Genomic DNA, 230,686 nt, shown 5'->3' on the forward strand with positions numbered 1-230,686 from the left:
AACGAGGGACGCTCGTCGCGGCGCTCGAACGGACGGCCGCCACGGTCGTCACGACGGTCGCCACCGGAGCGGAAGCCGCCGCCGGTCGGACGGTCGTCACGACGGTCGCGGTTGAACGAGGGACGCTCGTCGCGGCGCTCGAACGGACGGCCGCCACGGTCGTCACGACGGTCGCCACCGGAGCGGAAGCCACCGGACGGACGGTCGTCACGACGGTCGTTGCTGCCGCGGAACGACGGGCGGTCGTTGCTGCCCCGGTAGCCGTTGCCGCCGGCGGGACGGCCGCTGCGCTCACCGAAACGGTCGTTGCTCCCGCGGTAACCACCGCGGTCGCCGCCGCGGTCGTCACGACGGTCGTCGCGGCGGCCGTAGTTGCCCCGCTCGTCGCGACGGTCCTCGCGGACGGCCGGCTGCTCCGGCACGGACGCGGCGGCGGCCTCGATGGCGGCCTCCGCCTCGGCGGCGACCTCGGCCACGGCCTGCTCCGGGTCGTCGCCCCGCTCGCGGGCGGCACGGGCGACCAGGCGGTCGGCCTCCTCGCGCAGCTCCACGGCGCGGCGCTGGACGCGCTCCAGCTGCTTCGTCAGGTCGGCGGCCTCGCGCTCGGCCTGCTTGGCGGCGTTGTTGGCGGAGTCGGCCTGGACCTCGGTGAGCGAGCGGGCGCCGGTGATCTCGGCGACCTCGGGCTCGAAGACGCCCGCGCCCTGGACGATGTGGCGCGAGGCGTCGACGCCCGCGTCCTCCATCAGCCGGAAGATCTGGCGGCGCTGGTGCGGGAGCGCCAGCGAGACGACGACACCGGACTTGCCGGCACGGGCGGTACGGCCCGAGCGGTGCAGGTAGTCCTTGTGGTCGCCGGCCGGGTCCACGTTCAGGACCAGGTCGATGCCGTCGACGTGGATGCCGCGGGCGGCGACGTCGGTGGCGACCAGGGCGTTGACGAAGCCCTTCTTGAAGTCTTCGAGGACGCGGGTGCGCGCGCCCTGCGTCATGCCGCCGTGCAGCGCGTCGGCCTTCACACCGGACTCGATGAGCTGCTCGGCGATGCGGTCGGCGCCCAGCTGGGTGCGGACGAAGATGATCGTGCGGCCCTTGCGGGCGGCGATGGCAGCGGTGACCGGCGCCTTGTCCTTCGGCTTCACGACGAGGACGTGGTGCGACATGGTCGAGACGTTGCCCTGGGCGCTGTCGACCTCGTGCGTGACCGGGTTGGTCAGGTAGCGCTTGACCAGGGTGCCGATCTCGTTCTCCATGGTGGCGGAGAAGAGCATCCGCTGGCCGCCGCCGGGGATCTGGTCGAGCAGCTCGGTGACCTCGGGCAGGAAGCCCAGGTCGGACATCTGGTCGGCCTCGTCGAGGACGGCGACCTGGACGTTGGCGAGCGAGCAGGCGCCGCGGTTGATGATGTCGCGCAGACGGCCCGGGGTGGCGACGAGGACGTCGACGCCGCGCTCCAGGGCGTAGATCTGGTTGCCCATCGAGGTACCGCCGCAGACGACCTTCATCTTGAGGCCGAGGACGTCGCCGTACGGCTGGAGGGCGTCCGCGACCTGCATCGCGAGCTCACGGGTCGGCGTGAGGATGATCGCGCGGGGCTTCTTCTTCTCGGTGTGGCCGCCGGCCAGCGCGGCCAGGGTCGGCAGACCGAAGGAGAGGGTCTTGCCGGAGCCGGTACGGCCGCGGCCCAGGATGTCCTTGCCGGCCAGGGCGTCCGGGATGGTCGCGGCCTGGATCGGGAAGGGGCTGGTCACACCGTTCTGCGCGAGCTTGCGGACGATGCCCTCGGGCAGTCCCAGGTCGCCGAAGGTGACGGTCGGCTCGGCGTCCTCGTCGGCCACGGCGGCCTCAGCCGGCTCGGCCGCGGCCTCGGGGGCGTCGGCCGGCTCGGCGGCGGAGGTCCGCGCGTCGTCGGAGACCGGCACGGTCTCGGCGTCGGCGGCGGGGGCCTCCGTCACGGGGGCCTGGGGGGCGTCGGCCAGGACGGCCTCGGCGGTGAGCACGGCGTTCTCGGCCGACTCGTTCTCGACGTTCTCGGGCATGACGGTGTGGTCAGAACTGGAAATTGACATGCGAAATGCGAAACCTTCCGGAGTCTCGGCACGCGCCCATAACTCCGTGATTCGCAATTTCGACCGCCTCAATGCGGTCCAGCCACGGCAAGGGAGAGTACGCGCCACACGGCGCTCTTCTGTGTCGGCGCCGGGCAATGGGATCAAACGATCTACTACCATACGCACCCTCCCCCACATTGCGCAAACCGCCCCCGTCTAAACGGGTCCCACCTGCGGTGATGCCTCCGGCGTGCGCAGCACCGCGGGCCGTCGGGCGACCCCGCGCGCCTCCATCCGGAACTGCGCCGCGGGCGACGCCGAGGGCGCGTCCGTGGGGTCCGGACCGGGGTCCGTCGGCGGTTCCGGTTCCGGACCGGGGTCGGTGCCCGGTCCCGGGTCCGGGTCGGAGACGGGTGGCTGCGAGGGTCCCGGCGGCTCGGACGGCTCCTCCCCGGTGCCGCCCGCACCGCCTTCGCCCGCGCCTCCGCCGGGCGCCCCGTCGCCGCCCGACACCCCGCCGCCCGACGCCCCGCCGTCCTGCGCCGCGGGCGGGGCCGCGTCCCCGGTACCACCCGGTTTCGCCGGGGCGCCGGACGCCGCTCCGCCGGCCGCGGCGGGCGTGGGGCTCGGGGAGGCGCCGGGGCTCGGGGGGCCGCCGCCGTCCGGCCTGAGATCTCCGTCACGGTCCGAGTAGGGGCGGGCGCCGCCCGGACCCGCCCCCGCTCCGGAGTCCTGCCCGCCGCCGTCGGGTTCGGCCGCGGTTCCGGCGGGCCCGCCGGAACGCGAGGGGCCCGGCGTGCCGTCCTCCCCGTCGACGCTCATGCACCCGGTGGACGCGGCGATCGTCAGCGCGGTGACGGCCGCCCAGCGCAGGGGTACGGACATGTGGCGCACTGGGCACCTCCGGTACGGAGTGAGGATGGGGGCTGCCGTGCCCAACTCCCCCGACCCCGCCGGGGACACGCCCGCGACGGCAACCCGCGCCCGGCGCCCGCTCGGCGCCCCGCTCGCGGACCGCTCGCGGACCGCGCTCAGCCGCCGAACCCGCCCGCGGCCTCCGCCCCCAGGAAGACCGCGCCGAACCCGGTCAGCAGGGACGCCGCCACGTTGGCGGCAGCGAGGAATCCCCGGCCGGTCCCGGCCAGCCGCAGCGTCTCGTACGAGAACGTGGAGTACGTCGTCAGCGCGCCGCAGAGCCCCGTACCGAGCAGCGCGTAGGCCGGGGCGGAGACGGCGGCGCCGGTGAGCACGCCGAGCAGCAGGCTGCCCGCGGCGTTGACGGTGAAGGTGCCCCACGGGAAGACGTCGTGGGGCGGTCCGGCCCCGTGGCGCGCCTGCACCGCACGGTCCGTCAGGTAGCGCAGCGGGGCGCCCGCGGCGCCGCCCGCCAGCACCAGCAGCCAGTGCGTCACCGGGCCCGCACCGCCCGCCGGCCCCGGTCCACGGCGGCCCGGGTGGCGGTCGTCGCCGCCCACACCGCGCCCAGCGCCGCCGCCACGGTGGCGCCGGCGTACGCCAGGGCGGTCAGGACCTCCTGACGCGCCAGGAGTTTCGAGACGTCGGCCGCGTACGTCGAGAAGGTGGTGAAGCCGCCGAGCACGCCGACGCCGAGGAACGGCCGCACCAGCGGGTGGGCGGGCACCGCCCGTTCGGCGACGAGCGCCATCAGGACGCCGATCAGCGCGCAGCCGGTGACGTTGACGGCGAAGACCGTCCACGGAAACGCGTCCGGGGCGGTCGGCCAGGCGAGGGTGGCGGCGTAGCGGGCGGCCGTGCCGAGGGCGCCGCCCGCGGAGACGGCGGCGAGCACCGGCCACGTGCCACCGGGCGCGGGGCCGTGCGGGTCCGCGGCGGGGTCGTCGTCCGGTCCCTGCGGGGCGGGGGCGGCCGGGCTCATCCGTAGCCGAGCGCGTGCAGGCGCTCGTCGTCGATGCCGAAGTGGTGCGCCACCTCGTGGACCACGGTGATCTCGGTCTCCGCGACCACCTCCTCGCGGCTCCCGCACATCCGCAGCGTCGGCCCCCGGTAGATCGTGATGCGGTCCGGCAGGACGCCCGCGTACCACTCGCCGCGGTCGGTCAGCGGGGTGCCCTCGTACAGGCCGAGCAGTTCGGGGTCGTCCGGGGCCGGTTCGTCCTCCACGAACACGGCGACGTTGTCCATCAGCCGGGTCAGCTCCGGCGGAATCCGGTCGAGCGCCTCGCTCACCAGTTCCTCGAACTCTTCGCGCGTCATCTCCAGCACCCCGCCATTGTCACGTACGCGCGCCCCTCCGCACCGCCCGCGCGCACCCTTCGCGCCTCCGCGCCCGGCCCCGAACGGACCACGACCGCATGCCCGGAAGCCGGACGGGGCATACGGGTCGAATGGTCCGCGCCACCTTCCGCTCCGCCGCCGCCCGTGCCACCGCCGCCGTCCGCTCCGTCCCGGCCCGTCTGCGCCGCTCACCGTCGGCCGGCCGCGGCCGGCCTCCGAAGTCCGCGCGGCCGGCCGGCGGCCCGGGGCCGAACCGGTTCCTCCGCGTGCTGGGCATGTTCGCCGTGGTCGTGCTGGGCGCCTGGCTCGGACTGCTGGTGCTGGGCGGCGTACGGACGCCGGTGGGCCCGATGGACGCCACCATGGCGCTGAAGCCGACGCTCACGGGCGGGTCGACCATCGACGTGTCGCCGCTCGGCGCGCTGGAGCTGGACTCCCACATCGGCCCGGTCCGGCTCGACGTGGACGTGGACCGGCTGGACCCGGAGCGCTCGCAGGCGCTGGTCGAGAAGCCGGAACGATTCTCCGGACTCCAGGACCAGGTGACCTCGGACGTCGCCGCGGGGGCCCGGAAACTGGCGGTGCGCTCCTGCGTGGCCGTCGTCTGCGGAGCCGCCGCGCTCGCCCTGGTGGTCTACCGCCGCCCGCGCCGCGCGCTGGCCGCCGGTGGCCTCGCCCTCGCACTGCTGGCCGGCTCGGGCGTCAGCGCGTACGCCACCTGGAACCCGGAGTCGGTGCTGGAGCCGAAGTTCTCCGGCCTGCTCTCCAGCGCCCCCTCGGTGGTCGGCGACGCCCGCTCGATCGTCTCCGACTTCGACGTCTACCAGCAGGAGCTCGCCCGGCTGGTCACCAACGTCACCCGGCTCTACGACGCGACCTCGACGCTCCCGGTGTACCAACCGGACCCGGGCACCCTGAGGGTGCTGCACGTCTCCGACATCCACCTGAACCCGGCCGCCTGGACCATCGTCGCCTCGCTGGTGAAGCAGTACGACATCGACGTGATCATCGACTCCGGCGACACCATGGACCACGGCACCACCGCCGAGAACGGCTTCCTGGACGCGGCGTCCTCGCTCGGCGCGCCCTATGTCTGGGTGCGCGGCAACCACGACTCGAAGGAGACCCAGGCGTACCTGAAGGGCCGCAAGAACGTGCGCGTCCTCGACGGGGGCGCGGCGGTCGACGTCGCCGGGCTGCGCGTCGCGGGCACCGGCGACCCGCAGTTCACCCCCGACCGCACGCTCGCCCGGGGCGGGGCGGCGGCCGAGCGCATGGAGGGGCTGCGGTTCGCCTCCGCCCTGCGCGACCAGGAGCGGGCGGGCACGCCGGTGGACATCGCGGTGACGCACGACCCGGAGCTCGCGCGGCAGACCGACGGGACCGTCCCGCTGGTGCTGGCCGGCCACGTGCACCACCGGGTCAACGAGGTGATGGAGCTCGGCACCCGGCTGAAGGTGGAGGGCTCGACCGGGGGCGGCGGGCTGCGGGCGGTGCAGAACGAGAAGCCGGAGAAGGTGCGCGCCTCGGTGCTCTACCTGGACCGCGCCACCCGCCGTCTACAGGCCTGGGACGAGATCACGCTGGGCGGTCTCGGGCTGACGACGGCCGAGGTCGGACGCCATCTGCCCGAGGAGAACCGGGTCCCCGCGTCCCCTTCGCCGACCCCTCCCAGCATCTCGCCGACGCCCCGTCCCTAAACCGTTTTGGCGTTCGCCCCGCCATCCCATATGCTTCTCACGTCCCCGACGCGCTGCAAAGCGAACCGGCGGGCCAATAGCCCTCATCGTCTAGTGGCCCAGGACGCCGCCCTTTCAAGGCGGTAGCACGGGTTCGAATCCCGTTGGGGGCACGCTTTACCGTGTGCGAGACTTGTCTCGCACATTGCTTGGTCCTGTGGAGCAGTTTGGAGTGCTCGCCACCCTGTCAAGGTGGAGGCCGCGGGTTCAAATCCCGTCAGGACCGCTGTAGCTCCCCGGAGCTGCGTGGCTGGGTAGCTCAGTTGGTACGAGCGATCGCCTGAAAAGCGATAGGTCGCCGGTTCGATCCCGGCCCCAGCCACCCCTCGGAAACCCCGTCCCCCGGACGGGGTTTCTCGCGTTGTACGCCTCACGCACCCGGCCCACCTCTCTCCGCACTGCGGCTCGCACCCGCCACGCTCCGGGTCCGCACCTCACCGGCGCAGCAGATACCAGCGCGGTATCATGCGCGTATGGCGATGACACTCCGGCTCCCCGACGACCTCGACGCGCAGCTCACCGCACGCGCCGAGCGCACCGGTCGCAGCAAGCAGGCCCTCGCCATCGAGGCGATCCGCGACGCCGAGGCCCGCGCCGAACTCAATGTGCACGACATCCTCGCCGAGCTGACGGACACCGACGCGGAGATCCTGGACTACCTGAAGTGAGCGCGGTCCGTCACGTCCAGCTCGACGAGATCCTGGCCGTCGCGGCCAAGGTCAACGGAACCGGGCACAGCGTGCGCGACCTCGGCCTGCTCGTCTCGGCCATCGAACGACCGCGCACCCACGTGTCCGGTGTCGAGCTGTACCCGGCGCTCCACGAGAAGGCGGCGGCCCTGCTGCACGCCCTCGCCCGCAACCACGCGCTGATCGACGGCAACAAGCCCACCGCCTGGCTCGCCATGCGTTTCTTCCTGCGCGTCAACGGCCTGCCCGCCGGGCATCCGGTTCCGCCGGTCGGGGAGGCGGGTCCGTTCGTCGAGGCCGTCGCCCAGGACCACGCCGACGTGCCCACGATCGCCAAGCGGCTCGCGGAGTGGTTCCCGGTCCCGTAGCCCGTCGCGGACCGGAATCGGGCGACCGCACCGCCTGTGGCCGGGGGCCCGGCCAGTACGAGCGATCGCCTCGAAACCGCTGGGGCCCCGGCCCGTCCGGACCGGCCCGGTGCCGGCGTGGTGAGCCCCTTCACCCCACGGGGTCCCCTTCCCGCGGCGACCGGTCCGCCGCGCGCCCCCGCCGCATCCGCACCGCGGCGACCAGCACCGCCGTGCCCGCCACCGCCGCCAGCAGCACTCCGTCCGGGACGCGCGCGCCGAGCCGCTGGGCCTCCGTCTCCAGGGCGAACGAGGAGTCCACGTCCAGCGGTCCGGGCAGCGCGGTGGTGCCGTCGTAGACGAGGAACAGCACGCCGATCAGCACGAAGAAGAGACCGGAGAGCAGCGTGGTGGTGTGCGCCTCGAAGCGGCCGATCCGCAGGGCCCGGCCGCGCAGCCATCGGCGGCGGCCGAGGTCGAACCGTTCCCAGAGCAGCGCCAGGACGAACAGCGGAACCGCCATGCCCAGCGCGTAGACCGCCAGCAGCAGCCCGCCGTAGACCGGACCGGACCCGACGGCCGCCACCGTCAGGACGCTGCCGAGAATGGGGCCCGCGCAGAAACCGGCCAGTCCGTAGACCGTGCCGAGCGCGTAGACCCGCACGATCGTGGTCGGCCTGATCCGGCCGCCGAGGGCGGCCAGCCGGCGCGGGGCGAAGCCGACGCCGAGGACCTGCGCCACGCCCAGCGCGACGATCAGCCACCCGGCCCCGAGGACGAGCGCGTCCCGGTGCCCGGTGAAGAACCGGCCTGCGTACGAGCCCGCCGCGCCGAGCGGTACGAGGGTGGTGGCGAGGCCCGCCCAGAAGACGCCGGTGCGGACCAGCAGCCGGGAGGCGGAGTCGAGCGAGTAGGCGAAGAAGGCGGGCAGCAGCAGGGCGCTGCACGGGCTGACCAGCGCCAGCAGTCCGCCGAGGAAGGCGGCGAAGTACCCGGTTCCGGCGCTCACCGGACCGGATCCGCCATGACGCCAGGGACTGCGGACGGGTCGGCGGAGGCGGTTCCGGCGGAGGCGGTTCCGGCGGAGGCGGTTGCGGCCGAGCCGGCCGGGGCGTTTCCCGAGCGTTCCGCTTCGGCGGCGGCGGCGTCGATCGCGTCGAAGAAGGTGTCGGTGGGCTGCGCCCCCGCCATCGGGACGCCGTTGATCAGGAAGGACGGGGTGGAGGAGACACCGATGCGGGTCCCCTCCGCGCGGTCCGCGCGGAGCGCCGCCTCGGCCGCCCCGGAGTCGAGGTCGGTCCGGAAGCGGTCCAGGTCGGGCACGCCCGCGGTCTCGGCCAGCTCCAGCAGCCGGGCCGCGTCGAATCCGCGTTCCTTGGCGCCTTCCGCGAAGGCGGCCCGGTGGAAGGCGTGGAACCTGCCCTGCCGGCCGGCGGCCCACGCGGCACGGGCGGCGCGCTCGGACTCCGCCCCGAAGAGCGGGTAGTTGCGCCACTCGATGCGCAGGGTGCCGTTCTCCACGTACTTCTCGATCAGGGCTGGTTCGGTGTCGCGGGCGAACTTCCCGCAGTAGCCGCACCGGAAGTCCGCGTACTCCACCAGCACCACGGGCGCGTCCGTCCGCCCGACGGCGAGCCCGTCGGCGGGGTCGCGGCGGGCCGACCGGGACAGGGCCGGGCCGGACTCCCCGGCGGCGGCATGTTCGGCGGATCCGCCGGCCGGGGTGCCGGACGGCGCGGTCGCCCGGTACGAGGCGTAGCCGAGCAGGGCGGAAGCCGCGACGACGGCGGCCCCGAAAAGCAGGGGGGTCCGGGAGGCTTTCGCGGACAGGGGCATGCGGCACTCCGTGGGCGAAGGGGCGGCGGGAACAGAGGGTGGAGAGAGAAGGAGCGGAAGCGGGGCGTGAACGGCCGGGGCCGGATCAGCGCGCGGCGCGGTGCCGCTGACCGGCGGATATCCCCACCGGCCCGGCGAACGGGGCGGACGCCGCCCCCTGCGGTGCGCGGGCCCGGCCGACGTTCCGGCTGCGGGTCCGGTCGGCGTCCCGGCAGCGGGACGCGCGGGGCCGGGTCGCGCGGCGCGGGCAGTGGGGCGCGCGGGCCTGCGGTACACGGAACCGCCCTTCTGCGCCGGGGCGTTCCCGGCGTCCGGATGGAAGTGAGCGTACGGGGCGCGCCCCGGCGCACATCCGTTCCCCGCCCCACGCCCACCCTCCGGAGTGACCCCGCGCGAGGCCAGTGGGGCGGTCCGGCGCACTCCACACGTAATCGGTTCGCCACCTCTCGGGCCCGGGTGCGATCCTGGTGGCCGTATGTCTACTTCCTTCGGTGATCTCCAGTCCCAGCTCGGACAGCTCTCGCTCCGTGACGCGAACCGGCTCGGCCGGCGTCTCGAAGGCGCGCGCCGCATCCGCAAGCCCGAGGCCCGCCAGTCCGTCCTGGACGAGATCGCGGCCGAGGCGGGCTCCGCGGCCGAACGGCTCGCCGAGCGCGCCGCCCGCGTGCCGACCGTGTCGTACCCCGACCAGCTCCCCGTCAGCCAGAAGAAGGACGAGATCCTGGAGGCGATACGCGACCACCAGGTCGTGATCGTCGCCGGTGAGACCGGCTCCGGCAAGACCACGCAGATCCCCAAGATCTGCATGGAACTGGGGCGCGGCGTCCGGGGCATGATCGGGCACACCCAGCCCCGCCGGATCGCGGCCCGAACGGTCGCGGAACGGATCGCGGAGGAGCTGGACACCCCGCTCGGCGAGACCGTGGGCTGGAAGGTCCGCTTCACCGACCAGGTGAACCCCGCGTCGACCTTCGTGAAGCTGATGACGGACGGCATCCTGCTCGCCGAGATCCAGACGGACCGCGAGCTGCTCGCCTACGACACGATCATCATCGACGAGGCCCACGAGCGGTCGCTGAACATCGACTTCCTGCTCGGCTACCTGGCCAGGCTGCTGCCCCGGCGCCCGGACCTCAAGGTCGTCGTCACCTCGGCGACGATCGACCCGGAGCGGTTCTCCCGCCACTTCGGCGACGCCCCGATCGTCGAGGTCAGCGGGCGTACGTATCCGGTCGAGGTGCGCTACCGGCCGCTGCTGGAGGAGGACAGCTCCGACGCCGACCGGGACCAGATCACCGCGATCTGCGAGGCGGTCGACGAGCTCCAGGGCGAGGGCCCCGGAGACGTGCTGGTCTTCCTCTCCGGCGAACGCGAGATCCGGGACACCGCGGACGCGCTGAACAAGCGCAACCTCAGACACACCGAGGTGCTGCCGCTCTACGCCCGCCTCTCGCACGCCGAGCAGCACCGGGTCTTCCAGCGCCACACCGGCCGCCGGATCGTGCTGGCCACCAACGTCGCCGAGACCTCGCTGACGGTCCCCGGCATCAAGTACGTGATCGACCCGGGCACCGCCCGCATCTCCCGCTACAGCCACCGCACGAAGGTCCAGCGGCTGCCGATCGAGCCGGTCTCGCAGGCCAGCGCCAACCAGCGCAAGGGCCGCTGCGGCCGTACCTCGGACGGCATCTGCATCCGGCTGTACTCCGAGGACGACTTCCTGACCCGGCCGGAGTTCACCGACGCGGAGATCCTGCGCACCAACCTGGCCTCCGTCATCCTCCAGATGACCGCCGCCGGTCTCGGCGAGATCGAGAAGTTCCCCTTCATCGACCCGCCGGACCACCGCAACATCCGTGACGGCGTCCAGCTCCTGCAGGAGCTCGGCGCGCTGGAGACGGAGGAGACGGCCGGCGAGGGCGGGAAGAAGGGGCAGCGGCTCACGCCGCTCGGCCGCAAGCTCTCCCAGCTCCCGGTCGACCCGCGGCTCGCCCGCATGGTGCTGGAGGCCGACCGCAACGGGTGCGCCCGCGAGGTGATGGTGATCGCCGCGGCGCTGTCGATCCAGGACCCGCGCGAGCGGCCGTCCGAGAAGCAGACGCAGGCCGACCAGCAGCACGCCCGGTTCAAGGACGAGACCTCCGACTTCCTCGCCTACCTCAACCTGTGGAACTACGTCCGCGAGCAGCAGAAGGAGCGCGGCTCCTCCAGCTTCCGCCGGATGTGCAAGCAGGAGTACCTGAACTTCCTGCGCATCCGCGAATGGCAGGACATCTACGCCCAGCTGCGCACGGTCGCCAAGCAGATGGGGATCAAGGTCGAGGAGCCGGCGGCGGACGCGTCGGTGCCGGAGCAGGCGGTGCACACCTCGCTGCTCGCCGGACTGCTGTCGCACATCGGGCTGAAGGACACCGAGAAGAACGAGTACCTGGGCGCCCGCAGCGCCAAGTTCGCGATCTTCCCGGGTTCGGCGCTGTTCAAGAAGCAGCCCCGGTTCGTGATGTCGGCGGAGCTGGTCGAGACGTCCCGGCTGTGGGCGCGGGTCAACGCGAAGATCGAGCCGGAGTGGATCGAGCCGCTGGCCCAGCACCTGCTCAAGCGCACCTACAGCGAGCCGCACTGGGAGAAGGACCAGGCGGCGGTCATGGCCTACGAGCGGGTCACCCTCTACGGGGTGCCGATCATCGCCCAGCGCAAGATCAATTTCGGCCGGATCGACCAGGAGGCGTCGCGCGACCTGTTCATCCGCAACGCCCTGGTCGAGGGCGACTGGCGCACTACCCACCAGTTCTTCCACGACAACCGCAAACTCCTCGGTGAGGTCGAGGAGTTGGAGCACCGCGCGCGGCGCCGCGACATCCTCGTGGACGACGAGACGCTGTTCGATTTCTACGACCGGCGCATTCCGGAACACGTGGTCTCCGGCGCGCACTTCGACTCCTGGTGGAAGCACAAGCGCCGCGACGAGCCGGACGCGCTCGACTTCGAGCGCTCGATGCTCATCAACGAGAAGGCCGGCGCCGTCACCAAGGACGACTACCCGGACTCCTGGCGGCAGGGGAAGCTCAAGTTCAAGGTCACCTACCAGTTCGAGCCCGGCGCGGACGCGGACGGCGTCACCGTCCACGTACCGCTCCAGGTGCTCAACCAGGTCACCTCCGAGGGCTTCGACTGGCAGATCCCGGGCCTGCGCGAGGAGGTCGTCACCGAGCTGATCCGGTCGCTCCCCAAGCCGATCCGGCGCCACTACGTCCCCGCGCCGAACTACGCCGACGCCTTCCTGGACCGGGCGGTGCCGCTCCAGGAACCGCTGCCGGTGACGCTGGCCCGCGAGCTCCAGCGGATGGTCGGCGTCCCGGTGACCGCCGACGACTTCGACCTGGGCCGGGTACCGGACCACCTGAAAATCACGTTCCGGATCGTCGACGAGCGCCGCCGCAAGGTCGCCGAGGACAAGGACCTGGAGGCGCTCAAGCTCCAGCTGCGCCCGAAGGCCCGCAAGGCGCTCTCCCAGGCCGCCGCGGCCACCGCGGGCCCCTCCGGCGTCTCCATCGAGCGCTCGGGGCTCACCGCTTGGACCATCGGGACCCTGGACAAGGTCTTCGAGACCCGGCGGGCCGGGCAGCCCGTGAAGGCGTACCCGGCCCTGGTGGACCAGGGCGCGACGGTCGCGGTGCGGCTCTTCGACACGGAGGCCGAACAGCAGCAGGCGATGTGGCGGGGCACCCGCAGGCTGATCATGCTCAACATCCCGGTGAACCCCGCGAAGTTCGCCTCCGACAAGCTCACCAACCAGCAGAAGCTCGCCCTCTCCCGCAATCCGCACGGATCGGTGCAGGCCCTCTTCGAGGACTGCGCGACGGCGGCTGCCGACCGCCTGATCGCGGCGCACGGCGGGCCCGCCTGGGACGAGGAGTCGTTCCGTCGGCTGTTCGACAAGGTCCGCGCCGATCTGGTGGACCTCACGGTCCGCACCGTCGGCCAGGTCCAGCAGATCCTGGCCGCCTGGCAGGCGTGCGAGCGCCGGCTGAAGACCACGAACAGCCTAACGCTGGTGGCCAACGTCGCGGACGTGAAGGACCAGTTGGCGCGGCTGATGCCGGCCGGGTTCGTCACCGCCACCGGGCTGCGCAGGCTGCCGGACCTGATGCGCTATCTGGTCGCCGCCGACCGCCGGCTCCAGCAGATGCCGACCTCCGTCCAGCGCGACACCACGCGCATGGAGAAGGTCCACGAGATGCAGGACGAGTACGCGTGGCTGCTGGAGCAACTGCCGCAGGGCAGGCCGGTTCCGCAGGAGGTGCTGGACATCCGCTGGATGATCGAGGAGCTGCGGGTCAGCTACTTCGCGCACGCGCTGGGTACGGCGTTCCCGGTCTCGGACAAGCGGATCGTGAAGGCCATCGACGCGGCGGCCCCGTAGGAACGGGGCGAAAACGGGCGTACCGGGCCGCCGCCCCGGAGGGCTCGCTTCGTGAGCGGGCCGCCACCCGGAGTGAGTTCGACCTGGCCCCGCCACCTCCTGTAGAGTCTGGTTTCGCAGCCGCACGAGAGAGCGGAAGCGAAAACCTGGTCCTGTGGAGCAGTTTGGAGTGCTCGCCACCCTGTCAAGGTGGAGGCCGCGGGTTCAAATCCCGTCAGGACCGCAGTAGACGAAGGCCCGGATCCCCTGGATCCGGGCCTTCGTGCATGCCGGGGTGCACCTCAGGACGCGCCCCGGCATGCCGCCCGGCGGCCCTACGCCGCCCGCCGAGCCCGCCGGGACGTCCCGCAACTCCGGGGAACCACTCACGGGGCCCGGAAGGCCCGGAGCGGCCCGCGACGGCGCGCGGCGTCCACCGGGCGCCCCACGGCCTGCGCCCAGCCGGCCCCGGCACCTGGAGCACGGAGGCGGGACCCATGGAAGCGGGACGCGCGGACCCCGAACGCCCGACGCCTCCGCGGGAGCCCGGCCGCGCGCGGACCGGGGGCGGACCCCAGAGGGCGGACCTCGGGCACGGACCTCGGGCGCGGACCCCGTGCGGACCCCGGGACGGGGGGCGAAAGACCCCTCGCTCGGTGACCATCGGCGCGGTTCCGGCACCTGTGCGAGTGGCACGCTGGTAGTCGACGGGCGACCGGCCAGTGTGACGGGAGTCACCGAACTAGTTTTCAGAAGGGGGGAATTTACACCCTCCCTACAACTGGCGAATTTAATATGTGCAATTGCACCAGCTCGACAGCCTCTCCGGGCCCGCCTCCGCCCGGCGCCTCCCCGCCGTCGCGCGCCCTCCGCCCGCACCTCTCACGGTCGCGCGCGCAGCCTGCCGAGCCCGTCCGGCGACCTCCCCCGGCGTACGGAGCAGGCACCGCCAAGGAATTCGGAACCAGTCATTCCGCCCCCTTCCCCGGCTGTCCCACCCCGCCGTCCGGTCCGGGACGGCCGCGTCCGGGCCCTTCCCCGAGACCGTCGGGACGGCGCGGAGGGCGGTCCGCGGACGCCCTGGCCCCCGACCCACCGGCCGGTAGCGCAGGGGTCCACCGGCCGGCCCGGGGCACAAAAAAGATCGCACCGGACCCGGCGGAGTCCAGTGCGATCCATGACGACGTGCCCGAATCACACAGGTATGACGCCCGTTGGGGCAGGCGTCCGTCGTTTACGGCTATGGGTGGGCGGCTGCGGCTGGGGGACCGTCAGCAGCCCAGGGTTGTGACGCGGCGACAGGGGTGTGTCAGGCCTCGCTGCGCTGCTGCGGAATACCCGCAAGCAGTGCGCGGACCTCTGCCTCGCGGTACCGGCGATGTCCACCGAGCGTGCGGATGGACGTGAGCTTGCCTGCCTTCGCCCAACGGGTGACCGTCTTCGGGTCCACGCGGAACATCGTGGCAACCTCAGCCGGGGTCAGCAGCGGCTCGGCATCAGGGGTGCGAGCGGTCATGAGCGGCCTCCTCGGGAGAACCGAACCTTCTCGGTTCTTTCCTCTAAATTCTGCACCTTGACCCGCGTTGCCCGAAATGGCGGACGCGGGCCGAGTCGGTTATAGGACGAACGGCTTGTCCTCGGCACTACAACTACACCATCGGCTCAGCCGCTTCGGCCAAACCGATGGAATTGCCCTCCCAGGTGTTCATCAGCGACGGATGCCGATGGACCATGCCATAGCGGACAGTCACGCCACCGTGACGATCAGTCACAGTGGCGTTCGGGGGTCACCAGACCCCCCAAAGCGTGTGCAATGCTGAACATTCCGCCCCTACTTGGGCGGAAGGGGCCCTCCCCGGACTCCTTGTCCTATTTTGGCATGAGGAGTAGGGATAGGCGCAAGGGCCCCCTTAGTGCCGTCCGTCACGCTTGGCGGCAAAGGCCCGGTTCAGGACGTTGGACCTAGGACTGCGGGAGTAGCCACTCACCCCGGCCGCCCCGGCTGTCCCTCCCGTCACACGGGACGCAGGTCACTCCCCATCAGTTCCCCTCACATCTCCGCCTCCTCCGAACGCCTCCGCGCGCAACCGGCGCGCTCCCGTCGACGAGCGTCCGGCGCGGGGCCCGCCGACCCACCCGCTCCCGGATACCGCCGGGGCGGTCCGGGCAGGGCCCCTCCGGAGCCCCTCCCGCCCGCCGTCCGACTGTCACGGCAGGAGGTTGCCCCACTTCCATGCCGTTGATGCCGCTGTGTTCCGATTCACGTCAATTGGCGTTCTGGAGGTTACGGACCGCCCGCCAGCGCTCCGCGAGCCGGGCGTACGCCTCCCCCGCGCCGTCACCGTCCCCGGCGCGCAGCGCCGCGATGCCCTCGGCCACGTCGGCCGCCGACCGGTCGTCCGCCAGGGCCCGGCCGTCCAGGGCGTGCACCAGGCCGCCGTAGTCCAGCTCGACCAGGGAGCGCGGGTGGAACTCCTCCAGCCAGCGGCCGACGTCCACCAGACCGGCGGCGAGCGGCCCCTCGTCCACCGTCTCCCGCAGCGTCTTCAACGTCCTGGCCAGCCGGCGGCGGGCCTCCACCATCGGGGTCCGGTAGCGCAGCAGGGGGCCCTTCTCGCCGGATTCCCCGTCCTCCCGGCCGGCCGGCACGTAGAGGCGGTCGGCGTCGGAGAAGAGCACGAACCAGCGCACCGGGACGTGCCACACGGTCGACCTGATCCACGGCCGGGCGTCCGGGTTCCGGCGCCGCCACCGCTCGTGGTCGGTCGCGGCCTGGCCCCGGACCACCGCCGGCAGCACCGCGTCCAGCACTTTGGCCGGAAACAGATCCTCGAGTTCCTCCAGCGCGAGCCAGCCGCGGAGCCGGGTGCGCCACGGACAGACGCACACCTCTCCGTCGACCTCCGCCACGAACGCGTCGCCGCTCTCGTGCACCGGCACCCCGACGGGCGGCGTGGCGAGCAAGTCGGCGAGCGAACCGCGCAGTTCGTCCTGCGCGGTCGGCAGTACCGCGCGGCGCGCGTAGCGGGCCCAGTGGGCCCGCTCGGGCTCCTGGAACGCGGCGAGGGGCTCGTAGACCCGGAGGTAGGACGCGTACGGGACAACCACTGAAGACACCACCGACATGGACAGATCGTGTCACGCCGGTACTCCCTGGGGGTGATCTTCGGCACGGCGGCGGATGTCGGCGCGGGCAGGAATTACTGTCGTGCCCAGTCGGGCCGTCCCCACCGGCCGGCCCGCGGCCCTTGCCACCTTCACAAGGGCTTCCCGCCGCTTCGTACTTGGGAGTCACCACAGTGACCGATGTGACCGACGGCGTCCTGCACACCCTGTTCCATTCGGATCAGGGGGGCCACGAGCAAGTCGTGATCTGCCAGGACCGTGCCAGCGGCCTCAAGGCCGTCATCGCCCTCCACTCCACCGCGCTGGGCCCCGCCCTCGGCGGCACCCGCTTCCACCCGTACGCGACCGAGGCCGAGGCCGTCGCCGACGCGCTCAACCTCTCGCGCGGAATGTCGTACAAGAACGCCCTGGCCGGGCTCGACCACGGCGGCGGCAAGGCCGTCGTGATCGGCGACCCGGAACAGTTCGAGGGCGTGCGCAGAACGGAACTCCTGCTCGCCTACGGCCGGTTCGTCGCCTCGCTCGGCGGCCGCTACGTCACCGCGTGCGACGTGGGCACGTACGTGGCGGACATGGACGTGGTGGCCCGCGAGTGCCGCTGGACCACGGGCCGGTCCCCGGAGAACGGCGGCGCGGGCGACTCGTCGGTGCTCACCGCGTTCGGTGTCTTCCAGGGCATGCGGGCCTCGGCCCAGCACCAGTGGGGCGACCCCACGCTGCGCGGACGCAAGGTCGGCGTCGCCGGCGTCGGGAAGGTCGGCCGCCACCTGGTCGCGCATCTGCTGGCGGACGGCGCGGAGGTCGTGGTCACCGACGTCCGCGAGGAGTCGGTGCGCGGGATCGTCGAGGCGCATCCCGAGGTGACGGCGGTCGCCGACACCGACGCGTTGATCCGCGTGCCCGGACTCGACGTCTACGCGCCGTGCGCCCTCGGCGGCGCGCTGAACGACGAGAGCGTTCCGGCCCTGACCGCGCGGGTGGTGTGCGGGGCGGCCAACAACCAGCTCGCCCACCCCGGCATCGAGAAGGACCTCGCGGACCGCGGAATCCTCTACGCGCCGGACTACGTGGTGAACGCCGGCGGTGTCATCCAGGTCGCCGACGAGCTGAACGGGTTCGACTTCGACCGGTGCCGGACCAAGGCCGCGAAGATCTTCGACACCACGCTGGCCATATTCGCAACAGCGAAGGAGGACGGGATCCCGCCGGCCGCCGCGGCGGACCGGATCGCCGAGCGGAGGATGGCCGAGGCGCGGAGTCGGTGAGCCGTCCCCGGGTTCCTCCGCGATCCGGAGGAGCCCGGGGGGAGCACGCCGGCCGGGGCCGGGAGACATGCCTCACCCCGGTCGGCGGGTCGGAGGCCGGGAAGAGGTTAAAATCGCAGTTGACCAGCGAGGACGGAGCGCCTCGCCGGTCCTGCACCGGGGCGCAACATGCGGGCGGCGTACCGTAGGGCCACGGAAGCAGGTACCGTTGAAGCTCTACGGGCGCGGTCTCTCAGCCGAGAGTCCGTCCTGAAACATGAACGCGTGTCAAGACTCTGGGGCCGTCGAGCCCCGTCACCGAGGGGGTCGAGCCATGGGGCGCGGCCGGGCAAAGGCCAAGCAGACCAAGGTCGCCCGCCAGCTGAAGTACAGCAGCGGCGGGACGGACCTGTCGCGTCTGGCCAATGAGCTGGGCGCATCGCCTTCGAGTCAACCACCGAACGCCGAGCCGTTCGAGGACGACGACGAGGAAGATGACCCGTACGCACAGTACGCGGATCTGTACAACGACGACGAGGACGACGACGAGGACGGCCAGTCCGGACCGTCGTCCCAGCGCCGCGGCGCTTGACCTCGCGCTGACACATTCACCCGGTCCTGGTTCGTCCCGGACCGGGTTTTGTGCTGTCCGGATCCAGCACCTCGGACGCGTGCGGGGGCTTCGTCCCACCGGGCCGGCGATCCGTCCGTCCGGCCGCGGGGGTGCCCCCGCGGTGCCGGACGGACCGGGCCGAAGCGGTCAGCGGGCGTAGTCGCCGGTCAGGGCGGCGCCGGTGGCGTGGTCGCCGCGGTCGGTGATCTCGCCCGCCACCCAGGAGTCGACCCCCCGGTCGGCCAGCGTCGTCAGCGCCACGTCCACGGACTCCGGCGGCACGATCGCGATCATGCCGACGCCCATGTTCAGCGTCTTCTCCAGCTCCAGGCGCTCGACCCGCCCGGTCCGGCCGACCACGTCGAAGACCGCGCCGGGCGTCCAGGTCGCACGGTCGACCGTGGCGTGCAGTCCCTCCGGGACGACGCGGGCCAGGTTGTTGGCGAGGCCGCCGCCGGTGACGTGGCTGAACGCGTGCACGTCGGTGGTGCGGGTGAGCGCCAGGCAGTCCAGCGAGTAGATCCTGGTGGGTTCCAGCAGTTCCTCGCCGAGCGTCCGCCCGAACTCATCCACCTGGCGGTCCAGCGTCCAGCCGGCCCGGTCGAAGACGACGTGGCGCACGAGCGAGTACCCGTTGGAGTGAAGCCCGGACGACGCCATGGCGATGACCACGTCACCCTTGCGGATGCGGTGGGCGCCGAGCAGCCGGTCCGCCTCGACCACACCGGTACCGGCGCCGGCCACGTCGAAGTCGTCGGGGCCGAGCAGGCCCGGATGTTCGGCGGTCTCGCCGCCGACGAGGGCGCAGCCGGCCAGCACGCAGCCCTCCGCGATGCCCTTCACGATGGCCGCGACACGCTCGGGGAACACCTTGCCGACGCAGATGTAGTCGGTCATGAAGAGCGGTTCGGCGCCGCAGACGACGAGGTCGTCCACGACCATCCCGACCAGGTCGTGGCCGATGGTGTCGTACACGCCCATGCGGCGGGCGAGGTCGACCTTGGTGCCGACGCCGTCGGTGGCGGAGGCCAGCAGGGGCCGCTCGTACCGCTTGAGCGCCGAGGCGTCGAAGAGGCCGGCGAAGCCGCCGAGGCCGCCGAGGCCCGCGACCTCGGGGCGCTGCGTCTTCTTCACCCACTCCTTCATCAGCTCGACCGCGCGGTCGCCCGCGTCGATGTCGACGCCGGCCGCCGCGTAGGAAGCACCTGTTGTCTCAGACATGGTCCGGGATCTTTCGTGTGGGAATACGGGGCTGGAGGGGACGGAACCGGTCGGTCCGGATCACGGACGACGCAGCGCGTCGGACGCCGCGGTCGCGGCGGGACCGGCGGCCAGCTCGGTCTCCAGCAGCTGCTTGCCGAGCAGCTCCGGGTCCGGGAGCTCCATCGGGTATTCGCCGTCGAAGCAGGCGCGGCAGAGGTTGGGCTTTTCGATCGTCGTCGCCTCGATCATGGAGTCGATCGAGATGTAGGCGAGCGAGTCGGCCCCCATCGAGGTGGCGATCTCGTCGACCGTCATGCCGTTGGCGATGAGCTCGGCGCGGGTGGCGAAGTCGATCCCGAAGAAGCAGGGCCACTTCACCGGCGGCGAGGAGATCCGGATGTGGATCTCGGCCGCCCCGGCCTCGCGGAGCATCCGGACCAGTGCGCGCTGGGTGTTGCCGCGGACGATCGAGTCGTCCACCACCACCAGGCGCTTGCCCTTGATGACTTCCTTGAGCGGGTTCAGCTTGAGGCGGATGCCGAGCTGGCGGATGGTCTGCGAGGGCTGGATGAAGGTCCGGCCGACGTAGGCGTTCTTGACCAGTCCGGCGCCGAACGGAATGCCGCTGGCCTCCGCGTAGCCGATGGCCGCGGGGGTGCCGGATTCCGGCGTCGCTATGACGAGGTCCGCCTCGGCGGGGGCCTCGGCGGCGAGCCGCCGGCCCATCTCGACACGGGAGAGGTAGACGTTCCGGCCGGCGATGTCGGTGTCCGGACGCGCCAGGTAGACGTACTCGAAGACGCAGCCCTTGGGCTTCGCTTCCGCGAAGCGGGAGGTGCGCAGGCCGTTCTCGTCGATGGCGACGAGCTCGCCCGGCTCGATCTCGCGGACGAAGCTGGCGCCGCAGATGTCGAGAGCGGCGGACTCGGAGGCCACCACCCAGCCACGCTCCAGCCGGCCGAGGACCAGCGGGCGGATGCCCTGCGGGTCGCGGGCCGCGTAGAGGGTGTGCTCGTCCATGAAGACCAGCGAGAAGGCGCCGCGGACCTGGGGCAGCACCTGGGTGGCGGCCTCCTCGACGGTGAGCGGCTTGCCCTCGTCGTCGGTCTGGCCGGCCAGCAGCGCGGTCACCAGGTCGGTGTCGTTGGTCGCCGCGACCTGGGTGGCGCGGCCGTCCTTGCGGGGCAGGTCGGCGACCAGCTCGGCGAGCTGCGCCGTGTTGACCAGGTTGCCGTTGTGTCCGAGGGCGATCGAGCCGTGCGCGGTCGCACGGAACGTCGGCTGCGCGTTCTCCCACACCGAGGCACCGGTGGTGGAGTAGCGGGCATGACCGACCGCGATATGGCCCTGGAGCGACCCCAGAGACGTTTCGTCGAAGACTTGCGAGACCAGTCCCATGTCCTTGAAGACCAGGATCTGGGACCCGTTGCTCACTGCGATGCCCGCGGACTCCTGTCCACGGTGCTGCAGGGCATACAGTCCGAAATAGGTGAGCTTGGCGACCTCTTCGCCGGGAGCCCAGACACCGAAGACGCCGCAAGCGTCCTGGGGTCCTTTCTCGCCGGGGAGCAGGTCGTGGTTGAGTCGTCCATCACCACGAGGCACGGCACCGAGTGTAGGCGAGATCGACCACTGGTCCGAATTGGGTACGGGCCGGGCCCACGTCCGGGGAGCGCCCCGGACGTGGGCCGGAGCACCGTCCTGGGGGCCGCTCGCGGGGGCCCGGACGATCACGCATCGTGATCCGGACCGGGCGGGCGGAACGTCCCGATCCGCGTTCGACCGGCTCCCTCCCCGGAGATGCGGCCGATTCCGGCGGTGGGCGCCCCGCCCCCGCGACGGAGCGCGGGCCCGGCCGCCGGTGGCGCTCCGTGAGTCCGCCCGCAAGGTTCCGCCGGCCGTTCCGACCGGGCGGTCCGTGGTGAGCCTCACATCGTCGCCGCCCGGTTCGGAGCCGTTCGCAGGGCGGTGTCGCCGCACGTCGCGGGGCCGGGGGCGCTCCCGGCGGGGGTCGGTGCGGGTCCGGGGGCACCGCCGCGTCCGGATCGCGGTCGGCCGTTCCGAGGGGCGAGACGATCGTTGACAGGCGCACGACTGCTTGGCAGGCTCCTGGGCCATGCAGCCGCCACGTGATCGTTCGGTCACGCTCGTCGAGCGCCGCCACGTCGATCTGGGACGTGTGTCGAGCGCCATCTGTCGCTGCCACTGATCCGTTCCGGCCCCGCCGACGGGTCCGCCCACGCGCGCCCATCCCTCTTCGCCGTCCGCCGCCCCGGCCCTCCCGCCCCGTGCCGTACCCGCACGCCTTCGTGCGCCGGAGCACGCCGGAGCGGGGCGTCCCACGAGGGTCGTACGCGCCGGAGCGAGCCGCGGGCACCCGTGACCGGAGCCGCCCGGTCTCCCGCGTGGACGCCCCTCCGCACCCGGTGAAGGCGCACGTCCCCGCACACCCTGCACCCGCACGCCCCCGTCCTCCCCCACGCCTCCGTCCGGTCCGTGCCCCCGCGCGGCCGCCCCCTCGCCAGGAGCCCTCATGCCTGAGTCCTCGCCTTCGCTTTCGAACACAGGTTCGCCCGAGCAGTCCTCCGGCCCGCTCTCCCGCCGGGCGTTCTCCGCCGCCGTGGGCGCCACCGCCGCCACCGCCGCCGTCGGGCTGTCGGCCGGACAGGCGGCCGCCGCCCCGGCCGGTCCCGCCGGGACGCCCGAGGGCGAACGGCCCTTCCGTGCGGCCCGGGGCAAGCACTCCAAGCGGCCGAACATCCTGTTCATCCTCGCCGACGACCTCGGCTGGGCCGACCTCTCCTCCTACGGCGCGCCCCACATCGACACCCCGAACCTGGACGCCCTGGCCAGGGGCGGCGTCCGCTTCACCGACGCGTACTCGGGATCCGCGACCTGCTCCCCCACCCGCTTCAGCCTCTACACCGGCCGCTACCCGGGCCGCACCAAGGGCGGGCTCGCCGAGCCGATCGCCGACCGGTCCGTCGGCCTGGAGCCCACCCACCCGACGCTCGCCTCGCTGCTGCGCACCTCCGGGTACGCGACCGCACTCATCGGCAAGTGGCACTGCGGCTACCTCCCCGACTACAGCCCCACCAAGTCCGGTTGGGACGAGTTCTTCGGCAACTTCGGCGGCGCGCTGGAGTACTACTCCAAGCTCGGGCTCGACGGGAGCTACGACCTCTACGAGGGCGACGCCGAGTACAAGGACCTGCGCTACTACACCCGCATCCTGACCGAGCGGGCCAGCGAGTACGTCCGGCGCGACCACGACAAGCCGTGGCTGCTGAACCTCAACTTCACGACGCCGCACTGGCCGTGGATCGCGGACGGCGACGTCGAGGAGAGCGCGGAGGTCGTCCGGAAGATCAAGGCGGGCGGCTTCGGCGGCCTCTTCCACGCGGACGGCGGCTCGGTCGCGAAGTACAAGCAGATGGTCGAGGACCTCGACCGGTCGGTCGGCGAGGTGCTCAAGGCACTGCGGAAGTCCGGGCAGGAGGAGAACACCCTGGTCTTCTTCGCCAGTGACAACGGTGGCGAGCGGTTCTCCTACCAGTGGCCGCTGTCCGGCAACAAGAGCTCCCTCCAGGAGGGCGGCATCCGGGTCCCCGCGCTGCTGCGCTGGCCCGCCCGGATCGACGGCCGCCAGGTCAGCGACCTGCCGGTGTTCACCCCGGACTGGACCGCCACCCTGCTGGAACTGGCGGGCACCCGCCCCCACCCGGCCTACCCGCTGGACGGCGTCAGCCTCGCCGGATACCTGCTGCGCGGCGAACGGCCCGCGGAGCGCGACCTGTTCTGGCGGGTGCGCGGGGAGCGGGCGCTGCGCCGCGGCGACTGGAAGTACTACCGCGGCGCCGGCGGCCCCGACCAGCTCTTCGACCTCGCCGAGGACCAGCGGGAGCAGGCGAACCGCGCCGCCGCCGAACCGGCCCTGCTGGCCGAGCTGCGGGCCTCGTGGGAGCGGACCGACGCGGAGCTGCTGCCGTACCCGGCCTGACCGCGGGGCCGGCCGCACCCCCGCCCCCGCTCACTCCGGGGCGGGGGTGCCGTCGCCGTCCACGGCCGTCGCCCTCACCCCCGCGCCCCCGCGCGCGGTGAGGGAGAGGCCGCGGTCCTCGACGGCGTAGGACAGCTCGCCCCGGAGCACCGCGGTCAGGGCGCGTTCCAGCTCCGTCCGGGGGCCGGGACAGAGCTTGCGGGTGGTGGCGAGCGGGCCGAGGGTGACGGTCGTGCCGGCGATCGTCGCCTCCCCCCGGAAGGTGTTGCAGCCGAGGCTGCCGTGCACCGTCCCGTCCTCGCCGAAGGTGAGATCCGCCCGGCCCTCGCTGCCCGTCGGCAGCGCCCGGGCGCGGGGGGTCTCGCCGGAGAGCAGGCCGGTCACCTTCCAGACGGTGCCGGTCAGGGGCGCGCCGGTCCCGGGCGAACCGCCCCCGTCGTCGGCGCCGGTCCCTCCGGAGCCGGTCCGCCCGCCGCAGGCGGTGAGGGCGAGGAGGGCCAGGAGACTGAGGGTCACACGGTGTCCGTACATACGGCTGTGACGGACCGCGGGGGTGATCCGGTTCCCCGGCGCCGGTGACGTTCAGCCGTTCAGCGGCAGCAGAGCGGAGAGGTCGGCCCGTTCGCCGCTCGCGCCGACGCGGGCGGCTTCCAGCGCGTCCGCCCAGGTGGTCCGCCCGGTGGCCAGTCGCAGCCAGGTCAGCGGGTCGGTCTCCACGACGTTGGGCGGGGTGCCCCGGGTGTGCTTGGGTCCGCCGACGCACTGGACCACCGCGTACGGCGGCACCCGCACCTCGACCGAGCCGCCCGGCGCCTTCTCCGCCAGCGCGTCGGCGAACAGCCGGGTCGCGGCGGCAAGCGCCTGCCGGTCGTGGCCGCCGTCCTCACCGGTCGCGGCGTGCAGGTCGTCGGCGCACAGGACGAGTTCCGCGACGCGCGTGACCAGGAAGTCGTCCAGCCGCATCGTCGATCCGCCGACCGGCACCAACCGGTCGCCGGGGGCCGGCGCCACCAGGGCGTCGAACCGGGCCGCCCCCTCGGCGAACAGCGCGTCGAGGTCGGCGGCGACGGCGTCGGCGGGGGCCCGGTCCACCGGTTCCGGCACGAGGAACGGCCACTGGACCAGGGCCAGTGACGCCCGCACGCCGGGCGGCGCCGGCTCCGCCACCAGGTCCGCGGTCCGCCCGAGCACCCCCGCCAGGTGGACGGCCACGTCCCGCACGGTCCGGCCGGCCGGCCGCGCCGGGGCGTCGAGCCGGTCCGGGGTCAGGGCCCGTACGGCCTCGCGGACCCGGGCGGACTCGGCGGTCAGGGCGGTGCGGGTGCGGTCGGGGTCGTAGCGGCGGGCGCGCTTGCGGGACTGCGTCGGCATGACGGCGAGCCTACGGGGCGGAGCCGCGCGTCGGGGAGCGCGTACGACGAACGGGCCCCCGCCGGTGTTCCGGCGGGGGCCCGTGGTCACGACCGTGGTGCGGCTCAGGCGAGCAGCGCCGGGATGGTGGCCTCGTGCGCCGTCCGCAGCTCGGTCAGCGGGATGCTGAACTCGCCCTGGACCTCGACGGCGTCACCGTCGACGACACCGATGCGGGCGACGGGCAGACCGCGCGCGCCGCACATGTCGTTGAAGCGGAGCTCCTCGCTGCGCGGCACCGAGACGACCGCGCGTCCCGCCGACTCGGAGAAGAGGAACGTGAACGCGTCCAGGCCGTCCGGCACGACCAGCCGGGCGCCCTTCCCGCCGCGGAGGCAGGACTCGGTGACCGCCTGGATCAGACCGCCGTCGGACAGGTCGTGCGCCGCGTCGACCATGCCGTCGCGCGACGCCGAGATCAGGATCTCGCCGAGCAGCTTCTCGCGGCCCAGGTCGACCTTGGGCGGCAGCCCGCCGAGGTGCTGGTGGACGACCTCGGACCAGGCCGAGCCGCCGAACTCCTCGTGCGTGTCGCCCAGCAGGTAGAGGAGCTGGCCCTCTTCCGCGAAGGCGACCGGCGTGCGCCGGGTGACGTCGTCGATCACACCGAGCACGGCCACGACCGGCGTCGGGTGGATCGCCGTGTCGCCGGTCTGGTTGTAGAGCGAGACGTTGCCGCCGGTGACCGGGGTGCCCAGCTCCAGGCAGCCGTCCGCGAGACCGCGGGTGGCCTCGGCGAACTGCCACATGACGTCCGGGTCCTCGGGCGAACCGAAGTTGAGGCAGTCGGAGATGGCGAGCGGCTTGGCGCCGGTGGCGGCGACGTTGCGGTACGCCTCCGCCAGCGCGAGCTGCGCACCGGTGTACGGGTCGAGCTTGGCGTACCGGCCGTTGCCGTCGGTCGCCATCGCCACGCCGAGGTTGGTCTCCTCGTCGATGCGGACGATGCCGGCGTCCTCGGGCATCGCCAGCACGGTGTTGCCCTGCACGAAGCGGTCGTACTGGTCGGTGATCCAGGACTTGGAGGCCTGGTTGGGCGACGAGACGAGCCGCAGGACCTGCTCGCGCAGCTCGGCGGCATTCGCCGGGCGGGCCAGCTTGCCGGCGTCGTCGGCCTGGAGGGCGTCCTGCCACGAGGGCCGGGCGAACGGGCGGTGGTATGTCGGGCCCTCGTGGGCGACGGACCGCGGCGGAACGTCCACGATCTGCTCGCCGTGCCAGAAGATCTCCAGCTGCGAGCCCTCCGTCACCTCACCGATGACGGTGGCGATGACGTCCCACTTCTCGCAGATCTCCAGGAAGCGGTCGACGTGCTGCGGCTCGACGATCGCGCACATGCGCTCCTGCGACTCGCTCATGAGGATTTCCTCGGGCGAGAGGGAGGAGTCGCGCAGCGGCACGGTGTCCAGCTCGACGCGCATGCCGCCGGAACCGGCGGACGCCAGCTCGGACGTGGCGCAGGAGAGCCCGGCGCCGCCGAGGTCCTGGATGCCCGCGACGAGCTTCTCCTTGAAGATCTCCAGGGTGCACTCGATGAGGAGCTTCTCCTGGAACGGGTCGCCGACCTGCACCGCGGGGCGCTTGGCGGGGCCGGTGGACTCGAAGGTCTCGGACGCGAGGACCGAGACGCCGCCGATGCCGTCGCCGCCGGTGCGGGCGCCGTACAGGATGACCTTGTTGCCGGGGCCGGACGCCTGCGCGAGGTGGATGTCCTCGTGCTTCATCACGCCGATGCAGCCGGCGTTGACCAGCGGGTTGCCCTGGTAGCAGGCGTCGAAGACGACCTCGCCGCCGATGTTCGGCAGCCCCAGGCAGTTGCCGTAGCCGCCGATGCCCGCGACGACGCCCGGCAGGACCCGCTTGGTGTCGGGGTGGTCGGCCGCGCCGAAGCGCAGCGGGTCCACGACCGCGACCGGGCGGGCGCCCATCGCGAGGATGTCGCGGACGATGCCGCCGACGCCGGTGGCCGCGCCCTGGTAGGGCTCGATGTACGACGGGTGGTTGTGCGACTCGACCTTGAAGGTGACCGCGTAGCCCTGGCCGACGTCGACGACGCCGGCGTTCTCGCCGATCCCGACGAGCATCGCGTCGTTCTCGGGGACCTTCTCGCCGAACTGCTTGAGGTGGACCTTGCTGCTCTTGTAGGAGCAGTGCTCGGACCACATCACGGAGTACATGGCGAGCTCGGCGCCGGTGGGACGGCGGCCCAGGATCTCGCGGATGCGGGCGTACTCGTCCTCCTTGAGGCCGAGTTCCTTCCAGGGCTGTCCGACGTCCGGGGTCTTGGCCGCGTGCTCGACCGTGTCCAGGCTCATGCGTTGACCAGCTTCTTGAGGATCGAGGTGAAGAAACCGAGACCGTCGGTGCGCCCGGTGCCGATGAGCGGCTCGACCGCGTGCTCGGGGTGCGGCATCAGACCGACGACGTTGCCCGCCGCGTTGGTGATGCCGGCGATGTCGCGGAGCGAGCCGTTCGGGTTGCCGCCGACGTAGCGGAACGCGACCCGGCCCTCGGCCTCCAGCTCGTCGAGCGTGCGCTCGTCGGCGGTGTACCGGCCGTCCATGTTCTTCAGCGGTACGGAGATCTCCTGGCCCGCGGCGTAGTCGGAGGTCCAGAGCGTCTCGGCGTTCTCCACCCGCAGCGCCTGGTCACGGCAGACGAAGTGCAGGTGATTGTTGCGCAGCATCGCGCCGGGCAGCAGGTGCGCCTCGGTCAGGATCTGGAATCCGTTGCAGATGCCGAGGACGGGCATGCCGTCCTTCGCCTGCTCGATGAGGGGCTCCATCACCGGCGAGAAGCGGGAGATGGCCCCGGCCCGCAGGTAGTCGCCGTAGCTGAAGCCGCCCGCGAGGACGACCGCGTCGACCTGGTGCAGGTTCTTGTCGCGGTGCCAGAGCGGGACCGGCTCCGCGCCGGCGACGCGCACGGCGCGCAGGGCGTCCTGGTCGTCGAGGGTGCCGGGAAAGGTGACCACGCCGATACGAGCGGTCACTTCGCGGCCTCCTGCGGCTCTACCTTCACGACGAAGTCCTCGATGACGGTGTTGGCCAGGAAGGTCTCGGCGAGTTCCTGAATGCGGGCGAGGGCGGCATCGTCGACCGGCCCTTCGACCTCCAGCTCGAAACGCTTTCCCTGACGTACGTCGGCGATTCCCTCGAAGCCGAGACGGGGCAGTGCGCGCTGCACCGCCTGTCCCTGCGGGTCGAGGATCTCCGGCTTGAGCATGACGTCGACTACGACGCGTGCCACTGGCACTCCCGATGGTGTGGTGCGGCTGTGTCTCCGGCGGTTCCCCAGACCTCCGCGAGTGTCATCAGCCTACCTGGCCAAAAATTCTACGCGGGTAGATATCCCGCGGGGCCGGATCATGCCGTGATATCGAGCGCCAGATCCCCTAGGAAAAGTCCTGGAAAAAATCTCCGCCGGATTGCACGCGGACACGCGAAACAATTGATCGGGCTTCACAATTCAGCAGCACCGCTGTACAAATGATTACGAGGGAATGCACTATTGCCCGGTAAACGGGAACAGCCCGCTGCCGGGCGCTCCTCGTCCGCTTTATACCGCCGGAAGGCCGGTCGCGTCGCACACCCGGGTGCGGACGCAGCAGGAAAGGACCGATATCCGTGGCTCAGCGCGTAGTGGTCACGCTCTCCGACGACATCGACGGGGGAGAAGCGGCGGAAACGGTCTCCTTCGCCCTCGACGGGAAGTCGTACGAGATCGACCTCAGCCCGGTCAACGCGAAGAAACTGCGCAAGGCCCTGGCCCCCTACGTCGCGGCCGGGCGCAAGCAGTCCGCGGCGGCCCGGCAGGGCAGGACCCCGGCCTCCTACCGCCACACGTCCGTCGCGCCGGACCCGGCGGCCGTGCGCGCCTGGGCCCGCTCGCACCAGATGGACGTGCCGGCCCGCGGCAGGATCCCCAAGAGGGTCTACGAGGCGTTCCAGGCGTCCGACTGACGCCGCGTCATCCGCGGGCGGCCGGTGCGCGACCCCCGCGCCGGACGCCCGCGGGGAGCCGACTTGCGCGACACCCCCGCAGGTCGGCTAGAGTCTGGAGCACGCCGAGGGGCAAGGCCGAAAGGTTCTGGTCCCGGGCAGCGTGCGGGTGTAGTTCAGTAGTAGAACATCCCCCTTCCAGGGGGAAGGCGCAGTGTGCGATCCCTGTCACCCGCTCTGCATCGCTTTCCGGCCACTCCGGTGGATCGGGTAGAGTGATGCTCGCACCGCCCGGTGAAAGCCGAGCGGCAGCACTGCGGACGTAGCTCAGTTGGTAGAGCGCAACCTTGCCAAGGTTGAGGTCGCCAGTTCGAACCTGGTCGTCCGCTCAGCATCGAAGGCCCCGACCTCACAGTCGGGGCCTTCGTCGTGCGCCCGGCCGTTTCCGCACCGCGGCCATCCATGACGTTTGTCATGTGCAGTGATGACAGCGCGCACTGCCGACGGGCCGGATCCGGCGGAAGCCTGTGAGCATGACCAGCGACGACATGCTCAGCGACCGCGCGAACGGTCCCGTGATCGAGGCACACGAAGTGCGGCGCCGGTATGCCGGCGGCTTCGAGGCCGTGTCCGGGATCTCGTTCTCCGTGGCCCGCGGCGAACTGTTCGCCCTGCTCGGGACGAACGGCGCGGGAAAGACCTCCACCGTGGAACTCCTGGAGGGGCTGGCGCCGCCGACCGGTGGCACGGTCCGCGTCCTCGGGCACGACCCCTACCGCGAACGGGCCGCCGTCCGCCCCCGCACCGGGGTGATGCTCCAGGAAGGCGGCTTCCCCTCCGACCTCACGGTGCGGGAGACCGTGCGGATGTGGTCGGAGTGCACCACCGGCGCGCGCCCCGCCGCCGAGGCCCTGGAGATGGTCGGCATGACCGGCCGGACGGACGTGCGGGTCAAGCAGCTCTCCGGCGGCGAGAAGCGCCGCCTCGACCTGGCATTGGCCCTGACCTCCCGGCCGGAGGTGCTCTTCCTCGACGAGCCGACCACCGGGTTGGACGCCGAGGGCAGGCAGGAGACCTGGGAGCTCGTCCGGGCGCTGCGGGACGGCGGCACGACGGTGCTGCTGACCACGCACTACCTGGAGGAGGCGGAAGCTCTCGCGGACCGGCTGGCGATCATGCACGGGGGGAAGATCGTGACGAGCGGCACCATCGCCGAGGTGACCGCGCGTCAGCCGGCCCGGATCAGGTTCACGCTGCCCGAGTCCGTGCCGGCGGCCCTGCTCCCGCTGTCGCTCCGGGCGGCGGCCGAGGGGCCGCGGGTCGAGATCCGCACCCCGGCCCTGCAGGATGCGCTGCACCAACTCCTCGACTGGGCGCGGGAGTCAGGAGTCACACTGCACGGCCTCGACGCCCGCTCCGCCTCCCTGGAAGAGGCCTTCCTCGACATCGCGAAGGCCCGGCACGCGACCGGGGACCAGGACCCGCGTCAGGTCCCGGGCCGCTCCACCCGCTCCGGCGGCACGAAGAAGGTGACGGCATGACCGGCACGACCACCCCCGTCCGCGACCGGACGCCCGCCCCCGGCCCCGCCGCCGCCGCGGCCCGGCGGCTGACCGCCCTCGGCCGTGCCGAGCTGATCCTGCTGGTGCGCAACCGGACCGCGATCGTGGTGGCCCTGCTGCTGCCGCTCGTGATGATCTTCGCGATGCGGTCCTCGCTCGATCAGCTCGACCTGGGCGGCACCGGGCTCACCGTCGCGGGCGCCACCCTGACCGGCGGCATCGGCATGGTGCTGGTGCAGGTCGTCTACATGAACCTGGTCTCCGCCTACGTCGCCCGGCGCGAGGAGCTGGTCCTGAAGCGGCTGCGCACCGGCGAGATCTCCGACCGGGAGATCCTCCTCGGCACCGCGCTGCCGTCCGTCGCCCTGGCGCTCGCCCAGTGCGTGGTGCTGGTGGTGGCCGGGGCGATCGCCTTCGACCTGAGCGCCCCGCACCGCCCCGACCTGCTCGTCGCCGGCCTGCTGCTGGGCTTCGTGCTGATGTCCGCCCTGGCGGCGGCCACCGCCGTGCTCACCCGGACGGTGCAGAGCTCCCAGCTCACCACCCTGCCGCTGTTCTTCGTCTCGCTCTTCGGCTCCGGCATCTTCGTCCCGCTGGCGGTGTTCCCGGACAGGCTGGCCTCCGTACTGGAGCTGCTGCCGATGACGGGTGTGATGACCCTGGTCCGGCACGGCTGGCTCGGCGGGGTCGCCGGCGGCGAACTGGTCACGGCCGGGGTGACCGGGCTGGCCTGGACCGCCTTCGGGGTGTTCGCTGTGCGACGGTGGTTCCGCTGGGACCCGCGCGGGTGAACGGCGGGTCCGCAACGGCTCCGGCCGTACCGCGCCTGCGCGGCGGAGACGACGGGAAGGGGCGGACGGCGGTGATCGGCAGGGTCCGGGGCTGGCGGCGCGGCTGGCACGAGCGCAGCAAGCTCGCACGCATCGACCTCTACACGCGGGTGACGTTCTACTCGGTCATCTGGTGCTTCGCCGCTTCCTGGGGCCTGCTGCCGCTGATCGGCGCCCTGCGCCAGGGATCCGCGGCGACGGTCCTCGGCGCCGCGTTCCTCGTGGTCAACGTCGCTCAGTGCGTGCTGGGCTGCCGCAATCTGGCGCCCGCCATCGACCACTACCGGGGGACGGCGCCGTTCCCCCCGCGGCGGCTGCGGGCGCCGGCCGCGCTCCAGGCGGTGTCCACCGGCCTGCTGGTGGCCGTGGCGGCGGTGGACGGCGTGGCGGGCCGGGACCTGGTGCTGCTGGTGCTGGACCTGCCCATGGCCTTCGCCCTCCCGTACGCCATGCTCGTCCCGGTCCGGACGTACCTGCTGCGCGCCGCCGCCTACGGGGCCGCCGTCGTGGCGCTGCTGGCGGCCGTGGGGGTGCCGGCCGGGCTGCTGTTCGGGGCGGTCGTCGCGCTGGTGGTCACCACCCTGCTGGTGCTCGTCTCGACCCGGCCGAGCGTCTGGAGCCTGTCGGTGATGTGGCAGGCGGAGGAGGCGCGGGACATGCAGGCCCGGCTGGCGGTGGCGGAGGAGCGGCTGCGGTTCGGCCGTGACATGCACGACGTGCTGGGCCGGAACCTGTCGGTGATCGCGCTCAAGTCCGAGCTCGCGGCCGAGCTGGCCCGCCGGGGTTCGCCGGACGCGGTCGACCAGATGGTCGAGGTGCAGCGCATCGCCCGTACCTCCCAGCAGGAGGTGCGGGAGGTCGTACGCGGGTACCGGGAGGCCGATCTGGCTGCCGAGTTCGCGGGTGCCCGGGGGGTGCTGGAGGCCGCCGGGATCGCCTGCACGGTCGTGGGCGACGGCGCGGAGAGCGCCCGGCTGCCGGCGCCCGCGCAGTCGGCGCTCGGCTGGGTGGTGCGCGAGGCGGCGACCAACGTGCTGCGGCACGGGGACCCGCGCCGGTGCACGATCCGGCTGGCGGTGCGCGAGGACCGCGCGACGCTGGTCGTGGAGAACGACGGGGCGGACTCGCGAACGGCTCCGGGCGCCGGAGACACGGCTGCGGGGACCGGTTCCGGGCTCGCCGGCCTGCGGGAGCGGCTCGCCGTCCTGGACGGCTCCCTGACGGCCGGCCCGGAGGCCGGCGGGCTCTTCCGGCTCACCGCGACGGTGCCGATCCCCCCGGGAGCGTCGCCGCACTTGCGGGCCGCCCGGCCCGCCGCACTGGAGGAAAGATGACCGCGGCCCCGCCGCCCGTACGCATCCTGCTCGCCGACGACGAGCACCTGATCCGGGGCGCGCTGGCCGCACTGCTGCGGCTGGAGGAGGACTTCGTGGTGGTCGCGGAGGCCGCGAGCGGGCCGGAGGCGCTGGCCATGGCTCTGGCCCACCGGCCGGACGTCGCGGTGCTGGACCTGCAGATGCCCGGCGCCGACGGTGTGACGGTCGCCACATCCCTGCGGGCCCAACTGCCGGACTGCCGCACCCTGATCGTGACGAGCCACGGCCGGCCCGGCCACCTCAAGCGGGCCCTCGCGGCAGGGGTGCGGGGGTTCGCCCCGAAGACCGTGAGCGCCCGCGCACTCGCCGACATCATCCGTACCGTGCACGCCGGAAACCGTTACGTGGATCCCGAGTTGGCAGCCGACGCGATCTCCGCCGGCGACTCGCCGCTGACCGCCCGCGAGGCCGAGGTATTGGAACTGGCGGCGGACGGCGCCCCGGTCGCGGAGATCGCGGAGCGCGCCGCTCTCTCGCCCGGAACGGTCCGGAACTACCTGTCGTCGGCCGTGTCGAAGCTCGGTGCGGAGAACCGTCACGCGGCAGTGCGTTTCGCCCGGGAGCGGGGTTGGGTATAGTAAGCATCGCGCTTCGGCGCTCGCGGACGTAGCTCAGTTGGTAGAGCGCAACCTTGCCAAGGTTGAGGTCGCCAGTTCGAACCTGGTCGTCCGCTCGGCGAAAGGCCCCGGTCCTCAGGACCGGGGCCTTCTTCGTGTCTCCGGGACACCCGCCCGGCCCGCCCCGCGCCCCGGAGGACGCGCGGCGGGCCGGGCCGGGTGTTACGACCAACTCAGGCCGGTCAGCTGCTCGTACGCCTCGATGTACTTGGCGCGCGTCGCGTCGACGATCTTCTGCGGCAGCGGCGGCGGGGGCGTCTCGCTCGCGCGGTCCCAGCCGGACGCGGGCGAGGTCAGCCAGTCGCGCACGAACTGCTTGTCGTACGACGGCTGGGCGTGCCCCGGCTCCCAGGAGGAGGCGGGCCAGAAGCGGGAGGAGTCGGGGGTCAGCACCTCGTCGCCGAGGATGAGTTCCTCGGTACCGTCCTCGGCGGTCGCGAAGCCCAGCTCGAACTTGGTGTCCGCGAGGATGATGCCGCGCTCGCGCGCGATGTCCCGGGCACGGCCGTAGACGTCGAGGGTCGTGCGGCGCAGCAGCGCCGCCGTCTCCGCGCCGAGCTCACGGGCGACGTGCTCGTAGCTGACGTTCTCGTCGTGGTCGCCGACGGCGGCCTTGGTGGCCGGGGTGAAGATCGGGGAGGGCAGCTCGGAGCCGTCCACCAGTCCTTCGGGGAGGGCGAGGCCGCAGACCGTGCGGGACTCGTTGTACTCCAGCAGCCCCGAGCCGGTGAGGTAGCCGCGCGCGACGCACTCGACGGGCGCCATCCGCAGCGACCGGCAGACCAGCGTCCGCCCCTCCCAGTCGGCGGGGGCGCCGGCCGGGACCTCGGTGGACAGGACGTGGTGCGGGACGAGGTCCGCGAGCTGGTCGAACCACCACAGGGAGAGCTGCGTGAGCACCCGCCCCTTGTCGGGGATCTCGGTGGGCAGCACCCAGTCGTACGCGGAGATGCGGTCGCTGGCGACCATCACGAGGTCGCCGTCCTCGCTCCGGTACAGCTCACGCACCTTCCCGGTGTGCAGGTGGGTGAGGCCCGGCACCTGCACGGGCTCGGGCTTTTCTACGAAACCGGACACGCTGCCTCCGCGTAGGTTGATCCAGGAGTCGTTCCGATTGTCCCGTACGCGACGCGGCGGCGCGGCTCGGGGCCGGTCCGGACGTGCGGCGTCGGCGCGGGGCACGGCCTTCCGGGGCCCCGGAAGCGGGTTCGTGCCGTCGCCGGGCGCGGCGCGGCGGCCGTCAGCCGCCCTTGCAGATCCGGTCGAGGAGATTGGCCGTGGCGCGCTGGATGCGCGGATCCACGTGGCCGGGGCGGTCCAGCGCCGGGGACCAGGCGAAGGTGCCGGAGGCGAAGACGAGGGCTCCGGAGGGCGCCTGGTAGAGCGAGGTCTCCTGGTGGCGCCGGGCGCCCTCGGAGTCCTCGTAGGGCGAATGGGCCAGCAGGATGCGGCTGTCGTGCTCGGGCAGCGCGGTACGGGGGAAGTAGCGGTCCGCCTCGCCCGCGACCAGGCCGTCGATCTCGTCGCCCTCCGACGCGCCGGTGGACCGCCAGAGCCAGTGGTCGGCGTTGCGCACGACGAGCGGGGACGGCTCGGGGACCCGGCCCGCGTACTGGATGCCGAGCAGTTGCTGCTCGGGCCGGTCGATCTCCCGCCACAGCACCGGCTTGCCCGGCCCGCGCCGCTTGCGGCAGGTGAGCAGGCGGTCGCCCACGCCGGAGGCCGAGGGGGAGAGCCCCACCTGCCAGTACATGGTGTTGGCGGAGAGGAAGACGAGGGAGGTCCCGGTGTCGCGGGCGCGCTCCGCCTCCCGCCGCATGGGCGGCGACCAGTACTCGTCGTGGCCGGGAAAGACCAGCCCGCGGTACCGGCTGGTGTCCACCCGCCCGGCGTGCAGGTCGCGGGCGTCGGCGTAGGCGAGGCCGTAGCCGTACCGCTCGGCCCAGCGGATGAAGTCGTAGGCGTGGCCCACGTGCAGCGGAAGCCCCGCGCCGGCGTACGGCCGGTCGAAGGAGATGGTGTGCGCCGCGTCCTCCTCGCCGAGCAGCCGCCCTTCCTCGTCCCACGCGTGGTAGAGGCTGGCGCCGGTCCTGCCGTCCTCGGGGTAGACGTTGTACGCCTGCCAGGTGACGTCGGGGAGCAGGAGCAGCAGGTCGGCGGGATGGTCGTCGCGAACCGTGAACGGCACGTGCGAGCGGTGCCCGTCCGCGGTGGTCAGCACCGCGACGTAGGCGCCGACCGACCAGAGACTGGGGATCTGGAGCCGCCAGGAGAGCCACCAGTGGTGGCAGGAGACCGTGCGGTCGACGGTGAGCGGGGCGGGCTGCACGATCCCCTGGAGCCGGGGGCTCGTGGTGATCTTGGAGGCTCCGTCGCCGCCGTAGTGCCCGATCCGGTAGACGTCCACGGAGAACTGCTGGGGCGGGTTCACGGTGATGTGGAAGTCGATCGCCTCACCGGGCGCGGCCGCTCCGGGCGAGGCGAAGCCCTTGATCTGGAGCCGCACGTCGTCGGCGGGACGGGTGCCGCCGCCGGCTCCGCCCCGGCCGAGGTCGGGGTCGGCGTACCAGGGGACCATCTGCCCGGTGTCGTCGAAGTACTTCTCGCTGCCGCGCAGCCAGGGCAGCGGCCCCTGGCCGAAGGGATCGCTCACCGCGTGCGCGAGGGCACCCGATTCCCACCGCCGAATGTGTTCCGCCCCCATGACGCCCCCTCCCTCGATCCCCCGTACACCTGTGTGCGCCCGGTGTCGGCGCCGGTTCCCAGCACATCACATAAAGCATGCACTTCGTCACCGTTCGTCGCGGATCGATCCGAACGGAACCTGACTTTCCGGGTGTTGCCCCCACGAACGGACCACCGGACCACCGCGTGGCGCACCCCCCGGCGACGGCAACTCCGCCTCCCCGGCGGTCAGTTCGCCGCCGCCCCCGGCACCCCGCCGCCGGGGCGCCCGCCGCGTTCCGTATACGACGCGAAACACGGGGCTGCCGGAGCCACTGCCCCGGGGCGCGCGCGACCGGTGTCCGCGACCGGCATCAGCACCGGCGTCCGCGAACGGCGTGCAGAGGGCGGGCCGCGGCCGGCCGAAGCGTGCGGGCGGGCGGTCAGCCCAGGCGTACGGGGCGGTCGGAGCGGATGCCCAGCTCGGCCAGCCAGGAGCGCAGAGGCTCCGCGTCGCCGTCCTCGACCAGGCTCAGCACCGGGGCGCCGAGGTCCGATTTCCGGGTTCCGTCCACCAGCAGGGCGGGACCGTCCAGCCAGTCGAGACCGGGCCGCGCACCGGCCGTGTCCACCGCGGCGCAGCAGACCATGGCCGCCACGTGGTCCACCAGCAGCTCGGTGCCCGTACGGGGCGGCTGGAGCGGGAAGAGCGGCAGCTCGCCCGGACCCCAGAGGTCCAGCGGGTCCGCGGCGGCCCGCTGACCCCGTCCGGCCGGTGGAGCGGACGGGGGCGCGGTCCCCGGGAGCGCCGGGCGGGACCCGGCGGACGGCCCGCCCCGGTCGGGCGGCGCGGAGGCGGACGGGGTGGGCGCGGGCGAGGTGGGCGCAGGCCCGGACGGCAGCGCTCCGGCCGCGGACCGGGCGTCGGTGGACCCGCTCCCGGAGTCCGCCGGGGCGGCGCTCACCCGGGCGGGCTGCGCGCGGGCCCGCAGGGGTTCCGCCTCCTCCCGCGCCACGGCGGCGCCGATGCACGCGGCGAGATCCTCGCCGCCGCCGTCGGGGCCGGACAGATGCTCGATGACACGTGCCAGGGTCGGCGTGCCCGCGTCGGCGTCCGCCGCCGGCCGAACCCCCATGGAGTCCATCACCCGGTGCAGCCGGGCGGCCTCCGTGCGCCACTTGCGGTCCACGACCTCCTGCGGATACTCCTGCCAGTCGACCGGCGACCAGTCCGGGCCGGTCCCCGCGGGGCCGCCGTGGAAGAGCCGGGCGGCCAGCAGCGACGCCGCCTCGTCGGCCGCGCCGGGTTCGTCCAGCAGGTCGCAGGCGGGCCGCTCGTCGAGCCGCGAGGCGAACCCCTCGGCGAGGCGGTCGCGCCGGGACAGCTCGGTGAGCGCGGAGACGACCCCGGCGTCCAGCCGGGCGGGCCAGCGGCCCATCCGCCAGGCGGGCAGCGCGACCCTGGTCAACAACCGGTCCCAGCCGGCGTAGACGAGACCGATCTGCTCCTGGGCGGCGATCCGCAGGCCGTAGTCCACGCCCTGGGCCCGCATCGACGAGGCGAGCGCGACACAGCGCTCCATCTCGGCGGCGTGCCCCCGGCAGCCGCGCAGCAGCAACCGGGCGATCCGGCCGACGAACACCCGCCCCGCCCCGCGCAGCCGGCCCGCGCCCGGGGCCGAGGCGTCCGCCACCGCGCCGTCCAGGCCACGGACGAACCGCCGGGCGGCGGCTATGTCGGGGTGCGCCGCGGGGGCCGTACCGGCGACGACCGGGGCCAGCACGGCCCGCAGCTCGGCCACCCGCATCCACCACAAAAACGGGGAGCCGATCACCAGGACGGGGGCGTTCTCGCCGCCGCGCCTGTGCGCCGGGGCCGGCGGACCGGAGCCCGCCCCGGTCCGCTCCGCCGCCAGGGCGGTGTGCGTACGGTCCTCCAGCCAGCTGTCGCAGTCCGGTGTCAGCTCTATGGCCGAGGGCGCCGGGACGTCCAGCCGCACCGCCAGGTCACGGACCAGCCGGTAGAGATCGGGGGCGGATCCCTCGGTCACCGGGACGGTGGGGCTGACCGCGGGCCGGGCCCGTGCGACGGCGCGGGCGACCCCGGCCGACACCAGCAGCACGACGAGCGAGACACCCGCGGCGATCCAGCACGCGAGCGTCCAGCCGCTGCCGCGGAGATGTCCCTGCGCGACCGCGGCCGCGAGCACGACGGCGACCGCCGCGGGCGCGACGGCGACGGCCGAGGCGGTACCCCGGACGCGTAGCAGCGCGAGGGCGCGGGCCCGTGCGGCCCGTGTCCCCAGATCCTCACCTGCGTCGGTGGAAGACACAGCCGGACGTCACCCCCTCTGCCCCCGCGACGGTGTTGGTCACTCCCCCACTGTGGCACCCGCCACCGACATCGCAATGCCGGTGGGCCATGTGCCGGAAACCCTGCGACGCACCCTAGTTGGGGCTCCGGCACACGTCATCCGGATGGCCTAGTCGTCACCCGATGGAATGGCTTTGGGCAAAGCTGCTGACACGCGGGCGCGCATGGCCATCACCCCCGGCGCACAGGGCGCACGAGGGCCGCGCGCTCCGGCGTATCCGGCTCGTTCGGCGGGGACGAGGAGGACGGCCCGGGCGCTCCCCCGGCCGCCCTCCTCGTGGTCGCGTCCGTCGCGACCCGGGTGTTCGTGGGCACCGTGCCGTCGGCGCCGGCCGCGTGGGGCCGCCGGTGGCCGCCGCCGGTCTCGGGCGGTGGGCGGCGGCCACCGGAACGCGGCGCCGCGGGTGTCACCCGGCGCTGCTGGCGCCGGGGGTCAGTTCCCGGCGGAGTCCGCGTCGTCCGCCGCCTTGCGGGCGATGTCCGTACGGTGCTGGGCGCCGTCGAGCCGGATCCGGCCCAGGGCGGCGTAGGCGCGCTCGCGGGCCTTGGTGAGGTTCTTGCCGGTGGCCGTCACGGACAGCACCCGGCCGCCGGCGCTGACCACGGCGTCGCCGTCGTTCTTCGTGCCCGCGTGGAGGACGTAGGCGTGCGGGGCGTCCTGGGACGCCACGTCCGCGAGACCGTCGATCCGGTCGCCGGTGCGCGGGGTGTCGGGATAGTTGTGCGAGGCGATCACCACGGTGACGGCGGCGTCGTCCAGCCAGTTCAGCGGCGGCAGGACATCGAGCGTGCCGTTGGCGGAGGCCAGCAGCAGACCCGCCAGCGGGGTCTTGAGCCGAGCCAGCACCACCTGGGTCTCGGGGTCGCCGAAGCGGGCGTTGAACTCGATGACCCGCACGCCGCGCGAGGTGATCGCGAGGCCCGCGTAGAGCAGCCCGGAGAAGGGGGTGCCACGGCGGCGGAGCTCATCGACCGTCGGCTGGAGAACCGTCTCCAGCACCTCGTCCACCAGCTTCGGGTCCGCCCACGGCAGGGGCGAGTAGGCGCCCATGCCTCCGGTGTTCGGGCCCTCGTCGCCGTCGAGGGCGCGCTTGAAGTCCTGGGCGGGCTGGAGCGGCACCACGGTGGTGCCGTCGGTGACCGCGAAGAGACTGACCTCGGGGCCGTCGAGGAACTCCTCGATGACCACCCGGTCGCAGGCCAGCGCATGGGCACGGGCCAGGGCGAGATCGTCGGTGACGACGACCCCCTTGCCCGCCGCGAGCCCGTCGTCCTTGACGACGTACGGAGCGCCGAACGCGTCGAGGGCGGCGTCGATCTCCTCGGCGGTGGTGCAGACGTAGCTGCGGGCGGTCGGCACACCGGCGCCGGCCATGACGTCCTTGGCGAACGCCTTGGAGCCTTCGAGCCGGGCGGCCTCGCCGGACGGGCCGAAGCAGGGGATGCCGGCCGCGCGCACGGCGTCGGCTACACCGGCGACCAGCGGCGCCTCCGGGCCGACGACCACCAGTCCGGCGTCCAGTTCGGTGGCGAGGCGCGCGACGGCAGCACCGTCGAGCGCGTCGACCGGACGCAGTTCGGCCACCTCCGCGATCCCGGCGTTGCCGGGGGCGCAGTACAGAGCGGTGACGTCGGGGTCGAGGGACAGAGAGCGGCACAGGGCGTGTTCGCGGGCGCCGCCGCCGATGACGAGGACCTTCACGGTGTGCAGCCTAACCGCCGGGGACCGACGCCCTCGACGGGCTCCGGTCCGTGGACGGCGCGGGGGCGGGTCCGGGGGCGGCCTCCGGGAGGGGCGGGTGGTTCCGGGCGACGGGACGGTGCGAGGGGGGCGGGGCGGGTCCGGGGCCGGCGGGGGCCGGGGTGGGGACGGGTCCGGGGCCAGGGGGGTCCGGGGTGGGGACGGGGACGGGGTGGGGACGGCGGTCTCCGGCAGGGACGGGGCGGTGGGCCGGGGCACGTCATGTCATGTCATGTCATGGGGCTCGTACCGGCCCGGCCGCCGTCATTCGTTGCTGAACTCCTCCACGACGGTGGCGCCGAGCTCCCGGACGATCAGCTCGTGCCCGGAGAGCGCCGAGTCGACGAGGTCGGGGTCGTCCGCCTCGGGGGTGTCGTCCTCGGGCGCGACCTGGTGGCGCGGCGGCTCGGGGGCCGAATGCTGCGGGGAGGGGTGCTGCTGGGCCTGGTACCCCTGCCCCTGGTCGGGGCCGCCGTGTCCGTGCGACTCCTGCGCCTGCGGGGGTTCCGGCTGCTGGGGGGCCGGCGGCTGGGCGGGCCGGGGCTCGTACGCCTGAGGGGCCGGAGCCGGAGCGGGCGGCTGGTAGGAGGGGGCGGGCGGGCCGCCGCCGGGACGACCGCCGCTCTGCGGGGGCGCGCCGCCGCCGCCCGACGGGTCGACGATGGCCTCGACGCGCCACTGGGCGTTGAAGCGCTCGGCCAGCGCCTGCCGCAGCACCTCCTCGCTGCCGCTGCTGGAGAAGGTGTCGCGGGCCCCGGCGTTGAGGAAGCCGAGCTGGAGCGTTGCCCCGTCGAAGCCGGTGACCGCGGCGTTCTGGCTGAGCAGGATCCAGGTGAACCGGCGGCGGTCCTTCACCGCCTCCAAGATGTCGGGCCACATCGCGCGCACCTGGCCGGCGCCCTGGCTCATGTCCTGGCCACCCTGGGGGGCCACGGGTGCGGCCGGCTGGGGTGCGGGCCGGGCGGGAGCAGGTTCGGCGGCGGGCCGGGCGGGGCCGCTGCCGGGCGCGGACGCGGTGGGCCAGCCGCCGGGCCGGCGCGCCTGGTCCCCCCCGGCCACGGTGGGCCAGGCGCCGGGCCGCTGGGCTGCGGGGGCCTCGGCCGGCGCCTGCGGGGCCGGTTGCTGCTGCACGGGGGCGGGGGCCTGGACGGGAGCGGCCGGGGGAGCTGTGTACGGAGCCTGCGGAGGTGCGTACGGGGCGGCGGGGGCGGACGGGGCCTCGCCGCGTGCGGCGACACGGGCCGCGGCCGGGCCACCCACGGGCTCCTCGGCCGGGACGGCGGCGGCCGGCCTCGCGGGCGGCTGCGCCGGAGCGTGGGCCTCGGGGCCGGGAACGTAACCCAGGGCGGGGCCGGCGCCGGCGGCCGCGAAGGACGCACCGCGTTCCAGCTTGTCGAGCCGGGCCTGGAACGAACGCTCGTCGTCGAAGGCGGCGGGCAGCAGCACCCGCGCGCAGATCAGCTCGACCTGGAGGCGCGGGGAGGTCGCGCCGCGCATCTCGGTGAGTCCCTGGTTGGTCAGGTCGGCGGCACGGCTCAGCTCGGCGGCGCCGAAGACGGATGCCTGGGCCTGCATCCGCTCGACGACGTCGGCGGGGGCGTCGATGAGTCCCTTGTCGGCGGCGTCCGGAACGGCGGCCAGGATCACCAGGTCGCGGAGGCGCTCCAGCAGGTCGGCGACGAACCGGCGGGGGTCGTTGCCGCCCTCGATGACCCGGTCCACGACCTCGAAGGCCGCGGCGCCGTCACCCGCGGCGAAGGCCTCCACCATGGAGTCGAGCAGGGAGCCGTCGGTGTAGCCGAGCAGCGACGTGGCCATCGCGTACGTCACGCCGTCGTCGTCCGCGCCGGCCAGCAGCTGGTCCATGACGGACATCGAGTCACGCACGGACCCGGCGCCGGCGCGCACGACCAGGGGCAGCACCCCGTCCTCGACGGCGCTGTTCTCCCGGTCGCAGACGTCTGCGAGGTACGAACGCAGCGTCCCGGGCGGCACCAGCCGGAACGGGTAGTGGTGCGTACGCGACCGGATGGTCCCGATGACCTTCTCGGGCTCGGTCGTGGCGAAGATGAACTTGAGGTGCTCCGGGGGCTCCTCGACCACCTTCAGCAGGGCGTTGAACCCTGCCGGGGTGACCATGTGCGCCTCGTCGATGATGTAGATCTTGTACCGGCTGGACGCGGGGCCGAAGAAGGCCTTCTCGCGCAGGTCACGGGCGTCGTCCACACCACCGTGCGAGGCGGCGTCGATCTCGATGACGTCGATGGAACCCGGGCCGTTGCGCGCGAGGTCCTGGCAGGACTGGCACGTCCCGCAGGGGGTCGGCGTCGGGCCCTGCTCGCAGTTGAGACAGCGGGCGAGGATGCGGGCACTGGTCGTCTTGCCGCAACCGCGCGGCCCGCTGAACAGGTACGCGTGATTGACCCGGTTGTTCCGCAGGGCCTGCTGGAGCGGGTCAGTGACATGCTCCTGACCGATGACCTCGGCGAACGACTCGGGGCGGTAGCGGCGGTACAGCGCAAGGGACGACACAGTTACGAGGTTATCGGGGCGGACCGACAACCGGCCCCGCACCGAGCCGCCCGGCCCGGATCCCCGCCCGCCGGCACACCGCGTCGCGGGCCGGCAGCGGCCGGAGGCCGGGACGGCGCGGGCGCGGAGGGAAAAATGAGAGACGGGTCACATCGAGGGGAGGGTGGGCGATGACCCTCCGGGCCGCTCTCCGGCGGTGCAGGCTCGTCCGCGTAGGAAAGCGGCGACGCCCTGCCTCTTGCCTTGTCCGCGCGCCCTCGGCACGCCGGAAAACGGGCCAGGGCCGGTGGCCGCAGGACCGCAGACGCCGTGCCGCACAGGGCACGGAACGCAAAGGGCCCCCCACGCACCCGCCAGAGCCAACCTACCCTTGCTGCCTTCCGGCCCTGGGGGAGTTCAGTCAGATAGCGCCACGTGAGGGGCTGACGCCCACCTTAGCGGATCCCCACCCCTCCAGGTCCACCCGCCCGGCCCCGGAACCGCCCACGGATCCACCTGGGATCCACCTGGGCATCCGTCCGGGACGATCTCCGGCGAACGTGTTCGCGAGCACCCCTCAACGTCTTGTATTGTTTGCGGCGGAGGATTCGCCTAGTGGCCTAGGGCGCACGCTTGGAAAGCGTGTTGGGGGCAACCCCTCACGAGTTCGAATCTCGTATCCTCCGCCATTGCTCTCACCGGGCAATACGTCGAAGGGCCCCACCGCTTGCGGTGGGGCCCTTCGACGTTAACGGGTTCCGTTCGGGTCGACCGCGCGTCAGGCGGGCGAGCGTCGGCAACACCCGGCGTCACGCAGCGCGGGCGCGTCCCAGACGAAGGGCGGAGAACAGGAAGAAGACGCCGCCGAGGAAGGCATAGCCGGCCAGGTCGTTCAGGAAAGGGCCGTCCCCGCCCGCCTAAGCGAGGAACGAGGCGCCGGCGAGCGTGTAGATGGCACCGCTGGCGATCATCGCCCACGGCCCGCCGAGTCGGCGGCGGTTCGCACCGACCACGAGTGGGACGAGGCCGGCGGTCACCGCCCACACGCCCCGGACCCGGAGAACCGCCGGGACGCCCGAGCCGGCGTCGACGGTGAGGCCGATGGTGGTGAGGCCGATGAGCACGACATTCACGTACAGACCCCGTACCGCTTGGCCGTGCACCCGGGCGGACCGGTGTCGACGACCGCGCAGGCGACGTCGAACAGCGGATAGACCGCCAGCAGAACGACCCTGAGCGGGCTCAGCCCGCCGACCGCAGAGAACAGCAGAGCGGCCCACACCGCGGCGAAGGCAAAACCGCAGGAAGTAGAGCCTGCGCAGGGCTGCGGCAACGCTGGCAGCAACGGGTGCCAGCGAGGGTGTCCACGGCAGTTCCTTTCTGGAAGACGGACGGACCACGCTCGTTCATCGGGAGGGAGAACGTTCGGCCACGTGCCCGGCGGTCCATTGCCACCCCACCACTACGCTCGCCGTTCATGGACGAGTGGGTGGAACGCACGGCTGGGCTGAGGCAGTGGGCACGAGGCGGTGTGCGCGCCCCGCACAAGCCATTGCTGTTCCTGTACGCGCTGGGCCGCTTCCGGCACGACGCGGACGGTGAGTTGCTCTACAGCGCGGTGGAGGGGGACCTGCGGCGGCTGCTCGCCGAATACGGTCCCGGCAACCCGACGACACCCGCTTACCCGTTCCATCACCTGGTGAGCGACGGGGTGTGGGAGGTACGGACCGACCGCGGCCCCGGCAGCCCGGGGACAAAGCTCGGGCAACTGCGCGAGACCCGTGCCGCCGGGCGGCTGGCCCCGGACTTGCGGGCGGCCCTGCGGCGAGAGCCGTCTCTGCTCGGCCGCATGGCACGGGTACTCCTCGACCTGAACTTTCCGCCCTCACTCCACGCCGAGTTGTGCGACGCCGTCGGCCTGGAGCCGGACGGCACGGAAGTGCCGCCCGCCGCCACGAAGCGCAGGCAGCGAAACCGGCGGATGCGCGAAGCGGTGCTCACGGCGTACGAGTACCGGTGCGCCTTCTGCGGTTACGACGGCAGCATCGGCCTCGTACCGGTCGGGCTCGAGGCCGCCCATGTGCGCTGGTGGGCCTTCGACGGGCCGGACGTCGTGGAGAACGGACTGTGCCTGTGCTCACTGCACCGCAAGCTGTTCGACAAGGGTGTGCTGGGTCTGGGCGCGGCCGAGGACGGTGCCCACCGCATCATCGTCTCGCAGAGCTTCGTCGGCCACAGCGCCACCGCTCGTGACCAGGTCGTCGCGCTCGCCGGCCGTCCCGTCATAGGGCCGCAGTCGGGTGCCCGCCCGGTCGCACCGGCCCACCGCTCCTGGCACACCGGGCAGGTCTTCCGCGGCGGTCCGCGCCCTGCTTCGCCGTCGGCCGCCCCTGCTCCCGGCCCTGCCACTGTCCCCGCACCCGCCCCTGCCCCTGCCCCGGGAGCAGCACGCACCACTACGCGCTGACGGGTCGGGCGGCGGGCGGCACGCGATCCCCGGCCAAGGGCCGCACGCCCGTCGTGCACTCCCTCGCTCGAGGGAGCGCACCGTGTCCGCGCTCCCCCGAGCGAGGATCACGATCCCTCGCGCGGGGGAGCCGCCGGGCGCAATCCAGCGGCCACGATGACGAGGACGGAGAGAGCCGGGGCAGCCGGTTTTCCCGATGGATCAGGGAGGTTCCCCATGAACCCGCGCAGCTCGGCCGTAGGCGCCGCATCGACGATGTGTCCCGCCGCCCACCGCCATGGAGTCCGCCTGCCTCGCGTCGCTCGAAGGACGCATGGCGCTCGCACACCCCGTGCCGTCGACGCCGGCATCACCTTGTCCTCTCCCCTCACCCCTTGCGGGGCCTTCCAACGACACGCCTGGTACAACCCTTCGGGAACCGTGGGGGTCGAACCCGTATCAACCGGGTGCGTACGAGTGGTGCGGAAAGCACCTCGTGCCCATCCCCTCGGAGGGGCCATGCGATCCGCACGAAGAACACGAGGCCTGGGACTGCTCGCCGGAGTCGCCGCATTGACCTGGACGGCCGCAGGACCGGCCGTCGCGGACGGCGAGCAGGACGGGCGGGGGTCCGCCCCGGCCACCGGGCTGCAAGCCTCCTCCCACCTGCAGCTTGCCAAGCCCGTGCCCGTCTCCGGTGTGAAGCCGGGGGACGACGTGCCGTTGAAACTGCTGGTGAGGAACAGCGGGGACGGTCCGGCCGATCGCACGACCCTGTACATCGGCGGCTCGCAGGGGCTCGCGTTCGTGGAGAAGTACTCCAACTGTGTGCACGAGGACGTGCCGGCGCAGGACGAGGGTCCGGCCCAGGTGACGGCGTCTTGTTCGATCGAGCAGGTCCTCGAGCCGGGGGTCGTCTACGGGCCCGAGGAACCGATCGTCATGAAGCTCCAGCCGCGTGCTCTCTACGACTGGTACACCCTGCACGTCGACGCGGACTCGCCCGTGTTTCCCAACGGTTCGCCGAACGGCTCCGGCAGACAACTGCGGCTGGTGGCGCAGAACAACCCGCCCGCCGGGGTCGAGTTCCTCGACTCGCTGCCCTTCACCCACGTCACGGCGGAGAACACCGCCGACTTCTCCCTCACCGGCGCCAAGATCAAGGCGGAGAAGGGGGAGACCGTCAGCGCGGAAGTGACGTTCACCAACAAGGGGCCGGCCTGGGTCGACAACGACGCCGGATCACCCATCGGCGTCTTCGACGTCGGCATACCCGCGGGCACCACAGTCACCGGCGCACCCGACTTCTGCACCCCGATCGGTTCCGGCGGGAAGACGGTGGCGGAGAAGGACGCCGAGGCATACCGGTGTACGACGCCGTACGACTACGTCGACGAGAACACCACGCTCTCGCGCGCCTTCGAGTTGCACATCGACACGGTCGTTCCGAACGCCACGGGGAAGGTCGGGTTCGTCCGGGGCGAGCATCGTTCGGGCACCCTGCCCTTCGACCCGGTGCCCGGCAACAACACGGCGGCGATCGTGGTCAACGCGTCCGGCACGGGAGGGACCTCGGGAGGCAACGCCTCGGCCGGGGAGGGAGGTTCGGGGTCCGAGGGCGCGACGTCCGGCGCCACGGCCTCCGGGGGCGGCTCCGCCGGAAGCACCGGCGGGGGTACGGCGGCGGGTGCCTCCGTGTCGGGCGGCGGTACGCAGCCCGAGCTGGCCGAGAGCGGTGTGGGCGCCGGCCCGCTCATCGCCGCTGCCGCCGGGTTGCTGGGCACAGGCGGCGTGGCGCTCGCGGTGACGGGGACGCCGTGGCGGTCTCGGCGACGGCCCTCCGCTGCGGAGTCGGCGGGGATAACCGGCTGACCCGGGACCACGGCCGACCGCGACCGGGGCCTAAGACCGGTACCGGTCTTAGGCTCGCAGAGGCACCGCACGGGCCACCGGGCCACCGGACCGGCTTCGGTCATCGGCTCGGCCCCCGGGAAATTCGGGACCGGAACGGAGCGGGGCGGCGGTCCGCCCGGTGCCACACGACCGGGACTGGGACCGGCCACCGCCCCTGAGTGATCCGCCGCCGAGCCCTCGTCTCCACCCCCAGAACCAGAGCCAGAGCCAGAGCCAGAGCTGGCGCCGGGGCGGAGACCGAGGCGGGAAAGGCGGCGGGCGGCGCCTTCATCCCACCTCGTGGCCGGCTTCCACATGCCCCAGGACCTTGCCCACCCCTCGGCGTACCGCCTCGCGGGCGGGGTCGGTGTGATCGATGGTCTCGAAGGCGTGACGGGCGCCGGGAACGTCGATGACCTCGGGATGGACGCCGGCGGCCGAGGCGGAGGCGAGGAACTCATCGATGGCGGCCAGGCTTTCGGGATAGTCCAGCTCGGGTCTGATCAGCACGATGGGGAGGCGTCCGGCTCCGCGTACCGCTTCCACGGGGCGGAAGCCCGGGTCGATCCCGTCCCAGTTGGGGAAGGGGGCCAGCACCGGGTAGCTGCCCGCCACGCAGCGCAGCCACGTCGGGGGTTCCACGAGCCAGGGGGCCGAGAGGAGACCGCCGCCGGAGAAGAACCACAGGGCGATCCGGTCCCCGTCCACCTGCGGATGCGAACGGACGTGCTCGACGGCGTCGACCAGGTCCTGGGCTGCGCGGGGGTAGTCGGTGAGGGCGTGGAGTCGATGGTCCACCGTGACGCCGACCGCTCCCAGTGCGGCGACATGGCGCCCGTAGCCCGTGAAAACCGGCCAGTCGCGCGGGGTCGGACGCGCGTTCGGCGGCACCGGTCCGCCGTGTACGAAGACGACGGCCGGACGGGGCTCCGAAGCGTCGGGCAGGTAGAAGTCGACGGCACCCGACCGTTCCCGTTCCCGTTCCGACACCTCGAAGAGGAAGGGGTTCAGATGCGGAGGGCGACGTGCCTCGATGCGGTGGCCCTCCCCGGCCGCAGCACGCAGCAAGACGGTTGCCAGCTCCTCGGGCATCGAGAGCATCGGCCAGTGACCGGTGGGGAGTTCGAAGAAGGTGACGCGAGGATCGGTGAAGGACTGGAAGAGCGGCTCGCCCATGGCCAGCAGGTTCTCGACGAGTTCGATCGTGGACCCGTTGGCGGTGCACAGGATCCCGGTGAGAGGAACGGTGGATCCACCGGCCGGCACGGACCCGATGGACGGAGCAACGCCATCGGTAGGCACGACGCCGTCGTCCGCTCCGGACCCGCAGGAAGGTTCGGACGCGCCGGAGGAGATGACTCCGTCGTCCGGTACCGGAGCCCCGTCCGGTACCGAAGCCTCGTCCAGTAGCGAAGCCACGTCCGGTGCCAGTCGCAGAGGCTGGAGGAGGGTGGCGACGGGTTGCGGTACGGCGTCCGCGATCAGTCGCTCCCGCGACGCTTCGGGCACTCCGGCACGCTGCCTCGGACCTGCCAGGCCTCCGCGGCGGGAGGGCCGACCGCGCCGCCGGACGTGGCTGTGGAGAGGGCAAGTTCGCGGATGGTCGGATCCGGTTCGACGGCGATGGCCGGCACGCCGTCCTGGGGCGGTGCGGTGTCCACGTTGACGACCCGCGAGATGCGGTCCGGGCGGCGCGTCGCGGCGGCGAGAACCGGCAGGATCCCGTAGTCGTGCCCGACCAGCACCAGGTCTTTCGCGTCCAGCCGGTCGATCAGCGCCACCACCTCGGCGATGTGTGTCTCCAGGTCGATCGGCGACGAGTCGACGGAAACCGGGTCGGCAGATGCCCCGCCGACGGGAACCGGGTTGGCAGGCACTCGGTCGGTGGGTACCTGGCTGGTGGGGACTCGGTGGTGGGGCGCCCGGCCCCCCTCGGCGTTCCGCTCCGCGACTCCGCCGGATGCGACTCCGCCGGCAGCGACTTCGCCGTCGTGGTCCCCACCCGTATGGACGGATGCCGTGGGCGCGGAAGCCGGCAGGACGGTGTCCTCCGGGGCCTCCGCCACGGGCTTAACGTCGACGGCGGCTCCCGGCCCCATGCCGGTCAGCGTCACCGGGTGCGCCGTAGCACCCGCCTGCGTGAGCCGGTCGGCCACCTCCCGCCAGATCCAGGCCCCGGTGAAACTCCCCGGTACGAGCACGAAATCCGTCACGCTTTCCCCCTGCGGCAGTGCCGTCGTGGTCGGTACGGGCTGTGTTCGCCCCACGCTACGTACCCTAGGGTCGCCCCCCTGCCTCGGATCAAGCGCATTACGGGGCAACGGTGTTGACCTTCGCACCGCATCCCGGACTCATGCGCCCGCCCGTGCGGCTGGCGTCGGTTCCGCGCACCCATCTCGCCCCGCACCCACCTGGTCCCGCCGCACCGCCGTCCACCACCACCACCACCGTCCCTCACCCTCCCGGCCTCGTGGTCGCCGTCCCCCGCCGTCACCCGCAGCCACCCAGTCCTGCGGTCGCCGTACCGTCGTCGCCCACGCCTCCGCCACCACCGCGCCGCGCAGCACCCGGACCCGGTGCACAACTCCGGCTCGGCTGCCCCGCCCCCGGAGGCGCTCCGCACTCCGCCGCGCTCAGCCCGTCTTCTCCTTCACATGGGCGACCACCCGCGTGAACTCCTCGGTCGGGGTGAAGTCGACGTACTCGCAGTCCTCCAACGCCACCGGCGCGTGCCCCGGCGCCCAGTAGAACGCCTCGCCGGCGCCGTACGTCTGGTCGCCGTCCTTCGTCATGAGTTTGATCCGGCCCTTGAGCATGTAGCCCCAGTGCGGGCTCGGGCACAGGTCGCCCGGAAGGCCCTGGAGGGCCGGGCTCATGTCGGTGCCCTTGGGGAAGCGTACGAAGGAGACGCTCATCTCCCCTCCGGCGTCCCGCATCCGCAATTCCGCGTCCCCGTTGCGGAACGCGACCGGTGTGTCGTCGCGCGTCGTCGCCGTCATGGTTCTGGCTCCTGCCCACTCGGTCGTGGAGCCGCCCGTCAGGTTTCTCGTCGGCGGCGCGCAAGTGCCCCTGGCGCGACGACGGGCATGCTCCCTCTCCCTTCCAGCGTGGGCCCGCCCCATCCTGCTCGCACGAGGCCACCGGCGCGGGTTCCGTCGTTCCGTCGGCCCCGGTCGTCGCGGCCGTCATGCCGACGGCTCCGGTCACGTCGGCTCGGAGTCGTGCTCCCGCACGTTCGGTCCTCGGCACGGCAGTCGGTCAGTGTGGGGGGCCGAAGTTCGTGGCTTCGGGACGTCGGGCCAGGCCCCAGCGACGCGATACGTGGGCCACCCACCGAGCCACGATGGCGGCCCCGGTCCCGCGTGCTCAGCGGCCGCCCCTCCCCTCTCCACTGCCCCCGCCCTCAGTCCCCCTGCCTCCTGCCTCCTGCCCAGTAGTTGACCCACTCGCCCTCCCAGCTCTCGGCCAACGCTCACAGCCTCACCCGGCGGCCCCACCCCGCCCGCCCCCCGTGACAGCCCCACGGCGGGCGCGCTCCTCCCTGAGCCGTCAGCGTGGGTGGCGGGAGGTGATGCGACCCACGGCGTCGGCCAGCAGGTAGGCGCTCCTGTCCCCCTCGGAGACGGTCACCCTGATCACCGGGGCAGGGCCGTCGTCCGTGGGCGTGATGTCGATGCGCCAGGAGTCGGGGGCGTCGATGCCGAGCCCGTGTCGGGCCTCGTCCACCAGGCCGGGGAGGAGTTCGTACGGGAGGGCGCGCAGGCTCATGGGGAACGGGTCGCCCGGCTCGGACGCGGTGCCGGTCGGCTGCCCCACGGCGGACATCACTCGCTCCTCGATGGTGATGCGGGTGCCGAATTCGGTGCGCATGCCCGTGACCAGAGTGTCCGCGAGACGGCGCATCTCCCCCGTGCGGAGGGTGGAGGCCGAGGAGGCGGAGGCGGTGACGGAAGAGGTGGTGGTGGTCGTGGTGGAACTGCTCCCCGGCACCGCCGCGCCCGTCGCGGCGGGGGAGCCGTGGACGGTGTCGTCCTCGGTCAACTCGCCCCAGAAGTAGAGGACTACGGCCGCCGCCCCGGCCAGCAGCCCCAGTACGACGAGCAGACACCACTGCGCGTTCGACTCCGGGTTCCGCACCAGGGTGTGGACGAGGGCCGGGTCGATCCGCGCCGTGGCGGCCTTTGCCGCCCACTCCTCGGACGGCCGCAGGTCGATCTCGACGTCCCACGGTTCCTCGGGCCGGTAGCGGGCGACGACGATCCGGCCCTCCGGGTACGCCGGCAGGTCCACCAGGTTGATCCGGGCGGTGGCCTTCACCCGGTAGGCCCGCGCGTCGTCGGGAGCGACGGTGAGGTCGAACTCCACGGGCACGTCCGCGAACTCACCGTCGGTGGCGCGTCGGCTCTCGATCCGCGCGAGCACCGTCCGTGCGGTTGTGGCGGGCGCGACACCCCGCTGGAGGCTCGCCACGACGGCCACCACCGCGACGATCACCGCCAGCGTGCCGAGGGCCACGCAGAACAGCGGGACGCTCTCCAGGATCACCGCAACGACCCCGCACGCGAGGGCGCCGCCCACCAGGACGCTCGTCAGGAACCCCCTGACCGCCACCCACCAGTTCCGGCCCGCCGACGTTCCCCGTGCGTCCCCCACGATCGTCATGCCCGCGATTGTGCCGCCCCGGGGTGGCCCCAGGAAGGCATCGGGCCGAACCCTGGGGGCGGTTGGACCCCAGGAGCGGTTGAACCCCAGGGGCCGATGAAACCCAAGGAACCGTTGAACCCCAGGAGCCGATGAACCCCAGGGGCCGATGAAACCCAAGGAGCCGTTGAACCCCAGGAGCCGTTGAACCCCAGGAGGCGGTTGGCCCCCGAGGGGTCGGTGAAGGCGATGAGCCCACAGGCCCGTCGCATCCCGTCCCTCGCGGCGGAGGCCCGGCGAACCCGGCCCCAGGCCACACCACAACGCCCCAAGAGGCCCCGGCAGAAGCGGCAGCCTCGACCGACCCGGCAGCCCCGTCAGACGCGAGAGGCCCCGGTAAGGACCGAGAGGTCCCGCTCCCGTCCCGTGCCGTCCCCTCCGCCCCCGTCCCGTCCCGCTCCCCTCCCGTCAGTCCTCGCCCTCTCGTCAGTCCTCGCCCTCCAGATCGCCCTCGGTTTCCAGGAAGACCTGCCGCAGCGCCTCCAGGACGGCCGGGTCCGGCTTCTCCCACATGCCGCGCGACTCCGCCTCCAGCAGTCGCTCCGCGATGCCGTGCAGCGCCCAGGGGTTGGCCTGCTGCAGGAACGCCCGGTTTTCGGGGTCGAGGACGTACGTCTGTGTCAGCTTGTCGTACATCCAGTCGGCGACGACGCCGGTGGTGGCGTCGTACCCGAAGAGGTAGTCGACCGTGGCGGCGAGTTCGAACGCGCCCTTGTAGCCGTGGCGCCGCATCGCCTCGATCCACTTCGGGTTGACCACGCGGGCGCGGAAGACGCGGGAGGTCTCCTCGACCAGGGTGCGGGTGCGGACCGTCTCGGGACGGGTGGAGTCCCCGATGTACGCCTCGGGGGCGGTGCCCTTCAGCGCGCGGACGGTGGCCACCATGCCGCCGTGGTACTGGAAGTAGTCGTCCGAGTCCGCGATGTCGTGCTCGCGGGTGTCGGTGTTCTTCGCGGCGACCGCGATGCGCTTGTAGGCGCTCTCCATCTCCTCGCGGGCGGGGCGGCCGTCGAGTTCACGGCCGTAGGCGTAGCCGCCCCAGACCGTGTAGACCTCGGCGAGGTCGGCGTCGGTGCGCCAGTCGCGGGAGTCGATGAGCTGGAGCAGTCCGGCGCCGTACGTGCCGGGGCGCGAGCCGAAGATCCGGGTGGTGGCCCGGCGTTCGTCGCCGTGTTCCGCCAGGTCGGCCTGGGTGTGGGCGCGTACGTGGTTCCGCTCGGCGGGCTCGTCCAGCGAGGCGGCCAGGCGCACGGCGTCGTCCAGCAGGCCGACGGTGTGCGGGAAGGCGTCCCGGAAGAAGCCGGAGATCCGCAGCGTGACGTCGATGCGGGGGCGCCCCAGTTCCTCGTACGGGATGGCCTCCAGGCCGGTGACGCGGCGGGAGGCGTCGTCCCAGACGGGGCGGATGCCGAGCAGCGCGAACGCCTCGGCGATGTCGTCTCCGGCCGTGCGCATGGCGCTGGTGCCCCACAGCGAGAGGCCGACGGAGGTGGGCCAGTCGCCGTTGTCGGCGCGGTAGCGCTCCAGCAGCGAGTCGGCGAGGGCCTGTCCGGTCTCCCAGGCGAGCTTGGAGGGGACGGCCTTCGGGTCGACGGAGTAGAAGTTGCGGCCGGTCGGCAGCACGTTGACCAGGCCGCGCAGCGGAGAGCCGGACGGTCCGGCGGGCACGAAGCCGCCGTTCAACGCGTGGACGGAGTGGGTGAGTTCGTCGGTGGTGGCGGCCAGCCGGGGCACCACCTCGTCGGCGGCGAAGGTGAGGATGTCGGCGACCGCCTCCGGGTGGCCGGCGGCGACGGCCGCCACGGCCTCCCGGTCCCAGCCGGCGTCCTCCATCGCCTGGACCAGGGCGCGGGCCTGCTCCTCGATCTCGTCGGCGGCGGTGCGGGTGGCCGCCGACTCGTCCAGGCCGAGCGCCTCGCGCAGGCCGGGCAGCGAGGCGGTGCCGCCCCAGATCTGGCGGGCGCGCAGCACGGCGAGGACCAGGTTGACCCGATCCTTGCCGGCCGGGGCGCCGCCGAGGACGTGCAGCCCGTCGCGGATCTGGACGTCCTTGATCTCACAGAGCCAGCCGTCGAGATGCATGATGAACTCGTCGAAGCCCTCGTCCTCCGGGCGGTCTTCCAGCCCCAGGTCGTGGTCGAGCTTCGCGGCCTGGATCAGGGTCCAGATCTGGGCGCGGATCGCGGGCAGCTTCGCCGGGTCCATCGCGGCGATCTGGGCGTGTTCGTCCAGGAGTTGCTCAAGCCGGGCGATGTCGCCGTAGCTGTCGGCGCGCGCCATCGGCGGCACCAGGTGGTCGACGAGCGTCGCGTGCACCCGGCGCTTGGCCTGGGTGCCCTCGCCCGGGTCGTTGACGAGGAACGGGTAGACCAGCGGTAGGTCGCCGAGGGCCGCGTCCGGGCCGCACGAGGCGGAGAGTCCGGCGTTCTTGCCGGGCAGCCACTCCAGGTTGCCGTGCTTGCCGAGGTGGATCATCGCGTCCGCGCCGAAGCCGTTGTCCTCGGCGGACGCCGCGATCCAGCGGTAGGCGGCGAGGTAGTGGTGGGAGGGCGGCAGATCGGGGTCGTGGTAGATCGCGATCGGGTTCTCGCCGAAGCCGCGCGGCGGCTGGATGAGGATCAGCAGGTTGCCGCGGCGCAGGGCGGCGAGCACGATGTCGCCCTCCGGATTGGCGGACCGGTCCACGAACATCTCGCCGGGCGCGGGCCCCCAGTGCTCCTCGACCGCCTCGCGGAGGTCGGCGGGCAGTGTGGCGTACCAGCGGCGGTAGTCGGCGGCCGGGATCCGGACCGGGTTGCGGGCGAGTTGCTCCTCGGTCAGCCACTCCTGGTCGTGGCCGCCCGCCTCGATGAGCGCGTAGATCAGCTCGTCGCCGTCGCCCGAGACGAGGCCGGGGATCTCCTCCTCGGGCCCGAAGTCGTAGCCCTCGGCGCGCAGTCGGCGCAGCAGCGCGACGGCGCTGGCGGGGGTGTCGAGGCCGACGGCGTTGCCGATGCTGGAGTGCTTGGTCGGGTACGCGGACAGGACCAGGGTGATCCGCTTCTCGGCGTTCGGGACATGGCGCAGCCGGGCGTGCCGGACGGCGATCCCGGCGACCCGGGCTGCGCGCTCGGCGTCGGGGACGTACGCGGGCAGTCCGTCCTCGTCGATCTCCTTGAAGGAGAACGGGACGGTGATCAGGCGGCCGTCGAACTCCGGCACCGCGATCTGGGTGGCGGCGTCGAGCGGGGAGACGCCCTCGTCGTTCTCCTCCCAGGCGCTGCGCGGGCTGGTGAGGCAGAGCGCCTGCAGAATCGGTACGTCGAGGCCGGTGAGGGCGCCCGCGTCCCACGACTCGTCGTCGCCGCCGGCCGACGCCTCGGCCGGCCTGGTGCCGCCGGCCGCGAGGACGGTGGTCACGATGGCGTCGGCGGCGCGGAGGGCGTCGATGAGTTCGGGCTCGGGGGTACGCAGCGAGGCGACGTACAAAGGCAGCGCGTGGGCCCCGGCGTCCTCGACGGCGGAGCAGAGCGCGTCGACGAACGCGGTGTTCCCGCTCATGTGGTGGGCGCGGTAGTAGAGGACCGCCACGGTCGGTGCGGAGTCGGGGAGTTCGCGTGCGGTCCGCTCCAACGGGCCCCAGGCGGGGGCCGGGGTGGGCGGGTCGAAGCCGTGGCCGGTCAGCAGCACGGTGTCGGAGAGGAAGCGGGCCAACTGCTCCAGGTTCCCCGGACCGCCGTGCGCGAGGTAGGCGTGCGCCTCGGCGGCGATGCCGATCGGAACGGTGGAGGCGGCCATGAGTTGCGCGTCGGGCGCCTGCTCGCCGGTGAGCACGACGACCGGGCGGCCGGTCGCCAGCACCTCGTCGAGCCCTTCCTGCCAGGCGCGGACCCCGCCGAGGAGGCGTACGACGACGAGGTCGGCCCCGTCCAGCAGTGCGGGCAGCGCGTCGGGCTCGAGGCGCGAGGGGTTGGCGTAGCGGTAGGCGACCGGGCCCTCGCAGGCACGGGCGCTCAGCAGGTCGGTGTCGGAGGTCGACAGGAGCAGGATCATGCTGAGTCAGCCCTTCCTCGGGGTGTCCACGCCCCGGGCGGTGTCGGAGTGGTTCTCCCCTGCTCCGCGCGAAGCCGGGAGCTGGGGGAAGGGAGTTCCTGACTCGCCCGGCCGCACGTGCGGACCGGGCTCACAGTGGCGGGACCGCGCCGGATTCGCACCGGCTTCCTCCCCTGTCGCCATATGGCGCGGCGGCCTGAACGGGCCGCCGCGAGCATCCTAAGCGGCCGGGTCGTGGCGTGGGAGAGGCCGGGTACCGGTGGGCCGGAGGAGGGGTACGGGGCGGTTGATGCGGAACGGCGCCCCGCGCCCCGCACCCGCACCCGCACCGCCCGCACCCCACACCCGGCTCCCGCCCCGCACCCCGCACTCGCACCGCGTCCCGCCACCACCCCGCCCCGTGCGACCTCCCCCCGTCCCGTCCCGCCTCCGCACCCCACACAGCACCCGGCACGCCCGCGCTCCCTCAAGCTCCGCCGCCCCGCGCCGCCAAGCTCCGCCGCCCCGCCCGCGTTCCACCCTCGCGGCGCAGCTCACAGGCGCGCGGGGGGTGGCGGACGGGGCCGGGTCGGTATGCTCGCGGCCATGTCCCCCACCGCCGATTCGTCCCCTGCACCGGGCGCCGCCTGTGCCCGGAGCGGCGGCGACGCCTGCCCCGGAACGCTGCGGCTGCACCGGGCGGACGACGGGGCGCTGGCCCGGATCCGGATACCCGGCGGCGTACTGACCACCGCTCAGGCGCACCGGCTGCGGGAGGCCGCCGAGCGGCTCGGGGACGGTGAGCTGCATCTCACCTCGCGGGGCAACGTCCAGCTCCGCGGTCTCGCCGACGACAGCGGGACCGAACTGGCCGCGCTGCTCGGCGCGGCGGGGCTGCTGCCGTCCGAACGCCACGAGCGGGTACGCAACATCGTCGCCTCCCCCCTGTCCGGCCTCGACGGCCCGCACGCCGCGGGGGCACAGAGGGGCAGCGCCACCAGGCCCCATGCCACCGGCCCGTACGCCGCCGGGGCACACAGGATCAGCGCCACCGACCCGCGCACCACCGCCGCCTCCCGCGGGGTGGCCGACGTGCGCCCCTGGCTCACCGCCCTCGACGCCCTGATCTGCGGGAGCGACGCCGCCACCGCGCTCTCCGGCCGCTTCCTCTTCGCCCTCGACGACGGCCGGGGCGACGTCGACGGGCTCGGCGCGGACGTCACGCTGATCGCCACCGGCCCGGACGGGGCGCTGCTGCGGATCGCGGGCCACGACCAGGCCGTCCCCGTCCCCTTCGCGGACGCCCCCGCCGCCGCGCTCACCGCCGCCCTCGCGTTCCTCGACGCCGCCGGGGACTCCGGCGCCTGGCGGGTGGCGGACCTGTCCGAGAGGGCCCGCGACGCGCTGCCGGCCGAGGTCGCCCGGCGGACCGGGGTCACCGCGCCGACCGTGACGCGCCCCGCACCGGGCACCGCGCACGTCCCCGGGCCCGGCGCCGTGACCGGTCCCGGCGGACGGACCGCGCTGCACGTCGGCGTGCCGATGGGCCGCCTGACGGCCGGCCAGTGGCGCACCCTCACCGAGCTCTGCGACGGCGAACTGCGCCTCACCCCCTGGCGCGGCGTCGTCCTCCCCCTCCCCGAGGCGCACCCCGCCCACCCCCCGGCACCGTCCGGCCTCCCCGACGCGCCGTCCGACTCACCCCCGCGGCCGTCCGGCCTCCCCGACGCCCCGTCCGGCCTCCCGCCGGACCCCGCCGACCGGACCGCGCACGCCCTGCGCCGCCTCGCCGGCGCCGGCCTGGTCACCGCGCCCGACTCGCCGTGGGCCGGGGTCGGGGCCTGCGTGGGTCGGCCGGGCTGCGCAAAGGCGCACGCCGACGTCCGGGCCGACGCGGGGGCCGCTGTCGGACCCGTCGGACGGCTCCCTGTCTACTGGTCGGGGTGCGAGCGGCGCTGCGGCCACCCGCACGGCGAGTGGACCGACGTGGTCGCGGGCCCGGACGGCTACCGGATCACCCGCGTGCGCGACGGGCAGCGGGACGCGCCGGTCGTCGTCCCGCACGATCCGGCGGCGCTCGCCGCCGCCGTCGCTGCGGCCCGCTCCGCCACGACCTGACCCACCGCGCAGCCCGTGCCGCACGGCGCGCGCACCGCCACGCCCCGGTCCCGGACCACGACCGGAACCGCCCCCGGCCGGCCGCCGAAGACGACCGGCCGGCCCGACGAAGAAAGCGACAGCACTGTGCATCAGTACGAGAAGGACGGACCGGCGATCTACCGCCAGTCCTTCGCCACCATCCGCGCGGAGGCGGATCTGGCCGGGCTGCCCGCCGACGTGAGCCAGGTCGCCGTCCGGATGATCCACGCCTGCGGCATGGTCGACCTCGTACGCGACATCGCTTTCTCTCCTCGCGCCGTCGCGGACGCCCGCGCCGCGCTGCGCGCCGGGGCGCCGATTCTGTGCGACGTGGCGATGGTGGCCAGCGGCGTCACCCGCAAGCGGCTGCCCGCCGGCAACGAGGTGGTCTGCACCCTCTCCGACCCGGCCGTGCCCGGTCTGGCGAAGGAGCTCGGCACCACCCGCTCGGCGGCCGCGCTGGAGCTGTGGCGGGACCGGCTCGAAGGCGCCGTGGTCGCCGTCGGCAATGCGCCGACCGCGCTGTTCCGGCTGCTGGAGATGATCGAGGAGGGCGCGCCGCGTCCGGCCGCCGTCATCGGCGTCCCGGTGGGCTTCGTCGGCGCCGCCGAGTCCAAGGAGGCCCTGGCCGCCCACCCGTCCGGCCTGGAACACCTGGTGGTGCGCGGCCGGCGCGGCGGCAGCGCCATCGCCGCCGCGGCCCTCAACGCCATCGCCAGCGAGGAAGAGTGACCAGCCCCGTGACCACCCCCGACGGCACCGGCGCGACCACCCCCGGACGCCTCTACGGAGTCGGACTCGGCCCCGGCGACCCGGAGCTGATGACCGTACGGGCGGTGCGCGCCCTCGCCGAGGCCGACGTCGTGGCGTACCACAGCGCGCGGCACGGACGGTCGATCGCCCGGTCGATCGCCGCCGCGCACCTGCGCGCCGACCACATCGAGGAGCCGCTGGTCTACCCCGTCACGACGGAGACCACCGACCACCCCGGCGGCTACCGGGGCGCGCTGGAGGAGTTCTACGCCGAGGCCGCGGACCGTCTCGCCGCCCACCTCGACGCCGGCCGGACCGTGGCCGTCCTCGCCGAGGGCGACCCGATGTTCTACGGCTCGTACATGCACATGCACAAGCGGCTCGCGGACCGGTACGTCACCGAGGTGATCCCCGGGGTCACCTCGGTCAGCGCCGCCGCCGCGCGGCTCGGGACCCCGCTCGTGGAGGGCGAGGAGATCCTGACGATCCTGCCCGGCACGCTCCCCGAGGAGGAGCTGACGGCCCGTCTGGCGTCGACGGACTCGGCCGTGGTGATGAAGCTCGGCCGTACCTTCCCGGCGGTGCGCCGCGCGTTCGAGGCGTCGGGCCGGCTGCCCGAGGCACGGTACGTCGAACGGGCCACCATGGCGGGCGAGCGGACCGGCGACCTGGCCGGTGTCGAGGCGGACTCGGTGCCGTACTTCGCGGTGGCGGTGCTGCCCAGCCGGATCGACGCGCCGCGCCCCGAGCGGACCCCGGAGTCCGGCGAGGTCGTCGTCGTCGGCACTGGCCCGGCCGGACCGCTGTGGCTGACGCCGGAGACGCGCGGGGCGCTGGCCGCCGCCGACGACGTCGTCGGCTACACCACCTATCTGGACCGGGTGCCGGTGCGGCCGGGACAGACACGGCACGGCTCGGACAACAAGGTGGAGGCCGAGCGCGCCGAGTTCGCCCTCGACCTGGCCCGCCGCGGACGCCGCGTCGCGGTGGTCTCCGGCGGCGATCCGGGCGTCTTCGCCATGGCGACCGCGGTGCTGGAGGCGGCGTCGCAGGACGCGTACGCCGACGTCCCGGTGCGGGTGCTGCCGGGGGTGACCGCGGCCAACGCGGCGGCGGCCCGCGCGGGCGCCCCGCTCGGCCACGACTACGCGACCCTCTCGCTCTCCGACCGGCTCAAGCCGTGGGAGGTCATCGCGACGCGGCTGCGCGCCGCCGCGTCGGCGGACCTGGTGCTGGCCCTGTACAACCCTGGGTCCAGGAGCCGGAACTGGCAGGTCGGCAAGGCCCGCGACCTGCTGCTGGAGCACCGCTCGCCGGACACCCCCGTGGTGCTGGGGCGGGACGTCGGCGGTCCCGCGGAGAGCGTGCGGACGGTCCGGCTGGCCGATCTCGATCCGGCGGAGGTGGACATGCGGACGCTGCTGATCGTCGGCTCGTCCCAGACCCGCTGGGTGGAGCGCGGCGACGGGCGCCGGATCGTGTGGACCCCCCGCCGTTACCCGGAGCCCGAGCAGCCCGCGTAGGGCGGTCCCGTCGGGTGAACGGGCCGGGTCAGTTGGCGGGGAACCGCTCCCGCAGCCAGTCCAGCGCCTCCCGGGGCGTACCGGCCACCGGCACCCCCTCGGGCACCGGTGGCCGCCGGACCACCACCACCGGGATGCCCACCTCGCGGGCGGCGGCGAGCTTCGGGGCGGTCGCCGCACCGCCGCTGTCCTTGGTGACGAGGACGTCGACGCGGTGTCGGCGGATCAGTTCCCGCTCACCGGCGACCGTGAACGGGCCGCGGTCCAGCAGCACCTCCATCCGGGCGGGACACGGCGGTCCGGGCGCGTCGACCGAGCGCGTCAGGAACCAGAGGCCGTCCAGGTGCGCGAAGGCGGCCAGTCCTGTCCGGCCGGTCGTCAGGAAGACGCGGCCGCCCAGCGAGGGCAGCAGGGCGGCCGCCTCGTCCAGGGAGCCGACGGAGTGCCAGCGGTCGGCCTCGCCGGGCACCCAGCCGGGCCGGCGGAGTGCCAGCAGGGGAACATGGACCATGGCGGCGGCCCTGGCCGCGTGGAAACTGATCGTCCCGGCGAAAGGATGGGTGGCGTCGATGAGGGCATCCACCCGGTGGATCCTCAGCCAGTCGGCGAGCCCCTCCGTGCCGCCGAACCCGCCGACACGCACCTCCCCGGGCGGCAGCCGCGGGCTCGCCACCCGGCCGGCCAGCGAGTTGGTGACGCGTACGGTCCGACCGGGCGCGCCGGGCTCCGCGAGCGCCTCGGCGACCTGCCGTGCCTCGGTCGTCCCGCCGAGGACGAGAACGTGCGGGGGCCGCGGCTGCGGCGGGGGTACCGGCTCCATCGAAGAGGTCCATCCATGAGCAGTGACGTGAACGGCGGGGCGCGCGGCGGCCGCGAGGCCCAACTCAAACACACCGGGCTGCGGCCGGGCTGGACGACGGGCGCCTGCGCGACGGCGGCGACCACCGCCGCGTACACCGCGCTGCTGACCGGCGAGTTCCCCGATCCCGTCACCATCACCCTGCCGAAGGACCGGACGCCGTCGTTCGCGCTGGCCGTGGAGGAACTGGCGGACGGGTACGCCACCGCCGGGGTGGTCAAGGACGCGGGTGACGACCCGGACGTGACCCACGGGGCGCTGGTGCGCTCCACGGTCCGGCTGCTTCCCGCGGGTTCGGGCGTGGTCTTCCGGGCCGGCCCCGGCGTCGGCACGGTCACGCTGCCGGGGCTGCCGCTGGCGGTCGGGGAGCCGGCCATCAATCCGGTGCCCCGCCAGTTGATGCGCGAGCACGTGGCGCGGGTGATGGCGGAGCACGGTTCCACCGGCGACGTGGAGATCACCGTCTCGGTGGACCACGGTGAGGAGATCGCCCGTTCCACGTGGAACGGGCGGCTCGGCATCCTCGGCGGGCTGTCGATCCTCGGCACCACCGGCGTCGTCGTGCCGTACTCCTGCTCGGCGTGGATCGACTCGATCCGGCGCGGGGTGGACGTGGCGCGGGCCGCCGGGCTGACCCACGTGGCCGGCTGCACCGGCTCCACCTCGGAGAAGACCGTGGCGGCGGAGTACGGACTGCCGGACATCGCCCTGCTCGACATGGGGGACTTCGCCGGGGCGGTGCTGAAGTACGTGCGCCGTCATCCGGTGGACCGGCTCACCGTCTGCGGCGGTTTCGCCAAGCTGTCGAAGCTCGCGGCCGGCCACCTGGACCTGCACTCGGCCCGTTCGCAGGTCGACAAGGGGTTCTTGGCCCGTCTGGCGCGGGCCGGCGGAGCGGGCGACGCGCTGGCCGCCGAGGTCGCCACCGCCAACACCGGCCTGGCCGCACTCCAGTCGTGCGCGGCGGCCGGTGTGCCGCTCGGCGACCTGGTGGCGGTCGCCGCCCGCGACCAGGCGCTCGGCGTGCTGCGGGGTGCACCGGTGGCGGTGGACGTGATCTGCGTCGACCGCGCGGGCACGGTGGTGGGGCGCAGCGGGGTGCGGTGACCGCGCTCCGTACCGGAACCGGAGCCGGCGCCGGTCAGCAGGTGTGCCGGTCGCGCTCCGGGGAGTAGAGGTGGCTGTCGCGGAACTGCTCCGCCCCCAGGGTCCGGCCGACCATGATGACGGCGGTGCGGACCACGCCCGCCGCCTTCACCTCCGCGGCGATCGAGTCGAGGGTGGAGCGCAGCACGATCTCCTCGGGCCGGGAGGCCATGGCGACGACGGCCGCCGGGCAGTCGCCCCCGTAGTGCGGGCGCAGTTCGTCCACCACCCGGTCCACGTAGCGGGCGGCGAGGTGCAGCACGATCAGCGCGCCGCTGCGGCCGAGGGTCGCCAGGTCCTCGCCCTCGGGCATCGCGGTGGCCTGCTGGGCGATCCGGGTGAGGATGACGGTCTGGCCGACGGTCGGCACGGTCAGTTCCCGTTTCAGCGCGGCGGCGGCCGCGGCGAACGCGGGCACCCCCGGCACCACCTCGTAGGGCACCCCGGCGTCGTCGAGCCGCTTCATCTGCTCGTTGACGGCGGAGAAGACGGACGGGTCGCCGGAGTGCAGCCGGGCGACGTCGTGGCCGGCCGCGTGCGCGGCGACCAGTTCGGCGGTGATGGCGTCGATGTCGAGCCGGGCGGTGTCCACCAGCCGTGCGTCCGGCGGGCATGCGGCGAGGAGTTCGCGCGGCACCAGGCTGCCGGCGTAGAGGCAGACCGGGCTGGCGGCGAGGAGACGGGCGCCGCGCACCGTGATCAGGTCGGCCGCGCCGGGGCCGGCGCCGATGAAGTACACGGTCATGGCAGGTCCTCGTGGTCGGGGGACGGTCCGGCGGGGCCGGCCGCGGGAATCGGTTTGCGTACGGACCACTGGGTGACGGGCATGGCCTGCCGCCATCCGGTGAAGCCGCCGACGGGCACCGCGTGGGCGACGGCGAGCCGGACGAGTTCACCGCCGTGGCGCCGGTATCGCTCGGTGAGCAGCGCCTCGGACTCCAGGGTCACGGTGTTGGCGACCAGCCGGCCGCCGGGCGGCAGCGCGTCCCAGCAGGCGTCCAGCAGTCCGGGGACGGTCAGCCCGCCGCCGACGAAGACGGCGTCGGGCGCCGGCAGTCCGGCCAGGGCGTCGGGCGCCCGGCCGGTGACGACCCGGAGGCCGGGCACGCCGAGCCGGTCGGCGTTGCGGGCGATGCGTCCGGCGCGGCCGGGGTCGCGTTCGACGGTGACCGCACGGCAGGACGGGTCGGCCCGCATCCACTCGACGGCGATGGAGCCGGAGCCGCCGCCGACGTCCCACAGCAGTTCGCCGGGTGCGGGGGCGAGCGCGGCGAGCGTCGCGGCCCGCACATGGCGCTTGGTGAGCTGGCCGTCGTGCTCGTACGCCTCGTCGGGCAGGCCGGGCACCCGTCCGGTGCGCAGGGCGCCGGGGGCGGCGCGGCACTCGACCGCCACCACGTTGAGCGGGTCGCCGGGCGGGGCGTCCCAGCGCTCGGCGATCCCCTCGGTACGGGCCTCCCCGGCCGCGCCGAGGCGGTCGAGGACGGTGAGCCGGCTGGGGCCGAAGCCGCGGTCGGTCAGCAGCGCGGCGACCTCGGCGGGGGTACCGGCGCCCGCGCTGAGCACCAGCAGCCGCCGGCCGTCGTACAGCTCGGCGGCGAGCCGGGCGGCGGGCCGGCCCACCAGGGTGACCGTCGTGGTGTCCTCGACGGGCCAGCCGAGTCGCGCGCAGGCGTACGAGACGGACGACGGGTGGGGCAGCACCCGGAGGGCCTCGGCGCCGAGTTCCTCGGTGAGCGCCCGCCCGATCCCGTAGAACATCGGGTCGCCGCTGGCCAGTACCGCGACGTGGCGGTCCCGGTGCGCCGCGAGCAGTCCGGCGACGGCCGGCCGCAGTGGCGACGGCCATTCCACCCGCTGCCCGGCGCACTCCGGGGGCAGCAGCGCGAGCTGGCGGGGGCCGCCGATCAGCGTCCCGGCGGACCGCAGCACGGTGCGCGCTGCTTCCGTCAGCCCGGCCCAGCCGTCCGCGCCGACGCCCACCACGGACACGGGGGGCGCGGGCCGGCGGGCGGGGGGCGGGGGCGGGGCGGGAGACACGGCCGGGACCTCGGGGTTTCGGGGGGGATGTCGCTGCCGCACTCTACTGTCCGCGCCCCCGGCGGCGGCGGGGCGGGCTCCCCGGCAGTGCATGCCCCGACCCCGGTGCCGGACGGACGTCCGGCGTGCACGATCATGATCGCGCCGGAGCCGCCGACGGTCTCCCGTCGGCGCCGACCGCGCCCGGGAGCCGATCGCCGCGGCAGGTCCCGCCCGCTCCGCCCACCGTCCACGGGACGGCGATCCGGAAAGGGCGGAGAGAGAAGGCGCATGTCCCGGCGGCACGGAATCGGCATGATGGCCGCATGCGTGCCCGATGACCGAAGGAATTCCCCGATCTACATTCTCGTACCCGAAGAGTCCGTGTTCATGGCGCGATTTCTGGAAATGGAGGAACGACTACTCCACTCCCTCTACTACTACCATCTGGAAACCCTTGCTCCGCACGCCGCGGACATCGTCCGCGGCGCATACGAAAGCTGGGGCGAGATCCAGGAGAAAATGCCGCCTCTGGCGTGCTGGCAGGAACTGTCCAATCCGGCCGGAGTCTGCCGGGGCGCGGCCCGCGCGGGCTACAAGCTGTACGGTCCTGACGGAAACCGCCTGGTCAGTCTGCATGCCGTGCAGGTGGGGACGGAACACATCCGCCGCCTCGAAGCATGCCGCGATCTGCTCGACGAGACGGCGGACGGGCCGGGCGGGCCGCTGGCCCAGGCGCTCGAAGAAATCTCGGAACACGACGAGAACGCCGTCCACCATTTCCGGCGGACCGTGGACGTCATGCGATTCCCGGTCCCTTCGCTCCTGCTGGCCCCGCTCAGAAGGGCGGCCCCGGCAGGTCCGGTCTTGGAAATCGATCTGAACGAGGCGCAGCAGGCGGCCTATCTGTCCTACAGCGATCGGGTCGCGCTCACCCTGAGTTCCGGGGACGACTTCGCGTACGCGATGCACAGAGCGCTCTACACCTGACTGACCGCCTCCCGGCCGCCGGCCCGCACGGCGGCCGGGAGGCGGGCCGGGCCGACGGCTCCGGGCCCGGTCAGGAGGCGAGCATGGGGTGCGTGGCCAGCAGTTCCTCGGGGACCGCGAAGGCGCGGGTGAGCGTCAGCGCGTGCGGCGCCAGGAAGGTGAGGACGGCCTCGACGGCGTCGGGGATCTCTTCCACCTGGGAGGCCGTCATCCGGCCGCGGGCCAGGAGATCCCCGCTGTGCGCGGCGATCTGGCGCAGGACGAACAGCGCGTGCAGCCCCCGCAGCAGGTCGCGGGAGAGCGGTGAGGGGACCTGGCCGGCAGCGGTCATCAAGGCCTCGCCGGCGAGCCGGTGGGCGTGCGCGTCGACGAGCGCGACGGCCGGTGTGACCGTCGCGTTCCACCGGGCCAGCGGGGAGGCCGCGCGTCTGCGGAGACGTTCCTTCGCCCGTGTGTGCGCTATCCGCTCGATGTCGGCCAGCAGGTCCTGGAGGTATTCCGGGTCGGCCAGTTCACGGTCCTCGGCCGCGGTCTCGCTCTCCGGTTTCAGCTCCACGCCACCGAGCAGCATCTCGCCCCCGGCCTTCTCCGTGATGACCTTGTTGTCGCCCTCGGCGGTGATCGTCCCCTCGATGGAGGCGAGTTGCAGGGCGATGCCGTTGGCCATGATCAGGCCCTGGGCACCGCACCGCTCACGGCACTCGGTCATGACCGCACGGGCCCGCCAGGTGATCCACGCCTTGCTGATCGCCGTCAGACGCTCGTACGCCGGGCGGTCCTCCTCGGGCGTCGTCGCCCACTGCCGGACGACCGACCGCTGGAACAGCGTGGCGGCGTACGCGGTCGCCACGGCGTCGAGCAGAGGTGCGTGGTGGCCGCGGTGGGCGATCAGCGGCACCCGCTGCCCGTTCGTCATGCCCGAGGTGACGCGGGTGTGGGCGTACCGGACGGCGACGTCGACGGCATGGCGCATCACGCCCAGGCTGTGGGCGGTCATGCACAGCTTGCCCATGGTGACCCGCCCGATGGACCGCAGGAACCGCCGACGGGGGCTTCCGAGCGCGCTGGTGAACACGCCGTCGGGGGTGAGCCGCCCGTGGTCGCCCTGGAGGAGGGCGCCGAAGGGGAGGCGGACCTCGTGGAAGGACGTGGCGCAGTGGTCGACGGGGCTGCTGGCCGTCTGGGGAAGCGGCCGCACCTCGACGCCCGGCAGGGCGCTGCCGGTGCCGTCGCTCAGCGGGGTCAGGAACAGGAAGACCCCGTGGTCCGCCCCGTCGATGATCAGGCGCGCCGCGACGACCGCTCCCTTCGCCCCTCCGGCCGGACTGGTGTTGGGCATGAACTTCGCGGCGGCGGGGGCCGGGGTGTTCAGCACGAACGTTCCCGTCGCGCGGTCGAAGGTGGCGGTGGTCTCCATGTGCGCCGCGTCATTGCCATGGGCGACCTCGGTACAGAGAAAGGTCCCGATGCGCTCCGCGTCCGTGTACTCGCTCAGATCGCGCTCGGCCGGATCGTGGTCCACCAGACTTCCGAAGAAGAGGTTGTAGTGGATGCTGGCGATGGTCGCCATGCCGGGGTCCACCACGCCCGCCCACTCGTGGAAGGCCGTGAGCTCGACGGGGTCGTCCGCGAACGCCTGCGGACCCGAGGAGGCTTCGCGGGCCGTCCTGTCGACCAGCCGGAGCCGGCGGTAACTGAGCTCGACGCGCTCCGGGTGGCTGAGCCCTTCCTGGAACCGGAACGGAGCGGACCCGAAGAGCCGCCGCCACCGTGCGTGGGTCGTCCCCAGCCGGCCGGCGAAGAGAACATCCGAGAGCTCGGCCGCCGTGTCGGGCGCATCTGCCATCTGATTGTCAGTCACCTACGCAAGCTAACGTGATCGATCAGTGCCGACGGAGTGATGATCAACACGATTGCGGAGCCTGAACAGCGGTTCGTACCCGTATGCCACCACCCCCTCGTCCGCCGCCCTCCCGCCCGCCCCCGGACCGGCCCGAAGGCCGCATGCCGGGCGGCCTGTGCCGGGGGCCCGGCGTGCGCCGGCGGCTCAGGAGTCGCCGGGTGCCGCCGCTGCCGGGACCATCGGTCGTATGACCAGGAGCGACGGAGGCCGGGACACGGCACGGCACGAGGACACCGCGGTCACCCTGCGCATCGCGCAGCGGCCGGAGGCCGACGCGCTGCTGGCGCGCAGCCCGCTGGCGGCACTCGTCGGGATGCTGCTGGACCAGCAGGTGCCGATGGAGTGGGCCTTCACCGGCCCGTACACGCTGGCGGAGCGGATGGGCACGGACGACCTGGACGCCCGCACGGTCGCCGGGTACGACCCCGAGGCGTTCACCGCCCTCTTCACGCGGAAGCCGGCACTGCACCGCTATCCGGGCTCCATGGCACAACGCGTGCAGCAGCTCTGCCGGTTCCTGGTCGCGGAGTACGACGGCCGGGCGGACGCCGTCTGGACCGGCGCCGCGGACGGCGCCGACCTGCTGGCGCGGCTGAACTCCCTGCCCGGCTTCGGCGCCCAGAAGGCCCAGATCTTCCTGGCGCTGCTCGGCAAACGGTTCGGGGTACGGCCAGCGGGCTGGCGTGAGGCGGCCGGCGCGTACGGCGAGGAGGGCGCCCACCGGTCCGTCGCCGACATCACCGGCCCCGATTCCCTCGCCGAGGTGCGCGCCTTCAAGCAGCACGCGAAGGCCGCGGCCAGGGCGGCGCGCCACGCACGCGACCACGGCGCGGACGGGGAGCCGGGGACGGCCGGGTGACGAGCGCGGCCCCGCGGTCGACACCCGGGACACGGCGGACCGCCCACCGGGAGGGCCACGGCCGGCACGTGGGTGCGCCCCGTCGTCTCCGCGTGGGCCCCGACCCCGCGCCCTCTTCCGCGCCGGTGTCACTCCGTACGCCCCCGCGCGCTCCCGCACCACCGTTGCCAGGGAGGCCGCGCCCGGCGGCGGGCGGACGGGCGAGTCCCCGACCGGGCCTCCCGCCGCGCCCCGCCCCCGGGTGACCGCGGCCGTACGACTTCGCCCGGTTGATCCCGGTCGGACACCCACGACGTCGCGTTCCACTGCTGCGCCCGGAGGCCGTTCCCCGGTAGGCTTTCCGTGTGATCTTCAAGCGCATCGGAACCGGGCGGCCTTACCCCGACCACGGCCGGGAAAGCACCCGACAGTGGGCGGACGTCGCGCCGCGCCCGGTCCGCCTGGACCAGCTCGTGACCACGAAGGGCGAGCTGGATCTCGAAACCCTGCTCGCCGAGGACTCCACCTTCTACGGCGACCTGTTCGCCCATGTCGTGAAATGGCAGGGCAACCTCTACCTGGAGGACGGCCTGCACCGCGCCGTCCGCGCCGCGCTCCAGCAGCGCCAGGTGCTGCACGCCCGCGTCCTCGAACTGGGCTGACCCCCGTCGGCCCGTAGCTCCGGCCGGCCCCTTCCCGGCACCGGCGCGCCCCGGACCCACGCCTTTTCGGACCTTTCGGGTGCTTTTCCGCGCATGCGGGTGCCAGGCGTTGATCATTTAGTACGCAACATGACCAGGTCGCACTACGCTGCGTCCATGAGCATGCTCACTCCCCCCGGCATGGGCGGAAAGTACCGCATCACGGGCGACGCGTATCCCCGGATGCGCCGGCCCCGTCGTCGCGGCCGGATCGTCCTCGCGGCGGCGGCCGCCGTGGTGGCGCTCGGCCTCGCGGGCTGGGGCACGCTCCAGCTCGTCGACGTTTTCGCGGGCGGTGGCGAGAAGAAGGCGGTCGCCGCCGACCACAAGCGCGAGTGCCCGGCGGCTGCGGCGTCGGCCGTCCCCGCGGCCCTCCCCAAGAACTCCGCGATCAAGGTCAACGTCTACAACGCCACCCCGCGCAGCGGGCTGGCCAAGGCGGCGGCCGACGAGCTGAAGAAGCGCGGGTTCACCGTCGGCGAGGTGGGCAACGCCCCCGCCGCGTACGACAAGAAGGTGCCGGGTACCGGCCTGCTGCTGGGCGGGCCGGCCGCCGCCAAGACCGGCTTCCCGGTCCTCGGCACGCAGCTCGCGGGCACCACGACCAGGACCGACGCACGCAAGGGCGCCGACATCGACCTGATCCTGGGCAGCAAGTTCACCGCGCTCAGCACCCCGCAGGCCGCGAACGCGGCGCTCTCGGCGCTGACCAAGCCCTCTCCGGCCCCGTCCGCCTGCTGACGCCCGCGGGTCACCCGCCCAGACGGCCGTGGCCGGCACCCCGCGCGGGGTGCCGGCCACGGCCGCGCACGAAGACGTCCGGTCCCGCTAGTCGGCGGTCCCGTACATACGGTCGCCCGCGTCACCGAGGCCGGGGACGATGTAGCCGTTCTCGTTCAGCCGCTCGTCGACCGACGCGGTGACCACGGTGACCGGGGCCCCGGCCAGCTCGCGCTCCATGACCTCCACGCCCTCCGGCGCCGCCAGCAGCACCACGGCGGTGACGTCGTCGGCGCCGCGCTTGATCAGCTCCCGGATGGCCGCGACCAGCGTGCCGCCGGTGGCCAGCATCGGGTCCAGGACGTACACCTGGCGACCCGACAGGTCCTCGGGCATCCGCGTCGCGTACGTCTCCGCCTGGAGCGTCTCCTCGTTGCGGATCATGCCCAGGAAACCGACCTCGGCGGTCGGCAGCAGCCGCACCATGCCGTCCAGCATGCCGAGGCCGGCGCGCAGGATCGGGACGACCAGCGGCCGCGGGTAGGACAGCTTCACGCCGGTCGTCGGCGAGACCGGGGTCTGCAGGTCGACCTGCTCGGTCCGCACGTCCCGGGTCGCCTCGTAGGCGAGCAGGGTGACCAGCTCGTCGGCGAGCCGCCGGAAGGTCGGGGAGTCGGTGCGCTTGTCGCGCAGAGTGGTGAGTTTGTGCGCCACCAGCGGGTGGTCGACGACGTGGATCCGCATGCGGCAACAGTAGCCGTGCCCTCCGGATCCCTGCGCTGGCATCAACCATCCGTTCGGGGGGAAGGTGGGATCGTACGGACCAGCCGTGGGGTGGTGTGTCGATGCAGGACGGGCGACGGAAGCCGGACGGGGACGCGTCGCCGGCGTCCCGCGACGCGCGCGACGCGCCGGAAGGCGCGGAAGCGGAGCAGGAGAGTGAGGCCGCCCGCCGCAGGCGCCGCGCCCAGTTCCTCCGCGAGCTGCACGAGGCGAAGCAGCTGAGGGACCGCGTCCAGCCCCGCCGGGCCCGCGCGGCCCGTATGCGCCAACAGATGCGGATGCGTACGTTCCGCTGGTGACGTCGCTCCGCCCCGTCCCCCGAGCGCCCGCCGGCCGCGCCGGGCGCCCTTCCGCCGAGCGGGGGTGTCCGGGAACTGATGGCCGACGCAACGGGCGAAGAGGTCCCCAGCGGCGCAGGTTTCTGCCACGATGCCGATTGGGCGGGGCACAGAGCAGTCGGACAACCGTCTGTTCTCCCGTCGGACCGATTCACCTATGACCAGTGGGAGAGTCACGGTGTACTTCGCCGCACTGCTCGCGCGCACCGAAGACGGGTGGGAAGCGAGCGATACAGAGCTCGACGATGTGGAGACCCTGCCCGACCTGACGGATCTGGCCCGGGAAGCCTCGGTGGACGAGGACACGGTCGTCGTCTACATCGAGCAGGAGGACGCCTGGTTCGGCGTCGTCCGCGTGGATGGTGAGGAGGACCCGCGCATCTACGTCTCGGACGCGGCCGCCGCCTCGCGTTCCTCGTACGGGGAGATCCTGCTCACCGACGAACTGCTCGGCCGCGAACCCGGGGCCGAAGACGTGATCGCCGCCCTGGAGGAGCTCGTCGGCCTCGACGAGTCCGAGGACGACGCCGACGACGAGGCGCCCGCCGGCGTCGTGGTCGGCGGCCGGACGGCGCCCGACGACACGATCGACACCGACCAGGACACCGACCCCGACGCCGTCCCGGCGGGGCCGATCGGGGACGCGGGCCTCCTCGCCGACCTCGGCCTCTCCTCGCAGGCACTGCTGACGCTGCGGACCGACGCACTGGCGGAGATCGCCGAGGCGTTGGGAGCGGCCGAGGTGCTGGAGTCCGTCCGTTAGGGTCCGCGGGTGACTGCTCCACCGCCCGCATCCCCGTCCCAGCCCCCTATCCCCCCATCCGCTTCCACCGCACCGCCCGCCGCCGACCCCGTACGGGATCCGTGGCGGGCCACCATGCGCCGCGCCCTGGACGAGGCCGCGCGGGCGGCGCGGGCCGGCGACGTGCCGGTCGGCGCCGTCCTCCTGGGCCCGGACGGGTCACCGGTCGCCACCGGGCACAACGAACGTGAGGCGACCGGCGACCCGACCGCGCACGCGGAGGTCCTCGCGCTGCGCCGCGGCGCCGGGGCCCTCGGCCACTGGCGGCTGACCGGCTGCACCCTGGTGGTCACCCTGGAGCCCTGCACCATGTGCGCGGGCGCCCTCGTGCAGTCCCGGGTCGACCGGGTCGTCTACGGCGCCCGCGACGAGAAGGCGGGCGCGGCCGGCTCCCTGTGGGACGTCGTCCGCGACCGCCGTCTCAACCACCGGCCGGAAGTCGTCGGCGGGGTCCTGGAAGAGGCCTGCTCGGCGCAGCTCACCGCCTTCTTCCGCTCCCGCTGAGAACCGATTTCTTTTCCCGGCCGGAGATGGTCTAAGCTCTCTCTCGGTAGCGTGTCCGAGCGGCCGAAGGAGCTCGCCTCGAAAGCGAGTGTGGGGAAACTCACCGAGGGTTCAAATCCCTCCGCTACCGCTCTCACACCCCCTGACCCGCGGAAACGCGGTCAGGGGGTGTTGTGCTGTACGGGGTACGTCGCCCGCGGGACGTCCGGCCGGTGCGCGCGGGGACGCAGCCTTGCCCGCCCGTGACGGCGCGTACGGGTGAACACGCCTCCGGGACGCACGACGGCCCCGGCTCCCGGAGAGGTCCGGGGGCCGGGGCCGTCGTCGCCGTGCCGTCCCCTTGCCACGATGAGGTCGGGGGAAGCGGCATCGGGGGGACAAGCCGCTTCCCCCGATGAGAACAGGCCCTACCGATCGCGCCGCCGTCGGGGGGAAGTCCGGCGGCGCGATCCCACAGAGCGGGACCTGTTCCGAAGCCCTTCGGATTCCTGCCGGATCCGCCGGGCCCGTGCTCCCATCCTGCTACGGCCCTCACCTCCTGCGGCCGGGCAAAAGGCCCCGCGCACACGGCCCTTGGTCCCTGAAGAGCCCGTGAGCTTTCGCAGATGCGTTCGCGAACAGCCAGCGGTTCCGAGCAGGTGTGCGGATAGAATCGCGCCCGATCGCTGGACCCAAGGGGAGGCAGGGGCTGTGGCGCAAGCAAGGAAGATCGCGCTCTACATGGTGGTGGTCTTCGTGCTGTACACGATCATCACGGCCCCGGCCCGGGCGGCCGACCTCGTCCAGGTAGGGTTCGAAGGCGTTTCCAGCGCCGCCCAGGGCGTCGGGGACTTCATGTCCGAGCTGGTGAATTAGGAACGAGCACCCCATGATCCGCCACCTGGTCCTCTTCAAGCTGAACGACGGCGTCGAGCGGGACGACCCGAGGGTGGTGGCCGGCGCGGAGGCGTTCTCGAAGCTCCAGGGACAGATCCCGGAGCTGGAGTTCTGGGAGTGCGCCTGGAACATCACCGACCGGCCGATCGCGTACGACTTCGCCATCAACTCGGCCGTCGCCGACGAGGACGCGCTGGTGCGCTACATCGAGCACCCGGCCCACCAGGACGCCGCGGGCCAGTGGCGCGCCTTCGCCACCTGGGTCATCGCCGACTACGCCTTCTGAACCGCGACTACGCCTTCCGGGGTGTGATCCGCGATCCACGGACGCGCCCGGCCGGGCCCCCGGCTTCGCGCCGCAGGGCCCCCCGCCAGGCCCCTCGCCATTGAGCGAGGGGCCTTTTTGTCGTGTTTAAACCAAGTTGAACCCAACACGGGCTCATGGGGTGCTTGCGCACAGTGGACATGTCTTGTGATGCTATGACCGCTTTTGACGGATGAATTGACCGTAGTTGACCGCAAACCACGAAGGGGTGGCGTCACCGTGCCGGCCAGTACAGCGCCTCAAGTGCCACCCCAGTCGACCCAGCCGCCGATTCCGTCCGACGAGATCCAGACCGAGACGCCGGACCCCACCGCGCCCCCCGCCAGGACCCGCGGCGCCGACACCCGGGCCCTCACCCAACTGCTCTTCGGCCAGCTCAAGGAGCTGGAGCCGGGGACCGCCGAGCACCGCCGGGTCCGGGCTGCCCTGATCGAGGCCAACCTTCCCCTGGTGCGTTACGCGGCGGCACGTTTCCGCAGCCGCAACGAGCCGATGGAGGACGTGGTCCAGGTCGGCACCATCGGCCTCATCAACGCCATCGACCGGTTCGACCCCGAACGCGGCGTGCAGTTCCCCACGTTCGCGATGCCCACGGTGGTCGGCGAGATCAAGCGCTACTTCCGCGACAACGTCCGCACCGTGCACGTGCCCCGTCGGCTGCACGAGCTCTGGGTACAGGTCACCGGCGCCACCGAGGACCTGACGACGGCTCACGGGCGGTCGCCCACCACGGCGGAGATCGCGGAACGGCTGAAGATCTCCGAGGAGGAGGTGCTGGCCTGCATCGAGGCCGGACGCTCCTACCACGCGACCTCGCTGGAGGCGGCCCAGGAGGGCGACGGCCTGCCCGGCCTGCTGGACCGGCTCGGCTACGAGGATCCCGCGCTCGCCGGCGTCGAACACCGCGACCTGGTGCGCCACCTGCTCGTCCAGCTGCCCGAGCGCGAGCAGCGGATCCTGCTGCTGAGGTACTACAACAACCTGACGCAGTCCCAGATCAGCGCGGAACTGGGGGTGTCCCAGATGCATGTGTCAAGGCTTCTGGCCCGCAGTTTCGCCCGACTGAGATCCGCAAACAAGATCGAAGCGTAGCTGGGACGGGTAGACCGGCTTGAACTGACGGAATGTCCGTTTCCAGCGGCACGAACGCCGTACACCCCCTGTTTCCTGCACAGACGTGGCGCTGACATGTCGACATGTCACTACAGCGTGTTGCCGACATGTGACATTCTGCTGGAACCGAGTTTGCCGCAGCCTCCCCTCCGGTATTCAGGTGGAGGCTGCGTTCCTCCGATGGTCGCGGCCACCGCGACCGTCCGCGACCTCAAGGGGGTGGCATGTCCGTAGACCAGGGCAGCTCGAAGGTGCTCACGCTCACGAAGAGCGCGCCCGCGCCTGCCGTGCTCACCAGCTCGTCGGAAGCCATCGACACCCGTACGCTCTCCCGCTCCCTGTTCCTGAGGCTCGCCGCACTCGGCGGGACCGAGGGACCGGACAGTCCGGAGCGGGCGTACGTACGGGACACACTCATCGAGCTCAACCTCCCGCTGGTCCGGTACGCGGCGGCGCGCTTCCGCAGCCGCAACGAACCCATGGAGGACATCGTCCAGGTCGGCACCATCGGCCTGATCAAGGCGATCGACCGGTTCGACTGCGAACGCGGCGTCGAGTTCCCGACGTTCGCGATGCCGACCGTGGTCGGCGAGATCAAGCGGTTCTTCCGCGACACCTCATGGTCCGTACGGGTGCCGCGCCGGCTCCAGGAGCTGCGTCTCGCCCTCACCAGAACCAGCGACGAACTGGCGCAGAAGCTCGACCGCTCACCGACCGTGCCGGAGCTGGCCAAGGCGCTCGGGGTCTCGGAGGAGGACGTGGTCGACGGTCTCGCCGTCGGCAACGCCTACACCGCCTCCTCGCTCGACTCGCCGTCCGTCGAGGACGACGGGGGCGAGGGTTCGCTCGCGGACCGCCTCGGCTACGAAGACGCGGCACTGGAGGGCGTCGAGTACCGGGAGTCGCTGAAGCCACTGCTGGCCAAGCTGGCGCCCCGGGAACGGCAGATCATCATGCTGCGGTTCTTCGCCAACATGACCCAGTCGCAGATCGGCGAGGAGGTCGGCATCTCCCAGATGCACGTCTCCCGGCTGCTGACCCGCACCCTCGCCCAGCTCAGAGAGGGACTCATCACCGACTGAGCGCCCGCCCGCGGGGGCGCGGCACCCGCCCGGCGGTGGGGACGTGCCGGGACAGCGTCGGCACCGTCCCGTGGGCCTCTACGGCCGCACGGTCCCGAGGCTGCCGGTACGCCGTACCGCGTCGCCGCGACGAGACACGTCGGGACGGCGGAGAGAGCGGCGGCCCGGGTCGTCGACAGAGCAGCGGCCCCCGCGTACGGAGGCCGCCGGTGGACGGAGGGCCGGACGGTCGGCACGCGCAGGGTCCTCCGACCGCGTGGGCGGACCGGCCTGTACGCACGGGACCTCTCAACCGCGCATGCCCGCACCGGCCGGTACGGGCGGGCGCCCACGACCGCGTGGGCGGACCGGGTCGCGGGGCCGGGTCCGGATCAGCCGAGCGCGAGCCAGGCGACCGCGCCGAGGATCACGACGACCGCGACGACCGCCGCGATCAGCCCGGTCCGCGGACCGGAGGAGGCGGCCGCCGCCGGCTGCTGCCGGCGCTGCGGCTCGCCCTCGTCGACGAAGGCGCGGAACATCTGCGTGCTGCCTGCCGGGTCGTCATTGCCCGCGGGGCCCTGCTGAGGGGCGTGGGGGTTGTGTGCCATGGGGCAGGACCCTAGCGAACTCGGGGCCCCCGCCCAACCCCCGGGCCGACACCGGGCGCCGTGCGCACCGGCTCTCCACCGGGCGAGTCGCTCTCCGGCGCGATCACTCCATGACGTGCGCATGCCCCCAGCCAGAGGCCGGACTGCCCCTGGGCGTGACGCATCACACATCGGCCGGATGCGGCCAGGCACACGCTGGGGCCTTGACCAGACCCCTCCATCCTCTTTTGCATTCCTTTACTTCTGCAAGCACCGTTTCGTTTGTCTGTAGCAACCAACAGCTTCTATGGTTGCCCTAAGCAACAAGATGTAGAGCACAGTTCGGGAGTTCTCGTGGCCGCACGGAGTCAGTACGAAGAACTGGCCCGGCAGCTCAGCGCCGTGGGCGCCGTGAAAAGAGGACTCGCCCGCATTTTGCCCCCCGAGTGCCCCGGCGGCTCCGCCGCCGTCCTCGCGCTGCTCGACCAGCACGGCGAGATGCGGATCAGCAGGCTGGCGGAGCTGCTCTCCGTCGACATGTCGGTGACCAGCCGACACGTCGCTCACGTGGCGGAGTTCGGCTGGATAGAGCGGTCCCCCGACCCGGTGGACAAGCGGTCCCGCATTCTGCGGCTGACGCCGGCCGGACGCACCGTGCTCGACGACCTCGGCCGCCGGACCACGGAGATGTTCGCCCACCACCTTGCGGACTGGTCCGACGACGAAGTCGGACAACTCAATACTTTGCTGGCACGGCTGCGCGACAGTTTCGCGTGCCGTAGCCACACCGGGTGCACCCCCGGACGGCACAGCGACGACTGTCGTGCGCGCCCTTCCGGGAGTTCCGGGGTCGCCGGTCCAGAAGCCGGTTCCGGACCCGACGCCGTCGCGCACACCCGTACACCCCTGTAACAGAAGCAAAGAGAAGGAAATCAATGGCTACGACCACACCAACCGGTGTGCGGGGCGGCCACGCCAAGCACGGGGCCCCCGAAGCCCCGTCCGGCGCGCCGATGACACACCGGCAGATCATGGAAGCGCTCGCCGGGCTCCTGCTCGGCATGTTCGTCGCGATCCTGTCGTCGACGGTCGTGTCGAACGCCCTTCCGGAGATCATCTCCGACCTGGGCGGCGGCCAGGGCGCGTACACCTGGGTCGTCACGGCCTCGCTGCTCGCGATGACCGCCACCACCCCCCTGTGGGGCAAGCTGTCCGACCTGTTCAGCAAGAAGCTGCTGGTCCAGATAGCCCTGGTCATCTACGTGCTGGGCTCCGTGGTCGCGGGTCTCTCCACCAACAGCGGCATGCTCATCGCCTGCCGCGTGGTGCAGGGCATCGGCGTCGGCGGCCTCTCCGCACTGGCGCAGATCGTCATGGCCGCCATGATCTCCCCGCGTGAGCGTGGCCGTTACAGCGGTTACATCGGCGCGGTCTTCGCCGTCGCCACCGTCGGCGGTCCGCTGCTCGGCGGCGTCATCACCGACACCAGCTGGATGGGCTGGCGCTGGTGCTTCTACGTCGGCGTGCCGTTCGCGGTCATCGCACTGATCGTGCTGCAGAAGACCCTGAAGCTCCCGGTCGTCAAGCGTGAGGTCAAGGTCGACTGGGGTGGCGCGTTCTTCATCAGCGCCGCGGTCTCCCTGCTGCTGCTCTGGGTCACCTTCGCCGGTGACAAGTACGACTGGGCGTCCTGGCAGACCTACACAATGCTCGCCGGCGTCGTGGTCCTGGCCGCGCTGTTCCTCTTCACGGAGTCCAAGGCGCGCGAGCCGATCATCCCGCTGCGTCTCTTCCGCAATCGCACCATCACACTGGCCTCGGTCGCCTCGCTGTTCGTCGGCATCGCGATGTTCGCGGGCACCGTCTTCTTCAGCCAGTACTTCCAGCTCGCCCGCGGCAAGTCGCCGACGATGTCCGGCGTCATGACGATCCCGATGATCGCGGGCCTCTTCCTGTCCTCGACCGTCTCGGGTCAGGTCATCACCAAGACCGGTCGCTGGAAGATCTGGCTGGTCAGCGGTGGTTTCCTGGTCACCGCCGGTCTCGGGCTGCTCGGCACCATCCGGTACGACACGACGTACTGGCACATCGCGATCTTCATGTTCCTCATGGGTCTCGGCATCGGCATGATGATGCAGAACCTGGTCCTGGCCACGCAGAACCAGGTCGCCCCCAGCGACCTCGGCTCGGCCAGCTCCGTCGTTACCTTCTTCCGTTCGCTCGGTGGCGCCATCGGCGTCTCGGCGCTCGGCGCCGTCCTCGGCAACCGCGTCACCCACTACGTCCAGGACGGTCTGACCGACCTCGGCGTCAAGAGCAACGCGGGCACCGGCGGCGGGGGCATCCCCGACCTGGACGCCCTGCCGGGTCCGATGCGCACGGTCGTCGAGGCCGCCTACGGCCACGGCGTCGCGGACGTCTTCCTCATCGCCGCCCCGGCCGCGCTCGTCGCCTTCCTGGTGACCTTCTTCATCAAGGAGGTCGCGCTCAAGTCGTCCAACGACGCCAAGGCTCCGGCCGAGGCGGAGGCGCCGACCTCCGCCGGGACCACGGCCGGCCTTCCGGCCGCCGCCCCCGCGGCCCCGGCCGCCACGGCGACCGCCACGGACACCCTGGAAGCTCCCGCGGTGACGGCGACCGGCACCCCGGTCACCGGTGTGGTGCGGGGCGGTGACGGCGCCGCCGTCTCCCGCGCCGCCGTCACGCTGATCTCGCTCGGCGGGCGTCAGCTCGGCCGCGCGGTCGCCCAGGCCGACGGCGCCTACGCGCTGAACGCCCCGGGCACCGGCAGCTACGTGCTGATCGCGTCCGCCGACGGCTTCCAGCCGCAGGCGTCCACCGTGGTCGTCGGCGACGAGCCGCTGGCCTACGACATCCTGCTCTCGGGCACCAGCGGTCTGACCGGTTCGGTCCGGGCCGCCGAGTCCGGCGCCCCGGTCACCGGCGCCATGGTCATCGTGACCGACGTGCGTGGCGACGTGCTCGCCACCGGCGCCTCCGGCGAGACGGGCGACTTCGCCTTCGGCGAGCTGATCCCCGGTCCGGTGACCGTCGCGGTCAACGCCGCCGGCTACCGCCCGCTGGCTCTGCCGGTGGAGATCGGCGGCCAGGGTGTCACCCGGGTCGACGCGGCCCTCCAGGCCGGCGCCATGGTCCAGGGCGTGGTCCGGGCGGGCGCGGGGCGCAAGCCGCTCGGCGACGCGCGGGTCACCCTGATCGACGCGGCGGGCAACGTGGTCGCCACCTCGACCACCGGTGACGACGGCGCGTACGCCTTCACCGACCTGGACGCCGGCGACTACTCGGTCATCGCCACGGGCTACCCGCCGGTGGCCGGTGCGCTGACGGTCTCCGGTCACGGGGTCGACGGTCACGACATCGAACTCGCCCACCCCGGCGAGTGACCGACCGATAAAGCCCCCGGCGGGACGGCACTTCTGGCGGAGAGTCTTTCCGGCCGGTGGAAGCGGGCCCCGGTGGCGGGTCCGGCAGGCAGGGGACGGCCTGCCGGACCCGCTCCGGGGCCCGACTCATGGATTCACCGGGCCGGCCGACCGCCGGCGCGGGTGAGCATGGAGCAAGGAAGAGAGAACGGTATGGGACTTCGCGCACAGGTACGGACGCGCGACGGCTGGGCGGTGCAGCACGCGGTCGTCACGGTCACCGACATGACCGGCACCCAGGTTCTGCGGGCGTCCGCCGACGAGGAGGGCACGGCCCGCACCTACGAGCCGCTGCCGGCCGGCGCGTACACGGTGATCGTGACGGCCGTCGGCTACGCTCCCTCGGCGTCCACGGCGCTGGTAACCGCCAGCGGCCGCATCGAGGCGGGCAACGTGGTGCTGGCCCGCCAGGGCGGCGTGGAGCTGCCGCCGCCGGGCTCCTGGTCCCTGGACCCGGCCCACTCCTCCGTCGGCGCGACCGCCCAGCACCTGGGCATCTCCAGCGTGCGCGGCAGGTTCACCGAGTTCAGCGGCCGGATCGACATCGACGAGGACCTCGCACGGTCCCGGGTCGAGGCGGTCATCGACGCGGCGAGCATCGACACCGGCAACGGCATGCGCGACAAGCACCTGTGCTCGCCGGATTTCCTGGACGTGGACCGCTTCCCGGAGATCACCTACCGCTCGACCGGGCTGGTCCCGGCCGGACCGGACCGGTGGACGGTCCAGGGCGAGCTGACGATGCACGGCGTGGCCCGCCGCGCCGACCTCGACCTGACCTACCTGGGCACCGGCCCCGACCCGTGGGGCGGAGTGCGCGCCGCGTTCCGCGCCACCACGGAGCTGCGCCGCGAGGACTTCGCGATGAACTACAACCAGGTCGTGCAGGCGGGGATCTCCGCCATCGGCACGACGCTCCGGGTCGAGCTGGACATCCAGGCGGTCCAGGGCGAGATCCCGGCGGTCTGATTCCGGGCCTCCGGGCCCTTCCCCGGCACCGGGCCCGTGCGGGCGTCGTCCCGCACGGGCCTCCGTGCTGTCCGGGGTGGTCGTGTTGTCCTGGGGCGTCGTGCTGTGCAGGGGCGCCTGGCCGACCGGGAGCGACCAGCCGACCGGGGGCGGCGAGCCGGCCGGGGCATTGAGCCGACCAAGGGGCGCCGCGCCGACCGGGGAGGCGTACGGCCTGCGGCGGGAGCCCGCCGGGCGCCCGCGGCGACGGGCCCGCGCCGGTCCGGCCTCGCTGCGGGCCTGCGCCTAGGGTGGTGGCATGGCTCCCCACATCGCGACCAACACCACCGTCGGGCTCGACGAGTTGCTCGAATTCGTACGCCCCCGGCACCGCGCCGTCCTGACGACCGCGCGGTCCGACGGCCGGCCCCAGAGCTCCCCGCTCACCTGCGGCGTCGACGACTCCGGCCGGATCGTCGTCTCCACGTACCCGGAGCGCGCGAAGACCCGCAACGCCAAGCGGGACGCCCGGGTCTCCGTCGTCGTCCTGTCCGACGACTGGAACGGCCCCTGGGTCCAGATCGACGGCACCGCCGAGGTGATCGACGCCCCCGACTCCGTCGAGCCGCTCGTCGAGTACTTCCGCACCATCTCGGGCGAGCACCCGGACTGGGACGAGTACCGGGCGGCCATGCTGAAGCAGGGGAAGTCGATCATCCGGATCACCCCGGAGCGGTGGGGCCCGATCGCCACCGGCGGCTTCCCCGCGCGGCTCGCGGAGAACGACTGATCCATGCCCGACCCCGCGCGCCCCGGTCCGCTCCCCGCCCCGCCCGCACTGCTCGCCGGACTGCCGGCGGCCCGTCTGCTGGCCGACCCCGGCACGGCCCCGGCCGTCCTCACGGAGCTGGAGCGGATCACCGGCCGCCCGGTCCTGACCCCGCCCGACCCGGCCCCGCCCGGCGGTCCGTACGTCTACGTCGGCTCCGCCCTGCCCGGCCCGCTGCGCACCCCGGAGCTGCTCTGGTTCCACAGCGTCAACGCGGGGGCGGACGGCCTGCTCGGCTCCGGTGCGTGGCCCGGGGCGGCGCTGCTGACCCGGACGGTCGGCCGGATGGACGAGCGGATCGCCCAGTACGTGCTGGCCTGGATGCTCGCGGAAGTCCAGTCGGTCGCCGGGTTCGCCGCACGGCCCGAGTGGGCCGAGTGGCGCCGGCGCCCCTCCGAACTGGTGGCCGGCAGCACGGCCGTCGTGCACGGCACGGGCCGGATCGGCTCGTCGGTCGCCGGGCTGCTGCGGGCGGTGGGCGTGCGGACCGTGGGGGTGGCGCGCGCCCCGCGTGCCGAGGCGCCGGCCGGGTTCGACCGGGTGGTCGCGGCGGACCGGGACCGGGAGGCCCTCGCGGCGGCCCGGTGGGTGGTCGGCGCGCTGCCGCTGACGGCGTCTACCGACGGTTTCTTCGGCGCGGACCGGTTCGCCGCGATGAACGGTGCGACCTTCGTCAACGTCGGGCGCGGGGCCACCGTGGACCACGCGGCGCTGGACCGCGCGCTGCGGGCGGGCACGGTGGGGCGCGCGGTGCTCGACGTGCTGCCGGTGGAGCCCCCTCCCGCCGACGACCCGTGCTGGCGGCTGCCCCGTACGACCATCACCTCGCACTCGTCCGGGATCACGGCGGACGAGGACGTGGTCGCCGACTTCGCCGCCTGCTGGACCGAGCTGGCACGGGGGGTTCTCCCCGCGCTGACCGTGGACGTGCGCCGGGGGTACTGACGAGGAAGGCGCGTCCGCAACGCCCGGACGCGATGAGTCCGCGCCCGCGCGGCGGTCTTACCCGGTGAGCGCGGCCCACGCCCGGGCCCGCCGGAGCCCGGGGCTCGGCGGTCCGGGCCGCCGGCCGCCGGCCGCCGACGACGGAAGACGACGGAAGGTGGGACGGATGACCCGCTCGCAGGACGTGCAGGACGTGCTCGACCGCCATGTTCAGGACGGTTCGGTGCCCGGCGCCGTGGCGCTGGTGGCCCGGGGCGACCGGGTGGACGTGGCGGTGTCCGGCTCGGTGGACACCGCCGGTACCGCCCCGATGGCCCGGAACACCCTGTTCCGCATCGCCTCGATCACCAAGCCGGTGGTGGCGGCGGCCGTGATGGCGCTGGTCGACGACGGTCTGCTCGCACCGGACGACGAGATCCGCCGCTGGCTGCCCGAACTCGCGCACCCCTCGGTGGTGCGCTCCCCCGACGGTCCGGTCGACGACGTGGTACCGGCTCGACGGCCCGTCACCGTCGCCGATCTGCTCACCTTCCGAGCCGGCTGGGGCTTCCCGTCCGACTTCTCGCTCCCCGCCGTGGCCCCGCTCTTCGACGAGCTGCGACAGGGGTCCCCGCAGCCGCAGGTCGTCGCGGAACCGGACGCGTGGATGCGGGCGCTCGCCCGGGTGCCGCTGCTGCACCAGCCGGGTGAGACCTGGCTCTACAACACCTGCTCGGACATTCTCGGCGTGCTGGTCGCCCGGGTCTCCGGCCGCCCGCTGCCGGTGTTCCTGGCGGAGCGCCTGTTCGGACCGCTCGGCATGACCGACACGGGGTTCTCGGTGGAGCCCGCCGCGCTCGGCCGGTTCACCTCCTTCTACCGCCGGAACGAGGAGGGAGGGCTCGACCTGGTCGACGCCCCCGACGGGCAGTGGAGCAGCCCGCCGCCGTTCCCGTCGGGCGCGGGCGGGCTGGTCTCGACCGTCGACGACTGGTGGGCGTTCGGGCGGATGTTGCTGGCCGGCGGCACGGCCGACGACGGGACCCGGGTGCTGTCCGCCGGTGCGGTGCGGGACATGACCACCGACCATCTGACCCGCGCCCAGCGCGAGGCGAGCGGGCTGTTCACCGAGGGGCAGGGCTGGGGATACGGCGGCTCGGTCGACGTCGACACCCGCGCCCCCTGGAACGTGCCCGGCCGGTACGGCTGGGTCGGCGGCACCGGTACCGCCGCGCACATCGTCCCGGCGACCGGGACGGTGACGCTGCTCATGACCCAGGTGGAGATGGCCGGACCCGCGGCCCCGCAGATCATGCGCGACTTCTGGACCTGCGCGGCCGGAGCGGAGCCGCAGCGCTGACGCGGAATGCAGCGCCGAGCGGCGGAGGCGGGCTGCAAAGCCGGGCGCCGCCGGGCGGCCTCCTCCGGAGCGCCGGGGCGGGCCGGGCCACCGCGGGCCGGACCACCGGGCCGGGCCGGAAGGGGCGCGGGACGGCCGCATGCTGGGCGCCCTCGTCGCCGGGGAGCGTCGGCGGGCGGGTCCGGGGACCCACCGGTGGCCCGGACCCGCCGGTCGTCCTGCGGGACCCACCGGTCGTCCGGCACACGGCCCGGTCCGGCTCCCATGCGTCACATTTCCGGTGCGTGCGGCGGCTCGGGCAGGCACGGCCCAGGCGCGTACATCTTCGCTGCGTACCTCTTCGCCGGCGTCCGCGAGGGCGTCGCTCTGCGCGTCCGTCAGCTTCTCGGAGGTCGGCCGGGTGCCCCGGCCGATGTCCGCGATCACCTTCGAGTCGGTCACCGACCCGTCGGCCCCGACCACCGCGTCGATCGTGCCGAGCGGCTGCCCGCTGCCGCCGACGTAACCGAGCGGGTCGCCGTCCGGGACCACGCCCGGCAGCGGGTCCGCGCCCGGCGGCCGACCCGCCCGCACGGCGATGGTGTGCAACTGATGGTCCAGCTTGCCGTCCATGTAGTGGTGGAAGGCGAGGGCGGTGACCGAGCCGATCACGGCGGCCACCACGGCGATGAGGGTCACCGCGTGGACCACCAGCCGGGTCCGCAGCGTCCACGGCCCCCTCGTGCGCGACCGCTACCCGCGCCTACTCGCCGGGCTTGATGAGGTATCCCGCCCCGCGCCGGGTGTGGATCATGGGCGTCCGCCCCGCGTCGATCTTCTTGCGCAGGTAGGAGATGTACAGCTCGACGACGTTGGCCTGGCCGCCGAAGTCGTAGTTCCAGACCCGGTCGAGTATCTGCGCCTTGCTGAGCACCCGGCGCGGGTTGCGCATCAGGAACCGCAGCAGCTCGAACTCGGTAGCCGTGAGGTGGATCGACACCGCGCCCCGGCTCACCTCGTGGCTGTCCTCGTCCAGTTGCAGGTCGCCGACGACCAGCGTCGACCCGCTGCGGGCGGACGTGCCGGTCCCGGAGCGGCGGATCAGGCCGCGCAACCGCGCCACGACCTCCTCCAGGCTGAACGGCTTGGTGACGTAGTCGTCGCCGCCCGCCGTGAGTCCGGCGATCCGGTCCTCCACCGCGTCCCGCGCGGTCAGGAAGAGCACCGGCACGTCGGCGTGGTCCCGGCGCAGCCGCGAGAGGACGGCGAGGCCGTCCATGTCGGGCAGCATCACGTCGAGCACCACCGCGTCCGGCCGGAAGTCCCGCGCGGTCCGCAGAGCCCCGGCGCCGTCCCCCGCGCTGCGCACCTCCCAGCCCTCGTACCGCAGGGCCATGGACAGCAGCTCCGCGAGCGGCGGCTCGTCGTCCACGACCAGTACGCGGACGGGGCTGCGGTCGGACCTGAGCAGTTCGGTACGCCCCAGGGGCGAGGTCGTCGTCATGCCCCCACCCTGTGAGACCGCTCTGAGAGGGGCCTTGCGCGTTTCTGTGAAACTCCTGAGAAAGGAGCCGTACGGTCGGCCCGTCAGTCGGAGCGGCCCCCGGCGAGGCCGAAGAGCGCGACGGCGTTCTCCCTGCACACCGCGCGCAGCCAGTCGTCGCCGAGGTCCAGCCTTTCCAGGGACCGCAGTTGGTGGGCGTACGGGTAGGGAATGTTCGGGAAGTCGGAGCCCAGCAGCACCCGGTCTCCCAGGTCCGCCAGCCGTCCACGGTCGGCGGCGGGAAACGGGGCGAACTTCTCCGAGAAGTCGGTGAAGGCCATCGTCGTGTCGAGCCGGATCTGCGGATACCGCTCGGCCAGTTCCAGGAACTCCGCGTACTCCGGCATCCCCAGGTGCGCCACCACGATCCGCAGCCGCGGATAGCGGGCCAGCAGCGCCGAGACCGGCCCGGGTCCGGTGTGCGCGCCGGGCACCGGTCCGGACCCGCAGTGCGTCACCACCGGGATGCCGGCGTCCTGGAGCAGCCCCCACACCCCGTCGAGCAGCGGATCGTTGGGGTCGTACGCCCCGACCTGGAGGTGCGCCTTGAAGATCCGGGCGCCCGCCTCGACGGCCTCCTGGACATAACGGTCGGCGCCCTCCTCCGGGTAGAAGGTGGCGGTGTGCAGGCAGTCGGGCACCCGGGCGGCGAACCCCTCGGCCCAGCCGTTCAGCCACGGCGCCATGCCGGCCTTGTGCGGGTAGATCATCGAGGTGAACCGCTCGACACCGAAGGAGCGCAGCACCGTCAGCCGCCGCTCCTCCTCGTGCCGGTAGGCGATCGGCCACTCCAGCCCGGTCATCGGCCCGACGGAGTCGAAGTACGCCCACACCTTGCGCAGGACCCGCTCCGGCATGAAGTGGGTGTGCACGTCGATCAGTCCGGGCAGCCCCAGCCGCTCCCGGAACCGCCGCACCTCCTCGGCCTCGGCACGCAGCCCGTCGGCCGTACCGCCCAGCCCGGCCGCACCGCCCCCGCCGGTCCCGGCCTTACCGTCCGTCTCGCCGCACATCTCCCGGTCACCCGCCTCCGGTTCGTGGCCGCCGCGGCCCCGTCGCCGCGGCGCGCCCCGACTCCGACGATCCCAGAAGGGAGCCACGGGGAACAGGGCGATCACCGGACAAGATCATTCGCGGGGGCGTGGGGGTCGGTCCGGGGTGGTACTGGTGCCGGGGTGGTGCGAGCGCGGTGCCGGTGCCGGGCGGTACGGGTCGGTGGAGGCGCCGGGTCGGTGGCGGGGCGGTGGCAGTGGCAGTGGCAGTGGCAGTGGCAGTGGCAGTGGCAGTGGCAGTGGCAGTGGCAGTGGCAGTGGCAGTCTGCCCGGACGGTGTGCGGGGTCCGGTCCGTCAACAGCCTGGCGAGTCCCGGACTTCAGCGGCCGCAGGGAATCCGAACCTCGGGAGCGGCGCGGGATCCAAAGAACCCTCAGGAGCCGTGCGGGAGGTCCGGCCCCTCAGAAGAGTCCGCCCTGCACGTTGCCACCCCCGACCGCCTCGACGGGAACCGTCACCGCCGCGCCGGCCGCCCCGTCGATTCGGTCGAGCCGCCACCCGGTCAACAGCCGGGTGTCCAGAACCGCCGTCCCGCCGTCCGGCGCCCGCAGATGGAGATCGGGCCCGGCGGCCGCGACCAGCCGTCCGGCGACCACCCCGCCCCCGGCCAGTTCACGGACGGCGACGACGGGGCGTTCAAGACGTTCGGGCCGGTCAGGACGTTCCGGCCGGTCAATACCTGCCCCGCTCGCGCCCCCTGCGCCGATGTCCACCCGTCCCACGGCGTCCCCGATCCCGAAGATCGCCACGTGGTCGACCGGTGCGAACGGCAGCCGCTCCAACGACTCCGGCCACCCGCGCCCCTCCAGCGCCGCCGCCCGCCCGTACAGTTCGGCGATCTCCGTGCCGCGTTCCTCCCCGCCCGGCAGCACGCCCCGCGCGACCCGCTTGCGGGCGTACGGGATCCGGTCCGGCACCCCGAGTGCGGCCCGCAGCACCTCCTCGGTACGCCGGGCCGCCATCAGCGGGCCCCGGCCCAGCCAGCTGAACACCACGGCCCCCTGCTCCCGCAGCCGCGCCGCCCCGCGCTCCTCCGCCGTGATCCCGACCTTGACCATGCCCGGACCGAACCAGGCCAGGTAGACCCGATAGGTGCGCGGATCGTCGGCGATCGTGTCGGCGGCCACCGAGTGCGCCCGGTCCAGCCGCGCGCACTCCGCGCACCGGCCCCCGGTGCTCCGGCCGGGCACCACGGCCGTCACCGGACAGGCGTTCCCCCGCGCCCCGGAGCAGTGCCGCTCGCCCATCGCCCGGAAACCCAGCACAGATCCGTACCCGAGCACGCTCACCCGCTGCCGTTCCCCCTGCCGCCACACCAACTCCGGCCGATCCCCGGGCCACCGCAGCCCCGCGCACTCCCACCCCACCGAGCCTCCACTCCGCACCGCACCGTCCGTACGACGAGGTGGAGCGACGACGTTACCGAACCGCCGACGATCCACTCCGGCGTACGACATCTCTTCCCCACCGCTCCCGCCCGGCTCTAAGCTCCGGGCGAGGGGACGGGGCCCGTAGCGCAGAGGTGGTCGCGCGTGGTCTCCAAAATCACGAGGACGCCGGTTCGAATCCGGCCGACCCCGCCGCCTCTCCCACTCGCACCGCCCGCCTGCCCACCCGCCCGAAGCGAAACCCACCACTCGCCCCGGACGACCCGTCCCGGACAACGCGAGAGGCCCCCAGGATTTCTCCTGGGGGCCTCTCGCCTGCTGTGCACTCGGCAGGATTCGAACCTGCAACCTTCTGATCCGTAGTCAGATGCTCTATCCGTTAAGCTACGAGTGCTTGGCGTCCTGGGCTTTTTTGTGCCCCGTCGGCGTTGCGAGAACAACATTACATGACCTCGGCCGGGACGCGAAATCCATTCCCCTCAGCGCCCCCCACCTGGGTAAACAGCCGATCCGGGCGCCCCCTCGTCCCGCCGTGGACTCACCCGTCCGGAGTCGCAGCGCGGCATCCCCCAGCCCTCGAAGACGCCCGGTGCTTCCGGAAGCCGACCGGACCGACGGATCCGCTGCAAGCGACGCGCCCCCGGGAACGACCGAAGCCCCGTGCCAGGGGCACGGGGCTTCGACGAGGAGCGGAGGCGGAGGGATTTGAACCCTCGATGGGTGGTAAGACCCAAACCGCATTAGCAGTGCGGCGCCATAGACCGGACTAGGCGACGCCTCCAGCACACCTCCGCGAACGCGGTGGTGCGTGCAGATGATGTCACAGCCGAGCGGGCTGTCACCAATCGCCGCCCACGGTACTAGGCAGGTGGGGCCGAGAGCAAAGAGCTTGTACGGGTGCCGGCCGCCGGGCTCGCCCCCTGCTCCGGCCCGCTCCACCACCACCGCTCCCCCCGCCCCACCGGCCAGGCCGCGCTCCCACGCACCCCCGACCGCCCCACCGGCCAGGCCCCGCCCCCACCGCCCCCGCAACGTTCGCCGCGTCGGCGCGTTGACCTCCGTGACCGGCCACCGCCGGCCGGTCGCCGTAGTGACCGCCGAGCACAGGAGCCCGCATGCCCCGCCGTCGCCTCGCCCTCACCCTCACCGTTCCGCTCCTTGCGCTCGGCACGTTCCTCGCTCCTGCGGCGACGGCCGACGGCCCGCTGTCCCTGCCCGCTCCGCCGGGCCACCTGCTCCCGTTCGGCGGCCCGCACACCAGCTCCCTCCCCGTGCCGCCCCTCCTCTCCGGCCCTCTCCCCACCGCCCCCTCCACCGGCCCCGCCGACGGGTCCGGCCCTTCCGACGGCTCCGGCCCCGCCGAAGGCCCCGCCGCTGCGGACACCCGCCTGACGGTGACGGTCGCCGACAGCGGTGACCCGGCGTCCGACGGCACGGTCGAGCTGACCTGCGGCCCGGCGGGCGGCACGCACCCTCGTGCGCGGGACGCGTGCGCGCTGCTGGACGAGGCGGACGCGGCGGGCGAGGACCTGTTCCGGCCGACCCCGGAGGGCACCCTGTGCACCCAGGTGCACGGCGGCGACGCCACCGCCCGGATCGTCGGCAGCAGGCACGGGAAGCGCGTGGACGTGTACGCCAACCGTGTGAACGGCTGTGAGATCGCGCGCTGGAACGCGCTCCGCCCGCTGCTGCCCGAGGCCGCCTGACCACCCCCGCGAACACCGCGCCCGGCGACGTGACCCGCAGGCCGCAGGCCCGGATCGGTGCGGTCCGTGTGCGCCGGAGCCCACGTCATGTGCCTCCGGCGTACACCGGTTGTACAGAACCTTGGAGAGAGCTCCCCCTCATCCGCCGCCCCCGCACGTTGTCCGGGCCGTAGACTCCTCCCGTGACAGCGCGGGGCCCGAGAGGCAAGATGGGGCCCTCTGTCGGCAAAGTGCGGTAAATCAGGGAGGAAGCGTCGTCGTGAGCAGCAGGCCGTCCCGAGGCACTGCTCGCCTCGCAGCGATACTCGACGCCCTTCCCGACGGGCTTCTGCTCGTCAACGCCAACGGCACGGTCGTCAACGCCAACTCCATCGCTCTCGACATGTTCGAGACGCCCGGCACCGCCCTGGTCGGGCGGGGACTGCTCGACCTGCTCCCGGAGTTCGACTCCAAGCTGATCCCCGGTTCCATGCGCAGGCCCGGCACCGCGGACGAACGGGGCAGGACCAAGCCGGCGCGGATGATGGCGCGCCGCACCGACCGCACCGACTTCCCCGTCGAGATCACCAGCGCGAGCCTGGACAGCGGCCAGGCCTCGTACGGCGAGTTCTCCCCCTCGTACACCGGCGACGAACTGCTGATGCTCGTCGTGCGGGACCTGTCGGGAACCGTCGACACCGAGGCCGAACTGGCGCGTTCGCAGCGGCAGACCGAGATGATCCTGCGCGCCGCGTCCGAGGGCGTCGTCGGCACGGACACCGAGGGACGCGTCGTCCTGGTGAATCCGGCGGCGGCCCAGATCCTCGGCTTCCGCGCCAGCGACCTCGGCGGCAAGGAACTGCACCCGCTCATCCTGCACTCGCGGGCGGAAGGCGACCCCTTCCCGTACGAGGAGTCCCCGCTCGCCGACACGCTGCGGTCCGGCCGCAAGCACCGGGTGCGCGGGCAGGTGCTGTGGTCGAAGAGCGGCGCCCGGGTACCGGTGGACCTGACGACCGCACCGGTGCGCGACGGCGACCAGTTGGTCGGCGCTGTGATGACCTTCACCGACCGCAGGCCGTACGAGGAGCTCACCGAACAGCACACCGCCGCCGTCGAGGAGCTGACCGGGAGCCACACCGCCGAGGTCGCCTCCCTCACCGAGATGCACGCCGCCGAGATCGAGGCGCTCACCGAGCAGCACGCCGCCGAGATCGCCGACCGCACCGAGCGCTACGCCTCCGAGCTGGAGGAACAGGCCGACCGGATCGCGGCGCTGGAGCACCGGCACGGCCAGCTGACCGCCGTGCTGGGCGAGTCGTTGCGCGGGCCCCTGGAGCAGCTGCGCGGCGAACTCTCCACGCTCGCGGCCGACCCGGCGGGCCAACTGTGGCCCGAGGCCAACCAGATCCTGCACCACCTCGCCGCCGGCTACGCCCGGATGACGACGCTGATCGACAACGTGCTCGGCTACCAGCGGCTCGACGCGGGCGCCGAGGGTCTGGCGAAGGCCCCGGTCATGCTGGACGCGGTCGTGACGGCCGGAATCGACGGCGCGGTCGAGCTGATCGGCCCGGGCCGGGCCCAGTTCGCGGTGCACGCCCCGCCGATCGAGGCCGAGGTGGACGCGCGTCAACTGGCCACCGCGCTGGCCCACCTGGTCGCTGACGTCGCGGGAATCGACTCCACCGGCAAGACCCGGGTGGTTCCGGGCGGCGGCTATCTCGACTCCACCGTGGTGGTGGCGGCCGCACAGCGCGGTGACGTCGTACGCATCGAGGTGCGCGGGCCGTTCGCCGGTGGCGACCCGGTGCACGAGCCGATCGTGCGCGGCATCGTGCGGGCCCACGGCGGTGTCCTCCAGACCCACGAGATGCCGGGCCTGAGCGGCAGCGCCTACGTACTCGAGGTGCCGCTCGGCACCGGCGGCGGAACGGTCGCACCCGAGCCCGCGCAGGTCGCGGCAGAGGCGCTTCCCGAGCAGGACAACGGCGCGGCGGGGGTCGTCAGCGGCGGTCGGCGGCGGGCCCGCAGGTCCTCCACGGACGCCTTCCTGGACAGCCCGGTGGGCGGTCCGGCGGGCGCTGAGGCGTCCGGGGACACGGGGGCCGCGGAGCCGACGGGACGGCGCAGGGCGCGGCGCGGTCCGGCGGCACCCGAGGAGCAGACTCCGGACGTCCTGCCGGTCCGGCCGGGCGAGGGCTCCGGGCGGCGCCGCGGGCGTCCCAGTCCGGCGGAGACCGGTGTGCCCGGTGCCGTGCCCGAGGGTGGTGGGCAGGCAGTCGCTCCCGCGGGAGCCGAGGTCCCCCGTCAGGCGCTGGCCCTTCCGTCGGCGTCCGGCACGGGCCCGTCGGAGGGTTCGGTGGTGACCTCTGCCGAGGCGCAGGGCGGGAACAGTCCGCAGCGCGGCACCACCGTGCCGCCGCAGGGCGTGCCCCCGCAGGCTCCGCTCCCGGTCCGGCCCGCCCGGCCCGAGAACGCCGGGCGCGCGGCGCTGCCCGCCCGCGCGTCCGCCTCCGACGAGGCGCGACCGGTGCCCGCCGCGGCTCAGCCGACCGGTCGCCGGGCCCGCCGGGCGCTGGCCGCCGCCCAGGAACGGCTCGCCGCCGAGAGCGCGGGCCCCCGCACCACGTTCGCCCTGCCGCCCGCCGACGCGGACCGCCCGTCGGCCCCGTCCCCCGTACAGCCCGAGGGGATGTACGGGCCGCAGCCGTACGGTCCGGTGTCCGGCACCCCGGCGGACGGCCGGGGCGCGGGTGACGGCGCGCCCGCCGCCGGTCACGCGCCCGACGGTGCCGCCCCGGCCCGGCCTGCCTTCCCGGCTCAGGGCGGCACGGCCCCCGCCGGTCCGGCCCGGACTCCCGCGCCCCCCAACGGCGCGGTCCCTTCCGGCCCGGTCCCGCACAGCCCGGTTCCGAACGGCGCACTCCCTCCCTGCCCGGTTCCGAACGGCCAGCTTCCGAACGGCCGGCTTTCGACCGGCGCCGCCCCGGGCGGAGCAACGCCCATCGGCCCGGCCACCGCCGGTCCGGCGCCCGTCGGCGCCCCGCCGAACGACTTCGCCGCCACGGGCTCCGTACCGGACCGCCACGACACCGCCCCGTCCGCTCCCGACGCGGGCCACACCCCGCCGCCCGCCCACCCCGCGCCCTCGGGCCGTCGCCGGGCGCGGTCCTCGGACGCCCCGGAACTGCCGGCCGGGCCGCCCGTCGAGGGTGGGACCGGGCAGTACCCGGCCGCGCCGCCGCAGGTCCCGGCCGCCGGTCCCACCACGCACGCCACCGGCACCGGCGAGGTACCCCGGGCACCCCTGTCCGCCGCGGCCCGCAGGCAGCCGTTGCCCGCCGAGGCGCCCGCCCAGCCGGAACCGTCCCCCGACTCCACCCAGGGCCGGGCCTTCAGCGTGCGCACCCTCGGCCAGGGCGTGCCGTTCGTGCAGCAGCACGCGCACCAGCAGAACCAGTCGTTCGGCGGGGCGGGCCGGCGGCGCAAGCTCTCCGCTCCCCCCGAGCCGACCGCTGACCCGCCCGCCCCGCAGCAAGCGCCTCCAGCACCCCGGCAGCACACCGCGGCGCCCACGGCCGTCCCGGCCACCGCGGCGGGCAGGCTGATGACGGCGCCGGCCCCCGAGGGCCGCGCGTACGCGATCGGCGCGCCCGACGAGGGCGCCGAGGGCCCGGAGCCGCTGGACGGCCCCGGTGGTGCGGTCGAGGTCGCCAACCGACCCCAACCGCAGCCGGTGGACGACGAGATGCCCCCGGAGCCGCTGGACAACCCGCGCCGGCTCCTGGTGTGGCCGGCCCCGGACGTCTCCACCCAGCAGGCGCTCAGTGACCGCGGCTACCGTCCGGTGATCGTGCACTCCCGCGAGGAGGTCGACGCGCAGATCGCCGCGTTCCCCGCCGCGCTCTTCGTCGATCCGCTGACCGGTCCCATCACCCGCACCGCGCTGCGCTCGCTGCGCCAGGCCGCGGTGGCCGCCGAGGTCCCCGTCCTGGTCACCGCCGGGCTCGGACAGGCGACGCGGGAGGCGGCGTACGGGGCGGACCCCGCGGTCCTGCTCAAGGCGCTGGCCCCCCGGGACAGCGAACAGCACCCGCCGCGGGTCCTGGTGATCGAGGAGCAGCAGGAGATCGCGCTCGCCCTCGGCGAGACGCTGGAACGGCGCGGCATGCAGGTGGGGCGCGCCGCCACCGACAGTGAAGCGGTCGACCTGGCGAGCCGGATGCGGCCGAACCTGGTGGTGATGGACCTGATGCAGGTACGCCGTCGCCGGGCCGGGATCATCGACTGGCTCCGCTCCAACGGCCGCCTGAACCGCACCCCGCTGGTCGTGTACACCTCGGCGGGGATGGAACCGGACGACCTGGCGCGGCTGAGCACCGGCGAGTCGGTGCTCTTCCTCGCCGAACGCTCCACGAGCGACGAGGTCCAGTCCCGCATCGTCGACCTGCTGGCCAAGATAGGCACCAACTGACCGACCGCGGCCGGGACTGCTGTCCGGGACGGCAGCCGGGACGAGAGTCTGGGGCGCCGGCCCGGGACGATAGCCGCGATGATCGGTCCAGAAGCCCAGGAGTCCAGGAGTCCAGGAGTTCATGGGTCCAGGGCGACAGCCATCGCCGTTTTCCGGGGCGGCAGCGGCAGCTACGGCGGTCCGGCTCGGACGAGCGACAGCGACCAACGCCGCAGGGGCGGTACGGAAGATCCCGTACCGCCCCTGCCCGTCCGGTCCCTGCGGTGGGGACGGAGTGAACGGGGCGGATGCCGTCACACCACGGTGACGTCGAGCTCCCCCTCCGCGTACTGCTTGCGGATCACCTTCTTGTCGAACTTGCCGACGCTCGTCTTGGGCACTGCCGCGATCACCGACCAGCGCTCCGGAAGCTGCCACTTGGCGATGCCGGCCTCCGCGAGGAACGCCTTGAGCTCCTCGTAGCCGACCGATGCGCCCTCCTTGAGGACGACGGTCGCCAGCGGACGCTCGCCCCACTTCTCGTCGGGCACGGCGACGACCGCGGCCTCGGCCACGTCCGGGTGGGCCATGATCGCGTTCTCCAGCTCGACGCTGGAGATCCACTCGCCGCCGGACTTGATGACGTCCTTCGCCCGGTCGGTGAGGGTGAGGTAGCCCTCGGCGCTGATCACGCCGACGTCACCGGTCTTCAGCCAACCGTCCTCGCTGAACTTGTCCTCGGGCCTCAGGTGTTCACCGTCTGCGCCGTAGTAAGCCCCGGCGATCCAGTTGCCGCGCACCTCCAGCTCGCCGGCCGACTCGCCGTCCCAGGGCAGGTGGTCCCCGCCCGGTCCGACCAGCCGCGCCTCGACACCGGCCGGGAAGCGGCCCTGGGTGATGCGGTACGGCCACTCCTCCTCGTCGGTGAGCCCGGCCGGCGGGTTGGACATTGTGCCGAGCGGCGAGGTCTCCGTCATGCCCCAGGCGTGGCAGAGCCGTACGCCGAGCTTGTCGTAGGCCTCCATGAGCGCCGGCGGGCAGGCCGAGCCACCGATGGTCACCCGCACCATCGAGCTGAGGTCGCGCGGGTTGGCGGTGACCTCGGCGAGCAGCCCTTGCCAGATGGTGGGCACGGCTGCGGCGTGGCTGGGGCGCTCGCGTTCGATCATCTCGGCGAGCGGCGCGGCCTGCAGGAACCGGTCGGGCATCAGCATGTTGACGCCGGTCATGAAGGTGGCGTGCGGCAGGCCCCAGGCGTTCACGTGGAACTGCGGGACCACCACGAGGGTGGTGTCCTTGTCCGTCAGCCCCATCGACTCGGCCATGTTGACCTGCATGGAGTGCAGGTAGATGGAGCGGTGCGAGTAGACGACGCCCTTCGGGTCCCCGGTGGTGCCGGAGGTGTAACACATCGCGGCGGCCTGGCGTTCGTCCAGCTCGGGCCAGTCGAAGGTGACCGGCCGGTCGGCGATGAGTTCCTCGTACTCGTGCACGCGCGCGGCGGCGCCGTCGAGCAGCGACCGGTCCCCCGGCCCCGCGACGACGATGTGCTCGATCGAGGGGAGCTGCGGCAGCAACGGGGCGAGCAGCGGCAGCAGCGAACCGTTGACGATCACCACCTTGTCGTCCGCGTGGTTGACGACCCATACCAACTGCTCGGGGGGAAGGCGCAGGTTGAGGGTGTGGAGCACAGCACCCATGGACGGAATCGCCAGGTATGCCTCCAGATGTTCTGAATTGTTCCACATGAGGGTGGCGACCCTCTGGTCGCCGTCGATGCCGAGTTCGTCGCGCAGGGCGTTCGCGAGCCGGATCGCGCGCCCGCCGATCTCGGCGAAGCTGCGGCGCTCCGGCTCGGGCCCGCCTGTCCAGGTCGTGACCTGCGACTTCCCGTGGATCGTCATCCCGTGGAGCAGGATGCGGGTCACAGTCAGCGGTACGTCCTGCATGGTGCTCAGCACGGCGTCCTCCCGGTGGGCGCTACGCGGCAGTAAGGGTCCGCTGATTCTGCTCACATACCGCGCGGTATGTCACTACTCCGGGAGGTACCAATCGGCGCGCCGGTCAGCGGACGACGTTCAGCTCCGGGTCTTCCCGGAGCTTGCCGAGCGCCCGGGAGACCGCGCTCTTGACCGTGCCGACGGAGACGCCGAGCAATTCGGCCGTGCGCGCCTCGCTCAGGTCCTCGTAGTACCGCAGGACGACCATCGCCCGCTGCCGCGCGGGCAGCTTCAGCACCGCCCGCCACATGGCGTCCTGCAGCGTCTGCCGCTCGGCCGGATCGGCCGCGGGGGCGGTCTGCGGCTCGGGCAGCTCCTCGCAGCAGAACTCATCCACCTTGCGCTTGCGCCACTGCGAGGTCCGCGTATTGACCAGGGTGCGGCGGACGTAGCCGTCGAGCGCCCGCCGGTCCTCGATGCGGTCCCACGCCACGTACGTCTTGGTGAGCGCCGTCTGGAGCAGGTCCTCGGCGTCGTTCGGATCGGGGGTCAACGAGCGGGCGGTACGGAGCAGAACGGGCCCGCGCGCCCTGACGTACGACGTGAACGATCCATACGGCTGGGGGTGTCCGGCGGCGGGACCCTTCACGGCGTCCGTGCGGACTGGCGTGGTCATGTCTCCAACCTAGGAGCAGGCGGTCGGCCCCGGATCGCCCCCAGGTCCCGAAGCCACGTCCCCCTCAGGTTGGAGGCGCCGCGCGCCCGTCACCTCCTGAAGACGGAGAGCGCGTACCGCCGCACCAGGGTCACCCCGCCCGCGCATGCGCCTCCACACGCCCCCCGCGCCACCCCTGATCTCCGGGTGCGCACACTCCTCCCCGCCCGGGCCGCCCCTTCCCCACGACAGCCGACCCCCTCCACCGCGTCACCGCCGTCTCGGCATTCCGCCCCAGCCCTCCCCCTCACCTCACCAGCGCCTCTTCGCCCCCCTGGTTCGACACGATCGCCACGATCGACAGGCCGACCGACCCGCCCGCCGCGACGGCGCGGGCCCTACGACCGCCGCTACGGCGACACCCGCGCCCGCCCGGACCGACCGGAGCGGCGCGCCGGGCCGCCGCGCACACCCGCCGGAACCCGCCCCCCGGCGTGTGGTCCGCCCTCTCCGCGCCGGGGCGGCCGGACGGCCGGTCCGGCGTGGACCACGACGTCGCGGTACCAGAGCTGCCCCTGCCGATTCCCCTCGAATCCCGGGCACGGTCCGGTTCCCCCGCAAGCATGAAGAACTACGGATAAACCGCCTTCATGGATATGAAACCGGACCCAACCAGTCCGCAGCCATACGGCCCACTCGTACGGCCCGCTTCCTTTTTTCGAACGAACGTACGAAACTGAACTCATGGCCACTCTCGACCGGCAGACCCCCACCCTGGTCCTGGCACACGCGCTGGCAGCAGCCGAGCGCGGCCTCCCCGTCATCCCACTGACCGCGTCGAAGCTTCCCGCTCTCCGGTCCCCCCACCACGGCGAGACGCCGCGCGTGCCCTGCAAGGGCGAGTGCGGGCTGCCCGGCCACGGAGTGCACGACGCCACCACCGACCCTGCCGCCGTCCGCGCCCTGTTCGCCGCAGCGCCCAGGGCCACCGGGTACGGCATCGCCTGCGGCCGGGCCCCCCACCGCCTCATCGGGATCGACCTGGACGTGGACCCGGACACCGGCAACGACTCCGTCGGGGCGCTGCGCCTGCTCGGGCTCCAGCACCTGTTCACGCTCCCGCCCACCGTCACGGTGCTGACGCCCAGCGGCGGACGCCACCTCTGGTTCACCGGCCCCGCCCACCTCGCCGTACCCAACTCCGCGAGCCGCCTTGCCCCGGGCATCGACGTGCGCGGCGCCGGCGGGTACCTCGTGGGCCCCGGTTCGGCCACCGCCCGCGGCGTCTACCGGCTCGCCCCCGGCACCGCCCACCTCGAACCGGCGCCCTGTCCCCGCGCGCTGCTCCATCTCCTCGCCCCGCCCGGCCGCCCGAGACACGCGCCGCAGAACTCCTCAACTCCGTCCGCACCCGGCCGCCAGGGAGAGGGCCTGGTCCGGTTCGTGCGCGCGGCGCGGGCCGGCGAGCGCAACACCCGGCTGTTCTGGGCGGCCTGCCGAGCGTACGAGCACGGGTACGGCGACGAACTCGCCGACGCCCTCACCACGGCCGCCGTACACGCCGGACTCCCCGTCCACGAGGCCCGCGCCACCATCGCCTCCGCGGCCCGTCTCACCTCGGGACGCCCCGACCCCCTCTGACGCACAGGGCGCGAGGGAGGACCGATGCGCGCGGCGCGGGCGGGACGGAGCGGGCAGCGCGGAGCGGCGCGGGCGGGACGGAGCGCGGACGTGACGGGCGCGGAGGAAGGGGGCGCGGGCGTGACGGGGGACGGGGCGTGGGGGGACGGCTCGCGGCGCGGAGGTAGGGTGCCATTCGGCCCTCCAGGTCCCTCAGGGTTCACCCCGGATTCGTCCCGCTCACCCGGATCGTTCCGCTCTCCCCGGATCCGCGGGTTCGGCCCACGCCGACGTGCGTGCGGTGCGGACACACCCGTCGAAACGGGCCGCGGGGGCCCAGGCGATCGGAAGGTTCGGGTAAGGCATGTCGGCCGCAGCGCGAGAGACGGCCGAGGTACCCGCCACGTCCCCGCACCCCCCTCGGCGCCGCTTCCGGCGACATGTTCCGGCCGCCGCGTGGGCCGTCATCCTGTACGCCGCCGTCCGCGCCACGTCCCTCGCCGCCCTCGCCCTCTGGTGCCGCTCCACGGGAAAGAGCCCGCGCGTCCTGCTGTCGGAACGCTGGGACTCCCTCTGGTACGTACGGGTCGCGGCGCACGGGTACGACTTCACGCTCACCGCACCCGACGGCAGATCACTGCCCAGCACCGCCTTCTTCCCCCTGCTGCCCTGGCTGGAGACGGGAGTCCACCGGGCCACCGGGGTCGGCCTGCCGACAGCCGGCCTGCTCGTCGGCGCGGTGGCCTCCCTCCTGGCCGCATGGGGGATCTTCCACGTCGTGCGCACCGGTCACGGGGACCGCGCGGGCGTCGTCTGCGTGGTGCTGTGGGCCGCCGTCCCGGTCGGCATCGTGCAGTCGATGGCGTACAGCGAGGCGTTGTTCGTCGCGCTGGCGGCGTGGGCCCTCCACGCCGTGCTGACGCGGCGCCTGCTGCTCGCAGGGACGCTCGCCTGCCTCGCGGGGCTGACCCGCCCCGTCGGCCTCGCCGTGACGGCGGCGCTCCTCCTCGCTGTGTGGCAACTCGGGCGACGCGGTGGACTGCGTACCGCGCAGCAACGTCTCACCGCCCTGCTCGCCTGCCTGATCGCACCGACGGGTGCGGTGACGTACATCCTCTGGGTCGGCGAGCGCCAGGGAAATCCGCTCGGTTACCTCGACGTCCAGGCCTCCTGGGGCAACGGGTTCGACGGCGGCTGGGCCTTCGCCACGTTCCTCACCGGAGGGCTCAGCCCGTGGCTGTCCGCCGGCACTCTCCTGCTGCTCCTCGCCCTCGCCACCTGGCCGCACATCCCCGCCAAGTCCCGGCCCCAACCGGCCCCCGTGCTCCTGTACTCGGCGATCGTCACCCTGCTCGCCCTCGGCGCCTCCGGCTACTTCGGTTCCAAACCCCGCCTCCTCCTGCCCGCCTTCCCCCTCCTGGTCCCCCTGGCCGTCGCCCTTGCCCGCCGTCGCCCCCGCGTCCTGTACGCCACCCTGATCCCCCTCACCCTCGCCTCCGCCGCCTACGGCGCCTTCTGGCTCAACGGCTCGGGTCCGCCGTGACGGAGCTCACCACCTCGCCGCGCTCCGAGATGCTGACACCCCCTCAGGAGGTGCGGCGATGCGATGGAAGGTCCACGGGGAACGGCCGGTCTACGAGAACCGGTGGGTCGATGTGTGGTCGGCCGACGTCGAACAGCCGGACGGGCAGCGGGTGGACTACCGGGCCTGGCGCGCGGCCAACTGGAAACGGGACGGGCTGAGCATGGTCAATCGGCCCATCAGATCGACCTGATAAAGAGGAAGCCGCACTCAACAGACGCGCTAGCCTCTCGCCATGGACACGCCCACCCCGGCCGACGGCCCCTTGTCCGACCCGGAGTTCGATCAATTTCGGGGTCTTCTCCGACGGTATTGCGCGCACGAACTCGATCAGTGGGAGGCCTTGCAGACCGAAACGCCGTACGGCCCTGCATACGTGCTGCTTACACGCTCCCTGCCGCCCGACACTCTTCCAGAGGCGTACAGGCAGCTCTAGCCACTCATATGCTGCCGGGAGGAGTCCGTGCCCGCCGCGCCCGGTCAGTCGAGGAATGGCGGGGACCCACTGCGCCCGAAGGACAGCACACTAGCGAACGGCCCCCGACAGATTGACCAGGTCAGGGGCCGTTCAACTGCGGTGGGTGTGGGATTTGAACCCACGGTGACATCGCTGCCACGACGGTTTTCAAGACCGTTCCCTTAGGCCGCTCGGGCAACCCACCTCGCGCCGATCGCGGCCCGCAGGGCCCTGGTTCGGCGCGAGGGACAGCCTAGCCGGTCAGCTGTCGCCCTTGCGCGAGCCCAGGGTCACCTCGACCGTGGACTCCTTGCCGTCCCGCTTGTAGGTGACCTCGATCTTGTCGCCCGGCTTGTGGGTCCAGATCTCACCGATGAGGGTCGGGCCGCTGTCGACGGGGCTACCGCCGAACTTGGTGATGACGTCGCCCGCCTTCAGGCCCGCCTTCGCCGCGGGGCCGCCCGGACTGACGGCCGCGGAGCCACCGGCGCCCTCCTCGGAGATGACCGCGCCGCCGGTGTTCTCCTCCATGGTGACCGTGGCGCCGATCACCGGGTACACCGGCTCGCCGGTCTTGATGAGCTGCTCGGCGACGTTCTTCGCCTGGTTGATCGGGATGGCGAAGCCGAGGCCGATCGAACCCGCCTGCGACTGGCCGACGCTGCTGCCGGTCGACTGGATCGCGGAGTTGATGCCGATGACCGCGCCGCTCTCGTTCAGCAGCGGACCGCCGGAGTTGCCCGGGTTGATCGAGGCGTCGGTCTGCAGCGCGCTCATGTACGAACTGCTGGAGGAGGAACCGTCGCTGGAGGCGACCGGACGGTTCTTCGCGCTGATGATGCCGGTGGTGACGGTGTTGGAGAGGCCGAAGGGGGCGCCGATCGCGATGGTGGAGTCGCCGACGGCGACCGCCTCGGAGTCGCCGAGCGGCAGCGGGTTGAGGCCCGCCGGCGGGTTCTTCAGCTTCAGCACCGCCACGTCGTAGCCCTCGGCGCGGCCGACCACCTCGGCGTCGTACTTCTTGCCGTTGGAGAACGTCGCCGTGAGCTGGCCGCTGTCCGCCGCGGAGGCCACCACGTGGTTGTTGGTGAGGATGTGGCCTTCCTTGTCGTACACGAAGCCGGTGCCGGTGCCGCCCTCGCCGTCGCCGCTCTGGGCGTCGATGGTGACCACGCTCGGCAGGGCCTTCGCGGCGACGCCGGCGACCGTGCCGTCCGCGCGCTTGACGGCCTTCGGGCCGTCGGTGGCGGAGATGGTGGTCGAGCCGGAGCCGTTGTCGCTGCGGTCCGCCGCCCAGTAGCCGAACGCGCCGCCGATACCGCCCGCCACGAGCGCCGCCACGGCGACGGCCGCGACGAGTCCGCCCGCGCGGCGCTTGCCCGGGTTGCCCGGGCCGCCCGCTCCGTGCTGGTCGTGGGCACCCCAGACCGGGCCGCCCGGGCCGCCCCCGTTCGCGTACGCGGGGAGTGCGGGCGGGGGCGGCGGCGGCCAGGAACCGGCGGCCGCGGGAGGCTGCGGGGCCGGGTGGCCGGGATCGGGAGTGTGCGGCTGGTGGGCCGGCGGCGGCTCGTAGGGCGACGGCGGGGGCGTGTGCGCACCCACCGGTGCGCCGTCCTGCGGGGCTGCGGCGCGGTGTGCGGCGGGGCCGGTCGGCACAGCGGGGTCGGTCGGCGCGGCGGGGTCCGACGGCTCTCCGTACGCGGCGGCCGGGACGTCCGCGGGGGGCGGGGGCGTCGCTCCGGCCCGGGGGTCGGCGGGAGTGGCGCCCGGCACGGGAGGTGCTGACGGCACGGGCGGTACGGCGGGAACCGGAGCGCCCTCGTGACCCTCGTTCTCGGTGCTCACAGCTCTTTACTCCTCGGTTCCACTCGGCATTCGGCAGGAGATCCGCTTTGCAGGTGTCGGGGGACAGTTTTTCCCACGCCACGTCAGGCCACTGTAAGCAGGACCTGTGCATCCGTACACCAATCTTTACATCAGACAAAACGGCGCCTCCGGCACGAGGGGCGCGCGGTCGTCGCGTCGCGGTGACACCATGGCGCGGTGACCGACGCACGGCAGCACTCCAGTCGCACTCCCATCCAGGTCGTGGCCCATCGCGGAGCCTCGGACGACGCCCCCGAGCACACCCTCGCCGCGTACCGGAAGGCGATCGAGGACGGTGCGGACGCGCTCGAATGCGACGTGCGGCTCACCGCCGACGGCCGGCTCGTCTGCGTCCACGACCGGCGGGTCAACCGCACGTCCAACGGCCGCGGCGCGGTCTCGGCGCTGGAGCTGGCCGATCTCGCCGCCCTGGACTTCGGCTCGTGGAAGGACCGCGAGGAGTCCCCGGACTGGGATCCGGTGCCGGGCGAGCTCACCTCCGTACTGACGCTGGAACGTCTCCTGGAGCTCGTCATCGAGGTACGCGCGACGGGCCGGGCGCTTCAGCTCGCGATCGAGACCAAGCACCCGACCCGGTGGGCCGGGCAGGTGGAGACGCGGCTGCTGGAGCTCCTGACCCGGTTCGGGCTGGACGAGCCGCCCGCGGACGGCCCCGCCCCGGTCCGGGTCATGAGCTTCTCCGCGCGTTCGCTGCACCGCGTCCGGCTGGCCCGCCCCTCGCTTCCCACCGTCTACCTCATGCAGTTCGTCTCCCCCCGGCTGCGGGACGGCCGGCTCCCCGCGGGCGCGCGCATCGCTGGGCCGGGCATGCGGATCGTGCGCAACCATCCGGAATACGTGGAGCGGCTGCACCGGGCGGGCCACCCCGTGCACGTGTGGACGGTCAACGAGCCGGCGGACGTCGCGCGCTGCGCGGAACTCGGCGTGGAAGCGATCATCACCAACCGCCCGAAGCACGTCCTGGCCCAGCTCGGTCGCGCCTGACCACCTGCGCCCCGTGATCCGTCACCGTCACCGCCCGGCTTCCGCACGCCCGGAGCCGCTGCCCCACCTGTCCCGTACCCCGTTGTCCCGTACGCCCCCGCCCCCGCACCCCGCCCACACCACGACCCTGAACCGCCCCGAACCACCACCCTGCACCGCCCGGAATCGCCCCGGACCGCCCCGAACCGTCGCCGTCCCACCGACCCCGGACCGGCACCCACCGGTCCGGGGCCGGTCCGTCACGGGGAGTGCACCGGCGCACTCGGCGTGTGCACACACGTGACGAATGCGTCACCAGGGCACCTCCGGGCGGTTTCCGGCCCCTCCCCTCAGGGCATCCCCATCGTGGCGTGGGGTGAAGGAGGTCTCGGGGGTGACGTTGGTGGTGGCACAAGAAGTGCCCGCGTCGTCGAGCATGGCCGTTCCCCATGGCCCTGCCGGCGTGCGGCAAGCACGGCACCGGATGCGCGAGCAGTTGCGCGGCAACGGGGTCTCGGACTCCGTCGTCGACGACGCGGTGCTGATCCTCTCCGAACTGCTCAGCAACGCCTGCCGGCACGGCAGGCCGCTGGGACGGCACACGGACGTCGGGGACGGAGACGTCCGAGCCGCCTGGCGGGTGGACCGCCGCGGCGCGCTCACCGTGGAGGTCACGGACGGTGGAGGGCCGACCCGTCCGGTCCCCTCCACCCCGTCGGTGACCGCGCGCGGCGGCCGCGGACTCACCATCATCAGCGCGCTCGCCGACAAGTGGGGCGTACGCGACGACGCACCGGGCGAAGTGACCGTCTGGGCGCGGGTCTCCTCGCAGCAGCCGCTCGCCGGCCCCCAAGGGGTGAATGGTTTCGGCAGCCTGACGGGGTTCGAGGGCTTCGATTTCGCCCAGGCCTACGACGACGCGAACTGACCCTCCGGGGCGCCCCCGCACGAGGACGGCGGGCGCCGCGGGGGCCCGTTCCGTGACGCCGGTCCGCATCCGGCCGCCCGTATACGGGGGACGCCCCCGCACGCGTACACGGGGGCGACCCCGAGCCGCGCCGGACGACCCCGCGCGCCGCGGCCCTGCCGTGCCCGGTCCCCCGCCGCCCCTCGGTTGTCCGTGGCGGGCGTCACGGAGGCTAGGCTCGCGGCTCAGACCGCACTGTCGCAAACGGGAGATAGCCCACCATGGCCAAGAAGCGCCCTCAGACCAAGGCGGGAAAGCCGCAGTCGACGGACGGGGAGATCCCGGTCGTCGGGGCACGCGAGCCCTGTCCCTGCGGTTCGGGCCGCCGGTACAAGGCGTGCCACGGACGGGCCGCCGCGCAGGCCGTCACCGAGCTGGTGAGTCGCCCCTTCGAAGGACTGCCCGGCGAGGGCGACTGGGTCGCCCTGCGCGAACTGGTCCCCGCAGCCACCGTCCCGCTGACGCTGAAGGACGGGCTGCCCGAGGGCGTTCCCTCGGTCACGCTGGCGACCGTCCTGCCGATGGCGTGGCCGGCGCTGCGCCGTGACGACGGCTCCGTGCTGCTCGCCCTGCAGAACGACACGTCGTCCGGGGACCTCAGCCGCGATCTGGCCGACACCCTGCTGCGGGCGCTGGAGGCGGAACCCGGCACCCCCGTCGACGCGCGGCGGGTCCCGGCGGACGGGCCCCGGCTGCAGGACGTCCTGGCTCCGGACGCGCCGTTCGAGCCGGTCGTGCACAGCGGGTTCGAGTTCTGGGTGCCGGACGCGGCGAACGCGGACGCCGAGGTGAGCGCCTCGCTGGAGCGTGCCAACGCCGCTGCCATCCCGACGACCCTGCTGACCGGCGTGGACGCGGCGTACTGGTGCGAGACCCCGGAGAAGAACCACCTGCGCTGGGTCATGCTCCACCCCGAGGAGCAGCTCCTCGATGCCCTCGCCCGACTGCACGCCGCCGGCACCTCCTCCCTCGGTGAGGGGACACGCCTGGTGGGCTCGTTCCGCGCGCACGGTCTGATGGTCCCGGTCTGGGACCTGCCGAGCGCGATGGGCGCCGAGGAGTGCGAGAAGCCGGCGGCGGCGTTCGCCGAGCGGCTGGCCGAGGCGCTCGCCTCGGACGCTCCGCTCACCGCGGAGGAGCGGCGGGCGCGCGGCGGGCTCACCAACCGCCAAGTGACGCTCAGCTGACAGTGACGAGCCCGGCCGCGGCTCCGGTGATACGCGTCACAACTCCCCGTACCCACCGGTAAATTGCCGCTTCCGGGTCCGAGATCGAATTTGCGAACGGCAGATCTCTTGTTACGGTTCTGAAAGCCCGGTCGCTGGTGCATCCCCCGTCGCCAGCGATCGGGCGTCCTCATTTCTCCGGCCCGTCGGCCGTCGACGCTTCGGCGTCCGGCCCGTCCCGCAGCCCGGCCCTCCACGCCGGATCGGGCCCGCACCGCGACGGCTGCAACGGCACCTTCGCGCTGCGGCCGGGGCCGCCCCTTCCCGCCCCCGGCGCGTCCCGGACGCCGGCCGAAGTCGTCCCGCGGCCGCTCGCGTTCACCCGTCGCCCCCACCACGTCCCGGCTGCCGCCCGGTCACCGAGGGGCCTTGTCCGGCACGGCGAGCCACCGGTCCGGCCCCGCCGCGGTCCGACGCGCCGTCACATCTGACTCGTGGTCGGAACCGTCCTCCGTACTCCGTCCGCCCGGCCGGCCGGTCGGCCGGTCGGCCACGACAACGAGCCACACGCCACTGCCCTGTCGCACCCGGGCGGTCCAGCCCCCGAAGTCCGGTGCGGCGTACGGAGAGCCGCCGGGGAACACGCGGCCGCCCGGGCCGGTACGGAACACGCGCGGGCAGATGGAAGGAAGAACGGGCGCGAAATAGCGCGGAATCTTTCCGGAAAAGCCATCAGAAAGTCACCCTGTCAGCGAAATCTGCCATTTCACCGAATGGAACGGGGAGGGGTATCCGTAAGCGGCGGGAGAACGCACAGCGTGACGTTCTGCGTAGGAATGCGAGATTTTCCGTGCGCGTGATCGAAAATCACCCCTCGGTCTTCGTGCACCCCGGTCCCGGACGGGCGCACGCGACCCCCGTGGCGCTCAGTACGCGAGCCGGCTCCCGCCGTCGGGAGCACCGCTGCTGGCCTCGACCAGCGCGTCCAGGACCGGTTCGATGTCGGGAAGCCAGGGCGCGTCCGGCCCCTGGGCGGGCGGCCGCTCCCAGCGGACCTGACCCGTGCCCACCTCGGAGGGCGGGACGACGACATAGCCCCCGTCGCCGTGGAAACGCAGCGAGCTGGGCACCCGGTCCTTGGCGTGCAGCAGTTCACCCAGCCGCTCCAGGCCGTACGGGGCCACCAGCAGGGACCAGCGGGTGGGCGTGGCGACCACCGGGCCGAGGCGCACGCCCAAGGCGTCCAGCACCGGCAGTGCCTGCGCGCCGCTCACCGCGGGCAGACTCACCGCGCACGCCCCCCGGCCGCCCGTCGCCAGCAGGACCGGAGCCTGGGGCCGGTTGGTCCACCACCAGCGCACCATCCGCTCATCCGTGGTCGCCGCGAGCAGTCCGGGATCGAAGGGGTGCGCGCCGGGAACGGCGCACTCGGGGTCGGGGCAGGCGCAGGACCGGCCGCCGTGCCGGGTGGGCGCCGCCAGCCCCGCGCCGGGAACCACCGGCCACTGCCATGCGGTGGCGCAGGTCAGCACCGCCCGCAGCCGGGCGGGCGTCTGCTCGCGCCGGAGCCGTCGCCCGCGTCGCCTTCCGGGGATCTCGCGCATGAGCGCTCGTCCTTTCCGTTGAACGCCGAGGTCCATCACACCACGCTCACGTAGCGGTGCGTGGGTGAATCTTCACTGTGCGTGCTTGCCGCGTGCTCTTCCCGGGCTGCCGTGCGTAAGGGCAGACGTGCGATCACCGGACCGGGGCCGGTCGTACGGGTGGAGCGGAAACCGGAGCGAACCGGCGGAGCTGCGCCGAACCGAGCGGGGTCGAACGGACACGGCCGAGTCGAACTGATCTCTGCGGCACCGGGCCCTTCCGGCCCGGCGCACCTGCGCGCCGTCCGCCCCTCGCCAGGGCGCGGGCCCCGGCCGGCCGCTCGCGCGCGGGGCGCCGCACATCAGGACGCCCCGGCTCGCCACCGGGTTCCAGGACGGCCGCAACTGCCCCTGCGTTGCACGGATTACGTACCCCGCATGCCCGCGATGACGCTCCTCCGGGACCGCGATCCCGGGAACACCGCCTGGCGAGCACGCCCAGTCGACCGCAAATACCCGCCACCGTATGCATTTTTCGGCCAAGTTAAGTAACCCGCGGACACCAGGATTCCCCCAAGGACAATGCTGGACATCGACTCACTTGTGCGTGTACATGTGGATGCATTGATAGCGGCGCAGAATGACATGGGGGTTTGCGATGCTATTCGCCGGAACACCCCGGTCGGAAAGCCGGAGGCCATGAGCGCCCCACACCTGCCGAATGTGGCTGGAATCCATCCCACAGTTCCGGTTTCGGCGCAGAATCCGGAGCCGCTGACCGAGGCCCCGGCCGCTCCGGGCGCCTTCCTCCAGGACCGGCTCGCGGGCTGGGTCTCGGACCTCACGACCCTGCACGAACTCACCGAGCGGCTCACCGGGACGCGCACTCTGGACACCGCCCTGCGGGAAGTGCTGGAAGCCGGAGCCGCCCTCGTCGGGGCCGGCCGGGGACTGCTGGTCCTGGAACCGGACGACGGCCGCGGCCCGGCCGCCACCGTGGGGCTCGGGCTGGCGCACGCGGAACTCGGGCACATCGAGACCGTCCCCCGGGGCGCCACCTCCTACGGCCGGATCCTCGACGGCCTCCCCGACGCGACCGGGCCCCTGGCGCAGCGCGACCTGTTCGCCGACGAGTCCACCGACCCGCGACTGCGCGAGGTCGCCGCCCGGCTCGGCTACGCCGCCAGCTACGCCCTGCCCCTCGCCACCCCGGCCGCCGGTCGTCTCGGCGCGGCGGTCTGGCTCTACGACGAACCCGCCGAGCCCCTGGAACGCCAGCGCCACCTGGTGGGTCTGTACGCCCGCTACGCCACCGAGCACCTCGCCCGGCTGCTGGAACTGGAACGCGCGCGCGCCGACGTCCGCGTCGTCAACGAGGAACTGCTGCCGAGCAGGCTGCCCCGTGTCCCCGGCGTCCGGCTCGCGGCCGCGCACCGCCCCGCCGCGCGGGGCGGGGGCGACTGGTACGACGCGCTCCCGCTGCCGGACGGCGCCCTCGGCCTTTCCGTCGGCTCGGTGGGCGGCTCGGGTCCCGGTGCGGTGGCCGCGATGGGGCGGATGCGCTCCAGCCTGCGCGCGTACGCCGTCATGGAGGGCGAGGACCCGGTCGCCGTCCTGTCCGACCTGGAGCTGCTGCTGCGGCTCACGGAGCCGTCCCGGAGCGCCACCGCCCTCTTCGCCTACTGCGAACCCGCCGTCCGCACCGTCCTGCTGTCCGGTGCCGGCCACACCCCGCCCCTGGTCACCGGAGACCGGCGCACCGAGTACGTCGAGACGACCCTCTCTGCGCCGCTCGGCATGCTCGCCTGCTGGGAGGCGCCGAGCGTGGAGATCACCGCCGAGCCCGGCGAGACGCTGTTGCTCTACACCGACGGCCTGCTGCGTCGCACCGGCGACTCCACGGACCGGGCCTTCGCCCGGCTGCGCTCCGCCGCGGCGGGGGTGCCCAAGGCCGCCCGCCGGGACCCGGCGTCCGTCGTCGACCACGTGCTGCGGACCGTGCTGCCCGAGGGCGCGGGCACCGCCGACGACACCGAGGACGTCGTCCTGCTGGCCGCGCACTTCGACTGAGAGCCGGGCCACCGTGGCCGCCGCCGGTCCCCGCAGCCGGTCCCTGACGCCGCCCTCCGGTAACAGGCCCATCGCCCCTGGGCCCCCTTCCGCACGCCCGTACGATGGAAGTGGTCCAGTGTCGTAACAAGGAGAGACAAATCGTGTCTGACGCGCTCACCCCGGAGAACCCCGAACCGGAGACCGAAGAGACGGAGCCGATCAAGGCACGGAAGAACGGCCTGTACCCGGGCGTCTCCGACGAGCTCGCGGACAGCATGAAGTCGGGCTGGGCGGACACCGAGCTCACCGGTCTCGCGCCGATCGCCCAGGCCGCGCACACCGCCGACCGCCGTGCCGCCCTCTCCGCCCGTTTCCCGGGCGAGCGCCTCGTGGTCCCCGCCGGGCACCTGAAGACCCGCGCCAACGACACCGAGTACTCCTTCCGCGCGTCCAGCGAGTACGCCTACCTCACCGGCGACCAGACGCAGGACGGCGTCCTCGTCCTGGAGCCCGCGGCCGACGGCTCCGGGCACGACGCGACCGTCTACCTGCTGCCGCGCTCCGACCGCGAGAACGGTGAGTTCTGGCTCGACGGGCAGGGCGAACTGTGGGTCGGCCGCCGCCACTCCCTGACCGAGGCCGAGCAGATCCTCGGCATCCCGGCGAAGGACGTCCGCGAGCTGCCCGCCGCCCTCGCCGCGGCCACCGGCCCCGTCCGCAACGTCCGCGGCTACGACGCCGGCGTCGAGGCCGCGCTGACCGACAAGGTCACCGCGGAGCGCGACGAGGAACTGCGCGTGTACCTCTCCGAGGCGCGGCTGGTGAAGGACGCCTTCGAGATCGCCGAGCTGGAGAAGGCGTGCGACATCACCGCGCGCGGCTTCGAGGACGTCGTGAAGGTCCTGGACAAGGCCGAGGCCACCAGCGAGCGGTACATCGAGGGAACGTTCTTCCTGCGGGCCCGCGTCGAGGGCAACGACATCGGCTACGGCTCGATCTGCGCCGCCGGGCCGCACGCCACGACGCTCCACTGGGTCCGCAACGACGGCGCCGTCCGCTCCGGCGAGCTGCTGCTGCTGGACGCCGGCGTGGAGACGAACGACCTCTACACCGCCGACGTGACGCGCACCCTGCCGATCAACGGCACCTTCTCGCCGCTCCAGCGCAAGATCTACGACGCGGTGTACGAGGCGCAGGAGGCGGGCATCGCCGCCGTCCGGCCCGGCGCCGGCTTCCGCGACTTCCACGACGCCGCGCAGCGGGTGCTCACCGAACACCTCGTCGCGTGGGGCCTGCTCGGCGACCTCACCGTGGAGAAGGTCCTGGAGCTGGGTCTGCAGCGCCGCTGGACCCTGCACGGCACCGGCCACATGCTCGGCATGGACGTCCACGACTGCGCCGCCGCGCGGACCGAGACGTACGTCAACGGCACGCTGGAGGCGGGCATGTGCCTGACCGTGGAGCCGGGGCTCTACTTCCAGGCGGACGACCTGACCGTGCCCGAGGAGTACCGGGGCATCGGCGTCCGGATCGAGGACGACATCCTGGTCACCGAGGACGGCAACCGGAACCTTTCGGACAAGCTGCCCCGCCGTGCCGACGAGGTCGAGGCGTGGATGGCCCGCGTCAAGGGCTGATCCTCACGCCCTCCGCCCGGGGACGCGCCGCTCAGACCCTCGTGAGCAGCGCGTCCTCGCGCCATTTGAGGGCCTTGTCGAAGCTGACCACGGCCCCGTGACCCGGCCGGTTTCCGATGTGGACGTGGTCCGCGAGCTGCTCGATCAGCCCGAGCCCCCGGCCGCTCTCGGCCAGGTCGCGCACGTCGGCGCCGCCCGGGTACTGCGGTGCGGTGGGCGGGACGTCGGTGTGGAGCGTGTGGCGGAGCGGGAACCCGGGACCGGAGTCGGCGACCTCGATCCGGCAGGTCGCGCCGTCGAGATGGACGGTGACCCGGTACTGCCCGGCCGGCCGGGCGCCGTCCGGGCCGTCCGCCTCGCCGCCGTGCTCGACGGCGTTGGCGCAGGCTTCGCTGAGGGCGACCGAGAGCTCGAAGGAGACGTCGGGGTCGACCCCCGCGGTCTCCATGCTCCCGAGCAGGAACCGACGGGCGAGCGGAACGCTCGCGGCTTCGCGCCGCAAATGGAGTGACCACCACATGCTCATGCTCCAGCCTCCTGGCTGCGGCTCGACATACGGATACGTATTGCCGGGTGGAGCCGGCCGTAAGCGCGGAACGCGCGTGACGGCCCTCATTCGGCGGATGCGAGGGCGCCGTCCGCCGTGTATACGCGGCAGCCGAAGGCACCGAACAACACGTAAGACCTTTTTCCTGCACCAAGCACTCAAGTAGCCTCAGGCCCATACATCGGGCCCAAGAGCACCGGCGGGTACGGAAGACGACCTTCCGGACCTGCCGTACCGCGGGCGGGGCCCGGGTGCGATGATGTCCCGGCCATGTCTATGCCTGTCGCACGCGCCGGAGCCGGTCTGCGGCTCATGAGGGCCGCGGTGTTCGCCGCGGTCTGTGTCGCGCTGTCCGCGGCAGGACATGGACTCGCCGCCGGAACCTCCGTGTCCGGACTCTCCCTGTCCGCCGGTTTCCTCGGCGTCCTCGCGGTCGCCGTGCCGCTCGCCGGGCGGGAGCGTGCGCTCGGACCGATCGCCGCGGCGCTGGCCGCCGGGCAGTTCGCGCTCCACACCCTCTTCCGGCTCGGGGCGCACACGATGGGCTCCGGCGCCACGGCGTCCGCCGGCGAGGATCCCGTCGTACGGTTCGCCTCCTCGCTCGTCTGCGGGGAGGGAGCGGCGGGGCTCAGCCCGGCCGAAGCGCACCTCATCGTGAGCCGGGCGGGCATCGACCCGGCGGCCGTGGGCGGCCACGTCCACCCCGCCTCCGGTGCCTCCACCCCCTCCGGGCTCCTCACCACGCTGACCGGGACGGCTCCCGGACTGCCCATGCTGCTCGGCCACCTGCTGGCCGCGCTGGCCACCGGGTGGCTGCTGCGGCGCGGCGAGATCGCTCTGTTCCGGGTGGTCCGGCTCTCCCTGCGCGGCGGCCGGGAGCTGGCCGCCGCCGCCCGGCTCCGGGCCCTGCGCCTCGCACTCGTCCTCGTACGCGCCCTGCGTACCGGGCTCGGAGACGCACGGGCCGAGGCCGGGCGCGAGTTGTTCCGCAGGGCCGAGGACACCCCTGCCCCGTCCGGCGGGGATCCGCTCCAGCACCAGGTGATCAGGCGCGGCCCACCCGCCGCGTACACGCTCGCAGCCTGAACGCGACACCTCCCGGCCGTTGGTGACGGCCGCCCGGAGGGGAGTCGCGATGCCGTCGCGCACGCGCGCGCCGGGCCGCCCGTTCTTCCTGCTTCCGTGGAGTTGATCCTTGTCATGAACGTTTCCCGTATCGCCGTCGTCGGCGGCATCGCCGCGTCCACCGTCCTGCTGCTCGCCGGTCCGGCCTCGGCGCACGTCTCCGTCCAGCCGCAGGGCGAGGCGGCCCAGGGCGGCTACGCCACCATCAACTTCAAGGTGCCCAACGAGCGTGACGACGCCTCGACCGTGAAGCTCGAAGTCAGCTTCCCGACCGACCACCCGCTCAGCTCCGTCTCCCCGCAGGCCGTCCCCGGCTGGAAGATCGAGGTCACCAGGAGCAAGCTCGACAAGCCGCTGGAGGTCCACGGCAACAAGGTCGAGGAGGCCGTCTCGAAGGTCACCTGGACCGCCGAGAGCGGCAAGATCGCCCCCGGTTACTTCCAGCAGTTCCCGCTCTCCGTCGGCCAGCTCCCCGAGGACACCGACCAGCTCGTCTTCAAGGCCCTCCAGACGTACGACAACAAGGAGGTCGTCCGCTGGATCGAGGAGACCCCGGCGAGCGGTGAGGAGCCGGAGAACCCGGCGCCCGTCCTCGCCCTGACCGCCGCCTCCGGCGACGCCCACGGCGCGGCCGCCACCGACGACAAGAGCACCGGCTCCACCGCGGAGAAGGCGTCCGGCACGGAGCGAACCACCACGGCGGCGGCCTCCTCCAGTGACGACACGGCCCGCGTCCTCGGCGTCATCGGCATCGTGATCGGCGTCGCCGGGGTGGCCTTCGGCGTCCTCGCGGGCCGCCGGCGCGCTGTCTGACCGACCGACCCACCCATCGCACCACGGATCAGGAACACCACACCCATGCGCAACAAGAAGACGGTGCTGGCCGCGGCGTTCGCCGCCGTGGCCGCACTGACCCTGTCGGCCTGCGGATCGGACGGCGGTGACTCGGCCAAGCCCGTGGCCGACGTCTCCACCTCCTCCGCGGCCGGCACGGCCACCGTGCTCGACCAGCCGTTCGCCAAGCCGGACCTCGTCCTCACCGACACCCACGGGCACCGGTACGACCTGCGCGAGAAGACCGAGGGCAAGCCGACGCTCATCTACTTCGGCTACACCAACTGCCCCGACGTCTGCCCGCTGACCATGAGCAACATCGCGCTCGCCAAGCGGGCCCTGCCCGCCGCCGACCAGGACAAGCTCCAGGTCGTCTTCATCACCACCGACCCCGACCGCGACACCCCCGCCTCGCTCGGCAGCTGGCTCAAGGCCCAGGACCCCGATTTCACCGGACTGACCGGCGACTTCGCGACCATCCAGGCGGGCGCGCGGAAAATGGGGATCGGGATCGACCCGGCGAAGAAGGAGAAGGACGGCTCGATCGTCTCCATGCACGGGGCGCAGGTCATGGCCTTCTCGCCGAAGACCGACGAGGGGTACGTCCTCTACAGCGAGGACACCACCGCCGACGACTACACCAGGGACCTCCCCCGACTCATCGAGGGGAAGAACCCGTGAGGATCCGGGCCTCACTCGCCGGCGTCCTGGCCCTCTCCGCGGGCCTGACGCTGGCGGGGTGCTCCTCCGACGGCACCCCGGAGCTGAAGGTGGTCGGCGCGTTCATGCCGCAGCCGGTGAGCGACATGGCGGCGGCGTTCCTCGTGGTACGCAACGAGGGCGGATCCACCGACCGGCTCACCTCGGTCTCCAGCGCGCTCTCCGACGACGTCACGATCCACGAGACGACGGACCGGGCGATGCGCATGGTGAAGTCCTTCGAGATCCCGGCGGGCGGCGAACTCGACCTGGAACGCGGCGGCAACCACATCATGTTCACCAAGCTGAAGCAGCAGCCCAAGAAGGGCGAGAAGGTCTCCGTGCAGCTGCACTTCGAGAAGGCCGGGAACATCACCGTGGTGCTTCCGGTCAAGGAGACCACCTACAACCCGAAGAAGCAGTGAGGGACTGACCCCCATGACAGCCACCGCCCCGCTCTTCGGGCCCTCTCCGACACGCCGCCGGCCGTTCGCCGCGGCCGCGCCCGTCCTCGCGCTCGTCGGGCTGCTGCTCGGCCTGGTCCTGGGCGGCGCGGTCCCTGCCTCGGCCCACGCGGCGCTCACCGGGAGCGACCCGAAGGACGGAGCGGTGGTCGCCACCGCCCCGAAGGAGGTCACGCTCAGCTTCTCCGAGTCCGTCGCCCTGGCCGACGACTCGATCCGGGTCCTCGACCCGTCCGGGACGCGTGCCGACTCCGGCGACCCGCAGGACGTGGGAACCTCCGGAGCCGTCCGCTACCGCGTCGCCCTGCACGCGGGGCTGCCCGACGGCACGTACACCGTGGCGTGGCAGGCCGTCTCCGCGGACAGCCATCCCGTCTCCGGCGCCTTCACCTTCTCCGTCGGCGCCCCCTCCACCACCACGGTGACGCTGCCCACCGACGGGGCGGGCGGCGGCCCGGTCGGCACGCTGTACGGGATCGCGCGGTACGCGGCCTATGCCGGGTTCATGCTGCTCGCCGGCGGTGCCGCCTTCGTGCTCGCCTGCTGGCGACCCGGCGCGGCCGCCCGCCCGCTGCAGCGGCTGGTGATGCTCGGCTGGACCACGCTCACCGTCGCCACCCTGGCCATGCTGCTGCTGCGCAGCCCGTACACCGGCAGCGGGAAGCTCGGGGACGCCTTCGACCTGGCCGGATTGCAGGCCGTCCTCGACACCAAGCCGGGCGCCGCGCTCGTCTCCCGGCTGCTGCTGCTCGGCGCCTCCGCTCTCTTCCTCGCCGTGCTGTTCGGCACCTACACCCGGCGCGAGGACGAGACGGAGAAGAAGGACCTCACCTTCGGACTGACCCTCGGCGGCGGCGTTCTCGCCGTCGGGATCACCGGAACCTGGGCGCTGGCCGAACACGCGTCGACCGGCATCCAGCCGGGCGTCGCCATGCCGGTGGACATGGCCCATCTGCTGGCCGTCGCCGCCTGGTTCGGCGGGCTCGCGGCACTCCTGGTGGCCCTGTACCGCACCCCGGAACTGCCCGCGTCCGCGGTGCGCCGCTTCTCCCGGGTGGCCTTCGGCAGCGTGGTGGTGCTGGCGGCCACCGGGCTGTACCAGTCCTGGCGCCAGGTCGGTTCGTGGTCCGCCCTCACCGGGACCTCGTACGGCCGGCTGCTGCTGGTGAAGGTGGCGCTGGTCGTCGTACTGGTCGGCGTGGCCTGGATCTCGCGGCGGTGGACCGGCCGTCTGACGGAAACGGACACCGCACGGACGGCTGACCCGTCCGTCGCGGCGGATCAGTCCATCGCGGCGGACGCCTCGGACGCGGTCGTCGCCGGACCGGTGGCGGCGGGGGGCCCGGCCGGGACGGCGATGACCGGGACGGCGACGACCGGGACGGCCCCGGCTCCGGCTCCCTCGGCCTCTCCGGTCCCGGCCCCGGTCCCGGACTCGGGCTCGGGCTCGGCACCCGCATCGGCTTCGCAGACGCCCGAGCGGGTCGCTCAGCTCGCCCGGCAGCGGGCCGCCCTCACGGCGACCCGGCGCAAGCGGGACCGGGAAGCCGATCCGGACCGTTCCGGTCTGCGCCGCTCGGTGCTGGTGGAGACCGGGATCGCGGTGGTGCTGCTCGCGGTGACCACCGTCCTGACCTCCACCGAGCCCGGACGCACCGAAGAGGAGGCGGCCCGGTCCAACGCGTCCGCCGGGGCGCCGGCGGTGGCGGAACCGGTGTCGCTGAGCCTGCCCTTCGACACCGGGGGGCAGAACGGCCGCGGGACCGTCCAGTTGCAGATCGACCCGGCCGCCACCGGCGCCAACGACATCCATCTCTGGCTCGAAAGCCCCGGCGGCCGGTCGATGGACGTCCCCGAAGTGAAGCTGGCCTTCACCCTGGAGGCCAAGAACCTCGGGCCACTGCCGGTGGTCCCCGACCGGCTCGCCGAGGGCCACTGGACCACGAGCGGCTTCCGGATCCCGATGTCCGGCACCTGGAAGCTGGACGTCACCGTCCGCACCTCGGACTTCGACCAGACCACCGTCAGCAAGAACGTCAAGATCGGCTGAGCAGTTGAGCAAGCGCACCACGAACCCGAAGGCCCCGGCATCCCGGACGAAGGGCCCGGACGCCGCCACGAACGACGCCGCTCGCCACGCGCCCGGCGCCACGGTCCCCGTCGAGGCGCCCGGCGGGGTCTCGCGCAGGCGGCTGCTCGGCGGCGCGGGGGCGGCCGGGGCCGCCGGGCTGGTGCTCGGCGCCGCGGGCGGGGCCGCCGGCTACGCGGCGAGCCGGCCCGAGGAAGCCGAGGCGCTGACCACCCTCGGCTCGACGGCTGCGATGTTTCACGGGAAACATCAACCGGGGATCACCACTCCGCTTCAGGCGTGCGGCCATCTCGTCGCCTTCGACCTGGTGGCCGGCGCGGGTCGCGCCCAGGCGGTCACGCTGATGCGCCGGTGGTCCGCGCTCGCCGAGGAGCTGATGTCGGGCCGTCCCGCGGCGACGGGGGACACCGGGATCGCACTGGACGCGGGCCCGTCCTCCCTCACCGTCACCTTCGGGTTCGGCCGCACCTTCTTCGCCCGCACCGGACTCCAGAAGCACCTGCCCGCCGGGCTGGACCCGCTGCCCCCGTTCTCCTCCGACCACTTGGACGCGGAGCGTTCGGGCGGCGACCTCTGGGTCCAGATCGGCGCCGACGACGCACTCGTCGCCTTCCACGCGCTGCGCGCGGTGCAGAAGGAAGCCGCGTCCCTCGCGCGGGTGCGGTGGCAGATGAACGGCTTCAACCGTTCTCCGGGCGCCACGGGACGCCCGATGACCACGCGCAATCTGATGGGACAGGTCGACGGGACCAACAACCCGAAGCCCACCGACGCCGACTTCGACGCACGCATCCGCGTCCAGCCGTCCGCCGCCGGACCGGACGGGGCGCACGCGTGGCTGGTGGGCGGCTCGTACGCCGTGGTGCGCCGGATCAGGATGCTGCTGGACGACTGGGAGAAGCTCCCGGTCGCGCAGCAGGAGAAGGTCATCGGCCGGCGCAAGAAGGACGGCGCCCCGCTGAGCGGCGGCACCGAGACGACCGCCCCGGACCTGGACAAGGCCGGTCCGGACGGCAGCCTCGTCATCCCCGCCAACGCCCACGCCCGGATCTCCTCCCCGGAGAAGAACGGCGGCGCGACCATGCTGCGGCGACCGTTCTCGTACCACGACGGGATCGCGGACGACGGTACGCCGGACGCCGGGCTGCTCTTCATCTGCTGGCAGGCCGACCCGTTCCGGGGGTTCGTGCCGGTCCAGCGCAAGCTCGACCGGGGGGACGCGCTGTCCCCCTTCATCCGCCACGAGGCCGGCGCGGTCTTCGCCGTGCCACCCGGGGCGGTGGAAGGCGAGTACGTGGGCCAGCGGCTGCTGGAGGCGTGAGCGGGCCCGGCGGCGCGAGGTGCGCCGGGTCCGCCCGGTGCGGCGCATTAGGGTGACCGTATGTCAGCCACGCGTTACGCCTATCTCGGTCCCGAAGGCACCTTCACCGAGGTCGCCCTCCGCACCCTCCCGGAAGCCGCCACCCGGGAACTCGTCCCGATGGTCTCCGTACCCGCGGCACTGGACGCGGTGCGCAACGGCGAGGCGGCGGCGGCGCTCGTGCCGATCGAGAACTCCGTCGAGGGCGGCATCACCACCACGCTCGACGAACTGACCAGTGGCGCTCCGCTGATGATCTACCGCGAGGTGCTGCTCTCCATCACCTTCGCGCTCCTGGTGCGGCCCGGTACCAAGCTGACGGACATCAAGTCGGTGACCGCCCACCCGGCCGCCCAGCCCCAGGTGCGCAACTGGCTGGCGGCCAACCTCCCGAACGCGGTGTGGGAATCGGCCGCCTCCAACGCGGACGGCGCCCGGCTGGTCCAGGAGGGCCGGTACGACGCGGCCTTCGCCGGCGAGTTCGCGGCCGCCACCTACGGCCTCGAACCTCTGGTGACGGAGATCCACGACGCGGAGAACGCGCAGACCCGGTTCGTTCTGGTGGGACGGCCCGCCCGGCCGTCCGCCCCGACCGGGGCCGACAAGACGTCCGTGGTGATCTGGATGGGCGACGACCACCCCGGCGCGCTGCTGGAACTGCTCCAGGAATTCGCGGTCCGCGGGGTGAACCTGATGCTGATCCAGTCCCGGCCGACCGGGCAGGGCATCGGCAACTACTGCTTCTCCGTCGACGCCGAGGGACACATCGCCGACCGCCGCGTGGGCGAGGCGCTCATGGGGCTGAAGCGGATCTGTCCCAAGGTGCGGTTCCTCGGGTCCTACCCGCGCGCCGGCGTGTCCCCGGCGGAGGTCTCCCCACTGCGTCCGGGTACCTCCGACGAGGACTTCACCGAGGCATCGGACTGGCTGGCCCGCAGCCAGGACGGCCGGGCCTGACCCCTGGGGGCCTGACCCTCGGGTGGAAACGATCCGCCGGTCCGTGTGATCAGCGGATCGTCGTTTCCCACAGCGAGGGGCTAGTTATCCACAGGGCTACCGCTCAACCTGGGGACAAGTCGACACCACGGAGCGACATGGTCGACAAATCGCCCTTCGCGCCTCACGGCGGACTGATCACCCGAGGATGAACCAACAGCACCCGCATCGGCGGCATCCCCCTCATTACCCTTGATCATCTCTCCAAAACGAGGAATTCCCACTCGATCGAGTGCTCAAAAGGGGGTTTCGTTGCGGAATCTGCGAGTCCGACAGCAACACTCCCACCCCTCCGGTGAGCATCCACAGATCTTCCTCACAGCCTGTGGATAACTCGGTTGGCGTCCGACATCCTGTGGACAACTGGCGTGAGGCGTGAACCCAACTCCCCCTGCACGCACGGTCGGTACGTCAAGGACTCAACCGCTTTCTGCCCTATTCAGGGGAATGGCGAGCCATAATTGACGATCACGGACACCCTCGGCGCGGGATTCCGCATCAGGAATACCATTTCCGGCAATTCGGTCATAGTGACACGCGCATCGGAATCGGTTCGAGTAGCCGAACCCCGCACCGGTAGCCTGGAGAGGTGATTGACCTTCGCCTGATCCGTGAGGACCCCGACCGTGTTCGCGCCTCCCAGCGCGCCCGTGGAGAGGACGTCGCGCTCGTCGACGCCCTTCTCTCCGCCGACGAGCTGCGCAGGTCGTCCGGCCTCCGCTTCGACGAACTCCGCTCCGAGCAGAAATCGCTCGGCAAACTCATCCCCAAGGCTTCTCCGGAAGAGCGCGCCGAACTCCTGACCCGCGCCGAGCAGCTGAAGACCGAGGTCAAGGCGGCGAACACGGCCCAGGACGAGGCCGACGCCGACGCCAAGCGGCTGCTGCTGCAGCTCGGCAACATCGTCCACGCGGACGTGCCGGTCGGCGGCGAGGACGACTTCGTCGTCCTGGAGACGCACGGCACCGTACGCGACTTCGGCGCCGAGGGCTTCGAGCCGAAGGACCACCTGGAGCTGGGCGAGGCGCTGGGCGCCATCGACGTGGAGCGCGGCGCGAAGGTCTCCGGCTCGCGCTTCTACTACCTGACCGGCGTCGGCGCCCTGCTGGAGCTGGCCCTGGTCAACGCGGCGATCGCGCAGGCCACCGAGGCGGGGTTCATCCCCATGCTGACGCCCGCGCTGGTGCGCCCGCGCGCCATGGAGGGCACCGGCTTCCTCGGCCAGGCCGCCGAGAACGTCTACCACCTGGAGAAGGACGACTACTACCTGGTCGGCACCTCCGAGGTCCCGCTCGCGGCGTACCACATGGACGAGATCCTGGAGGCGGACAAGCTGCCGCTGCGGTACGCCGGATTCTCGCCGTGCTTCCGCCGCGAGGCCGGCACGTACGGCAAGGACACCCGCGGCATCTTCCGGGTGCACCAGTTCGACAAGGTCGAGATGTTCTCGTACGTCGCCCCGGAGGACGCCGAGGCCGAGCACCTGCGCCTGCTCGAGTGGGAGAAGCAGTGGCTGACAGGCCTCGAACTGCCCTTCCAGGTGATCGACGTCGCCACCGGCGATCTGGGCGCCTCGGCCTCCCGCAAGTTCGACTGCGAGGCGTGGATCCCCACCCAGGGCAAGTACCGCGAGCTGACCTCGGCCTCGAACTGCAACAGCTTCCAGGCCCGTCGGCTCTCGGTCCGGATGCGTGACGGCAAGAAGGTGCAGCCGCTGGCCACCCTGAACGGCACGCTCTGCGCCGTTCCGCGCACCATCGTCGCCATCCTGGAGAACCACCAGCTCGCCGACGGTTCCGTCCGGGTCCCCGAGATGCTCCGCCCCTACCTCGGCGGGCGCGAACTCCTGGAACCGGTCACCAAGTGACCTTCCCCTACAAGCTCGTGGCGACCGATCTCGACGGCACGCTGCTGCGTGAGGACGGGACGGTCTCCCCGCGCACCCGTGAGGCGCTGGCGGCGGTCACCGCGGCCGGCGCCGCCCACATCGTCGTCACCGGACGCGCGGCGCCGTGGACCCGGCACATCCTGGACGACCTCGGGTACGACGGTCTCGCCGTCTGCGGCCAGGGCGCGCAGGTGTACCACGCGGGTGAGCACAGGCTGCTGACCTCGCTCACGCTCGACCGCCAACTGGCGGGTCTGGCCCTGTCCAAGATCGAGGCGGAGCTCGGGCCCTTGGCGCTGGCAGTGAGCCGGGACGGGCTCGACGGGCAGGTCCTGACGGGCCCCGGCTACCGGGTCAAGGACGAACCGGTTCCGGCGGTCTTCGCGGACGACCCGGCGGAGCTGTGGACGGCACCGCTGAACAAGGTCTACATCCAGCACCCCGAGCTGGACGACGACGCCCTGGCGGCCGCGGCCCGGCGGGCGGTGGGCAGCCTCGTGGACATCGTCATGGCCGGCCCCGGGGTCGTGGAGCTGCTGCCGCTCGGCCTCAGCAAGGCCACCGGGCTGTCGCTGGCGGCGCGCCGGCTGGGCGTGAAGGCCGCGGACACCGTGGCCTTCGGCGACATGCCCAACGACATCCCGATGTTCGGCTGGGCCCGGCACGGGGTGGCGATGGCGAACGCGCACGACGAGCTCAAGGCCGTGGCCGACGAGGTGACCGCGTCGAACGAGGACGACGGCATCGCGCTGGTGCTGGAGGAACTGCTGCGGACCGGTACCGCCCACTGACACACCCGCGCCCCGGGGCCGTCCTGGACGGACGGTTCCGGGGCGCGGCGGTCGTGTCAGCGGTCCGCGGTCATGTGACGGGCCCCAGCTCGCGGAGCCTGCGGGCCACGTCGTCCAGCCGTGCGTCCACTCCCAGGACGTCCTGCGACACGTCCGCCAGCCGCACGCTGATCGCGCCCACCAGCCGGTGGGTGGACCCCAGCCTCCGGTCGAGGCTGTCGAACCGTTCCGACATCCGCCGGAGCACCGGCCCCAGCTCCGTCAGCGCGCTGCCGACGTCCGCCAGGCAGTGCTCGATCCGGGTGACCCGGTGATCGAGCACGTCGTGCCGCGCACGCAGCTCGTCCTCGGCGTCCAGGAGGTATGCCCGGACGCAACGGGCGATGTCGCTCTCGCGAAGAAGCATGGCGACGTTGAGGACGGTGCGGCGGGTGTAGAGCCGTAGTTGCGTCGCCGCCTGTGGATAAATGGCCTCCCCGCCCCCGTCCCATAGCGACAGCGTGTCGCTATGGAAGGACTGCAGCTCAGAGCCGCGGAGCAGACGCAGGCCGTTCTCGGAAAGTTCCTTCTGATGCCGGTCCGTCAGCCTTCTGACGGAGGCTGTGGATACTTCGAAGTAGCGAGCGACATCCTGTGTGCGAACGTGAATTCCGTCCGGGAGCATGACAAGGCTCTTAACCTTGTCGAGGATGTCCACCCGCTCCATCTGCTCCACGCGCAGCGCGCGCGATTCGAGCAGGGCGATCTCTTTGGACATGAGCATGCCTTCCATACGCGGGAACAGCGGAGGACGGCCCTCTCCCCGGGCTTCAGGGGCGGAGGTCGCTCATGGTCGCCACTGCTCTGTGACCGGCTGTCCGGTCGTCGCACCGGTGCCGGCTGTCCCCACGTTCACGCACGCTCGTCGTCACGGATTCTCGTTGCCTCCACGCACCCGGTACAACGACCCGGCGATCGCACCGTCACGGGTGCGGCGTACGTGCAGGCCCCCGACGAACGCCGCGAACGCCGCTGCCCCCGTCCGACGAGGCGGGCGGGGGCAGCGGCGCAGGGGCCGACGGCGCACAGGGGCCGCGGCGTCTCCGCCGGCGACACGGTCAGAGCGTAGAGACGGGACTCACTCCTCGCCGGCGAGCTTGAGCGCCCGCAGCTTCTGGCCCGCGTACCAGGTGGCCAGCACCGTGGCGCCGACCAGGAGCACGGTCGCCAGCGGCAGGCCGACCTCCGAGGTGATCGCCCCCTCGGCGCCGATCTTCTCGGCCGTCGCGAGCGCCCACTGCTGCACACTCAGCGTGCGGGCGCCGGGCACCAGGCTGCCGAAGAGGGCCTCCCAGACCAGTGCGTAGACCAGGCCGAACACCACCGCGTGCCGGCTGACCGTGCCGAGCAGCAGGAACAGCGCGCTGTAGGCGATGGAGGCGACCAGCGCGGCGACGGTGTAGGCGACCGCGATCTGCTGGCCGTTGCCGTTCAGGATCAGTCCCGCCACCAGGGTGGGCAGCGCGGAGAACACCATGGTCACGGCGATGGCCACGATCAGCTTGGTGACGATGATCGTAGGCCGCTTCACCGGCTTGGCCAGCAGGTAGACGATCGAGCCGTCGTCGATCTCCGGACCGATCGCTCCGGTGCCCGCGATCACGCCGATCAGCGGCACCATGGTGGCGAGCGCGAAACCGCCCAGGACGTCGGAGGCGATCTGGTCGTCGGCTCCGGCGAAGACCCGGACCGCGACGGCGATCACCACCAGCAGCGCGGGCAGGACGAACAGGATGGCGGCCCGGCGCCGGCCGAGCAGGGCCCGGTAGGTGAGCCGGGCGACCGTGGGGTCGTACATGACACAGCTCCTTTCAGGCCGGTGATCAGGCCGCTACGAGATAGGAAAAGACCGATTCGAGGGACTCGTCGGACGGCGAGACGGTCAGCAGCCGGATGCCGTGGGCACGGGCCACCTCCGGCAGCAGGGTCGTGAAGCGGACGAAGTCGATCGCCTGGATCCGCAGCGCGCCCTCGGCAGTGTCCACGTCGATTCCGGCCGTCGAGGGGTCGGCGATCAGCGCCGCGGCGAGGGCCCGGTCGTCGCTGGACCGCACGAGGTAGCGGTGCGGCCGGTCCGTCATCAGGCGGCGGATCCTGCGGAAGTCTCCGGAGGCCGCGTGCCGCCCCGCGACGATCACCTCGATGTGCGAGGCGAGCTGCTCGACCTCTTCGAGAATGTGGGAGGAGAAGAGGACCGTGCGCCCCTCCGCTCCCATCCGCCGCAACAGGTCCATCAGCTGCATCCGCTGCCGCGGGTCCATGCCGTTGAACGGCTCGTCGAGCAGCAGCACCGAGGGCTCGTGGACCAGCGCGGACGCCATCTTCACGCGCTGGCGCATGCCCTTGCTGTACGTCTGGATCTTGCGGTCCTGGGCGTACTCCATCTCGACGGTGGCGAGCGCGCGCTGCGCCTCGGCGTCGCCGAGACCGTGCAGTTCGGCGTTGGCGACGACGAACTCGCGGCCGGTCAGGAAGTCGTACATCCCCTCCCGCTCCGGGACGATGCCGATCTCCTGGTAGACCGCCTCGTTGCGCCAGATCGCCCGGCCGTCGAGCGTGACCGTGCCGGTGGAGGGCGCGAGGAAGCCGGCCATCATATTGATCAGCGTCGACTTGCCGGCGCCGTTGGGGCCGAGCAGGCCGGTGACACCGGGGCCCACCGTCATGCTGACGTCGTTCACGGCGACCACGTTCCCGAACCAGCGGGAGGTGTGGTCGATCTCGATGGTGGTCACAGCCCGACCCTCCGGTAGCGGCGCATCAGCACGGCGTACGAGCCGGCGACCAGCGCGAGGACAACGAGGAGATACACCGCACCGGCTGCGGCTCCCGGACCCTCGCCGCCCGGGAAGGCGGAGGTGGCGCCGAGGAAGGCGGTCTGCACCCCGTCGATCAGGGTGATCGGGGAGAACAGTCCGAGCCAGGTGACGGCGGATTCGGATCCGGTCGACCAGGCGATGGCCTGGACGGTCGAGACCGCGCCGTACGAGATGGTGAGCACCGCGATCACGGCGGCGACACCGAAGCCGCGCCGGGGCGTCAACGCCGCGAGGACGAGGCCGAGTCCGGCGAAGAGGAGGGAGAGGAGAGCCACCGACACCAGCCCCTGTCCGAACCACGCGGTCTGGTCGGAGAAGTCGAACTTCGCGAGCAGAGCACCGCCGTACAGGATGACCAGCGGCAGCCCGGTGAGCACGAACAGCGCCGACGCCATCGCCGCGTACTTCGCGACCACGTAGTCCAGCCGCTCGATCGGGCGGGAGAAGTAGAGCGGCACGCTCTTGAACCGCAGGTCGCGTGAGACGCTCTGCGGGGCCTGGGCGGCGATGAACAGCCCGATGACGGCCTGCAGATAGACCGCGTACGAGGTGTACTCGATCGGCAGTTTGGTCGAGGCGGGCGTCGCCATGGCGACCGCGACCAGGATCGCGGCGACCAGGCACATCACCGCGACCAGCAGCATGGGGAGCACCTTGGACTTGGCGGAACGGCCGAGTCCGAACGCGCCGCGCAGCGACTGGGAGTAGAGGGAGCGGCGGGCGTAGGCGCGTCCCAGCCGGGGCCCGTCGTAGGACCGGTATCCGATGTTGTGGATGCGGGAGTCCCCGCCCGCGCCCGTGCCGGCGCCCGTGGTCTCAGTGCTCATCGCGGGCACTCTCCTTCTGCAGTACCGGTGCCGGGGCCGCCTGCGGGCCCACCGGCCGCCCGGCGGCGGCGTCCGCGCCGGGCCGGAACACCTCGGCGATGTGGTGCCGGCGCTGTTCCATGCGTACGAGTCCGAGGCCGAGGCCCGCGACGCTGTCGCGCACCAGGTCGTACGTCTTCTCGCCGTCCGCCACGACCAGCAGGATGTGGCCGGCGCCGGGCAGTCCCGCGGAGTCGACCCCGTCCTGGCCGACCAGGGTGACTCCGGCCTCCAGGAGCCTGCGGCGCAGGGCGTCGGCGCCGTCCGGGTGGGTGTCGCTGTCGGTCACCTCGACGGCGAGCGTCGTGGTGGTCCGGGTGAAGTCGCTGGTGGAGCTGGACCTCAGCAGGGTGCCGCCGTCCACGACGACCACGTGGTCGCAGGTGCGTTCCAGCTCGCCCAGCAGGTGGGAGGTGACCAGGACCGAGATGCCGAAGTCGGTGTGGACACGGCGGATCAGGCCCAGCATCTCGTCCCTGCCGACGGGGTCGAGACCGTTGGTCGGCTCGTCCAGCAGCACCAGCCGGGGATCGTGGACCAGCGCCTGCGCGAGTTTGACGCGCTGCTTCATCCCGGTCGAGTAGCCGCCGATGGGGCGGTAGCGCTCTTCGTAGAGGCCGACGTGGCGCAGGGTGTCCGCAGTGCGTTCGCGGGCCGCCGTCGGGGGGAGTCCGGACATCCTCGCCATGTGGACGACGAACTCGGTGGCCGAGACGTCGGGCGGCAGGCAGTCGTGCTCGGGCATGTAGCCGACCCGCTCCCGGATGGCGGCGCCGTGGGTGGCGACGTCGAGCCCGAGCACTTCGGCCCGGCCCTCGGTGGCGGGGGACAGACCCAGCAGGATCTTGATCAGTGTGGACTTGCCGGCTCCGTTGGAACCCACCAGCCCGGTCACGCCGGGTCCGATGTCCAGGGAAAGCCGGTCAAGAGCGGTCACCCGGGGGAACCGCTTGCTCAGGGCTTCGGTCGCAATCACAGCAGTCACCTTCCCGAAGGTAGTGGTGCCGCTCACCCGCGTCGTCAGACTCTGCGGTCGTATACACGTCAACCTTGAGGGGTACGGGCCCGTAGGGGACCCGTCGGGAGGAGGGCGGAGCCTCCGGGACGTCTGCCCGGCGGACGGATCCGTCGGCTCCCGGCCGGGCAGCCCCTGCTGTGCTGATGGCCGGCGGTCTCCCTTGACGCCGCGTGCCGGGCGGCGTCACATTCGTCGGGGCCACGTGGACGAGGTGGCCGGACCGCAGGTGCGCCGTGGAGCGGTGCCGCTCGCGCGGTGGGGTCGGCGCGGCGCGCACGGTGGTCCGTGTCCGCCGGACGCGGCCGGCCGCCGTGGACGCGGTGCCCGATGGAGGGACGAGGGACGACGTGGATCTGCGACAAGCACGCGAACGACGGGTGCGCACCGGTGGGATCGAGCTGTGCGTAGCCGAGTTGGGCGACCCCGAGGCTGCGACGATCGTGCTGGTGCACGGCTACCCGGACAGCAAGGAGGTCTGGTCGGAGGTCGCCGCGCGGCTCGCGGACCGCTGGCACGTGGTGCTGTACGACGTACGGGGCCACGGCGGGTCGAGCGCCCCGCAGCCGCTGCGCGGCGGGTTCACGCTGGAGAAGCTGACGGACGACTTCCTCGCCGTGGTGGACGCGGTGAGCCCGGACCGGCCGGTGCACCTGGTCGGGCACGACTGGGGTTCCGTCCAGTCCTGGGAGTTCGCCACCGTGGACCGGACCCGGGGCCGCATCGCGTCGTTCACCTCGATGTCCGGGCCGTGCCTGGACCACTTCGGTCACTGGATCAAGGGGCGGATCAAACAGCCCACCGCCCGGCGGACCCTCCAACTGCTGGGCCAGGGAGCCAAGTCCTGGTACGTCTACCTGCTCCACACGCCGGTTCTGCCGGAGCGGGCCTGGCGCGGCCCGCTGGGCAGGCGCTGGCCGGCCATCCTGTCGCGGATGGAGAACGTCCCCCGCGGCGACTACCCGACGCCCTCGCTGTCGCGGGACGCGGCGCACGGAGCCTGGCTCTACCGGGACAACATCCGCTCCCGGCTGGCCCGCCCGCGCCCGGCTCCGTACGCCCACGTACCGGTCCAGCTCATCACGCCCACCGGCGACAGCTTCCTCTCGCCGGCGCTCTACGACGAACTCGACCGATGGGTGCCGGAGTTGGTCCGGCACGTGCTGCCGGCCAAGCACTGGGTGCCCCGGACCCAGCCCGACCGGATCGCGGCCTGGGTCGACGAGTTCGCCGCAGCCACGGAGAAGCGGGCGGGGGCGGGGCCCATCGAAGGGTGAGCAGCGGGGGCCACGTGCGCGGGCACGAGCGGGGCGGGGCGGGGTGACTCGCTCCGCATTCCCCATGTATCCGATGATCGCACTGGATTACGTCACCCGTTCGAGGGTGACGTGAAGCAATGGCGTCGGTGGGCGACACACGGGGCACTCTTGCGCTTCGGCCGAGCACTGGGGCGGACTCCACGCTCCACCTCTGCTGGGTGCCTCAGACCGGTTGCGGGGAAAGGCAGTTGAAGAGACGGCCGGTCCCTTGCCCCAAGCCGATTCTGCGTATGGCCCGTTGAACTGTGCGCGGACCGCTTTCCGTACGTGCAGGCCGCGTTCCTCCGATCTCGACGCCCCGGGGGCATCGCACCGGGCTCCTGCTCCCGAGGGTCCGTAGCGGGGAACCGCTCCCGCTGCCTGCCCGGTCCGGCGCGGACCGATGCCCTCATGGGGAACGAACCGAACAAGGCCTCATGAACAGCCCGTTCGCCGCCCACAGCCCCGCGCGTGCGTGCCGCCGCGCTCCGCGCTCCGGCACCGTCGACGCACCCCGGATGCCTCGTCCAACTCATCGACGGAACGGCCGTCTTTCCGCTGCCGCTCCCCCGAGATGCCGACACATGGCCGCCGAACGAGCGCCCCACACAGCGCTATTGGCGCATATTACACCAAGCCCCCATGAAAGTCCTTCTGTTGCCCAAATGACACCAATGCACAGGCCACTTGTCCACAGAAGCTTCATCACGCCTGTGGATAAAGGGAGTTACCTGTGGATCAAACCTTCGGAGTAAAAGTCCCACAAGCGCACAGGCTGAAAATCCGATGCGCTCCGGGACTGGACGCGGGCACTCTGATGCGATGGACGAAAGACGGACCGTGAAGGTCTCGAAGTACCTCTCCACACACCTCCGGCACCAGCCGGAACGCATCGGGCTGACGCTCGACGCCCACGGCTGGGTAGCTGTCGAGGAGCTGCTGAGCGCGGCCGCCCGGCACGGGTTCACCGTGACCCGCGACGAACTGGACCATGTGGTCGCCTTCAACGACAAGCGCCGCTTCACGATCGACGGCGACCGGATCCGCGCCAATCAGGGGCACACCGTCACGGTGGACCTCGACCTGCCGGAGACCGAACCTCCCGCGTACCTGTACCACGGCACCGCGCCGCACGCCCTGGAGGCGATCCGGGCCGAAGGGCTGCGGCCCATGGGCCGGCACCATGTGCATCTCTCCCCCGACCGGGAGACGGCGACCCGGGTGGGCGCCCGCCGGGGACGTCCGGTCGTGCTGTCCGTGCACGCGGGAGCGATGTTCCGGGCCGGACACGCGTTCCGCGTCAGCGCCAACGGCGTCTGGCTGGCCGACGCCGTCCCCCCGGAGTACCTGCGCTTTCCGGGCTGATCCCGCGCCCTGAGACCCCGGACCGCCGCGCTGCGGGTCTCCTTCACCGGGCCGGCTTGCCGAGCCCCGTCCGGAGGTCGTCGAGGTTCATCACGGGCTGCACGCCGACCTGGGCGCCCGCGCGGGAGAAGCGCCGTGTCACGGGAGGGAGTTCGGGGCTCTCCGCCATGTCGAGGACGAACATGCAGGTCCTCGCCCCCTCGGCGGGGGTGGAGTAGGCCGCCTCCGGTCGGAGACGAACCGCGGCCTCCTCCGGCATCTCGGCCATCGACCTCCCCAGCAACGTCCGCCGGGCGGCCGGACCGGGCAATCACTCCCCGCTCCGGTCCCGACGAATCCGCCGCCGTCCCGTGGGCAGACGGGCGGAATGGGAGAGATCCGGGTCGGAACCTGCTCGTGGACGGACAAGGCGCTGGTGTCCAGCGGCTGGTACCCGAGAGGCATGCGCGACGCCGAGGGCAGGCTGCGTCACTACGCCTCACAGTTCCCGGTGGCGGAGGTCGACGCGACCTACTACGGGCTGCCCAGTGTCCGCAACAGCCTGTTGTGGACCGAGCGCACCCCCGAGGGGTTCCGGTTCGACGTGAAGGCGTTCTCCCTGCTCACCGGACATCCGACCCGGCCGGAGGCGCTGCCCGCCGACCTGCGGCCGGCCTTCGCCCGAGGCCGGGCGCACGGCGGCGTCGATCCCGGTCTGCTCGACGAGGTGTGGGACCGGTACCGGGCGGCCCTCGAACCGCTGCGCGCCTCCGGCCGCCTGGGGACGCTGGTGTTCCAGTTCGCGCACCGGCTCGCGCCGGGCGGACCGGCGGAGGAGTACCTGCGCGAGTGCCGCAAGCGGGCGTCCGGGTGGCCGGTGGCGGTGGAGTTCCGGCACCCGGGCTGGTGGCATCCGGAGCGGGCCGACGCGACGGCGGCGCTGCTGACGGAACTGTCCGCGACCGCCGTGGCGGTGGACATGGTGCAGACGCTTCCCACCTCCGTCCCGCCGGTCCTGCGGGTGACCGACCCGGACCTCGCCGTGATCCGGCTCCACGGGCGCAACACCGCCTGGGGGACCGGCACCAAGGAGGACAGGTTCCGGCATGAGTACACGGCCGGGGAACTGACCGAGTGGGTGCCGCGGATCCGGGAGGCGGCCGGGCCGGCGCGGGAGGTGCACGTGCTGTTCAACAACTGCTGCGGCGACGCCGCGGTGCGCGCGGCGGGCGCGATGCGCCACCTGCTCGGCCTCTCGTAGGGTCGTGCCCATGCGACTGAGCACAGTGATCCTGCCCATCCACCGCTGGGCCGAGGGCCGCAAGGTCTGGCAGCGGGCCGAAGACCTCGGCTTCCACGCCGCGTACACCTACGACCACCTGTCCTGGCGTACGTTCCGCGACGGCCCGTGGTTCGGCGCGGTCCCCACCCTGACCGCCGCCGCGGCGGCCACCGAGCGGCTGCGGCTGGGCACGCTGGTCACCTCCCCCAACTTCCGGCACCCGGTCACCCTCGCCAAGGACCTGATCACCCTGGACGACGTGTCCGGCGGCCGGATCACCCTCGGCATCGGAGCCGGTGGCGACGGATTCGACGCCACCACGCTGCGTCGCGGCGACGAGGCTCCCTGGACTCCCCGCGAACGCGCCGACCACTTCGCGGAGTTCGTCCCGCTGCTGGACCGGCTGCTCACCGAGCCGTCCGTGACGTACGAGGGCTCCTTCTACGCGGCCAACGAGGCCCGCAACGTCCCCGGCTGCGTCCAGCGGCCCCGGCTTCCCTTCGCCGTCGCCGCCACCGGCCCGCGCGGTCTCAAGCTCGCCGCGCGGTACGGGCAGGCGTGGGTGACCACCGGCGACCCGAAGCTGTTCGGCACCGGTACTCCCGCCCAGTCCGCAGAGGCCCTGCGCGGACAGATCGACCGGCTCGGCGCGGCCGGCGAAGCGGTCGGCCGGGACGTCTCCGGGCTCGACAAGATCCTGCTCACCGGCTTCACCCCGGACCGTCCGCTGGAGTCCCTGGACGCCTTCGTGGACTTCGCCGGCACGCACGCGGAGCTCGGCTTCACCGAGATCGTGCTGCACTGGCCCGTCCCCGGCTCGGACTTCGCCGCCGACCAGTCGGTCTTCGAGCGGATCGCCACCGAAGGACTGTCCCAGCTCGGCTGAGGCTCCCGCGACCGGGCCCCGTTCTCACTCATCGTCACCCCCGCACCGGACGGCCGCGTCCCGGCACCACCGGGTACCGGAATTCCCCCGGGGCCGGTCGGGCGTCCACGGCGGGGCAAGACGCGCAACGGCACCTGACGAGGTGGCTGCACAGGCCGCCACCTCGTCGGCATATGCCAACGGCATACACCGCAGCTCAGGGGCGCGTGCACTCATATGCGCGCCCCTCCGCACGCCCGTGCGCCCTTGTACGGGAGAATGTCCGGGTGACCACCCCTATGGACGCGCCGCTGCCCGCCGTGACCCGGCTCATCGCCACCGATCTGGACGGCACCCTGCTGCGCGACGACAAGACGTTGTCGGAACGCACCGTCGCCGCCCTCGCCGCCGCCGAGGCCGCCGGTCTCCCCGTGCTCTTCGTCACCGGCCGTCCCGCCCGCTGGATGGACGCGGTCCTCGGTCACCTGCCGTCGCACGCCACCGCGATCTGCGCCAACGGCGCGGTGGTTGCGGACCTGAGCGGGACCCCGAAGCTGCTGCGGGTCCACCCGCTGGAGCGCGCCGACGCCCTCGAAGTCGTCCACCGGCTGCGCGCCGCCGCCCCCGGCACCTCGTTCGCCGTCGAGATGTCGACCGGCATCCACTACGAGCCGGCCTACCCGCCGTTCCACCTGGACCCGGGTGCGACCGTCGCGGTCGCCGAGAAGCTGCTCCACGAGGACGAGCCCGGCTCCGGCGCCCCCGTCCTGAAGCTGCTCGCCCACCACTCCGAGCAGGCGCCGGACGCGTTCCTGGCACTGGCCCGCTCGGTCGCCGGGGACCGGGCCGCGTTCACCCGGTCCAGTCCCTCCGCCCTGCTGGAGGCGGCGCGCAAGGGCGTCTCCAAGGCGTCCACCCTCGCCGAGTACTGCGCGGAGCTGTCCGTCCCCGCCTCCGAGGTGGTCGCCTTCGGGGACATGCCCAACGACGTGGAGATGCTCCGCTGGGCCGGCACCTCGTTCGCCATGGGCAACGCCCACCCGGACGCCCTGGCGGCGGCCTCCGGCGCCACGCTGACCAACGAGGAGGACGGGGTGGCAGTCGTCGTCGAACGCATCCTGGCCGCCCGCTGAGACCCGCTGCCTCCGGCCCTTGGGACGGCCCTCAGAGAGGCGCCTGCCACACCACCCCGGTGCCGCCCCCGTTCTCGCCGATGCCCGGACCGAACCAGCTCGCACCGCCCAGGGACTCGGCGCGCCGGGCCAGATTGCGCAGACCGCTGCGCCGTCCGCCCTCGGGAATGCCCACCCCGTCGTCGGCGACCGTCAGGCGGACCGCCGGGCGCCCGTCCGGCAGCGTCGCGGTGGCGTCGACGACCACGTCGATCAGTGAGGCCCCGGCGTGCCGGAACGCGTTGGACAGGGCCTCCCGCAGCGCCGCGATCAGGTTCTTCCCGGTGAGCTCGCCGACGAGCGTGTCGACGGCGCCGAGGAAGCGGTGGGACGGTTTGAAGCCGAGGGGCACCGCGGCCATGTTGATCTCTCGGAGCACCCGGGTACGCAGGCCGGACGGCGCCTGGGCGGGCTCCTGCTGGAGGGCGAAGATCGCGGTGCGGATCTCCTGGATGGTCACGTCCAGCTCGTCCACGGCCTGGCCCACGCCTTCCTGCACGTCGGGGACCATCGCCCGGCGCTGCGCACCCTCCAGCATCATGCCGGTGGCGAACAGACGCTGGATGACGAGGTCGTGCAGGTCGCGGGCGATGCGGTCGCGGTCCTCGTAGACGGCCAGCCGCTCCCGGTCCCGCTGCGCCTCGGCCATCATCAGCGCGAGCGCCGCCTGCGAGGCGAACTGGGTGGCGAGCGTCCGCTCGGCCTCCGTGAAGGGCCGGTCGCCCCGGGCCCGGGGGGTGGCGAGTGCGCCGAGCATCCGGCCGCCGCTGTGCAGCGGCACCAGCATGTTCGGCCCGTACGCGGCGGCCTGGCGCGAGATCATCCGGGGATCCGTGGCCGAGTCGTCCATGAACACCGACTCTCCGGCCAGCAGCGCCGCCACCACCGGGCTCTCCGGACCGATGACCACGCCCAGCGAAGCGGCCGGGTCGTCGGCGGAGACCGCGACGATCTCCAGCCCTCCTTCCTCTGCGGGCATCATCACCACGCCCGCGGCCGAGGCCGCCAGCCGCCGGGCCTGTTCGGCCACCACCGTCAGGGAGTCGTCCGCGTCACCGCCGGAGAGCAGGGCGGTGGTGACCGCGACCGAGCCGTCGATCCAGCGTTCGCGCTGCCGCGCCTCCTCGTACAGCCGGGCGTTGCCGATGGCGATGCCCGCCTCGGCGGCGAGGACCCGCACCATGTGCAGATCGTCCTGGTCGAACGGCGCCCCGCCCCGCTTCTCGCTGAGATAGAGGTTGCCGAAGATCTCGTCGCCGACGCGGATCGGCATGCCGAGGAAGGACTTCATCGGGGGATGGCCGGGCGGGAAGCCGGCCGCTCGCGGGTCCGTCGTGAGATCGTCGAGCAGCACCGTGTCGGGCTCGTGGATCAGTGCGCCCAGCAGCCCACGGCGGCCGTCGGGTGGATGGCCGATCGCCCGGACCACCTCCTCGGACACCCCGTAGGAGATGAAGTCGGACAGGCCTTCGGCCGACTCGCTCACCACGCCGATCGCCGCGTAGCGGGCACCGGTCAGTACGGCGGCGGTCTCGCAGATCCGGTCCAGCGTGGAGTGCAGTTCGAGACCGGCGCCGATGGACCGCATGGCCTCCAGGAGCTGAGGGATGCGGGCGGTCAGCTCGGTGGACAGCCCCTGGAGGCTGCGAGTCGCCCTGGTGGCAGCTTCGAGTGAGTCCTGCGCGTCCTGCTCTGCCATGCGTCGAGCCTAGTAAGTGCCGATCTGCACCGAAAGTCGGTTTCGGTCGTCGCGGCCCGTGGAGCGCCCGACCGACGGATCACGCGGGAACCGCAGCACCGGCGAGCGGCTCCGCGTCGGCCTCCCGCTCCAGCATCCGGCGCAGCGGCCCGTCCACCGCCGCCAGCTCCGCGTACGTTCCGCGCTGCACCACCCTGCCCGCGTCGAGCACCACGACCTCGTCGACGGCGTCCAGGCCCGCCATCCGGTGGGTGATCAGCACGGTGGTACGCCCGCGGGTGGCGGCCAGCAGGTCCGCGGTCAGCGCGTCGGCGGTCTCCAGGTCGAGATGTTCGGCGGGCTCGTCCAGGACGAGGACCGGGAAATCGGCGAGCAGCGCCCGGGCCAGCGCGAGGCGCCGGCGCTGGCCGCCGGACAGCCGGGCGCCGTGTTCGCCCACCGGGGTGTCCAGGCCCTCGGGCAGTCCGTCGGCCCAGTCGAGCAGGCGCGCCTCGGCCAGCGCCCGCCGCAGTTCCCGTTCGTCCGCGGCGGGACGGGCCAGCCGCAGGTTCTCCCGGACGGTGCTGTCGAAGACGTGGGCGTCCTGTGCGCAGAGCCCCACGAAGGTACGGACGGTGTCGCCCTCCAGCGCGGTCGCCGGGACGGAACCGATCCGGTACTCCCCGGACGCCGGGTCCAGGAACCGCAGCAGGACCTGGGCGAGGGTCGTCTTGCCGGAACCGGACGGCCCCACCACGGCGATCCTGCGTCCGGCGGTCAGTGTCAGGTCCACCCCGTCCAGGGCGTTCCGGTCCGCCTGCGGGTAGCGGGCCGTCACCGCGCGCAGCTCCACCGGGAAGGCGGAGGCGGGGGCGTCCGCCGGAGCCTCCGGTTCCCGTACGGGAACGGGGGCGTCCAGCACCTCGTACACCCGCTCCGCGCTCCGGCGGACGCGCTGGCGGTACTGGACGGCCAGCGGGATGCCGGTCACCGCCTCGAAGGCGGCGAGGGGCGTGAGGACGACGACGGCCATGGCGACGCCGGCCAGCCGGCCGTCGTGCACGGCGGGCAGCGCGACCGCCGCCGCCGCGACCACGGTCAGACCGCAGATCAGGGTGGACAGTCCGCCGCCGAGCGCGGTCGCGGCGGCGCCGCGTGCGGTGATCCGGGTGAGGACCCCGTCCGCCTCCCGGAGGCGGGCGTGCCGGGCCGGGAGGGCGCCGGCCACGGTCAGCTCGGCGGTGCCGCCCAGCAGGTCGGTGACACGGGTGGCGAGTTCCGCACGGGCGGGCGCCAACCGGCGCTCGGCCCGGCGGGCGAAGGCCCCGCTGACGAACGGCACGCCGACCCCGGCGAGGATCAGGCCGACGGCGAGCACGGCGCCCGCGCCGGGAAGCAGCCGGCCGACGAACCCGGCGGACGCGGCACCGACCAGCACGGCCGTCCCGGCGGGCAGCAGCCAGCGCAGCCAGTAGTCCTGGAGGGCGTCCACGTCCGCGACCAGCCGGGACAGCAGATCGCCGCGACGGGTGGTGCGCAGCCCGGCGGGCGCGATGCGCTCCAGCCGTCGGTAGACGGCGACCCTCAGCTCCGCCAGCATCTTCAGGACGGTGTCGTGGGAGACCAGGCGCTCGGCGTACCGGAAGACGGCCCGGCCGAGGCCGAAGGCACGGGTCGCGGTGACCGCCACCATCAGATAGAGGACCGGGGGCTGTTCCGAGGCGCGGGAGATCAGGTAGCCGGAGACGGCCATGAGCCCCACCGAGGAGCCCACGGCCAGGCTGCCGAGCAGCAGGGCGAGTGCCAGTCGCCGGCGCTGCGCACCGGCCGCCTCACGTACCCGGGCGAGCACCCGGCCGCCTCGCGGAGCGGTCTCCCGCAGCGTCAGCGGTACGTGCCCGGCCGCTCCGTCCGACGCGTCCGCCCCGTCGACGGAGACGTGGGCGCAGGAGCCTTCCGGGGCGGGAACGGCGTCCTGCGGGGCCGGCCGGGGCTCCAGCCGGACCACCCGGTCGGCCAGCGGCAGCAGCGCGGGCCGGTGCACCACGAGGAGCACGGTCCGGCCGGCCGCCAGCCGCCGTACCGCGTCGACGATTCCGGCCTCGGTCTCGCCGTCGAGGTTGGCGGTCGGCTCGTCGAGGAGGAGCAGGGGGCGGTCGGCGAGGAAGGCGCGGGCGAGCGCCAGCCTCTGCCGCTGCCCGGCGGAGAGGCCGGCCCCGTCCTCGCCCAGCACGGTCCGCACGCCGTCGGGCAGCGCGTCGACGAATTCCCACGCTCCGGCGTCGCGCAGGGCGGCCGTCACCGCGGCGGGCTCGGCGTCGGGCCGGGCCAGCCGCACGTTCTCCTCGATGGTCCCGGCGAAGAGGTGCGGGTGCTGCGGGACCCAGGCGATCCGTTCGCGCCAGCGTGCGGGGGAGAGGTCGCCGAGCGGGACGCCGCCCACCCGCACGGCGCCCTCGTCCGGGGCGGAGAAGCCCAGCAGCACCTGGAGCAGAGTGGACTTGCCCGCCCCGCTCGGGCCGACCAACGCCACCGTCTCCCCCGGTTCCACGACCAGTGTGACCGCGTCCAGGGAGGGTGCGGCGCGGCCTTCGTGGCGGATCGTCACCCGGTCCAGTTCGAGCCGCAGGGGCGAGGAGGGGACGTCCGCGGTTCCGGCGGCGGGCAGTCCGGTCTCCAGGACCTCGAAGATCTCCTCGGCGGCGGCCAGTCCTTCGGCCGCCGCGTGATACTGAGCGCCGACCTGACGGATGGGCAGGTACGCCTCGGGCGCGAGAATGAGCACCACCAGCCCCGTGTACAGGTCAAGTTCGCCGTGGACCAGCCGCATGCCGATGGTGACGGCGACGAGAGCCACGGAGAGAGTGGCCAGCAGTTCCAGCGCGAACGAGGAGAGGAAGGCGATCCGCAGGGTGCGTACGGTCGCCTGCCGGTACTGCGAGGTGATCGTGCGGATCGACTCGGCCTGGGCCTTGGCCCGCCCGAAGACCTTCAGGGTGGGCAGTCCGGCGACGACGTCCAGGAAGTGGCCGGAGAGCCGGGACAGCAGCTTCCACTGACGGTCCATCCGGGACTGGGTCGCCCAGCCGATCAGCATCATGAAGGCGGGGATCAGCGGCAGGGTGACCACGATGATCGCGGCGGAGACCCAGTCCTCCGTCACGATCCGGGCCAGCACCGCCACCGGCACCACGACCGCCAGGCCGAGCTGTGGAAGGTAGCGGGAGAAGTAGTCGTCCAGGGCGTCCACGCCACGGGTGGCGAGGGCCACCAGCGACCCGGTCCGCAGGGAGCCGAGCCGGTCGGGACCGAGCGCGGTCGCGCGCTCCAGGAGCCGGCCCCGCAGCTCGGACTTGACCGCCGCGCTCGCCCGGTGCGCCGCCAGTTCGGTGAGCCAGGAGACCAGCGCCCGGCCCAGCGCGACCACGGCGAGCAGCAACAGGGGGGTGGAGAGGTCGGAGACCGACCTCCCCTCCTCGAAGCCGCCCACCACGATCTCGGCGAGGAGCATCGCCTGGGCGATGACCAACGCGGCACCGACCGCCCCGAGTCCGACCACGGCCGCCAGGAAGACGCGGGTGGCACGGGCGTACCGGAGGAGTCGCGGGTCGATCGGTTTCACGTGAAACATCCCCCTGGGAGAGGTCGGTGGAGCCGGTGGGCTCAGTGCGCGTCGGCTATGTGCTGGGTGCCGATGCGCTTGCGGAAGACCCAGTACGTCCAGCCCTGGTACAGGAGCACGATCGGCGTCGCGATCCCGGCGCACCAGGTCATGATCTTCAGCGTGTACGGGGTCGAGGAGGCGTTGGTGACATTGAGGCTCCACGCCTCGTTCAGCGACGAGGGCATGACGTTCGGGAAGAGCGCCAGGAAGAGCATCGCCACGGCGGCGGCGACGGTCACTCCGGAGAGCGCGAAGGACCAGCCCTCCCGGCCGGCCGCGTTGGCCACCAGGGCGCCCACCAGCGCCGTCACGGCGACGACCATGGCGAGCAGGCTCCAGCCGTCACCGGTGTCCACCTGGGTCCAGATCAGGAACCCCAGGGCGAGCACCGCCGCGAGGAGGCCCACCTTCGAGGCCAGGGCGCGCGCCCGCACCCGGATGTCGCCCACCGTCTTCAGGGCGGCGAACACCGCGCCGTGGAAGGTGAACAGGGTCAGCGTCACCAGACCGCCGAGCAGCGCGTAGGGGTTGAGCAGGTCCCCGAGGGTGCCGACGTACTCCATGTCGGCGTCGATCTTGACCCCGCGCACGATGTTGCCGAACGCCACGCCCCAGAGCAGCGCCGGGATGAGCGACGTCCAGAAGATGGCGTGCTCCCAGTTGGTCTGCCACCGCTCCTCGGGCCGCTTCGCCCGGTACTCGAAGGCGACACCGCGCACGATGAGGCAGAGCAGGATGATCAGCAGCGGCAGGTAGAAGCCGGAGAACAGGGTGGCGTACCACTCCGGGAAGGCGGCGAAGGTCGCACCGCCCGCGCTGAGCAGCCAGACCTCGTTGCCGTCCCAGACCGGACCGATCGTGTTGATCAGGACCCGTCGCTCCTTGCGGTCGCGGGCCAGCGCCTTGGTGAGGACGCCGATCCCGAAGTCGAAGCCCTCCAGGAAGAAGTAGCCGATCCAGAGAACGGCGATGAGCACGAACCAGACGTCGTGGAGTTGCATCGTTCAGTCCCCCGCTCTCAGTAGGAGAAGGCCATCGGCCGGTCGGCGTCGGCGTCCTGATGGCCGCCGATCTTGGTGGGCGGGTTGAGGTCGTCCTCCGTGAGTTCCGGCGGTCCCGCCTTGATGTACTTCAGGAGCAGCTTCACCTCGACCACCGCGAGGATCGCGTAGACCAGGGTGAAGACGACCAGCGAGGTGATCACCTCGGCCTGGGAGGTGCCCGGGGAGACCGCGTCGCGGGTCTGCAGGACGCCGTAGACGACCCACGGCTGACGGCCCATCTCGGTGAAGATCCAGCCCCAGGAGTTGGCGATCAACGGGAAGAGCAGAGTCCAGAGCGCGACGATCCAGTAGAGGCGGCCGATCTTCGGGCTGAGCGCCTTGTTCTTGAAGAGCACCAGGTTCGGCACCTCGTCGTCGCCGGTCCGCAGCCCCGGCCTCAGCATGAACTTCTTGCGGGTCAGCCAGAGGCCGAGGATGCCGAGGCCGAACGAGGCCATGCCGAAGCCGATCATCCACCGGAAGCTCCAGAAGGCGACGGGAATGTTGGGGCGGTAGTCGCCGGGACCGTACTTCTCCTGCTCGGCCTCGTTGATGTCGTTGATGCCGGGGATGTACGAGGTGAACGTGTCGTCGGCGAGGAAGGACAGCACGCCGGGGATGGAGATCTCCACGGTGTTGTGGCCTTCGGCGACGTCCCCGACCGCGAAGATCGAGAAGGGCGCGCCCTCCTGGCCCTCCCAGAGCGCCTCGGCGGCGGCCATCTTCATGGGCTGCTGCTTGAACATCACCTTGCCGAGCAGGTCACCGCTGACGGCGGTGAGCAGACCGGCGACCACCACGGTGATCAGGCCGAGCCGCAGCGAGGTCCGCATGACGGGGATGTGGCGCTTACGGGCCAGGTGGAAGGCGGCGATGCCGACCATGAAGGCGCCGCCGACCAGGAAGGCCGCCGTGATGGTGTGGAAGAACTGGGTCAGCGCGGTGTTCTGGGTGAGCACCTGCCAGAAGTCGGTGAGTTCCGCGCGGCCGCGCTCCTTGTTGATGCGGAAGCCGACCGGGTGCTGCATCCAGGAGTTGGCCGCCAGGATGAAGTACGCGGAGAGGACGGTCCCGATGGAGACCATCCAGATGCAGGCGAGGTGGATCTTCTTCGGCAGCTTGTCCCAGCCGAAGATCCACAGGCCGATGAAGGTGGATTCGAAGAAGAACGCGATCAGCGCCTCGAAGGCGAGCGGCGCCCCGAAGACGTCCCCGACGAACCGCGAGTAGTCGGACCAGTTCATGCCGAACTGGAACTCCTGCACGATGCCGGTGACGACCCCCATGGCGATGTTGATCAGGAAGAGCTTGCCCCAGAACTTGGTGGCCTTGAGGTACTTCTCCTTCTCCGTCCGCACCCACGCGGTCTGCAGGCCGGCCGTCAGCGCGGCGAGCGAGATCGTCAGCGGGACGAACAGGAAGTGGTAGACGGTCGTAATGCCGAACTGCCAGCGCGCCATGGTCTCTGGCGCCAGAGCTAGCTCCACGTCGTCCTCTCCTTACGTCGCCGCGTCCCAGCGGAATTCGCCCCTTTGATCCCCCCGATACGGGGACGAAGCAGGACCCGCTTGTGAACGCGTTCACATTCACAAGCAATTATGGCGCACACCTGTACGGGATCTTCGAGGGGGTACCCCCTTTCAGCCACCGGTGCCCCCACGATCCGGACAGCACAACGGCCCCGGCCCTCCGAAGAGGTCCGGGGCCGCCGGTGAGGCACTCGACTACGACGCGGCGCGGAACTCCCCCGCCGCCTTCAGGAACACGTCGTTGCCCTCGGTCTCGCCGATCGTCACACGCACCCCCTCACCCGCGAACGGCCGGACGACCACCCCGGACCGCTCGCAGAACGCGGCGAACTCCGCCGTGCGGTCCCCGAGCCGCAGCCAGACGAAGTTGGCCTGCGACTCCGGCACGGTCCACCCCTGGCCGAGCAGCCCCTCGCGCACCCGCTCGCGCTCGCCGACCAGTGTGCCGACCCGTCCGAGGAGCTCGTCCTCGGCGCGGAGCGAGGCCACCGCGGCGTCCTGGGCGAGCTGGCTCACGCCGAACGGCACCGCGGTCTTGCGCAGCGCCGCCGCGACCGGCTCGTGCGCCACCGCGAACCCGACCCGCAGGCCGGCCAGCCCGTAGGCCTTGGAGAACGTCCGCAGGACCGCCACGTTCGGCCGGTCCCGGTAGATCTCCAGACCGTCCGGCACCTCCACGTCCCGGACGAACTCCTTGTACGCCTCGTCCAGCACCACCAGGACGTCCGAGGGCACCCGGTCCAGGAACCGCTCCAGCTCCGCCCGGCGCACCACGGTTCCGGTGGGGTTGTTGGGGTTGCAGACGAAGATCATCCGCGTCCGGTCGGTGATCGCGTCCGCCATCGCGTCCAGGTCGTGCACCTCGCCGTCGGTCAGCGGCACACGCACCGAGGTGGCGCCGCTGACCTGCGTGATGATCGGGTACGCCTCGAAGGAGCGCCAGGCGTAGACGACCTCGTCGCCGGGACCGGACGTGGCCTGAAGCAGCTGCTGCGCCACGCCCACCGAGCCCGTACCGGTGGCCAGGTGCGAGAGGGGGACGCCGAACCGGTCGGCCAGTTCGTTCATCAGGCCGGTGCAGGCCATGTCCGGGTACCGGTTGAACGCTCCGGCGGCGGCGAGCGCCGACTCCATCACGCCCGGCAGGGGCGGGAAGGGGTTCTCGTTGGAGGACAGCTTGAAGGCGGCCGGTCCGTCCGCGGACGCCGGCTTCCCCGGCACGTAGGCCGGCACGCCGTCCAGCGCCGCACGCAGTTTGGGGCTCGTCTCGCTCACCGCGGTCCTCCTCGACCATATGCACACGTCAACACTCCTCACCCTATGAGGAGGGACGGTTCCGCACGTGGCCGGGAGCGGGATGTCCGGGTCCCGGCGCGGCCGGCGGAACCCGCGCGCGGGAAGGGGGAGCGTTTCACCGTGCGCCGCGCGCCGGTAGCTCGCGCCGTGGCGCGCGTCCCTCGAAGTAGTGAGTTGAGACCTCTTCGAAACATCGAACATGTAGCAGGCGCTTACCGAACGACGTCCCACACATCGGCGCGGAAAGGAACAACCTCCTTTCATTGTAAGGTATTTGACGGACCGTGACCTTGCAGAAACGTGCCTGTCAACCTGGGCATATGCGACCGGACCCACCACCCTCCGGAGCCCTACTATCGGCTCGCCATGACAGCAGCAGGGAAGCACCAGGTGAGCCGGACCGAGACCCCCCGGCGCAACGGCCGCTCAGGACGGGCCGGGATCCGTGACGTGGCCGCCGCGGCCGGCGTCTCGATCACGACCGTCTCCGACGCGCTCAACGGCAAGGGCAGGCTCCCGGACGCCACCCGCAGCCATGTCCGCGAGGTCGCGGAGCGCCTGGGCTACCGCCCGTCGGCCGCGGCCCGGACCCTCCGTACGGGCAAGTCGGGGCTGATCGGCCTGACCGTGACCACGTACGGGGATGAACCTTTCACCTTCACCGAGTTCGCGTACTTCGCGGAGATGGCGAGAGCAGCCACCTCGGCGGCGCTGGACCGGGGATACGCGCTCGTGATCCTCCCGGCGACCTCGCGCCACGACGTCTGGTCGAACGTGGCCCTGGACGGCACGGTGGTCATCGACCCCTCCGACCAGGACCCCGTCGTCACCGAGCTGATCCGGCAGGGCATCCCCGTCGTCTCCGACGGCCGTCCGGCCGGCGAACTCCCGGTCACCGCCTGGGTGGACAACGACCACCGGGCCGCCGTGCTCGATCTGCTCGACCACCTCGCCGCGGCCGGCGCCCGGCGCATCGGCCTGCTGACCGGGACGACCACCGACACGTACACCCGACTGTCGACCACCGCCTACCTGCACTGGTGCGAGCGGGTCGGCCAGGACCCGGTGTACGAGTCCTACCCGGCGCACGATCCGTGCGCGGGCGCGGTGGCGGCCGACCGGCTGCTCGCCCGACCGGACCGGCCCGACGCGGTCTACGGCCTCTTCGACCCGAACGGCACCGACCTGCTCGCGGCGGCCCGGCGGTACGGCCTGCGCGTCCCCGACGACCTGCTGCTGGTGTGCTGCAGCGAGTCCATGGTCTACGCGACGACCGAGCCGCCCATCACCACGCTCTCCCTCAAGCCGCGCCGGATCGGCACCGCGGTGGTGCAACTGCTCATCGACGCCATCGAGGGCGTCGGCCAGGACGGTCCGGTGGAGCAGGTGATACCGACCGAGTTGATCGTCCGGACCTCGTCGCAGCGCCGCCCGCCGCGCACCACCGTCAGCGCACCACGCTCTCCGAACAGGGAGTGAACCGGGATTATCCGGACCAATTCGCAGGTGAACCGCACGTGCGCCCGGATTCACCACCCCTGGTGCGTCACAGAGCACGATCCGCATTCCTATGATGGGCGCACGACACCGCGGACCTCCCTACCAGGCACGGCCCGTCAGGTGTACGGCGGCGCGACGGTGGTGGAGGGGTCGATGACTCAGGGGGCCGGTCAGGAACCCGTGGTGCGCACGGCGACGTTGCGCGATTTCCGCGTCCCGCCGTACGCGCGGACCCCCGTGGAGACGGGTCTGCCGCACCCCGGCAGCCCTGTCCTCCCCCCGGCGCCCGGCGGTGCGGTGTTCGCCGCCGGACCGCACCAGGGCCTCGCCGTGCACCCCGGCGACGCCGTACCCGCCGACGAGCCGCCGGAGGGCTACACCCCCACCGAACGCGATCTGCCGGTCATCGGCCGCAGCGACGCCTCCGAGCCCCGGACCGTGCCGGACCCCCGCCCCGCGAGCGAGGGCCTGGGTCCGCTCTACGTGGTCGGCGACGTCCACGGCTACCTCGACGAGCTGCGCGCCGCCCTGGCCGAGCAGGGCCTCATCGACGCCGACGGAAGCTGGGCGGCGGGCAACGCCCGGCTCTGGTTCCTCGGCGACTTCACCGACCGCGGCCCCGACGGCATCGGCGTCATCGACCTGGTCATGCAGCTCTCGGCCGAAGCAGCGGCGGCCGGCGGCTACTGCAAGGCCCTGATGGGCAACCACGAACTGCTGCTGATCGGCGCCAAGCGGTTCGCCGACACCCCCGTGCACTCGGGCGCCGGCACGGCCACCTTCCAGGCGGCCTGGCTGCTCAACGGGGGTCAGAAGAGCGACATGGACCGGCTGCGCGACGTACACCTCCAGTGGATGTCCCGGCTGGACGCCATGGTGGAGGAGGACGGGCACCTGCTCATGCACTCCGACACCATGGCGTACCTCGACTACGGCTCCACCGTCGAGGACGTCAACGACACGGTGCACGCGATCCTCACCCGCGGCGACGCCGACGAGTGCTGGGACGTCTTCCGCAAGCTCACCAAGCGCTTCGCGTTCCGGGACGAGGGCGGCGCCGACGCGGCCCGCACCCTCATGGACACCTACGGCGGCCGGCGCGTGGTGCACGGCCACAGCCCCATCCCGTACCTGCTGGGCGAAGTCGGCTCGGAGGACGGGGAGAACGGCGCGGGTCCCGTGGTGACCGGCCCGCACGTGTACGCCGACGGGCTCGCCATCGCCATGGACGGCGGCGTGACGATGGCCGGAAAACTGCTGGTGGTGCGGCTCCCCCTGCATGACTGAGGCTCGACGGGGGAAAGGATCACCCGAACCGGTCCACCGGCCGCCGGGCCCTTTTCCGGAAACACCCTGTCACGCCATGCCGTCCGCGCTCTACCATCGGCGTACCAGTAGCAGGCTCTCCTCCGTTTCCGCCATGTCGCCCCGCGCCTTTGGGTGATCGGGCGCACTACGGAGCATCGGGGGATGCAGATGACAAGCGCTCCGCACCTGCTGGCCGAGGACAGGCCCGAGTTCGAGCGGATCCTCGGCGACGCACTGCGCCACGCCCACGAGCACCCGGACCTCGAAGGGGTCGGGGAGCGGCTCAACCGCGAACAGCTGAGGACGATGGCCCTCAGCGCCACCGCGCTGATCACCGCGGCGGCGGCCACCGAGTACGAGCACTACGTGAAGGCGCGCGGCGAGCTGCGCGCACCCACCGGGGACGCGGACCCCGACACGGCCCCGGACGCGGAGGCGGCCGGGCCCGAGGGGCCGGGTGCGGGCATAGGCGCGGTGGTCACCGTGCTCGCGCCGATACTGGCGGGGACGGCAGCCGGGATCTTCCTTCTCGTCGGCTACGCCCTCCAGGGCCTCTCACCGTCCCTGGCCTTCGCGGGCACCATGGTCACCGCCGGCTGGTTCTTCGCCGCGGCGGCCGCGGCGGCCGTCCTCGTCGCCACCGCCGGGCTGCTGGTCACCGCGCTGCGCAACGGCGCTTCGGCGCAGGCCGCCCAGCGGGAGGAGGACGCCTTCCCGGAAGAGGTCGCACGGGCGAGGGAAGCCTGGCGGCATGCCCTGCTGGAGCGCGGCATCCTTCCGTTCCTCCGCGACGCCCTGGCCGATCCGTCGGCGGCGCCCGCGGCCCGCACCCCGCTCCGTTCGCCGAACCGCATCCCGAAGATCGGCTACAGCAGCCCGGACTTCTCCGGACCCGCCGACGGCCCTCCGGCGGGACCGCGCCCGACCTTCACCAGTCCCGACTTCACCAGCCCGGACTACGGCGGGCCGGAGCACGAGCCGCAGTAGCGCCGCCTCGGCCGCGCACGCCCGGAGGCCGGGACGGCGTGTGCCGTCCCGGCCTCCGGGATGCGGGTGCTCCGGTGTGCGGAGCGGCTGATCAGACCGCCGCGAACTTGGGGTTCGGGCCGTACTCGTTGGCCTCGGGCTTGCCCTCGGAGGCGGTGAAGACGAGCAGGATGATCCCGCCCACGAGCGGGATGAACGAGATGAAGAACCACCAGCCCGAGCGGCCGGTGTCGTGCAGGCGGCGCACGGTGACCGCGAGCGAGGGGACCAGCACCGCGATCACGTAGATGAAATACGGAATCTGGCTGTCGATCAGCGAGCCGATGATCTGCAGCACAACCGCGATGATGAAGTTGAAGAGCACGAACATCCAGAACTCCTTGCGGCGCGCACGCCCGCTGAAGCCCGCGTAGTTCTTGAGCACGTCCAGGTACCAGTTCACAGCGAATCCCTCCCCTTGCCCCCGTGCGGAGGCCCTTGCCTTTCGGCCGAGCAGGCCGAAAAGTAAGCGACACGTAAGGAACGGGTCAAGGGTGATCGGGCTCGCACGGAAAGATACACAGACCTGTCGCTCTACCGTGTCCTTATCGACGCCCAACTACGGTCGAAACGCGGGCAAATGACATGGCAGTGGCCAGCGAGGAAGTCTTTGCGGCGCGCCTCGGAGCAGGACCGCGCGGCACTCTCCGCGCCCTCGCCCTCGGGCCCCGGGTATACCCCCGGGGCCCGAGGTCACGCGTCCCGCCCGTCAGTCGGCGAGCGGCAGGTAGACCCGGTTGCCCGAGGCGGCGAACTCCTTGGACTTCGCCAGCATGCCCTCCTCGATCTCCCGCTCGGAAGCCGAAGGGGCGAGGTCCGGCGCGAACTGTTCGGTGATGCTTCGGCTGATCTTCATCGAGCAGAACTTCGGCCCGCACATCGAGCAGAAGTGCGCCGTCTTCGCCGGCTCCGCCGGCAACGTCGCGTCGTGGAACTCCCGCGCGGTGTCCGGGTCGAGCGCCAGGTTGAACTGGTCCTCCCACCGGAACTCGAACCGCGCGTCGGAGAGCGCGTCGTCCCAGTCCTGCGCCCCGGGATGCCCCTTGGCCAGGTCCGCCGCGTGGGCCGCGATCTTGTAGGTGATCACACCGGTCTTGACGTCGTCCCGGTCCGGCAGGCCGAGATGCTCCTTGGGCGTGACGTAGCAGAGCATCGCCGTCCCCCACCAGGCGATCATCGCCGCACCGATGCCCGAGGTGATGTGGTCGTAGGCCGGGGCGACGTCCGTGGTCAGCGGGCCGAGCGTGTAGAACGGCGCCTCCTCGCAGATCTCCTGCTGGAGGTCGATGTTCTCCTTGATCTTGTGCATCGGGACGTGGCCGGGTCCCTCGATCATGGTCTGCACCCCGTGCCGCTTGGCGATCGCGTTCAGCTCTCCGAGGGTCCGCAGCTCGGCGAACTGCGCCTCGTCGTTGGCGTCCGCGATGGAGCCGGGCCGCAGCCCGTCCCCGAGGGAGTAGGTGACGTCGTAGGCGGCGAGCAGGTCGCAGAGTTCCTCGAAGTTCTCGTAGAGGAAGGACTCCTTGTGGTGCGCGAGGCACCAGGCCGCCATGATCGAGCCGCCGCGCGAGACGATGCCGGTCTTGCGGCGCGCGGTCAGCGGCACGTAGGGGAGCCGGACACCGGCGTGCACCGTCATGTAGTCGACGCCCTGCTCGGCCTGTTCGACGACCGTGTCCCGGTAGATCTCCCAGGTCAGTTCCTCCGCACGGCCGTCGACCTTCTCCAGGGCCTGATAGAGCGGCACCGTTCCGATCGGGACCGGCGAGTTGCGCAGCACCCACTCGCGGGTGGTGTGGATGTTCCGCCCGGTCGACAGGTCCATGACCGTGTCGGCTCCCCACCGGGTGGCCCAGGTCATCTTGTCCACCTCCTCCTCGATCGAGGAGGTGACGGCGGAGTTCCCGATGTTGGCGTTCACCTTCACCAGGAAACGCTTGCCGATGATCATCGGCTCGATCTCCGGGTGGTTGACGTTGGCCGGCAGCACCGCGCGGCCCGCGGCGATCTCCTCCCGGACGACCTCCGGCGCCACGTTCTCGCGCAGCGCGACGTACTCCATCTCCGGGGTCGTCTCGCCCCGGCGGGCGTACGCGAGCTGCGTCACGGGCCGGCCGTCCCGGCTGCGGCGCGGCCTGCGGGGGCGCCCCGGGAAGACCGCGTCCAGATTCCGCAGGCCGCCGCGCGGTGACGTGTGCTTGATCCCGTCGTCCTCGGGCCGCGCGGGGCGGCCGTCGTACTCCTCGGTGTCCCCGCGGGCGGCGATCCAGTTCTCCCGCAGCGGCGCGAGTCCGCGGCGGACGTCGGTGGCCACGGACGGATCGGTGTACGGGCCGGACGTGTCGTACAGCGTCACGTCCCGGCCGTTGGTGAGATGAACGCGGCGGACCGGCACCCGGAGGTCCGGGCGCGATCCCTGGAGGTACCCCTTGTGCCAGCCGATGGCCGGCGGGTCCTGGACGTCTCCGTCCGGAGCGGGCTGCTTCGGTTCCGAGGCAGACGTGCGCGCATCCGTTGTGGTCATGAGACCTACTCCCTACGCCGGCATTACCCGGTAACAGGTTCAGCGGTCGGCGCAGCTCTTCCCGTACGGACGTACGGAGGTCAGCGCCCTCTCAGCCCGGTGCTCCGAGCTCCCGCGTGTACAAAGGCGACTCCACGCTAGCGTCCGTTCTGGCGTGCTGGCCAGAGGGAGCCCCTCGTTCTTGCGATGATCGCGGGGTGACGTCCCCTCAGAGCGAACCAGATCCGCACTCCTCCGGCCACGGACACAGCCACGGCCCGGCCGCACCCGTGTCCACACACCTGCGCAAGGTCATCGCGGCCGTACTGATCCCGTTCGCCGCGGCCGTCGTCGTCGGACTCGCGGTGCTCTGGCCGGGCGGGGCGCCCGCGCACGAGCGCACGGGGGTGGGTTTCGACCGGCAGACCGAGAGCGGCAGAGTCGTCCGGGTCGAACAGGTCGACTGTGCGGACGTCAACGCGGGCATGCCCGCCACCGGTGACACCTCGACCGCGTCGGGCGCCGAGGCGGTGCGGGAGGAGAAGGGCGTCTGCAAGAAGGCCACCGTCGAAGTGACCAGCGGCGACGACTCCGGCCGCGAGTTCACCGAGATCGTGCAGCCCGACTCACCGCGCCAGTTGCGCGAGGGCCAGGGCGTGGTGGTGGCTTACGCGCCGGACGCACCGCACGACCTGCAGTACTCGGTCTCGGACATCGACCGGCAGGTCCCGATGGCCCTGCTGGCCGGGATCTTCGCGCTCGCCGTCGTCGTCGTGGGACGGATGCGCGGGGTGATGGCCCTGGTCGCGCTGGCGGTCTCCTTCGGCGTGCTGACCCTGTTCATCCTGCCGGCGATCCTGCAGGGGTCGAACCCGCTGGTCGTGGCGATCGTCGGGGCGAGCGCCATCATGCTGATCGCGCTCTACACCTGCCACGGACTCACGGCGCGTACCTCGGTCGCCGTCATCGGGACACTGATCTCCCTGCTGCTGATCGGTCTCCTGGGTTCCCTGTTCATCGGCTGGGCCAGCCTGTCCGGCAACACCGACGACAACACCGGCCTCATCCACGGGCTGTATCCGGACATCGACATGAGCGGCCTGCTGCTGGCGAGCGTCATCATCGGTTCGCTCGGCGTACTCGACGATGTGACGGTCACTCAGACGTCGGCCGTGTGGGAGCTGCACCAGGCGAACCCCACCATGGGTGCCCGGGGGCTGTACCGGGCCGGGATCCGGATCGGCCGTGACCACATCGCGTCGGTCGTCAACACCCTGGTCCTCGCCTACGCGGGTGCCGCGCTGCCACTGCTGCTGCTCTTCTCGATCGCCCAGAGCAGCGTGGGAACGGTGGCCAACAGCGAGCTGGTGGCGGCCGAGATCGTCCGGACGCTGGTCGGCTCGATCGGTCTGGTCGCCTCGGTGCCGGTGACCACGGCACTCGCCGCTCTGGTCGTTTCCTCGGACCGCACAGGGCTCGGCGCGGAAGCCGGAGCTCCTGCACCCGTACGGACCGGGAAGGGCCGCCGCCGCAAGGCGTGAGCAACCTGCCCGCGGTCAGCCCGCGTTCTGCTCCTCGGTGAGGATCCGCCCCAGCGCCTCCTCGAGGTTTCCGTCGAAGTCACCCTGCGTGTGCTCCTGCCCCAGGGGCACCAGCTTGTCCGTGCGGTCGAGGAAGGCCACGAGGGGTGCCGTACCCGCCCTGAACAGGGCGCGGTCCGCGCCGACCTGCAACCTGATGTGCACGTCGCCGAGCCCTTCGGCGTCCGTCGGGGCGATGTGCACATCACCGTCCCCGCTGGGGCTGTTGAGGCCGTCGAGCAGGAGCTCACGGCCGAAGGCCCAGGTGACAGGCGCGTCTCCCGGCAGATGGAAGGTCATGCGGATCGCATACGGATCGCTCACCTCGTACCGGAGCTCCACCGGAATACGGAAGGAGAGCTCCTCGGAGACGAGGAAGCTCATCATGACCTCTGCTTGAACCGACTCGCGCATCGTCCAACCCCGCAGTAGATGAATCTGGCCAGGAATGATCCCCCATGGCCCTATTGACGCCATCGTGGTGCACGCGATAGCAGATCACAAGGAGTGATTTTTCAGATACTGATAGAGAACATGAACGAACGCAAGAGGCTCGACACTTCACGCTGTAGCTGTTCGACTGCACAGTGCAACTGATCTTGTTGGTCCAGGGGGAGAGAAATGGCCATCGCCGCTACGGCGGCCCCGGCGGAGACGGGAATGGCGGCGCAGACGGTCCCCTGGGCGTACTCCTGTCGTTCGATGACAGGTTTCATCTGTTCCATCGAACGCAAGCGAGCAAGAAATGCCTGACGATCTCGCACGGAGTAGCGGGTGAGGGGCCGAACGGGGTGGCGGTCGAGGTGATCGGCCCGCGCCCGCTCGTCCAGCTGGCCCAGCAGACACTGCCCGAGGGCGTGCGCGTGCCCGGTTTCCGGGAACGGCGCCCACTCGTCCACGGCGGGAGCCTCGGGGGTGTCGGCGACGGCGACCAGCTCGATCTCGCCCTCGCGGTAGACGGCGCAGTACACGGGAGCGCCGATGACGTCGCACCACCGCGTCAACGCGTCGTTGAGACGGCTGCGGCGGCTCTCCTCCACCGCACGCCCCGACATCCGCTCCGCCGCGGCGCCGAAGAGGAAGACGCCGTTCTCCCGGCGGAGGTATCCCTCGTGGGTGAGGGTACGCAACAGGTGGTAGGCGGTCGGAAGGGGGAGCCCCGCCTCCCTCGCCAGTTGCTTGGCCGGCGCACCGTCCCGATGGGTGCCCACAGCCTCCAGCAGTCTCAAGGCCCGCTGAACCGAACCGATCAACGTCGGTGCAGCGGTGGTCGATGCCGTGGTCACAGGTCACCCCCAGGCATGGTGACGGGCGGTCAGCCCTCCCGTGGGGGCCGCCCCCACGGGCGTGCCGCAGACCTGAGTGCGGAGACGAACCGTCGCGTCGAAACCATTGGTCAGGATGGTGACGGACAGTTACTTCTCAGGCGGCGGCAGCGGTGTGCCACTCTAGCCTCAGCGTTCATTCGGGGCTTGGTTTCTTGAGGGACTTAGCTCTGGTGGGCTAACCGCCGTATCTCTCCGTAATCACCAGCACCCTGCGGATCCCGGGGCCCGCGTCCTCGACCGGCCTGATCCGGCCACCTTGGGTGGCCGGAGGATTCCGGCCACCGCCGGCTACCGGTCGTGTCCGGACGAGGACGACAGGAAGGTGCGGACGACGAAGATCAGGCCGCCGACGAGTAGAACGAACAGCAGCACCTTGAAGAGCAGACCGATCACGAAGCCCACCACGCTGGCGATCAGCCCGCCGAACACGACGAGCGCGATGACCGGCACCGCGATCCACTTCACCCACCAGGGCATTCCCGCGAATATCTCCCGGACCGCCATCGTCTCTACCTCGTCTCTCCGAAGATCTCTGTCCTCTCCGATGCTAGAGGTGCGAGCACGCCGTCAGGGGCCTGCGGACCCCCGGACTCCCCTGAACTCCCGGCGCGCGAACCCCTAAGGGTGCCGGCCTTCGTTCCGGGTCCGGGTCCACGGCGCGGGACGCCCCGGAGGGCGGGCCCGTCGGGCGCGGGAAGGCAGGCCGGTCACAGGTCCGCCGGACACGGGCAGGCCGGGCACGGGCGGGCCCGTCGGGCGCGGCGAGCCCGCTGCGGGCCCGTCGGGCGCGGGGTCGACAGCGGGAGGCGCCCCCGCCGGGTCTCAGCCCTCCGGCGGCGAGAAGACCACCATCACCCGCAGGTCCTCGGTGATGTGGTGGAACTTGTGCGGGACGCCCGCCGGCACGTAGACGACACTTCCCCGGCCCACCTGGGTCGTCTCCGCGCCCACCGTGATCGACGCCCGGCCGCTCACCACCAGGTAGACCTCGTCCTGCCCGTGCGGCTGCTGCGGATCCAGCTCCCCCGCGTTCAGCGCGTAGAGCCCGACGGACATGTTCCGTTCCCGGACGAACTGGAGGTAGGCGCCCTGGTTCGCCGCCCGCTCCGCTTCCAGCTCGTCCAGTCTGAATGCCTTCATCAGCCGCGCGCCCCTCGTGCTCCGCTGCCGGTGTCCACCACCGATCCTGTCTGCCACGATCAGACACATGAAGAATTTCGTAGTCAAGACGATCGCCAACGCGGGCGCTCTGGCCGTCGCCGTCTGGCTGATCCAGGACATCACGCTGGAAGGGGGCAGCACCGGCCGCAAGGCGCTCACCCTGATCGTGGTGGCCCTGCTCTTCGGCCTGGTGAACCTGGTGGTCAAGCCGGTCGTCCAGCTGCTGACCCTGCCGCTCTTCATCCTCACGCTGGGGCTGATCACCCTGGTCGTCAACGCCCTGATGCTGCTGCTGACCTCGTGGCTCGCGGGACTCCTCGACCTCAGTTTCCACGTCGAGGGATTCTGGACCGCGGTGCTCGGCGGCCTGATCATCGCCGTCGTCTCCTGGGCGCTGAACGTCATCCTCCCCGACGAGGACTGACCCGGCGGCGCCTGAGAAGGTGCACGCAGGACACCGGCGCACGGCCCGGGAGACGAGCGAGGAGCACGACATGAGCAGCATCGGCGACGGAACGCGGGCGGTACGTGCCGGTCTTCCTGCCCCCGAGCAGTACGAACCCACCCTCCCCGGGCCCGTGTTCGCCGCACACTTCCACCTGTCCGGCGAGCCCGTCGGCCCGTACACCTACGGCCGCGAGACCAACCCCACCTGGACCCACCTGGAACGGGCCATCGGCGAGCTGGAAGCACCGGGGGAGGACGTGGTCACCACGGTCTTCGCGTCCGGAATGGCGGCGATCTCCGCGGTGCTGCTCTCCCAGGCGCGCGCGGGCGACACCGTGGTCCTGCCGGACGACGGCTACCAGGCGCTGCCCCTGGTGCGCGAGCAGTTGGAGGCGTACGGCGTCGAGGTCCGGACGGCACCCACCGGTGGCGACGCGCAACTGGCTGCCCTGGAGGGGGCCAAGCTGCTGTGGATCGAGACCCCGTCCAACCCTGGCCTGGACGTCTGCGACGTACGACGGCTGGTCGAGGCGGCACACGCCGCCGGCACTCTGGTCGCCGTCGACAACACGCTGGCCACGCCCATCGGACAGCGCCCGCTGGAGCTGGGAGCGGACTTCTCGGTGGCCAGCGACACCAAGGGCATGACCGGCCACGGCGACATCCTGCTCGGTCACGTGACCTGCCGGGACCCGCGACTGGCCGAGGGCGTCCGGCGCTGGCGGAAGGTCGTCGGCGCGATCCCCGGCCCGATGGAGGCCTGGCTCGCCCACCGCTCGCTCGCCACCCTGCAACTGCGGATCGACCGGCAGTGTGCCAACGCGCTGGTCCTCGCCGAGGCGCTGGCCGGGCGCCCCGAGGTCACCGGCCTGCGCTACCCGGGACTCGCCACTGATCCGTCCCACGCCCTGGCCCGGCAGCAGATGCGCCGGTTCGGCCAGGTGGTGTCCTTCGTGCTGCCGGACAAGGACACTGCCGAGCGCTTCCTCGGTGAACTGCGGCTGGTCGACGACGCCACCAGTTTCGGCGGGGTGCGGTCGACCGCCGAGCGGCGTGGCCGGTGGGGCGGCGACGCCGTGCCGGAGGGCTTCGTCCGTTTCTCGGTCGGAGCGGAGGACCCCGAGGACCTGCTGGCCGACGTGACCCGTGCCCTGGACGCGGCGACGCGCCCGTAGGGATTCGGCCCCCGCGCGGTGAACGTCAAAGCGGCTGCGGGACCGGTGCGCGCCCACCGGTCCCGTGGCCGACGGCCGGGCAGGAGTTTCGGAAGCCTCCCCGCGGGCCACTCTCTAGCCATGACCGAACGTCCTGTGGTCAAGCGCACCGCACGCGCCGTCCTGCTCGACGGCGACGACCTGATCCTGATCAAGCGGACGAAGCCCGGCGTCGATCCGTACTGGGTGACCCCCGGTGGCGGAGTCGAGCCGGAGGACGCCACCGTCATCGAGGCGCTGCACCGCGAGGTCGACGAGGAGCTCGGAGCCAAGATCATCGACGTGGTGCCGTGCTTCGTCGACACCGTCGAACACATCGCGGACGGTGGCGTGACGGGCGTCAAGGTCCAGCACTTCTTCGTCTGCCGACTGGCCTCTATGGACCCCGGCCGGCGTCACGGCCCCGAAGTCGACGCCCCGTGCGGGGAGTACGAGATCGTCCGGGTGCCCTTCAGCCGGGTGGGGATCGCCGCGGTCCACCTGGTCCCGCTGTCGCTGCGCCACTACCTCGACGGCAACATCGAGGGTGTACGGGCGATGCACGCGCCCGATCTCGGCTGAGGTCCACCGGCCCCCGGGCGCGGGTGCCGGCTGCCCGGCGCGTTCCATGTGCCCTCTCGCTCCACCGTCGAGGGCGCATGGAGAGGGTGCCGGTGGGTGCTGCGTGCCGGTCCCCCGGCGGTTCACACCGGTGCGGGGCCGACCAGTTCCTCCCCGGCGTCGCGCCGGATGCGCTCGGGCTGGATTCCTGCGTTCCGCCCCACCCGGACCCCGGTGCGGACCATGCCGGGCGGCCCCGCGAGACAGGCCTCGATCTCCGCCCACGGCCCACGCGCGGTCACGGCGCCCGCCCACCGCGCCAGCCGCGCTGGCCGCTTCCGTCCGCCGCGCGACCGGGCCACCGGGGCCGGTAGTGGCGGCCTGTGCGGGCCGGCAGCACCGGATGGACGGTACAAGCCGGTCGTAGATCTGCCGGAGCCGCAGCAGGGTGCTCAGCTCGTACAGGTCGTCCCGGTCCCGCGCTCCGTAGAACACCTCGACCCGGCGACGGTCGCCGTGCTCGGCGATGTCCTTGACGAACCGGGACTCGGCGTCCGCCCGAACGGGACGACGTCAGCGCGGAGGCCGGACGCTCCGGAGGAGCGCGTACCGGGTGTTTCACGTGAAACAGACCGCCGGCGGAGAAGACGTTCCGTCGCGTGATCCCCGCCCCGTGTGCCGACCATTCCTCCGGACCGGGTGAATGGGGTGGACGTGCCGTCATCGACTCGGCGAACATGGATCGATGCCACCTCCCTCGCCGCGATCGCTGCCTGAATCACCCATCCGGCTGCTGTCCCGGAGCGACCTGCGGGCGTGCGCGGATCTCTCCGAAGACCGCGGATGGCCGCGCGACGAACACCGCTGGGGTCTCCTGCTCAGCGCAGGCACGGCTTACGGCATCGAGTCCCCCGAGGATGAGGGCATTCTCGCGGCGTGCGTGGTGACTTCCTACGGGCTCGACCTGGCAGCGATCGGCATGATGCTCGTCGCCGCCCGTCACGCCCGGCAGGGACTGGGCATGCGGCTGATGCGCCATGTCATCGAGAGCCACGGGTCCTCACCGCTCTCCCTGTACGCGACCGCCGAAGGCCGCCCGCTGTACGGCACTCTCGGATTCCGGCCCGTGGGGACGGTCGAGAGGCTGGTGGGTCACCTTCGGCCCGGCCATGTACCGGATGGCCGCCGGGAGCCGGCGCCTTCCGGCGTCCTCACCCGGCCGGCCCGCGCTGCGGACCTGCGCGCGATCGTCGACCTGGACAGGAAGGCATTCGGCGCGGACCGCGACCACGTCCTTGCCCGGCTACCGGCCTTCTCGGACCGCTTCGTGGTCGCCGAGGCGATGGGGGAGCTGGTCGGATACGCGGCGCTCTGGCCGAGCGAGGAGACACATGTACTGGGCCCTCTGATCGCGCAGCAGACCTCGATCGCGCAACTGCTGGTCACCTCTCTCGCCGCGGCGACCGACCGGCCCTTGCGGGTGGAGATCGACGATCACCACCAAGAGCTCCTCGGTTGGCTCCGGGAGAACGGCCTGCAAGCGGCCTCCACCACCACGCTGATGGTGCGAGGCTGCGCCGAGCTTCCCGGCGACCGAGCGATCCGGTTCGCGCCGCTCACCGTCGCCACCGGCTAGACGCCGCGTGGTCGCCGGGCGATCCATGAGCCCACGACCGGACGATTGCACGCAGAGATAGATTGCACACGCCGACTATTGCGTTTGTCCTCTACCCTGAAGAGCAAGACGCTCCCGACGGAGGAGAGACCATGACCGCGACCGATCCCGCCCTGACGGCCCTCGCCCAGAGCTGGTGCGCCCTCTCCCTGCTCCACGGCAGGATCGAGGCGCACATCGAACGGGCACTGCAGGCCGGACACGACCTCAGCGTGCGCGAGTACTCGCTGCTCGACGTCCTGAGCCGTCAGCACAGCGGCACCGGTGGTCACCTTCAGATGAAGCAGGTCGCCGACGCCGTCGTCCTCAGTCAGAGCGCCACCACGCGCCTGGTCACCCGGCTCGAAGACCGCGGCCTGCTGACCCGGTATCTGTGCGACACGGACCGCCGCGGCATCTACACCGATGTGACGGAAGCGGGACTCACCCTGCTGGAAGCGGCGCGGCCGACCAACGACGGAGCCCTGCGCGCCGCGCTGGACGACGCCGCCCGCAACCCCGAGCTGGCCCCTCTTGTGCGCGCTGTGGAAGAACTGAAGGTTCCCGTGTGACCCGGGCGGGCTGCGTAGGGTGCCGATCATGAACGATCTACTGATACGGCCCGCAGACCTCTCTGACGTCCCGGCCATCGTGGCCATGCTGGCCGACGACCCGCTTGGAGCCTCGCGAGAATCCACCGAGGACCTCGCCCCGTACGAAAAGGCCTTCCACCGACTCGCGGACGACCCGAACCAGCATGTGATCGTCGCGGAATCCGAGGGCCGCGTCGTGGGGACCGCCCAGCTCACCATCATCCCCGGACTGTCGCGGCGTGGCGCCACCCGCGCCGTCATCGAAGCCGTCCGCGTCCACCGTGACGTACGCGGCAACGGTCTGGGCACCAGGCTGATCCAGTGGGCGCTGGACGAGTCCCGCCGCCAGGACTGCACCCTGGTGCAACTGACCTCCGACACGTCCCGCACCAACGCGCACCGTTTCTACGAGCGGCTCGGCTTCGTTTCGAGCCACGTGGGATTCAAGCTGTCGCTCTGACTCACGCCCCGGCGGATGCGTCCGGCTGGTGTTTCACGTGAAACACCAGCCGTGCCCTCGCGTCCGGTCTCTCGCCACTCACCGGCCCAGCCCCTGCCAACCGCCCTCGGGCACTCCACCGGGAACCGCCGATCCGGGGTCGTACGGAGTCCGGGTGAAGGCGAAGGACGCCAGGTCGAGATGGTCTACCGTGCCGTCCGCGCGGCGCACCACACGCAGCGTCTCCCCCGCGTAGTACCCGTCGAGCCCCTGCCAGCTACCGTCCGGCCGTGCGCGAAAGGCGGCGCCTCGCCCTCCCGCGCGCACCGGCCGCAGCTCCAGGCCGCCGTCGGCGGTCAGCCGCAGGAGGAACGCCTGCGTCCCCCAGTGCCAGAGCCCGGTCAGCGCCAGCAGCGCCTCGTCCACCTCGGGTGCCGGACGCCACGGCTCCGGCATGCGCGGCTCCGCCTCCGCCACGATGCGCACGAGGTCCGCGGTGATCTCCGCGATCGGCGGCCCCGAGGTCGCATTGGCCAGAGCGACGGCGGCCACATCGTCCTCGGCACTGATCCAGAGGCACGCGAGGAAGCCCGGCAGGGATCCGGTATGGCCGAAGTACGTCCGGTCGTTCCGGTGCACGATCTGCAGACCGAGGCCGTACGTGGCGGACCAGTCGCCCACCTCGGCCGGCACGCTCGGTACACGCATCTCCTGCACCGTGGACTTCTGAAGCACCCGGCTGTCGCCCTCCACCAGAAAGCCCGCGAAGGCGAGGAGGTCGTTCGTCGTCGACCACAACTGTCCGGCAGGCTCCATGAGACCGAGATCCTCACTCGGCTCCGGCAGCATCACATCGGCCCACGGGTGCACCGCCCAGCCGCCCGCGTGGGGCGGCTCGGGCCGGGTGGTGGTCCGGTCGAGCCCCAGAGGTTCGAGAACCTCCCGGCGCAGCGCGTCTTCCCAGCGCATGCCCCGCACCGCTTCGACCAGCGAACCCAGCAGGGTGTATCCGACGTTGGAGTAGTGGTACCGATGGCCGGCCGGGTGGACCACCGGTTCCTCGCCGAGGACTTCCGCCAGCGTGGGCCGGAGGGTTCCCGGCGTCCGTTCCCACCAGGGGGCGGGGGTCTCGGCGGCCAGCCCTCCTCCGTGGGAGAGCAACTGGAAGACGGTCGCACCGCCCGCCCCGGTGCCGGGGAGGTACGTCTCCACCGGCGCGTCCAGGTCGATCAGCCCTTCGTCCCGCAGCCGCAGCACGAGGACAGCCGTGAAGGTCTTGGTGAGCGATCCGATCCTGTACTGCGTGTCCGCGTCGGGCACTTCGCCCTCCACGCAGGTGCGGACTCCGGACCACGCCATCTCACCGCCCCGGCGCACCGCGGCGGTGAACGACGGCGTGCGCCCCTCGCTCTGTGCGCGGGCCAGCCGGTGCAGCAGGGCCCGTCGTGTGGTCGGAAGCAGTTCTTCGCGGTGTGACGTCATGGTCAATCGGTATCCCTCCGGTTCCGCCGCCCGCCACCGAGTATCACCGTCCGCCCCACGGGCGTCGCGCGGCAGTCCGGCGGACGCAGAGGTCCGACGGCCCCACATGCGGTGGAGCGCCGGCTGCGGAACGCCGACGGGGCCGAGCGGGAAGGGTGCGGCGGAGCGACGGCGCGTCGGCGGATCCCGGTCCGACGAAGGTCTCGGCCCCGCGCTGATCGCATCTTCCCCCCACGCCGGCGCGGCCCTGCGGGTGGAACCGTCAGGTCTGCGCCATGTCGACGAAGCGGGAGTAGTGGCCCTGGAAGGCGACCGTGATGGTGGCCGTGGGGCCGTTACGGTGCTTGGCCACGATCAGGTCGGCCTCCCCGGCCCGCGGGGACTCCTTCTCGTACGCGTCCTCGCGGTGCAGCAGGATCACCATGTCGGCGTCCTGCTCGATGGAACCGGACTCGCGGAGGTCGCTGACCATCGGCTTCTTGTCGGTGCGCTGTTCGGGACCGCGGTTCAGCTGCGAGAGCGCGATGACGGGGAGTTCGAGCTCCTTGGCGAGGAGCTTGAGGTTTCGGGACATGTCCGAGACCTCCTGCTGGCGGCTCTCCGCCCGCTTGGAGCCACCCGACTGCATCAGCTGGAGGTAGTCGATGACCACCAGTTTCAGGTCGTTGCGCTGTTTCAGCCGACGGCACTTCGCCCGGATCTCCATCATGGAGAGGTTCGGCGAGTCGTCGATGTAGAGCGGAGCGGCCGAGACGTCCGGCATTCTTCGGGCCAGCCGGGTCCAGTCGTCGTCGGTCATGGTGCCGGACCGCATGTGGTGCAGGGCCACCCGAGCCTCCGCGGACAACAGGCGCATCGCGATCTCGTTGCGTCCCATTTCCAGGGAGAAGATCACGCTGGGGAGGTTGCCCTTGATCGAGCAGGCCCGTGCGAAGTCCAGGGCCAGCGTCGACTTACCCATGGCGGGGCGTGCGGCGATGACGATCATCTGGCCCGGATGCAGGCCGTTGGTCAGCGAGTCCAGGTCGGTGAAGCCCGTGGGGACCCCGGTCATCTCGCCGCTGCGCGAGCCGATCGCCTCGATCTCGTCGAGCGCGCCCTCCATGATGTCGCCGAGCGGCAGGTAGTCCTCACTCGTCCGCTGCTCGGTGACCGCGTAGATCTCCGCCTGGGCGGAGTTCACGATCTCGTCGACGTCCCCGTCGGCGGCATATCCCATCTGCGTGATCTTCGTACCGGCCTCGACGAGGCGCCGCAGCACCGCCCGCTCGTGGACGATCTCCGCGTAGTACGACGCGTTGGCGGCCGTCGGGACGGACTGGACCAGGGTGTGCAGGTACGGAGCGCCGCCGACTTTGGTGATCTCGCCGCGCCGGACCAGTTCCGCGGCGACCGTGATCGGGTCCGCCGGCTCGCCCTTGGCGTAGAGGTCGAGAATGGCGGTGTAGACCGTCTCGTGCGCCGGGCGGTAGAAGTCGTGGCCCTTGATGATCTCCACGACGTCCGCGATGGCGTCCTTGGACAGGAGCATGCCGCCGAGCACGGACTGTTCGGCGTCGAGGTCCTGCGGAGGGACACGCTCGAACGCGGGGGACCCGCCGTCCCAGCCTCCGTCCCGTCCGCGCTCGTGCTGGTCGTCGCGGCCGTTCCGGTCGCCCCTGCGCTGACGGGAGACGGGCAGACGGTCACTGGGACCGACGTCGGCCCAGGGCTCGTCCAAAGGCTCGGGAATGCTCACCGGGCCACCTCCTCCCGTCCGCATCGCGGACCTAGCCGTGCCACTCTTTCTTACGGCACGGCACCGACAAACAGGCCGCCCGACTCCGCTTCCGGCGCGTCGACGTATGTACGTTTTGTCCGCACGAAGACCGCGCTACCGGAGGGTGGGTGCCGGACCACGGTAGGCCCGTCCGCACCGTCAGCCAATCCGGTTATCCACAGGCCTTGTGGACGACTGACCAGATGCTGTGGAGAAGTCCTCGGAACCTGTGCACGGACCGGGGGACAGCACTGTGGACAAACTCATAGCACTGAGACCTGCACCCATCTGACCTGGCGTTTCTCCATCCACTGACTGTGGGAGAGAAAAACTTTCCCCTGAAGCCCAAGTTCTCCGGCGGCAGCACGCCCCACCCAGCACCAGACGCACATAAGTAAGGACCGCAAGCACATTGCATCTCTTACCTGTGGAAGATTAGATTGATCCCATGATCCAGGCCCCGGCGGACCGCCGCTCACCCCGCAGACGGCACGACCGAGAGATCGTCGCCCTGGCGGTCCCCGCCTTCGGCGCACTGGTCGCGGAACCCCTTTTCCTCATGGTCGACAGCGCCATCGTCGGCCATCTCGGGACACCACAGCTCGCCGGGCTCGGAGTGGCCGCGGCGTTGCTGACCACCGCGGTCAGCGTCTTCGTCTTCCTTGCCTACGCCACGACCGCCGCAGTCGCCCGCAGAGTCGGAGCGGGCGACCTCGGGGCCGCCATCCGCCAGGGCATGGACGGCATCTGGCTCGCGCTCTGCCTCGGCGTGATCGTCGTGGTCGCGGCGTTGGTCACCGCCCCCTGGGTCATCGACGCCTTCGGCACCTCCGCCACGGCGGCGCCTTACGCCACCACCTACCTGCGGATCTCTGCGTTCGGCATCCCTGCCATGCTGATCGTGCTCGCCGCGACCGGTGTGCTGCGTGGCCTCCAGGACACCCGCACACCGCTGTACGTCGCCATCGGCGGCTTCACCGCCAACGCCGCACTCAACGCGGGCCTCGTCTACGGCGCCGGCCTCGGGATCGCCGGATCGGCGTGGGGAACCGTGATCGCCCAGGTCGGCATGGCGGCGGCCTATCTGGTGGTGGTCGTCCGCGGGGCTCGCCGCCATGGAGCCTCCCTCCGACCGGACCTGGCAGGCATCCGGGCGTGCGCGCAGGCGGGGGTCCCCCTTCTGATCCGCACTCTCTCGCTCCGCGCCGTACTCATGATCGCCACCGCTGTCGCCGCGCGACTGGGCGACGTGGACATCGCTGCCCACCAGATCATCCTGTCGCTCTGGAACCTGACCGCGTTCGCGCTCGACGCCATTGCCATCGCCGGCCAGGCCATCATCGGCCGCTATCTCGGCGCGGGTGACACGAAGGGCGCCCGGGAGGCCTGTCGTCGGATGGTCGAGTGGGGCATCGCGGCGGGCGTAGGGCTCGGCGGGCTGATCGTTCTGGCCCGTCCGGTGTTCATCCCCCTCTTCACCGATGACCCGTCCGTCCGGGGCACCCTCCTGCCGGCCCTCTTGGTCGTCGCGCTCTCACAGCCGATCGCCGGAGTGGTCTTCGTCCTCGACGGAGTTCTCATGGGGGCGGGAGACGGCCGCTACCTGGCCGTCGCGATGCTCATCACCCTCGCGGTCTTCGCTCCGATCGCCCTGCTCATCCCGTCCTGGGGCGGTGGGCTGACTGCGTTGTGGTGGGCGATGACGCTCATGATGACCGTTCGTCTGATCACCCTCTGGGTGAGGGCCCGTTCGGGGCGCTGGGTGGTCATCGGCGCCACGCGCTGACGGCTCACTCACGTTTCACGTGAAACAACCTGAAACGCGCCAGTCCACCTGTTTCACGTGAAACAACGAAGAACGGCAAAGGGCCGCACCCTCCTGGGTACGGCCCTTCACTGTGCTCCGAAGAGCAGCGAACTCAGGCGGTGACGACCTCGACGCCGAGGTTGGCAGCAACCTCGGGGTGCAGGCGCACCGAAACCTGGTGTCCGCCGAGCGTCTTGATCGGCGAACCGAGCTCGACACGGCGCTTGTCGACGTCCGGACCACCGGCGGCCTTGATCGCCGAAGCGATGTCGGCCGGGGTGACGGAACCGAAGAGCCGGCCGGCGTCGCCGGAGCGAACAGCCAGACGGACCTTCACGGACTCGAGCTTGGCCTTGATCTCGTTGGCCTGCTCGATCGTCGAGATCTCGTGGATCTTGCGGGCGCGGCGGATCTGCGCCACGTCCTTCTCGCCACCCTTGGTCCAGCGAATGGCGAAGCCACGCGGAACCAGGTAGTTGCGGGCGTACCCGTCCTTGACGTCGACGACGTCGCCGGCGGCACCGAGGCCACTGACCTCGTGGGTGAGGATGATCTTCATGTCTGCGTCACCCTTCCCTTATCGCGCGGTGGACGTGTAGGGCAGCAGCGCCATCTCACGGCTGTTCTTGACTGCCGTGGCGACGTCACGCTGGTGCTGCGTGCAGTTGCCGGTGACGCGGCGGGCACGGATCTTGCCACGGTCGGAAATGAACTTCCGCAGCATGTTCGTGTCCTTGTAGTCCACGTACTGGGTCTTGTCCTTGCAGAACGCGCAGACCTTCTTCTTAGGCTTGCGCACAGGCGGCTTCGCCATGGTGTTTCTCCTGTGTGATCAAGAAGTGGGGGTACGAGCTTCCTTAGAAGGGAGGCTCGTCCGAGTAGCCGCCGCCGGAGCCGCCCGAGCCGCCGGAGCTTCCGCCCCAGCCACCCTGACCACCCTGGCCACCGCCCGACTGACCGCCGGCCGGAGCGCCGCTGGCCCACGGGTCGTCGGCGGGAGCGCCGCCGCCGCCCTGCTGGCCACCGCCACCGGGACCGCCGCCCCAGTTGCCGCCGCCCTGCTGGCCACCGCCGTATCCGCCGCCACCGCCCTGGCCGCCGCGACCCGTGGTCTTGGTGACCTTGGCCGTGGCGCTCTTGAGGCTGGGACCGACTTCTTCGACGTCCAGCTCGTAGACCGTGCGCTTGACGCCCTCACGGTCTTCGTAGGACCGCTGCTTCAGCCGGCCCTGCACGACGACGCGCATGCCTCGCTGGAGCGACTCCGCGACGTTCTCCGCCGCCTGACGCCAGACCGAGCAGGTGAGGAACAGGCCTTCGCCGTCCTTCCACTCATTGGTCTGCCGGTCGAAGATGCGGGGTGTGGACGCGACACGGAACTTCGCGACCGCCGCACCGGACGGGGTGAAGCGCAGCTCGGGGTCGTCGACGAGATTGCCGACGACCGTGATGACGGTCTCGCCTGCCATGGGTGAACCTCTCGGCGGGGATTGCTCTTGGCTGCTTGCTACTCGAACCCGATGACCACTGAGCTAAAAAGCTCAGTGGACCTCGGGACGGAGGACCTTGGTCCGGAGGACCGACTCGTTCAGGTTCATCTGGCGGTCGAGCTCCTTGACGACCGCAGGCTCGGCCTGCAGGTCGATGACCGAGTAGATGCCCTCGGGCTTCTTCTTGATCTCGTAAGCGAGACGACGACGGCCCCAGGTGTCGACCTTCTCGACCTTTCCGCTGCCCTCACGGACGACGGAGAGGAAGTTCTCGATCAGCGGGGAGACTGCGCGCTCCTCGAGATCGGGGTCGAGGATGACCATCACCTCGTAGTGACGCATGTGGAACCCACCTCCTTTGGACTCAGCGGCCACGGTCGTTCCGTGGCAGGAGGGTCATGATGCGTACGCATCGATGTCCGCGAGCAGAACAGACGGCACTGACAGAGCCTCGTCGGAGAGGACCGGCAGGCCGGCTCAGGACAGACACCGGTGCAGACCGTACAGACTACCTGCCGGAGGCCCTCCGGTTGAAATCCGGGGCCAAGGATGCGCAATCTGTACATATCGAGTGTGAGCGGCGTCTCACGGTGCCGCCCTTCGGCCAGGAGGTCCTCATGGCTCACGCAGTAGGCACGCGCGTACACGGATCGCGTCCCCGCCCGCCCGTCTCCCTGCTCGCCACGGACGGCAAGCCGCACCCGCTCCAAGAGACCCTGCTGTGGGTGACCGCGGTCCTGGGCGTCCTCGCCTTCGTCACGGCGATGTTCCACCACCTCCACCTGATCAGCTCCTGGGCGGGCTTGGTCGGCATCCTGACCGGGGTCTACGGCCAGTACATCTCCGTGACCACCCGCGAACGGTTCGCCCTGATCATGGGGCTCGGCTCCTCCGCTCTCGGATTCTTCCTGGGCATGGCCCACGGCGGTCTGTTCGGCGGTGTGATCGGCGGCTGACCCCGCTCCACCCCCTGTGGGCGGGCCCGGCCGGGCCCGCCCACAGCGCTGCGCTCCACCCCCGCAGGAGTCCCCGGGGGCCAGGTGCCGTACGGGCCCGGTCGCCCGCCCGCCGGTCACAGTAGGCTTCGGCGCGAGAGCCGGAGCCCCTGACCGATGGGGACACACCTGCCGAGGAGCGCCCCGCATGAGCCTGACCCTGAGGACCATCAGCCGCGAGCAGCATCTGGCGTACATCCAGAGTCTGCCGTCGGCCAGTCACTGCCAGGTCCCCGCATGGGCCGAGGTGAAGACCGAATGGCGCTCGGAGAATCTGGGCTGGTTCGACAAGAACGGTCAGATCGTCGGCGCCGGTCTCGTGCTGTACCGCCAGCTTCCCAAGATCAAGCGGTACCTCGCCTACCTGCCCGAGGGCCCGGTCATCAACTGGTACGCCCCGAACCTGGACGAGTGGCTGCAGCCGATGCTCGCCCACCTCAAGCAGCAGGGCGCCTTCTCCGTGAAGATGGGCCCGCCTGTGGTCATCCGCCGCTGGGACTCCGCGGCCATCAAGTCCGGCATCCAGGACCCCGACGTGAAGCGCCTGCGGGACGTCGAGGCGACCCACATCGAGCCGCGCGCCTTCGAGGTCTCGGACCGCCTGCGCAAGATGGGCTGGCAGCAGGGCGAGGACGGCGGCGCCGGCTTCGGCGACGTGCAGCCGCGGTACGTGTTCCAGGTCCCGCTCGCCAACCGCTCCCTCGAGGACGTGCTCAAGGGCTTCAACCAGCTCTGGCGCCGCAACATCAAGAAGGCCGACAAGGCCGGTGTGGAGGTCGTCCAGGGCAGCTACGAGGACCTCGCCGAGTGGCAGCGGCTCTACGAGATCACCGCCGTCCGCGACCACTTCCGGCCGCGCCCGCTCTCGTACTTCCAGCGCATGTGGACCGTCCTCAACGCCGAGGACCCCAATCGCATGCGGCTCTACTTCGCCCGGCACAACGGCGTCAACCTGTCCGCGGCGACCATGCTCGTCGTCGGCGGCCACGTCTGGTACTCCTACGGCGCCTCCGACAACATCGGCCGCGAGGTCAGGCCGTCGAACGCCATGCAGTGGCGCATGCTCCGCGACGCGTACGCCATGGGTGCCACCGTCTACGACCTGCGCGGCATCAGCGACTCCCTCGACGAGACCGACCACCTCTTCGGTCTGATCCAGTTCAAGGTGGGCACGGGCGGGGAAGCCGTCGAATACGTCGGCGAGTGGGACTTCCCGCTCAACAAGCTGCTCCACAAGGCTCTCGACATCTACATGTCGCGCCGCTGAGCCGACGGGCGCGGGTGACGACCACCGGCGCCGTTCGCTTCAATGGACCCATCCGCACGCTCCGTACTCCTCCGACACACCGCAGCCGAAGAAAGGTCCCGGGCCGGCCATGGCGCTCTCCCTCTACGTCGACACCGCGCGCTGGCGGGCGCACCAGAAGTCCGTGATCGACCAGTTCCCCGATCTGGTGCCGGTCTGCAAGGGCAACGGCTACGGCTTCGGTCACGAGCGGCTGGCCGACGAGGCGATCCGCTTCGGCTCGGACATGCTGGCCGTCGGCACCACCTACGAAGCCGCGCGCATCAAGGACTGGTTCAGCGGGGACCTGCTGGTCCTCACGCCGTTCCGGCGCGGCGAGGAGCCGGTGCCGCTGCCCGACCGGGTGGTCCGCTCGGTGTCCTCCGTGGACGGCGTGCACGGGCTCGTGGGCGCCCGCGTGGTCATCGAGTGCATGAGCTCGATGAAGCGCCACGGCGTGAAGGAGGAGGAGCTGGGGCTGCTGCACGCGGCGATCGAGGACGTACGCCTCGAAGGCTTCGCGCTGCACCTGCCGCTGGACCGCACCGACGGCTCCGACGCGGTCGAGGAGGTCATCGCCTGGATGGACCGCCTGCGCGCCGCCCGCCTGCCGCTGCACACCATGTTCGTCAGTCACCTCAAGAGCGAGGAACTGGCCCGGCTGCGCCAGCAGTTCCCGCAGACCCGCTTCCGGGCCCGGGTCGGAACGCGGCTCTGGCTGGGCGACCACGAGGCGACCGAGTACCGGGGATCCGTCCTCGACGTCACCCCCGTCGTCAAGGGCGACCGCTTCGGCTACCGCCAGGGCAGGGCGGCGTCCGACGGCTGGCTGGTGGTCGTCGCCGGCGGCACCTCGCACGGTGTGGGGCTGGAGGCGCCCAAGGCGTTGCACGGCGTGATGCCGCGTGCCAAGGGGGTCGCCCGGGCCGGGCTGGCCACGGTCAACCGGAACCTCTCGCCGTTCGTCTGGGCGGGCAAGCAGCGCTGGTTCGCGGAGCCGCCGCACATGCAGGTGTCCATCCTGTTCGTTCCGTCCGACGCGCAGGAGCCTCGGGTCGGCGACGAACTGGTGGCGCACCTGCGCCACACCACCACGCAGTTCGACCGGCTCGTCGACAACTGAGCCGTCCACCGCACAGCGACGGGGCCGGGACCTTCGTGGTCCCGGCCTCCGCTCATTCCGTCACCGTGCTCCCGGCGCCCCACTCGACGCGTGGTCCACGGACCGCTTCGGTCCCGAGGGACCGCGCCCGGCGCTCGGAACTCCCGAGGACGAACACGTCGGCAGCGCCGTCGAGCGGCCCGCCCGACGGATCGTCCGACCCGTCGGTGCGCACCCCGTCCCGTTCCGGCATCACGATGTCCCGCACCACCACCGCCACGAGGTACAGCGTGCCCAGCAGGTGCAGCACGATGGCGAGCTGGTAGCCGTCCTGCGGCAGGCCCTGGTGCTTGTCGCCACTGGTGGTGTAGGCGAGGTACTGCCAGATGCCGAGGAAGTACATGACCTCGCAGGCCTGCCAGATCAGGAAGTCGCGCCAGCGCGGCCGGGCCAGGGCGGCCAGCGGGATCAGCCAGAGGACGTACTGCGGCGAGTACACCTTGTTGGTCAGGATGAACGCAGCCACCACGAGGAACGCGAGCTGGGCGAAGCGGGGACGGCGGGGCGCGGCCAGGGCCAGGCCCGCGATGCAGGCGCAGAAGACGACCATGAGCAGCACGGAGGCCGTGTTCACGGTCTCGACCTCGATGGGCTTGCCGGTGCGCTGCGTGATGACGAGCCAGAAGGATCCGAAGTCGATCGAGCGTTCCTGGCTGAACGTGTAGAACTTCTTCCATCCCTCGGGGGCGGCCAGCATCACCGGCAGGTTGACCAGGAGCCAGGCCGCCGCCGCTCCCAGCGTCGCCATGAGGAACGCGCGCCACTTGCCCGCCCGCCAGCACAGCACCAGCAAGGGCCCGAGGAGCAGTACCGGATACAGCTTCGCCGCCGTGGCGAGGCCGATCAGAACGCCGAAGGCGAGCCCACGGCCGCGTGACCACATCAGCATCGCGGCCGCGGTCAGGGCGACGGCCAGCAGATCCCAGTTGATGGTGGCGGTGAGGGCGAGGGCCGGCGCGAGGGCGACCAGCAGCGCGTCCCAGGGGCGGCGCCGGTGGGTGCGGGCCGTACAGACCGCGACGACCACGGCGCAGATCATCAGCATGCCCGCGTTGACCAGCCAGTACATCTGCTCGCGCTGCTGGATCGGATCGGAGTCCGGGGTCAGCGTCAGCCAGGAGGCCACCTGCATGAACAGGCCGGTGAGCACGGGGTACTCGAGATAGGACATGTCGCCGCCGAGGCGGTCGAAATAGGGGACGAGCCCGTCCGAGAAGCCGCGGCCGACGAAGAGGTGCGGGATGTCGGAGTAGCAGGCGTGGGTGTACTGGGAGCTGGCGCCGCGGAACCAGGCCCAGTTGTAGCAGGGGAGCTTCTGCACCATGCCGAGTGCGAACACCCCGATGGCGACCAGCGCGACGGTGCGCACGGCGGTCAGCGGGCCGCCCCCGAGCCGTGCGAACCGTCCCACCGGCCCGCCGATCAGCTCGCTTCCCGCCGCGGCGATCTCGTCCTGCCGCGTGGGCCGGACGACGGTCTCCTGATCCACGCTGGTCTCTTCTGCGCTTGGCATGCCGCACATCCTGCCGTACGGCTCTGTGCGGCGGGCGTGGGACGGGCCGCCGGGAACGACGGAGCCGCCGCGCTCCGGGGGAGTGCGGCGGCTCGGTCAGCGGGTCCGCGCGGCTATCCGGTGCTGCCGCCCAGCCAGCCCGTGGTGCCTCCGGTGCTGTTGCCGTTGGAGCCGTTGCTTCCGTTGGTGGTGCCCTGGTTCGATCCGTCGGTGGCGCCCTCGTCGGAACCGTCCGTCGTGCCCTGGTCGGTGCCCTCGGTGGTGCCCTCGTCGGTGCCGGTACTGGTGCCGCCGGTGTCGGGACCACAGGTCTCCCAGGCCCATCCTCCGCACGAGGAGGTGCTGGGCGACGGTGTGGGCGACGCGGTGGTCGGCGTCGGCGTGGGCGGCTTCGACTCCATGGACGGCGTGGGAGAAGGCGTCGGGCTCGGGGTCGGGCTCGGGCTCGGGCTCGCGCCGCCCCCGTAGACCTTCGTGCCGAGCGGCTGGGCCTTCGGGAACTCCACGGCCGGAACGCCCTTCAGCGCGCCCGCCATGTAGTCGTGCCAGATCTGGGCCGGGAACGAGGCACCGTGGATCTTCTCCTCACCACCGGTGCCGAACATCTTCAGGAATTCACGTTCGGTGTTCTTCTCGTCGTCGTCCAGCCGGAACATGCTGATGGCGGTGGAGATCTGCGGGGTGTAACCCACGAACCACGCCGACCGGTTGCCGTCGGTGGTACCCGTCTTACCCGCGACGTCCCGGCCCTCGAGCTGCGCCGGGGTTCCGGTGCCCTTCTCCACGACGTTCTGCAGCACTTCGGTGACGTTGTCCGCGATGTCCGCGTCGAACGCCGTCTTCGTCTTCTTCTCGTGCGAGAAGATCACGCCGCCCTTGTACTTCACCTCCGACACCGAGTACGGGTCGTTCTGCTTGCCGCTGGTCGCGAAGGTGGCGTAGGCGCCCGCCATCCGGATGGCACTGGGGGACGAGGTGCCGATGGAGTACGAAGGTACGTGGGAGTCGGCCATGAACTGGTCGTCCCGCAGACCGGCCGCCAGGGCCACGTCCTTGACCTTGTCCGTGCCGACGTCCATGCCGAGCTGCACGTACGGGGAGTTCGCGGACTCCTGCATGGCGTACCGCAGGTCGATGTCTCCGTAGTCGTGGCCGCCGTCATTGGTCTGCAGCCACTGCTCCCCCTCCTCGTTCTCCCAGATCTGGCCGTCGTAGTCCTTGATCTTCAGTTTGTTGTCACCGTTGTAGACGCTCTTCGGTGAGACCGGGGTGCGCTCCGAGCCGCTCTGCTCGGGGCCCAGGTCCGGGTCGCGCTTTCCGTACTTCATGGCGGCGGCGAGCACGAACGGTTTGAAGGTCGAGCCGACCTGAGCGCCGGTGGCGTCCGCGTTGTTGGTGTAGTGCTTGGTGGCGTCCTGGCCACCGTAGATCGCGATGATGGCACCGGTCTTCGCGTCGATCGACGCCCCGCCGAACTGGACGTGAGTGTCCTTGGTAGGACGCTTCTTGGGGTCGATCTTCGCCTTGTAGACCTTGTCCACGGCGGCGGTGAGCTCGTCCACCTTCTTCTTGTCGAAGGTGGTCCTGATCTCGTAGCCGCCCTGGGCCAGCTTGGTGGCGTCGATGTCCCGGTCGTTGTTGTTGAGGAAGTACGTCTTGGCCAGATCGACCAGGTAACCGGTCTGGCCTCCGAGCTGGGCGCTCTTCTTCGGTGCCTGCGGCATCGGGAACTCGGTGTACTTGGCGCGCTCCGCGGCCGAGAGCCTGCCGTCCTTGACCTCTTCGTCGAGGATCCACTTCCAGCGCCGCTCCGCGCGCTCCTTGTTCTTGGCGGCCGTCGCCTGCACCGAGTCGACCTCGGGCACACCGGCCGGGTCGTAGTAGCCGGCGCCCTTCAGCAGGGTGGCAAGGAACGCGCACTCGCTCGGATTGAGCTTGCTGGCGTCCTTGTTGTAGTACGTGCGGGCCGCCGCCTGCAGACCGGAAGCACCGCGGCCGTAGTAGGAGACGTTGAGGTAGCCGGCCATCACGTCTTCCTTGTCCATGCTCGTGCCGACCTTGAGCGTGATGAAGAGTTCCTTGAACTTCCGGCTGATCGTCTGCTCCTGCGTCAGCATGGAGTTCTTGACGAACTGCTGGGTGATGGTCGAGCCGCCCTGCACCTCACCTCCCGTCGCCATGTTGTAGAAGGCGCGGGCGATGCCCATCGGGTCGATGCCCTTGTCGTCGTCGAAGGACTTGTTCTCGGCCGAGATGACGGCGTTGCGCATCGCCTCCGGAATCTGGGCGTAGGAGATCTCCTGGCGGTTGACCTCACCACCGGTGGCGACCATCTGGGTGCCGTCGGCCCAGTAGTAGACGTTGTTCTGTGCCTTGGCCGCCGCCTTCACGCTGGGCGGCTGCACCAGCGCGTAGGAGACTCCGGCGACACCCATCATGAGACCGAGGAAGCCCAGGCAGAGGCCGGAAACGAGCTTCCACGAGGGCACCCAGCGCCGGAAGCCGTACTTGCCGCGCCGCGGATAGTCGATGAACCGCTTCTTGCCCGGTCCGCCGTCCCCACGGCCGTGACCGTCGGATCCACCGCCCCCGCCTCTGCGACGGCCGCCGCCCCCGCCGTGGCCGCCGGCGGCCGAGGCCGTCTCGGCACCCCGGCGTCGGCCACCGCGCTGGGCGGCCCTGCGGGCCTCGGCACGGCCGGCGTACGGGCGCTCCTCGCCCTGCGGGCCGGAAGGTGACGTGTCAGTGACGCTGCGTGAGGGTGCTGCGCGACGTCCTGCGGGCTGCTGGGCAGCCCTTCTGGCCGCGGCACGCCCCCCGTCTGACGACTGAGGCGTTTTGCGACGGTGCTCGCTCATCGAACGACTACTCCTCGGGCAGGCGAGAGCGCCTGGAAGCGGCAGGTGAGATCCGGTCCCCCCGAATGACGGACGAACCCCGCGGAAGGACCCTCCGCGGCACATCCGGCAGTCCGCGATGTCTGACGCCCGGCGGCGTAGCGCGGTTCCCGGTGATCTGCATGCCGGACAGACTACGCACGGTCAAAACCCGCCTAGGGCCGAACTTCACCCCAAACACCGCAAGTCGCTCCTGAGGAATTCAGGATGTGACGCCGTTCACGAGACCCGGTCTTGTCGAAGTGCTTCTTCCGATCTATCGTGCTGATGTATCGAGTCGATACATCAGCGCGGCATAAGTTCGGCATAAGCTCGGAAGCGGTTCGACCACCAGAGCACCCCCTGGGTGCCTCAACACGGAGGAGGCGAAGGTGAGCAGACGCTCCGGCATCCTCGAATTCGCCGTTCTCGGTCTGCTTCGCGAGTCCCCCATGCACGGTTACGAGCTGCGGAAACGGCTCAACACCTCGCTGGGCATCTTCCGCGCCTTCAGCTACGGCACCCTGTATCCCTGCCTCAAGACGCTGGTCACCAGTGGCTGGTTGATCGAGGAGCCGGGCGCCGCGTCCCCCGAACTTCCCTCCGGGCCAGGGCGGTCGACCGCTCCCGCGTCTTCACTCGCGGGGCGTCGGGCCAAGATCGTCTACCGGTTGACGGCGGAAGGTAAGGAGCACTTCGAGGAGTTGCTCTCGCACACCGGCCCCGACGCCTGGGAGGACGAGCACTTCGCAGCACGCTTCGCCTTCTTCGGTCAGACGGAACGCGAAGTGCGGATGCGCGTCCTCGAAGGACGCCGTAGCCGGCTGGAGGAGCGTCTGGAGAAGATGCGTGCCTCACTCGCCCGCACCCGTGAACGACTCGACGACTACACACTTGAGCTGCAGCGGCACGGCATGGAATCCGTGGAGCGCGAAGTGCGCTGGCTGAACGAGCTCATCGAGAGCGAGCGCTCGGGCAGGGACCGGAGACGGTCCTCGTCCGACGACTCCCCTCAGCAGGAACCAACGCAAGAGACGGGCGGCCTGCCCCGGTCCCGGGATGACTCCCCGCCGGATCCGTCCGACACCGCCAACTGAAGGTCCCGCACACCGCGGGTCCTTCGTCGGGAACACCGAGAACTAACAGGGAGCAACCGGAATGGGTTCGGTTCGCGTAGCCATCGTCGGCGTGGGCAACTGCGCCGCCTCGCTGGTGCAGGGCGTCGAGTACTACAAGGACGCCGATCCGGCCGGCAAGGTGCCCGGTCTGATGCACGTCCAGTTCGGCGAGTACCACGTGAGCGACGTGGAGTTCGTGGCCGCGTTCGACGTCGACGCGAAGAAGGTCGGCCTCGACCTCGCGGACGCCATCGGCGCGAGCGAGAACAACACCATCAAGATCGCGGACGTCCCGTCCACGGGCGTGACGGTCCAGCGTGGCCACACCCACGACGGTCTGGGCAAGTACTACCGCGAGACGATCGAGGAGTCCTCCGAGACGCCGGTCGACATCGTCCAGACCCTCAAGGACAAGCAGGTCGACGTCCTCGTCTGCTACCTGCCCGTCGGCTCCGAGGTCGCGGCGAAGTTCTACGCCCAGTGCGCCATCGACGCCAAGGTCGCGTTCGTCAACGCCCTCCCGGTCTTCATCGCCGGCACCAAGGAGTGGGCGGACAAGTTCACCGAGGCCGGTGTCCCGATCGTCGGCGACGACATCAAGTCCCAGGTGGGCGCCACCATCACGCACCGCGTGATGGCGAAGCTCTTCGAGGACCGGGGCGTCGTCCTGGACCGCACCATGCAGCTGAACGTCGGCGGCAACATGGACTTCAAGAACATGCTCGAGCGTGAGCGCCTGGAGTCCAAGAAGATCTCGAAGACGCAGGCCGTCACCTCGCAGATCCGTGACCGCGACCTCGGTGCGGACAACGTCCACATCGGCCCGTCGGACTACGTGGCCTGGCTGGACGACCGCAAGTGGGCGTACGTGCGCCTCGAGGGTCGCGCCTTCGGCGACGTTCCGCTGAACCTGGAGTACAAGCTCGAGGTGTGGGACTCCCCGAACTCGGCGGGTGTCATCATCGACGCCGTCCGCGCCGCCAAGATCGCCAAGGACCGCGGCATCGGTGGTCCGATCCTTTCGGCCTCCTCGTACTTCATGAAGTCCCCGCCGGTGCAGTACTTCGACGACGAGGCTCGTGAGAACGTCGAGAAGTTCATCGCCGGCGACGTCGAGCGCTGAACAGCCCTGACCGGCTGACGGACTCCCCGGGTGGGAGCGTCCGCGCTCCCACCCCGCTCACCGCCGAAGGTCCCCGGGTCGAACCCCCGGGGACCTTCGGCGTATGTGACCCTTGCTCACATGTCTGTCGCACGTGCCCTGCGCCTCCTGTTGCGGCTTCGGAACTTCCGGCGCCTGCTCACCGTGCGTCTGCTCTCCCAGTCCGCCGACGGCGTCTACCAGGTGGCGCTGGCGGCCCACGTCGTCTTCTCCCCCGAGAAACAGGCGTCGGCGGGAGCCATCGCGTCGGCCATGGCCGTCCTCCTCCTGCCCTATTCGCTCGTCGGACCCTTCGCAGGCGTGCTCCTGGACCGCTGGCCCCGCCGCCAGATCTTCCTCCACGGCAACCTCCTGCGCGCCGTCCTCGCCTGCTGTACGGCTCTCCTCATCCTGGCGTCGGTGCCGGACTGGCTCTTCTACGTGTCCGCTCTCTGCGTCACGGCCGTCAACCGCTTCGTGCTCGCCGGTCTCTCGGCGGCGCTGCCCCGGGTCGTCGACGACGAACATCTGGTGGTCGCCAACTCGCTCTCTCCGACGGCCGGTACGCTCGCCGCGACGGTCGGAGGCGGACTGGCCCTCGGCGTGCGGATGGTGTCCGGAGAGTCGGACGCCGCCGTGGTCCTGCTCGGCGCGCTCCTCTACCTGCTCTCCGCGCTGGTGTCCCTGACGCTCCCACGCGCTCTCCTGGGACCCGACACCAACGGCTCCTCGCTCCGTCTGACGGCCGCGCTGGGAGTGACCGCCCGCGGACTCGCCCGAGGCGTCCAGCACCTGCGCGCACGGCCCGACGCGGGGAGGGCGCTGATCGGCATGACGGTCCTGCGGTTCTGCTACGGAGCGCTTACCGTCATGGTCCTCATGCTCTGCCGGTACTACTGGACCGACGAGGAGTCAGAGGGTCTGGCTCTGCTCGGACTCGCGCTCGGCTTCTCCGCCGCCGGATTCTTCGTCGCCGCCGTGATGACCCCCTGGGCGGTGAAACGCCTGGGCCGCTACGGCTGGATGGTGGCCTGCGCGGCGACCGCCGCGGTGCTGGAACCGGTTCTGGGGCTCACCTTCGGTCTGATCCCGATGCTGATCGTCGCCTTCGTTCTCGGCGTGGTGACCCAGGGCTCGAAGATCGCGACGGACACCGTGGTGCAGACCGCGGTGGACGACGACTTCCGCGGCCGGATCTTCTCGCTCTACGACGTCCTCTTCAATGTGGCCTTCGTGGCGGCGGCCGGTGTCTCGGCGCTGGTCCTCCCCGCGGACGGCCGGTCCCCCGCCGTCGTGATCGGCGTGGCCCTCCTCTACGCCGCGGTCGCGGCGACTCTCTTTCGTCACCGCGGAAGCACTGGGGGATTCAGCCGGCCCGACAGGCGGCCCCACGCGGCGGAGTAGCCGGCATCTGGCCGACGGCGATGTTTCACGTGAAACAGCGACGGCTCCGACTCCATGCGAAAGGGCGGGTCATGTTTCACGTGAAACATGACCCGCCCCTCCGTGAGATGCCGCCGTCGGTTCAGTCCTGCGCGGCCCACCACTCCTTGAGTGCCGCCACCGCACTTTCGCGCTCCATCGGCCCGTTCTCCAACCTCAGCTCCAGCAGGTGGGCATAGGCCTTCCCGATCAGCGGTCCGGGACCGACCCCGAGAACCTGCATAATCTCGTTCCCGTCGAGATCCGGACGGATGGAGTCGAGCTCTTCCTGCTCCTGGAGCAGCGTGATGCGCCGCTCCAGCTCGTCGTACGTCCGCGAGAGCGCGTTCGCCTTGCGCTTGTTCCGGGTCGTGCAGTCCGAGCGGGTCAGCTTGTGGAGTCGCTGCAGCAAGGGCCCTGCATCGCGTACGTACCGGCGCACCGCCGAGTCGGTCCACTCGCCGTCTCCGTAGCCGTGGAAGCGGAGATGCAGCTCCACCAGTCGGGACACGTCCCTGACCATCTCGTTGGAGTACTTCAGCGCCGCCATCCGCTTCTTGACCATCTTGGCCCCGACCACCTCATGGTGGTGGAAGGAGACGCGGCCGTCCTTCTCGAACCGGCGGGTCTTCGGCTTGCCGATGTCGTGGAGAAGTGCCGCGAGCCGCAGTACGAGGTCCGGACCGTCCTCCTCCAGGCCGATGGCCTGCTCCAGAACGATCAGGGAGTGGTCGTAGACGTCCTTGTGGCGGTGATGCTCGTCACTCTCCAACCGCAGGGCGGGCAGCTCCGGCAGGACGTGCGCGGCCAGTCCGGTGTCCACCAGCAGCGCCAGTCCCTTGCGCGGGTGCTCGGAGAGCAGCAGCTTGTTGAGCTCCTCCCGCACCCGCTCGGCAGAGACGATCTCGATCCGGCCCGCCATCTCGGTCATGGCAGCGACGACGTCGGGCGCCACCTCGAAGTCGAGCTGCGCGGCGAACCGGGCCGCACGCAGCATCCGCAGCGGGTCGTCGGAGAAGGAATCCTGAGCGGTTCCGGGGGTGCGCAGCACCTTCGCGGCCAGATCCTCGCGGCCGTGGTGCGGGTCGATGAATCCCTTGTGGGGGAGAGCGACCGCCATCGCGTTGACCGTGAAGTCGCGGCGGACCAAGTCCTCCTCGATGGAGTCGCCGTAGGAGACCTCCGGCTTCCTGGACGTCCTGTCGTACGCCTCCGACCGGTAGGTGGTGACCTCGATCTGGTAGCCGTCCTTCTGGCAGCCCACGGTGCCGAAGGCGATCCCGACCTCCCAGACCGAGTCGGCCCAGGGCCGGACGATCTTCAGAACGTCCTCCGGCCGCGCGTCGGTCGTGAAGTCCAGGTCGTTCCCGAGCCTGCCGAGCAGGGCGTCGCGGACCGAGCCGCCTACGAGGGCGAGACGGAATCCGGCGTCCTCGAAGCGGCGGGCGAGGTCGTCGGCGACCGGGGAGACCCGAAGCAGTTCGCTGACCGCTCGGTGCTGTACCTGGCTCAGGGCGCTGGTGTTGTCATCGTTGGCGTTCGGCACAACAGAAAAGGGTACGTGCCCGCACCGGCCCGGGCGTCACCGTTTCCTCCGGCCCTGCGAGACTCTGGCGATCATGTGGCCCGGTCCGGAGCAATCCACCACAGCGCACCTCGTTACCATGCGGGGACGCAAGGACCGACAACGATCGACCCCAGACGACGAACGAGGACGGGTACACGCGTGGCCGAGGCGGCAGACACCCTGGGGATGCGTCCCTCCCCTGCTCGCCGGTGGATCCGGCGCACAGCCGCGCTGGCGCTCGGGGCCCCCCTGTTCGCCGGTCTGCTGACCGCGCCGGGGGCGAACGCGACGTCGGCGGGACCGGTGGCCAAGGCCGCGACCGGCTCCCGGACGGTGGACGTGGCGCTGGACACCATCGCGCCGAGCGCCCCGGTCGAAGGAGACACCCTGACCGTCTCCGGGACCCTGACCAACAGAGGGTCCACCACGATCCGGGAGGGCACGGTCGATCTGCGCGTCGGTCCGCATCTCTCCGGGCGCACGTCGGTGGACGCGAGCGCCGCGCGCACCGGCTATGTGCCGGGCGTGGACGCCACCACCGTGGGCGACGAGTACACGGTGAAGATCCCAGTGCTCCGCAAGGGCGTCAGCCAGGACTTCTCGCTGGACGTCCCGGTCGACAAGCTTCCGCTGGACGACGCCGGTGTCTATCAGCTCGGAGTCTCCGTGACCGGGCAGACCTCCGGCAGCACGTACCCCCAGGTCCTCGGCATCCAGCGGAGCTTCCTTCCGTGGCAGCCGGAGAGCAGCGGGACCAAGACGAAGATGACCTATCTCTGGCCGCTGATCGCCTCGGCACACGTCACCGCGGAGACCGGATCGGACGAGCAGCAGACCCCCGTCTTCGCCGACGACGGCCTCGCCGACGAACTGGCCCCCGGTGGCCGTCTCGAGCAGCTCGTCTCGCTCGGCAGCGACCTGCCGGTGACCTGGGTCATCGATCCTGACCTGCTCGCGAGCGTGGACGCGATGACGCAGTCCTACCAGGTGAAGTCCGGCACCACGACGGTCGCCGGCACCCACCAGGCCGTCGCCAAGGAGTGGCTCAGCGCGCTCCAGCGGGCGGTGGAGAAGGGGAAGGTGATCGCCCTGCCGTTCGCGGACCCCGATCTGGCGTCCATCGCCCACCGCGGGAAGAACGTGTCGGGGACGCTCAGCCATCTCCAGACCGCCACCGAGGTCGCGTCCACGACCGTGGAGAGCATCCTGCACACGACGCCGTCCACCGACTTCGCCTGGCCCGTGGACGGCGCGATCGACGCGTCCATCGTGGACGTCGCCACCTCTGCCGGCGCGCACAACGTGATCACCCGCAGCGACTCCCTCAAGGAGACCGGGAACCTCGCGTACACGCCGAGCGCGGCACGGCCCATCGGCGGCGGCACCACCGCGGTCGTGGCCGATCACCGGCTCTCCACCGCCTTCACCGGCGACATGGCGGGAGCCGAGTCGTCCACGCTCGCCGTCCAGAACTTCCTCGCCCAGACCCTGGCGCTCACCCGGCAGGACGAGGACAACGAACGCAGCATCGTGGTGGCCCCGCAGCGGACGCCCACCGCCTCGCAGGCGCAGACCATGGCCCGCGCCGTGCGCGCGCTCGCAGACGACCGCTGGACCCGCTCCGTGGACCTGGTGGCCGCGGCCGACGCGAAGCCGGACGCCGAGGCCACGGCGAGGGTCCCCTCGGCGGGCGCCTATCCCAAGCGGCTACGGAGCCAGGAGCTTCCCACCCAGGCGTTCCAGGACATCAGAACGACCCAGGACTCCCTCCACCGCTTCCAGGTGATCCTCACCCAGCCGGAACGGGTCGTGACGCCGTTCGGCAACGCGATCAACCGGTCGATGTCCACGTCGTGGCGGGGACGGGCGCTGGAGGCGCAGCAGTACCGGGACTCGGTGCGTACCTACCTCCAAGGGCTCACCGACCAGGTCCAGCTCATCCCCAAGTCGGATGTCACCCTGTCCGGGCGCAGCGCGACCCTGCCGGTCACGGTGCAGAACAAGTTGCTCCAGGGGGTCGACCATCTGGTACTGCGGCTCACCTCGGACAACCGGACCCGCCTCAAGCTCAATGACGGGGCCAGTGCGTCCATGCCGGTGGAAGTCGCCGGCGGCCACAGCCAGTCGGTGAAGTTCGACGCAGCGGCCAATGCCAACGGCCAGGTCCAGATCAAGGCGCGGCTGTTCACCGAGAACGGCACGCCCTACGGCGAGGAGATGACCTTCACGGTGAAGGTCTCCGAGGTCACCCCCACCGTCCTGCTGGTGATCGCCGGCGGGCTGCTGCTCCTGGTGCTGGCAGGTATCAGGATGTACACCCACCGCAAGCGCTCCGTCGCAAGCGACACGGCCGGGGGCGACGGGGGTGAACCCGAGCAGCCGAGTGACCCGACACCGGACACCGGGCCGGAAAGCGGGAAGCCCTCGGGCGCGGGTGAGAAAGTGGACCGTTGAGCGATGTCTGTCGAGGCCGGTCGGCCGGGGACGATGAGGTGGGGTTTCGATGAACGCGCCGTACGACGGTGACCGCGGGCATGGCGCGGGCGGGCCAGGTGCCGGTGGACCTCCGGTGCCGCCGGGCACGGGCCCGGACGCTGCGCCGCAGCCGGATCCGTATCTCCAGCACGCCTACGACCACGACCCGTACCGGGAACAGGACCTCGCGTCCCAGGATCCTGTCGGTGAGGCACTCTACGACCGCGCCTCACACCCTCCGCCGCCTCCGGGCACCTATCAGCAGCCACAGCCTCTGTACCAGCAGCCTCCCGCGGCCCAGTACCCCCCGGACCCCCGGCTGTGGGCCCAGACGCCGGCACCGGAGCCCGCAGGCCCCTCCCGGCACCTGCCTTACGGCGACGACGCGGCCACCACGCAGTTCGTCGGCCTCGACGACCTGGTGACCCAGGCGTCGGAGGACAAGGAGCCGGACGCCTTCGCCCATCTCTTCCGCGACCAGGAGAGCTCGGGCCAGGGCAAACACGCCGGTCAGCCTGAACCCGCCCCTGCTCCCGCTCCCGCCCCGGCGAAGGGCGGCCGGGCCTCCAGTTTGCTGAAGTCCAGCGCCCTGATGGCGGCCGGCACCCTCGTCTCCCGTCTGACCGGCTTCGTGCGCAGCCTCGTGATCACGGCCGCCCTCGGCGCCGCCGTTCTCGGTGACACCTTCACGGTGGCGTACACCCTGCCGACGATGATCTACATCCTCACCGTCGGCGGCGGCCTCAACTCGGTCTTCGTCCCCCAGCTCGTCCGCTCCATGAAGGACGACGAGGACGGCGGCGAGGGGTACGCCAACCGTCTCCTCACGCTGGTGATGGTGGCGCTGGCTCTGATCGTGGCGCTGGCGGTCTTCGCCGCGCCGCTCCTGATCAAGCTGATGTCACTGCCGATCGCCAACGATCCGCCCGCCAACAGCGTGGCCATCACCTTCGCCCGCTACTGCCTGCCCACGATCTTCTTCATGGGCGTGCACGTGGTGATGGGACAGATCCTCAACGCCCGCGGCAAGTTCGGCGCGATGATGTGGACCCCCGTCCTCAACAACATCGTCATGATCGCCACGTTCGGCCTGTTCATCTGGGTGTACGGAACGTCCGCCGAGTCGGAGATGGGCGTCGCGACCATCCCGGCCGAAGGTGTCCGACTGCTGGGCGTCGGCACCCTGCTCGGGCTGACCGTGCAGGCACTCGCCATGATCCCGTACCTGCGCGAAGCGGGATTCCGCTTCCGTCCCCGGTTCGACTGGAAGGGCCACGGGCTCGGCAAGACGGTGAAGCTGGCCAAGTGGACCGTGCTGTTCGTGCTCGCCAACCAGGCCGGCGTCCTGGTCGTCACCCAGCTCGCCACCTCGGCCGGAAAGCTGTCCGGTCAGAACGGCGCGGGCATCCTGGCGTACTCCAACGCCCAGCTGATCTGGGGCATGCCGCAGGCGATCATCACCGTGTCCGTGATGGCGGCGCTACTGCCCCGGATCTCCCGTGCCGCACACGACAACGACCCGGGAGCCGTCCGCGACGACATCTCCCAGGGGCTGCGCAACTCCGCCGTCGCGATCGTGCCGGTGGCGTTCGCGTTCCTCGCGCTCGGTCTGCCGATGTGCACGCTGCTCTACGGATCGAGCGGCACCGAAGCGGCCCGGTCGATGGGCTTCATCCTGATGGCCTTCGCCCTCGGACTCATCCCGTACTCCGTGCAGTACGTGGTACTGCGTGGCTTCTACGCCTACGAGGACACCAGGACGCCGTTCTACAACACGGTGATCGTCGCCGCGGTCAACGCGGCGGCCTCCGCCGTCTGCTACGTGGTCCTGCCCTACCGCTGGGCCGTGGTCGGGATGGCGGCCTCGTACGGACTGGCCTACGCCGTCGGCGTCGGTGTCGCCTGGCGCCGGCTGCGCAACCGCCTCGGCGGCGATCTGGACGGCGCCCACGTGGTGCGGACCTACGCCCGCCTCTGCATGGCGGCCGTCCCCGCGGCGCTCGTCGGCGGAGTGGTCGGGATCGGCCTCCTGGAAGCGCTCGGCGAGGGGGTTCTCGGCTCCGTCGCCGCACTGATCTGTGGTGGCGCACTGCTGCTGGGAATCTTCGTGGTCGCCGCGAAGAAGATGCGGATCGAAGAGGTCAACGGGCTGGTGGGTATGGTCCGGGGACGGCTCGGACGCTGATCCGCCGCCGTACCGCACAACCATGTCCGGATTCCGCGTGTCGTGCATAGCGCCGGAGTGTGGGCACAATTGCCTGACTGCGCGGAGCCGGCGGGCGACGCGCAAGAAATGGGGAGGCAGGAGCGACGGTGGCGGAACGTAGCACGGCTGCCGTCGACGTGGCCGACAACGGTGGCGACGAGCCGCCGACCGCCAAGGCGGGCGGGGCCACGGCCGACGGAGCGGCGGAAGCCAAGAATCCCGAGGGCGAAGCCCCCGGCGGCGCCGAAGGCGGGAGCGTCGGTGCTGCCGACGTGCCGCCCGCGCCCGATCTGCACAGTGGACACAAGCTCGCCAGGCGCTACCGCCTGGAAGAGTGCGTCACCCGTCTGGACGGCTTCAGCAGCTGGCGTGCGGTCGACGAGAAGCTGCGCCGCGCGGTCGGCGTGCACCTCCTGCACGCCACCCACCCCCGCGCGCGTTCCGTGCTGGCGGCGGCCCGCTCCTCCGCCCTGCTCGGCGACCCCCGCTTCGTCCAGGTCCTGGACGCAGTGGAGGAGGACGACCTCGTCTACGTGGTCCACGAGTGGCTGCCGGACGCCGTGGAACTCACCCCCTTGCTGGCCGCGGGGCCGCTGGAAGCCCACGACTGCTATCAGCTCGTCAGTCAGCTCTCCCAGGCGATGGCGGCGGCCCACCGGGAAGGCCTCGCCCATCTGCGGCTGACGCCCGGGGCGGTCCTGCGCAGCTCCACCGGGCAGTACCGGATCCGCGGCCTCGCCGTGGACGCCGCCCTGCGCGGCATCACCGCCGAGCGCCCCCTGCGCACCGACACGGAGGCCGTCGGCGCCCTGCTCTACGCCGCCCTGACCCAGCGGTGGCCTTACGAGAACGACGCCTACGGGCTCACCGGGCTGCCCAAGGGCATGGGCCTCATCGCCCCCGACCAGGTGCGGGCAGGCGTCCACCGGGGCCTGTCCGAGCTGGCCATGCGGGCGCTCGCCAACGACGGCGCCACCGCCTCCCGCCAGGAACAGCCCTGCACCACTCCGGACGAGCTGGCCAAGGCCGTGGCCGCGATGCCTCGTATTGCGGCGCCCGAGCCGACGTTCACCGCTCCGCCCGAGTACCAGCGCACCACGTACCAACAGGGCACCTACGGCCGTCCTCCGGCACGCCCGGTGTCCGCCACACAGCCCCTCATGAGCGCGCCCCCCGCACCTCTGCAGAGCCGGACCGGAAGGGCCCTGAAGTGGGCCGTGTCCGCACTGCTGATCGCCGCCCTGGGTCTCGGGAGCTGGCAGCTCGCGGAGACGCTGATCGACCGCGGCAAGGACTCCGACGACACCGGCACCACCCAGACGGAGAGCGGCGGGGAGGACGACAAGAACCTCCTGGAGAGCGGCAAGCCGATCTCCGTCGTCGAAGCCCAGGACTACGACCCGCTGGGCACCGACGGTTCGGAGAAACCCGAGTCGATACAGGACGCCATCGACGGCGATCCCAGTACCTACTGGCGCACCTCCAGCTACTACTCGTCCAGGTTCGGCGGGCTCAAGTCGGGGGTCGGCGTCGTCCTCGACCTCGGAAAGGTGCAGCAGGTCGGAGCGGTCGACGTCTCCTTCTTCGGCGGCGACACCTCGGTGGAACTGCGGACCTCGGACGCCTCGTCCTACCCCTCGATGCCGGACGGTTTCACCAAGGTGGCGCAGGGCACCGGAACGAAGGTGAAGCTCAAGCCCGACGAACCGGTACGCGCCAGGTACCTTCTGGTCTGGCTGACGGAGTTGCCGGGTAGCGGCAGCGCCTATCGCGGAAAGGTCTCGGACATCGCCGTGACCAGCTGACGGCCATCTGGGGGAGGGGCTCACCGTTGGACGAGGCCGGATTCGCCGACGTCGGGGACCAGGAGCTCCTGGTCCGCCACGTCGGAGGCGACCCCGACGCCTTCAGTGAACTCGTACGCCGTCACAGGGACCGGCTGTGGGCGGTGGCTCTGCGTACCCTCGGCGACCGGGAAGAGGCCGCCGACGCCGTGCAGGACGCTCTCGTCTCCGCCTTCCGCTCGGCGCACACGTTCCGGGGCCAGTCCGCGGTCACCACGTGGCTCCACCGGATCACGGTCAACGCCTGCCTCGACCGGGTACGCAAAGCCGCCTCCCGCCGGACCACCCCCGTGGATGACACCGATCGACTCGATCAGCTCCTGGAACCCCATGAATCCGCGGAGGCGCCGGCCGAGCGCCAGGATCTGCACCGGGAGCTCCAGAGAGCACTGGCCACGCTGCCGCCGGAGCAGCGAGCCTCCCTCGTCCTGGTCGACATGCAGGGCTACCCGGTGGCCGAGGCCGCCCGGATGCTCGACGTGCCGACCGGGACGGTGAAGAGTCGCTGTGCGCGCGGCCGCGCGCGGCTCCTCCCTCTGCTCATGCATCTCCGCGGGCAGGGCCCGCCCCCGAGCCGGCCCGACGGCGATGAAGCCACAGCCGCAGGACCAGGCGCTGGAGGGCGACGGAACCGGAGTACGGCGCCTACCGTCCCAGCGGCGAGACCCAAGGACACGGGAACGAGTGATCCTGCCACGGTGCAGGGCGGAGGCGAACGCACGTGACATCCCCCACCGGCACGGACCGGCACCCGGACGTCTCGGAGATCGCTGATCTCTCCGAGGGGATACTCACGGCCTCGGACGCGCGTGATGTACGACGCCATGTCGAGGGCTGCCCGCTCTGCGGAGACGTCCTCACCTCGCTGGAGGAGCTCCGCGGACTGCTGGGGTCCGTGGCGGACCCTGGCCCGATGCCCGAGGACATCGCGCTCCGGATCGACCAGGCGCTCTCGACGGAAGCACTGAACGCCACCGGATTCGGCGACGTTTCACGTGAAACATCGCGGACGCCTCAGGTCTCCCCAGAACTCTCCGCATCCGCCGTCCGACCGTTGAACCGTGCCCGCCCGCTCGGCTCCACCGCGGTCGCGCCCCACCGGACGTCCCCCCGGCCGGGCGAGCGGCCCGGAGATTCACCCGGTCCCGGTCGCCCCGGCAGGCGACGGCGGCGGGCGGTCCTTGGCACTGCGTTCGCGGCAGCCGTGCTGGGAATGAGCGGCTATTTCCTGCAAGCCATGGAGTCGGGGGACATGAAAGCCGACTCGTCCGCCGACCGAAGCCTGGGCGCGGCGGAGCAGGACACCGGAAAGGCCGCCGACACCTTCTCCGGCCGGCCGCTGCAGGATCGTGTCTCGGCCTTGCTCTCCGCCTCTTCGGCTCCCGCCGGAGAGAACCCGTTGCCGTCGGCCAAGGACTTCTCCCCCAACGCGGCTTCTCCAGGCAATACGCTGCGCGCGCCTGCCGTCTCCGTCCCCGCCTGTGTACGGCTGGCCACCGGGCGCACCACCCCCGCCGCCGCGGTGGAGGAGGGGGTCTACCGCGGCCAGGACGCTTTCCTCGTCGTCCTGCCGCATGCCGGCGATCCGTCTCTGGTCACGGCCTACGTCGTGGGTGCTTCCTGCGTGACCGATGCGCCCCGAGGGACGGGTGTGCTGCTCTTCACCCATGTCTACCCGCGACCGTGACATCGCGGTGCGGGTAGTGGGGAATGCGCGCCCCGTAGGATCCGTTGGGTGGGGTGAGAGCGGTTGAACGGCCCCAGTAGGCAGCAGGCAGTCTGCAGAGACGAGGAACAAACCCGTGAGCGACGTCCGAAACGTGATCATCATCGGCTCCGGGCCGGCCGGTTACACGGCGGCCCTGTACACCGCCCGCGCGTCGCTGAATCCTCTGGTATTCGAAGGCGCGGTCACCGCCGGTGGCGCCCTGATGAACACCACCGACGTGGAGAACTTCCCCGGTTTCCAGGACGGCATCATGGGCCCCGACCTCATGGACAACATGCGGGCCCAGGCGGAGCGCTTCGGCGCGGAACTGGTGCCGGACGACGTTATCTCCGTCGACCTCACGGGTGAGATCAAGACCGTCACCGACACCGCGGGCACGGTTCACCGTGCCAAGGCGGTCATCGTGACCACCGGTTCGCAGCACCGCAAGCTGGGTCTGCCCAACGAGGACACGCTGTCCGGCCGTGGTGTCTCGTGGTGCGCCACGTGCGACGGCTTCTTCTTCAAGGATCAGGACATCGCCGTGGTCGGCGGCGGCGACACCGCGATGGAAGAAGCGACCTTCCTCTCCCGCTTCGCCAAGTCGGTGACGATCGTCCACCGCCGCGACTCGCTGCGTGCCTCCAAGGCCATGCAGGAGAGGGCGATCGCCGACCCGAAGATCTCGTTCGCCTGGGACAGCGAGGTGGCCGCGGTACACGGCGACCAGAAGCTCTCCGGGCTGACGCTGCGCAACACGAAGACGGGCGAGACTTCGGAGCTGCCGGTCACCGGCCTCTTCATCGCCGTCGGTCACGACCCGCGCACCGAGCTCTTCAAGGGCCAACTCGACCTGGATGAGGAGGGCTACCTCAAGGTCGACGCCCCCTCGACGCGCACCAACCTGACGGGGGTGTTCGGCGCCGGCGACGTCGTCGACCACACCTACCGCCAGGCCATCACTGCGGCCGGCACCGGCTGCTCCGCCGCTCTCGACGCCGAGCGCTTCCTCGCGGCGCTCTCCGACGAGAAGCTCGCCGAGCCGGAGAAGACCCCCGCCGTCTGATCCGCCTCATCCCCACCTCTCTCCCCTCACCCTCGAAGTCAAGGAGGCCGCCGTGGCCGGCGCGCTGAAGAACGTAACCGATGACACCTTCGACGAAGAGGTCCTGAAGAGCGACAAGCCCGTGCTCGTGGACTTCTGGGCCGCCTGGTGCGGACCGTGCCGTCAGATCGCCCCCTCGCTGGAGGCGATCGCGGCCGAGCACGGTGACCAGATCCAGGTCGTCAAGCTCAACATCGACGAGAACCCCGCCACCGCGGCCAAGTACGGCGTCATGTCCATCCCGACGCTCAACGTCTACCAGGGCGGCGAGGTCGCCAAGACCATCGTCGGCGCCAAGCCGAAGGCCGCGATCCTGCGCGACCTCGAGGGCTTCATCGGCGAGTAGCGGTGCCAGTACCCCGCATTCGTTGTTTCACGTGAAACGGGCCGGACTCTTTCGAGAGTCCGGCCCGTTTCACGTGTGCGGTGCCATGGATTCCGGCACGGCCGACCGAAATCAGAGCGGGCGCAGCACGGGCTCCTTCTGCACAACGCCGAGCAGCCGGTCGAGAGCCATCTCCACGTCCTCCTTCCACGACAGAGCGGTACGCAGCTCCAGACGGAGTCGTGGGTACGCGGGGTGCGGCCGGACCGTCTTGAAGCCGACCGCCAGCAGGTGGTCGGCCGGCAGCACGCAGGCCGGCTGCTTCCACCGGGCGTCGCCGAAGGCCTCGATCGCCTTGAACCCCCGTCTGAGTACGTCCTTGGCCACCGTCTGGACCAGTACGCGCCCGAGCCCCTGCCCCTGATGGCCGGGGTCGATCCACGCGGTGACGAGCTGCACCGCATCAGAAGAGACGGGACTGGTCGGAAAGGCCGTGGACCGCGGCACATACGCCGCCGGCGCGTAGAGGACGTAGCCCACCGGCACCTCGTCCACCGTGACCACCCTCCCGCAGGAGCCCCACTCCAGCAGGACGGCGGAGAGCCACGCCTCTTTCTCCGACTCGGCTCTGCCCGACTCGACGGCCGCCTTCCCGCTCACCGGGTCCAGCTCCCAGAAGACGCAGGAGCGGCAACGCTGCGGGAGATCCGACAGGTGATCCAGAGTCAGCGGTACGAGCCGACGCCCCATCTAGGCGATCCTCACTTCCTACGCGGCGCACCCGCACAGGTGCCGGCCGTACAGGCTCCGAATGTCGCCCGGCCTCACTCCGGGGCCGCCGGGGCCCCAAGGGCCGCCTTCGGCTCCTCCGGCCGGGAGACATCGCACGGAGTGCCCTACCACCGCATCGTAGCCACCGGTCGTGGGGGCGCATACCGAGAGAAGGCAAAGGGCGGTCTGTCCGCCGGTGTTCACCGGCGGACAGACCGCCCAGGCCCCGAAGAGGCGTCCTTCAGCTCGCGTCGTCCCGCGTGGACTCCTGCGTGAGGGTGCGCTCCAGCACGCCGCCCTCACCCGGAGCGAGGCTGTCGAGGATGCGGTTGAGATCGTCCATCGAAGCGAACTCGACGACGATCTTGCCCTTCTCCTTGCCGAGGTCGACCTTCACCCGGGTCTCGAAGCGGTCCGAGAGCCGCGAAGCGAGGTCACTCAGCGCGGGGGAGAGCCGGCGGCCGGCCCGCGGCCCCTTCGGCTTCGTGGAGTTCGTGGGACGGGTGCCGAGAAGCGTCACGATCTCCTCGACGGCCCGCACCGACAGGCCCTCGGCGACGATCCGGTGTGCCAGCCGGTCCTGCTCGTCGGAGTCGTCCACGGAGAGCAGCGCCCGCGCGTGGCCGGCCGAGATGACCCCGGCCGCCACCCGACGCTGCACCGGAGGCGAGAGGCGCAGCAGGCGCAGCGTGTTGGAGACCTGCGGCCGCGAACGCCCGATGCGGTCCGCGAGCTGGTCATGCGTGCACTTGAAGTCCTTCAGCAGCTGGTCGTACGCGGCGGCCTCCTCCAACGGGTTCAGCTGAGCCCGGTGAAGGTTCTCCAGCAGCGCGTCCAGCAGAAGCTTCTCGTCGTCCGTGTCCCGGACGATGGTGGGAATCCGGTCCAGCCCGGCCTCTCGGCACGCTCGCCACCGACGCTCACCCATGATGAGCTCGTAGCGGTCCTGGTCCACCTTGCGCACGACGACCGGCTGCAGCAGACCGACCTCCTTGATGGAGGTGACCAGCTCCGCCAGAGCGTCCTCGTCGAAGACCTCACGCGGCTGCCGCGGGTTCGGCGTGATCGAGTCCAGCAGCAGCTCGGCGAAGTAGGCTCCGGCAGGCGCCGACTCGGCGACCGGCGTGGGCGTCACCGGAGAGCTGGGCTCCGGCACGACCGGGGAAGCGGACAGCGTGGTGACCTTGGCCGCTGCCACGCCCCGCTCGTTCGGCAGTACCGCGACCGAGCCGGCCGACGGTGTCTGCCTCTCCTGGGGAGCTGCGGGGATCAGGGCTCCGAGCCCCCGCCCGAGTCCTCTACGACGCTCACTCACTGGATCCCCTCCGTAATGCTCTGCCGCTTGTTCTGGTCGCCCGGACGGGCATGCTGAGGCTCGTAGTGCACGCCTACGCCCCTGAGGGCGATCTCGCGCGCCGCTTCCAGGTAGGAGAGCGAGCCGCTGGAGCCGGGGTCGTAGGTGAGCACCGTCTGGCCGTAGCTCGGCGCCTCCGAAATGCGCACCGAACGCGGGATGCTGGTGCGCAGCACCTCCTTGCCGAAGTGGGTCCGCACCTCCTCGGCCACCTGCGAAGCAAGCCGGGTCCTGCCGTCGTACATGGTCAGCAGGATGGTGGACACGTGAAGGTCGGGGTTCAGGTGCCCCCGGACCAGGTCCACGTTGCGCAGGAGCTGTCCCAGCCCTTCGAGCGCGTAGTACTCGCACTGGATCGGGATCAGCACTTCGGCACCGGCCACCATGGCGTTGACCGTCAGCAGCCCGAGGGAGGGCGGGCAGTCGATCAGGATGTAGTCCAAGGGCTGCTCGTACGCCTGGATCGCACGCTGCAGTCGGCTCTCCCGCGCCACCAGCGACACGAGCTCGATCTCCGCACCGGCGAGATCGATGGTCGCCGGGGCGCAGAAGAGACCTTCGACGTCCGGAACGGGCTGGACCACTTCTGAGAGCGGCATGCTCTCGACCAGGACGTCGTAGATCGAGGGAACCTCGGAGTGATGGTCGATCCCCAGCGCGGTGGACGCATTCCCCTGCGGGTCAAGATCGATCACCAGAACACGAGCACCGTGCAGCGCCAGGGAGGCGGCGAGATTGACCGTCGAGGTGGTCTTGCCCACGCCGCCCTTCTGGTTGGCGACCACCATGATCCGGGTCCGGTCAGGACGTGGCAGCCCTTCACCGGCGCGGCCGAGCGCTTCGACGGCCAGCTGTGCCGCGCGACCGATAGGGGTGTCGTCCATCGGCGGAGGTGTTTCACGTGAAACACCGTCCCCCGCAGACTCGGTTCGGGGACCGGGGACCGGATCGGTCATCGGTCCCGCGATGTTGGCGTCGGACCGCAAGGATTCACTCTCCTCGACTTCAGGCTCACAATGAGCAGAGCCTGCCATGCTTTCGGGGTCGTGAACCAGCGAGGCCCGCTGTTCTGTGGATGAATCCGCACCTGTGGACAACTTCGTGACCCTTACGGGCTTGCGGTCGCGCGGCGTGGCTGCGGCACGGCCGCGGCCGATGATTCCCTGCAGCAGAGAGCGACGTTTCACGTGAAACACGATGCCCGTGCGGGACAACTACCAGGCCACGACACTCCGCAGCAGTGACACACGCCCACTTTTCGGGACCATCGGGACACAAGCCCACAATGAGCGACTTATGCGGCGGGCCGCTGTGCGGGAGCCCGCCCTTCGTCATTCCTCAGCGACGCCGACGCGTCCGGCTCGTCCGTGCAGCCTTGGCTCGCTTTGCGGCGAACCTCACACCACCCGGGCTCTCCCCCACCACGACCCGGACCACAGTAGTGGTCGGATCGACCACGCCCTCACCGGCGTGCAGCACCTCGGTCTCGACCACGCCGAGCTTGCTCAGAGCGGCGCGCGCCCCGCTGATCTCCTCCTCGGCGGTGTCCCCCTTGAGAGCCAGCATTTCGCCATAGGGCCGGAGCAGTGGCACCCCCCATCCGGCCAGCCGGTCCAGCGGCGCCACCGCGCGCGCTGTCACCACGTGCACCGGCTGCAGCGAGCCCAACACCTCCTCGGCCCGCCCGCGGACCACGGTCACATGGTCCAGGCCGAGCAGCTCGACCACTTCCTGGAGGAAGTTGGTCCTCCGGAGCAGCGGTTCCAGCAGCGTGATCTTCAGGTCGGGCCGGACGAGCGCCAGCGGAATGCCGGGCAGTCCCGCCCCCGAGCCCACGTCGCAGACGGTGACCCCTTCCGGAACCACTTCGGAGAGGACCGCACAGTTCAGCAGATGACGCTCCCAGAGACGCGGCACCTCACGGGGTCCGATCAGGCCGCGCTTGACCCCCGCGTCCGCGAGGAGCTCCGCGTACCGGACGGCCTCGGGGAAGTACTCACCGAAAACCGCCTTCGCCGATTCGGGGGCCTGAGGGAGCTCTGCTTCCTCCGTCACGGGGACCGTCCTTCCGTACCGCACTCATGCACTGTGGATGGCTGACTTATCAGGCTGACAAAGATCGGCCCCGCCTGCGAACAGACGGGGCCGACAGTACGACGTTCCGGTCAGGCCGGAAGAACGACGACGAAGCGCTCCGGCTCCTCGCCCTCGGATTCACTGCGAAGGCCGGCCGCCGCGATGGCGTCGTGGACGACCTTGCGTTCGAACGGGGTCATCGGGTCCATCTTCACCGGCTTGCCGGTGCTCTTCACCTCGTCGGCCGCCTTGGCGCCGAGGGCCGCGAGGACCTCGCGCTTCTTCGCCCGAAAGCCGCCGATGTCCAGCATGAGCCGACTGCGGTCGCCGGTCTCCCGGTGCACCGCGAGCCGCGTGAGCTCCTGAAGGGCTTCCAGTACCTCGCCGTCGCGCCCCACGAGCTTCTGCAGGTCACGCTCGGACTCACCGATGATCGACACCGCGGCCCGGTCGGCCTCGACGTCCATGTCGATGTCGCCGTCGAGGTCGGCGATGTCCAGCAGACCCTCGAGGTAGTCGGCCGCGATCTCGCCCTCCTGCTCCAGGCTGGACATGGTGCCGGTGCCCTCGGCGGCCGCGGAGATGGTGCCTTCCGTCACGGAATGGACTCCTTCTTACTTCTTGGACGGGTGCTTGGGCCGCTGCTGGCCCTTGCGCTGTCCGGACTTGGCTTGGCGTGAGGAGCCCGACACGGGCTTGCCCGCCGGCTTGGAGGTGTCGTCCTTCTGAAGGTCGTGCTTCTGGGCAGCAGGCTTCTTCTGGAGCGACATCGGTTCGGATGCCTCGGCCTCTGCGGCGGCAGCATGGATGGCCGCCTGGCGCTGGGCCTTCGTCTGCCGCTTGGGCTGGTGACGCTTGGGAGCCACGCCGCCTTCGGCCTCCAGCACCGCGGCCTCGCTCTTCGCCACGGTCCCGTCCTCCTGGGCGGCGAGGCCCAGCTTGGAGAGCCCGTTGATGAACTTGCGCTCGATGTCGTTGCGGTCCGTGCCCTTGGCGTGGATCCGCTTCACGGTGTTGCGCCGCGACCTGCCCCGAACCTCTCCGTGGGAGGTGATGCTCTTGAGCAGCCGGCCGAGGTAAGCGTCCTGCGCCTTGCTGCCCGGGGTGGGGTTCTGGTTGATCACGTACATCTGCTGACCCATGGTCCAGACGTTGGTGGTCAGCCAGTAGACGAGGACACCGACGGGGAAGTTGATGCCCATGACGGCGAAGATCACCGGGAAGATGTACATCAGCATCTTCTGCTGCTGCATGTACGGCGTCTTGACCGTCAGGTCGACGTTCTTCGTCATGAGCTGGCGCTGCGTGAAGAACTGCGAGGCCGACATCATCACGATCATGACGGCGGTGACGACGCGGACGTCGGTCAGCGAGGCGCCGAGGGCCGCGACCTCACTGGGGCTGTTCATGAACTTCGCGGCCAGCGGAGCACCGAAGATGTGGGCCTGCCGGGCGCTGTCGAGCAGCGGCTGGTCGATGACGCCGATGGTCTTGCCCGAGGCGATCGCCGACAGCACGTGGTACAGGGCGAAGAAGAACGGCGACTGCGCCAGAATCGGCAGGCACGAGGAGAGCGGGTTGGTGCCCGTCTCCTTGTACAGCTTCATCATCTCTTCGGACTGACGCTGCTTGTCGTTCTTGTAGCGCTCCTGGATCGCCTTCATCTTCGGCTGGAGCACCTGCATGTTCCGGGTCGACTTGATCTGCTTCACGAAGAGCGGGATCAGGCAGATCCGGATCAGGACCACCAGAGACACGATGGACAGGCCCCAGGCCCAGCCCGTGTCATCGCCGAACAACGCCCCGTAGAGCTTGTGGAACTGGACGATGACCCACGAGACGGGTGTGGTGATAAAGCTGAACAGACTGGCAATCGTGTCCACTAATCAGGCTCCTTGAGCTTTGGGCGAGGTCTCAGCGGCCGGCAGGGAGGGTTCGGTGGCCTCTCCCCCGGGAAGAACTTCGTCGGCGGAGTCCCCGCCCTTGTCACCACGCAGCGCGTTGCGCAGCAGTTCGTGCCAGCGCGGGCGCTTGCGGGGAGGAACATGATCCACACCACCCGGTGACCATGGGTTGCAGCGCAGGATGCGCCACGCGGTCAGAGCGGTGCCCTTGATCGCGCCATGCCGGTCGATGGCCGTGAACCCGTAGTGGGAGCACGACGGGTAGTAGCGGCAGACTGGTCCCAGGAGAGGACTGATCGTCCACTGGTACAGCTTGATGAGAGCCAGCAGCGGGTACTTCATCGCGCGCCCCCTCCGAGCAGCCGCTCCAGGGCGGCGTCCAGGTCTCGGGCCAGCTGTGCATGGTCGGCGTCACCCGATCCGGGCAACGCGCGTACGACAACAAGGCTACCGGGGGGCAGCAGAGCCAGCCGGTCGCGGACCAGGTGGCGCAGCTTTCGCTTCACCGCCGTGCGAACGACGGCCCCGCCCACGGCCTTGCTGACGACGAAACCCGCACGTGGCGGGGGAAGGGTCTCCCCAGTCACGTGCGGGTCCGTTTCACCGCTGCGTAGATGGACGACGAGGAGAGGCCGACCGGCCCTGCGTCCTCGTCGAACCGCGGTCGCGAAGTCCTCGCGCCGCCTCAGCCGATTCTCGGTAGGCAGCACGTCATGACCTGTTGATGATCAGATCAGGCGGACAGGCTGCTGCGACCCTTGCCACGGCGGTTCGCGAGAATCGCGCGGCCGGCACGGGTACGCATACGCAGCCGGAAGCCGTGGGTCTTGGCGCGACGACGGTTGTTCGGCTGGAAGGTGCGCTTGCTCACTCGGGGGCTCCAGAAATGATTCGTGTGTTGGCGGGACATCGCCTGGCTGTCACCGTGCGCCCACGAGGAACTCGCGTAAACGCCCTAGTGCACCGCTTCACAATCACAGATCGTGATCTTTGCCCATCGGAGGCAGGCGGCAGCAGCCATCGACAACTCGACCTGGTCACGGTACGCGCGGCTACGCCATCCGGTCAAACTCGGGCCGAGCGACCCCCCATTGTGCACAGCCTGTGGACAACGACTTGAACCGTGTGGGTCGCCCTGACTACCGTGGCTGAACTCCGGTTCCTTTCCTTCCCCCCTGCCGGGCCTCACCCGACCCGACCCATCCCGTCCCGAGAACCACACATTCGTGGGACATGCGAGAGAGCGTGCCTTGTGGCTGACGTACCTGCCGATCTTGCCGCAGTGTGGCCACGCGTGCTGGAGCAACTCCTCGGGGAGGGCCAGCAGGGCATCGAGCCGAAGGACAAGCAGTGGATCGAGCGCTGCCAGCCCCTCGCTCTCGTCGCCGACACCGCGCTGCTCGCCGTCCCCAACGAATGGGGCAAGCGCGTCCTGGAGGGCCGTCTCGCCCCTCTCATCAGCGAAGCGCTGACCCGGGAGTGCGGGCGTCCGATCCGGATCGCCATCACCGTCGACGACTCGGTGGGCGACGCGCCCACGCCGCCGGCTCCGCCGATGCACCAGTCCCACCAGCAGTCCCACCGCTATCAGGGGCCGCAGCGTGACGAGTCCCGCGACGACGGTTACGACTCCTACGGGCGGCCCCAGGACGACGGGATGCCCGTCGCGCGTCCCGCCTATCCCGACTACCAGCGTCAGCGGCCCGAGCCGGGCGCGTGGCCGCGGACCCAGGACGACCTGTCGTGGCAGCAGCCGCGCCACGGCGGCTACCAGGACCGCGAGCAGCCGGCCGATCCGTGGAACGAGCCGTACGGCGGGCGCCCCGCGTCCCCGCAGCACGACTACCGTTCGCAGCCGCCCGAGCACCAGGGGTACGAGCAGCAGCGCCAGGACCACCGCGACCCCCGCGACCACCGGGACCCGCGCGACCACCAGGGCCAGCAGTCCCAGCACCGGCCGGGCGGCCCGGGGCGTCCCGGCGGTGCGACCGGCCCGATGGGCGCCCAGCCGGCCCCGGCCGCGGGTCCGGGGGAGCCGCACGCCCGGCTGAATCCGAAGTACCTCTTCGACACCTTCGTGATCGGCGCCTCCAACCGGTTCGCGCACGCCGCCGCCGTCGCCGTGGCCGAGGCGCCCGCGAAGGCGTACAACCCCCTTTTCATCTACGGGGAGTCGGGGCTCGGCAAGACACACCTGCTGCACGCGATCGGGCACTACGCGCGGAGCCTCTACCCCGGCACCCGGGTGCGGTACGTGAGCTCGGAAGAGTTCACCAACGAGTTCATCAACTCGATCCGCGACGGCAAGGGCGACACCTTCCGCAAGCGGTACCGCGACGTGGACATCCTGCTGGTCGACGACATCCAGTTCCTCGCGAGCAAGGAGTCGACGCAGGAGGAGTTCTTCCACACCTTCAACACGCTGCACAACGCCAACAAGCAGATCGTGCTCTCCTCCGACCGGCCGCCCAAGCAACTGGTGACGCTGGAGGACCGGCTCCGCAACCGGTTCGAGTGGGGCCTGACCACCGATGTGCAGCCGCCCGAGCTGGAGACGCGGATCGCGATCCTGCGCAAGAAGGCGGTGCAGGAGCAGCTCAACGCTCCCCCGGAGGTGCTGGAGTTCATCGCGTCCCGCATCTCGCGCAACATCCGCGAGCTGGAGGGCGCGCTGATCCGGGTGACGGCGTTCGCCAGCCTCAACCGGCAGCCGGTGGATCTCGGCCTGACCGAGATCGTGCTCAAGGACCTGATCCCCGGCGGGGAGGACTCCGCGCCCGAGATCACCGCGCCGGCGATCATGGCGGCGACGGCGGACTACTTCGGTCTGACGGTCGAGGATCTGTGCGGATCGTCTCGCAGCCGGGTGCTGGTGACGGCACGCCAGATCGCCATGTACCTCTGTCGCGAGCTGACGGATCTGTCGCTGCCCAAGATCGGCGCGCAGTTCGGCGGGCGCGACCACACCACGGTGATGCACGCGGATCGCAAGATCCGCGCGCTGATGGCGGAGCGACGTTCCATCTACAACCAGGTCACCGAGCTGACCAACCGCATCAAGAACGGCTGACGGGCGGTACGGGCCCCGCGGCCCCGCTTCCCTGCACCACAGCGCCCCGCACGGATTTCCGTCCCTGCGGGGCGCTGTGCCGTGGCGCCTGCGGCGTGAGGACGGCGACCGCGGTTATCCCGGGTCGTACCGGGCGCGAGACGGTTGTCCCCCTTGTCGTGGCGCCCGCCCCGTCCGTCGGCGGACACCCCGCCGCGGTGCCCGAAAGACGCACCCGGGTTCTCCGGCGACCGGGTACGGCTCGCCGTCCGGCACGCTCCGGTGCTGCCGGGAGAAGCGCGCGGGTGCTCCGGTGCCGCGCGAAGGGCGGGCGGGCGCTCCGCAGAACGGGCCGCGGTGCTCCTCAACGCCATCTCCCCGCGGGTGGGCCGACCCGAAAAGTGGTCCCGTTCGCTGTCCCCGGCCCTCTTCCGGCCCGCTTCCGACCGCCCGTCTGCTCCCGTCGCAGACCTCCCGGCGGCTCGGCGAGCGGCCGCACGGGCCCGCTCTGTTCGAATCTGAGCGAGGTAACGGGTCTTCTCCACAGATCCGGGAAGAATTTTCCTTCCACACCCTGGGGACCGATGAGTTGTCCATATTGTTTCCACAGGCTTTGCTGCCGATACTCCATCAGGCCAGGTCACATGGCTGGGGATTTGTGGTCAACCGTGATCCACAGCCTGTGGACAAACTTTTCGTCCACAGGCGCTCCGGCATGTTGTCCACCGGCCGCCCACAGGATCGCTTCCGTTGTCCCCAGTCGGAGTTCGCTTCTCCACACCCCTGTCCACTGTTCGGCAACGCGACACTGCCCCTCACTGCCAAGAGTGAAAGGCGTCACACCAAGGAGCGCGCTTGGGCTGTGGGGAACCGGGGTAAAGCTGGGGACAGCCCTGGGGAGAAGTACCCCCTGCCTGTGCATCGGGTGTGTAGAACTTTCCCGCGTCCACAGAAGCGGCCAGTTGTCCACTGGTTCCGCCCACAGGCACGGTGGACAAAATATTGGGCCTGACCTGCGCAAACGGGGTTATCCACGGTTTCCACAAGGCCTACTACTACTGCCACTCAGAGTTAGCCAGGAATCCGCTTCGAAGTGGGTGCTGTGCACAACTCGCCTCCGGTGCGCTCCGGGCCTCTTCCAGCGATTTGACCCCGAGCAGCAACGAGTGTCGGTGCCGTACGTCAGACTGGACCCCGGTGTCCGGCCCGGTCTCGGCCGACGGACCCCGACAAGACGACGAAGGCCAGCAGGGCCGGCACGGCGAGCGAGCAACAGCAGGAGGCGGTTCCGGTGAAGATCCGGGTGGAGCGCGATGTACTCGCGGAGGCGGTGGCCTGGGTGGCCCGCAGCCTCCCGGCCCGTCCGCCGGCGCCCGTTCTCGCGGGCCTTCTGCTGAAGGCCGAGGACGGAGCTCTCAGCTTCTCCAGCTTCGACTACGAGGTCTCGGCCAAGGTCTCGGTGGAGGCCGAGACGGAGGAGGAGGGCACGGTGCTCGTCTCCGGCCGCCTGCTCGCCGACATCTGCCGCGCCCTCCCCAACCGGCCGGTGGAGATCTCCACCGACGGTGTGCGGGCCACCGTGGTCTGCGGCTCGTCGCGGTTCACCCTCCACACACTGCCTGTGGAGGAGTACCCGGCTCTGCCGCAGATGCCGACCGCCACCGGCACCGTGCCCGGTGAGGTCTTCGCCTCGGCCGCCGCGCAGGTCGCCATCGCCGCGGGCCGCGACGACACGCTCCCGGTGCTCACCGGCGTCCGCATCGAGATCGAGGGCGACACCGTCACCCTGGCCTCGACCGACCGCTACCGCTTCGCGGTCCGTGAGTTCCTGTGGAAGCCGGAGAACCCGGACGCCTCCGCGGTCGCCCTGGTGCCCGCCAAGACGCTCCTGGACACCGCCAAGGCGCTGACCAACGGCGACACCGTCACGCTGGCGCTGTCGGGCGCCGGAGCCGGTGAGGGCCTGATCGGCTTCGAGGGCGCGGGCCGACGCACCACCACCCGTCTGCTCGAGGGCGATCTGCCGAAGTACCGGACGCTCTTCCCGACCGAGTTCAACTCGGTCGCGGTGATCGAGACCGCTCCGTTCGTCGAGGCCGTCAAGCGCGTGGCGCTGGTCGCCGAGCGCAACACTCCGGTGCGGCTCAGCTTCGAGCAGGGCGTGCTCATCCTGGAAGCCGGTTCGAGCGACGACGCACAGGCTGTGGAGAGGGTCGACGCCGTGCTGGAGGGCGACGACATCTCGATCGCCTTCAACCCGACGTTCCTGCTGGACGGTCTGAGCGCGATCGACTCCCCGGTCGCCCAGCTCTCGTTCACCACGTCGACCAAGCCCGCGCTGCTCAGCGGCCGGCCGGCCGTCGACGCCGAGGCGGACGACGCGTACAAGTACCTGATCATGCCGGTCCGCCTCTCCGGCTGATTCCGGCGCAGCGAGCCCCGGATGCGTCTGCTGCCCCGTGACGGGCGGGCAGGCGCATCGGGTGCTTCCGGGCCCCGCCCGCCTGTCGTGCCCGGCCCGCCCGGCGGGCACGCCGTGCCGGGCCACCCCGGCCGGGCGTAGGCTCGGACTCGGGTACGAATCGGCACAACGCTTAAGGAATCTTCTGATGGAGCTCGGTCTCGTCGGTCTCGGCAAGATGGGCGGCAACATGCGCGAGCGCATCCGCCGCGCAGGCCACACCGTCATCGGATACGACCGCAACCCGGACGTCGCCGATGTCCACAGCCTGGAAGAGCTCGTGGGCAAGCTGAAGGGCCCGCGAGTCATCTGGGTGATGGTCCCGGCGGGCGCCGCGACCCAGTCCACCATCGACGAGCTCGCGGTCCTGCTCCAGCCCGGCGACATCGTCGTGGACGGCGGCAACAGCCGTTGGACGGACGACGAGAAGCACGCCGTCGAGCTGGGCATCAAGGGCATCGGCTTCGTCGACTGCGGCGTCTCCGGCGGTGTCTGGGGCCTGGAGAACGGCTACGCCCTGATGTACGGCGGCACCCCCGAGGACGTCGCCAAGGTGCAGCCCGTCTTCGACGCCCTCAAGCCCGAGGGTGAGTTCGGCTCGGTCCACGCGGGCAAGGTCGGCGCCGGCCACTTCGCGAAGATGGTCCACAACGGCATCGAGTACGCCATGATGCAGGCCTACGCCGAGGGCTGGGAGCTGCTGGAGAAGGTCGACTCCGTCACCGACGTGCGCGAGGTCTTCCGCTCCTGGCAGGAGGGGACGGTCATCCGTTCCTGGCTGCTGGACCTCGCGGTCAACGCGCTCGACGACGACGAGCACCTGGAGAAGCTGCGCGGTTTCGCGGCGGACTCCGGCGAGGGCCGCTGGACCGTCGAGGCCGCGATCGACAACGCCGTGCCGCTGCCCGCGATCACCGCGTCGCTGTTCGCGCGGTTCGCCTCCCGTCAGGACGACTCGCCGCAGATGAAGATGATCGCCGCGCTGCGCAACCAGTTCGGCGGCCACGCGGTGGAGAACAAGAAGTAGTACCGCGGTACCAGGAACACCGGAGCACGAAGGGTCGGCGGCCATGCACGTCACGCATCTCTCGCTGGCCGACTTCCGGAGCTACGCCCGGGTCGAGGTCCCTCTCGGTCCGGGCGTCACCGTGTTCGTGGGGGCCAACGGTCAGGGGAAGACCAACCTGGTCGAGGCGGTGGGCTATCTCGCCACCCTCGGCAGCCACCGGGTCTCCTCGGACGCCCCGCTGGTGCGGATGGGGGCCGAGCGCGCCGTCGTGCGGGCGGCCGTCACCAACGGCGAGCGGTCCCAGCTGATCGAGCTGGAGCTGAACCCCGGCCGGGCCAACCGCGCCCGGATCAACAGATCGTCGCAGGTCAGACCGCGTGATGTGCTGGGCGTCGTGCGGTCGGTGCTGTTCGCGCCCGAGGACCTGGCGCTGGTGAAGGGCGATCCGGGCGAGCGGCGCCGCTTCCTGGACGAGCTGGTCACCGCCAGGTCGCCGCGGATGGGCGGGGTCCGGTCCGACTACGACCGGGTGCTGAAGCAGCGCAACACCCTGCTGAAGTCCGCCGCCATGGCACGCCGGCACGGCGGCCGCTCGATGGACATGTCCACCCTCGACGTCTGGGACCAGCACCTGGCCTCGGTGGCCGCGGAGGTGCTGGCACAGCGGCTGGACCTGATCGCCGTGCTGCAGCCGCTGACCGACAAGGCTTACGGCGACGTGGCGCCCGGCGGTGGTCCGGTGACGCTGGAGTACCGCAGTTCGCTCGGCGAGGGCGTGCTGCCGGGGCGGAGCCGCGAGGAGCTGTACGCGCAGACGACGGCGGCGCTCGCGGCGGCGCGGAAGCAGGAGATCGAGCGGGGCGTGACCCTGGTCGGCCCGCACCGCGACGACCTGCTGCTCGGCCTGCGCGGGATGCCCGCCAAGGGGTACGCGAGCCACGGCGAGTCCTGGTCGTACGCGCTGGCGCTGCGGCTGGCCTCGTACGAGCTGCTGCGCGCCGAGGGCAGTGAGCCCGTGCTGGTGCTGGACGACGTGTTCGCGGAGCTGGACGCGCGGCGTCGGGAGCGGCTGGCGGAACTGGTGGCTCCGGCCGAGCAGGTGCTGGTGACGGCGGCCGTGGACGACGATGTGCCCGAGGTGCTGAAGGGTGCCCGGTATGCGGTCGCGGCCGGTGAGGTGGAGCGGCTGTGAGCGCGGCGGGCGACCGCCCCGCGCGGGCCGGCGGGCCCGAGGACAAGGGTGGGCCCGCAGTACCGCCGCCCGCCCCCGAGGTCTCCGGCGTCGACCTGGCCCGGGTGGCCTTGCGCGCGGCGAAGGAACAGGCCAAAGCGCGCGGTGCCGCCGCCCAGCAGCGCAAACAGGCCAGGCGCGGAGGCGGTCTGCGCTCCGGTGCGCGGTCGGACGGCCGGGACCCGCAGCCCCTGGGGACCGCGATCAACCGGCTGATCACCGAGCGCGGCTGGGAGACGCCGGCAGCGGTCGGCGGGGTCATGGGCCGCTGGCCGCAGATCGTCGGCGAGGACCTGGCGAACCACTGTGCCCCGGTCCGCTACGACGAGGACCCCGAGGCGCGGGTGCTGACGGTGCAGTGCGACTCGACGGCCTGGGCGACCCAACTCCGGTTGTTGGCACCACAGTTGGTGGCCCGCCTCAACGCCGACCTGGGGTCGGGCACCGTCCGGTTCCTCAAGGTGCTCGGCCCAGGGGGTCCGGAGCGCCGTTACGGGCCGTTGCGGGCGCCCGGCAGCACCGGCCCCGGCGACACCTACGGCTGAGCCCGCCGGCGGGTCCGGCCGGGCTGGGGCCCGGCCCGTGGCCTCCCTCGGCCCCCGCCCCGGAGGCCTGGCCCGAGGCGCCGCGCACCTCCGCGGAGGCTCCGTCGGAACGCCTGTCCGCTTTCCCGGCCGCCGCCCGGGCGTCTGCCGAAACGTCCCCCGCGCATCCGCCGAGCGTCTGCCGACACCTTCCTGTGTGCTCCGCGACCGGTCCCCGCACCGTCCGGCGCCCCCGGGGAGGCTCCGCGTCCGTTTTCGGGGCGTTCCACGACGATGGCTGAAATTCGCCGTCCGCCCCCCTCGGAATCCCACCGGCCCGCTCCGGGCCCACGCGCGCTCGCGCGTACGCGTGAGACAGGGGTGCGCGCAGGGCGTCGCCGCGGGGCGAGGGCCCCGACCGCGCCCCGGTCCGCATGCGGAACAAAACCGGATGAAAGGCCCATGTGCTGACCTCTTTGTACCGCTCTGTACGCATGCACTCCAACGAGGGCCGGAGGGTCGTTCCTCACCGTAGCGGGAGGCTGACAGGTCGAGGCGCGCAATGCCCGCGTGAGCCTCTTGGAGCCCCTTCCTGAATATGGGGAGTCGTCAGCGGCTGGTTCAGGGCGGCACATGCGGACTCAGGTACCGGCAAACCCCCATTCATGTCGGCGCTACCGGTAGACTGGTGGACAATCCCGCTACTGTGCGGGAGTCGTCGATTACCAGCCGAACGACGCAGCCGCTCCCGCCAGCCCGGTGAACGGCCTGTGCTGTGCCAGAAAGGGCGCTTCGTGGCCGATTCCGGCAACCCCAACGAGAACATCCCGTCCACCACCGGCGAACACGGCGAGGTCACCTCCTCGTACGACGCCAGCGCGATCACCGTGCTGGAAGGTCTGGACGCGGTCCGCAAGCGCCCCGGCATGTACATCGGCTCGACCGGTGAGCGCGGACTCCACCACCTCGTCTACGAGGTCGTCGACAACTCCGTGGACGAGGCTCTCGCCGGTCACGCGGACACCATCGACGTGACGATCCTGGCCGACGGCGGCGTACGCGTGATCGACAACGGGCGCGGCATCCCGGTCGGCATCGTGCCCTCCGAGGGGAAGCCGGCCGTCGAGGTCGTGCTCACCGTGCTGCACGCGGGCGGCAAGTTCGGCGGCGGCGGGTACGCCGTCTCCGGCGGTCTGCACGGCGTCGGCGTCTCCGTGGTGAACGCCCTGTCGTCGCGCGTGGCCGTGGAGGTGCGCACGGACGGCTACGTCTGGACGCAGGACTACAAGCGCGGTGTGCCGACCGCTCCGCTGGAGCGCGGCGCGGAGACCGCAGAGCACGGCACCTCCGTCTCCTTCTGGGCCGACGGGGACATCTTCGAGACCACCGAGTACTCCTTCGAGACCCTCTCGCGCCGGTTCCAGGAGATGGCGTTCCTCAACAAGGGCCTCACCATCAAGCTGACCGACGAGCGCGAGTCGGCGAAGGCCACCGCGGGCGCGGACGAGGCGGAGGCGACGGAGGTCGCCGAGGAGCAGGCGGCGCGCACGGTCTCGTACCACTACGAGGGCGGCATCGTCGACTTCGTGAAGTACCTGAACTCGCGCAAGGGTGACCTGATCCACCAGTCGGTGATCGACATCGAGGCCGAGGACAAGGAGCGCATGCTCTCGGCCGAGATCGCCATGCAGTGGAACACGCAGTACAGCGAGGGCGTCTACTCCTTCGCCAACACGATCCACACGCACGAGGGCGGAACCCACGAAGAGGGCTTCCGGGCGGCGCTGACCTCGCTGGTCAACCGGTACGCGCGCGACAAGAAGCTGCTGCGCGAGAAGGACGACAACCTCACCGGTGAGGACGTCCGCGAGGGTCTGACGGCGATCATCTCGGTGAAGCTGGGGGAGCCCCAGTTCGAGGGCCAGACCAAGACCAAGCTGGGCAACACCGAAGCGAAGACCTTCGTGCAGAAGGTCGTCCACGAGCAGCTCACGGACTGGTTCGACCGGAACCCGAACGAGGCGGCCGACATCATCCGCAAGGGCATCGCCGCGGCGACCGCCCGGGTGGCCGCCCGCAAGGCGCGCGACCTGACCCGGCGCAAGGGGCTCCTGGAGAGCGCCTCGCTGCCGGGCAAGCTGAGCGACTGCCAGTCGAACGACCCGACGAAGTGCGAGATCTTCATCGTCGAGGGTGACTCCGCCGGCGGTTCGGCCAAGTCCGGGCGCAACCCGATGTACCAGGCCATCCTGCCCATCCGCGGCAAGATCCTGAACGTCGAGAAGGCCCGGATCGACAAGATCCTCCAGAACACCGAAGTCCAGGCGCTGATCTCGGCGTTCGGCACCGGTGTCCACGAGGACTTCGACATCGAGAAGCTCCGCTATCACAAGATCATTCTGATGGCGGACGCCGACGTCGACGGCCAGCACATCAACACCCTGCTGCTCACGTTCCTCTTCCGCTTCATGCGGCCGCTGGTGGAGGCCGGGCACGTCTACCTCTCGCGCCCGCCGCTGTACAAGATCAAGTGGGGCCGGGACGACTTCGAGTACGCGTACTCGGACCGGGAGCGGGACGCCCTGGTGGCGCTCGGCAAGCAGAACGGCAAGCGGATCAGGGAAGACTCGATCCAGCGCTTCAAGGGTCTCGGTGAGATGAACGCCGAGGAGCTGCGGATCACCACCATGGACGTCGACCACCGGGTGCTCGGCCAGGTCACGCTCGACGACGCGGCGCAGGCCGACGACCTGTTCTCGGTGCTGATGGGCGAAGACGTCGAGGCGCGGCGCTCCTTCATCCAGCGCAACGCCAAGGACGTCCGCTTCCTCGACATCTGAGTCGGCCGTACAAGCAAGCCGCAGCGTGAAAGGACTTTGACCAGCAATGGCCGACGAGAACACCCCTGCTCCCGTGACGCCCGAAGAGATCCCGCCCGTCGAGGGCATCGGCATGCGTGTCGAGCCCGTGGGGCTCGAGACGGAGATGCAGCGCTCCTACCTCGACTACGCGATGTCCGTCATCGTGTCGCGTGCGCTGCCCGACGTGCGGGACGGCCTCAAGCCCGTCCACCGCCGGGTGCTGTACGCGATGTACGACGGCGGCTACCGGCCCGAGAAGGGCTTCTACAAGTGCGCCCGCGTCGTCGGTGACGTCATGGGCACGTACCACCCGCACGGCGACTCCTCCATCTACGACGCCCTGGTGCGGCTCGCGCAGCACTGGTCGATGCGCATGCCGCTGGTGGACTCCAACGGCAACTTCGGTTCCCCGGGCAACGACCCGGCCGCGGCCATGCGGTACACCGAGTGCAAGATGATGCCGCTGTCCATGGAGATGGTCCGGGACATCGACGAGGAGACCGTCGACTTCCAGGACAACTACGACGGCCGCAACCAGGAGCCGACGGTCCTGCCGGCGCGCTTCCCGAACCTCCTGGTGAACGGTTCCGCCGGCATCGCGGTCGGCATGGCGACCAACATCCCGCCGCACAACCTCCGCGAGGTGGCGGCGGGCGCCCAGTGGTACCTGGAGCACCCCGAGGCGTCGCACGAGGAGCTGCTGGACGCGCTGATCGAGCGCATCAAGGGCCCGGACTTCCCGACCGGTGCCCTGGTCGTCGGACGCAAGGGCATCGAGGAGGCGTACCGCACCGGTCGCGGCTCCATCACGATGCGCGCGGTCGTCGCGGTCGAGGAGATCCAGAACCGGCAGTGCCTGGTCGTCACGGAGCTGCCGTACCAGACCAACCCGGACAACCTCGCGCAGAAGATCGCCGACCTCGTCAAGGACGGCAAGATCGGCGGGATCGCCGACGTCCGCGACGAGACCTCGTCCCGGACCGGCCAGCGCCTCGTCGTCGTGCTCAAGCGCGACGCGGTGGCCAAGGTCGTCCTGAACAACCTGTACAAGCACACCGACCTGCAGACGAACTTCGGCGCCAACATGCTGGCGCTGGTCGACGGCGTGCCGCGGACCCTGTCGATCGACGCGTTCATCCGCCACTGGGTGACGCACCAGATCGAGGTCATCGTCCGGCGGACGAAGTTCCGGCTGCGCAAGGCGGAAGAGCGGGCGCACATCCTGCGTGGCCTGCTCAAGGCCCTGGACGCCATCGACGAGGTCATCGCCCTCATCCGGCGCAGCAACACCGTCGAGATCGCGCGCGAGGGCCTGATGGGCCTGCTGGAGATCGACGAGCTCCAGGCCAACGCGATCCTGGAGATGCAGCTGCGCCGCCTGGCCGCCCTGGAGCACCAGAAGATCACCGCGGAGCACGACGAGCTCCAGGCGAAGATCAACGAGTACAACGAGATCCTGGCCTCGCCCGCGCGGCAGCGTCAGATCGTCAGCGAGGAGCTGGCGGCGATCGTCGACAAGTTCGGCGACGACCGGCGCTCCAAGCTGGTGCCCTTCGACGGCGACATGTCGATCGAGGACCTCATCGCCGAGGAAGACATCGTCGTCACCATCTCGCGCGGCGGCTACGTCAAGCGCACGAAGACGGACGACTACCGGTCGCAGAAGCGCGGCGGCAAGGGCGTGCGGGGCACCAAGCTCAGGGAAGACGACATCGTCGACCACTTCTTCGTGTCGACGACTCACCACTGGCTGCTGTTCTTCACGAACAAGGGCCGTGTCTACCGGGCCAAGGCGTACGAACTGCCGGACGCGGGCCGTGACGCGCGCGGCCAGCACGTGGCGAACCTGCTGGCGTTCCAGCCGGACGAGCAGATCGCGCAGATCCTGGCGATCCGTGACTACGAGGCCGCGCCCTACCTGATCCTGGCCACCAAGGGCGGCCTGGTGAAGAAGACGAGCCTCAAGGACTACGACTCGCCGCGGGCCGGCGGTGTCATCGCGATCAACCTGCGTGAGACGGCGGACGGCTCGGACGACGAGCTGATCGGCGCCGAGCTGGTGTCGGCCGAGGACGACCTGCTGCTCGTCAGCAAGAAGGCCCAGTCGATCAGGTTCACCGCGACGGACGACGCGCTGCGCCCGATGGGCCGTGCCACTTCGGGTGTCAAGGGGATGAGTTTCCGCGAAGGCGACGAACTGCTCTCGATGAATGTCGTCCGGCCCGGTACGTTCGTGTTCACTGCAACCGACGGCGGGTACGCGAAGCGGACTCCCGTGGACGAGTACCGCGTTCAGGGTCGCGGCGGCCTCGGCACCAAGGCCGCCAAGATCGTGGAGGACCGCGGATCGCTCGTCGGCGCGCTGGTGGTCGAGGAGTCGGACGAGATTCTCGCCATCACGCTCGGCGGTGGTGTGATTCGCACGCGAGTCAATGAAGTCAGGGAGACGGGCCGTGACACCATGGGCGTCCAACTGATCAATCTGGGTAAGCGCGACGCCGTCGTCGGCATCGCGCGCAACGCCGAGGCCGGTCGCGAGGCGGAAGAGGTCGATGGGACCTTGGACGCCGAGGACGAGACGGCCGAGGCACCGGCCGCCAGTGCGGCCGAGAGCATTGTCGAAGGCACGGAGCCTTCGACCGGGGAGCACGAGGAGTAGAGCGTGAGTGGAGCCACGGGCGCCGGTTCGGCCGCTTCCGGAGCAGGAGCGAACGGTGCCCGTGGCCCTGCCACGGACTCCCAAGGGGGCACAGTGACGGACACCCGGGGCCCTCAGCCCCAGTACGAGGGATACGCGACCGGGCCGTTGCCCGGGGAGCGTGAGCCCGCCGCGGGGCCGGCGGGCCCGTACCACCCGCCGCAGGCCTACCCCGCTCCGGCGGGGGGCCGCGAGGCGGCGGGGACCCAGGCGGTGCGCAGACCGCGCACCGGTGCGCGGACGACCCCGCGCACGCGCAAGGCACGGCTGCGGGTGGCGAAGGCCGACCCGTGGTCGGTGATGAAGGTGAGCTTCCTGCTCTCCATCGCGCTGGGCATCTGCACGGTGGTGGCCGCCGCCCTGCTGTGGATGGTGATGGACGCGATGGGCGTCTTCTCCACCGTGGGCGGCACGATCAGCGAGGCCACGGGTTCCAACGAGAGCAACGGGTTCGATCTCCAGTCGTTCCTGTCGCTTCCGCGGGTCCTCGTCTTCACCTCGGTCATCGCTGTGATCGACGTGGTCCTGGCCACCGCGCTGGCCACGCTCGGCGCCTTCATCTACAACCTGTCCGCCGGTTTCGTGGGCGGCGTCGAGCTCACGCTCGCCGAGGACGAGTAGGTCCGCGGGTATCGATTTTGGGACTGGCCCCGACGTGCGCTAATCTTCAGAAGTCAGCGCAGCAGCGCGGCGGGGCTATAGCTCAGTTGGTTAGAGCGCATCCCTGATAAGGATGAGGCCACAGGTTCAAATCCTGTTAGCCCCACCAAGGCGTAACGCCTGATCAGAAGGCCGGAAGATCCTCAGGATCTTCCGGCCTTCTGCGTTTGATGATCTTGGCACCCCGCTACTGCCCCGCACCTTCCTGCCGGGCGGACTTCCTGGCCGCCGGCACAGCCGTACGCCTCGGGGCGTGGCCGGATTCGTGTGACTGCACTCAGCGCCCCCGGTGATGCCGCGCCGTCAAAAGTGCGGCCCGAGGCGGCTTGCTGGCCGCAGGATGGATTCGTCGGGGGACCTTCCGTGCCCGACCTCGGCGAGTGACACCGCCAGGCGCGACTGCGCAGGTCGGTCCCGGAGTGGCAGGGGGTCCCACGCCCTGCTGCCGGGTCGTCCAGGGCTGCGGGTCACTGCGTCGTCGCCCGTCGGGCGTACGAGCGCTCCTGTGGCGTCCTGGGGACGGAGGCGGGCTCGTGGGGCACCGGTTCCGCGCGTCGTCGGGCGGGGTGTCGGATGGTTGCCGGTGCCCGCCGGGGTGCCGCGTCCGGCTGCCGGTGGGGCGCCGCAGAGGCCCGGAGGGGCTTGTGGACTTCCGTCCGGTGGCCGGGTCCGCCGACGGCCGGGCGCACGGAAAACCCCCGGCCGGTGGGTACCGGGCCGGGGGGCCTGTGGGGCGGGGCTGCGCGGGTGTCAGGGCGGGGGGAGGGGCGAGTCGCCTTCCGTGGCCGCGTGACCGGAGCGTGCGGTCCCGGAGGTCCCGGTCGCGTTCGCGGTCTCGGCGGGCAGGTGGCGGGTCGCGGGTGAGGAGCCGTGGGCCTCGGCCCGGATGCGCTGCTTCATCGTGGGTGGCAGCGCCCTGTCACGCGGAAGGGTCCATCGCACCGACGGGGTGGTCGCGGTTGCCGCGGTCGCACCCGTGTGCTCATGGGTCGTGTGCGTGGGCTGCTGCTCCGTGGCCGTGGCGTTCGCCTGGGCGAGGCCCAGGGAGGCGAGGAGGGCGAAGAAGGCGGTGATGAAGGCGGTCCAGATGCTCTTGGCCTTGAAGGCGCTCATGGCCCCTCACTTTCAGGTGGTCCGGTTTGCTTACCTTTCTGATGATGTGGATCCGGCACCCGATTTCGCGGACCGACGCCCCCGGTGCGCCGATCTTCAGATGAACACCACTCGTATGGTTCAACCGGCTCGCTCGCGGTGCCGGGACGTGCTCCGAGGGGGGTGGAACGGCCTTCACGGGGTACCGGAGAACCCGTGCGCGCAGGGGCCGCACAGGTCACTGAACGGTCTCGGCCGGTGTGTATAGTCGGTCGGCAGTAGTCCCCTACGTCAAGGAAAGACGAGGTCTCGCGGTGAAGAAGCTTCTCCTGGTCGCACTGGCCGCCATCGGCGGGCTCCTCGTGTACCGCCAGATCCAGGCGGATCGCGCCGAGCAGGATCTGTGGACGGAGGCGACCGACTCCGTGCCCGCAGGTTCGGGTGTGTGAGACGACGCAGTCTGTTAAGGAGCCCCGGCCGCCGAGAGCGGCCGGGGCTCTTTGCTGTCCGGTCCCGGCGCACCGCTCCCGCGGTCCCGGGTCGCACCGCGCCCGCACGGCCGGTGCCCTGCCCGCACGTCTCTCGGGCGGGGCGGGGCGCCTTGGGCCGTACCGTTACGAGACGTGGTGGCGCGTGACGGTGCGCACGCGCATTCGCTGAAGTGAAGGGTTCGCCCCGGGTGCCGCCGACTTCGCCGCGGCTCCGCACGCGCGCGGGAGGACGTCGGCGGTGTTTCCCCCGGGGTCGCAGACAGCGGCGGTGCGGGCGGGGCAGGATGGACGGCATCCGTGGGCCGGGGACGGTGCTCAGGGGCCCGGTGCGCCCGGTCACGTGGCCCCGGGCGCGGCCAGGACGACCGAGGGGACGTACGTGAACAGGCAGAGCGGCAGGGGCCGTCCGGTGACCGCCGCGGTGTGCGCGGTCGCGGCGTGGGGCGCGCTGGCGGCGCTGCCCGGTCAGGCGTGGGCCGCGGCGGACCCCTCCGGGTACGTCTTCGCCCCGGACGCGGTCACCGTCACCGGGGAGGAAGCCAACGCCGACGCCGCCTTCCTGACGGCGGACAAGGTCTACCGGAGCTCGATCGGTCCCGGCCAGAAGCTCTATTACCGGGTGACGCTCGACGCGGGCTCGGACGCCTACGTGTCGGCGGTCGCGGTGCCGAGGGACCCGGCGGGAAAAGTCGCGTACGGCGACGGGATCACCGTCAGCATCCGGGACGACAACGACGTCCGGTGCGGCTCGGAGTCGGCGAACTTCGGGGCGGGGGAGTTCGCCCGTCCGATCACCGCGTACGGCTTCCGGGAGAACGACCCGGACGGTTCCTCCTGCCAACGGGCCGGTACGTACGACGTGCTGGTGGAGCGGGACAGCAAGGAGACCTCCTCCCAGGAAATCTGGGACCTGGAGCTGCGGCACGCGGTGGAGCCGGCGCTCAAGAGCCCCGGCTCGATGCCCACCGGCGCTCCCGAGGACTTCCCCTCCGAGTCGCCCGCGCCGCTGCCGACCTCCGCCCCGCGCGGGGAGCGGGCCGGCGGCAGCGGCTACTTCGACGCGACCGGGCTGGAGACGGGCGAGTGGAAGGACAGCGTCGCGCCCGGCCGGACCCGCTTCTTCCGGGTGCCGGTGGACTGGGGACAGCAGCTCTGGGCGACCGCCGAGATCAGCAACGACAACTCCTCCGACGCGTACGTGGGCAGCGCGCTCGTGCTCTCCGCGGACAATCCCGCACTCGGCCATGTGGACAGCGCCGCCCTCTCCTACTCCGGCCGTCCGGCCACCGCCGCACTGAGTCCGCTGCCGCCGGTCGACCACGCCAACCGCAACAGTTCGGCGACGCGGGTCTCGGCGATGCGGTACGCGGGCTGGTACTACCTGTCCGTGGGACTGAGCCCCGCGGTGGCCGAGGCGTACGGCGACGACCCGATCAGGATCACCCTGAAGGTGCGGGTGGAGAACGCGGCCGAGGAGTCCCCGTACCAGGGGGGCGCCGGGATCTTCGGGGTCGATGACGACGACCGGGAGATGGCGAGGAACGGACAGAGCGCGGCGGACGCCGGGCGGGACGGCACCCTGATGATCGTCGGGGTGGCGGGGATCGGCGTCGGTACGGTGCTGGTGCTGGGGCTCGGCGCGTGGACGCTGCTGGCCCGCCGGGCGGCCGGCGCGGTCGCGGTGCCGGACCGGGGCCGGACGGAGCCCCGGTTGTCGGAGCCGTACGGGGGCCGGCCGCCGGGCCGGTGAGGCGCGGCGGCGGGGTGTCGGTCGGCGGGTCGGTCGGCGGCGCCCCGGCCGCCCGCGGGTCAGGCGGTGAGCAGGGCCCAGATGCCGATCGCGAAGCAGACCAGCGCGATGATGAGGACCGGGACCGCCACCTTCGGGGGCGGTCCCGGCCGCCTTTCCCGGCCGGCCGGGGAGGGGGCGGCGGAGTGCGCGGGCGGTGCGGTGTACGGCTGCGGGGCGGGTCCGGGAGCGGCCGTGTATCCGCGGGTCGGCGACGGCTCGTGGCGGACCGCGTCGGTCGGCGCCTCCGGCGGGGCCGCGGGCGCGGGATACGCCGGGGCGGCCGGCGGGGGGAGGTGGAAGCTGCCGGTCTCCGACATCCGTACCGGCGGCCTGTCCGCGGCCCGGACCCGACCTGTGGGGAGCTGCTGGAACGGGGGAGCGGCGGGGCCGGCGTGGGGCACCCGCTCCGCCGCGGTGGCCACCGGGCCGTCCGGGCCGAAGCCGGGCGGCAGCGGTCCGATCTGGTCGAAGACCTCCACCGGCTCCTCGTCCGGGCCCGGTTCGGGCAGCAGGTCGACGGCCGTCGCGAGCGCCTTGCGGGCGCCGGTCGCCGTACGGAAGCGGGCCTGCGGGTCGGGCTGCAGCAGCCCGGCCAGCACCTGCCAGAGCGGCTCCGGGACGCCCTGCGGGGCTCCGGGGGTGCCGTGCGCGGCGAAGTGCTCCACCAGCGCGCGGGAGTCGGGCTTCCTGCCCTCCAGGAGGTACAGGGCGACGAGTCCCACCGCGAAGAGGTCGGCGGGGAAGTCGGGCTCCGCGCCCATCATCTGCTCGGGTGCGAAGTAACCGGGCGTGCCCACCACGTAGTTGGTCTCGGTGAGCCGCGGCTCGCCCTTGCGCATGGAGATGCCGAAGTCGGAGAGGCGCAGGTGCGGGCGGCCCGTACCGGTGGCCTCCAGAAGGATGTTGGCCGGTTTGATGTCCCGGTGGACGACACCCTCGGCGTGGACCGTCGAGAGGCCGGAGAGCAGCTGGTCCAGCAGCAGGCAGACGAAGCGCGGCGGCAACGGCCCGTAGTCGCCGATGACATGGGCCAGCGAGCCGCCGCTGACCAGGTCCATGGTGAACAGGACCTTGTCGTCGTCGGCGGCCCAACTGGCGGGCGCCAGCACATGGGGATGCTCGATGCGCAGCGCCTGTTCGCGCACGAAACGCAACAGCGTGTGCGCGTCGCTCTGTTGCAGCACCTTGGCCGCCACGTACCTGCGGCGGCGGTGGTCCCAGGCCCGCCAGACGGCGCCGACCCCACCCCGTCCGATCGGATCGATCAGCTCGTACCTACCGGCGAAGACCTCACCCATTGCGCTGCGCCCGCTCCCGGTTCCGTGTCGGCCCTCTCCCGCCCCCGCGGGTACCGCCGGGTCCAGGGCCCTCTCGCGAGGCCCCGGTCCGTCGCCGGTCGGGACCTAGCTCTGGTGTCCTTCGTAGTGCGCGACGGCGTCCGCGGTGCGGCCCGCTCCGTACACCCTCAGGAACTCTGCCAGTTCGGGGTGGGTCGGTGCGAGGGAGTCGGCCGCATCGATGATGTCGCCGGCGGCGGCGACCGACCTCAGCAGGGACTGGATCTCCCGCACGACGCGGCGGACGGTGGGCGCGCCGCCGGTGGCGGCGGTCTGGCCGGTGCCGGTCAGGACCGAACCTCCCTGCGACTTCTTGATCTCGTCCATGCGGTCGGTGGCCTCGCCGGCGCTGACGCTGCCGTCGGCGACCTGACTGCCCAGTTCCTGGAGGGCTTGGACCCGCTGGACGACCGCCGGGTTGCCGATCTTGGCCCGCTGGCCGCTCATGAGCTGGGACAGCATCGGGGCGGAGAGACCGAGGATCGCGGCGAGCCTGGCCTGGTTCAGGCCGAGGTCGTCGATGAGCCGGCGGAAGAGGGCGCCCAGCGGTTCTCCGTACCAACTGCGCTGCAGCTCTCTTGCTCTGGCCGTCGCCTCTTGCTGTGCTGCGTCCATGACGTCTCCCCATCCCTGCGGCTTCGCTGCTGCGAACCTCGACGTGCATCTTACGGAGCGTCCCGGTGTGCCGGGAGTCCCTCTTCTTTTGGAAGAATCCGGCTCTGACCCGGTACTCTGGTTCCCGGCGGACGCCCCACACGGTGGTGTGAGGCGGCGTTTGCTGTGGGGGCCTTAGCTCAGTTGGTAGAGCGCTGCTTTTGCAAGGCAGATGTCAGGAGTTCGAATCTCCTAGGCTCCACACGTTCAGAGCTCCCCCGACCTGCGGAAACGCTGGTCGGGGGAGCTTTTTCGCGTTCGCCGCCGACCCGGTGCCGCGGTCGTCGCCCCCGCGGTGCCGTTCCGGTCCGGCGGGCGGCGGCGTCACGATCGGACGCCGCCCGGGAGGGGCGTCCCGGAGGCGGGCGGTCGTCCGGCCCCCGGACACGTCACCGGGGGCCGTTCGGGCCCGGACACGCGGAAGGGGCGTCCCACGACGGAACCGTCGTGGGACGCCCCTTCCGCGGAGCGGTCGTCGGGCCCCCCTGGGGTCAGGGGCGGTCGTCGCGCTCTGCGTCGGTCTGCTTGGCCTGTACCTCGGGGTCGAGGTCGGCCGGGAGGCTGCCGTCCACCGAGGAGAGCGGGCCCGGCTCGTCGGCGACCTCGGTGGGGGCCGGCGGCTCGACCAGCCAGTCCGGGTTGGCCTGCTGGTCCCACCAGCGCCAGGCGGCGTAGGCACCGCCCGCGAGGAGACCCGCCCAGAGCATGCCGCGGGTGACCCGGCCGGCCTTCGCCCGCCGCTCGTGCTTGCGGGCGAGCTTCTGGATCTCCTTGGCCGTGACCTGGGTGCGCAGCGCCGCCAGCGCGGCCGCGCTGCGGGCGGACGCCTGGTCGGCGACGGGCTGTGCCGCGGCGATGGCCTGCTCGAAGCGCGGAGCGGTGTAGTCGGCGGCGGTACGGGCCGCCTTGCGGGTGGAGGCCACCGCGGTGCGGGCGGCCCCGTCGACCTTCGGGGGCACATGGGCCAGGGCCTGTCCGACCCGCGGGGCGAGGTGGGCGTCGTACTGGACACGGGCCTGGTGTGCCGCGAGGGACACCTTGGGCGCGAGGCGCGCACGGGCCTCGTTCGCGTAGACCTTGGCCGTATCGGCGTAGGGCGCCACCACTTCCGCGGCGTGCTGCGCGCTTTCCCTGGCCGAGTCGGTTGCGGCGCGCACGCTGTCGATGCGGGTCACGGGATCCTCCTCCTTGGTGGCGGGTAGGTACTCCGCCTGTCCACCCAAATGGAAATCATGCCTGGCGCGGCCTTGCGGGGCATGGTGACGCGGGCATCCGTGGCATGGGTGACATCTCATGGCGAATCGGTTTTTAGGGGTGCGCGGACGACAATGCCACGGTTCGGTGGCGAACGCCGCGCACTGGCGTGCACTCGGGCGCATTTACGCCCGATGGGCACCGGCGCACGGCGGCCCGCGGGCGCTCCGAAGGGGGTGCGCGGCGTGCGAGGATCGGGACGACGTCACCGACGACCGAGGACCCGAGAGAAGGCAGACCGTGGCCGAGCAGCTTTACGCCACTTTGAAGACCAGCCTGGGCGACATCGAGATCCGGCTTCTGCCGAACCACGCGCCCAAGACGGTGCGCAACTTCGTCGGGCTCGCCACCGGCGAGCGGGAGTGGACCCATCCGGCCACCGGTGAGAAGTCCACCGCCCGTCTCTACGACGGCACGGTGTTCCACCGCGTCATCGACTCCTTCATGATTCAGGGCGGCGATCCGCTGGGCAACGGCACGGGCGGGCCGGGATACGAGTTCCCGGACGAGTTCCATCCGGACCTCGCCTTCAACAAGCCCTATCTGCTGGCCATGGCCAACGCGGGGCCGGGCACCAACGGTTCCCAGTTCTTCGTCACGGTGTCGCCCACCGCGTGGCTGACCGGCAAGCACACGATCTTCGGCGAGGTGGCGGACGACGCGGGGCGCGAGGTGGTGGACGCCATCGCGGCGACGCCGTCCAATCCGCGCACCAACCGTCCGGTGCGGGACGTGGTGCTGGAATCGGTCCTCATCGAGACCCGCGGGACGCCGTCGCCGCCGGTCAAGACGCTCTGGGGCCCCGCCCGCTGAGTCCCCTGCGGCCCGGCCACGCGGCCCGGGTCCCGTCCGGAAAGCCACCGACGTGCCGTCGCGGGAACCCTGGGTCCCGCCCGTTCGTGCTGTTACATGGCGGCGGTACGCGGCGGGGCGGGTGCGCGGTGTACGGACCGCGAGGACGGACGGGCCGGGGACGCGGGCGAGAGCCGGGAGGTCGGGACCGATGGAAGAGCAGCCGCCTGCCGGTCGTGAGCCGTCCTCCGGTGCGCAGGGACCGGCCCACTGCTACCGGCACCCGGACCGCGGGACCGAGATCCGCTGCGCCCGTTGCGAGCGGCCGATCTGCACGGACTGCATGATCAGCGCTTCCGTGGGCTTCCAGTGCCCGGAGTGCGTACGCCAGGGTTCCGGCACCGGGCACCGTCCGGCGGCCTCCCGGCCCCGCACCCTGGCCGGCGGGGCGGTCACGGACGATCCGCGGCTGGTCACCAAGATCCTCGTCGGACTGAACGCGCTGGTGTTCGTCGCGGTATGGATCACCGGCAGATCCTGGCTGATCGACGATCTGATGCTGCTGGGCCGCGCCTGGGACCCCGACCCGCTGCCGGGCACCCTGGTGGGGGTCGCTGAGGGACAGTGGTACCGCCTGGTGTCCTCGATGTTCGTGCACGAGGAACTGTGGCACTTCGGTTTCAACATGCTCGGGTTGTGGTGGCTCGGCGGGCCGCTGGAGGCGGCGCTCGGCCGGGTGCGCTTCGTCCTGCTCTACCTGCTCTCCGGGCTCGCCGGCAGCGCGCTGACCTATGCGCTCGCGGCGCCCAACCAGGGATCCATCGGGGCGTCCGGCGCGATTTTCGGGCTGCTGGGCGCCACTGCGGTGCTGGCCCGCCGGATGAACTACGACATGCGCCCGGTGCTGGTGCTGCTGGTGGTGAACCTGCTCTTCACCTTCAACCCCTGGGGCGGCATCGCCTGGCAGGCGCACCTCGGCGGGCTGGCGGCCGGAGCGGTGATCGCCGTCGCCCTGGTCCACGCGCCGCGCGCCCGACGCGGCCTCGTCCAGTACGGCGTGTGCGCGGCGGTCTTCGCACTGGTGGTGGTGACCGTTGTTGTCCGGACCGCCGTGCTCACCTGAGCAGAATCTATCCACGTGTGAGCCAAAGTTGTCCACAGAGGGTCACCAGGGCGGGGGAAACGCGGCGACAGGTGTTCGGTACGTCGCTGATCAGGGTCTTTTCCGGTGGCGGGACGGACGCAGCCCCCCTCGGTGAGGGAGGCTGCGGTCACACCGGCGTCAACATGTGCGGAAGTTATCCACAGATCTTCCGACCTTTTCCCCCGGCTGTGGATAACTCTGTGGGTAACTCAGGGCAAGGCTTGCGAGGTCGTGCCACAGCGCCCCGGAACCGCACGTTCCGGTGCCGTGCGAGGCCGGTGCCGGGCCATGGCGCGGACCGGTGCCGGCCCGTGGTTCGGCGGTGGTTCAGTGTGGGGTGGGCCGGGCTACTTCCACTGGGTGGAGACGCCGAAGCCGCCGGCGATGAAGCCGAAACCGACCACGATGTTCCAGTTGCCCAGGGCCTCGACGGGAAGGGAGCCGTCCGTCACGTAGAAGACCACGATCCAGGCGAGCCCGATCAGGAAGAGGGCCAGCATCACCGGAGCCACCCAGCTGCGGTTGGTCAGCTTGATGGCGGTCGCCGACTTCGCCGGGGGCGGCGTGAAGTCGGCCTTCTTGCGGATACGTGACTTCGGCACGAGGAACTCTCCTGTCGATGCGCTGCGTGACCGCGCAGTGATGTCTGTCTGGCGCCTGATGGGGCGCTAGGGGGAATGCTGCCTCCCCCGGGCGTCCGTTAGCGTAGTGCTTCCATGGCGCCTGATGAGATAAGGGTACGTTGAGCAATCTTGCCGACACCCCCGACGGGAAGGTCCGGCACTCCTCGAAGTGGCCGGTCCGGGTGCTCACCGCTGCCGTCTTCGCCCTCGCCGGCCTGATCTTCGTCACCAGCGCCAACACCGCCAAGGGCACCAACATCCGCAGCGACTCCTCGCTGCTGAGGCTCTCGGACCTGATCGGCGAACGCAGTGACGACAACGCCCGGTTGAACGAGGCGAACGCCGCCGCTCGTGCGGAGATGGACGCCCTCGCCCAGCGCGACGACGGTTCGACGCAGGCCGAGGACGCCAAGCTGAAGGCGCTGGAGGAGGCCGCCGGAACGAGCGCGATCAGCGGTGACGCCGTCAGCGTGACCCTGGACGACGCCCCGCCGGACGCCACCGCCAACCCCGGCTACCCGGAGCCGCAGCCCAACGACCTGGTCATCCACCAGCAGGACCTCCAGGCCGTCGTCAACGCCCTGTGGAAGGGCGGCGCCCGCGGTATCCAGGTCATGGACCAGCGGCTGATCTCCACCAGCGCGGTGCGATGCGTCGGCAACACCCTGATCCTCCAGGGCCGCGTCTACTCGCCCCCGTACAAGATCACCGCGGTCGGTGACCGGGGCGCGCTGACGCGGGCGCTCGACGCCTCCACGGCGATCCGCAACTACAAGCTGTACGTGGACGCGTACGGGCTCGGCTGGCGGGTCGACGACGACGCGAAGGCCGAACTCCCCGGCTACTCCGGCACCGTCGACCAGCACTACGCGGAGCCGGTCGGCTGAACCCGCCGGTGCGCCGGCCCCGCGGCGGCCAGCGGTGCGCCCCCGCTTTCCACAGGTTCCCCACGCGCGGGCCGCGGCCCTTTAGTCTGGTGCCGTACCGAATGGGAGGACAGGCATGTACGGCTGGATCTGGCGTCATCTGCCGGGCAACGCATGGGTGCGGGGCGTCATCTCGCTCGTGCTCGTCCTGGGCGTCGTCTACGCACTCTTCCAGTACGTCTTCCCCTGGGCGGAGCCGCTGCTCCCGTTCGGTGACGTGACGGTGGACGGCCAGGGAGCCGGCGGAACGGAGACCGGTCGGTGAGCGCGCGCATCCTCGTCGTGGACAACTACGACAGCTTCGTCTTCAACCTCGTGCAGTACCTCTACCAGCTCGGCGCTACCTGCGAGGTGGTGCGCAACGACGAGGTCACCACCGCCCATGCGCAGGACGGGTTCGACGGCGTGCTGCTCTCCCCCGGTCCGGGCGCTCCGGAGCAGGCGGGGGTCTGCGTCGACATGGTGCGCCACTGCGCCGCCACCGGCGTCCCGGTCTTCGGGGTCTGCCTCGGGATGCAGGCCATGGCGGTCGCGTACGGCGGAGTCGTGGACCGGGCCCCGGAGCTGCTGCACGGCAAGACCTCACCGGTGCTGCACGAGGGCCGCGGCGTCTTCAGATCGCTGCCGTCGCCCTTCACCGCGACCCGCTACCACTCGCTCGCCGCCGAACCGGCCGCGCTGCCCGCGGAGCTGGAGGTCACCGCCCGTACCGCGGACGGCATCATCATGGGCGTCCGCCACCGCGAACTGCGGGTCGAGGGCGTGCAGTTCCACCCCGAGTCGGTCCTCACCGAGCACGGGCACCTGATGCTCGCCAACTGGCTGGAGGAGTGCGGCGACGGCGGCGCGGTCGCCAGATCGGCGGGCCTGACGCCGGTGGTGGGCAAGGCCGCGGCGTGACCGCACCTCGCCACGGGTCCGACGCCGGTGAGGAGGGCCCGCGCGCACCGGACGCGTACGGGACCGGCGGTGGGTTCGAGGCGGCGGTGGGGCGGCTCGCCGACCCGTTGAACGACCCGCTGCCGGGGAGCCACGACGCTCCGTGGTCCCAGGCGGAGGAGTCCGCCCCGCGGCCGGACCAGGTGTACGGGGGGGACCCCTCGCCGTACCGTCCGCAGGGGGAACCGGACCCGTGGGCCGGTGCCCCCGTCACCGGGTACGGCCCGGGTCCGGGAGCCGGTTCGCCGGTCCCCGCGGCGTCCCCCGGTCACGCCGGCCCCCAACACCCCCTCCAGGAGCCTCAGTACGGCCCTGAGAGGGTCCAGGAACCGCCGGACGCGTGGTACGAGCCGGACGGGTACCGGAGGGACTGGTACGGCCGCTACGACCCCGAGGGATACGTCCGGGAAGACCCCGCCGCCGAGGGCACGCCCGGAGCCCCTGTCCCGCAGGCGGCCGGCAGGCCGTCCGGACCCCTGCGGTCGGCCGGTGCGCACCCGGCCGGCGCCCCGGCGCCGGGGGCAGGCGCGGTGCCGGGTGCCGCGCCGTTCGCGGTGGACGAGACCGTGGCCCTGCCACCGACGCGGGCCGGAGACGGCGAGCCGACGCAGGTCTTCTCCCCGATCCGGGACGGTGAGCCGACGCAGGTCTTCTCCCCGATCCGGGACGGTGCGGCGGGCGTGGCGGACGGGCCCGCGCGTACCCCCGGAGCGGGCGGTTCCGGCGAGCCCCCGGCGACCGGCGGCCGGGCGGAGCGGCGCAAGGCCGCGAAGTCGCGTGGTCGCCGCAGGCCCGCGGCCGCGGCCGGGGGCGGCGCGGGCACGGGTGCGGGGGACCGGGACGACGCGGCACCGCCCGTGCCGATGACGCGCCTGGAAGCCCGCCGCGCGGCCCGCGCGGCGAAGGACAGCCCGGCCGTCGTCGCCAGCCGGGCGGCGGGCGAGATCTTCATATCGCTGGGCGTGCTGATGCTGCTGTTCGTCGCTTACCAGCTCTGGTGGACCAACGTCCGGGCCGATCAGATCGCGGGCAATGAGACCCACAAGATCCAGGACAGCTGGTCGCACGACGAGCGCGACCCCGGCACCTTCGAGCCCGGTCAGGGGTTCGCGATCATGCACATTCCGAAGCTGGACGTCGTCGCACCGATCGCCGAGGGCGTCAGCAAGGAGAAGGTCCTCGACCGGGGCATGATCGGCCACTACGCGGAGGGCAGGCTGAAGACCGCCATGCCGTCCGACGCCCGCGGCAACTTCGCGCTGGCGGCCCACCGGAACACCCACGGCGAGCCCTTCCGGTACATCAACAAGCTGGTCCCCGGCGACACCGTCGTGGTCGAGACCCGCGACCGGTATTACACGTACGAGATGACCAGCACACTGCCGCAGACCGCTCCGTCCAACGTCTCGGTGATCGATCCGGTGCCCGCGGCGGCCGGGTTCAAGGAGCCGGGGCGCTACATCACCCTGACGACCTGTACGCCGGAATTCACGAGTACGTACCGTTTGATCGTCTGGGGCAAGATGGTCGACGAACGGCCGCGCAGCGAGGGCAAACCCGACGCGCTGGTGGGCTGACGACATCACGACAGGGGACGGTGCGGTGGCGGCGAGGACCGGGCAGGACGAGCTGACCGACGAGGCGGCGCCCCCGGCCGCGCCACGGTCCCGAGGAGGGATCGCCGCCGCGGTGAGCGTCTTCGGCGAGCTCATGATCACGGCGGGGGTCGTCCTCGGGCTCTTCGTCGCGTACTCCCTGTGGTGGACGAACGTGGTCGCCGACCACGAGGCGGGCAAGCAGGCCGAGACCGTCCGCGACCGCTGGGCCGGCGGTCCGGGTGAGCTGGACACCAAGGACGGCGTCGGCTTCCTGCACGTGCCGGCGATGAACAACGGCGAGGTGCTGGTCAAGAAGGGCACCGCCACCGGGACCCTCAACGACGGTGTGGCCGGCTACTACACGGACCCGGTGAAGTCGGCCCTGCCCTCGGACGAGAAAGGCAACTTCGCGCTCGCTGCCCACCGGGACGGCCACGGCGCCAAGTTCCACAACATCGACAAGCTGAAGAACGGCGACGCGATCGTCTTCGAGACCAAGGACACCTGGTACGTCTACAAGGTGTTCAAGTCGCTGCCCGAGACCTCCAAGTACAACGTGGACGTGCTGGCCGCGGTGCCCGAGGAGGCGGGGGTGGACGGTCCCGGTCGCTACATCACGCTGACGACCTGCACGCCCGTCTTCACCTCCACGTACCGGTACGTGGTCTGGGGCGAGCTGGAGCGCACGGAGAAGGTGGACCGGGACCGCACACCGCCCGCCGAGCTCACCGAGTAGCCGCACCGCGCGGGACACCGGACTCGCGGGATCGCCGAACCGCGCGGGACACGACGAAGGGACCCGGCCGCCTCCACCAGGCGGCCGGGTCCCTTCAGGCGTGCGGTCGGGGCGCCGGGGTCAGTCCCCGAAGCCTCCGAAGAGGCCGCCGTTGTTGCCGTTGCTGTTGTCGCCGTTGTTCCCGTCGATGCCGAGCGTCGTCACGTTGACCGCGCTCCCCTTGGCGACCGGGGTGCCGATCCCCGGGGAGCTGGTGATGAAGCGCGCCTTGTCGTCGGACGATCCGGTGACGGAGCCCAGTTGGAGGCCGGCCCCGGCGAGCAGCGCCTTCACCTCGGCGAGCGTCTTGCCGGTCATGTCCGGCACCGCGACCTGCTCCGGCTGCGCCGGGCCCTTGGAGACCTTGAGGACGATCTGGGTGTCCAGCGGCTGCTTGCTGTTGGCCTCGGGCGTCTGCTCGACCACGATGCCCGCGGCCTTGTCCGAGTCGACCTCGGACTGCGCGACGTTGCTGAATCCGAGTGCCTGGAGCTGCGCCTTGGCCTGGTCGAAGGTCCGGTCGGTCACCCCGGGCACGGTCGCCGTCTTCTCCGTGGCGATCGTGATCTTCACCTCCGACTCCTTCTCGGCCTCACTGCCGCCGTCGGGGCTCTGCTTCACGACGGTGCCGGGGGTCGCCTCCGACTCGACGGACTCCGTCACGACCGAGAAGCCCTTCTCCTCCAGCAGACTGCGGGCGCTGTCCTCGGACTTCTCCAGGACGTCCGGCACCTCGACCTTCGGGGCGCCGGTGGAGACGACGACCGTGACCGTCCCGCCCTTGTCGATCTCCGAGTCCGCCTCGGGACTCTGGCTGCAGATCTTGCCCTTCTCCTGGTTCTCGCAGGCCTTCTCCTCGCCGACCTTGAGGACGAGCCCCGCGTTCTTCGCGAGTCCTTCCGCGTCGGCCTGGGTGGAGCCGACCATGTTCGGGGTCGCGATCCTGCCGTCGTCGGCGTTGTCGCCGAAGACCGAGCTGCCGATCAGGATCGCGCCGATCAGAACCAGGACGCCCGCGACGACCAGCAGGATCGTCGAGGTGTTGTTCTTCTTCTGACGCCTGCGGTCGGGCCGGTCGTCGTAGCCGTATCCGCCGTCGTCCGGGTTGACCGGCGGCAGCATGGAGGTCTGGCCGCTGTTCGGATCGGTCTGCCGCAGCGCGGTGGTCGGCGGGTCGTAGTGGTCGTACCCGCCGTAGCCGCCCGCGCCGACGGCGCCCAGCGCGGCAGCGGCCGCCACCGGCCGGCCGTCGAGGCAGGCCTCGATGTCCGCGCGCATCTCGTCGGCGGACTGGTAGCGGTAGTCGGGGTCCTTGACCAGGGCCTTCAACACGATCGCGTCCATCTCGGGCGTGATCTCGGCGTCGAAGTTGCTCGGCGGCTGGGGTTCCTCCCGCACGTGCTGGTACGCCACCGCGACGGGCGAGTCCCCCACGAACGGGGGCCGCACGGTCAGCAGTTCGTACAGCAGGCAGCCGGTGGAGTAGAGGTCGGAACGGGCGTCGACCTGCTCCCCCTTGGCCTGCTCGGGCGAGAGGTACTGCGCGGTCCCTATGACGGCGGCGGTCTGCGTCATGGTCATGCCGGAGTCGCCCATCGCGCGGGCGATGCCGAAGTCCATGACCTTGACCTGGCCGGTGCGCGTCAGCATGACGTTGGCCGGCTTGATGTCGCGGTGCACGATCTGGGCGCGGTGCGAGTACTCCAGCGCCTGCAGGATCCCGACGGTCATCTCCAGCGTGCGCTCGGGCAGCAGCTTGCGGCCGGAGTGCAGCAGTTCACGGAGGGTGGAGCCGTCCACGTACTCCATGACGATGTAGGGGATGGACACGCCGTCGACGTAGTCCTCACCCGTGTCGTACACCGCGACGATCGCCGGGTGGTTGAGCGAGGCCGCAGACTGGGCCTCACGGCGGAACCGGGCCTGGAAGGACGGGTCGCGGGCCAGGTCGGCCCGGAGCGTCTTCACGGCCACGGTGCGGCCGAGCCGGGTGTCGTGGGCGAGATAGACCTCGGCCATCCCCCCGCGGCCGAGCACCGAGCCCAGTTCGTACCGGCCGCCGAGGCGACGCGGCTCTTCCATCACTGTTCCAGCCCTCTCCGTCAGTCCCGACCGCACCCGTGTGTGGTCCGGCGGTGCGCTGTTCGCGCATACGCTACCGGGCACGCCCGGCACGATCGGCCCGCACCCGTCAGCCGATACCCGACCGGTATCCCGGTGTCCGGTACGCGGTACCCGCGGCGGCCGTCCTACTTGCTGTCGAGCACCGCCTCCATCACGCTCTTCGCGATCGGGGCGGCCAGGCCGCCGCCGGAGATGTCGTCACGGTTGGCCTGGCCGTCCTCGACCACCACGGCGACCGCCACCGGGGAACCCTCGGCGGTCTTCGCGTACGAGATGAACCAGGCGTACGGCTTCTCGCTGTTGTTCAGGCCGTGCTGGGCGGTACCGGTCTTGCCGCCCACGGTGACGCCGTCGATCTTCGCCCTGGTTCCGGTGCCGGAGTCGACGACGGTCTCCATCATCTGCTGGATCTTCTGGGCGTTCTCCGCCGACAGCGCCTGGCTCAGCTCCTTGGGCTCGGCCGTGTAGACGTTGTCCAGGCTGGGCGCCTGGCGCGCGGCGACCATGTACGGCTGCATCAGCTTGCCGTCGTTGGCGATGGCCGAGGCGACCATGGCCATCTGGAGCGGGGTGGTGCGGTTGGACGCCTGTCCGATGCCCGCGAGGGCGTTCTGCGGCCGGTTGTCCTCGGGGTAGACGCTCGCCTCGGCGCGGGTGGGCGTGAACACCTGCTTGTTGAAGCCGAACTTGTCGGCCTGCTCGATCATCTTCTCGTTGCCGACGTCGTCGCTCATCTTGCCGAAGACGGTGTTGCAGGAGTACTTCAGCGCGTTCCGGAGCGAAGCGTTCTTGCAGGGGATGTTGCCCTCGTTGGAGAGCGGCGTGGTGCTCTGCGGCAGCGTCCACGGCAGCGGCGAGTTCGTGCTCTCGTCGATGCTGTCGTAGAGCCCGTTCTCCAGCGCGGCCGCCGCCGTGACGACCTTGAACGTCGAGCCGGGCGGGTAGGTCTCGCGCAGCGCCCGGTTCAGCATCGGCTTGTCCTCGTCCTTGAGGAGCTTCTCCCAGGCGGCGGAGTCCTTCTCGGAGTTGCCCGCGAAGGTCGAGGGGTCGTACGAGGGGGTGCTGGCGAGCGCCAGGATGGCCCCGGTCTGCGGGTCGAGAGCGACGGCGGCGCCCTTCTTCTTGCCGAGCCCTTCGAAGGCGGCCTTCTGGGCGGCGCCGTTCAGCGTGGTGACGACGTTGCCACCCTGCTTCTTCTCGCCCGTGAACATCGACAGGGTGCGGTCGAAGAAGAGCTGGTCGTCGTTGCCGGTGAGGATGCCGTCCTCGATGCTCTCCAGCTGCGTCGAGCCGAAGGCCTGCGAGGAGTACCCGGTCACCGGGGCCCACATGGGCCCGTCCTTCCAGGACCGCTTGTACTTGAAGTCGCTGCTCTCGGTCTCGACGGAGCCGGTCACGGCCTTGCCGTCGACGACGATGGCGCCGCGCTCGTGGGCGTACCGCTCGATGCGGACGCGGCGGTTCTCGTCCCGGGTGTTCAGCTCGTCGGCGCGCACGTACTGGAGGTAGTTCGTGCGTACCAGCAGGGCCAGGATCAGGATTCCGCAGAAGATCGCGATCCGGCGCAGCGGCTTGTTCACGGGCGGACCACCTGAGTCATTTCGGCGTCGGGCGAGGGCGCGGGCGCCGGTGCGGGCCGCCGCGCGGTGTCGCTGATTCGGATGAGGATGGCGATGAGGGCCCAGTTCGCGAGCACGGAGGAACCGCCGTACGCGAGGAACGGCATGGTCATACCGCTGAGCGGGATCAGGCCCATGACGCCGCCGGCCACCACGAAGATCTGGATGGCGAAGGCGCCGGAGAGGCCGATGGCCAGCAGCTTGCCGAACGGGTCGCGGGCGGCCAGGGCCGTCCGGACGCCGCGCTCGACGATGAGGCCGTAGACGAGCAGGACGGCCATCATCCCGGCCAGTCCCAGCTCCTCGCCGACGGTGGAGAGGATGAAGTCGGCGTTGGCGGCGAACATGATCAGGTCCGAGTGGCCCTGGCCGAGACCGGTGCCCAGCGTTCCGCCGGAGCCGAAGGACATCAGCGACTGGGCGATCTGGTCGCTCTGCTCCAACGTCTTCTGGGCGAACGGGTCGAGCCAGGCGTTGACGCGCTGCTGGACGTGCGGTTCGAAGGAGGCGACACCGACCGCGCCGGCCGCCGACATCAGCAGACCGAAGACGATCCAGCTGGTGCGCTCGGTGGCGACGTAGAGCATCACGATGAAGAGGCCGAAGAACAGCAGCGAGGTGCCGAGGTCGGTCTCGAAGACCAGGATCAGGATCGACAGGGCCCAGATGGTGATGATCGGGCCGAGGTCGCGTCCGCGCGGCAGGTACATCCCCATGAAGCGGCGGCTGGCCAGGGCCAGGGCGTCGCGTTTCACCATGAGATAGCCGGAGAAGAAGATCGCGATGAGAATCTTCGCGAACTCCCCCGGCTGGATGGAGAACGGGCCCAGGCTGATCCAGATCTTCGCGCCGTTGACCGCGGGGAAGAACATCGGCAGGATCAGCAGGATCAGCGCCGCCACCATCGAGATGTAGGTGTAGCGCTGGAGGACGCGGTGGTCCTTGAGGATCATCAGCACCGCGACGAAGAAGGCCACGCCGATCGCCGAGTAGAGCAGCTGCTTGGGCGCGTCCGGGCTGTACCCGCCGTAGAGAACCTCGGCGCGCTGGATCAGCCGGGGTGACTGGTCCAGCCGCCAGATCAGCACCAGCCCGAGACCGTTGAGCAGGGTGGCCAGCGGGAGCAGCAGCGGGTCCGCGTAGGGCGCGAACTTGCGCACCACGAGGTGGGCGACTCCGCCGAGCAGGATGAGCCCGGCACCGTAGCCGAACATGCCGGACGGCAGTGTGCCGTCCATGGCGAGGCCGACGTTGGCGTAGGCGAAGACGCAGATGACGATGGCGAACACCATCATCATCAGCTCGGTGTTGCGGCGGCTCGGTGCGTCGATCGCGCCGATGGTGGTCGTGTTGGTGACAACGCTCATGGTGCTGTGGGCCCCCTACGGCTTACTGCTTACCGCACTGCGGGACCAGCTTTTTCTCTTCCTCCGAGAGGCTGGGGCCGGGAGTGGGGGTAGCGGTCGTGGTCCCCTTGTCGGCGGACTTGTCGGACGTCTTCTCGTCTGCGGCGGCCTTCTGCGCCGCCTCGGCCGCGCGGCGCTGGGCGTCCTTCTTGCAGGCGGACGCCTGGGTGCCCAGCTCCGTGACCTTCTTGCGGGCGTCGGCGAGATTGCCCTCGGCGATCGTCGACTCGACCTTCTTGCGCTGGTACGGCGGCAGGTACTTGAGTTCGATCTCGGGGTGGTCGGTCTCGACCTTGGACAGCGAGACCCAGGCGAGGTCCTGGCTGATGCCGCGGTACAGGGCGACGTTGTCTTCTTTGGCGCCGACGTAGAACTGGGTCTGCGTCCAGCGGTAGCCGCCGTAGAGGCCGCCGCCGACCACGGCGAGGGCCAGCACGACGTAGAAGCCGCGCTTGAGCCACGGTCGCTTCTTGCGCGGCTTCTCGAAGTCGTCGTCGGTGTAGGCGTCGTACGCCCCGGAGGGCCCGTCGCCGTAACCGGAGTCGTCCCCGCTGCCGGGCGGGCCGAAGGCCCCGGCGGGCGGCGGCACGGTGCGGCCGAGCCCCGCGGCGCGTCCGGCCGGGGTCTGCATCGCTCCGCCGTCGCTCAGCTGGGCCTGGTTCTCCGCGACCGCTCCGACGATGACCGGGGTGTCGTTGAGACGGCCGGCCAGGGTGTCGTTGCCGTCGACGTCGAGGACGTCCGCCACGATGCAGGTGATGTTGTCGGGTCCGCCGCCGCGCAGGGCGAGCTGGATCAGCTCCTGGATGGTCTCCTGGGGGCCCTGGTAGCTGGCGAGCGTCTCTTCCATGGTCTGGTGCGAGACCACGCCGGAGAGCCCGTCGGAGCAGATCAGATAGCGGTCGCCGGCCCGTACCTCGCGAATGGAGAGATCGGGTTCGACGTGGTCGCCGCTGCCCAGCGCGCGCATCAGCAGGGAGCGCTGCGGGTGGGTGGTGGCTTCCTCCTCGGTGATCCGGCCCTCGTCGACGAGACGCTGGACCCAGGTGTGGTCCTGGGTGATCTGGGTGAGCACGCCGTCCCGCAGCAGGTACGCGCGGGAGTCGCCGACGTGCACCAGGCCGAGGCGGCGGCCCGTCCAGAGCAGGGCGGTGAGCGTGGTGCCCATGCCTTCGAGCTGGGGGTCCTCCTCGACCATCACCCGGAGCTGGTCGTTGGCCCGCTGGACCGCCGTACCGAGCGAGGTGAGGATGTCGGAGCCGGGCACGTCGTCGTCGAGCTGGACGAGCGTGGAGATCACCTCGGAGCTGGCGACCTCACCGGCCGCCTGACCGCCCATGCCGTCGGCGATGGCGAGGAGGCGCGGCCCGGCGTAGCCGGAGTCCTCGTTCCCCTCCCGGATCATGCCCTTGTGCGATCCGGCGGCGAAGCGCAGCGACAAGCTCATGCGCACCTCGCCCGTCGGCTCGGGGTACAGCCGGTCTCGCGCCACACTGCCCACCCTCCGGTCGGGAACCTGGCCAGATCCTGGGTCAGGACCGCCGCGGCTCGCTCGCTCCGCTCGCTCATTGTCGTACTACTTCCGCAGCTCGATGACGGTCTTGCCGATACGGATCGGCGCGCCCAGCGGAACGGGCGTCGGGGTGGTGAGACGGGTCCGGTCGAGATACGTGCCGTTGGTGGACCCGAGATCCTCGACGATCCACTGGCCGTCCCGGTCGGGGTAGATCCTGGCATGCCTGCTGGAGGCGTAGTCGTCGTCCAGCACGATGGTCGAATCGTGGGCCCGGCCCAGGGTGATGGTCTGGCCCTGGAGCGAGACCGTGGTGCCTGTGAGGGAACCCTCGGACACGACCAGTTTGGTCGGTGCGCCGCGGCGCTGGCGCCCCGGCTGTTGGCGCTGCTGCGGTGGTGCGGCAGCGGCTTGCTGGCGGTTCTGCTGCGGCCGCGCTTCGGCGCCGTTGCGGCGTGAGCCGCGCTGTGTGACGCGCGTCCCGAACAGGTCACTTCGAATGACCTGGACGGCCACGATCACGAACAGCCACAGAACAGCCAGGAAACCTAGCCGCATGACCGTAAGGGTCAGCTCTGACATTGCCCCCGCTTCACCCTTCGGCTTGCCGGTAAACGATGGTGGTGCTGCCCACGACGATTCGCGAGCCGTCGCGGAGCGTAGCGCGGGTGGTGTGCTGCCCGTCCACCACGATGCCGTTGGTGGACCCGAGATCCTGGATCGTCGAGGGCGTTCCGGTCCGGATCTCACAGTGCCGGCGCGATACGCCGGGGTCGTCGATCCGCACGTCGGCTTCGGTGCTGCGTCCCAGCACCAGCGTCGGGCGGGAGATCTGATGGCGGGTGCCGTTGATCTCGATCCAGCGCCGGACCTGGGCGTCCGGCAGGGCGCCGGGCGCGGAGGGACGGCGCCGGTCGCCGGGGCCCGCCGGGGCCCGGCCGGCGCCCGGCGGCGGGGCCGCGGGCATCGGCGGCGGGGAGGCCGGCGGATAGCCGTAGCCCCCCGCGGCCTCGGGGCCGCCCGCTGCGGGCCGTTGCGGGTGGGACTGCTGAGGCCGGCCGCCGTATCCGCCGCCGGCCGGTTCCTGCTGCGACGAACTCGACGCCAGGGTGCGGCTGCGTACGCGGTAGAGGCCCGTGTCCAGGTCCTCGGCCTTCTCCAGGTGCACCTTGATCGTGCCCATGAAGGTGTAGCGCTGCTGCTTGGCGTAGTCCCGGACGAGTCCGGACAGCTCGTCGCCGAGCTGACCCGAGTACGGGCTGAGGCGCTCGTAGTCCGGGGTGCTGAGCTCGACGATGAAGTCGTTGGGGACGACCGTCCGCTCGCGGTTCCAGATGGTCGCGTTGTTGTCGCATTCGCGCTGGAGCGCGCCCGCGATCTCGACCGGCTGCACCTCGGACTTGAAGACCTTGGCGAAGGTGCCGTTGACCAGACCTTCGAGACGCTGCTCGAAACGCTTCATGACTCCCATGGGGCACCTCCTCCGGTGTCATCGTCCCTGTACTGCTTACTGATCGTATCCACGCGTCGGGAAATCGGCTGGTTCCCCTTGTCTGCCCTGTGGATGAGTGTCACCCCTCACACGGATCGTAGAGGTGGCTCCCTGACAGTGTCCCGCACACGGGAGGTACTGAGGAGGAGTGGGTGAGCCCGCCGCGGGTTCCCGTTGCCCCCTGTCGGGCCCTCGAAACAACGGATGTGAATCCACCCCTTCCTACGTGCTAATCTTCCGATGTCGCCAAGGGGTCGCAGCGAAACACAGCGAAGACCTGGCGGCGAGCTGAGTGATCATCACTCATGCGCGAGTGGCGGAACGGCAGACGCGCTGGCTTCAGGTGCCAGTGTCCTTCGGGACGTGGGGGTTCAAATCCCCCCTCGCGCACAGAGAGAACCCCCGCACCGGAGAAATCCGGTGCGGGGGTTTCTTGGTGTGCGCCCCGCTGCGGGGTGGCCGGAGTCCGTCGGTCGTCGCGCGGGGATGTTTCACGTGAAACGCCCCGTTGTGGCGGGGGTGGGCGACTCGATCGGCATGCGCGGTCCGGTTCAGCGCTCGCCGGACTGGTTGTAGCGCTGCAGATACTCCGCGAACTGTGCGAGGTCCTCCCCGGTCCACTCCGCCAGGCGCTCGCGGTACGCCGCCCGTCGACTGGCCTGCGTGGAGGCGAGGGCGTCCCGGCCTGCCCCGGTCGGATGCAGGACCTGGATGCGCTGGTCGTCGGGGTCGGGGTGGCGCTCGACCAGTCCCATCCTCTCCAGCGCCCCGACCTGGCGGCTGACCGTCGACTTGTCCAGCATGTAGTGCGCGGCCAGATCGGTGGCCCGGCAGCCCTGCCGGTCGTCGATGTGCGCCAGCAGCGTGTACGAGACGAGTGGCAGCTCGGGATGGAGCCGGGCCGCGGCGGCGCGTGCGCGCCGGGCGAAGGCCGTCAGTTCCCGCTGGATGACATCGAGGGATTCGTCACGTCGTCCCGGAGTGCCGGTCACGGGTCCACCTCTTCGTTGTCGCGCTTCGTTTCGCTCCGGCAGGCGGGCTCGTTCGCCCTGGGTGGACGAGCCGGAGCCGCTGGTCCGGAGAGTGGGTGCCGGTGCCCCCGAATTTCAGTTGTACAGTACAACGGAAGCGTGAGTTGTAAAAGACAACCAAAGGGAGAAAGTCCGGATGTCCGCAGGATCGAGTACCGCTCCCGGCTCGACGGCCGCGGCCTTGCGCCACGTGCTGGGCCACCTCGTCACCCCGTTGCTGATGTGCATCGGCATGGGGCTCGCCTACCTCGGGGCCTTCCACGCCCCCGAGCCGCACGCGCTGCGGGTCGACGTGGTCGGTTCCGGGGCCGCCGCCCAGGTCCTGGCGCAGTCGCTCCAGGACGAGACGGACGGAGCGCTCACCGTGCGGACGGTCGCGGACCGCTCCACCGCCGAGGAGAACCTGCGGACCCAGGAGAGCTGGGGCGCGTACCTGCCCGGTGACAGGCCCGAACTGCTGGTGGTGTCCGCCGCCTCGGACACCACCGCCACCGTCGTCGAGAAGGTCTTCACCGAGGTGGCCGCCGGGCAGGGTGCGCCGCTGAAGGTGTCCGACGTGGCGCCGACCGCGGAAGGCGACCCGACCGGGCAGGGCATCTTCTTCCTGCTGGTCGCGATCAGCATCGGTTCGTACGCCTCGGTGGCGGTCATCGGCGGTGCCGGCGGGGTGCTGCCCCTGCGGCTGCGGGCGCTGCTGGTGGCCGGGGCCTCGCTGGTGGTCAGCCTGATCGGCGCCGCTTTCGCCGGGCCGGTGTTCGGTCTGGTGAGTCACGGGCTCGGCGGACTGTGGGCGATGGCGTGGCTCTACTCGGCGGGCATCCTGCTGATCGGAGTCGGTCTGCACACCTTCCTCAAGAGGTGGACGACGCTCGGCGTGATGGTGCTCTTCGTGATGCTCAACTTCACCAGCTCCGGCGGCATCTTCCGACCCGAACTGCAGTCGGGGTTCTTCGCCTCTCTGCACGCGTTCTGGAACGGCGCCGGGTTCGTCGAGGGCGTGCGCGCCCACGTGTACTTCGGCGGCCACGCGCTCGGCGGCCACCTGCTGGTGCTCGCCCTCTGGTTCGTGGTGGGCCTGGTGGTCATGGGTGTCGCCGCGCTGGGGGAGCGCCGCCGCCGGCGCCCGGCCGCGGTGGACTCCACGGTGACCCCCGCCGAGGCTCCCGCGGATGCCGCCTCGCGGAAGAGTGACGGCGGTCCGCGGGACGCGCGTCGCGGCCCCGCGGCGGACGAGGGACGCGAGGAGGCGGAGGAGGAGATGGAGGAGGCAGTCGGCGTCTGAGTCCCGAACGGCCGCCGGGCCGTGCGCGCTCAGGGTTCGCGCTGCTCAGCGCCGTTCACAGCCGCCGGAGAGGTTGTCCACAGGCATGGGCGGCGGCGGGCGGACGGCGGTACCGTCGTGGTCCGTTCGACGGTGGACGGCACCGGCGACGCCCCAGGGTGACGTCGCGGATGGACGGCATCACGGACATGGCGGGGGAGGCGGCGTCCATGGGCGGAAGCGGGACGACGGCGGTCGGGATCGGGACGACCGCGCCGACGGGATTCTTTTCGGCGGACGACAGTTGGGCGGTCGCGGACGGCAGTTGGGCGGTCGCGGAGGCCGGGCCCGCGCCCGCCTCCGGGGCCGGCGGGACGACCACGGAGGGCTGCGCGGTGCCGGGCAACCTCCGCATACCGCCGTTGACCGGCTTCGCCCGGCGTACGGTGGGCGGATCGCCGAAGGCCGCGGGCAAGCTGCTGCGCGACCGGGTGCCGAGAGCGGCCCACGCCTCGCTCGTGCTGCCGACCGACCGGCCGGACGCTGTGCGGGCCGTGGAGGAGTCCAACCGCGATCGCGTCCCCGGCCTCACCCCGATACGGGTCGGCCGGATGGCGGCCTCGCCGTTCGCCTTTCTGCGCGGGTCGGCCGGGCTGATGGCCCACGATCTGACCGGGACGCCGGTGACCGGCGTCCGCGCGCAACTCTGCGGCGACGCGCACGCCGCCAACTTCGGGCTGTACGGCGATGCCCGCGGCAGGCTGGTGATGGATCTCAACGACTTCGACGAGACGGTCGTCGGCCCGTGGGAGTGGGACCTCAAGCGGCTCGCGGCCTCGCTGGTGTTGGTCGGGCGGGAGACCGGGGCCGACGAGGCGACTTGCCGACGGGCCGCCTACGACGCCGTCGGCGCCTACCGGCGGACCATGCGGCTGCTGTCCCGGATGTCCGCGCTCGACGCCTGGAACGCCATCGCCGACGAGGAACTCGTCTCGCACGCCGACGCCCGGGACCTGCTCGGCACGCTGGAGAAGGTCGCGGAGAAGGCGAGGCGGAACACCAGCGCCCGGTTCGCCGCCCGCTCCACCGAGGTGGCAGAGGACGGCGGGCGCTGCGGACGTCGACGGACGGGCCTTCCAGGTGCGGCAGTTCCGGAACCGGAAGGGCAGCGTGGACCCTGCGGCGCTCTCCGCCGCCGAGGTCGACGACTACGCTCGGATGACCGGTGCGCTTCTGGCCCGGGCCCACGCGCACAGCGCGGACCCG

Annotated in this window: 189 protein-coding genes, 16 tRNA genes, 1 other RNA gene, 5 pseudogenes and 2 riboswitches (1 of these 213 cut by a window edge); of the genes and pseudogenes, 117 read left to right on the plus strand and 94 right to left on the minus strand. The window is 71.6% G+C overall.

The features are described 5' to 3' along the window. The 5 genes from Q0994_RS04385 to Q0994_RS04405 all read right to left on the minus strand — a co-directional run. Nucleotides 1-2,039, minus strand: a 2,039-nt coding sequence (locus tag Q0994_RS04385) for a DEAD/DEAH box helicase (RefSeq protein WP_299529283.1), incomplete at its 3' end; no start/stop codon positions are given. 228 nt (nucleotides 2,040-2,267) lie between these two features. Continuing rightward, complete coding sequence (locus Q0994_RS04390; protein ID WP_363325529.1) at nucleotides 2,268-2,936, minus strand: hypothetical protein; 669 nt, start codon at nucleotides 2,934-2,936, stop codon at nucleotides 2,268-2,270. A gap of 146 nt (nucleotides 2,937-3,082) precedes the next feature. Next, nucleotides 3,083-3,463, minus strand: a complete 381-nt coding sequence (locus tag Q0994_RS04395; RefSeq protein ID WP_299529287.1) for a CrcB family protein — start codon at nucleotides 3,461-3,463, stop codon at nucleotides 3,083-3,085. Then, entirely contained in the window at nucleotides 3,460-3,948 is a 489-nt protein-coding gene (locus tag Q0994_RS04400; protein ID WP_299529289.1) for a CrcB family protein, read from the minus strand. Before Q0994_RS04400 ends, Q0994_RS04395 begins: the two co-directional genes overlap by 4 nt. Then, the gene (locus tag Q0994_RS04405) at nucleotides 3,945-4,295 is read right to left on the minus strand and encodes a metallopeptidase family protein (RefSeq protein WP_299529291.1); all 351 of its coding nucleotides are present in this window, start codon (nucleotides 4,293-4,295) and stop codon (nucleotides 3,945-3,947) included. Before Q0994_RS04405 ends, Q0994_RS04400 begins: the two co-directional genes overlap by 4 nt. Before the next feature lie 122 nt (nucleotides 4,296-4,417). On the opposite strand from Q0994_RS04405, the gene Q0994_RS04410 reads away from it, so the two are divergent. From Q0994_RS04410 to Q0994_RS04435, 6 genes are all read left to right on the plus strand, one after another. Then, a complete protein-coding gene (locus Q0994_RS04410) occupies nucleotides 4,418-6,007 on the plus strand; it encodes a metallophosphoesterase (RefSeq protein ID WP_299529293.1) in 1,590 nt (529 codons plus the stop codon). Between the two features lie 79 nt (nucleotides 6,008-6,086). Further along, a tRNA-Glu gene (locus Q0994_RS04415) sits at nucleotides 6,087-6,159 on the plus strand. Between the two features lie 38 nt (nucleotides 6,160-6,197). After that, nucleotides 6,198-6,272 (plus strand) — tRNA-Asp (locus tag Q0994_RS04420). A 22-nt stretch (nucleotides 6,273-6,294) separates the two neighbouring features. Then, nucleotides 6,295-6,368, plus strand: a tRNA-Phe gene (locus tag Q0994_RS04425). A 151-nt stretch (nucleotides 6,369-6,519) separates the two neighbouring features. Further along, nucleotides 6,520-6,714, plus strand: a complete 195-nt coding sequence (locus tag Q0994_RS04430) for a ribbon-helix-helix protein, CopG family (protein ID WP_299529295.1) — start codon at nucleotides 6,520-6,522, stop codon at nucleotides 6,712-6,714. Then, a complete protein-coding gene (locus Q0994_RS04435) occupies nucleotides 6,711-7,103 on the plus strand; it encodes a type II toxin-antitoxin system death-on-curing family toxin (RefSeq protein ID WP_299529297.1) in 393 nt (130 codons plus the stop codon). Before Q0994_RS04430 ends, Q0994_RS04435 begins: the two co-directional genes overlap by 4 nt. Before the next feature lie 130 nt (nucleotides 7,104-7,233). Here Q0994_RS04435 and Q0994_RS04440 read toward each other — a convergent pair whose 3' ends face one another. Both Q0994_RS04440 and Q0994_RS04445 read right to left on the minus strand, forming a co-directional pair. Continuing rightward, nucleotides 7,234-8,091 (minus strand): cytochrome c biogenesis CcdA family protein, encoded by an 858-nt coding sequence (locus tag Q0994_RS04440; protein WP_299529299.1) that lies wholly within the window; start codon nucleotides 8,089-8,091, stop codon nucleotides 7,234-7,236. Next, a complete protein-coding gene (locus Q0994_RS04445; protein WP_299529301.1) occupies nucleotides 8,088-8,918 on the minus strand; it encodes a thioredoxin domain-containing protein in 831 nt (276 codons plus the stop codon). Before Q0994_RS04445 ends, Q0994_RS04440 begins: the two co-directional genes overlap by 4 nt. A gap of 475 nt (nucleotides 8,919-9,393) precedes the next feature. On the opposite strand from Q0994_RS04445, the gene hrpA reads away from it, so the two are divergent. Next, nucleotides 9,394-13,341, plus strand: coding sequence for an ATP-dependent RNA helicase HrpA (gene hrpA, locus Q0994_RS04450; RefSeq protein WP_299529304.1), 3,948 nt, complete (start codon nucleotides 9,394-9,396; stop codon nucleotides 13,339-13,341). Nucleotides 13,342-13,489: 148 nt separating this feature from the next. Next, a tRNA-Asp gene (locus Q0994_RS04455) sits at nucleotides 13,490-13,564 on the plus strand. 1,065 nt (nucleotides 13,565-14,629) lie between these two features. On the opposite strand, the gene bldC is transcribed toward Q0994_RS04455, so the two are convergent. Then, entirely contained in the window at nucleotides 14,630-14,836 is a 207-nt protein-coding gene (gene bldC / locus Q0994_RS04460) for a developmental transcriptional regulator BldC (protein ID WP_003949541.1), read from the minus strand. Nucleotides 14,837-15,585: 749 nt separating this feature from the next. Further along, complete coding sequence (locus tag Q0994_RS04465; RefSeq protein WP_299529307.1) at nucleotides 15,586-16,446, minus strand: hypothetical protein; 861 nt, start codon at nucleotides 16,444-16,446, stop codon at nucleotides 15,586-15,588. Between the two features lie 173 nt (nucleotides 16,447-16,619). Here Q0994_RS04465 and Q0994_RS04470 point away from each other — a divergent pair, with 173 nt between their 5' ends. Together Q0994_RS04470 and Q0994_RS04475 are read left to right on the plus strand one after the other, a co-directional pair. After that, a complete protein-coding gene (locus tag Q0994_RS04470) occupies nucleotides 16,620-17,711 on the plus strand; it encodes a Glu/Leu/Phe/Val dehydrogenase dimerization domain-containing protein (RefSeq protein WP_299529309.1) in 1,092 nt (363 codons plus the stop codon). 313 nt (nucleotides 17,712-18,024) lie between these two features. Further along, nucleotides 18,025-18,282, plus strand: a complete 258-nt coding sequence (locus tag Q0994_RS04475) for a DUF3073 domain-containing protein (protein ID WP_299529311.1) — start codon at nucleotides 18,025-18,027, stop codon at nucleotides 18,280-18,282. A gap of 168 nt (nucleotides 18,283-18,450) precedes the next feature. On the opposite strand, the gene purM is transcribed toward Q0994_RS04475, so the two are convergent. Together purM and purF are read right to left on the minus strand one after the other, a co-directional pair. Next, nucleotides 18,451-19,524 (minus strand): phosphoribosylformylglycinamidine cyclo-ligase, encoded by a 1,074-nt coding sequence (purM, locus tag Q0994_RS04480; protein WP_299529313.1) that lies wholly within the window; start codon nucleotides 19,522-19,524, stop codon nucleotides 18,451-18,453. A 60-nt stretch (nucleotides 19,525-19,584) separates the two neighbouring features. Next, entirely contained in the window at nucleotides 19,585-21,111 is a 1,527-nt protein-coding gene (purF, locus tag Q0994_RS04485; RefSeq protein WP_299529314.1) for an amidophosphoribosyltransferase, read from the minus strand. 511 nt (nucleotides 21,112-21,622) lie between these two features. On the opposite strand from purF, the gene Q0994_RS34115 reads away from it, so the two are divergent. Then, the gene (locus Q0994_RS34115) at nucleotides 21,623-21,715 is read left to right on the plus strand and encodes a putative leader peptide (RefSeq protein WP_363325530.1); all 93 of its coding nucleotides are present in this window, start codon (nucleotides 21,623-21,625) and stop codon (nucleotides 21,713-21,715) included. A 324-nt stretch (nucleotides 21,716-22,039) separates the two neighbouring features. After that, entirely contained in the window at nucleotides 22,040-23,506 is a 1,467-nt protein-coding gene (locus Q0994_RS04490; protein WP_299529316.1) for a sulfatase, read from the plus strand. A gap of 30 nt (nucleotides 23,507-23,536) precedes the next feature. Here the strand turns inward: Q0994_RS04490 and Q0994_RS04495 are convergent, their stop codons facing one another. The 5 genes from Q0994_RS04495 to purS all read right to left on the minus strand — a co-directional run bounded on the left by Q0994_RS04495 (nucleotide 23,537) and on the right by purS (nucleotide 28,165). After that, nucleotides 23,537-24,022, minus strand: coding sequence for an META domain-containing protein (locus Q0994_RS04495; protein WP_299529318.1), 486 nt, complete (start codon nucleotides 24,020-24,022; stop codon nucleotides 23,537-23,539). A gap of 66 nt (nucleotides 24,023-24,088) precedes the next feature. Beyond that, nucleotides 24,089-24,877, minus strand: a complete 789-nt coding sequence (locus tag Q0994_RS04500; RefSeq protein WP_299529320.1) for a sterol carrier family protein — start codon at nucleotides 24,875-24,877, stop codon at nucleotides 24,089-24,091. A gap of 104 nt (nucleotides 24,878-24,981) precedes the next feature. Then, nucleotides 24,982-27,231: a phosphoribosylformylglycinamidine synthase subunit PurL gene (gene purL / locus Q0994_RS04505; protein ID WP_299529321.1), complete on the minus strand. Its 2,250-nt coding sequence runs from the start codon at nucleotides 27,229-27,231 to the stop codon at nucleotides 24,982-24,984. Then, the gene (gene purQ / locus Q0994_RS04510; protein ID WP_299529323.1) at nucleotides 27,228-27,908 is read right to left on the minus strand and encodes a phosphoribosylformylglycinamidine synthase subunit PurQ; all 681 of its coding nucleotides are present in this window, start codon (nucleotides 27,906-27,908) and stop codon (nucleotides 27,228-27,230) included. The genes purL and purQ overlap by 4 nt, the downstream gene beginning before the upstream one ends. Continuing rightward, entirely contained in the window at nucleotides 27,905-28,165 is a 261-nt protein-coding gene (gene purS, locus Q0994_RS04515; RefSeq protein WP_299529326.1) for a phosphoribosylformylglycinamidine synthase subunit PurS, read from the minus strand. Before purS ends, purQ begins: the two co-directional genes overlap by 4 nt. A 377-nt stretch (nucleotides 28,166-28,542) precedes the next feature. On the opposite strand from purS, the gene Q0994_RS04520 reads away from it, so the two are divergent. The 8 genes from Q0994_RS04520 to Q0994_RS04555 all read left to right on the plus strand — a co-directional run bounded on the left by Q0994_RS04520 (nucleotide 28,543) and on the right by Q0994_RS04555 (nucleotide 33,298). Beyond that, a complete protein-coding gene (locus tag Q0994_RS04520) occupies nucleotides 28,543-28,878 on the plus strand; it encodes an Lsr2 family protein (protein WP_299529328.1) in 336 nt (111 codons plus the stop codon). 144 nt (nucleotides 28,879-29,022) lie between these two features. Next, nucleotides 29,023-29,094: transfer RNA gene (locus tag Q0994_RS04525), tRNA-Gly, on the plus strand. Nucleotides 29,095-29,173: 79 nt separating this feature from the next. Further along, a tRNA-Gly gene (locus Q0994_RS04530) sits at nucleotides 29,174-29,246 on the plus strand. A 144-nt stretch (nucleotides 29,247-29,390) separates the two neighbouring features. Further along, nucleotides 29,391-30,398 carry an ABC transporter ATP-binding protein gene (locus Q0994_RS04535; RefSeq protein ID WP_299529330.1) on the plus strand — a complete coding sequence of 336 codons (1,008 nt, stop codon included), beginning with the start codon at nucleotides 29,391-29,393 and terminating at the stop codon, nucleotides 30,396-30,398. Next, nucleotides 30,395-31,210 carry an ABC transporter permease gene (locus tag Q0994_RS04540; RefSeq protein ID WP_299529332.1) on the plus strand — a complete coding sequence of 272 codons (816 nt, stop codon included), beginning with the start codon at nucleotides 30,395-30,397 and terminating at the stop codon, nucleotides 31,208-31,210. Before Q0994_RS04535 ends, Q0994_RS04540 begins: the two co-directional genes overlap by 4 nt. A gap of 71 nt (nucleotides 31,211-31,281) precedes the next feature. Further along, nucleotides 31,282-32,583, plus strand: coding sequence for a sensor histidine kinase (locus tag Q0994_RS04545; RefSeq protein ID WP_299529334.1), 1,302 nt, complete (start codon nucleotides 31,282-31,284; stop codon nucleotides 32,581-32,583). Beyond that, entirely contained in the window at nucleotides 32,580-33,203 is a 624-nt protein-coding gene (locus Q0994_RS04550) for a response regulator transcription factor (protein WP_299529336.1), read from the plus strand. The genes Q0994_RS04545 and Q0994_RS04550 overlap by 4 nt, the downstream gene beginning before the upstream one ends. Nucleotides 33,204-33,225: 22 nt before the next feature. Beyond that, a tRNA-Gly gene (locus tag Q0994_RS04555) sits at nucleotides 33,226-33,298 on the plus strand. A gap of 106 nt (nucleotides 33,299-33,404) precedes the next feature. Here the strand turns inward: Q0994_RS04555 and Q0994_RS04560 are convergent. The 6 genes from Q0994_RS04560 to ffs form a co-directional block, all read right to left on the minus strand. Continuing rightward, on the minus strand, nucleotides 33,405-34,319 hold the full coding sequence (locus Q0994_RS04560) for a phosphoribosylaminoimidazolesuccinocarboxamide synthase (RefSeq protein ID WP_299529338.1): 915 nt from the start codon (nucleotides 34,317-34,319) through the stop codon (nucleotides 33,405-33,407). 163 nt (nucleotides 34,320-34,482) lie between these two features. After that, complete coding sequence (locus Q0994_RS04565) at nucleotides 34,483-35,946, minus strand: N,N-dimethylformamidase beta subunit family domain-containing protein (RefSeq protein WP_299529340.1); 1,464 nt, start codon at nucleotides 35,944-35,946, stop codon at nucleotides 34,483-34,485. A 403-nt stretch (nucleotides 35,947-36,349) separates the two neighbouring features. Further along, on the minus strand, nucleotides 36,350-38,239 hold the full coding sequence (locus Q0994_RS04570; RefSeq protein WP_299529342.1) for a hypothetical protein: 1,890 nt from the start codon (nucleotides 38,237-38,239) through the stop codon (nucleotides 36,350-36,352). Nucleotides 38,240-38,713: 474 nt separating this feature from the next. Then, nucleotides 38,714-39,982 (minus strand): phosphoribosylamine--glycine ligase, encoded by a 1,269-nt coding sequence (purD, locus tag Q0994_RS04575; protein WP_299529344.1) that lies wholly within the window; start codon nucleotides 39,980-39,982, stop codon nucleotides 38,714-38,716. A 303-nt stretch (nucleotides 39,983-40,285) separates the two neighbouring features. After that, the gene (locus tag Q0994_RS04580) at nucleotides 40,286-42,553 is read right to left on the minus strand and encodes a DNA polymerase III subunit gamma and tau (RefSeq protein WP_299529346.1); all 2,268 of its coding nucleotides are present in this window, start codon (nucleotides 42,551-42,553) and stop codon (nucleotides 40,286-40,288) included. 331 nt (nucleotides 42,554-42,884) lie between these two features. Continuing rightward, nucleotides 42,885-42,979: signal recognition particle sRNA small type (gene ffs, locus Q0994_RS04585), an RNA gene on the minus strand. A 154-nt stretch (nucleotides 42,980-43,133) separates the two neighbouring features. Here ffs and Q0994_RS04590 point away from each other — a divergent pair. Next, nucleotides 43,134-43,221, plus strand: a tRNA-Ser gene (locus tag Q0994_RS04590). A gap of 120 nt (nucleotides 43,222-43,341) precedes the next feature. On the opposite strand, the pseudogene Q0994_RS04595 reads toward Q0994_RS04590, so the two are convergent. Next, nucleotides 43,342-43,905: pseudogene (locus Q0994_RS04595) on the minus strand (hypothetical protein). 104 nt (nucleotides 43,906-44,009) lie between these two features. On the opposite strand from Q0994_RS04595, the gene Q0994_RS04600 reads away from it, so the two are divergent. Together Q0994_RS04600 and Q0994_RS04605 are read left to right on the plus strand one after the other, a co-directional pair. After that, a complete protein-coding gene (locus tag Q0994_RS04600; RefSeq protein WP_299529348.1) occupies nucleotides 44,010-44,999 on the plus strand; it encodes a phosphorothioated DNA-binding restriction endonuclease in 990 nt (329 codons plus the stop codon). Between the two features lie 498 nt (nucleotides 45,000-45,497). Next, entirely contained in the window at nucleotides 45,498-46,850 is a 1,353-nt protein-coding gene (locus tag Q0994_RS04605) for a hypothetical protein (RefSeq protein WP_299529350.1), read from the plus strand. Nucleotides 46,851-47,159: 309 nt separating this feature from the next. Here Q0994_RS04605 and Q0994_RS04610 read toward each other — a convergent pair whose 3' ends face one another. The 5 genes from Q0994_RS04610 to cobN form a co-directional block, all read right to left on the minus strand. Continuing rightward, nucleotides 47,160-48,173: an alpha/beta hydrolase gene (locus Q0994_RS04610; protein ID WP_363325531.1), complete on the minus strand. Its 1,014-nt coding sequence runs from the start codon at nucleotides 48,171-48,173 to the stop codon at nucleotides 47,160-47,162. Nucleotides 48,174-48,352: 179 nt separating this feature from the next. Beyond that, on the minus strand, nucleotides 48,353-49,084 hold the full coding sequence (locus tag Q0994_RS04615) for an alpha/beta fold hydrolase (RefSeq protein ID WP_299529352.1): 732 nt from the start codon (nucleotides 49,082-49,084) through the stop codon (nucleotides 48,353-48,355). Between the two features lie 420 nt (nucleotides 49,085-49,504). Beyond that, nucleotides 49,505-49,870 carry a hypothetical protein gene (locus tag Q0994_RS04620; RefSeq protein WP_299529354.1) on the minus strand — a complete coding sequence of 122 codons (366 nt, stop codon included), beginning with the start codon at nucleotides 49,868-49,870 and terminating at the stop codon, nucleotides 49,505-49,507. A gap of 550 nt (nucleotides 49,871-50,420) precedes the next feature. Beyond that, nucleotides 50,421-51,533 carry a DUF3592 domain-containing protein gene (locus Q0994_RS04625; protein WP_299529356.1) on the minus strand — a complete coding sequence of 371 codons (1,113 nt, stop codon included), beginning with the start codon at nucleotides 51,531-51,533 and terminating at the stop codon, nucleotides 50,421-50,423. Between the two features lie 465 nt (nucleotides 51,534-51,998). Continuing rightward, a complete protein-coding gene (gene cobN, locus Q0994_RS04630; protein ID WP_299529358.1) occupies nucleotides 51,999-55,604 on the minus strand; it encodes a cobaltochelatase subunit CobN in 3,606 nt (1,201 codons plus the stop codon). Between the two features lie 92 nt (nucleotides 55,605-55,696). Beyond that, a riboswitch (cobalamin riboswitch) is annotated at nucleotides 55,697-55,775 on the minus strand. Between the two features lie 402 nt (nucleotides 55,776-56,177). Here cobN and Q0994_RS04635 point away from each other — a divergent pair. From Q0994_RS04635 to Q0994_RS04645, 3 genes are all read left to right on the plus strand, one after another. Beyond that, nucleotides 56,178-57,701: a cobalamin biosynthesis protein CobG gene (locus tag Q0994_RS04635; RefSeq protein ID WP_299529360.1), complete on the plus strand. Its 1,524-nt coding sequence runs from the start codon at nucleotides 56,178-56,180 to the stop codon at nucleotides 57,699-57,701. A gap of 126 nt (nucleotides 57,702-57,827) precedes the next feature. Continuing rightward, nucleotides 57,828-58,454 (plus strand): precorrin-8X methylmutase, encoded by a 627-nt coding sequence (locus Q0994_RS04640; protein ID WP_299529362.1) that lies wholly within the window; start codon nucleotides 57,828-57,830, stop codon nucleotides 58,452-58,454. After that, nucleotides 58,451-59,998 (plus strand): precorrin-2 C(20)-methyltransferase, encoded by a 1,548-nt coding sequence (locus tag Q0994_RS04645; RefSeq protein WP_299529364.1) that lies wholly within the window; start codon nucleotides 58,451-58,453, stop codon nucleotides 59,996-59,998. The genes Q0994_RS04640 and Q0994_RS04645 overlap by 4 nt, the downstream gene beginning before the upstream one ends. Before the next feature lie 28 nt (nucleotides 59,999-60,026). Here Q0994_RS04645 and Q0994_RS04650 read toward each other — a convergent pair whose 3' ends face one another. Beyond that, a complete protein-coding gene (locus Q0994_RS04650; protein ID WP_299529366.1) occupies nucleotides 60,027-60,818 on the minus strand; it encodes a cobalt-precorrin-6A reductase in 792 nt (263 codons plus the stop codon). Between the two features lie 15 nt (nucleotides 60,819-60,833). On the opposite strand from Q0994_RS04650, the gene Q0994_RS04655 reads away from it, so the two are divergent. Continuing rightward, the gene (locus tag Q0994_RS04655) at nucleotides 60,834-61,964 is read left to right on the plus strand and encodes a cobalt-precorrin-5B (C(1))-methyltransferase (RefSeq protein WP_299529368.1); all 1,131 of its coding nucleotides are present in this window, start codon (nucleotides 60,834-60,836) and stop codon (nucleotides 61,962-61,964) included. 34 nt (nucleotides 61,965-61,998) lie between these two features. On the opposite strand, the gene cobM is transcribed toward Q0994_RS04655, so the two are convergent. Together cobM and cbiE are read right to left on the minus strand one after the other, a co-directional pair. Next, entirely contained in the window at nucleotides 61,999-62,748 is a 750-nt protein-coding gene (gene cobM / locus Q0994_RS04660) for a precorrin-4 C(11)-methyltransferase (RefSeq protein WP_299529370.1), read from the minus strand. Then, a complete protein-coding gene (cbiE, locus tag Q0994_RS04665; RefSeq protein ID WP_299529372.1) occupies nucleotides 62,745-64,043 on the minus strand; it encodes a precorrin-6y C5,15-methyltransferase (decarboxylating) subunit CbiE in 1,299 nt (432 codons plus the stop codon). The genes cobM and cbiE overlap by 4 nt, the downstream gene beginning before the upstream one ends. Nucleotides 64,044-64,337: 294 nt before the next feature. Here cbiE and Q0994_RS04670 point away from each other — a divergent pair, with 294 nt between their 5' ends. Continuing rightward, nucleotides 64,338-65,012, plus strand: a complete 675-nt coding sequence (locus Q0994_RS04670) for a hypothetical protein (protein ID WP_299529374.1) — start codon at nucleotides 64,338-64,340, stop codon at nucleotides 65,010-65,012. Nucleotides 65,013-65,082: 70 nt separating this feature from the next. Here Q0994_RS04670 and Q0994_RS04675 read toward each other — a convergent pair whose 3' ends face one another. Beyond that, complete coding sequence (locus tag Q0994_RS04675) at nucleotides 65,083-66,873, minus strand: acyl-CoA dehydrogenase (RefSeq protein WP_299529376.1); 1,791 nt, start codon at nucleotides 66,871-66,873, stop codon at nucleotides 65,083-65,085. A 229-nt stretch (nucleotides 66,874-67,102) separates the two neighbouring features. On the opposite strand from Q0994_RS04675, the gene Q0994_RS04680 reads away from it, so the two are divergent. The 3 genes from Q0994_RS04680 (at nucleotide 67,103) to Q0994_RS04690 (ending at nucleotide 69,195) form a co-directional block, all read left to right on the plus strand. Then, entirely contained in the window at nucleotides 67,103-67,774 is a 672-nt protein-coding gene (locus Q0994_RS04680) for an HhH-GPD-type base excision DNA repair protein (RefSeq protein WP_299529379.1), read from the plus strand. 344 nt (nucleotides 67,775-68,118) lie between these two features. Beyond that, nucleotides 68,119-68,415: a type II toxin-antitoxin system VapB family antitoxin gene (locus Q0994_RS04685; RefSeq protein ID WP_299529380.1), complete on the plus strand. Its 297-nt coding sequence runs from the start codon at nucleotides 68,119-68,121 to the stop codon at nucleotides 68,413-68,415. A 180-nt stretch (nucleotides 68,416-68,595) separates the two neighbouring features. After that, nucleotides 68,596-69,195, plus strand: a complete 600-nt coding sequence (locus Q0994_RS04690) for a LytR C-terminal domain-containing protein (RefSeq protein WP_299530300.1) — start codon at nucleotides 68,596-68,598, stop codon at nucleotides 69,193-69,195. A gap of 87 nt (nucleotides 69,196-69,282) precedes the next feature. Here the strand turns inward: Q0994_RS04690 and upp are convergent, their stop codons facing one another. Continuing rightward, nucleotides 69,283-69,918: a uracil phosphoribosyltransferase gene (upp, locus tag Q0994_RS04695; RefSeq protein ID WP_299529382.1), complete on the minus strand. Its 636-nt coding sequence runs from the start codon at nucleotides 69,916-69,918 to the stop codon at nucleotides 69,283-69,285. A gap of 101 nt (nucleotides 69,919-70,019) precedes the next feature. Here upp and Q0994_RS04700 point away from each other — a divergent pair, with 101 nt between their 5' ends. The 8 genes from Q0994_RS04700 to Q0994_RS04735 all read left to right on the plus strand — a co-directional run bounded on the left by Q0994_RS04700 (nucleotide 70,020) and on the right by Q0994_RS04735 (nucleotide 74,997). After that, nucleotides 70,020-70,256 carry a hypothetical protein gene (locus Q0994_RS04700; protein ID WP_299529384.1) on the plus strand — a complete coding sequence of 79 codons (237 nt, stop codon included), beginning with the start codon at nucleotides 70,020-70,022 and terminating at the stop codon, nucleotides 70,254-70,256. 217 nt (nucleotides 70,257-70,473) lie between these two features. Next, nucleotides 70,474-71,058, plus strand: coding sequence for a hypothetical protein (locus Q0994_RS04705; protein ID WP_299530302.1), 585 nt, complete (start codon nucleotides 70,474-70,476; stop codon nucleotides 71,056-71,058). Nucleotides 71,059-71,172: 114 nt separating this feature from the next. After that, on the plus strand, nucleotides 71,173-71,601 hold the full coding sequence (gene tadA, locus Q0994_RS04710; protein ID WP_299529386.1) for a tRNA adenosine(34) deaminase TadA: 429 nt from the start codon (nucleotides 71,173-71,175) through the stop codon (nucleotides 71,599-71,601). Between the two features lie 45 nt (nucleotides 71,602-71,646). Further along, a tRNA-Ser gene (locus Q0994_RS04715) sits at nucleotides 71,647-71,731 on the plus strand. A 560-nt stretch (nucleotides 71,732-72,291) separates the two neighbouring features. Continuing rightward, complete coding sequence (locus tag Q0994_RS04720) at nucleotides 72,292-72,456, plus strand: hypothetical protein (protein ID WP_299529388.1); 165 nt, start codon at nucleotides 72,292-72,294, stop codon at nucleotides 72,454-72,456. A 13-nt stretch (nucleotides 72,457-72,469) separates the two neighbouring features. After that, entirely contained in the window at nucleotides 72,470-72,763 is a 294-nt protein-coding gene (locus Q0994_RS04725; protein WP_299529390.1) for a Dabb family protein, read from the plus strand. A gap of 258 nt (nucleotides 72,764-73,021) precedes the next feature. Then, complete coding sequence (locus tag Q0994_RS04730; RefSeq protein ID WP_299529391.1) at nucleotides 73,022-73,894, plus strand: RNA polymerase sigma factor SigF; 873 nt, start codon at nucleotides 73,022-73,024, stop codon at nucleotides 73,892-73,894. Nucleotides 73,895-74,139: 245 nt separating this feature from the next. Continuing rightward, complete coding sequence (locus Q0994_RS04735; protein WP_299529392.1) at nucleotides 74,140-74,997, plus strand: RNA polymerase sigma factor SigF; 858 nt, start codon at nucleotides 74,140-74,142, stop codon at nucleotides 74,995-74,997. Between the two features lie 371 nt (nucleotides 74,998-75,368). Here Q0994_RS04735 and Q0994_RS04740 read toward each other — a convergent pair whose 3' ends face one another. Then, a complete protein-coding gene (locus Q0994_RS04740) occupies nucleotides 75,369-75,587 on the minus strand; it encodes a hypothetical protein (RefSeq protein WP_299529394.1) in 219 nt (72 codons plus the stop codon). 333 nt (nucleotides 75,588-75,920) lie between these two features. Here Q0994_RS04740 and Q0994_RS04745 point away from each other — a divergent pair, with 333 nt between their 5' ends. The 6 genes from Q0994_RS04745 to Q0994_RS04770 all read left to right on the plus strand — a co-directional run bounded on the left by Q0994_RS04745 (nucleotide 75,921) and on the right by Q0994_RS04770 (nucleotide 83,070). After that, the gene (locus tag Q0994_RS04745) at nucleotides 75,921-76,478 is read left to right on the plus strand and encodes a MarR family winged helix-turn-helix transcriptional regulator (RefSeq protein ID WP_299529396.1); all 558 of its coding nucleotides are present in this window, start codon (nucleotides 75,921-75,923) and stop codon (nucleotides 76,476-76,478) included. 23 nt (nucleotides 76,479-76,501) lie between these two features. After that, a complete protein-coding gene (locus Q0994_RS04750; RefSeq protein WP_299529398.1) occupies nucleotides 76,502-78,970 on the plus strand; it encodes an MFS transporter in 2,469 nt (822 codons plus the stop codon). Nucleotides 78,971-79,162: 192 nt separating this feature from the next. Then, complete coding sequence (locus Q0994_RS04755; RefSeq protein ID WP_299529400.1) at nucleotides 79,163-79,978, plus strand: YceI family protein; 816 nt, start codon at nucleotides 79,163-79,165, stop codon at nucleotides 79,976-79,978. A 298-nt stretch (nucleotides 79,979-80,276) separates the two neighbouring features. Next, entirely contained in the window at nucleotides 80,277-80,747 is a 471-nt protein-coding gene (locus tag Q0994_RS04760) for a PPOX class F420-dependent oxidoreductase (protein WP_299529402.1), read from the plus strand. 3 nt (nucleotides 80,748-80,750) lie between these two features. After that, nucleotides 80,751-81,731, plus strand: coding sequence for an NAD(P)-dependent oxidoreductase (locus Q0994_RS04765; RefSeq protein WP_299529404.1), 981 nt, complete (start codon nucleotides 80,751-80,753; stop codon nucleotides 81,729-81,731). Nucleotides 81,732-81,897: 166 nt separating this feature from the next. Then, nucleotides 81,898-83,070, plus strand: a complete 1,173-nt coding sequence (locus Q0994_RS04770; protein WP_299529406.1) for a serine hydrolase — start codon at nucleotides 81,898-81,900, stop codon at nucleotides 83,068-83,070. A gap of 354 nt (nucleotides 83,071-83,424) precedes the next feature. Here Q0994_RS04770 and Q0994_RS04775 read toward each other — a convergent pair. The 4 genes and pseudogenes from Q0994_RS04775 to Q0994_RS04790 all read right to left on the minus strand — a co-directional run. Then, nucleotides 83,425-83,775, minus strand: a pseudogene (locus tag Q0994_RS04775) (two-component sensor histidine kinase); the annotation flags it as partial. A 37-nt stretch (nucleotides 83,776-83,812) separates the two neighbouring features. Beyond that, nucleotides 83,813-84,553 (minus strand): response regulator transcription factor, encoded by a 741-nt coding sequence (locus Q0994_RS04780; protein ID WP_299529408.1) that lies wholly within the window; start codon nucleotides 84,551-84,553, stop codon nucleotides 83,813-83,815. An 83-nt stretch (nucleotides 84,554-84,636) separates the two neighbouring features. Next, entirely contained in the window at nucleotides 84,637-85,530 is an 894-nt protein-coding gene (locus Q0994_RS04785) for an amidohydrolase family protein (protein ID WP_299530304.1), read from the minus strand. Nucleotides 85,531-86,046: 516 nt separating this feature from the next. After that, on the minus strand, nucleotides 86,047-87,012 hold the full coding sequence (locus Q0994_RS04790) for a DUF2797 domain-containing protein (RefSeq protein ID WP_299529410.1): 966 nt from the start codon (nucleotides 87,010-87,012) through the stop codon (nucleotides 86,047-86,049). A gap of 137 nt (nucleotides 87,013-87,149) precedes the next feature. On the opposite strand from Q0994_RS04790, the gene Q0994_RS04795 reads away from it, so the two are divergent. After that, nucleotides 87,150-87,225 (plus strand) — tRNA-Trp (locus tag Q0994_RS04795). Nucleotides 87,226-87,354: 129 nt separating this feature from the next. Here the strand turns inward: Q0994_RS04795 and Q0994_RS04800 are convergent. Together Q0994_RS04800 and Q0994_RS04805 are read right to left on the minus strand one after the other, a co-directional pair. Next, a tRNA-Arg gene (locus Q0994_RS04800) sits at nucleotides 87,355-87,427 on the minus strand. Between the two features lie 296 nt (nucleotides 87,428-87,723). Next, a tRNA-Ser gene (locus Q0994_RS04805) sits at nucleotides 87,724-87,814 on the minus strand. A gap of 334 nt (nucleotides 87,815-88,148) precedes the next feature. Here Q0994_RS04805 and Q0994_RS04810 point away from each other — a divergent pair. After that, nucleotides 88,149-88,739 carry an SSI family serine proteinase inhibitor gene (locus tag Q0994_RS04810; RefSeq protein ID WP_299529412.1) on the plus strand — a complete coding sequence of 197 codons (591 nt, stop codon included), beginning with the start codon at nucleotides 88,149-88,151 and terminating at the stop codon, nucleotides 88,737-88,739. 259 nt (nucleotides 88,740-88,998) lie between these two features. Next, complete coding sequence (locus Q0994_RS04815; protein WP_299529414.1) at nucleotides 88,999-93,195, plus strand: PAS domain-containing protein; 4,197 nt, start codon at nucleotides 88,999-89,001, stop codon at nucleotides 93,193-93,195. Between the two features lie 293 nt (nucleotides 93,196-93,488). Here the strand turns inward: Q0994_RS04815 and Q0994_RS04820 are convergent, their stop codons facing one another. Further along, the gene (locus Q0994_RS04820) at nucleotides 93,489-95,135 is read right to left on the minus strand and encodes a long-chain fatty acid--CoA ligase (protein WP_299529417.1); all 1,647 of its coding nucleotides are present in this window, start codon (nucleotides 95,133-95,135) and stop codon (nucleotides 93,489-93,491) included. A 103-nt stretch (nucleotides 95,136-95,238) separates the two neighbouring features. Continuing rightward, nucleotides 95,239-95,790 (minus strand): SigE family RNA polymerase sigma factor, encoded by a 552-nt coding sequence (locus Q0994_RS04825; RefSeq protein ID WP_299529419.1) that lies wholly within the window; start codon nucleotides 95,788-95,790, stop codon nucleotides 95,239-95,241. A 723-nt stretch (nucleotides 95,791-96,513) separates the two neighbouring features. Here Q0994_RS04825 and Q0994_RS04830 point away from each other — a divergent pair. The 3 genes and pseudogenes from Q0994_RS04830 to Q0994_RS04840 all read left to right on the plus strand — a co-directional run. Beyond that, a complete protein-coding gene (locus Q0994_RS04830) occupies nucleotides 96,514-97,410 on the plus strand; it encodes a bifunctional DNA primase/polymerase (RefSeq protein ID WP_299529421.1) in 897 nt (298 codons plus the stop codon). A 343-nt stretch (nucleotides 97,411-97,753) separates the two neighbouring features. Further along, nucleotides 97,754-98,932: a glycosyltransferase family 39 protein gene (locus Q0994_RS04835; protein WP_299529423.1), complete on the plus strand. Its 1,179-nt coding sequence runs from the start codon at nucleotides 97,754-97,756 to the stop codon at nucleotides 98,930-98,932. Between the two features lie 58 nt (nucleotides 98,933-98,990). After that, nucleotides 98,991-99,092, plus strand: a pseudogene (locus Q0994_RS04840) (NUDIX hydrolase); the annotation flags it as partial. Nucleotides 99,093-99,546: 454 nt separating this feature from the next. Here Q0994_RS04840 and Q0994_RS04845 read toward each other — a convergent pair. Together Q0994_RS04845 and Q0994_RS04850 are read right to left on the minus strand one after the other, a co-directional pair. Continuing rightward, nucleotides 99,547-99,633: transfer RNA gene (locus tag Q0994_RS04845), tRNA-Ser, on the minus strand. A 56-nt stretch (nucleotides 99,634-99,689) separates the two neighbouring features. Further along, nucleotides 99,690-101,273 (minus strand): S1C family serine protease, encoded by a 1,584-nt coding sequence (locus Q0994_RS04850; RefSeq protein WP_299529425.1) that lies wholly within the window; start codon nucleotides 101,271-101,273, stop codon nucleotides 99,690-99,692. A 198-nt stretch (nucleotides 101,274-101,471) separates the two neighbouring features. On the opposite strand from Q0994_RS04850, the gene Q0994_RS04855 reads away from it, so the two are divergent. The 3 genes from Q0994_RS04855 to Q0994_RS04865 all read left to right on the plus strand — a co-directional run bounded on the left by Q0994_RS04855 (nucleotide 101,472) and on the right by Q0994_RS04865 (nucleotide 104,432). Further along, on the plus strand, nucleotides 101,472-102,299 hold the full coding sequence (locus tag Q0994_RS04855; RefSeq protein ID WP_299529427.1) for a glycerophosphodiester phosphodiesterase family protein: 828 nt from the start codon (nucleotides 101,472-101,474) through the stop codon (nucleotides 102,297-102,299). Nucleotides 102,300-102,585: 286 nt separating this feature from the next. Further along, the gene (locus Q0994_RS04860; protein WP_299529429.1) at nucleotides 102,586-103,206 is read left to right on the plus strand and encodes an ATP-binding protein; all 621 of its coding nucleotides are present in this window, start codon (nucleotides 102,586-102,588) and stop codon (nucleotides 103,204-103,206) included. Between the two features lie 260 nt (nucleotides 103,207-103,466). Then, a complete protein-coding gene (locus Q0994_RS04865; protein ID WP_299529430.1) occupies nucleotides 103,467-104,432 on the plus strand; it encodes a DUF5926 family protein in 966 nt (321 codons plus the stop codon). 905 nt (nucleotides 104,433-105,337) lie between these two features. Here Q0994_RS04865 and Q0994_RS04870 read toward each other — a convergent pair. Further along, nucleotides 105,338-106,015, minus strand: coding sequence for a bifunctional DNA primase/polymerase (locus tag Q0994_RS04870; protein ID WP_299529431.1), 678 nt, complete (start codon nucleotides 106,013-106,015; stop codon nucleotides 105,338-105,340). 561 nt (nucleotides 106,016-106,576) lie between these two features. On the opposite strand from Q0994_RS04870, the gene Q0994_RS04875 reads away from it, so the two are divergent. Both Q0994_RS04875 and Q0994_RS04880 read left to right on the plus strand, forming a co-directional pair. Further along, on the plus strand, nucleotides 106,577-108,064 hold the full coding sequence (locus tag Q0994_RS04875) for a PP2C family protein-serine/threonine phosphatase (RefSeq protein WP_299529433.1): 1,488 nt from the start codon (nucleotides 106,577-106,579) through the stop codon (nucleotides 108,062-108,064). A gap of 143 nt (nucleotides 108,065-108,207) precedes the next feature. Continuing rightward, nucleotides 108,208-109,683: an aminopeptidase P family protein gene (locus Q0994_RS04880; RefSeq protein WP_299529435.1), complete on the plus strand. Its 1,476-nt coding sequence runs from the start codon at nucleotides 108,208-108,210 to the stop codon at nucleotides 109,681-109,683. A 31-nt stretch (nucleotides 109,684-109,714) separates the two neighbouring features. Here the strand turns inward: Q0994_RS04880 and Q0994_RS04885 are convergent, their stop codons facing one another. Further along, on the minus strand, nucleotides 109,715-110,209 hold the full coding sequence (locus tag Q0994_RS04885; protein WP_299529437.1) for an ATP-binding protein: 495 nt from the start codon (nucleotides 110,207-110,209) through the stop codon (nucleotides 109,715-109,717). 291 nt (nucleotides 110,210-110,500) lie between these two features. Here Q0994_RS04885 and Q0994_RS04890 point away from each other — a divergent pair, with 291 nt between their 5' ends. From Q0994_RS04890 to Q0994_RS04930, 9 genes are all read left to right on the plus strand, one after another. Continuing rightward, nucleotides 110,501-111,316, plus strand: a complete 816-nt coding sequence (locus Q0994_RS04890) for a hypothetical protein (RefSeq protein ID WP_299529439.1) — start codon at nucleotides 110,501-110,503, stop codon at nucleotides 111,314-111,316. A 114-nt stretch (nucleotides 111,317-111,430) separates the two neighbouring features. Further along, complete coding sequence (locus tag Q0994_RS04895; RefSeq protein ID WP_299529440.1) at nucleotides 111,431-112,168, plus strand: YcnI family protein; 738 nt, start codon at nucleotides 111,431-111,433, stop codon at nucleotides 112,166-112,168. A 45-nt stretch (nucleotides 112,169-112,213) separates the two neighbouring features. Then, entirely contained in the window at nucleotides 112,214-112,870 is a 657-nt protein-coding gene (locus Q0994_RS04900) for an SCO family protein (RefSeq protein WP_299529442.1), read from the plus strand. Continuing rightward, the gene (locus Q0994_RS04905) at nucleotides 112,867-113,313 is read left to right on the plus strand and encodes a copper chaperone PCu(A)C (protein WP_299529444.1); all 447 of its coding nucleotides are present in this window, start codon (nucleotides 112,867-112,869) and stop codon (nucleotides 113,311-113,313) included. The genes Q0994_RS04900 and Q0994_RS04905 overlap by 4 nt, the downstream gene beginning before the upstream one ends. Before the next feature lie 13 nt (nucleotides 113,314-113,326). Beyond that, nucleotides 113,327-115,402, plus strand: coding sequence for a copper resistance CopC/CopD family protein (locus Q0994_RS04910; protein WP_299529446.1), 2,076 nt, complete (start codon nucleotides 113,327-113,329; stop codon nucleotides 115,400-115,402). A 4-nt stretch (nucleotides 115,403-115,406) separates the two neighbouring features. Beyond that, the gene (gene efeB / locus Q0994_RS04915) at nucleotides 115,407-116,762 is read left to right on the plus strand and encodes an iron uptake transporter deferrochelatase/peroxidase subunit (RefSeq protein WP_299529448.1); all 1,356 of its coding nucleotides are present in this window, start codon (nucleotides 115,407-115,409) and stop codon (nucleotides 116,760-116,762) included. 60 nt (nucleotides 116,763-116,822) lie between these two features. Further along, a complete protein-coding gene (pheA, locus tag Q0994_RS04920; protein WP_299529451.1) occupies nucleotides 116,823-117,758 on the plus strand; it encodes a prephenate dehydratase in 936 nt (311 codons plus the stop codon). 628 nt (nucleotides 117,759-118,386) lie between these two features. Continuing rightward, nucleotides 118,387-119,664 carry a serine--tRNA ligase gene (serS, locus tag Q0994_RS04925; protein WP_299529453.1) on the plus strand — a complete coding sequence of 426 codons (1,278 nt, stop codon included), beginning with the start codon at nucleotides 118,387-118,389 and terminating at the stop codon, nucleotides 119,662-119,664. After that, nucleotides 119,661-120,476 carry an HAD family hydrolase gene (locus Q0994_RS04930; RefSeq protein WP_299529455.1) on the plus strand — a complete coding sequence of 272 codons (816 nt, stop codon included), beginning with the start codon at nucleotides 119,661-119,663 and terminating at the stop codon, nucleotides 120,474-120,476. Before serS ends, Q0994_RS04930 begins: the two co-directional genes overlap by 4 nt. A 70-nt stretch (nucleotides 120,477-120,546) precedes the next feature. On the opposite strand, the gene Q0994_RS04935 is transcribed toward Q0994_RS04930, so the two are convergent. The 5 genes from Q0994_RS04935 to Q0994_RS04955 form a co-directional block, all read right to left on the minus strand. Beyond that, nucleotides 120,547-121,233 (minus strand): hypothetical protein, encoded by a 687-nt coding sequence (locus Q0994_RS04935; RefSeq protein WP_299529457.1) that lies wholly within the window; start codon nucleotides 121,231-121,233, stop codon nucleotides 120,547-120,549. Between the two features lie 360 nt (nucleotides 121,234-121,593). Beyond that, nucleotides 121,594-122,313 (minus strand): ABC transporter permease, encoded by a 720-nt coding sequence (locus tag Q0994_RS04940; RefSeq protein WP_299529459.1) that lies wholly within the window; start codon nucleotides 122,311-122,313, stop codon nucleotides 121,594-121,596. Between the two features lie 25 nt (nucleotides 122,314-122,338). Beyond that, on the minus strand, nucleotides 122,339-123,250 hold the full coding sequence (locus Q0994_RS04945) for an ABC transporter ATP-binding protein (protein ID WP_299529461.1): 912 nt from the start codon (nucleotides 123,248-123,250) through the stop codon (nucleotides 122,339-122,341). Further along, nucleotides 123,247-124,161 carry an ABC transporter permease gene (locus tag Q0994_RS04950; protein ID WP_299529463.1) on the minus strand — a complete coding sequence of 305 codons (915 nt, stop codon included), beginning with the start codon at nucleotides 124,159-124,161 and terminating at the stop codon, nucleotides 123,247-123,249. Before Q0994_RS04950 ends, Q0994_RS04945 begins: the two co-directional genes overlap by 4 nt. Next, complete coding sequence (locus Q0994_RS04955; RefSeq protein WP_299530306.1) at nucleotides 124,151-125,137, minus strand: ABC transporter ATP-binding protein; 987 nt, start codon at nucleotides 125,135-125,137, stop codon at nucleotides 124,151-124,153. The genes Q0994_RS04950 and Q0994_RS04955 overlap by 11 nt, the downstream gene beginning before the upstream one ends. A 428-nt stretch (nucleotides 125,138-125,565) precedes the next feature. Here Q0994_RS04955 and Q0994_RS04960 point away from each other — a divergent pair. Beyond that, nucleotides 125,566-126,459 (plus strand): annotated as a pseudogene (locus Q0994_RS04960) (alpha/beta fold hydrolase); the annotation flags it as partial. Between the two features lie 876 nt (nucleotides 126,460-127,335). Beyond that, nucleotides 127,336-127,878, plus strand: a complete 543-nt coding sequence (locus Q0994_RS04965; protein WP_299529465.1) for an RNA 2'-phosphotransferase — start codon at nucleotides 127,336-127,338, stop codon at nucleotides 127,876-127,878. Between the two features lie 43 nt (nucleotides 127,879-127,921). Here the strand turns inward: Q0994_RS04965 and Q0994_RS04970 are convergent, their stop codons facing one another. Continuing rightward, nucleotides 127,922-128,146, minus strand: coding sequence for a hypothetical protein (locus Q0994_RS04970; RefSeq protein ID WP_299529466.1), 225 nt, complete (start codon nucleotides 128,144-128,146; stop codon nucleotides 127,922-127,924). Nucleotides 128,147-128,245: 99 nt separating this feature from the next. Between Q0994_RS04970 and Q0994_RS04975 the strand changes: the two genes are divergently transcribed. The 3 genes from Q0994_RS04975 to Q0994_RS04985 all read left to right on the plus strand — a co-directional run bounded on the left by Q0994_RS04975 (nucleotide 128,246) and on the right by Q0994_RS04985 (nucleotide 131,137). Next, nucleotides 128,246-129,118 carry a DUF72 domain-containing protein gene (locus tag Q0994_RS04975; protein ID WP_299529468.1) on the plus strand — a complete coding sequence of 291 codons (873 nt, stop codon included), beginning with the start codon at nucleotides 128,246-128,248 and terminating at the stop codon, nucleotides 129,116-129,118. 10 nt (nucleotides 129,119-129,128) lie between these two features. Continuing rightward, nucleotides 129,129-130,025 carry an LLM class flavin-dependent oxidoreductase gene (locus tag Q0994_RS04980; protein ID WP_299529470.1) on the plus strand — a complete coding sequence of 299 codons (897 nt, stop codon included), beginning with the start codon at nucleotides 129,129-129,131 and terminating at the stop codon, nucleotides 130,023-130,025. A gap of 278 nt (nucleotides 130,026-130,303) precedes the next feature. Beyond that, nucleotides 130,304-131,137, plus strand: a complete 834-nt coding sequence (locus Q0994_RS04985; RefSeq protein ID WP_299530308.1) for a Cof-type HAD-IIB family hydrolase — start codon at nucleotides 130,304-130,306, stop codon at nucleotides 131,135-131,137. A gap of 31 nt (nucleotides 131,138-131,168) precedes the next feature. On the opposite strand, the gene Q0994_RS04990 is transcribed toward Q0994_RS04985, so the two are convergent. The 5 genes from Q0994_RS04990 to hisC all read right to left on the minus strand — a co-directional run bounded on the left by Q0994_RS04990 (nucleotide 131,169) and on the right by hisC (nucleotide 140,365). After that, entirely contained in the window at nucleotides 131,169-132,875 is a 1,707-nt protein-coding gene (locus tag Q0994_RS04990) for a GAF domain-containing sensor histidine kinase (RefSeq protein ID WP_299529471.1), read from the minus strand. Nucleotides 132,876-132,954: 79 nt separating this feature from the next. After that, on the minus strand, nucleotides 132,955-136,476 hold the full coding sequence (gene cydD / locus Q0994_RS04995; protein ID WP_299529472.1) for a thiol reductant ABC exporter subunit CydD: 3,522 nt from the start codon (nucleotides 136,474-136,476) through the stop codon (nucleotides 132,955-132,957). Nucleotides 136,477-136,517: 41 nt separating this feature from the next. Next, a complete protein-coding gene (gene cydB, locus Q0994_RS05000) occupies nucleotides 136,518-137,519 on the minus strand; it encodes a cytochrome d ubiquinol oxidase subunit II (protein WP_299529474.1) in 1,002 nt (333 codons plus the stop codon). Between the two features lie 17 nt (nucleotides 137,520-137,536). Continuing rightward, entirely contained in the window at nucleotides 137,537-139,048 is a 1,512-nt protein-coding gene (locus tag Q0994_RS05005; protein WP_299529476.1) for a cytochrome ubiquinol oxidase subunit I, read from the minus strand. A 237-nt stretch (nucleotides 139,049-139,285) separates the two neighbouring features. Continuing rightward, a complete protein-coding gene (hisC, locus tag Q0994_RS05010; protein WP_299529478.1) occupies nucleotides 139,286-140,365 on the minus strand; it encodes a histidinol-phosphate transaminase in 1,080 nt (359 codons plus the stop codon). A 387-nt stretch (nucleotides 140,366-140,752) separates the two neighbouring features. On the opposite strand from hisC, the gene Q0994_RS05015 reads away from it, so the two are divergent. The 3 genes from Q0994_RS05015 (at nucleotide 140,753) to Q0994_RS05025 (ending at nucleotide 144,181) form a co-directional block, all read left to right on the plus strand. Continuing rightward, on the plus strand, nucleotides 140,753-141,865 hold the full coding sequence (locus Q0994_RS05015; RefSeq protein ID WP_299529480.1) for a LacI family DNA-binding transcriptional regulator: 1,113 nt from the start codon (nucleotides 140,753-140,755) through the stop codon (nucleotides 141,863-141,865). A gap of 174 nt (nucleotides 141,866-142,039) precedes the next feature. Beyond that, complete coding sequence (locus tag Q0994_RS05020) at nucleotides 142,040-143,173, plus strand: metallophosphoesterase (protein ID WP_299529482.1); 1,134 nt, start codon at nucleotides 142,040-142,042, stop codon at nucleotides 143,171-143,173. A gap of 183 nt (nucleotides 143,174-143,356) precedes the next feature. Next, the gene (locus tag Q0994_RS05025) at nucleotides 143,357-144,181 is read left to right on the plus strand and encodes a hypothetical protein (protein ID WP_299529484.1); all 825 of its coding nucleotides are present in this window, start codon (nucleotides 143,357-143,359) and stop codon (nucleotides 144,179-144,181) included. 91 nt (nucleotides 144,182-144,272) lie between these two features. On the opposite strand, the gene Q0994_RS05030 is transcribed toward Q0994_RS05025, so the two are convergent. Together Q0994_RS05030 and thiC are read right to left on the minus strand one after the other, a co-directional pair. Further along, complete coding sequence (locus tag Q0994_RS05030) at nucleotides 144,273-144,623, minus strand: DUF805 domain-containing protein (RefSeq protein ID WP_299529486.1); 351 nt, start codon at nucleotides 144,621-144,623, stop codon at nucleotides 144,273-144,275. Nucleotides 144,624-144,929: 306 nt separating this feature from the next. Then, the gene (thiC, locus tag Q0994_RS05035) at nucleotides 144,930-146,744 is read right to left on the minus strand and encodes a phosphomethylpyrimidine synthase ThiC (protein WP_299529488.1); all 1,815 of its coding nucleotides are present in this window, start codon (nucleotides 146,742-146,744) and stop codon (nucleotides 144,930-144,932) included. After that, a riboswitch (TPP riboswitch) is annotated at nucleotides 146,737-146,870 on the minus strand. Its footprint overlaps the gene before it by 8 nt. Before the next feature lie 71 nt (nucleotides 146,871-146,941). Between thiC and Q0994_RS05040 the strand changes: the two genes are divergently transcribed. After that, entirely contained in the window at nucleotides 146,942-148,264 is a 1,323-nt protein-coding gene (locus tag Q0994_RS05040; RefSeq protein ID WP_299529490.1) for a YibE/F family protein, read from the plus strand. Between the two features lie 15 nt (nucleotides 148,265-148,279). On the opposite strand, the gene Q0994_RS05045 is transcribed toward Q0994_RS05040, so the two are convergent. From Q0994_RS05045 to Q0994_RS05060, 4 genes are all read right to left on the minus strand, one after another. Further along, nucleotides 148,280-148,717, minus strand: a complete 438-nt coding sequence (locus Q0994_RS05045; RefSeq protein ID WP_299529492.1) for an SsgA family sporulation/cell division regulator — start codon at nucleotides 148,715-148,717, stop codon at nucleotides 148,280-148,282. Between the two features lie 101 nt (nucleotides 148,718-148,818). After that, entirely contained in the window at nucleotides 148,819-149,589 is a 771-nt protein-coding gene (locus Q0994_RS05050) for an IclR family transcriptional regulator (RefSeq protein WP_299529494.1), read from the minus strand. Nucleotides 149,590-149,919: 330 nt separating this feature from the next. Further along, complete coding sequence (locus Q0994_RS05055) at nucleotides 149,920-150,135, minus strand: DUF5326 family protein (RefSeq protein WP_299529496.1); 216 nt, start codon at nucleotides 150,133-150,135, stop codon at nucleotides 149,920-149,922. 318 nt (nucleotides 150,136-150,453) lie between these two features. After that, complete coding sequence (locus Q0994_RS05060; protein ID WP_299529498.1) at nucleotides 150,454-150,771, minus strand: cupin domain-containing protein; 318 nt, start codon at nucleotides 150,769-150,771, stop codon at nucleotides 150,454-150,456. Between the two features lie 67 nt (nucleotides 150,772-150,838). Here Q0994_RS05060 and Q0994_RS05065 point away from each other — a divergent pair, with 67 nt between their 5' ends. From Q0994_RS05065 to Q0994_RS05075, 3 genes are all read left to right on the plus strand, one after another. Beyond that, nucleotides 150,839-151,216, plus strand: coding sequence for a phage holin family protein (locus Q0994_RS05065; protein ID WP_299529500.1), 378 nt, complete (start codon nucleotides 150,839-150,841; stop codon nucleotides 151,214-151,216). A 70-nt stretch (nucleotides 151,217-151,286) separates the two neighbouring features. Continuing rightward, nucleotides 151,287-152,414: a cystathionine gamma-lyase gene (locus Q0994_RS05070; protein WP_299529502.1), complete on the plus strand. Its 1,128-nt coding sequence runs from the start codon at nucleotides 151,287-151,289 to the stop codon at nucleotides 152,412-152,414. Nucleotides 152,415-152,534: 120 nt separating this feature from the next. Continuing rightward, complete coding sequence (locus Q0994_RS05075) at nucleotides 152,535-153,014, plus strand: NUDIX domain-containing protein (protein WP_299529504.1); 480 nt, start codon at nucleotides 152,535-152,537, stop codon at nucleotides 153,012-153,014. A gap of 122 nt (nucleotides 153,015-153,136) precedes the next feature. Here the strand turns inward: Q0994_RS05075 and Q0994_RS05080 are convergent, their stop codons facing one another. Continuing rightward, nucleotides 153,137-153,295 carry a hypothetical protein gene (locus tag Q0994_RS05080; RefSeq protein WP_299529506.1) on the minus strand — a complete coding sequence of 53 codons (159 nt, stop codon included), beginning with the start codon at nucleotides 153,293-153,295 and terminating at the stop codon, nucleotides 153,137-153,139. A 443-nt stretch (nucleotides 153,296-153,738) separates the two neighbouring features. Here Q0994_RS05080 and Q0994_RS05090 point away from each other — a divergent pair, with 443 nt between their 5' ends. The 3 genes from Q0994_RS05090 to Q0994_RS05100 all read left to right on the plus strand — a co-directional run bounded on the left by Q0994_RS05090 (nucleotide 153,739) and on the right by Q0994_RS05100 (nucleotide 155,700). After that, nucleotides 153,739-154,629, plus strand: a complete 891-nt coding sequence (locus Q0994_RS05090; RefSeq protein ID WP_299529508.1) for a GNAT family N-acetyltransferase — start codon at nucleotides 153,739-153,741, stop codon at nucleotides 154,627-154,629. A 131-nt stretch (nucleotides 154,630-154,760) separates the two neighbouring features. Further along, on the plus strand, nucleotides 154,761-155,219 hold the full coding sequence (locus tag Q0994_RS05095; protein WP_299529510.1) for a MarR family winged helix-turn-helix transcriptional regulator: 459 nt from the start codon (nucleotides 154,761-154,763) through the stop codon (nucleotides 155,217-155,219). Nucleotides 155,220-155,247: 28 nt separating this feature from the next. Continuing rightward, nucleotides 155,248-155,700 carry a GNAT family N-acetyltransferase gene (locus Q0994_RS05100; RefSeq protein WP_299529512.1) on the plus strand — a complete coding sequence of 151 codons (453 nt, stop codon included), beginning with the start codon at nucleotides 155,248-155,250 and terminating at the stop codon, nucleotides 155,698-155,700. A 78-nt stretch (nucleotides 155,701-155,778) separates the two neighbouring features. Here Q0994_RS05100 and Q0994_RS05105 read toward each other — a convergent pair whose 3' ends face one another. Beyond that, nucleotides 155,779-157,161, minus strand: a complete 1,383-nt coding sequence (locus tag Q0994_RS05105) for a serine hydrolase (protein ID WP_299529514.1) — start codon at nucleotides 157,159-157,161, stop codon at nucleotides 155,779-155,781. Between the two features lie 262 nt (nucleotides 157,162-157,423). Then, nucleotides 157,424-158,899: a replicative DNA helicase gene (gene dnaB / locus Q0994_RS05110; protein WP_299529516.1), complete on the minus strand. Its 1,476-nt coding sequence runs from the start codon at nucleotides 158,897-158,899 to the stop codon at nucleotides 157,424-157,426. A gap of 469 nt (nucleotides 158,900-159,368) precedes the next feature. Between dnaB and Q0994_RS05115 the strand changes: the two genes are divergently transcribed. Continuing rightward, complete coding sequence (locus tag Q0994_RS05115) at nucleotides 159,369-160,706, plus strand: MATE family efflux transporter (RefSeq protein ID WP_299529518.1); 1,338 nt, start codon at nucleotides 159,369-159,371, stop codon at nucleotides 160,704-160,706. 133 nt (nucleotides 160,707-160,839) lie between these two features. On the opposite strand, the gene rplI is transcribed toward Q0994_RS05115, so the two are convergent. The 4 genes from rplI to rpsF all read right to left on the minus strand — a co-directional run bounded on the left by rplI (nucleotide 160,840) and on the right by rpsF (nucleotide 162,559). Next, a complete protein-coding gene (rplI, locus tag Q0994_RS05120) occupies nucleotides 160,840-161,286 on the minus strand; it encodes a 50S ribosomal protein L9 (protein WP_299529520.1) in 447 nt (148 codons plus the stop codon). Nucleotides 161,287-161,304: 18 nt separating this feature from the next. After that, the gene (gene rpsR, locus Q0994_RS05125; protein WP_003967857.1) at nucleotides 161,305-161,541 is read right to left on the minus strand and encodes a 30S ribosomal protein S18; all 237 of its coding nucleotides are present in this window, start codon (nucleotides 161,539-161,541) and stop codon (nucleotides 161,305-161,307) included. A 43-nt stretch (nucleotides 161,542-161,584) separates the two neighbouring features. Then, the gene (locus Q0994_RS05130; RefSeq protein WP_299529587.1) at nucleotides 161,585-162,196 is read right to left on the minus strand and encodes a single-stranded DNA-binding protein; all 612 of its coding nucleotides are present in this window, start codon (nucleotides 162,194-162,196) and stop codon (nucleotides 161,585-161,587) included. A 72-nt stretch (nucleotides 162,197-162,268) separates the two neighbouring features. After that, nucleotides 162,269-162,559, minus strand: coding sequence for a 30S ribosomal protein S6 (rpsF, locus tag Q0994_RS05135; RefSeq protein WP_283898122.1), 291 nt, complete (start codon nucleotides 162,557-162,559; stop codon nucleotides 162,269-162,271). Between the two features lie 275 nt (nucleotides 162,560-162,834). Between rpsF and Q0994_RS05140 the strand changes: the two genes are divergently transcribed. The 3 genes from Q0994_RS05140 to Q0994_RS05150 all read left to right on the plus strand — a co-directional run bounded on the left by Q0994_RS05140 (nucleotide 162,835) and on the right by Q0994_RS05150 (nucleotide 165,620). Next, nucleotides 162,835-163,173, plus strand: coding sequence for a hypothetical protein (locus Q0994_RS05140; RefSeq protein ID WP_299529593.1), 339 nt, complete (start codon nucleotides 162,835-162,837; stop codon nucleotides 163,171-163,173). Nucleotides 163,174-163,360: 187 nt separating this feature from the next. Further along, on the plus strand, nucleotides 163,361-164,479 hold the full coding sequence (locus Q0994_RS05145) for a peptidoglycan bridge formation glycyltransferase FemA/FemB family protein (RefSeq protein WP_299529595.1): 1,119 nt from the start codon (nucleotides 163,361-163,363) through the stop codon (nucleotides 164,477-164,479). 109 nt (nucleotides 164,480-164,588) lie between these two features. After that, nucleotides 164,589-165,620 carry an alanine racemase gene (locus tag Q0994_RS05150; RefSeq protein ID WP_299529597.1) on the plus strand — a complete coding sequence of 344 codons (1,032 nt, stop codon included), beginning with the start codon at nucleotides 164,589-164,591 and terminating at the stop codon, nucleotides 165,618-165,620. A 52-nt stretch (nucleotides 165,621-165,672) separates the two neighbouring features. Here the strand turns inward: Q0994_RS05150 and Q0994_RS05155 are convergent, their stop codons facing one another. Beyond that, the gene (locus Q0994_RS05155) at nucleotides 165,673-167,181 is read right to left on the minus strand and encodes a glycosyltransferase family 87 protein (protein ID WP_299529599.1); all 1,509 of its coding nucleotides are present in this window, start codon (nucleotides 167,179-167,181) and stop codon (nucleotides 165,673-165,675) included. A gap of 104 nt (nucleotides 167,182-167,285) precedes the next feature. Beyond that, nucleotides 167,286-169,661 carry a transglycosylase domain-containing protein gene (locus tag Q0994_RS05160; RefSeq protein WP_299529601.1) on the minus strand — a complete coding sequence of 792 codons (2,376 nt, stop codon included), beginning with the start codon at nucleotides 169,659-169,661 and terminating at the stop codon, nucleotides 167,286-167,288. A gap of 78 nt (nucleotides 169,662-169,739) precedes the next feature. On the opposite strand from Q0994_RS05160, the gene Q0994_RS05165 reads away from it, so the two are divergent. The 4 genes from Q0994_RS05165 to Q0994_RS05180 all read left to right on the plus strand — a co-directional run bounded on the left by Q0994_RS05165 (nucleotide 169,740) and on the right by Q0994_RS05180 (nucleotide 173,711). Next, nucleotides 169,740-169,910: a hypothetical protein gene (locus Q0994_RS05165; RefSeq protein WP_299529603.1), complete on the plus strand. Its 171-nt coding sequence runs from the start codon at nucleotides 169,740-169,742 to the stop codon at nucleotides 169,908-169,910. Nucleotides 169,911-170,440: 530 nt separating this feature from the next. After that, nucleotides 170,441-171,145 carry a PadR family transcriptional regulator gene (locus Q0994_RS05170; protein ID WP_299529605.1) on the plus strand — a complete coding sequence of 235 codons (705 nt, stop codon included), beginning with the start codon at nucleotides 170,441-170,443 and terminating at the stop codon, nucleotides 171,143-171,145. A 61-nt stretch (nucleotides 171,146-171,206) separates the two neighbouring features. Further along, nucleotides 171,207-172,289 (plus strand): inositol-3-phosphate synthase, encoded by a 1,083-nt coding sequence (locus Q0994_RS05175; RefSeq protein WP_299529607.1) that lies wholly within the window; start codon nucleotides 171,207-171,209, stop codon nucleotides 172,287-172,289. A gap of 120 nt (nucleotides 172,290-172,409) precedes the next feature. Beyond that, a complete protein-coding gene (locus Q0994_RS05180) occupies nucleotides 172,410-173,711 on the plus strand; it encodes an MFS transporter (RefSeq protein ID WP_299529609.1) in 1,302 nt (433 codons plus the stop codon). 121 nt (nucleotides 173,712-173,832) lie between these two features. Here Q0994_RS05180 and Q0994_RS05185 read toward each other — a convergent pair whose 3' ends face one another. After that, entirely contained in the window at nucleotides 173,833-175,275 is a 1,443-nt protein-coding gene (locus Q0994_RS05185) for a CCA tRNA nucleotidyltransferase (protein WP_299529611.1), read from the minus strand. A 180-nt stretch (nucleotides 175,276-175,455) separates the two neighbouring features. Between Q0994_RS05185 and Q0994_RS05190 the strand changes: the two genes are divergently transcribed. The 7 genes from Q0994_RS05190 (at nucleotide 175,456) to trxA (ending at nucleotide 184,980) form a co-directional block, all read left to right on the plus strand. Further along, nucleotides 175,456-177,750 carry a DUF6049 family protein gene (locus Q0994_RS05190; RefSeq protein WP_299529613.1) on the plus strand — a complete coding sequence of 765 codons (2,295 nt, stop codon included), beginning with the start codon at nucleotides 175,456-175,458 and terminating at the stop codon, nucleotides 177,748-177,750. A gap of 49 nt (nucleotides 177,751-177,799) precedes the next feature. Continuing rightward, entirely contained in the window at nucleotides 177,800-179,956 is a 2,157-nt protein-coding gene (murJ, locus tag Q0994_RS05195) for a murein biosynthesis integral membrane protein MurJ (protein ID WP_299529615.1), read from the plus strand. Nucleotides 179,957-180,084: 128 nt separating this feature from the next. After that, a complete protein-coding gene (locus Q0994_RS05200; RefSeq protein ID WP_299529617.1) occupies nucleotides 180,085-181,782 on the plus strand; it encodes a serine/threonine protein kinase in 1,698 nt (565 codons plus the stop codon). 26 nt (nucleotides 181,783-181,808) lie between these two features. After that, nucleotides 181,809-182,546 (plus strand): RNA polymerase sigma factor SigM, encoded by a 738-nt coding sequence (sigM, locus tag Q0994_RS05205; protein ID WP_299529619.1) that lies wholly within the window; start codon nucleotides 181,809-181,811, stop codon nucleotides 182,544-182,546. 188 nt (nucleotides 182,547-182,734) lie between these two features. Further along, on the plus strand, nucleotides 182,735-183,508 hold the full coding sequence (locus Q0994_RS05210) for a hypothetical protein (protein WP_299529621.1): 774 nt from the start codon (nucleotides 182,735-182,737) through the stop codon (nucleotides 183,506-183,508). Nucleotides 183,509-183,623: 115 nt separating this feature from the next. Further along, on the plus strand, nucleotides 183,624-184,595 hold the full coding sequence (gene trxB / locus Q0994_RS05215; RefSeq protein ID WP_299529623.1) for a thioredoxin-disulfide reductase: 972 nt from the start codon (nucleotides 183,624-183,626) through the stop codon (nucleotides 184,593-184,595). A gap of 52 nt (nucleotides 184,596-184,647) precedes the next feature. After that, nucleotides 184,648-184,980, plus strand: a complete 333-nt coding sequence (gene trxA, locus Q0994_RS05220) for a thioredoxin (RefSeq protein WP_299529625.1) — start codon at nucleotides 184,648-184,650, stop codon at nucleotides 184,978-184,980. A gap of 111 nt (nucleotides 184,981-185,091) precedes the next feature. Here trxA and Q0994_RS05225 read toward each other — a convergent pair whose 3' ends face one another. The 9 genes from Q0994_RS05225 to rpmH all read right to left on the minus strand — a co-directional run bounded on the left by Q0994_RS05225 (nucleotide 185,092) and on the right by rpmH (nucleotide 191,935). Next, a complete protein-coding gene (locus Q0994_RS05225; protein WP_299529627.1) occupies nucleotides 185,092-185,709 on the minus strand; it encodes a GNAT family N-acetyltransferase in 618 nt (205 codons plus the stop codon). A 262-nt stretch (nucleotides 185,710-185,971) separates the two neighbouring features. Next, the gene (locus Q0994_RS05230; RefSeq protein ID WP_299529629.1) at nucleotides 185,972-187,045 is read right to left on the minus strand and encodes a ParB/RepB/Spo0J family partition protein; all 1,074 of its coding nucleotides are present in this window, start codon (nucleotides 187,043-187,045) and stop codon (nucleotides 185,972-185,974) included. Continuing rightward, nucleotides 187,042-188,118, minus strand: a complete 1,077-nt coding sequence (locus Q0994_RS05235; RefSeq protein WP_299529631.1) for a ParA family protein — start codon at nucleotides 188,116-188,118, stop codon at nucleotides 187,042-187,044. The genes Q0994_RS05230 and Q0994_RS05235 overlap by 4 nt, the downstream gene beginning before the upstream one ends. A gap of 304 nt (nucleotides 188,119-188,422) precedes the next feature. Continuing rightward, entirely contained in the window at nucleotides 188,423-189,139 is a 717-nt protein-coding gene (rsmG, locus tag Q0994_RS05240; RefSeq protein ID WP_299529633.1) for a 16S rRNA (guanine(527)-N(7))-methyltransferase RsmG, read from the minus strand. Between the two features lie 110 nt (nucleotides 189,140-189,249). After that, nucleotides 189,250-189,759, minus strand: coding sequence for a R3H domain-containing nucleic acid-binding protein (locus tag Q0994_RS05245; RefSeq protein ID WP_299529635.1), 510 nt, complete (start codon nucleotides 189,757-189,759; stop codon nucleotides 189,250-189,252). 15 nt (nucleotides 189,760-189,774) lie between these two features. Beyond that, nucleotides 189,775-191,043: a membrane protein insertase YidC gene (gene yidC / locus Q0994_RS05250; RefSeq protein WP_299529637.1), complete on the minus strand. Its 1,269-nt coding sequence runs from the start codon at nucleotides 191,041-191,043 to the stop codon at nucleotides 189,775-189,777. 3 nt (nucleotides 191,044-191,046) lie between these two features. After that, entirely contained in the window at nucleotides 191,047-191,406 is a 360-nt protein-coding gene (yidD, locus tag Q0994_RS05255; protein WP_299529639.1) for a membrane protein insertion efficiency factor YidD, read from the minus strand. Further along, nucleotides 191,403-191,774, minus strand: coding sequence for a ribonuclease P protein component (gene rnpA / locus Q0994_RS05260; protein ID WP_299529641.1), 372 nt, complete (start codon nucleotides 191,772-191,774; stop codon nucleotides 191,403-191,405). Before rnpA ends, yidD begins: the two co-directional genes overlap by 4 nt. Nucleotides 191,775-191,797: 23 nt before the next feature. Next, nucleotides 191,798-191,935, minus strand: coding sequence for a 50S ribosomal protein L34 (gene rpmH, locus Q0994_RS05265; RefSeq protein ID WP_003967884.1), 138 nt, complete (start codon nucleotides 191,933-191,935; stop codon nucleotides 191,798-191,800). A gap of 381 nt (nucleotides 191,936-192,316) precedes the next feature. On the opposite strand from rpmH, the gene dnaA reads away from it, so the two are divergent. From dnaA to Q0994_RS05310, 9 genes are all read left to right on the plus strand, one after another. Continuing rightward, nucleotides 192,317-194,134, plus strand: coding sequence for a chromosomal replication initiator protein DnaA (gene dnaA, locus Q0994_RS05270; protein WP_299529651.1), 1,818 nt, complete (start codon nucleotides 192,317-192,319; stop codon nucleotides 194,132-194,134). Nucleotides 194,135-195,404: 1,270 nt separating this feature from the next. Further along, a complete protein-coding gene (dnaN, locus tag Q0994_RS05275; RefSeq protein ID WP_299529653.1) occupies nucleotides 195,405-196,535 on the plus strand; it encodes a DNA polymerase III subunit beta in 1,131 nt (376 codons plus the stop codon). A 187-nt stretch (nucleotides 196,536-196,722) separates the two neighbouring features. Then, nucleotides 196,723-197,601: a phosphogluconate dehydrogenase (NAD(+)-dependent, decarboxylating) gene (gnd, locus tag Q0994_RS05280; protein ID WP_299529655.1), complete on the plus strand. Its 879-nt coding sequence runs from the start codon at nucleotides 196,723-196,725 to the stop codon at nucleotides 197,599-197,601. Between the two features lie 43 nt (nucleotides 197,602-197,644). Continuing rightward, a complete protein-coding gene (recF, locus tag Q0994_RS05285) occupies nucleotides 197,645-198,775 on the plus strand; it encodes a DNA replication/repair protein RecF (RefSeq protein ID WP_299529657.1) in 1,131 nt (376 codons plus the stop codon). Beyond that, nucleotides 198,772-199,359 (plus strand): DUF721 domain-containing protein, encoded by a 588-nt coding sequence (locus tag Q0994_RS05290; protein WP_299529659.1) that lies wholly within the window; start codon nucleotides 198,772-198,774, stop codon nucleotides 199,357-199,359. Before recF ends, Q0994_RS05290 begins: the two co-directional genes overlap by 4 nt. 749 nt (nucleotides 199,360-200,108) lie before the next feature. Further along, entirely contained in the window at nucleotides 200,109-202,178 is a 2,070-nt protein-coding gene (gene gyrB / locus Q0994_RS05295) for a DNA topoisomerase (ATP-hydrolyzing) subunit B (RefSeq protein ID WP_299529661.1), read from the plus strand. Between the two features lie 46 nt (nucleotides 202,179-202,224). Further along, nucleotides 202,225-204,858, plus strand: coding sequence for a DNA gyrase subunit A (gene gyrA, locus Q0994_RS05300; protein ID WP_299529663.1), 2,634 nt, complete (start codon nucleotides 202,225-202,227; stop codon nucleotides 204,856-204,858). Between the two features lie 93 nt (nucleotides 204,859-204,951). Then, nucleotides 204,952-205,518 (plus strand): DUF3566 domain-containing protein, encoded by a 567-nt coding sequence (locus tag Q0994_RS05305; RefSeq protein WP_299529665.1) that lies wholly within the window; start codon nucleotides 204,952-204,954, stop codon nucleotides 205,516-205,518. A gap of 71 nt (nucleotides 205,519-205,589) precedes the next feature. Then, nucleotides 205,590-205,666 (plus strand) — tRNA-Ile (locus Q0994_RS05310). 641 nt (nucleotides 205,667-206,307) lie between these two features. Here Q0994_RS05310 and Q0994_RS05315 read toward each other — a convergent pair. Then, nucleotides 206,308-206,670 (minus strand): DUF6344 domain-containing protein, encoded by a 363-nt coding sequence (locus Q0994_RS05315; RefSeq protein WP_299529667.1) that lies wholly within the window; start codon nucleotides 206,668-206,670, stop codon nucleotides 206,308-206,310. 293 nt (nucleotides 206,671-206,963) lie between these two features. Here Q0994_RS05315 and Q0994_RS05320 point away from each other — a divergent pair, with 293 nt between their 5' ends. Next, nucleotides 206,964-207,098 (plus strand): DLW-39 family protein, encoded by a 135-nt coding sequence (locus tag Q0994_RS05320; RefSeq protein WP_003958712.1) that lies wholly within the window; start codon nucleotides 206,964-206,966, stop codon nucleotides 207,096-207,098. Nucleotides 207,099-207,519: 421 nt separating this feature from the next. Then, nucleotides 207,520-208,890 carry a hypothetical protein gene (locus Q0994_RS05325; protein ID WP_299529713.1) on the plus strand — a complete coding sequence of 457 codons (1,371 nt, stop codon included), beginning with the start codon at nucleotides 207,520-207,522 and terminating at the stop codon, nucleotides 208,888-208,890. 59 nt (nucleotides 208,891-208,949) lie between these two features. Here Q0994_RS05325 and Q0994_RS05330 read toward each other — a convergent pair whose 3' ends face one another. Together Q0994_RS05330 and Q0994_RS05335 are read right to left on the minus strand one after the other, a co-directional pair. Next, a complete protein-coding gene (locus Q0994_RS05330) occupies nucleotides 208,950-210,230 on the minus strand; it encodes a serine/threonine protein kinase (RefSeq protein ID WP_299529715.1) in 1,281 nt (426 codons plus the stop codon). A gap of 105 nt (nucleotides 210,231-210,335) precedes the next feature. Next, nucleotides 210,336-210,884 carry a helix-turn-helix transcriptional regulator gene (locus Q0994_RS05335; RefSeq protein ID WP_299529717.1) on the minus strand — a complete coding sequence of 183 codons (549 nt, stop codon included), beginning with the start codon at nucleotides 210,882-210,884 and terminating at the stop codon, nucleotides 210,336-210,338. A 168-nt stretch (nucleotides 210,885-211,052) separates the two neighbouring features. Between Q0994_RS05335 and Q0994_RS05340 the strand changes: the two genes are divergently transcribed. Beyond that, nucleotides 211,053-211,125: transfer RNA gene (locus tag Q0994_RS05340), tRNA-Ala, on the plus strand. A gap of 289 nt (nucleotides 211,126-211,414) precedes the next feature. On the opposite strand, the gene Q0994_RS05345 is transcribed toward Q0994_RS05340, so the two are convergent. Beyond that, the gene (locus Q0994_RS05345; RefSeq protein WP_299529718.1) at nucleotides 211,415-212,098 is read right to left on the minus strand and encodes a DUF5324 family protein; all 684 of its coding nucleotides are present in this window, start codon (nucleotides 212,096-212,098) and stop codon (nucleotides 211,415-211,417) included. Between the two features lie 319 nt (nucleotides 212,099-212,417). Here Q0994_RS05345 and Q0994_RS05350 point away from each other — a divergent pair, with 319 nt between their 5' ends. Both Q0994_RS05350 and Q0994_RS05355 read left to right on the plus strand, forming a co-directional pair. Then, a complete protein-coding gene (locus Q0994_RS05350; RefSeq protein ID WP_299529720.1) occupies nucleotides 212,418-212,990 on the plus strand; it encodes a peptidylprolyl isomerase in 573 nt (190 codons plus the stop codon). A 190-nt stretch (nucleotides 212,991-213,180) separates the two neighbouring features. Continuing rightward, on the plus strand, nucleotides 213,181-214,092 hold the full coding sequence (locus Q0994_RS05355) for a rhomboid family intramembrane serine protease (protein WP_299529722.1): 912 nt from the start codon (nucleotides 213,181-213,183) through the stop codon (nucleotides 214,090-214,092). A 368-nt stretch (nucleotides 214,093-214,460) separates the two neighbouring features. Here Q0994_RS05355 and crgA read toward each other — a convergent pair whose 3' ends face one another. Continuing rightward, nucleotides 214,461-214,715, minus strand: coding sequence for a cell division protein CrgA (crgA, locus tag Q0994_RS05360; RefSeq protein ID WP_299529724.1), 255 nt, complete (start codon nucleotides 214,713-214,715; stop codon nucleotides 214,461-214,463). A 140-nt stretch (nucleotides 214,716-214,855) separates the two neighbouring features. On the opposite strand from crgA, the gene Q0994_RS05365 reads away from it, so the two are divergent. From Q0994_RS05365 to Q0994_RS05385, 5 genes are all read left to right on the plus strand, one after another. Further along, nucleotides 214,856-215,623: a DUF881 domain-containing protein gene (locus Q0994_RS05365; RefSeq protein WP_299529726.1), complete on the plus strand. Its 768-nt coding sequence runs from the start codon at nucleotides 214,856-214,858 to the stop codon at nucleotides 215,621-215,623. 115 nt (nucleotides 215,624-215,738) lie between these two features. Beyond that, nucleotides 215,739-215,927 carry a hypothetical protein gene (locus tag Q0994_RS05370; protein WP_299529728.1) on the plus strand — a complete coding sequence of 63 codons (189 nt, stop codon included), beginning with the start codon at nucleotides 215,739-215,741 and terminating at the stop codon, nucleotides 215,925-215,927. Next, a complete protein-coding gene (locus Q0994_RS05375) occupies nucleotides 215,924-216,562 on the plus strand; it encodes an aminodeoxychorismate/anthranilate synthase component II (RefSeq protein ID WP_299529730.1) in 639 nt (212 codons plus the stop codon). Before Q0994_RS05370 ends, Q0994_RS05375 begins: the two co-directional genes overlap by 4 nt. Continuing rightward, complete coding sequence (locus Q0994_RS05380) at nucleotides 216,559-218,178, plus strand: class E sortase (protein WP_299529732.1); 1,620 nt, start codon at nucleotides 216,559-216,561, stop codon at nucleotides 218,176-218,178. Before Q0994_RS05375 ends, Q0994_RS05380 begins: the two co-directional genes overlap by 4 nt. Nucleotides 218,179-218,203: 25 nt before the next feature. After that, a complete protein-coding gene (locus tag Q0994_RS05385; RefSeq protein ID WP_299529734.1) occupies nucleotides 218,204-218,935 on the plus strand; it encodes a class E sortase in 732 nt (243 codons plus the stop codon). Nucleotides 218,936-219,055: 120 nt separating this feature from the next. Here Q0994_RS05385 and pknB read toward each other — a convergent pair whose 3' ends face one another. The 6 genes from pknB to Q0994_RS05415 form a co-directional block, all read right to left on the minus strand. Further along, nucleotides 219,056-221,056 (minus strand): Stk1 family PASTA domain-containing Ser/Thr kinase, encoded by a 2,001-nt coding sequence (gene pknB / locus Q0994_RS05390; protein ID WP_299529736.1) that lies wholly within the window; start codon nucleotides 221,054-221,056, stop codon nucleotides 219,056-219,058. Between the two features lie 167 nt (nucleotides 221,057-221,223). Continuing rightward, entirely contained in the window at nucleotides 221,224-222,678 is a 1,455-nt protein-coding gene (locus Q0994_RS05395) for a penicillin-binding protein 2 (RefSeq protein ID WP_299529738.1), read from the minus strand. Next, nucleotides 222,675-224,084, minus strand: a complete 1,410-nt coding sequence (locus tag Q0994_RS05400; protein ID WP_299529740.1) for an FtsW/RodA/SpoVE family cell cycle protein — start codon at nucleotides 224,082-224,084, stop codon at nucleotides 222,675-222,677. Before Q0994_RS05400 ends, Q0994_RS05395 begins: the two co-directional genes overlap by 4 nt. Before the next feature lie 22 nt (nucleotides 224,085-224,106). After that, on the minus strand, nucleotides 224,107-225,570 hold the full coding sequence (locus tag Q0994_RS05405) for a Stp1/IreP family PP2C-type Ser/Thr phosphatase (protein WP_299529742.1): 1,464 nt from the start codon (nucleotides 225,568-225,570) through the stop codon (nucleotides 224,107-224,109). Between the two features lie 129 nt (nucleotides 225,571-225,699). Beyond that, nucleotides 225,700-226,218, minus strand: coding sequence for an FHA domain-containing protein (locus Q0994_RS05410; RefSeq protein WP_299529744.1), 519 nt, complete (start codon nucleotides 226,216-226,218; stop codon nucleotides 225,700-225,702). 10 nt (nucleotides 226,219-226,228) lie between these two features. Then, complete coding sequence (locus Q0994_RS05415; protein WP_299529746.1) at nucleotides 226,229-227,107, minus strand: DUF3662 and FHA domain-containing protein; 879 nt, start codon at nucleotides 227,105-227,107, stop codon at nucleotides 226,229-226,231. Nucleotides 227,108-227,435: 328 nt separating this feature from the next. Between Q0994_RS05415 and Q0994_RS05420 the strand changes: the two genes are divergently transcribed. After that, a tRNA-Leu gene (locus tag Q0994_RS05420) sits at nucleotides 227,436-227,518 on the plus strand. A gap of 161 nt (nucleotides 227,519-227,679) precedes the next feature. Here the strand turns inward: Q0994_RS05420 and Q0994_RS05425 are convergent. Continuing rightward, the gene (locus tag Q0994_RS05425) at nucleotides 227,680-228,120 is read right to left on the minus strand and encodes a MarR family winged helix-turn-helix transcriptional regulator (RefSeq protein WP_299529748.1); all 441 of its coding nucleotides are present in this window, start codon (nucleotides 228,118-228,120) and stop codon (nucleotides 227,680-227,682) included. 175 nt (nucleotides 228,121-228,295) lie between these two features. On the opposite strand from Q0994_RS05425, the gene Q0994_RS05430 reads away from it, so the two are divergent. Beyond that, nucleotides 228,296-229,441, plus strand: a complete 1,146-nt coding sequence (locus Q0994_RS05430; RefSeq protein ID WP_299529750.1) for a hypothetical protein — start codon at nucleotides 228,296-228,298, stop codon at nucleotides 229,439-229,441. Nucleotides 229,442-229,629: 188 nt separating this feature from the next. Continuing rightward, nucleotides 229,630-230,686, plus strand: a pseudogene (locus Q0994_RS05435) (DUF2252 family protein); it runs 153 nt beyond the window's last position.

The sequence above is a fragment of the uncultured Streptomyces sp. genome, from assembly GCF_947488945.1.
In the GTDB taxonomy this organism is placed as follows: domain Bacteria; phylum Actinomycetota; class Actinomycetes; order Streptomycetales; family Streptomycetaceae; genus Streptomyces.

What these genes read in the sequence shown, in the direction of transcription:
- Q0994_RS04690 (WP_299530300.1), top strand. Translation starts at nt 68,596, where the DNA reads ATGGGCGGAAAGTACCGCATCACGGGCGACGCGTATCCCCGGATGCGC.
- Q0994_RS04950 (WP_299529463.1), bottom strand. Translation starts at nt 124,161, where the DNA reads ATGAGCACTGAGACCACGGGCGCCGGCACGGGCGCGGGCGGGGACTCC.
- gyrA (WP_299529663.1), top strand. Translation starts at nt 202,225, where the DNA reads ATGGCCGACGAGAACACCCCTGCTCCCGTGACGCCCGAAGAGATCCCG.
- Q0994_RS05020 (WP_299529482.1), top strand. Translation starts at nt 142,040, where the DNA reads ATGACTCAGGGGGCCGGTCAGGAACCCGTGGTGCGCACGGCGACGTTG.
- Q0994_RS04900 (WP_299529442.1), top strand. Translation starts at nt 112,214, where the DNA reads ATGCGCAACAAGAAGACGGTGCTGGCCGCGGCGTTCGCCGCCGTGGCC.
- Q0994_RS04975 (WP_299529468.1), top strand. Translation starts at nt 128,246, where the DNA reads ATGGGAGAGATCCGGGTCGGAACCTGCTCGTGGACGGACAAGGCGCTG.
- Q0994_RS04625 (WP_299529356.1), bottom strand. Translation starts at nt 51,533, where the DNA reads ATGACGATCGTGGGGGACGCACGGGGAACGTCGGCGGGCCGGAACTGG.
- Q0994_RS04650 (WP_299529366.1), bottom strand. Translation starts at nt 60,818, where the DNA reads ATGGAGCCGGTACCCCCGCCGCAGCCGCGGCCCCCGCACGTTCTCGTC.
- Q0994_RS04990 (WP_299529471.1), bottom strand. Translation starts at nt 132,875, where the DNA reads ATGGCAGAGCAGGACGCGCAGGACTCACTCGAAGCTGCCACCAGGGCG.
- cydB (WP_299529474.1), bottom strand. Translation starts at nt 137,519, where the DNA reads ATGCAACTCCACGACGTCTGGTTCGTGCTCATCGCCGTTCTCTGGATC.
- Q0994_RS04870 (WP_299529431.1), bottom strand. Translation starts at nt 106,015, where the DNA reads ATGCGCGAGATCCCCGGAAGGCGACGCGGGCGACGGCTCCGGCGCGAG.
- Q0994_RS04750 (WP_299529398.1), top strand. Translation starts at nt 76,502, where the DNA reads ATGGCTACGACCACACCAACCGGTGTGCGGGGCGGCCACGCCAAGCAC.
- Q0994_RS04740 (WP_299529394.1), bottom strand. Translation starts at nt 75,587, where the DNA reads ATGGCACACAACCCCCACGCCCCTCAGCAGGGCCCCGCGGGCAATGAC.
- Q0994_RS05100 (WP_299529512.1), top strand. Translation starts at nt 155,248, where the DNA reads ATGAACGATCTACTGATACGGCCCGCAGACCTCTCTGACGTCCCGGCC.
- cobM (WP_299529370.1), bottom strand. Translation starts at nt 62,748, where the DNA reads ATGACCGTGTACTTCATCGGCGCCGGCCCCGGCGCGGCCGACCTGATC.
- Q0994_RS04910 (WP_299529446.1), top strand. Translation starts at nt 113,327, where the DNA reads ATGACAGCCACCGCCCCGCTCTTCGGGCCCTCTCCGACACGCCGCCGG.
- Q0994_RS04835 (WP_299529423.1), top strand. Translation starts at nt 97,754, where the DNA reads ATGTCGGCCGCAGCGCGAGAGACGGCCGAGGTACCCGCCACGTCCCCG.
- Q0994_RS05430 (WP_299529750.1), top strand. Translation starts at nt 228,296, where the DNA reads ATGTCCGCAGGATCGAGTACCGCTCCCGGCTCGACGGCCGCGGCCTTG.
- Q0994_RS04890 (WP_299529439.1), top strand. Translation starts at nt 110,501, where the DNA reads ATGTCTATGCCTGTCGCACGCGCCGGAGCCGGTCTGCGGCTCATGAGG.
- Q0994_RS04500 (WP_299529320.1), bottom strand. Translation starts at nt 24,877, where the DNA reads ATGCCGACGCAGTCCCGCAAGCGCGCCCGCCGCTACGACCCCGACCGC.
- Q0994_RS05055 (WP_299529496.1), bottom strand. Translation starts at nt 150,135, where the DNA reads ATGGCGGTCCGGGAGATATTCGCGGGAATGCCCTGGTGGGTGAAGTGG.
- Q0994_RS04400 (WP_299529289.1), bottom strand. Translation starts at nt 3,948, where the DNA reads ATGAGCCCGGCCGCCCCCGCCCCGCAGGGACCGGACGACGACCCCGCC.
- Q0994_RS04970 (WP_299529466.1), bottom strand. Translation starts at nt 128,146, where the DNA reads ATGGCCGAGATGCCGGAGGAGGCCGCGGTTCGTCTCCGACCGGAGGCG.
- Q0994_RS04965 (WP_299529465.1), top strand. Translation starts at nt 127,336, where the DNA reads ATGGACGAAAGACGGACCGTGAAGGTCTCGAAGTACCTCTCCACACAC.
- Q0994_RS05315 (WP_299529667.1), bottom strand. Translation starts at nt 206,670, where the DNA reads ATGAGCGCCTTCAAGGCCAAGAGCATCTGGACCGCCTTCATCACCGCC.
- Q0994_RS05130 (WP_299529587.1), bottom strand. Translation starts at nt 162,196, where the DNA reads ATGGCAGGCGAGACCGTCATCACGGTCGTCGGCAATCTCGTCGACGAC.
- Q0994_RS05060 (WP_299529498.1), bottom strand. Translation starts at nt 150,771, where the DNA reads ATGAAGGCATTCAGACTGGACGAGCTGGAAGCGGAGCGGGCGGCGAAC.
- Q0994_RS05330 (WP_299529715.1), bottom strand. Translation starts at nt 210,230, where the DNA reads ATGGGTGAGGTCTTCGCCGGTAGGTACGAGCTGATCGATCCGATCGGA.
- Q0994_RS05405 (WP_299529742.1), bottom strand. Translation starts at nt 225,570, where the DNA reads ATGAGCTTGTCGCTGCGCTTCGCCGCCGGATCGCACAAGGGCATGATC.
- Q0994_RS05095 (WP_299529510.1), top strand. Translation starts at nt 154,761, where the DNA reads ATGACCGCGACCGATCCCGCCCTGACGGCCCTCGCCCAGAGCTGGTGC.
- murJ (WP_299529615.1), top strand. Translation starts at nt 177,800, where the DNA reads ATGAACGCGCCGTACGACGGTGACCGCGGGCATGGCGCGGGCGGGCCA.
- Q0994_RS04885 (WP_299529437.1), bottom strand. Translation starts at nt 110,209, where the DNA reads ATGAGCATGTGGTGGTCACTCCATTTGCGGCGCGAAGCCGCGAGCGTT.
- purL (WP_299529321.1), bottom strand. Translation starts at nt 27,231, where the DNA reads ATGAGCCTGGACACGGTCGAGCACGCGGCCAAGACCCCGGACGTCGGA.
- Q0994_RS04725 (WP_299529390.1), top strand. Translation starts at nt 72,470, where the DNA reads ATGATCCGCCACCTGGTCCTCTTCAAGCTGAACGACGGCGTCGAGCGG.
- Q0994_RS05140 (WP_299529593.1), top strand. Translation starts at nt 162,835, where the DNA reads ATGGCTCACGCAGTAGGCACGCGCGTACACGGATCGCGTCCCCGCCCG.
- Q0994_RS05065 (WP_299529500.1), top strand. Translation starts at nt 150,839, where the DNA reads ATGAAGAATTTCGTAGTCAAGACGATCGCCAACGCGGGCGCTCTGGCC.
- Q0994_RS04635 (WP_299529360.1), top strand. Translation starts at nt 56,178, where the DNA reads ATGCTCGCGGCCATGTCCCCCACCGCCGATTCGTCCCCTGCACCGGGC.
- Q0994_RS04670 (WP_299529374.1), top strand. Translation starts at nt 64,338, where the DNA reads ATGATGGCCGCATGCGTGCCCGATGACCGAAGGAATTCCCCGATCTAC.
- Q0994_RS05155 (WP_299529599.1), bottom strand. Translation starts at nt 167,181, where the DNA reads ATGTGCGGCATGCCAAGCGCAGAAGAGACCAGCGTGGATCAGGAGACC.
- Q0994_RS05370 (WP_299529728.1), top strand. Translation starts at nt 215,739, where the DNA reads ATGTACGGCTGGATCTGGCGTCATCTGCCGGGCAACGCATGGGTGCGG.
- Q0994_RS05210 (WP_299529621.1), top strand. Translation starts at nt 182,735, where the DNA reads ATGCCCGAGGACATCGCGCTCCGGATCGACCAGGCGCTCTCGACGGAA.
- Q0994_RS04935 (WP_299529457.1), bottom strand. Translation starts at nt 121,233, where the DNA reads ATGTCCAAAGAGATCGCCCTGCTCGAATCGCGCGCGCTGCGCGTGGAG.
- Q0994_RS04830 (WP_299529421.1), top strand. Translation starts at nt 96,514, where the DNA reads ATGGCCACTCTCGACCGGCAGACCCCCACCCTGGTCCTGGCACACGCG.
- Q0994_RS04755 (WP_299529400.1), top strand. Translation starts at nt 79,163, where the DNA reads ATGGGACTTCGCGCACAGGTACGGACGCGCGACGGCTGGGCGGTGCAG.
- Q0994_RS04735 (WP_299529392.1), top strand. Translation starts at nt 74,140, where the DNA reads ATGTCCGTAGACCAGGGCAGCTCGAAGGTGCTCACGCTCACGAAGAGC.
- Q0994_RS05180 (WP_299529609.1), top strand. Translation starts at nt 172,410, where the DNA reads ATGTCTGTCGCACGTGCCCTGCGCCTCCTGTTGCGGCTTCGGAACTTC.
- Q0994_RS05175 (WP_299529607.1), top strand. Translation starts at nt 171,207, where the DNA reads ATGGGTTCGGTTCGCGTAGCCATCGTCGGCGTGGGCAACTGCGCCGCC.
- cobN (WP_299529358.1), bottom strand. Translation starts at nt 55,604, where the DNA reads ATGATCCTGCTCCTGTCGACCTCCGACACCGACCTGCTGAGCGCCCGT.
- Q0994_RS05115 (WP_299529518.1), top strand. Translation starts at nt 159,369, where the DNA reads ATGATCCAGGCCCCGGCGGACCGCCGCTCACCCCGCAGACGGCACGAC.
- Q0994_RS05335 (WP_299529717.1), bottom strand. Translation starts at nt 210,884, where the DNA reads ATGGACGCAGCACAGCAAGAGGCGACGGCCAGAGCAAGAGAGCTGCAG.
- Q0994_RS05355 (WP_299529722.1), top strand. Translation starts at nt 213,181, where the DNA reads ATGGAAGAGCAGCCGCCTGCCGGTCGTGAGCCGTCCTCCGGTGCGCAG.
- rpsF (WP_283898122.1), bottom strand. Translation starts at nt 162,559, where the DNA reads ATGCGTCACTACGAGGTGATGGTCATCCTCGACCCCGATCTCGAGGAG.
- Q0994_RS04620 (WP_299529354.1), bottom strand. Translation starts at nt 49,870, where the DNA reads ATGACGGCGACGACGCGCGACGACACACCGGTCGCGTTCCGCAACGGG.
- Q0994_RS05145 (WP_299529595.1), top strand. Translation starts at nt 163,361, where the DNA reads ATGAGCCTGACCCTGAGGACCATCAGCCGCGAGCAGCATCTGGCGTAC.
- Q0994_RS04825 (WP_299529419.1), bottom strand. Translation starts at nt 95,790, where the DNA reads ATGACCACGCCAGTCCGCACGGACGCCGTGAAGGGTCCCGCCGCCGGA.
- yidD (WP_299529639.1), bottom strand. Translation starts at nt 191,406, where the DNA reads ATGAAGTACCCGCTGCTGGCTCTCATCAAGCTGTACCAGTGGACGATC.
- Q0994_RS34115 (WP_363325530.1), top strand. Translation starts at nt 21,623, where the DNA reads ATGCAGCCGCCACGTGATCGTTCGGTCACGCTCGTCGAGCGCCGCCAC.
- Q0994_RS05415 (WP_299529746.1), bottom strand. Translation starts at nt 227,107, where the DNA reads ATGGGAGTCATGAAGCGTTTCGAGCAGCGTCTCGAAGGTCTGGTCAAC.
- Q0994_RS05025 (WP_299529484.1), top strand. Translation starts at nt 143,357, where the DNA reads ATGCAGATGACAAGCGCTCCGCACCTGCTGGCCGAGGACAGGCCCGAG.
- Q0994_RS05150 (WP_299529597.1), top strand. Translation starts at nt 164,589, where the DNA reads ATGGCGCTCTCCCTCTACGTCGACACCGCGCGCTGGCGGGCGCACCAG.
- Q0994_RS05410 (WP_299529744.1), bottom strand. Translation starts at nt 226,218, where the DNA reads ATGTCAGAGCTGACCCTTACGGTCATGCGGCTAGGTTTCCTGGCTGTT.
- Q0994_RS04875 (WP_299529433.1), top strand. Translation starts at nt 106,577, where the DNA reads ATGCTGGACATCGACTCACTTGTGCGTGTACATGTGGATGCATTGATA.
- Q0994_RS04700 (WP_299529384.1), top strand. Translation starts at nt 70,020, where the DNA reads ATGCAGGACGGGCGACGGAAGCCGGACGGGGACGCGTCGCCGGCGTCC.
- Q0994_RS04940 (WP_299529459.1), bottom strand. Translation starts at nt 122,313, where the DNA reads ATGTACGACCCCACGGTCGCCCGGCTCACCTACCGGGCCCTGCTCGGC.
- pknB (WP_299529736.1), bottom strand. Translation starts at nt 221,056, where the DNA reads ATGGAAGAGCCGCGTCGCCTCGGCGGCCGGTACGAACTGGGCTCGGTG.
- Q0994_RS05400 (WP_299529740.1), bottom strand. Translation starts at nt 224,084, where the DNA reads ATGAGCGTTGTCACCAACACGACCACCATCGGCGCGATCGACGCACCG.
- tadA (WP_299529386.1), top strand. Translation starts at nt 71,173, where the DNA reads ATGCGCCGCGCCCTGGACGAGGCCGCGCGGGCGGCGCGGGCCGGCGAC.
- Q0994_RS04985 (WP_299530308.1), top strand. Translation starts at nt 130,304, where the DNA reads ATGGACGCGCCGCTGCCCGCCGTGACCCGGCTCATCGCCACCGATCTG.
- hrpA (WP_299529304.1), top strand. Translation starts at nt 9,394, where the DNA reads ATGTCTACTTCCTTCGGTGATCTCCAGTCCCAGCTCGGACAGCTCTCG.
- Q0994_RS04465 (WP_299529307.1), bottom strand. Translation starts at nt 16,446, where the DNA reads ATGTCGGTGGTGTCTTCAGTGGTTGTCCCGTACGCGTCCTACCTCCGG.
- recF (WP_299529657.1), top strand. Translation starts at nt 197,645, where the DNA reads ATGCACGTCACGCATCTCTCGCTGGCCGACTTCCGGAGCTACGCCCGG.
- bldC (WP_003949541.1), bottom strand. Translation starts at nt 14,836, where the DNA reads ATGACCGCTCGCACCCCTGATGCCGAGCCGCTGCTGACCCCGGCTGAG.
- purM (WP_299529313.1), bottom strand. Translation starts at nt 19,524, where the DNA reads ATGTCTGAGACAACAGGTGCTTCCTACGCGGCGGCCGGCGTCGACATC.
- Q0994_RS04475 (WP_299529311.1), top strand. Translation starts at nt 18,025, where the DNA reads ATGGGGCGCGGCCGGGCAAAGGCCAAGCAGACCAAGGTCGCCCGCCAG.
- Q0994_RS04605 (WP_299529350.1), top strand. Translation starts at nt 45,498, where the DNA reads ATGCGATCCGCACGAAGAACACGAGGCCTGGGACTGCTCGCCGGAGTC.
- Q0994_RS04445 (WP_299529301.1), bottom strand. Translation starts at nt 8,918, where the DNA reads ATGCCCCTGTCCGCGAAAGCCTCCCGGACCCCCCTGCTTTTCGGGGCC.
- Q0994_RS04765 (WP_299529404.1), top strand. Translation starts at nt 80,751, where the DNA reads ATGCCCGACCCCGCGCGCCCCGGTCCGCTCCCCGCCCCGCCCGCACTG.
- Q0994_RS05070 (WP_299529502.1), top strand. Translation starts at nt 151,287, where the DNA reads ATGAGCAGCATCGGCGACGGAACGCGGGCGGTACGTGCCGGTCTTCCT.
- thiC (WP_299529488.1), bottom strand. Translation starts at nt 146,744, where the DNA reads ATGACCACAACGGATGCGCGCACGTCTGCCTCGGAACCGAAGCAGCCC.
- Q0994_RS04430 (WP_299529295.1), top strand. Translation starts at nt 6,520, where the DNA reads ATGGCGATGACACTCCGGCTCCCCGACGACCTCGACGCGCAGCTCACC.
- Q0994_RS04865 (WP_299529430.1), top strand. Translation starts at nt 103,467, where the DNA reads ATGGCCAAGAAGCGCCCTCAGACCAAGGCGGGAAAGCCGCAGTCGACG.
- Q0994_RS04810 (WP_299529412.1), top strand. Translation starts at nt 88,149, where the DNA reads ATGCCCCGCCGTCGCCTCGCCCTCACCCTCACCGTTCCGCTCCTTGCG.
- Q0994_RS04780 (WP_299529408.1), bottom strand. Translation starts at nt 84,553, where the DNA reads ATGACGACGACCTCGCCCCTGGGGCGTACCGAACTGCTCAGGTCCGAC.
- Q0994_RS05090 (WP_299529508.1), top strand. Translation starts at nt 153,739, where the DNA reads ATGCCACCTCCCTCGCCGCGATCGCTGCCTGAATCACCCATCCGGCTG.
- Q0994_RS04895 (WP_299529440.1), top strand. Translation starts at nt 111,431, where the DNA reads ATGAACGTTTCCCGTATCGCCGTCGTCGGCGGCATCGCCGCGTCCACC.
- Q0994_RS04680 (WP_299529379.1), top strand. Translation starts at nt 67,103, where the DNA reads ATGACCAGGAGCGACGGAGGCCGGGACACGGCACGGCACGAGGACACC.
- Q0994_RS05225 (WP_299529627.1), bottom strand. Translation starts at nt 185,709, where the DNA reads ATGGGGCGTCGGCTCGTACCGCTGACTCTGGATCACCTGTCGGATCTC.
- Q0994_RS05015 (WP_299529480.1), top strand. Translation starts at nt 140,753, where the DNA reads ATGACAGCAGCAGGGAAGCACCAGGTGAGCCGGACCGAGACCCCCCGG.
- Q0994_RS04655 (WP_299529368.1), top strand. Translation starts at nt 60,834, where the DNA reads ATGAGCAGTGACGTGAACGGCGGGGCGCGCGGCGGCCGCGAGGCCCAA.
- Q0994_RS04390 (WP_363325529.1), bottom strand. Translation starts at nt 2,936, where the DNA reads ATGTCCGTACCCCTGCGCTGGGCGGCCGTCACCGCGCTGACGATCGCC.
- gnd (WP_299529655.1), top strand. Translation starts at nt 196,723, where the DNA reads ATGGAGCTCGGTCTCGTCGGTCTCGGCAAGATGGGCGGCAACATGCGC.
- Q0994_RS04410 (WP_299529293.1), top strand. Translation starts at nt 4,418, where the DNA reads ATGGTCCGCGCCACCTTCCGCTCCGCCGCCGCCCGTGCCACCGCCGCC.
- pheA (WP_299529451.1), top strand. Translation starts at nt 116,823, where the DNA reads ATGTCAGCCACGCGTTACGCCTATCTCGGTCCCGAAGGCACCTTCACC.
- Q0994_RS05105 (WP_299529514.1), bottom strand. Translation starts at nt 157,161, where the DNA reads ATGACGTCACACCGCGAAGAACTGCTTCCGACCACACGACGGGCCCTG.
- rpsR (WP_003967857.1), bottom strand. Translation starts at nt 161,541, where the DNA reads ATGGCGAAGCCGCCTGTGCGCAAGCCTAAGAAGAAGGTCTGCGCGTTC.
- Q0994_RS05235 (WP_299529631.1), bottom strand. Translation starts at nt 188,118, where the DNA reads ATGGCAGGCTCTGCTCATTGTGAGCCTGAAGTCGAGGAGAGTGAATCC.
- Q0994_RS04860 (WP_299529429.1), top strand. Translation starts at nt 102,586, where the DNA reads ATGCGTCACCAGGGCACCTCCGGGCGGTTTCCGGCCCCTCCCCTCAGG.
- Q0994_RS04550 (WP_299529336.1), top strand. Translation starts at nt 32,580, where the DNA reads ATGACCGCGGCCCCGCCGCCCGTACGCATCCTGCTCGCCGACGACGAG.
- Q0994_RS04760 (WP_299529402.1), top strand. Translation starts at nt 80,277, where the DNA reads ATGGCTCCCCACATCGCGACCAACACCACCGTCGGGCTCGACGAGTTG.
- Q0994_RS05075 (WP_299529504.1), top strand. Translation starts at nt 152,535, where the DNA reads ATGACCGAACGTCCTGTGGTCAAGCGCACCGCACGCGCCGTCCTGCTC.
- upp (WP_299529382.1), bottom strand. Translation starts at nt 69,918, where the DNA reads ATGCGGATCCACGTCGTCGACCACCCGCTGGTGGCGCACAAACTCACC.
- Q0994_RS04770 (WP_299529406.1), top strand. Translation starts at nt 81,898, where the DNA reads ATGACCCGCTCGCAGGACGTGCAGGACGTGCTCGACCGCCATGTTCAG.
- Q0994_RS05045 (WP_299529492.1), bottom strand. Translation starts at nt 148,717, where the DNA reads ATGCGCGAGTCGGTTCAAGCAGAGGTCATGATGAGCTTCCTCGTCTCC.
- Q0994_RS04600 (WP_299529348.1), top strand. Translation starts at nt 44,010, where the DNA reads ATGGACGAGTGGGTGGAACGCACGGCTGGGCTGAGGCAGTGGGCACGA.
- Q0994_RS04565 (WP_299529340.1), bottom strand. Translation starts at nt 35,946, where the DNA reads ATGGGGGCGGAACACATTCGGCGGTGGGAATCGGGTGCCCTCGCGCAC.
- Q0994_RS04490 (WP_299529316.1), top strand. Translation starts at nt 22,040, where the DNA reads ATGCCTGAGTCCTCGCCTTCGCTTTCGAACACAGGTTCGCCCGAGCAG.
- rplI (WP_299529520.1), bottom strand. Translation starts at nt 161,286, where the DNA reads ATGAAGATCATCCTCACCCACGAGGTCAGTGGCCTCGGTGCCGCCGGC.
- Q0994_RS04535 (WP_299529330.1), top strand. Translation starts at nt 29,391, where the DNA reads ATGACCAGCGACGACATGCTCAGCGACCGCGCGAACGGTCCCGTGATC.
- Q0994_RS04980 (WP_299529470.1), top strand. Translation starts at nt 129,129, where the DNA reads ATGCGACTGAGCACAGTGATCCTGCCCATCCACCGCTGGGCCGAGGGC.
- Q0994_RS04540 (WP_299529332.1), top strand. Translation starts at nt 30,395, where the DNA reads ATGACCGGCACGACCACCCCCGTCCGCGACCGGACGCCCGCCCCCGGC.